Source organism: Massilia atriviolacea, from assembly GCF_003953935.1.
GTDB classification, from domain to species: Bacteria; Pseudomonadota; Gammaproteobacteria; order Burkholderiales; family Burkholderiaceae_D; genus Telluria_A; species Telluria_A atriviolacea.
Window position 1 is genome coordinate 1 of record NZ_RXLQ01000004.1, and the last position, 228491, is coordinate 228491.

Annotated in this window: 208 protein-coding genes, 9 tRNA genes and 1 pseudogene (1 of these 218 running past the window's edge); 129 read left to right on the forward strand and 89 right to left on the reverse strand. The window is 64.6% G+C overall.

Annotation, left to right across the window (positions count from 1 at the left end; genetic code table 11):
* Window positions 1-446: 446 nt before the first annotated feature.
* The 8 genes from arsH to glmS form a co-directional block, all read right to left on the reverse strand.
* On the reverse strand, window positions 447-1163 hold the full coding sequence (gene arsH / locus EJB06_RS07965) for an arsenical resistance protein ArsH (protein WP_126073500.1): 717 nt from the start codon (window positions 1161-1163) through the stop codon (window positions 447-449).
* Window positions 1156-1584: an arsenate reductase (glutaredoxin) gene (arsC, locus tag EJB06_RS07970; protein ID WP_126073501.1), complete on the reverse strand. Its 429-nt coding sequence runs from the start codon at window positions 1582-1584 to the stop codon at window positions 1156-1158. Before arsC ends, arsH begins: the two co-directional genes overlap by 8 nt.
* 12 nt (window positions 1585-1596) lie before the next feature.
* Complete coding sequence (locus EJB06_RS07975) at window positions 1597-2877, reverse strand: arsenic transporter (protein ID WP_126073502.1); 1281 nt, start codon at window positions 2875-2877, stop codon at window positions 1597-1599.
* Between the two features lie 109 nt (window positions 2878-2986).
* Window positions 2987-3466 (reverse strand): arsenate reductase ArsC, encoded by a 480-nt coding sequence (locus EJB06_RS07980; protein WP_126073503.1) that lies wholly within the window; start codon window positions 3464-3466, stop codon window positions 2987-2989.
* 31 nt (window positions 3467-3497) lie between these two features.
* Window positions 3498-3833 carry an ArsR/SmtB family transcription factor gene (locus EJB06_RS07985; RefSeq protein ID WP_126073504.1) on the reverse strand — a complete coding sequence of 112 codons (336 nt, stop codon included), beginning with the start codon at window positions 3831-3833 and terminating at the stop codon, window positions 3498-3500.
* A 473-nt stretch (window positions 3834-4306) separates the two neighbouring features.
* Entirely contained in the window at window positions 4307-5644 is a 1338-nt protein-coding gene (locus tag EJB06_RS07990; RefSeq protein ID WP_126073505.1) for a zinc ribbon domain-containing protein, read from the reverse strand.
* Window positions 5645-6193: 549 nt separating this feature from the next.
* Window positions 6194-7336, reverse strand: coding sequence for a serine hydrolase domain-containing protein (locus EJB06_RS07995; RefSeq protein WP_198420784.1), 1143 nt, complete (start codon window positions 7334-7336; stop codon window positions 6194-6196).
* 302 nt (window positions 7337-7638) lie between these two features.
* Window positions 7639-9468, reverse strand: a complete 1830-nt coding sequence (gene glmS / locus EJB06_RS08000) for a glutamine--fructose-6-phosphate transaminase (isomerizing) (protein ID WP_126073506.1) — start codon at window positions 9466-9468, stop codon at window positions 7639-7641.
* A 162-nt stretch (window positions 9469-9630) separates the two neighbouring features.
* Here glmS and EJB06_RS08005 point away from each other — a divergent pair, with 162 nt between their 5' ends.
* The 3 genes from EJB06_RS08005 (at window position 9631) to EJB06_RS08015 (ending at window position 12177) form a co-directional block, all read left to right on the forward strand.
* Complete coding sequence (locus EJB06_RS08005; protein WP_126073507.1) at window positions 9631-10098, forward strand: Lrp/AsnC family transcriptional regulator; 468 nt, start codon at window positions 9631-9633, stop codon at window positions 10096-10098.
* A 106-nt stretch (window positions 10099-10204) separates the two neighbouring features.
* On the forward strand, window positions 10205-10984 hold the full coding sequence (locus EJB06_RS08010; protein ID WP_126073508.1) for an ABC transporter ATP-binding protein: 780 nt from the start codon (window positions 10205-10207) through the stop codon (window positions 10982-10984).
* Window positions 10981-12177, forward strand: a complete 1197-nt coding sequence (locus tag EJB06_RS08015) for an ABC transporter permease (RefSeq protein ID WP_126073509.1) — start codon at window positions 10981-10983, stop codon at window positions 12175-12177. Before EJB06_RS08010 ends, EJB06_RS08015 begins: the two co-directional genes overlap by 4 nt.
* Before the next feature lie 136 nt (window positions 12178-12313).
* On the opposite strand, the gene glmU is transcribed toward EJB06_RS08015, so the two are convergent.
* Window positions 12314-13690, reverse strand: a complete 1377-nt coding sequence (glmU, locus tag EJB06_RS08020) for a bifunctional UDP-N-acetylglucosamine diphosphorylase/glucosamine-1-phosphate N-acetyltransferase GlmU (protein WP_126073510.1) — start codon at window positions 13688-13690, stop codon at window positions 12314-12316.
* A 27-nt stretch (window positions 13691-13717) separates the two neighbouring features.
* On the opposite strand from glmU, the gene EJB06_RS08025 reads away from it, so the two are divergent.
* The 5 genes from EJB06_RS08025 (at window position 13718) to EJB06_RS08045 (ending at window position 17368) form a co-directional block, all read left to right on the forward strand.
* Window positions 13718-14614, forward strand: coding sequence for a DUF6279 family lipoprotein (locus EJB06_RS08025; RefSeq protein WP_126073511.1), 897 nt, complete (start codon window positions 13718-13720; stop codon window positions 14612-14614).
* Between the two features lie 121 nt (window positions 14615-14735).
* A complete protein-coding gene (rsmD, locus tag EJB06_RS08030; protein ID WP_126073946.1) occupies window positions 14736-15380 on the forward strand; it encodes a 16S rRNA (guanine(966)-N(2))-methyltransferase RsmD in 645 nt (214 codons plus the stop codon).
* A gap of 120 nt (window positions 15381-15500) precedes the next feature.
* Window positions 15501-15998, forward strand: coding sequence for a pantetheine-phosphate adenylyltransferase (gene coaD, locus EJB06_RS08035; protein WP_126073512.1), 498 nt, complete (start codon window positions 15501-15503; stop codon window positions 15996-15998).
* 14 nt (window positions 15999-16012) lie between these two features.
* On the forward strand, window positions 16013-16288 hold the full coding sequence (locus EJB06_RS08040) for a YfhL family 4Fe-4S dicluster ferredoxin (RefSeq protein ID WP_126073513.1): 276 nt from the start codon (window positions 16013-16015) through the stop codon (window positions 16286-16288).
* A gap of 483 nt (window positions 16289-16771) precedes the next feature.
* Window positions 16772-17368: a chalcone isomerase family protein gene (locus EJB06_RS08045; protein WP_229426977.1), complete on the forward strand. Its 597-nt coding sequence runs from the start codon at window positions 16772-16774 to the stop codon at window positions 17366-17368.
* A gap of 82 nt (window positions 17369-17450) precedes the next feature.
* Here EJB06_RS08045 and EJB06_RS08050 read toward each other — a convergent pair whose 3' ends face one another.
* Window positions 17451-17738: a hypothetical protein gene (locus tag EJB06_RS08050; protein ID WP_126073514.1), complete on the reverse strand. Its 288-nt coding sequence runs from the start codon at window positions 17736-17738 to the stop codon at window positions 17451-17453.
* Window positions 17739-17882: 144 nt separating this feature from the next.
* On the opposite strand from EJB06_RS08050, the gene EJB06_RS08055 reads away from it, so the two are divergent.
* Window positions 17883-18833, forward strand: a complete 951-nt coding sequence (locus EJB06_RS08055; RefSeq protein ID WP_126073515.1) for a LysR family transcriptional regulator — start codon at window positions 17883-17885, stop codon at window positions 18831-18833.
* Window positions 18834-18904: 71 nt separating this feature from the next.
* On the opposite strand, the gene EJB06_RS08060 is transcribed toward EJB06_RS08055, so the two are convergent.
* Together EJB06_RS08060 and EJB06_RS08065 are read right to left on the reverse strand one after the other, a co-directional pair.
* Window positions 18905-20467 carry a methyl-accepting chemotaxis protein gene (locus EJB06_RS08060; protein ID WP_126073516.1) on the reverse strand — a complete coding sequence of 521 codons (1563 nt, stop codon included), beginning with the start codon at window positions 20465-20467 and terminating at the stop codon, window positions 18905-18907.
* A 138-nt stretch (window positions 20468-20605) separates the two neighbouring features.
* Window positions 20606-21061, reverse strand: coding sequence for an Lrp/AsnC ligand binding domain-containing protein (locus EJB06_RS08065; protein WP_126073517.1), 456 nt, complete (start codon window positions 21059-21061; stop codon window positions 20606-20608).
* Between the two features lie 217 nt (window positions 21062-21278).
* Between EJB06_RS08065 and putA the strand changes: the two genes are divergently transcribed.
* Together putA and ald are read left to right on the forward strand one after the other, a co-directional pair.
* Window positions 21279-24926: a trifunctional transcriptional regulator/proline dehydrogenase/L-glutamate gamma-semialdehyde dehydrogenase gene (gene putA, locus EJB06_RS08070; protein WP_126073518.1), complete on the forward strand. Its 3648-nt coding sequence runs from the start codon at window positions 21279-21281 to the stop codon at window positions 24924-24926.
* A gap of 34 nt (window positions 24927-24960) precedes the next feature.
* The gene (gene ald, locus EJB06_RS08075) at window positions 24961-26076 is read left to right on the forward strand and encodes an alanine dehydrogenase (protein WP_126073519.1); all 1116 of its coding nucleotides are present in this window, start codon (window positions 24961-24963) and stop codon (window positions 26074-26076) included.
* On the opposite strand, the gene EJB06_RS08080 is transcribed toward ald, so the two are convergent.
* A complete protein-coding gene (locus tag EJB06_RS08080; RefSeq protein WP_441295157.1) occupies window positions 26046-27056 on the reverse strand; it encodes a 5'-methylthioadenosine/adenosylhomocysteine nucleosidase in 1011 nt (336 codons plus the stop codon). The genes ald and EJB06_RS08080 overlap by 31 nt on opposite strands.
* Before the next feature lie 269 nt (window positions 27057-27325).
* Here EJB06_RS08080 and EJB06_RS08085 point away from each other — a divergent pair, with 269 nt between their 5' ends.
* The 11 genes from EJB06_RS08085 to EJB06_RS08135 all read left to right on the forward strand — a co-directional run bounded on the left by EJB06_RS08085 (window position 27326) and on the right by EJB06_RS08135 (window position 37315).
* Window positions 27326-27580 carry a hypothetical protein gene (locus EJB06_RS08085; protein ID WP_126073520.1) on the forward strand — a complete coding sequence of 85 codons (255 nt, stop codon included), beginning with the start codon at window positions 27326-27328 and terminating at the stop codon, window positions 27578-27580.
* Between the two features lie 254 nt (window positions 27581-27834).
* Window positions 27835-28872: an NAD(P)H-dependent flavin oxidoreductase gene (locus EJB06_RS08090; protein ID WP_126073521.1), complete on the forward strand. Its 1038-nt coding sequence runs from the start codon at window positions 27835-27837 to the stop codon at window positions 28870-28872.
* 34 nt (window positions 28873-28906) lie between these two features.
* Entirely contained in the window at window positions 28907-30541 is a 1635-nt protein-coding gene (locus EJB06_RS08095; protein WP_126073522.1) for a GMC family oxidoreductase, read from the forward strand.
* 162 nt (window positions 30542-30703) lie between these two features.
* Entirely contained in the window at window positions 30704-31474 is a 771-nt protein-coding gene (locus EJB06_RS08100) for an ABC transporter ATP-binding protein (RefSeq protein ID WP_126073523.1), read from the forward strand.
* Complete coding sequence (locus EJB06_RS08105) at window positions 31474-32181, forward strand: ABC transporter ATP-binding protein (RefSeq protein WP_126073524.1); 708 nt, start codon at window positions 31474-31476, stop codon at window positions 32179-32181. Before EJB06_RS08100 ends, EJB06_RS08105 begins: the two co-directional genes overlap by 1 nt.
* 53 nt (window positions 32182-32234) lie before the next feature.
* A complete protein-coding gene (locus EJB06_RS08110) occupies window positions 32235-33440 on the forward strand; it encodes an ABC transporter substrate-binding protein (RefSeq protein ID WP_126073525.1) in 1206 nt (401 codons plus the stop codon).
* A gap of 174 nt (window positions 33441-33614) precedes the next feature.
* The gene (locus EJB06_RS08115; RefSeq protein WP_126073526.1) at window positions 33615-34499 is read left to right on the forward strand and encodes a branched-chain amino acid ABC transporter permease; all 885 of its coding nucleotides are present in this window, start codon (window positions 33615-33617) and stop codon (window positions 34497-34499) included.
* 18 nt (window positions 34500-34517) lie between these two features.
* Window positions 34518-35501 carry a branched-chain amino acid ABC transporter permease gene (locus EJB06_RS08120; RefSeq protein ID WP_126073527.1) on the forward strand — a complete coding sequence of 328 codons (984 nt, stop codon included), beginning with the start codon at window positions 34518-34520 and terminating at the stop codon, window positions 35499-35501.
* 78 nt (window positions 35502-35579) lie between these two features.
* Window positions 35580-36413 (forward strand): alpha/beta fold hydrolase, encoded by an 834-nt coding sequence (locus tag EJB06_RS08125; protein ID WP_126073528.1) that lies wholly within the window; start codon window positions 35580-35582, stop codon window positions 36411-36413.
* Between the two features lie 40 nt (window positions 36414-36453).
* Window positions 36454-36870, forward strand: coding sequence for a MarR family winged helix-turn-helix transcriptional regulator (locus tag EJB06_RS08130; protein ID WP_126073529.1), 417 nt, complete (start codon window positions 36454-36456; stop codon window positions 36868-36870).
* A gap of 46 nt (window positions 36871-36916) precedes the next feature.
* The gene (locus EJB06_RS08135; protein ID WP_126073530.1) at window positions 36917-37315 is read left to right on the forward strand and encodes a tautomerase family protein; all 399 of its coding nucleotides are present in this window, start codon (window positions 36917-36919) and stop codon (window positions 37313-37315) included.
* Here EJB06_RS08135 and EJB06_RS08140 read toward each other — a convergent pair whose 3' ends face one another.
* The 6 genes from EJB06_RS08140 to EJB06_RS08165 all read right to left on the reverse strand — a co-directional run bounded on the left by EJB06_RS08140 (window position 37316) and on the right by EJB06_RS08165 (window position 43936).
* Window positions 37316-38248, reverse strand: a complete 933-nt coding sequence (locus EJB06_RS08140; RefSeq protein WP_126073531.1) for a helix-turn-helix domain-containing protein — start codon at window positions 38246-38248, stop codon at window positions 37316-37318.
* Window positions 38249-38282: 34 nt separating this feature from the next.
* Entirely contained in the window at window positions 38283-39767 is a 1485-nt protein-coding gene (locus EJB06_RS08145) for a mannitol dehydrogenase family protein (RefSeq protein ID WP_126073532.1), read from the reverse strand.
* Complete coding sequence (locus tag EJB06_RS08150) at window positions 39764-40810, reverse strand: ABC transporter ATP-binding protein (protein WP_126073533.1); 1047 nt, start codon at window positions 40808-40810, stop codon at window positions 39764-39766. Before EJB06_RS08150 ends, EJB06_RS08145 begins: the two co-directional genes overlap by 4 nt.
* A 35-nt stretch (window positions 40811-40845) precedes the next feature.
* Window positions 40846-41664, reverse strand: a complete 819-nt coding sequence (locus EJB06_RS08155; protein ID WP_126073534.1) for a carbohydrate ABC transporter permease — start codon at window positions 41662-41664, stop codon at window positions 40846-40848.
* Between the two features lie 10 nt (window positions 41665-41674).
* Complete coding sequence (locus EJB06_RS08160; RefSeq protein ID WP_126073535.1) at window positions 41675-42535, reverse strand: carbohydrate ABC transporter permease; 861 nt, start codon at window positions 42533-42535, stop codon at window positions 41675-41677.
* Window positions 42536-42613: 78 nt separating this feature from the next.
* Window positions 42614-43936: an ABC transporter substrate-binding protein gene (locus tag EJB06_RS08165; protein WP_198420785.1), complete on the reverse strand. Its 1323-nt coding sequence runs from the start codon at window positions 43934-43936 to the stop codon at window positions 42614-42616.
* Between the two features lie 284 nt (window positions 43937-44220).
* Here EJB06_RS08165 and EJB06_RS08170 point away from each other — a divergent pair, with 284 nt between their 5' ends.
* Window positions 44221-45003: an L-iditol 2-dehydrogenase gene (locus EJB06_RS08170; protein ID WP_126073536.1), complete on the forward strand. Its 783-nt coding sequence runs from the start codon at window positions 44221-44223 to the stop codon at window positions 45001-45003.
* A 3-nt stretch (window positions 45004-45006) separates the two neighbouring features.
* Here EJB06_RS08170 and EJB06_RS08175 read toward each other — a convergent pair whose 3' ends face one another.
* A complete protein-coding gene (locus tag EJB06_RS08175; RefSeq protein ID WP_126073537.1) occupies window positions 45007-46173 on the reverse strand; it encodes an iron-containing alcohol dehydrogenase in 1167 nt (388 codons plus the stop codon).
* 143 nt (window positions 46174-46316) lie between these two features.
* Between EJB06_RS08175 and EJB06_RS08180 the strand changes: the two genes are divergently transcribed.
* The 15 genes and pseudogenes from EJB06_RS08180 to tnpC form a co-directional block, all read left to right on the forward strand.
* Complete coding sequence (locus tag EJB06_RS08180) at window positions 46317-47078, forward strand: sulfite exporter TauE/SafE family protein (RefSeq protein ID WP_126073538.1); 762 nt, start codon at window positions 46317-46319, stop codon at window positions 47076-47078.
* Between the two features lie 188 nt (window positions 47079-47266).
* On the forward strand, window positions 47267-49198 hold the full coding sequence (gene mnmG, locus EJB06_RS08185; RefSeq protein ID WP_126073539.1) for a tRNA uridine-5-carboxymethylaminomethyl(34) synthesis enzyme MnmG: 1932 nt from the start codon (window positions 47267-47269) through the stop codon (window positions 49196-49198).
* Window positions 49195-49842 (forward strand): 16S rRNA (guanine(527)-N(7))-methyltransferase RsmG, encoded by a 648-nt coding sequence (gene rsmG / locus EJB06_RS08190; protein WP_126073540.1) that lies wholly within the window; start codon window positions 49195-49197, stop codon window positions 49840-49842. The genes mnmG and rsmG overlap by 4 nt, the downstream gene beginning before the upstream one ends.
* A 114-nt stretch (window positions 49843-49956) precedes the next feature.
* Window positions 49957-50727, forward strand: coding sequence for a ParA family protein (locus EJB06_RS08195; protein WP_126073541.1), 771 nt, complete (start codon window positions 49957-49959; stop codon window positions 50725-50727).
* Between the two features lie 77 nt (window positions 50728-50804).
* Entirely contained in the window at window positions 50805-51683 is an 879-nt protein-coding gene (locus EJB06_RS08200; protein ID WP_126073542.1) for a ParB/RepB/Spo0J family partition protein, read from the forward strand.
* 465 nt (window positions 51684-52148) lie between these two features.
* Window positions 52149-52487 carry an ATP synthase subunit I gene (locus EJB06_RS08205; protein WP_126073543.1) on the forward strand — a complete coding sequence of 113 codons (339 nt, stop codon included), beginning with the start codon at window positions 52149-52151 and terminating at the stop codon, window positions 52485-52487.
* A gap of 1 nt (window position 52488) precedes the next feature.
* Window positions 52489-53328 carry a F0F1 ATP synthase subunit A gene (gene atpB / locus EJB06_RS08210; protein WP_126073544.1) on the forward strand — a complete coding sequence of 280 codons (840 nt, stop codon included), beginning with the start codon at window positions 52489-52491 and terminating at the stop codon, window positions 53326-53328.
* Window positions 53329-53422: 94 nt separating this feature from the next.
* Window positions 53423-53668: a F0F1 ATP synthase subunit C gene (gene atpE, locus EJB06_RS08215; protein ID WP_038494309.1), complete on the forward strand. Its 246-nt coding sequence runs from the start codon at window positions 53423-53425 to the stop codon at window positions 53666-53668.
* Between the two features lie 79 nt (window positions 53669-53747).
* A complete protein-coding gene (locus tag EJB06_RS08220) occupies window positions 53748-54218 on the forward strand; it encodes a F0F1 ATP synthase subunit B (RefSeq protein ID WP_126073545.1) in 471 nt (156 codons plus the stop codon).
* 2 nt (window positions 54219-54220) lie between these two features.
* Window positions 54221-54754, forward strand: coding sequence for a F0F1 ATP synthase subunit delta (locus EJB06_RS08225; protein WP_126073546.1), 534 nt, complete (start codon window positions 54221-54223; stop codon window positions 54752-54754).
* Window positions 54755-54820: 66 nt separating this feature from the next.
* On the forward strand, window positions 54821-56362 hold the full coding sequence (gene atpA / locus EJB06_RS08230) for a F0F1 ATP synthase subunit alpha (protein ID WP_126073547.1): 1542 nt from the start codon (window positions 54821-54823) through the stop codon (window positions 56360-56362).
* Window positions 56363-56492: 130 nt separating this feature from the next.
* Window positions 56493-57371, forward strand: a complete 879-nt coding sequence (gene atpG, locus EJB06_RS08235; protein WP_126073548.1) for a F0F1 ATP synthase subunit gamma — start codon at window positions 56493-56495, stop codon at window positions 57369-57371.
* A gap of 32 nt (window positions 57372-57403) precedes the next feature.
* Window positions 57404-58804 (forward strand): F0F1 ATP synthase subunit beta, encoded by a 1401-nt coding sequence (gene atpD / locus EJB06_RS08240; RefSeq protein ID WP_099873371.1) that lies wholly within the window; start codon window positions 57404-57406, stop codon window positions 58802-58804.
* 56 nt (window positions 58805-58860) lie between these two features.
* On the forward strand, window positions 58861-59283 hold the full coding sequence (locus tag EJB06_RS08245; RefSeq protein ID WP_126073549.1) for a F0F1 ATP synthase subunit epsilon: 423 nt from the start codon (window positions 58861-58863) through the stop codon (window positions 59281-59283).
* Window positions 59284-59755: 472 nt separating this feature from the next.
* Window positions 59756-60871 (forward strand): annotated as a pseudogene (gene tnpC, locus EJB06_RS08250) (IS66 family transposase); the annotation flags it as partial.
* A gap of 224 nt (window positions 60872-61095) precedes the next feature.
* Here the strand turns inward: tnpC and EJB06_RS08255 are convergent.
* From EJB06_RS08255 to EJB06_RS08265, 4 genes are all read right to left on the reverse strand, one after another.
* Window positions 61096-61701, reverse strand: coding sequence for a Vps62-related protein (locus EJB06_RS08255; RefSeq protein ID WP_126073550.1), 606 nt, complete (start codon window positions 61699-61701; stop codon window positions 61096-61098).
* A 149-nt stretch (window positions 61702-61850) separates the two neighbouring features.
* Window positions 61851-63008 (reverse strand): hypothetical protein, encoded by a 1158-nt coding sequence (locus EJB06_RS08260; RefSeq protein WP_126073551.1) that lies wholly within the window; start codon window positions 63006-63008, stop codon window positions 61851-61853.
* A 75-nt stretch (window positions 63009-63083) separates the two neighbouring features.
* Window positions 63084-63242, reverse strand: coding sequence for a hypothetical protein (locus EJB06_RS31795; RefSeq protein WP_164557864.1), 159 nt, complete (start codon window positions 63240-63242; stop codon window positions 63084-63086).
* 112 nt (window positions 63243-63354) lie between these two features.
* Window positions 63355-63639, reverse strand: coding sequence for a hypothetical protein (locus EJB06_RS08265; RefSeq protein ID WP_198420786.1), 285 nt, complete (start codon window positions 63637-63639; stop codon window positions 63355-63357).
* Window positions 63640-64232: 593 nt separating this feature from the next.
* Between EJB06_RS08265 and EJB06_RS08275 the strand changes: the two genes are divergently transcribed.
* The 9 genes from EJB06_RS08275 (at window position 64233) to EJB06_RS08315 (ending at window position 74307) form a co-directional block, all read left to right on the forward strand.
* Window positions 64233-64517: a hypothetical protein gene (locus EJB06_RS08275; RefSeq protein ID WP_126073552.1), complete on the forward strand. Its 285-nt coding sequence runs from the start codon at window positions 64233-64235 to the stop codon at window positions 64515-64517.
* Between the two features lie 151 nt (window positions 64518-64668).
* Window positions 64669-67440 carry a type VI secretion system Vgr family protein gene (locus EJB06_RS08280; protein WP_198420787.1) on the forward strand — a complete coding sequence of 924 codons (2772 nt, stop codon included), beginning with the start codon at window positions 64669-64671 and terminating at the stop codon, window positions 67438-67440.
* Window positions 67441-67494: 54 nt separating this feature from the next.
* Entirely contained in the window at window positions 67495-68427 is a 933-nt protein-coding gene (locus tag EJB06_RS08285; protein WP_126073553.1) for a beta propeller repeat protein, read from the forward strand.
* 207 nt (window positions 68428-68634) lie between these two features.
* Window positions 68635-71241, forward strand: coding sequence for a type VI secretion system Vgr family protein (locus EJB06_RS08290; protein WP_126073554.1), 2607 nt, complete (start codon window positions 68635-68637; stop codon window positions 71239-71241).
* Between the two features lie 40 nt (window positions 71242-71281).
* On the forward strand, window positions 71282-71617 hold the full coding sequence (locus EJB06_RS08295; protein ID WP_126073555.1) for a PAAR domain-containing protein: 336 nt from the start codon (window positions 71282-71284) through the stop codon (window positions 71615-71617).
* Window positions 71617-72180: a DUF4123 domain-containing protein gene (locus tag EJB06_RS08300; RefSeq protein ID WP_126073556.1), complete on the forward strand. Its 564-nt coding sequence runs from the start codon at window positions 71617-71619 to the stop codon at window positions 72178-72180. Before EJB06_RS08295 ends, EJB06_RS08300 begins: the two co-directional genes overlap by 1 nt.
* A 10-nt stretch (window positions 72181-72190) precedes the next feature.
* The gene (locus EJB06_RS08305) at window positions 72191-72541 is read left to right on the forward strand and encodes a hypothetical protein (protein WP_126073557.1); all 351 of its coding nucleotides are present in this window, start codon (window positions 72191-72193) and stop codon (window positions 72539-72541) included.
* 2 nt (window positions 72542-72543) lie between these two features.
* Window positions 72544-73653 carry a pesticin C-terminus-like muramidase gene (locus EJB06_RS08310; RefSeq protein WP_126073558.1) on the forward strand — a complete coding sequence of 370 codons (1110 nt, stop codon included), beginning with the start codon at window positions 72544-72546 and terminating at the stop codon, window positions 73651-73653.
* A 60-nt stretch (window positions 73654-73713) separates the two neighbouring features.
* Window positions 73714-74307 (forward strand): hypothetical protein, encoded by a 594-nt coding sequence (locus EJB06_RS08315; RefSeq protein ID WP_126073559.1) that lies wholly within the window; start codon window positions 73714-73716, stop codon window positions 74305-74307.
* A 95-nt stretch (window positions 74308-74402) separates the two neighbouring features.
* Here EJB06_RS08315 and EJB06_RS08320 read toward each other — a convergent pair whose 3' ends face one another.
* Window positions 74403-76646, reverse strand: a complete 2244-nt coding sequence (locus EJB06_RS08320; protein ID WP_126073560.1) for a M9 family metallopeptidase — start codon at window positions 76644-76646, stop codon at window positions 74403-74405.
* A gap of 286 nt (window positions 76647-76932) precedes the next feature.
* Window positions 76933-78840, reverse strand: a complete 1908-nt coding sequence (locus EJB06_RS08325) for a M6 family metalloprotease domain-containing protein (protein ID WP_198420788.1) — start codon at window positions 78838-78840, stop codon at window positions 76933-76935.
* 247 nt (window positions 78841-79087) lie between these two features.
* On the opposite strand from EJB06_RS08325, the gene EJB06_RS08330 reads away from it, so the two are divergent.
* From EJB06_RS08330 to EJB06_RS08340, 3 genes are all read left to right on the forward strand, one after another.
* Window positions 79088-79912, forward strand: a complete 825-nt coding sequence (locus EJB06_RS08330) for a hypothetical protein (protein WP_126073561.1) — start codon at window positions 79088-79090, stop codon at window positions 79910-79912.
* 154 nt (window positions 79913-80066) lie between these two features.
* Window positions 80067-81461 (forward strand): serine hydrolase, encoded by a 1395-nt coding sequence (locus tag EJB06_RS08335; RefSeq protein ID WP_126073562.1) that lies wholly within the window; start codon window positions 80067-80069, stop codon window positions 81459-81461.
* Between the two features lie 128 nt (window positions 81462-81589).
* Window positions 81590-82417, forward strand: coding sequence for a PPK2 family polyphosphate kinase (locus tag EJB06_RS08340; RefSeq protein WP_126073563.1), 828 nt, complete (start codon window positions 81590-81592; stop codon window positions 82415-82417).
* 4 nt (window positions 82418-82421) lie between these two features.
* Here EJB06_RS08340 and EJB06_RS08345 read toward each other — a convergent pair whose 3' ends face one another.
* Complete coding sequence (locus EJB06_RS08345; RefSeq protein WP_164557865.1) at window positions 82422-83774, reverse strand: HD-GYP domain-containing protein; 1353 nt, start codon at window positions 83772-83774, stop codon at window positions 82422-82424.
* Window positions 83775-83950: 176 nt separating this feature from the next.
* On the opposite strand from EJB06_RS08345, the gene EJB06_RS08350 reads away from it, so the two are divergent.
* The 18 genes from EJB06_RS08350 (at window position 83951) to EJB06_RS08435 (ending at window position 107467) form a co-directional block, all read left to right on the forward strand.
* Window positions 83951-84541 (forward strand): glutathione peroxidase, encoded by a 591-nt coding sequence (locus tag EJB06_RS08350; protein ID WP_126073565.1) that lies wholly within the window; start codon window positions 83951-83953, stop codon window positions 84539-84541.
* Between the two features lie 134 nt (window positions 84542-84675).
* Complete coding sequence (locus EJB06_RS08355) at window positions 84676-84960, forward strand: DUF6916 family protein (RefSeq protein WP_126073566.1); 285 nt, start codon at window positions 84676-84678, stop codon at window positions 84958-84960.
* Between the two features lie 52 nt (window positions 84961-85012).
* Window positions 85013-85525: a phage tail protein gene (locus tag EJB06_RS08360; protein ID WP_126073567.1), complete on the forward strand. Its 513-nt coding sequence runs from the start codon at window positions 85013-85015 to the stop codon at window positions 85523-85525.
* An 18-nt stretch (window positions 85526-85543) separates the two neighbouring features.
* On the forward strand, window positions 85544-86068 hold the full coding sequence (locus EJB06_RS08365) for a phage tail protein (RefSeq protein ID WP_126073568.1): 525 nt from the start codon (window positions 85544-85546) through the stop codon (window positions 86066-86068).
* A gap of 9 nt (window positions 86069-86077) precedes the next feature.
* Complete coding sequence (locus EJB06_RS08370; RefSeq protein ID WP_126073569.1) at window positions 86078-86599, forward strand: phage tail protein; 522 nt, start codon at window positions 86078-86080, stop codon at window positions 86597-86599.
* Between the two features lie 2 nt (window positions 86600-86601).
* Entirely contained in the window at window positions 86602-87096 is a 495-nt protein-coding gene (locus EJB06_RS08375; RefSeq protein ID WP_126073570.1) for a GNAT family N-acetyltransferase, read from the forward strand.
* On the forward strand, window positions 87093-87491 hold the full coding sequence (locus tag EJB06_RS08380; RefSeq protein WP_126073571.1) for a DUF6916 family protein: 399 nt from the start codon (window positions 87093-87095) through the stop codon (window positions 87489-87491). The genes EJB06_RS08375 and EJB06_RS08380 overlap by 4 nt, the downstream gene beginning before the upstream one ends.
* A gap of 76 nt (window positions 87492-87567) precedes the next feature.
* Window positions 87568-96501, forward strand: a complete 8934-nt coding sequence (locus EJB06_RS08385) for a YDG domain-containing protein (RefSeq protein ID WP_126073572.1) — start codon at window positions 87568-87570, stop codon at window positions 96499-96501.
* A 46-nt stretch (window positions 96502-96547) separates the two neighbouring features.
* Window positions 96548-98266, forward strand: a complete 1719-nt coding sequence (locus tag EJB06_RS08390; protein WP_164557866.1) for a ShlB/FhaC/HecB family hemolysin secretion/activation protein — start codon at window positions 96548-96550, stop codon at window positions 98264-98266.
* 270 nt (window positions 98267-98536) lie between these two features.
* Window positions 98537-99469, forward strand: coding sequence for a LysR family transcriptional regulator (locus EJB06_RS08395; protein ID WP_126073574.1), 933 nt, complete (start codon window positions 98537-98539; stop codon window positions 99467-99469).
* Window positions 99470-99573: 104 nt separating this feature from the next.
* Window positions 99574-101151: a GMC family oxidoreductase gene (locus tag EJB06_RS08400; RefSeq protein ID WP_126073575.1), complete on the forward strand. Its 1578-nt coding sequence runs from the start codon at window positions 99574-99576 to the stop codon at window positions 101149-101151.
* Between the two features lie 36 nt (window positions 101152-101187).
* Window positions 101188-102639 carry an aldehyde dehydrogenase family protein gene (locus EJB06_RS08405; RefSeq protein ID WP_126073576.1) on the forward strand — a complete coding sequence of 484 codons (1452 nt, stop codon included), beginning with the start codon at window positions 101188-101190 and terminating at the stop codon, window positions 102637-102639.
* Window positions 102636-103568: a catalase gene (locus tag EJB06_RS08410; protein ID WP_126073577.1), complete on the forward strand. Its 933-nt coding sequence runs from the start codon at window positions 102636-102638 to the stop codon at window positions 103566-103568. Before EJB06_RS08405 ends, EJB06_RS08410 begins: the two co-directional genes overlap by 4 nt.
* On the forward strand, window positions 103565-104122 hold the full coding sequence (locus EJB06_RS08415; RefSeq protein ID WP_126073578.1) for a putative antibiotic biosynthesis monooxygenase: 558 nt from the start codon (window positions 103565-103567) through the stop codon (window positions 104120-104122). The genes EJB06_RS08410 and EJB06_RS08415 overlap by 4 nt, the downstream gene beginning before the upstream one ends.
* A 48-nt stretch (window positions 104123-104170) precedes the next feature.
* The gene (locus EJB06_RS08420; RefSeq protein ID WP_126073579.1) at window positions 104171-104659 is read left to right on the forward strand and encodes a nuclear transport factor 2 family protein; all 489 of its coding nucleotides are present in this window, start codon (window positions 104171-104173) and stop codon (window positions 104657-104659) included.
* Window positions 104659-105411, forward strand: coding sequence for an alpha/beta fold hydrolase (locus EJB06_RS08425; protein ID WP_370660117.1), 753 nt, complete (start codon window positions 104659-104661; stop codon window positions 105409-105411). The genes EJB06_RS08420 and EJB06_RS08425 overlap by 1 nt, the downstream gene beginning before the upstream one ends.
* Before the next feature lie 70 nt (window positions 105412-105481).
* Window positions 105482-105907: an organic hydroperoxide resistance protein gene (locus EJB06_RS08430; RefSeq protein ID WP_126073581.1), complete on the forward strand. Its 426-nt coding sequence runs from the start codon at window positions 105482-105484 to the stop codon at window positions 105905-105907.
* 12 nt (window positions 105908-105919) lie between these two features.
* A complete protein-coding gene (locus EJB06_RS08435) occupies window positions 105920-107467 on the forward strand; it encodes a GMC family oxidoreductase (RefSeq protein ID WP_126073582.1) in 1548 nt (515 codons plus the stop codon).
* A 15-nt stretch (window positions 107468-107482) separates the two neighbouring features.
* Here the strand turns inward: EJB06_RS08435 and EJB06_RS08440 are convergent, their stop codons facing one another.
* Window positions 107483-108121, reverse strand: a complete 639-nt coding sequence (locus EJB06_RS08440; RefSeq protein WP_126073583.1) for a DUF6058 family natural product biosynthesis protein — start codon at window positions 108119-108121, stop codon at window positions 107483-107485.
* 74 nt (window positions 108122-108195) lie between these two features.
* Here EJB06_RS08440 and EJB06_RS08445 point away from each other — a divergent pair, with 74 nt between their 5' ends.
* The gene (locus tag EJB06_RS08445) at window positions 108196-108873 is read left to right on the forward strand and encodes an ArsR/SmtB family transcription factor (protein WP_126073584.1); all 678 of its coding nucleotides are present in this window, start codon (window positions 108196-108198) and stop codon (window positions 108871-108873) included.
* On the opposite strand, the gene EJB06_RS08450 is transcribed toward EJB06_RS08445, so the two are convergent.
* From EJB06_RS08450 to EJB06_RS08460, 3 genes are read right to left on the reverse strand one after another with little or no spacing between them, the layout of a single operon-like run.
* Window positions 108870-110678, reverse strand: a complete 1809-nt coding sequence (locus EJB06_RS08450) for a chorismate-binding protein (RefSeq protein WP_126073585.1) — start codon at window positions 110676-110678, stop codon at window positions 108870-108872. The two genes, EJB06_RS08445 and EJB06_RS08450, sit on opposite strands and share 4 nt — an antisense overlap.
* A gap of 14 nt (window positions 110679-110692) precedes the next feature.
* On the reverse strand, window positions 110693-111322 hold the full coding sequence (slmA, locus tag EJB06_RS08455; RefSeq protein ID WP_370660118.1) for a nucleoid occlusion factor SlmA: 630 nt from the start codon (window positions 111320-111322) through the stop codon (window positions 110693-110695).
* Window positions 111301-112029, reverse strand: a complete 729-nt coding sequence (locus EJB06_RS08460; protein WP_229426979.1) for a pyrimidine 5'-nucleotidase — start codon at window positions 112027-112029, stop codon at window positions 111301-111303. The genes slmA and EJB06_RS08460 overlap by 22 nt, the downstream gene beginning before the upstream one ends.
* A gap of 47 nt (window positions 112030-112076) precedes the next feature.
* On the opposite strand from EJB06_RS08460, the gene EJB06_RS08465 reads away from it, so the two are divergent.
* On the forward strand, window positions 112077-112967 hold the full coding sequence (locus EJB06_RS08465) for a TraB/GumN family protein (protein ID WP_126073587.1): 891 nt from the start codon (window positions 112077-112079) through the stop codon (window positions 112965-112967).
* A gap of 23 nt (window positions 112968-112990) precedes the next feature.
* Here EJB06_RS08465 and EJB06_RS08470 read toward each other — a convergent pair.
* Together EJB06_RS08470 and argB are read right to left on the reverse strand one after the other, a co-directional pair.
* A tRNA-Thr gene (locus EJB06_RS08470) sits at window positions 112991-113065 on the reverse strand.
* Window positions 113066-113100: 35 nt separating this feature from the next.
* Window positions 113101-114027, reverse strand: coding sequence for an acetylglutamate kinase (argB, locus tag EJB06_RS08475; protein ID WP_054265500.1), 927 nt, complete (start codon window positions 114025-114027; stop codon window positions 113101-113103).
* 251 nt (window positions 114028-114278) lie between these two features.
* Between argB and EJB06_RS08480 the strand changes: the two genes are divergently transcribed.
* Window positions 114279-114479: a cysteine-rich CWC family protein gene (locus tag EJB06_RS08480; RefSeq protein WP_126073588.1), complete on the forward strand. Its 201-nt coding sequence runs from the start codon at window positions 114279-114281 to the stop codon at window positions 114477-114479.
* A 207-nt stretch (window positions 114480-114686) separates the two neighbouring features.
* Entirely contained in the window at window positions 114687-115118 is a 432-nt protein-coding gene (locus tag EJB06_RS08485) for a DUF29 domain-containing protein (RefSeq protein WP_126073589.1), read from the forward strand.
* A gap of 31 nt (window positions 115119-115149) precedes the next feature.
* On the opposite strand, the gene EJB06_RS08490 is transcribed toward EJB06_RS08485, so the two are convergent.
* Window positions 115150-116481, reverse strand: coding sequence for an extracellular catalytic domain type 1 short-chain-length polyhydroxyalkanoate depolymerase (locus tag EJB06_RS08490; protein WP_229426980.1), 1332 nt, complete (start codon window positions 116479-116481; stop codon window positions 115150-115152).
* 22 nt (window positions 116482-116503) lie between these two features.
* Window positions 116504-116917 (reverse strand): ribbon-helix-helix domain-containing protein, encoded by a 414-nt coding sequence (locus tag EJB06_RS08495; protein ID WP_126073590.1) that lies wholly within the window; start codon window positions 116915-116917, stop codon window positions 116504-116506.
* Window positions 116918-117060: 143 nt separating this feature from the next.
* Between EJB06_RS08495 and EJB06_RS08500 the strand changes: the two genes are divergently transcribed.
* From EJB06_RS08500 to EJB06_RS08525, 6 genes are all read left to right on the forward strand, one after another.
* Entirely contained in the window at window positions 117061-117426 is a 366-nt protein-coding gene (locus EJB06_RS08500) for a VOC family protein (protein WP_126073591.1), read from the forward strand.
* A gap of 14 nt (window positions 117427-117440) precedes the next feature.
* On the forward strand, window positions 117441-117881 hold the full coding sequence (locus EJB06_RS08505; RefSeq protein WP_126073592.1) for a thioesterase family protein: 441 nt from the start codon (window positions 117441-117443) through the stop codon (window positions 117879-117881).
* Entirely contained in the window at window positions 117878-118084 is a 207-nt protein-coding gene (locus EJB06_RS08510) for a DUF1289 domain-containing protein (protein ID WP_126073593.1), read from the forward strand. The genes EJB06_RS08505 and EJB06_RS08510 overlap by 4 nt, the downstream gene beginning before the upstream one ends.
* On the forward strand, window positions 118085-118528 hold the full coding sequence (locus EJB06_RS08515; protein WP_126073594.1) for a hypothetical protein: 444 nt from the start codon (window positions 118085-118087) through the stop codon (window positions 118526-118528). It begins immediately after the preceding gene.
* A 7-nt stretch (window positions 118529-118535) separates the two neighbouring features.
* The gene (locus EJB06_RS08520; RefSeq protein ID WP_229426981.1) at window positions 118536-119480 is read left to right on the forward strand and encodes an MBL fold metallo-hydrolase; all 945 of its coding nucleotides are present in this window, start codon (window positions 118536-118538) and stop codon (window positions 119478-119480) included.
* 98 nt (window positions 119481-119578) lie between these two features.
* The gene (locus EJB06_RS08525) at window positions 119579-120532 is read left to right on the forward strand and encodes an NAD(P)H-dependent flavin oxidoreductase (protein WP_126073595.1); all 954 of its coding nucleotides are present in this window, start codon (window positions 119579-119581) and stop codon (window positions 120530-120532) included.
* Window positions 120533-120666: 134 nt separating this feature from the next.
* Here EJB06_RS08525 and EJB06_RS08530 read toward each other — a convergent pair whose 3' ends face one another.
* The 13 genes from EJB06_RS08530 to EJB06_RS08590 form a co-directional block, all read right to left on the reverse strand.
* Window positions 120667-122157: a glycoside hydrolase family 19 protein gene (locus EJB06_RS08530; protein ID WP_126073596.1), complete on the reverse strand. Its 1491-nt coding sequence runs from the start codon at window positions 122155-122157 to the stop codon at window positions 120667-120669.
* Window positions 122158-122256: 99 nt separating this feature from the next.
* Complete coding sequence (locus EJB06_RS08535) at window positions 122257-124566, reverse strand: chitinase C-terminal domain-containing protein (RefSeq protein WP_370660122.1); 2310 nt, start codon at window positions 124564-124566, stop codon at window positions 122257-122259.
* 152 nt (window positions 124567-124718) lie between these two features.
* Window positions 124719-125714: a cupin-like domain-containing protein gene (locus EJB06_RS08540; protein WP_198420802.1), complete on the reverse strand. Its 996-nt coding sequence runs from the start codon at window positions 125712-125714 to the stop codon at window positions 124719-124721.
* Between the two features lie 120 nt (window positions 125715-125834).
* A complete protein-coding gene (locus EJB06_RS08545; RefSeq protein ID WP_126073599.1) occupies window positions 125835-127535 on the reverse strand; it encodes a glycosyl hydrolase family 18 protein in 1701 nt (566 codons plus the stop codon).
* Window positions 127536-127910: 375 nt separating this feature from the next.
* The gene (locus tag EJB06_RS08550; protein ID WP_126073600.1) at window positions 127911-128492 is read right to left on the reverse strand and encodes a hypoxanthine-guanine phosphoribosyltransferase; all 582 of its coding nucleotides are present in this window, start codon (window positions 128490-128492) and stop codon (window positions 127911-127913) included.
* 325 nt (window positions 128493-128817) lie between these two features.
* Window positions 128818-130089, reverse strand: coding sequence for a phenylacetate--CoA ligase family protein (locus EJB06_RS08555; RefSeq protein WP_126073601.1), 1272 nt, complete (start codon window positions 130087-130089; stop codon window positions 128818-128820).
* Window positions 130086-130439: an MmcQ/YjbR family DNA-binding protein gene (locus EJB06_RS08560; RefSeq protein WP_126073602.1), complete on the reverse strand. Its 354-nt coding sequence runs from the start codon at window positions 130437-130439 to the stop codon at window positions 130086-130088. The genes EJB06_RS08555 and EJB06_RS08560 overlap by 4 nt, the downstream gene beginning before the upstream one ends.
* A gap of 9 nt (window positions 130440-130448) precedes the next feature.
* Window positions 130449-131270, reverse strand: coding sequence for an ABC transporter ATP-binding protein (locus EJB06_RS08565; protein ID WP_198420789.1), 822 nt, complete (start codon window positions 131268-131270; stop codon window positions 130449-130451).
* 88 nt (window positions 131271-131358) lie between these two features.
* A complete protein-coding gene (locus EJB06_RS08570) occupies window positions 131359-132687 on the reverse strand; it encodes an ABC transporter substrate-binding protein (protein WP_198420790.1) in 1329 nt (442 codons plus the stop codon).
* A 22-nt stretch (window positions 132688-132709) separates the two neighbouring features.
* On the reverse strand, window positions 132710-133768 hold the full coding sequence (locus tag EJB06_RS08575; protein WP_126073603.1) for a branched-chain amino acid ABC transporter permease: 1059 nt from the start codon (window positions 133766-133768) through the stop codon (window positions 132710-132712).
* Between the two features lies 1 nt (window position 133769).
* Entirely contained in the window at window positions 133770-134666 is an 897-nt protein-coding gene (locus EJB06_RS08580; protein ID WP_126073604.1) for a branched-chain amino acid ABC transporter permease, read from the reverse strand.
* Window positions 134667-134798: 132 nt separating this feature from the next.
* On the reverse strand, window positions 134799-135620 hold the full coding sequence (locus EJB06_RS08585; protein WP_126073605.1) for an ABC transporter ATP-binding protein: 822 nt from the start codon (window positions 135618-135620) through the stop codon (window positions 134799-134801).
* 13 nt (window positions 135621-135633) lie between these two features.
* A complete protein-coding gene (locus EJB06_RS08590; RefSeq protein WP_126073606.1) occupies window positions 135634-137592 on the reverse strand; it encodes an AMP-dependent synthetase/ligase in 1959 nt (652 codons plus the stop codon).
* A gap of 152 nt (window positions 137593-137744) precedes the next feature.
* Between EJB06_RS08590 and EJB06_RS08595 the strand changes: the two genes are divergently transcribed.
* From EJB06_RS08595 to EJB06_RS08630, 8 genes are all read left to right on the forward strand, one after another.
* Entirely contained in the window at window positions 137745-138431 is a 687-nt protein-coding gene (locus EJB06_RS08595; protein WP_126073607.1) for a Crp/Fnr family transcriptional regulator, read from the forward strand.
* A 130-nt stretch (window positions 138432-138561) separates the two neighbouring features.
* Window positions 138562-140370 (forward strand): aminopeptidase P family protein, encoded by a 1809-nt coding sequence (locus tag EJB06_RS08600; protein WP_198420791.1) that lies wholly within the window; start codon window positions 138562-138564, stop codon window positions 140368-140370.
* Entirely contained in the window at window positions 140370-140636 is a 267-nt protein-coding gene (locus EJB06_RS08605) for a hypothetical protein (RefSeq protein WP_126073609.1), read from the forward strand. Before EJB06_RS08600 ends, EJB06_RS08605 begins: the two co-directional genes overlap by 1 nt.
* Before the next feature lie 30 nt (window positions 140637-140666).
* Window positions 140667-141413: an MgtC/SapB family protein gene (locus EJB06_RS08610; RefSeq protein WP_126073610.1), complete on the forward strand. Its 747-nt coding sequence runs from the start codon at window positions 140667-140669 to the stop codon at window positions 141411-141413.
* A 12-nt stretch (window positions 141414-141425) separates the two neighbouring features.
* On the forward strand, window positions 141426-142004 hold the full coding sequence (locus tag EJB06_RS08615; RefSeq protein WP_126073611.1) for a DUF924 family protein: 579 nt from the start codon (window positions 141426-141428) through the stop codon (window positions 142002-142004).
* Entirely contained in the window at window positions 142005-142850 is an 846-nt protein-coding gene (locus EJB06_RS08620) for a Rossmann-like and DUF2520 domain-containing protein (RefSeq protein ID WP_126073612.1), read from the forward strand.
* Window positions 142847-143350 (forward strand): GNAT family N-acetyltransferase, encoded by a 504-nt coding sequence (locus EJB06_RS08625; protein WP_126073613.1) that lies wholly within the window; start codon window positions 142847-142849, stop codon window positions 143348-143350. The genes EJB06_RS08620 and EJB06_RS08625 overlap by 4 nt, the downstream gene beginning before the upstream one ends.
* Window positions 143351-143524: 174 nt before the next feature.
* Window positions 143525-143887 carry a hypothetical protein gene (locus EJB06_RS08630; RefSeq protein ID WP_126073614.1) on the forward strand — a complete coding sequence of 121 codons (363 nt, stop codon included), beginning with the start codon at window positions 143525-143527 and terminating at the stop codon, window positions 143885-143887.
* A gap of 10 nt (window positions 143888-143897) precedes the next feature.
* Here EJB06_RS08630 and EJB06_RS08635 read toward each other — a convergent pair whose 3' ends face one another.
* Entirely contained in the window at window positions 143898-144479 is a 582-nt protein-coding gene (locus tag EJB06_RS08635; RefSeq protein WP_126073615.1) for a putative pterin-binding protein, read from the reverse strand.
* A gap of 58 nt (window positions 144480-144537) precedes the next feature.
* Here EJB06_RS08635 and EJB06_RS08640 point away from each other — a divergent pair, with 58 nt between their 5' ends.
* Both EJB06_RS08640 and EJB06_RS08645 read left to right on the forward strand, forming a co-directional pair.
* On the forward strand, window positions 144538-145131 hold the full coding sequence (locus tag EJB06_RS08640) for an alpha-ketoglutarate-dependent dioxygenase AlkB family protein (RefSeq protein ID WP_126073616.1): 594 nt from the start codon (window positions 144538-144540) through the stop codon (window positions 145129-145131).
* Window positions 145132-145334: 203 nt separating this feature from the next.
* The gene (locus tag EJB06_RS08645; protein ID WP_126073617.1) at window positions 145335-145892 is read left to right on the forward strand and encodes a porin family protein; all 558 of its coding nucleotides are present in this window, start codon (window positions 145335-145337) and stop codon (window positions 145890-145892) included.
* A 152-nt stretch (window positions 145893-146044) separates the two neighbouring features.
* Here the strand turns inward: EJB06_RS08645 and EJB06_RS08650 are convergent, their stop codons facing one another.
* Both EJB06_RS08650 and ettA read right to left on the reverse strand, forming a co-directional pair.
* A complete protein-coding gene (locus EJB06_RS08650) occupies window positions 146045-146533 on the reverse strand; it encodes an REP-associated tyrosine transposase (RefSeq protein WP_126073618.1) in 489 nt (162 codons plus the stop codon).
* A 134-nt stretch (window positions 146534-146667) separates the two neighbouring features.
* A complete protein-coding gene (gene ettA, locus EJB06_RS08655; RefSeq protein WP_126073619.1) occupies window positions 146668-148335 on the reverse strand; it encodes an energy-dependent translational throttle protein EttA in 1668 nt (555 codons plus the stop codon).
* A 301-nt stretch (window positions 148336-148636) separates the two neighbouring features.
* Between ettA and EJB06_RS32460 the strand changes: the two genes are divergently transcribed.
* Window positions 148637-149407, forward strand: coding sequence for a choice-of-anchor L family PEP-CTERM protein (locus EJB06_RS32460; RefSeq protein WP_229426982.1), 771 nt, complete (start codon window positions 148637-148639; stop codon window positions 149405-149407).
* Between the two features lie 61 nt (window positions 149408-149468).
* On the opposite strand, the gene rarD is transcribed toward EJB06_RS32460, so the two are convergent.
* Complete coding sequence (gene rarD, locus EJB06_RS08665; protein ID WP_126073958.1) at window positions 149469-150335, reverse strand: EamA family transporter RarD; 867 nt, start codon at window positions 150333-150335, stop codon at window positions 149469-149471.
* A gap of 257 nt (window positions 150336-150592) precedes the next feature.
* Between rarD and EJB06_RS08670 the strand changes: the two genes are divergently transcribed.
* From EJB06_RS08670 to EJB06_RS08685, 4 genes are all read left to right on the forward strand, one after another.
* Complete coding sequence (locus EJB06_RS08670) at window positions 150593-152473, forward strand: potassium transporter Kup (protein WP_126073620.1); 1881 nt, start codon at window positions 150593-150595, stop codon at window positions 152471-152473.
* Between the two features lie 122 nt (window positions 152474-152595).
* Entirely contained in the window at window positions 152596-153048 is a 453-nt protein-coding gene (locus EJB06_RS08675; RefSeq protein ID WP_126073621.1) for an FKBP-type peptidyl-prolyl cis-trans isomerase, read from the forward strand.
* A gap of 143 nt (window positions 153049-153191) precedes the next feature.
* Window positions 153192-154265 carry a DUF3466 family protein gene (locus EJB06_RS08680; protein WP_126073622.1) on the forward strand — a complete coding sequence of 358 codons (1074 nt, stop codon included), beginning with the start codon at window positions 153192-153194 and terminating at the stop codon, window positions 154263-154265.
* A gap of 62 nt (window positions 154266-154327) precedes the next feature.
* Window positions 154328-155380 (forward strand): HAF repeat-containing PEP-CTERM protein, encoded by a 1053-nt coding sequence (locus EJB06_RS08685; RefSeq protein ID WP_164557869.1) that lies wholly within the window; start codon window positions 154328-154330, stop codon window positions 155378-155380.
* On the opposite strand, the gene EJB06_RS08690 is transcribed toward EJB06_RS08685, so the two are convergent.
* From EJB06_RS08690 to hemA, 8 genes are all read right to left on the reverse strand, one after another.
* The gene (locus tag EJB06_RS08690) at window positions 155377-155844 is read right to left on the reverse strand and encodes a GNAT family N-acetyltransferase (protein WP_198420792.1); all 468 of its coding nucleotides are present in this window, start codon (window positions 155842-155844) and stop codon (window positions 155377-155379) included. The two genes, EJB06_RS08685 and EJB06_RS08690, sit on opposite strands and share 4 nt — an antisense overlap.
* Before the next feature lie 19 nt (window positions 155845-155863).
* Window positions 155864-156907 carry a histone deacetylase family protein gene (locus EJB06_RS08695; protein ID WP_126073625.1) on the reverse strand — a complete coding sequence of 348 codons (1044 nt, stop codon included), beginning with the start codon at window positions 156905-156907 and terminating at the stop codon, window positions 155864-155866.
* A 21-nt stretch (window positions 156908-156928) separates the two neighbouring features.
* Complete coding sequence (gene gshA, locus EJB06_RS08700; RefSeq protein ID WP_126073626.1) at window positions 156929-158521, reverse strand: glutamate--cysteine ligase; 1593 nt, start codon at window positions 158519-158521, stop codon at window positions 156929-156931.
* Window positions 158522-158652: 131 nt separating this feature from the next.
* Window positions 158653-160473, reverse strand: a complete 1821-nt coding sequence (locus EJB06_RS08705; RefSeq protein WP_126073627.1) for a DUF885 domain-containing protein — start codon at window positions 160471-160473, stop codon at window positions 158653-158655.
* A 47-nt stretch (window positions 160474-160520) separates the two neighbouring features.
* Complete coding sequence (gene prmC / locus EJB06_RS08710) at window positions 160521-161369, reverse strand: peptide chain release factor N(5)-glutamine methyltransferase (RefSeq protein ID WP_370660119.1); 849 nt, start codon at window positions 161367-161369, stop codon at window positions 160521-160523.
* Between the two features lie 2 nt (window positions 161370-161371).
* Window positions 161372-161845, reverse strand: a complete 474-nt coding sequence (locus tag EJB06_RS08715) for a disulfide bond formation protein B (RefSeq protein ID WP_126073629.1) — start codon at window positions 161843-161845, stop codon at window positions 161372-161374.
* A 109-nt stretch (window positions 161846-161954) separates the two neighbouring features.
* A complete protein-coding gene (gene prfA / locus EJB06_RS08720) occupies window positions 161955-163031 on the reverse strand; it encodes a peptide chain release factor 1 (protein WP_126073630.1) in 1077 nt (358 codons plus the stop codon).
* A 78-nt stretch (window positions 163032-163109) separates the two neighbouring features.
* Window positions 163110-164384 (reverse strand): glutamyl-tRNA reductase, encoded by a 1275-nt coding sequence (gene hemA, locus EJB06_RS08725; protein ID WP_126073631.1) that lies wholly within the window; start codon window positions 164382-164384, stop codon window positions 163110-163112.
* 353 nt (window positions 164385-164737) lie between these two features.
* On the opposite strand from hemA, the gene EJB06_RS08730 reads away from it, so the two are divergent.
* Window positions 164738-165379, forward strand: a complete 642-nt coding sequence (locus tag EJB06_RS08730; RefSeq protein WP_126073632.1) for an Abi family protein — start codon at window positions 164738-164740, stop codon at window positions 165377-165379.
* Between the two features lie 28 nt (window positions 165380-165407).
* On the opposite strand, the gene EJB06_RS08735 is transcribed toward EJB06_RS08730, so the two are convergent.
* Window positions 165408-166097 (reverse strand): response regulator transcription factor, encoded by a 690-nt coding sequence (locus EJB06_RS08735; protein WP_126073633.1) that lies wholly within the window; start codon window positions 166095-166097, stop codon window positions 165408-165410.
* 245 nt (window positions 166098-166342) lie between these two features.
* Between EJB06_RS08735 and EJB06_RS08740 the strand changes: the two genes are divergently transcribed.
* A complete protein-coding gene (locus tag EJB06_RS08740) occupies window positions 166343-166834 on the forward strand; it encodes a hypothetical protein (RefSeq protein WP_164557870.1) in 492 nt (163 codons plus the stop codon).
* Window positions 166835-166883: 49 nt separating this feature from the next.
* Here EJB06_RS08740 and minE read toward each other — a convergent pair whose 3' ends face one another.
* The 4 genes from minE to metE all read right to left on the reverse strand — a co-directional run bounded on the left by minE (window position 166884) and on the right by metE (window position 171250).
* Window positions 166884-167135: a cell division topological specificity factor MinE gene (gene minE, locus EJB06_RS08745; protein ID WP_126073634.1), complete on the reverse strand. Its 252-nt coding sequence runs from the start codon at window positions 167133-167135 to the stop codon at window positions 166884-166886.
* A gap of 1 nt (window position 167136) precedes the next feature.
* Complete coding sequence (gene minD, locus EJB06_RS08750) at window positions 167137-167952, reverse strand: septum site-determining protein MinD (protein WP_126073635.1); 816 nt, start codon at window positions 167950-167952, stop codon at window positions 167137-167139.
* Window positions 167953-167979: 27 nt separating this feature from the next.
* Window positions 167980-168726 (reverse strand): septum site-determining protein MinC, encoded by a 747-nt coding sequence (minC, locus tag EJB06_RS08755; RefSeq protein ID WP_126073636.1) that lies wholly within the window; start codon window positions 168724-168726, stop codon window positions 167980-167982.
* Between the two features lie 235 nt (window positions 168727-168961).
* Window positions 168962-171250, reverse strand: coding sequence for a 5-methyltetrahydropteroyltriglutamate--homocysteine S-methyltransferase (gene metE / locus EJB06_RS08760; protein ID WP_126073637.1), 2289 nt, complete (start codon window positions 171248-171250; stop codon window positions 168962-168964).
* 110 nt (window positions 171251-171360) lie between these two features.
* On the opposite strand from metE, the gene EJB06_RS08765 reads away from it, so the two are divergent.
* From EJB06_RS08765 to EJB06_RS08815, 11 genes are all read left to right on the forward strand, one after another.
* Window positions 171361-172269 carry a LysR family transcriptional regulator gene (locus EJB06_RS08765; RefSeq protein ID WP_126073638.1) on the forward strand — a complete coding sequence of 303 codons (909 nt, stop codon included), beginning with the start codon at window positions 171361-171363 and terminating at the stop codon, window positions 172267-172269.
* Window positions 172270-172467: 198 nt separating this feature from the next.
* Complete coding sequence (locus EJB06_RS08770) at window positions 172468-172743, forward strand: hypothetical protein (protein WP_126073639.1); 276 nt, start codon at window positions 172468-172470, stop codon at window positions 172741-172743.
* A 72-nt stretch (window positions 172744-172815) separates the two neighbouring features.
* The gene (locus EJB06_RS08775) at window positions 172816-173994 is read left to right on the forward strand and encodes an acetyl-CoA C-acetyltransferase (RefSeq protein ID WP_126073640.1); all 1179 of its coding nucleotides are present in this window, start codon (window positions 172816-172818) and stop codon (window positions 173992-173994) included.
* Between the two features lie 129 nt (window positions 173995-174123).
* Complete coding sequence (gene phbB / locus EJB06_RS08780) at window positions 174124-174864, forward strand: acetoacetyl-CoA reductase (protein WP_126073641.1); 741 nt, start codon at window positions 174124-174126, stop codon at window positions 174862-174864.
* 86 nt (window positions 174865-174950) lie between these two features.
* Entirely contained in the window at window positions 174951-175655 is a 705-nt protein-coding gene (locus EJB06_RS08785) for a YuaM family protein (protein WP_126073642.1), read from the forward strand.
* A gap of 1 nt (window position 175656) precedes the next feature.
* On the forward strand, window positions 175657-176373 hold the full coding sequence (locus EJB06_RS08790) for an AAA family ATPase (protein WP_126073643.1): 717 nt from the start codon (window positions 175657-175659) through the stop codon (window positions 176371-176373).
* Window positions 176374-176394: 21 nt separating this feature from the next.
* Window positions 176395-177387, forward strand: coding sequence for a DUF1993 family protein (locus EJB06_RS31805; RefSeq protein WP_164557871.1), 993 nt, complete (start codon window positions 176395-176397; stop codon window positions 177385-177387).
* Complete coding sequence (locus tag EJB06_RS08800; protein WP_126073644.1) at window positions 177368-177916, forward strand: hypothetical protein; 549 nt, start codon at window positions 177368-177370, stop codon at window positions 177914-177916. The genes EJB06_RS31805 and EJB06_RS08800 overlap by 20 nt, the downstream gene beginning before the upstream one ends.
* A 70-nt stretch (window positions 177917-177986) precedes the next feature.
* Complete coding sequence (gene pip / locus EJB06_RS08805; RefSeq protein ID WP_126073645.1) at window positions 177987-178943, forward strand: prolyl aminopeptidase; 957 nt, start codon at window positions 177987-177989, stop codon at window positions 178941-178943.
* A gap of 62 nt (window positions 178944-179005) precedes the next feature.
* Window positions 179006-179464, forward strand: a complete 459-nt coding sequence (locus tag EJB06_RS08810) for a DUF2721 domain-containing protein (RefSeq protein ID WP_126073646.1) — start codon at window positions 179006-179008, stop codon at window positions 179462-179464.
* Between the two features lie 16 nt (window positions 179465-179480).
* Window positions 179481-179936: a hypothetical protein gene (locus EJB06_RS08815; RefSeq protein ID WP_126073647.1), complete on the forward strand. Its 456-nt coding sequence runs from the start codon at window positions 179481-179483 to the stop codon at window positions 179934-179936.
* A gap of 33 nt (window positions 179937-179969) precedes the next feature.
* On the opposite strand, the gene EJB06_RS08820 is transcribed toward EJB06_RS08815, so the two are convergent.
* Window positions 179970-180461, reverse strand: coding sequence for an SRPBCC family protein (locus EJB06_RS08820; protein ID WP_307720444.1), 492 nt, complete (start codon window positions 180459-180461; stop codon window positions 179970-179972).
* Window positions 180462-180708: 247 nt separating this feature from the next.
* Here EJB06_RS08820 and EJB06_RS08825 point away from each other — a divergent pair, with 247 nt between their 5' ends.
* On the forward strand, window positions 180709-182748 hold the full coding sequence (locus tag EJB06_RS08825; protein WP_126073649.1) for an NADPH-dependent 2,4-dienoyl-CoA reductase: 2040 nt from the start codon (window positions 180709-180711) through the stop codon (window positions 182746-182748).
* Window positions 182749-182903: 155 nt separating this feature from the next.
* Here EJB06_RS08825 and EJB06_RS08830 read toward each other — a convergent pair whose 3' ends face one another.
* Window positions 182904-184025 (reverse strand): beta-ketoacyl-ACP synthase III, encoded by a 1122-nt coding sequence (locus EJB06_RS08830; protein WP_126073650.1) that lies wholly within the window; start codon window positions 184023-184025, stop codon window positions 182904-182906.
* Window positions 184026-184383: 358 nt separating this feature from the next.
* Here EJB06_RS08830 and EJB06_RS08835 point away from each other — a divergent pair, with 358 nt between their 5' ends.
* Genes EJB06_RS08835 through EJB06_RS08850 form a run of 4 tightly spaced genes read left to right on the forward strand, consistent with a single transcriptional unit; the run spans window position 184384 to window position 188643 of the window.
* Complete coding sequence (locus EJB06_RS08835; RefSeq protein WP_229426983.1) at window positions 184384-186516, forward strand: TonB-dependent receptor; 2133 nt, start codon at window positions 184384-184386, stop codon at window positions 186514-186516.
* A gap of 1 nt (window position 186517) precedes the next feature.
* The gene (locus EJB06_RS08840; RefSeq protein ID WP_126073651.1) at window positions 186518-186805 is read left to right on the forward strand and encodes an iron transporter; all 288 of its coding nucleotides are present in this window, start codon (window positions 186518-186520) and stop codon (window positions 186803-186805) included.
* A gap of 10 nt (window positions 186806-186815) precedes the next feature.
* Window positions 186816-188339 (forward strand): PepSY-associated TM helix domain-containing protein, encoded by a 1524-nt coding sequence (locus EJB06_RS08845; protein WP_126073652.1) that lies wholly within the window; start codon window positions 186816-186818, stop codon window positions 188337-188339.
* Entirely contained in the window at window positions 188332-188643 is a 312-nt protein-coding gene (locus tag EJB06_RS08850) for a DUF3325 family protein (protein ID WP_126073653.1), read from the forward strand. Before EJB06_RS08845 ends, EJB06_RS08850 begins: the two co-directional genes overlap by 8 nt.
* Window positions 188644-188655: 12 nt before the next feature.
* On the opposite strand, the gene EJB06_RS08855 is transcribed toward EJB06_RS08850, so the two are convergent.
* A complete protein-coding gene (locus tag EJB06_RS08855; RefSeq protein ID WP_126073654.1) occupies window positions 188656-190104 on the reverse strand; it encodes a S41 family peptidase in 1449 nt (482 codons plus the stop codon).
* Window positions 190105-191441: 1337 nt separating this feature from the next.
* Here EJB06_RS08855 and EJB06_RS08860 point away from each other — a divergent pair.
* Window positions 191442-193676 (forward strand): TonB-dependent receptor plug domain-containing protein, encoded by a 2235-nt coding sequence (locus tag EJB06_RS08860; protein ID WP_126073655.1) that lies wholly within the window; start codon window positions 191442-191444, stop codon window positions 193674-193676.
* A gap of 53 nt (window positions 193677-193729) precedes the next feature.
* Window positions 193730-195772: a M13 family metallopeptidase gene (locus EJB06_RS08865; protein ID WP_126073656.1), complete on the forward strand. Its 2043-nt coding sequence runs from the start codon at window positions 193730-193732 to the stop codon at window positions 195770-195772.
* A gap of 281 nt (window positions 195773-196053) precedes the next feature.
* Here EJB06_RS08865 and EJB06_RS08870 read toward each other — a convergent pair whose 3' ends face one another.
* Window positions 196054-196680, reverse strand: a complete 627-nt coding sequence (locus EJB06_RS08870) for a c-type cytochrome (protein WP_126073657.1) — start codon at window positions 196678-196680, stop codon at window positions 196054-196056.
* Window positions 196681-196876: 196 nt separating this feature from the next.
* On the opposite strand from EJB06_RS08870, the gene EJB06_RS08875 reads away from it, so the two are divergent.
* The 3 genes from EJB06_RS08875 (at window position 196877) to EJB06_RS08885 (ending at window position 198394) form a co-directional block, all read left to right on the forward strand.
* A tRNA-Arg gene (locus EJB06_RS08875) sits at window positions 196877-196952 on the forward strand.
* A gap of 243 nt (window positions 196953-197195) precedes the next feature.
* Window positions 197196-197777, forward strand: a complete 582-nt coding sequence (locus EJB06_RS08880) for a hypothetical protein (protein ID WP_126073658.1) — start codon at window positions 197196-197198, stop codon at window positions 197775-197777.
* The gene (locus EJB06_RS08885) at window positions 197774-198394 is read left to right on the forward strand and encodes an RES family NAD+ phosphorylase (protein ID WP_126073659.1); all 621 of its coding nucleotides are present in this window, start codon (window positions 197774-197776) and stop codon (window positions 198392-198394) included. The genes EJB06_RS08880 and EJB06_RS08885 overlap by 4 nt, the downstream gene beginning before the upstream one ends.
* A gap of 100 nt (window positions 198395-198494) precedes the next feature.
* Here the strand turns inward: EJB06_RS08885 and EJB06_RS08890 are convergent, their stop codons facing one another.
* Both EJB06_RS08890 and EJB06_RS08895 read right to left on the reverse strand, forming a co-directional pair.
* Entirely contained in the window at window positions 198495-200192 is a 1698-nt protein-coding gene (locus EJB06_RS08890) for a diguanylate cyclase (protein ID WP_126073660.1), read from the reverse strand.
* 32 nt (window positions 200193-200224) lie between these two features.
* Window positions 200225-200443, reverse strand: coding sequence for a hypothetical protein (locus EJB06_RS08895; RefSeq protein ID WP_126073661.1), 219 nt, complete (start codon window positions 200441-200443; stop codon window positions 200225-200227).
* Window positions 200444-200473: 30 nt separating this feature from the next.
* Here EJB06_RS08895 and EJB06_RS08900 point away from each other — a divergent pair, with 30 nt between their 5' ends.
* Window positions 200474-201202 carry an NAD-dependent epimerase/dehydratase family protein gene (locus EJB06_RS08900; protein WP_126073662.1) on the forward strand — a complete coding sequence of 243 codons (729 nt, stop codon included), beginning with the start codon at window positions 200474-200476 and terminating at the stop codon, window positions 201200-201202.
* A gap of 43 nt (window positions 201203-201245) precedes the next feature.
* Here the strand turns inward: EJB06_RS08900 and EJB06_RS08905 are convergent, their stop codons facing one another.
* From EJB06_RS08905 to EJB06_RS08950, 9 genes are all read right to left on the reverse strand, one after another.
* A complete protein-coding gene (locus tag EJB06_RS08905; protein WP_126073663.1) occupies window positions 201246-201812 on the reverse strand; it encodes an HNH endonuclease in 567 nt (188 codons plus the stop codon).
* Between the two features lie 299 nt (window positions 201813-202111).
* Window positions 202112-202187: transfer RNA gene (locus tag EJB06_RS08910), tRNA-Trp, on the reverse strand.
* A gap of 42 nt (window positions 202188-202229) precedes the next feature.
* Window positions 202230-202305: transfer RNA gene (locus tag EJB06_RS08915), tRNA-His, on the reverse strand.
* 56 nt (window positions 202306-202361) lie between these two features.
* Window positions 202362-202447: transfer RNA gene (locus tag EJB06_RS08920), tRNA-Leu, on the reverse strand.
* 163 nt (window positions 202448-202610) lie between these two features.
* Window positions 202611-202686: transfer RNA gene (locus EJB06_RS08925), tRNA-Arg, on the reverse strand.
* Window positions 202687-202691: 5 nt separating this feature from the next.
* A tRNA-His gene (locus EJB06_RS08930) sits at window positions 202692-202785 on the reverse strand.
* 117 nt (window positions 202786-202902) lie between these two features.
* Window positions 202903-202993 (reverse strand) — tRNA-Asn (locus EJB06_RS08940).
* 192 nt (window positions 202994-203185) lie between these two features.
* Window positions 203186-203259: transfer RNA gene (locus EJB06_RS08945), tRNA-Ser, on the reverse strand.
* Between the two features lie 275 nt (window positions 203260-203534).
* Window positions 203535-204032, reverse strand: coding sequence for a hypothetical protein (locus tag EJB06_RS08950; RefSeq protein ID WP_164557872.1), 498 nt, complete (start codon window positions 204030-204032; stop codon window positions 203535-203537).
* A gap of 79 nt (window positions 204033-204111) precedes the next feature.
* Here EJB06_RS08950 and EJB06_RS31810 point away from each other — a divergent pair, with 79 nt between their 5' ends.
* Window positions 204112-204300, forward strand: coding sequence for a helix-turn-helix domain-containing protein (locus tag EJB06_RS31810; protein WP_164557873.1), 189 nt, complete (start codon window positions 204112-204114; stop codon window positions 204298-204300).
* 61 nt (window positions 204301-204361) lie between these two features.
* Here the strand turns inward: EJB06_RS31810 and EJB06_RS08960 are convergent, their stop codons facing one another.
* A complete protein-coding gene (locus tag EJB06_RS08960) occupies window positions 204362-206209 on the reverse strand; it encodes a pre-peptidase C-terminal domain-containing protein (protein WP_126073666.1) in 1848 nt (615 codons plus the stop codon).
* A gap of 379 nt (window positions 206210-206588) precedes the next feature.
* Between EJB06_RS08960 and EJB06_RS08965 the strand changes: the two genes are divergently transcribed.
* From EJB06_RS08965 to EJB06_RS08990, 6 genes are all read left to right on the forward strand, one after another.
* Window positions 206589-206777 carry a hypothetical protein gene (locus tag EJB06_RS08965; RefSeq protein WP_126073667.1) on the forward strand — a complete coding sequence of 63 codons (189 nt, stop codon included), beginning with the start codon at window positions 206589-206591 and terminating at the stop codon, window positions 206775-206777.
* Complete coding sequence (locus tag EJB06_RS08970) at window positions 206771-207157, forward strand: PIN domain-containing protein (RefSeq protein ID WP_126073668.1); 387 nt, start codon at window positions 206771-206773, stop codon at window positions 207155-207157. The genes EJB06_RS08965 and EJB06_RS08970 overlap by 7 nt, the downstream gene beginning before the upstream one ends.
* A 126-nt stretch (window positions 207158-207283) precedes the next feature.
* Window positions 207284-210049, forward strand: coding sequence for an XrtA/PEP-CTERM system TPR-repeat protein PrsT (prsT, locus tag EJB06_RS08975; protein WP_126073669.1), 2766 nt, complete (start codon window positions 207284-207286; stop codon window positions 210047-210049).
* A 435-nt stretch (window positions 210050-210484) separates the two neighbouring features.
* Window positions 210485-211063, forward strand: a complete 579-nt coding sequence (locus EJB06_RS08980; RefSeq protein WP_229426984.1) for an N-acyl amino acid synthase FeeM domain-containing protein — start codon at window positions 210485-210487, stop codon at window positions 211061-211063.
* A gap of 80 nt (window positions 211064-211143) precedes the next feature.
* Window positions 211144-213915, forward strand: a complete 2772-nt coding sequence (prsT, locus tag EJB06_RS08985) for an XrtA/PEP-CTERM system TPR-repeat protein PrsT (protein ID WP_126073670.1) — start codon at window positions 211144-211146, stop codon at window positions 213913-213915.
* Between the two features lie 43 nt (window positions 213916-213958).
* Complete coding sequence (locus tag EJB06_RS08990; RefSeq protein ID WP_229426985.1) at window positions 213959-214726, forward strand: N-acyl amino acid synthase FeeM domain-containing protein; 768 nt, start codon at window positions 213959-213961, stop codon at window positions 214724-214726.
* Here EJB06_RS08990 and EJB06_RS08995 read toward each other — a convergent pair.
* From EJB06_RS08995 to EJB06_RS09030, 8 genes are all read right to left on the reverse strand, one after another.
* Window positions 214713-216290: an FAD-binding oxidoreductase gene (locus EJB06_RS08995; protein ID WP_126073671.1), complete on the reverse strand. Its 1578-nt coding sequence runs from the start codon at window positions 216288-216290 to the stop codon at window positions 214713-214715. The two genes, EJB06_RS08990 and EJB06_RS08995, sit on opposite strands and share 14 nt — an antisense overlap.
* A 118-nt stretch (window positions 216291-216408) precedes the next feature.
* A complete protein-coding gene (locus EJB06_RS09000) occupies window positions 216409-217356 on the reverse strand; it encodes an EDSAP-1 family PEP-CTERM protein (RefSeq protein WP_126073672.1) in 948 nt (315 codons plus the stop codon).
* 157 nt (window positions 217357-217513) lie between these two features.
* Window positions 217514-218605 (reverse strand): nucleotidyltransferase domain-containing protein, encoded by a 1092-nt coding sequence (locus EJB06_RS09005; protein WP_126073673.1) that lies wholly within the window; start codon window positions 218603-218605, stop codon window positions 217514-217516.
* Window positions 218602-219516 carry an HprK-related kinase A gene (locus EJB06_RS09010; protein ID WP_126073674.1) on the reverse strand — a complete coding sequence of 305 codons (915 nt, stop codon included), beginning with the start codon at window positions 219514-219516 and terminating at the stop codon, window positions 218602-218604. Before EJB06_RS09010 ends, EJB06_RS09005 begins: the two co-directional genes overlap by 4 nt.
* Window positions 219513-219794 carry an HPr-rel-A system PqqD family peptide chaperone gene (locus tag EJB06_RS09015; RefSeq protein WP_126073675.1) on the reverse strand — a complete coding sequence of 94 codons (282 nt, stop codon included), beginning with the start codon at window positions 219792-219794 and terminating at the stop codon, window positions 219513-219515. The genes EJB06_RS09010 and EJB06_RS09015 overlap by 4 nt, the downstream gene beginning before the upstream one ends.
* Before the next feature lie 43 nt (window positions 219795-219837).
* Window positions 219838-220491 carry a hypothetical protein gene (locus tag EJB06_RS09020; RefSeq protein WP_126073676.1) on the reverse strand — a complete coding sequence of 218 codons (654 nt, stop codon included), beginning with the start codon at window positions 220489-220491 and terminating at the stop codon, window positions 219838-219840.
* Between the two features lie 236 nt (window positions 220492-220727).
* Window positions 220728-221336, reverse strand: coding sequence for an XrtA/PEP-CTERM system exopolysaccharide export protein (locus tag EJB06_RS09025; protein ID WP_126073963.1), 609 nt, complete (start codon window positions 221334-221336; stop codon window positions 220728-220730).
* Between the two features lie 137 nt (window positions 221337-221473).
* Complete coding sequence (locus EJB06_RS09030) at window positions 221474-222331, reverse strand: S1 family peptidase (RefSeq protein WP_126073677.1); 858 nt, start codon at window positions 222329-222331, stop codon at window positions 221474-221476.
* Between the two features lie 458 nt (window positions 222332-222789).
* Here EJB06_RS09030 and EJB06_RS09035 point away from each other — a divergent pair, with 458 nt between their 5' ends.
* The 5 genes in view from EJB06_RS09035 to EJB06_RS09055 are tightly spaced (at most 25 nt apart) and all read left to right on the forward strand, a layout consistent with a single transcriptional unit that may run on beyond the window.
* Complete coding sequence (locus EJB06_RS09035; protein ID WP_126073678.1) at window positions 222790-224325, forward strand: XrtA system polysaccharide chain length determinant; 1536 nt, start codon at window positions 222790-222792, stop codon at window positions 224323-224325.
* A gap of 25 nt (window positions 224326-224350) precedes the next feature.
* A complete protein-coding gene (locus EJB06_RS09040) occupies window positions 224351-225265 on the forward strand; it encodes an XrtA-associated tyrosine autokinase (RefSeq protein ID WP_126073679.1) in 915 nt (304 codons plus the stop codon).
* Window positions 225258-226805 carry a TIGR03016 family PEP-CTERM system-associated outer membrane protein gene (locus tag EJB06_RS09045; RefSeq protein ID WP_164557874.1) on the forward strand — a complete coding sequence of 516 codons (1548 nt, stop codon included), beginning with the start codon at window positions 225258-225260 and terminating at the stop codon, window positions 226803-226805. Before EJB06_RS09040 ends, EJB06_RS09045 begins: the two co-directional genes overlap by 8 nt.
* A gap of 16 nt (window positions 226806-226821) precedes the next feature.
* A complete protein-coding gene (locus EJB06_RS09050; RefSeq protein ID WP_126073681.1) occupies window positions 226822-227835 on the forward strand; it encodes an XrtA/PEP-CTERM system-associated ATPase in 1014 nt (337 codons plus the stop codon).
* Window positions 227832-228491 carry the 5' portion of an XrtA system polysaccharide deacetylase gene (locus EJB06_RS09055; RefSeq protein WP_229426986.1) on the forward strand. 225 nt of this gene lie beyond the right edge of the window, so 660 of the gene's 885 nt are visible here — the first part of the coding sequence; the start codon lies at window positions 227832-227834; its stop codon lies beyond the right edge, outside the window. Before EJB06_RS09050 ends, EJB06_RS09055 begins: the two co-directional genes overlap by 4 nt.

Consider the following 228491-nt stretch of genomic DNA (forward strand, 5'->3'; position numbering starts at 1 on the left):
GATCAAACTCTTCAGTTCAATCTCTGTTTAATGTCCTTGCGGACAGATCGCTCACTCAAAATACTGACAGGCCACTTCTTGCGAAGCGCCTATATTTCTTTTTTGTGAACATTTGATAATTTAAGTATTCAAGAACCGAAGTTCTTGGCACCTTCATCAAACGCCCACACTTATCGACTGTTAATTGTTAAAGAACTTGTTCGGTACTGCTTCTGCCGTTTGCTACGAAGCGTTGTGTTCGTTGCAGCAGAGAGGTGAGATTATGCAGCGTTTCGCGTTTCTCGTCAACCCCTTCTTTTTACATCGCTTCTTTCGAAGCGCCCCTGATCTGTCTTGCAACTACTTGATTTCGCTACCGTTTCAGCGGGGAGGCGAACTATAGCAAAGGCCCCTGGATTCGACAAGGTGCCTTTTGCTTTTTACTGCGGTTTTTTGCCGGGCATTGCCTAAATTTTGCCGATCTGGCGGTCGATCGCCTTGAGCGCCCGTTCGTTACGCTCGCTGTAGCGGTCGGTCAGATAATCGGAACGCCCGCGCATCAGCAGCGTCATCTTATAAAGCTCTTCCATGACGTCGACCACGCGGTCGTAGTAGGCCGAGGGTCGCATGCGGCCTTCCTCATCGAATTCCTTATAGGCCATCGGCACCGACGATTGGTTGGGAATGGTGAACATGCGCATCCAGCGCCCCAGCAGGCGCAAGGTGTTGACCACATTGAACGACTGCGAACCGCCGCACACCTGCATCACGGCCAGGGTGCGCCCCTGGCTGGGGCGGGTGGCGCCCTGTTCCAGCGGAATCCAGTCGATCTGGTTCTTCATCACCGCCGTCACCGCGCCGTGGCGCTCGGGACTGCACCAGACCTGGCCTTCGGACCACATCGACAGGGCGCGCAACTCCAGCACCTTGGGGTGGTCTTCCGGCACGCTGCCGGCCATGGGCAACGTCATCGGGTCGAAAATCTTCACTTCCGCGCCAAAATGCTCGAGGATGCGCGCCGCTTCCTGCGTGAGAAAGCGGCTGAACGAGCGTTCGCGCAAGGAGCCGTACAGCATCAGGATGCGTGGCGGATGGTTCAGCTCGCCGGCGGGCATCAGTTGTTCGAGCGAAGGCATGCCAAGCTGCTGGGCATTAATGTTGGGCAGGCCGGGAATCTTATCCATGCTGCACCCGCTTTCCGTCGGCGTCGATCACGCGTTCGCCATCTTCCTTGGTAAACGCGCCGCGCTGCGGCTCGCCCAGGATGTCGAGCACCAGTTCAGAGGGGCGGCACAGGCGCACGCCGAGCGGGGTCGACACGAAGGGCCGGTTGATCAGGATCGGATGGGCCAGCATGGCGTCGAGCAGCTGGCCGTCGCCGATCGACGGCGCATCGAGGCCCAGCTCGGCATAGGGCGTCCCTTTCTGGCGGATTGCCTCCCTGACCTGCAGGCCGCTGGCGGCGATCAGGCCGGCCAGGGTGGCGCGGTCGGGCGGCTGCGTCAGGTACTCGATGACGAGCGGCTCGATGCCGGCATTACGGATCAGTGCCAGCGTATTGCGCGAGGTGCCGCAATCGGGGTTGTGGTAAATCGTCACGGACATCAGGTTCTCCAATTATGAAAGGCGCAGCGCGAGCGCGGCCAGGGTAAGCAGCAGCACCGGGAGGGTGAGGACGATTCCGACGCGGAAATAATAGCCCCACGAAATCCGGATGTCTTTGCTGGATAAAACGTGCAGCCAGAGCAAGGTGGCCAGGCTGCCGATCGGGGTGATCTTCGGTCCCAGGTCGCTGCCGATGATGTTGGCGTACACCATCGCTTCGCGCACCACGCCGCTGCTGGCGGTCGCGTCGATCGAGAGGGCGCCGATCAGCACGGTCGGCATATTGTTCATGATCGATGACAGGAAGGCGGTGGTCAAGCCGGTGCCGATCGCCGCCCCCCAGACGCCATGGCTGGCAAACTGGTTCAACAGTGCCGTCAGGTAGCTGGTCAGGCCGGCATTGCGCAGCCCGTAGACGACCAGGTACATTCCGAGCGAGAACACCACCACCTGCCACGGCGCGTTGCCGATCACCTCGCGCGTGGACATCTTGTGGCCGCGCGCGGCAACGACCAGCAGCAGCAGGGCGCCGGCGGCGGCCACCGCGCTGATCGGCACGCCGAGCTGTTCGAGCCAGAAGAAACCTGCCAACAGCAGGCCCAGCACCCACCAGCCGGTGATGAAGGTGGCGCGGTCGTGGATGGCGTCGTCGGGGCGCTTCAATTGCGCCAAGTCGTAGTCGGCCGGGATGTCCTTGCGGAAGAACCAGATCAGTACGCCCAAGGTGGCCGCCACCGAGACCAGGTTGACCGGCACCATCACGGCGGCGTAGCGCGCGAAGCCGATGCCGAAGTAATCGGCCGAGACGATGTTGACCAGGTTCGACACCACCAGCGGCAGGCTGGCCGTGTCGGCGATGAAGCCGGCCGCCATGACGTACGCCAGCGTGGCCTTGGGCGGAAAGCGCAGCGCGCGCAGCATGGCGATGACGATCGGGGTCAGGATCAGCGCGGCGCCATCGTTGGCGAAGAGGGCGGCGACAGCGGCGCCGAGCAGCACGAGCAGGATGAACAGGCGCTTGCCGTTACCCTTGCCCCAGCGCGCCACATGCAATGCGGCCCACTCGAAGAAGCCGGCTTTGTCCAGCAACAGGCTGATGATGATGACGGCAACAAACGTGCCGGTGGCGTTCCAGACGATGTGCCAGACCACGGGAATGTCCGCCAGCTCGATGACGCCGGCCAGCAGCGCGACGACGGCGCCGGCCGCGGCGCTCCACCCGATGCCGAGGCCGCGCGGCTGCCAGATCACGAAGACGAGGGTGACGAGGAAAATCAGGAAGGCGGCAAACACGGGAACTCCTTGAACGGGAATGCGGGACAAAAGGGGCCTGCCGGCCTCCGGGGACGACATTGGCGACGCTATATATAGAAGGCAGGTGGCGGCGCAGCCACCCGGCCGCTCAGGCGCTCAGCGTGCCGATGCGGTCGAGTTCCGCCTTGAATGCGGCCTTGTCGCCGCGCAGCGCGTCGAGCGGCAAGGCCAGGAAAGCCTCGATCCGTGCGCGGAGGAGGGCGTAGGTTTCTTCGAACGCTGCCTCGATCTCTTCTTCGGTGCCGATGACGTGGCCGGGGTCGTCGACGCCCCAGTGCGTGCGCAGCACGGGACCAAGGTAAGCCGGGCAGGTTTCGCCGGCGGCGCTGGCGCACACGGTGACCACGATGTCGGGCGTGAGCGGCAGGTCGTCCCAGGATTTGCTGAAGTAGCCCTCGGTGGCAATGCCTTTGCGGTGGAGCAGGGCGACGGCGCGAGGATGCAGCTGACCGGCCGGCTTGCTGCCGGCGCTGATCGCCTTCAGGCCGTCGGGCGCGAGGTGATTGAAGGTCGCTTCGGAGAGGACCGAACGGCAGGAGTTACCGGTGCACAGGAATAGAACGTTCATGAGGGATCCAGTTTGTGTCAGTGAGCCGGCGCTAGACGTGCGTCGCCGCCGCTTCCGGCGTACAGCTCACGCCGCATGGCAAGCCGCTGCAGCAGTTTTCGGTCAAGAACGCCAGCAGGGCGTTCATCGTGTCGAACCGGGCCGTATAAACGATGAAGCGGCCCTCCTGGCGCGGGGTAATCAGATTGGCGAGGGTCAATTCCTTCAGATGGAAGGAGAGCGAAGACGCCGGCAAGCCGAGGGCTTCGGCGATCTTGCTTGCTACCATGCCGCACTCAGGGCCGGCCTGGACCAGCAGGCGGAACACCGCCAGGCGCGAGTCCTGAGCCAGCGCCGCAAGGGCGTCGAGAGCGTGTTTCGTATCCATAGGTCTCCTGGCGGAAGCGATCAAGTTCGATTCATTTCCATTTTACTGGAATTATGGAATTAGTACACGTGCTTCCACTGCTTTTTCGTCCCGTCGCACGGTCTATGTAGCGGTGCGGTCGCGTTGCCGCTCGAGCACCGGAGTTGCTGTGCAGGATCTGGCTCTGCTACAGACCATATTCCCAAATAAACAATCCATGTTGCCAGGTCACGGCACACATGAGCTTCTGCAAGGTTGGTCCGTTTGCATCGAACTTGATTGTTCGTCACATCAGCTGTTGCCTGCAAGAGCAGTCTGAGACAACATCCCGCCTAGCAATACCAATCTACGCAGATTTCAAAAAAGAAAGTATGGGACACCCGCGCGCTCTGCATCGGAGCAAAATTGGCTAGAGCCGTTCGATTAGATGCCACTCGATTTGGTAGCCCATTAAGCCAATTCGATCCGCTGCTGTGCCCGCTCAATATTGTCACTTAGTATGGCTCGTTGAGCCCAGGATGTCGGTCGAACACATTGTTGATCGCGTCGGACAGCTCAAGCCCCTCTTTAATACCATTGGCCAAGGTGATAAGCGCGTTGGCAGCGAGATCATGAGCAACTGCGGCAGTGAATAGACGATGCGCCGCCAGACGAATCGGCTCGGCATCAATTGAGAGCTCTCCCTCATCGAACGTTGGGTCAGGAAACATAGCCATAACCTCGGTACCTGGGGTCGTCTCATCTATAGAGAATATTTCGGTAAACAAATTGCCCAGAGTACCCGCACCTTGCCAATTAGGCCTCTCCCAGTCTTCAAGCGGTTTTGCCTCTCCTTTCTCAACTTTTTCCAAATGGCGTCTCAGTTTTCCAGGAATGGTCGCGGAAGCTTTGGTCTTGTTTGAGTAACTGCGTGCAGCCAGAACGAGTGCCTCTCGCACGACCCTCCAAATTACATTCCAAACTTTTGTCACGCTGTATTTTTGTAAGGCGAGCCTCACCGAACTGAAAAATTCTTCACGCGTATCGTAACCCACAGACATTCCGTGATACTCACACTGATTGTCTAGATATGCGATGCATTCAGATGCGGCGTAATCGAGCCAAAGCTCGCGAAGCGCAGCGTTATCTTTTAACTCCATGTTGCGGAGCAGTCCTAAAACCTCCTCATTTGACAAAACCGGGTCTGGTACCAGTTTGTAGACCACCTTTTTTGGATAGTACGAAAGGTGGCCATCCTGGAACTCATACGCATCTGAACTAGTCAGCGAAGGATGGTCGACGATTACTTGGGCGCCGCGTAGCTTCTGAATAAAATGCCCAACATGCCCTGGGACGAGAGCCGCGCACTCACTTTCGCGGAATGTACCTTTAGCCAATCGTGGATTTATGGCTTGATCAAGTGCCATCAGGAGCAGCACGATGTCGGCTGGCAGGTTTGCATATTCAGTTCTGATGCGGCTACGTCGCTCACCCAGGGTGGTGAGAAACTTAGAGAGGTCGTTCGACGCTTGCTGTCGTTGCGCTTGTGAAAGAGCTCGCTCGGCTTCAATGCAGGCAGTACACTTGAATCGCATGACTCCAGCTTTGCGCTTGACGTGACTGCGATTAGTGACCACCTCGAAATTGCCGCACTTTGGACATTGTTGATTTGGGTCCGTGGCCGTGACGATAGTACGCATATGCGCACTCAACTGCGCCGTTATCGTGAGTCCGCGAAACGGCAATAAGGCAGCAACGTTTTCCTTGTATTTTCCTTCGCCATCCATCGCCCAGTATCGCTGGGCCAACAAGATTTCTTCGGGATCGGTGGTGTTGAACGTAAGGTTAACCATAAAGCAACGCATGAGAAAAGCGCTGAGTCTAGCACGTTGCATTGAGACGCAAGCCCGGAGGTTTCCGTCGATTCATTCAGTTTGCAGTTACGCTGTCGCGACAAATTCAGATCCGGATATGAATGATCGTGCGGCCGTGCCTGGGGTAACCTGAGTTCCGTTTAAGCGTAAAGCCAGTACCGACATGTACGTCAGCGCGCTTGGTCGGTAGGCCACGCAGAACCACTACAATTAAGGCTCGTTCAACAGTGGCAATAGCGAGTTTGTCGTCGTTGCGAATCCACCAAGCGGCTATCTGTATGTCAGCCTGTACGGCCAATCGGCATTCGCCGCTGCCCAGGTGAAGCGTGTGTCTAATTAGAGTTCGATATCTCAGAAGACGGCGGTACGCTTATTCCGCTTTCTGTTGAACCATGTGGCGCCCTGGTGGCGCCACATCTTCTTTCAAGCGTGACTGCAGGGAACTCTTCAACGGGGCGATAGGCCAGAGCCGCGTGATTGTGCCACCAACTGACCGTCGTGGCACAATGCTCCAACACAAGGGCCGGCCTACTTCGCGCTTTCCATGGATTCCACTGTGTCGAAAATATGCGCCAGCGCGCCTTCCATGGCGCCGGCGGTAGCGTCGCCGCTCTGGTTGGTGATGATGAACACCCCAAGCTGATATTTAGGAACGACGTAGGCGTAGCTTTGCGCGCGCGGAACGCCGCCATGGTGTACATAATGCGTGCCCAACTGGCGATTGGTCCCGATATTCCAGAAATAGCCAATGCTGAAGTCGTCCTGAAAGCGTACCAGCGGTTTGTGCGATTCGATGACGGCGGGATTGGCGCCCAATTGCAGGCGCAGGTACTTCGTCATATCCGGCATCGTCGACTTCAGGTTGCCGGCCGCCCCCCAAGGCAATTGTGGCATCGGTGTTGTCATGACGGGATTGTCGCTGTGATAGCCGGGCGCTAGCCGGCTGGTTTCCTTGGCTGTCATTTTCAGCTTGGTATCTTGCATGCCCGCTTCGCGCGCCACGAATTGCGTGAGCAGGATGTCATAGGGCATTCCGTAGATTTTTTCGAGAACGTGCGCAATGAGTTCGGTACCGGCGCTTGAATATGCGTAGTCCTTACCAAGCGGACCGTTGATGCTGACTGTGTGCAAGTCCTGCCAAAATTGCTGTTGTCCGTAACCGGCGTAGGCTGCATTGAGCTTTGCCGGCGTGGCGTGTGCAGTAAAATCCTTCAATACGGTGTTCACCTGCAATGGCAGCATGCCCGGCATATTGCTGGTATGCGTGATCAAATGGCGCAAGCGAACTGGCTGCCCCTGCGACTGCAGGTTCGGATAGGCAGCCGCCAGGTACTTTTGTATGGGATCGTCGAGTGCGGCCTTCCCATCAAGCACAGCGTTCGCCAGTAGCAGGCCAGCAAACGTTTTGCTCACTGAGCCGATTTCATACAGCGTCGTATCGTTGGGCGGATTGGCTTTGCCGGTCTCCAGCTCACCTTGATGCAGAATGAATTCCTTGCCGCGATAAACGACAGCAATCGAGGTCGCGTGTAAAAATTTCGATTGCAGCAGGGTGGTCGCGGTCTGGCTCATTGCCGCAGGAATGTCATGCGCAGGCGCTGTGGCTGCGGGCTTGCACGCTGCCAGAACAAGTATCAGTCCAGTTATGATTGCGGTGAATTTGGTCATCATGCGCACCATCCAGGGGGGAGGGCATTCTCGCACAATGGGTTCAGCGTTGACAGAAAAAAGATCAGTCGTATGGTTTTTTCAGATAGGGAATGGCCATGCTTGATAAAACAAAACGCCACCCGGCGGTGGCGTTCTGTTTTTGTTCCTGGTGGCCGGGGAGAAATCGAACCACCGACTATATTTGCAAGAAACAGTCGCTCTATGGAAGCGACTGAAACCGTACCGTTACGGAGCACAATTCATAGTCGGAGCATATTAGTTCTCCGATCAACTTGCTCCAGTCAGGGCGCCGCAACAGGTTTTTACTCCACCGTCACCGACTTCGCCAGATTACGCGGCTTGTCCACATCCGTCCCCTTGGCCAGCGCGGTGTGATACGCCAGCAACTGCAAGGCCACCACGTGCAGGATCGGCGACAGCAGGCCGTAGTGTTCCGGCAAACGAATCACGTGCAAGCCATCGCCCGAGGTGATGCGCGAATCGACGTCGGCGAACACGTACAGCTGGCCGCCACGGGCACGCACTTCCTGCATGTTCGATTTCAGCTTTTCCAGCAGCGCATCGTTCGGAGCAATCGTGACCACCGGCATTTCATCGGTCACCAGCGCCAGCGGGCCGTGCTTGAGCTCACCGGCCGGATACGCTTCGGCGTGGATGTAGGAAATTTCCTTGAGCTTGAGCGCGCCTTCCAGGGCGATCGGATAGTGCATGCCGCGGCCCAGGAATAGCGCGTTGTCCTTGCGCGCAAAGTCGTCGGCCCAGGCGATGATCTGCGGTTCCAGCGCCAGCACCGAGGCGATCGCCACCGGCAGGTGACGCATTTCTTTCAGGTAGGTCGCTTCTTCCTCGTCGCTCAGGCGGCCGTTGACTTGCGCCAGGGTCAGGGTCAGCAGGAACAGCGCGGCCAGCTGGGTGGTGAAGGCCTTGGTCGATGCCACGCCCACTTCCACGCCGGCGCGGGTGATGTACGACAGGGCGCATTCGCGCACCATGGCGCTGGTGGCCACGTTGCAGATGGTCAAGGTGTGCACCATGCCCAGGCTGCGCGCATGCTTGAGCGCGGCCAGGGTGTCGGCCGTTTCGCCGCTCTGCGAAATCGTCACCACCAGGGTGTTCGGATGCGGCACGCTGTCGCGGTAGCGGTATTCGCTGGCGATCTCGACCTGCACCGGGACCTTGGCCACCGATTCCATCCAGTACTTGGCGGTCAGGCCCGAGTAGTAGCTGGTGCCGCAGGCAAGAATCAGCACGCGGTCGATCTGCTTGAACACCTTGAACGCCTCGTCGCCGAACAGTTCCGGCATGATGCCGGTGACGCCTTCGAGCGTGTCGCCGATGACGCGCGGCTGCTCGAAGATTTCTTTCTGCATGTAGTGGCGGTAAGGACCGAGCTCGGCGGCGCCGGTGTGGGCGTACACGGTTTTCACTTCGCGCTGGGCCGGCTTGCCGTCGACGTCGACGATCCAGACTTTCGACAGTTGCAGGTCGACCACGTCGCCTTCTTCCAGGTAGATGATCTGGTCGGTGGTGCCGGCCAGCGCCATGGCGTCGGAGGCGACGAAGTTCTCGCCCTGGCCGACGCCGACGATCAGCGGCGAACCCTGGCGCGCGGCAACCACGCGGTGCGGTTCTTCGCGGCTGAACACGGCGATCGCGTAGGCGCCGTGCAGGCGCTTGACGGCCAGCTGGACCGTCTCGAACAGGTCGCCGCTGTACATATGGTCGACCAGGTGGGCGATGACTTCGGTATCGGTCTGGCTCTGGAACACATAGCCGAGGCCAGTCAGTTCGGCGCGCAGTTCGTCGTGGTTTTCGATGATGCCGTTGTGGACCAGGGCGATGCGGGCGTTCTCTTCGGTCGGCGAAAAATGCGGGTGCGCATTGTGCGATGCCGGCGCGCCGTGCGTGGCCCAGCGGGTGTGGGCGATGCCGGTAAAGCCTTGCAGGCCGACGGTGTTAATCTGGGTTTCGAGGTCGGTCACGCGCGAGGTGCTGCGCGAACGCTGCAGCTTGCCGTCGACGTGCAGCGCGACGCCGCACGAGTCGTAGCCGCGGTACTCAAGGCGCTTCAGGCCCTCGACCAGGATGGGAGTGATGTTGCGTTGTGCTACTGCTCCGACGATACCGCACATGATGACCTCGATGTAAGAAATTGGTGAATGCGCAGATCGTAGTTGAGCCAGCATGAAATATGCTTTCTAATTTATACTCATATTGATGTAATATTTCATCAATCAACATGCATGAATTAATATTTCATTCAGTAGTCAAATCCTTTTCGAAACACTCATTCCATGCTTGCCAACGAACTCGACGACGTCGACCGCCGCATCCTGAATATCCTCCAGCTTGACGCATCGCACACCAATGCGGAGCTGGCCGAGCTGGTGCACGTATCGCCGCCGACCTGCCTGCGCCGGGTCAAGTACATGAACGAAGGCGGCATCATCGAGCGCCAGGTGGCGATCGTGTCGCCCGAGAAGGTGGGCGCGCGCCTGACCGCCATCGTCGAAATCACGCTCGATGTGCAGGCCGCCGAGCGCATGGCCGAGTTCGAACAGCACGTGGCGGCCGAAGCGGCCGTGCTGCAATGCTACCGGGTCGCCCCCGGCCCCGATTTCGTGCTCATCGTGCAAGTGGCCGACATGCCGGCCTACCACGCGCTGGCGCACCGCCTGTTTGCCACGCGCACCAATGTGCGCAACGTCAAAGCCTATTTCTCCACCTTCCGCAGCAAGTTCGAAACCCGCATCGCCGTCTGATTATTGCCGTTGAGCAATCTCAACGGCGGCCCGCCCGAATCAGGTTCTACTGCTCAATGCCGCGCGCGTCTTCCTCGCGCGCACCGACAAGGCGGGAGGTGGGCCGATGGATGCGATTCTGGAACATGACGGGCCGACGCCCCCTGCGCCCAAGCCGTGCGGCGACCTGGTGCGCCTGACGCGGGTGCACAAGTATTACGGCGGCGGCCTGTCCGGCGTGCACGCGCTCGACGGCATCGATCTCCAGGTGGGAGAAGCCGAAATGGTGGTCATTTGCGGCCCCTCGGGCAGCGGCAAGACCACGCTGCTGAACCTGATCGGCATGCTCGACCACGCAACCGAAGGCAGCATCGTGATCGCCAAGCTGCTCATTGCGCGCCTGCCGGAACAGGCGCGCGCCGACCTGCGCAATGAAATGATGGGCTTCGTGTTCCAGTCGTTCACCCTGATTCCGGTGCTCACCGCGCGCGAAAACGTGCTGCTGCCGCTGATGCTGCGCGAATCGCTCTCGCCCAAGGCCCTGCGCGCCGCCCATGCGCGCGCCGCCGACCTGCTCAACCAGCTCGGCCTGGCCACCCATGCCGATACCTATCCGGCGCGCCTCGACCCCAGCCAGAGCCAGCGCGTGGCGATCGCGCGGGCGCTGATGGCCAGGCCGCGCCTGGTGCTGGCCGACGAACCGACCTCGCGCCTGGACAGCGCCAGCATCCGCCTGGTGATGGACCTGTTCGTGCAGCAGCAGAACGAGCACGGCACCAGCTTCATCGTCGCCACGCGCGACCAGCGCCAGCTGGACCGCAGCACGCGTACCCTGCAGCTGCACGAAGGACGCCTGCACGTCGCGCTGGGCGATCCGGAGCGCCAGCCCTTCCGGGTCCAGTTATGAGCCCCTACCGGCTGGCCTTGCGCACCCTGCTGCTGGGACGCCCGCGCGGCGTGCTGGCGACCCTGCTGATCGCGGCCAGCCTGTGCGTGCTCGACCTGTTTGCGGGCAGCATCGCCGGCACGCGCGCCGGGATCGAATACCAGGCAGTCGTACTGCAGCGCATGGGGCACCTGACCGTCCTGCCGGGGCCGGCATCGGGCGCAGCGCGCCAGGGCCGGCGCTTCAGTGCGGATGAAGCGGCGCGGGTGCGCGCCGTGCTGGCCGGCTTCCGGGGAATCGCGCTGGTGCTGCCGCAAATCAGCGTGTCCGGGATCGCCTCCACCGGCCAAGGTTCGGCCACGTTTGCGGGGACCGGGATCGATCTACCGGACGCGCCGGCGGGTGCGCTGCTGCAGGCGGCTCCCGGCAAGCTGCAGGCCGGTAGCGGCAATGGCGTTGCCGTCAGCCAGGACAAGGCCGGCGTACTGGCCTTGCGCGTCGGCAGCGCGCTGACGCTCACGGCGGCCGTGCCGGACGCGGCGCCCAGGCAGGTCGTGACGCAGGTGGTCGATGTGTATGCGGCGGGCGCGGGCGAGGAGCAGGCGCAGCCGCTGCTGATGCCGCTGGCGCTGGCGCAGGATTTGCTCGATACCGATGCGACAGGGCGTTTTGTGGTATTCCTGTCCGACCCGGCCATGATGGAACAGCGGCGCGGGGTGCTGGCGGCGGCGCTGCGTACGGCGGGCGTGGGCGCCGAGGTGCGCACCTGGCAGGAATTGTCGCCGGCCTACCTGCGCGCGCGCAGCGCGTCCGACCTGGCGTTCGACAGCATCGCGGGCATGGTGTTTGCCGTGATTGCGGCAAGCATCGCCGCCACCATGTCGATCAATGCGCTGGAACGGCGGCGCGAGCTGGCCACCTTGCGCGCACTGGGGATGCGCAGCCATTCGGTGTTCCTGATGCTGGTGACGGAAGCGCTGGGCATGGCGGTGACGGGCGTGGCGGCCAGCCTGGTCGCGAGCGGCGTGATCGCGTGGGTGATCAACCGGGTGACGCTGGCGGACGAAGCGATGCCGGGATCGATGCCGGTCGAACTCGATGTGAACCGGATGGCGATGGCCGTGATGGCCGTGCTGGCGGTGGCACTGATGGCGGCTTTAGTGCCGGCCTTCAAGGCGGCGAGGGCGCATGTGGCCTCGGGGCTGGGGGCGTGAGCGCATCGGTCGTCTCCGGGCCGTCGCTGACGCTAAATCCATCGCTAACGCTAAAACCGTCTCTCCCGCCTGCGCGGGAGAGACAGTTTCATGGCTCGTATCCAAAACAGGCCCGCTCCAGCGAAGGAGGTATAACTTACTTCTTCACCTTCACTGGCCGCGACCAGTTGTCGATCGTCATCTGCCGGGTGCGCGAAATGGTCAGCTTGCCGGCCGGCGCGTCTTTCGACAGGGTCGTCCCCGCGCCCAGGGTCGCGCCCTTGCCGACCGTCACCGGCGCAATCAGCTGGCTGTCGCTGCCGATAAACGCATCGTCCTCGATCACGGTACGGAACTTGTTAGCGCCGTCGTAATTGCAGGTGATCGTGCCCGCGCCGATGTTCACGCGCGAACCGACCGTCGCATCGCCCACATACGCCAGGTGATTGGCCTTGCTGTGCGCGGCAATCTGGCTGTTCTTGATCTCGACAAAGTTACCGATATGGACGTCTTCAGCCAGCTCGGTGCCCGGACGCAGGCGCGCATACGGTCCGATGACCGACTTGGCGCCCACCACCGCGTCTTCGATATGACAGAACGGCTTGATATTGGTTCCCGCCGCGATGCGCGCGTCGACCAGCACACTGTGCGCGCCCACGCTCACGCCGTCGCCCAGTTCCACGCGGCCTTCGAACACGCAGCCGACATCGATGGTCACATCGCGTCCGCAGATCAGTTCGCCACGCACGTCGATGCGGGCCGGGTCGAGCAGGGTCACGCCTTTTTCCAGCAGCGCATTGGCAATATTGAGCTGGTGACGACGCTCCAGCTCGGCCAACTGCACCTTGCTGTTCACGCCCGCCACTTCCCACTCGGCCGCCGGATTGGCCGATACCACCGGCACGCCGTCGGTCACGGCCTGGGCCACGATATCGGTCAGGTAATACTCCCCCTGGGCGTTATTGTTCGACAGCGCGCCGAGCCACTTTTTCAGGTGGCGGGTCGGGGCGACCATGATGCCGCTGTTGATTTCGCAGATGGCGCGCTCGGCTTCGTTGGCGTCTTTCTCCTCGACGATGCGGGTAATCGTGCCGCCTTCGCGCACGATGCGGCCCAGGCCGAAGGGATTGGCCTGCACCACGGTCAGGATGCCGAGCTTGTCGGTGCCGGCGGCGTCCACCAGGCGCTGCAGCGAGGCCACGGCGGTCAGCGGCACGTCGCCGTACAGGATCAGGGTCGGGACGCTCTCATCGAGCTGCGGCACGGCCTGGCTGACCGCGTGGCCGGTGCCCAGCTGCGGTTCTTGCAGCGCGGTATCGATGGCGCCGTGGCCCGTGCCGTCCTGGCGTTTCAGCATCTCCGGCACCGCTGCGCCGCCGTGCCCGTAAATAACGCATAATTTGCTCGGTGCAAGTGCCCTTGCCGTATCGATCACATGCTGCAGGAGGGGTTTGCCCGCCAGCGGGTGCAGCACTTTCGGCAGCGCAGACTGCATACGCTTTCCCATTCCAGCGGCAAGAATCACTACGTTCATAAGCGTTCGTTCAAAAAGAGTTAATAAATGAAAAAGTTTAACACGCAGGAACCACTTTCCCAGCGCTTTCGCGTTCTTTGCCTGGTGGCAATGATGGCCGTGCTGACAGCCTGCAGCGGCATCAAACTGGCCTACAACCAGGGCGATACCTTGCTGTACTGGTGGCTGGACGCCTACGTGGACCTCGATTCGGAGCAGGCGCCGGAGGTCAAGCAAGACATCAAGGAGCTGTTCAAGTGGCACCGCCAGACCCAGCTGAAGGATTACGTCCACATTCTTAGCACGGCCCAGCGCCAGCTCGCGGGCAATCTGAGCAAGGCCGACCTGGAGGCCGATTACCGCGAGATCCTGTCGCGCACGGACTTGCTGGCGCAAAAGGCCGTGCCGGAACTGACCGACCTGGCGCTCGCCATCAAGCCCGAGCAGCTGGCCCACATCGAAAAGAAGTTCGACAAGAACAATGAAACCTTCCGCAAGAAGTTCATCCGCGGCAGCGTCGACGATTTGCAGGAGAAACGTTTCAAGAAGTCGATGGAGCAGTTCGACCTGTGGTTCGGCGGCTTCAGCAAGGAGCAGGAAGTACTGCTGCGCAAGGCATCGGACGCGCGTCCGCTCAACAACCAGCTCTGGCTCGACGAGCGCATCCGGCGCCAGCAAAAGATCATGGCCGTGCTGCGCAAGATCGACAGGGAGAACCTGGGCAAGGAGGCGGCCACTCCGCTGGTGCAGGGCCTGGTCAAGGATTTGCTGCTGCGCATGCAAGGCTCCGAGCACAAGCAGTTCTTCGATGCCTACACCGATGGCACCATGCAGATGATCTTGACGGCCGTAAAGATCGCCACGCCGGAGCAGAAAGCCCATGCGCAGAAACGCATGCAGGGCTGGATCAACGACTTCAACACCCTCGCTGCGGAAACAAGGTAAGCGACGCAGCAGCATCCCCGCGCCCGCCGTCCGGCGGGTGCGCAAGTTCTTCCCGGCTCCCCGCAACAGCGCAGACCCCCGTGATATAGTGCGCCGGATCAGCAATCCGCCATTCGTCTCCATGCAAAAGAAACCCGCCAAAGTCCCGGTGCACCGTCCACCGCCGCCAAAACAAGTCCGCATCATCGGCGGCGCCTGGAAGCGCTCGACGCTGCCGGTGCTCGACGCGCTGGGCTTGCGTCCCACCCCGGACCGGGTGCGCGAGACGGTGTTTAACTGGATCAACCACTTGTGGGACGGCAACTGGGCAAGTGCCGATTGCCTCGACCTGTTCGCCGGCAGCGGTGCGCTCGGCTTCGAAGCGGCCAGCCGCGGCGCCCGCTCGGTCACCATGGTCGACAACCACACGCCCGTGGTGCGCCAGCTCGGCGATGTCAAGCTCAAGCTCAAGGCCGACAACGTCCAGGTCGCGCGCGGCGAAGCTCTTGCCACCGCGCAAAACATGGCCTTGCGCGGCCAGCGTTACCAGCTAGTCTTCCTCGATCCGCCTTACCAACAAACCTTGCTTGAGCGCAGTCTTCCGCTCTGCAAAAACCTGCTTGCCGATGACGGCCTGGTGTATGCCGAATCCGGCGCGCCGCTGCCGTTCGCGCCGGAAGACGGCAGCCCGGTGCCCGACTGGCTCGCGCCATGGGAAGCGGTGCGTAATGACAAGGCAGGCATCGTTTTCTATTACCTGCTCCAGCTGCGCAAAACGGCAGCGTAAACACCATTCGGCGGCGCTTTGTTCGGTCCGGATCGACGGCGCCCGACCGCAGTCCCGGGACCGCGCATAAATTTCAGGCATAATGCGCGTTCTATATTGGTGCATCTCTAGGGAGCCGCAATGGTTGTAGCCGTTTATCCAGGAACCTTTGACCCGCTCACGCGCGGCCATGAGGATTTGGTGCGCCGCGCGTCCGGGTTGTTCGACAGCCTGATCGTGGGCGTGGCCGACAGCAAGAACAAACGCCCGTTTTTCTCGCTGGACGAGCGCCTGGAAATTGCCAACGAGGTACTGGGCCATTATCCGAACGTGCGGGTCGAGAGTTTTTCGGGCTTGCTCAAGGACTTCGTGCGCAAGCATGACGCGCGCGTCATCGTGCGCGGCCTGCGCGCCGTGTCCGACTTCGAATACGAGTTCCAGATGGCCGGCATGAACCGCTACCTGCTGCCGGACGTCGAAACCCTGTTCCTGACGCCATCCGACCAGTACCAGTTCATCTCCGGCACCATCGTGCGCGAGATCGCCATGCTGGGCGGCGATGTATCGAAATTCGTGTTTCCCTCGGTCGACCGCTGGCTCCAGAAGAAAATCGCCACCCTGGCGCCGCCTTCCGAATAAAAAGCTGAGCAATCATGGCCTTACTGATTACCGACGACTGCATCAACTGCGACGTGTGCGAGCCCGAGTGCCCCAACGACGCCATTTACATGGGTGCCGAGATCTACGAGATCGACCCGAACAAATGCACCGAATGCGTCGGCCACTTCGATGAACCGCAATGCCAGCAGGTGTGCCCGGTCAGCTGCATCCCGTTCAACCCGGCCTGGCGCGAAACGCCGGAACAGTTGCGCGCCAAATACGAGCGCCTGACCGCCGGCAAGGATACACCGGCCACGCCCGGCAACTGAGGCAAGTCGCCCCGCGCGCCGGAACCTCAGCCGTCATTCCCGCGCAGGGGGCATGACAGCGGCAGGGCTGACATGGCCGCGCCATGGTTTCAACTGGCTTGACCCGCTGCCCAGTTGTCTTATCAACTTACAAAGTCATGTGCCTTTAGAGCCACACTTTTGTTCTAAAATCATCAAGCAGCCGTTCAAAAATGCCCGCGCGGCAATTTTTTTGTAAAATTTGATGGTATATTTGCCTAGTTACTTAGCACGTCACCATTAAATTTTCCTCGCAGCGCATTTCGCAGCACGTTCTCGGCCTTACAAAAGTCTATAATACCGCCGCGTAAATACGATGGCGGCATTGGCCATGTCGTCCGCCGGGCGTGCTGCCGCGTTGAAGGACAAGGCGGGACAGCCTTTCGATAACAGCGCCGGCAAACCGCAGGCCGGCGCCAATGCTTTTTATGCGGAACAAAAATAGTTAAACCCACTGGAGACACCATGATCGCAATGAACAGTTTTCGTTTCAAAGGCTTGCTGGCAGGATTTGTCCTCGCTTGCGCCTTCGGCCAGGGTGCCTCCGCGGCGGAGATCAGCGGCGTCAAGCTCGACGATTCCGTCAAGGTCGGCGGCAAGGAACTCAAGCTCAACGGCTTCGGCATGCGCCAGAAATTCGTCGCCAAGGTGTATGTGACCTCCCTGTACCTGCCGGAAAAAAGCACGTCCCTGCCTGACATCATGAAGATGGACGGCCCGCGCCGGGTCGCCCTGGTGCTCATGCGCGACCTGACCTCGGACGACTTCGGCGACGCCTTCATGAATGGCCTGAACAAGAATCTCGACAACAAGGAAAAGGCCAGGATCGTCACGCAGATCAGCAAGTTCGGCGAAATGTTCGCCTTGCTGCAAGTGCTGAAAAAAGGCGACGTCCTGCACCTGGACTGGATTCCCGGCGTCGGCACCCAGTGCGAGTTCAACGGCAAGAAAATCGGCGAAGTGGTGCCCGATATCGAGTTCTACAACGCGATCCTGCGCATCTGGATGGGCGAACACCCGGTCGATACGCACCTGAAAACAGCTCTGCTCTCCGGAAAGTAAGATCGTCGGACAATAAAAAAGCGGCGCCGGGAGTCATCCGGGCGCCGCTTTTTTCATGGCCGCTCGCGCAGCCCCGACGTCATCAGGAACGGGCCGCCAGCGCGCGCAGTTCGGCAGTCTGGCTGGCGTTGCCGGACGAGGAATTCGTCATCCGGTGCAACAGCTTGGCATTGCGCATATTGCGTTGCGCCGCGATCTGCTCCTTGCTCATGCGCGGTTTGACGACCAGCACCAGCGCGCGGAAGATACCGACCAGCAAAGGCTTGAAGAACAGGGCGACAGCGGCGATCGCCAGCACCAGGCCCACGCTGCGCACCAGCGGCATCAGCGAAAGCACGGCAGCGCCGGCGGTTTGAAGCAGAGTAGACATGATATGGAAATCGCAGGATCAGTTGTTATGCGTCAACTATAGTGCAACGCAACATATAAATCCAATTCCAATATCCAATACCGATTATATCAATGGTGAATGGAATGCGGTATGATAGCTATTCGCTAACTCTTTTCGATCATCATGAGCTTCCTGACCCTGGATTTGAACCTGCTGCGCGTCTTCGACGCGGTGATGACCGAGCAAAACCTGACGCGCGCGGCCGGCCACCTGGCGATGACGCAGCCGGCGGTGTCGAACGCGATCAAGCGCTTGCGCGAGAGCCTGGGCGACGAATTGCTGATCCGCACGGCGTACGGCGTCAAGCCGACCCCGCGCGCGGAACTGCTGTGGCCGGCGGTGCGCCAGGCGCTGGCCGGGCTGGAAGCGGCGGTGACGCCGGAAACCTTCGACGTGTCCAAGGCGCATGCGACCTTCCGGATGGCGATGGCGGACGCCACGGCGGCTTTCTGGCTGCCGTCGCTGATGCGCTCGATCGAGAGCGAGGCGCCGGGCGTGAACGTGCGCATGGTGCCGCTGACCACGCGCGAGCCGCGTCCGATGTTGCTGCGCGGCGACATCGACCTGGCGGTGGGCTTCTTCCCTGGCGTGGCGGCGCAGTTGTCGAGCGACACCAGTTCGCCGATCCGCCATGAGCGCCTGTATTCCGGACATTATGTGTGCGTGATGCGCAAGAACCATCCGCTGGCCAAGGTCGAGCTGGGGATGGACAATTATTGCGCGGCGAATCACTTGCTGGTGAGTTTTTCCGGACGCGCGCATGGCCTGGTCGACGAAGCGCTGGCGCAGCTGGGGCGCGAACGGCGCATTCTGCTGACCGTGAACCAGTTCTTCACGGCCGGGCGGGTAGTGGCCAATTCGGATCTGATTACCGTGCTGCCGAAGCATTTGATTGCCTCGACCGGGATGACCGATGCGCTGGTGTGGCGCGAATTGCCCTTCAGTTTGCCGGCGGTGCACCTGGACATGCTCTGGCACGAACGCGACGCCCGCAGCCCGGCGCACAAATGGCTGCGCAAGCATCTGGAAGGGATGAACACGACGACTTTGCGGGCGGTGGCCAATAGCGATTGAGCCCCCGTCGTTCCCGCGAAGGCGCGCGAAGGCGGGAACGACGGATAGAAAACCAGCGATTGCCTTAGAAGCTACTTGGCCGCCGACCGGTACCCGACCCTGAACCCGCCCCAGTGCTTCCCGTCGACATAAATCGGCGCCGACAGGTCGTGCATCACTTCTCCCGTATCGCGCTTGTACGTCTGCAGCAAGAACGCCTTGGTATTCGCGCCGCAGCGCGAACCGGTGCGGTCGTTGAAAATCCGCTTGGTGCGGTTGTTCACGATATCCACATCGTAATTCCCGGTCAGCGGCTGCGAAAACTTCTTGTTATGCGTCGGGAAATAGCCATTGTTATCCACCGCCCCCGCATACGCCAGTTGCGGCATGCGGGCCAATAAGCCTTCCTGCAAGGCCGGCAGCACCTTGTCGGTAAAGCCATCGAAGCGCGTCGTGTGCTTGGGCGGATCGGTATCCGGAATCGGCTGGTAACGGCGGTCGAACAGCGCTTCGCGCGTGATCTGCCCCGATTTGATCGCCGCGCTGAATAATTTCCCCACCTCGTCCGCGGCCTGCTGGGCCGCGATCCGGATCGCATCGTGCGCCGTCACCAGCGACGATTCGCCCATGGCGCCGGCAATCGATTCGGCCTTTTCGGCCAGCGCTATCGCCGAACCGGCGGCGCGCGGCAGTTCGGCATTGGTGGAGAGCATGCTGTCGCGGATCTCCGACAAGGCCCCGGTGATCCCGCGCGTGGTCTGCACATGGGTTTGCGCAGCGTCGGCAATCTGCCCGATTTCCGTTTCCGACACACTCGACGAGCGTTCGATATTGCCCAGGAAACCGTGCACCCGCTCCACATTGCCGGCGGCGTCGCTGACCACGCCGGCCAGGGAGGCCATGCCGACGCTGGCGCTTGCCGCCTGCTCATTAATTGCACGCACCATCGTGCTGATTTCACCGGCGGCCTCGCGCGTGCGATGCGCCAGCTGCCGCACTTCGCCGGCCACGACGGCAAAGCCGCGCCCGTGCTCGCCGGCGCGCGCCGCTTCGATGGCGGCGTTGAGCGCCAGCAAATTGGTGCGGGCGGAAATTTCGGTGATGACGTCGGTAAAGCCGGTGATGGCCCTGGACTTTTCCTGCAGCGCGCTCATGGTGCTGGCGGCCTGCTGGGCGTCGACGCGGGCGCTGCTGATGCGCTGCAGCCCTTCGGCCACCTCGGCCCGCCCGGCCACGCTTTCGCTGCGCACGGCGGCCGCCACTTTGGCGGCGCGCCCGGCGTTGACGGCAATCTGCTCGGTGGTGCGCGCCACGTCTTCGGCGCTGGCGACGATGCCGATGGCGGTCTGCACATCTTTTTCGATCTTTTTCTTGACCGAATCGACGAAATACGAGGTCTCGGCCGCGCCGATCATGATGTCGTCGATGGAATGGCCGACAACGCCGATGAACTTCGCGCTATCGTCGCCATCGCCCTTGTTTTGCAGGAGGAGGAAGATGCCGACGCTGACCACGCCGGAGACGGCGGCGGCGATGACCGGCCCCACAGCCGGCCCGGCGGCAAGGCCGATCAGGTACACCACAAGAACACCGCCGGCGGCAGCGCCGCAACAGGCGAGCACGCGCCGCCCTGTGCTGGATTGAAGTTGCTTCATGAGTCCCCTTGGCCAGTCGAATCGCCAGGAAATCCTCAATGCGGATCCGTTCCCTGCTATTCGTACGTCATAACGTACAGCATAAGCAGGGCAAGCTCAACGGATTTGTATCCAAACTAAAACATTTCCACCGAGTGCTTATTTGATCGGCAGTTTGGTGGTATTTTTCACTTCTTCCATGACGGCGTAGGTATGGGTTTCGCGCACGCCTTTCTGGAGCAGGGTTTTGCCGAGGAATTCGCGGTAGGCGGCCATGTCCTTGACGCGGGCCTTGACCAGGTAGTCGAAACCGCCGGCGACCATGTGGCATTCGAGCACTTCGGGGATGAGCTGCACGCTGTTCTTGAAGGCGTCGAAGACTTCCGGCGTGGTGCGGTCGAGCACGACCTCGATGAAGACGAGCAGGGAAACGTCGAGCAACTGGGGATTGAGCTGGGCCGTATAGCCCATGATGTAGCCGGATTCGTGCAATTTGCGCACGCGCTCAAGGCAGGCGGCAGGCGACAGGTTCACGCGGGCCGCGAGCTCGACATTGCTAATCCGGCCGTCGCTCTGGAGTTCCGACAGAATTTTCTTGCTAATCTTGTCCAGCATGGAGATCTCCGCAATAAATTTTATTTGGTGAAATTGTCTCACCAAAAACTATCTATTGCTAGTCTTCTGTAATACCAGAATTAATCCAGAAGAATTCACTCTACAATCGAATCATCTTTTCGCGCACGCCGCAACATCGTTTCCTTAACGGAAAGCCTTGTTGACCGTGCGCGAATTCGTCAATGTCGATTCGTTCAATCCAAGTAAAGAGTTCTCAATGCAAACTGCCGCTGCTTCGGCCACTTCGTTCGTTCCCTTCTCCGCGCTGCTGGCTGAAATCAAGCCCGAGCAGACGCCCTTGCGTGCCGCCATCACCGCCGCTTACCGGCGCGACGAAGCCGAGGCCGTCGCCTGGCTGCTGGGGCAGGGCAACAAAGCCCATCCGGACGCGCACGCGCTGGCGCACAAGCTGGTCTCGGCCGTGCGCGAAAAACGCACGCGTTCCTCCGGCGTGGATGCGCTGATGCATGAATTCTCGCTGTCTTCGGAAGAAGGTGTCGCACTGATGTGTTTGGCCGAAGCCTTGCTGCGCATCCCCGACAGCCAGACCGCCGACCGCCTGATCGCCGACAAGATCAGCAAGGGCGACTGGCGCAAGCACCTGGGCGAATCGCCTTCGCTGTTCGTCAACGCCGCGACCTGGGGTTTGCTGATTACCGGCAAGCTGGTCAGCACCAGCAGCGAAACCGGGCTCGGCTCGGCGCTGACCAAGCTGATCGGCAAAGGCGGCGAACCGCTGATCCGCAAGGGCGTGGACCTGGCGATGCGCATGCTGGGCAACCAGTTCGTGACAGGCCAGACCATCGGCGAAGCGATCAAGAACAGCCGCGACAACGAGCAGCGCGGCTACCGCTATTCCTACGACATGCTGGGCGAAGCGGCCCTGACCGAAGCGGACGCGAAGAACTATTACGCCTCCTACGAAACGGCGATCCATGCGATCGGCAAGGCATCGAACGGGCGCGGCATCAAGGATGGCCCGGGCATTTCGGTCAAGCTGTCGGCCCTGCACCCGCGCTACAGCCGCGCCCAGCACGCCCGCATGATGGGCGAACTGCTGCCGCGCGTGAAAAGCCTGGTGTTGCTGGCCAAGCAGTACAACATCGGCATCAATATCGATGCGGAAGAAGCGGACCGCCTGGAAATTTCGCTCGACATGATGGAAGCGATGGCCTTCGACCCGGAACTGGCCGGTTTCGAGGGCATCGGCTTCGTGGTGCAGGCTTACCAGAAACGCTGCCCGTTCGTGATCGATTACCTGATCGACCTGGCCAAACGCAGCGGCCGCAAATTCATGGTGCGCCTGGTCAAGGGCGCGTATTGGGACGCCGAAATCAAGCGCGCCCAGGTCGACGGCATGCCCGGTTATCCGGTCTATACGCGCAAGGTGTATACCGACGTGTCCTACCTGACCTGCGCCAAAAAACTGTTGAACGCAAGCGGCCTGCTGTATCCGCAATTCGCCACCCATAATGCGCACAGCCTGTCGGTGATCTACACCTGGGCGCAGCAGGACGGCATCCAGGATTATGAATTCCAGTGCCTGCACGGCATGGGCGAAACGCTGTACGACCAGGTGGTCGGCAAAGCCAAGCTGGATAAGCCGTGCCGCATCTATGCGCCGGTCGGCTCGCACGAGACGCTGCTCGCCTACCTGGTGCGGCGCCTGCTGGAAAACGGCGCCAATTCGTCCTTCGTCAACCAGATCGTCGACGAAAAAGTCCGGATCGAATCGCTCATCGCCGACCCGTTCGAGGCGTCGCGCGCGCAGGGCGGAGCGCCGCATCCCGGCATCGCCTTGCCGCTCGCCTTGTTCAATGCGGAACGCAAGAATTCGGCCGGCCTCGACCTGGCCAATGAAGACGTGCTGCGCGATATCGGCAGCGCACTCGCGCAGCCGCGCAATTACCACGCCGCGCCCTTGATCGACGGCCCCGTGGTGGCAGGCAGCCCGGCGCCGGTCCGCAATCCGGCGCTGCACCTCGACGTGGTCGGCAAAGTCAGCGACGCCAGCGCGGCCGATGTGGAAACGGCGCTGCACAGCGCCAGCAATTACGCCATGGACTGGCAAACCACCGCCCCGACAGCGCGTGCGGCGATGCTCGCGCGCGTGGCCGACCTGTTCGAAGAAAACTACCCTGAACTGATGGCGCTGGCGATTCGCGAAGCCGGCAAATCGCTGCCGAACGCGATCGCCGAAATCCGCGAAGCTGTCGATTTCCTGCGCTATTACGCGGCCCAGGTGCACGGCACGGCGCAAGTGCTGGCGCTCGGTCCGGTCACCTGCATCAGCCCGTGGAATTTCCCGCTCGCGATTTTCACCGGCCAGGTGGCGGCGGCGCTTGCCGCCGGCAACGTGGTCCTGGCAAAACCGGCGGAACAAACGCCGCTGATCGCGTATCGCGCGGTGCAGCTGTTCCATGAAGCGGGCATTCCGGCCGCGGCCCTGCAATTCCTGCCGGGCCGCGGCGAAGTCGTCGGCGCCGGATTGACCGCCGATGCGCGCGTCAAAGGCGTGATTTTCACCGGCTCCACCGAAGTGGCGCAATTGATCAACCGCACCCTGGCGGCGCGCTCGGTCAAGGAATCGTGCGACATTGCGCTGATCGCCGAAACCGGCGGCCAGAATGCCCTGATCGTCGATTCCTCGGCCCTGCCGGAACAGGTGGTGCAGGATGTGATGACGTCGGCATTCGATAGCGCCGGCCAGCGTTGCTCGGCCTTGCGCGTGCTGTTCCTGCAGCAGGAAATCGCCGATAAAACCATCAAGATGCTCAAGGGCGCGATGCAGGAATTGCGCGTCGGCGTACCGGATCGCCTGGCGACCGATATCGGCCCCGTGATCGACGCGGAAGCGCAGCAAAACCTGCTCAAACATATCGAACGCCTGAAGTCGACCGCGAAAAACCATTTTGCGCTGGACGTGCCGGCGGCCGTGGCGGCGCAAGGCACCTTCGTGGCGCCGACCGTGCTCGAAATCGGCTCGCTGGCGGAACTGACGCACGAGGTATTCGGTCCGGTGCTGCACATTATTCGCTATCGCCGCGACGATTTGCCCAAGCTGATCGAGTCGATCAACGCCACCGGTTTCGGCCTGACCCTGGGTGTGCATTCGCGCATCGATGAAACCATCGATTTCATCACCTCGCGCGCGCATGTCGGCAATATCTACGTGAACCGCAATATCGTCGGCGCCGTGGTCGGCGTGCAGCCTTTCGGCGGCGAAGGCCAGTCCGGCACCGGCCCGAAGGCGGGCGGTCCGCTCTACATCAAGCGCCTGCAGCGCGCCGCGCCGGCGCTGCTGCAGCACGAGCGCCACGGCAATCCGAGCCTGGACGCCTTGCTGGTGTGGGCCAAGGCCCACGGCCACGAGCACGTGGTTCCCCTGGCCGAAGATTACATGCGCACCACCCTGGCGGGCACGAGCCTGACCCTGCCCGGTCCGACCGGCGAGCGCAATGGCTTGTCGTTTGCCCCGCGCGGCGCCATTTTGTGTGCGGCGGCGACGCCTGGCGTGTTGCTCAATCAACTGGCGGCGTGCCTGGCGACGGGCAACCAGGCGATCGTCCTGGCGCGCGCAAAGGAAGTCATTCCCGAAGGCTTGCCGCCGGAAGTGATGGACCGCATGACGTTTGTGAGCGAAGCGGAGTCGGTGCAATGCCAGTTCCAGATTGCGCTGGTGGAAGCATCGCTGGCAGCCGCATTGTGGCCGGTGTTAGCAAGCCGCCAGGGCGCGATCGTCGGTGTGATCGATACCTCGGAAGAAGGTGCGATTGCGCTGTGGCGCATGGTGGCCGAGCGCGCACTGTGCGTGAATACCACTGCGGCTGGCGGAAACGCAAGCCTGATGACCTTAGGTCTGTAATGATGTAAAAATAACTTAGCCCTTGGAGGATGACATGATCGTAGGCGTTCCAAAAGAGATCAAGAATCACGAATACCGGGTCGGCCTGACGCCGCCGAGCGTACGCGAATTAACGTCGCGCGGCCACCAGGTACTGGTTCAGAAAAATGCGGGCGCCGAGATCGGCTTATCCGACGAGCAGTATGTGGCGGCCGGTGCGGACATTGTCGACGACGCGCAAACCATCTTCGCGCGCGCCGACATGATCGTCAAAGTCAAGGAACCGCAGCCGGTGGAATGCGCGATGCTGCGCGACGGGCAGATTCTGTACACCTATCTGCACCTGGCGCCGGATCCGGACCAGACTGCGGCGCTGGTCGAATCGGGCGCCATCTGCATCGCGTACGAAACCATTACCGGCGCCGGCGGCGGTTTGCCGCTGCTCGCGCCCATGAGCGAAGTGGCGGGACGCATGGCCATCCAGGCCGGCGCGGCCCACCTCGAAAAATCCAAGGGCGGCATGGGCTTGCTGCTCGGCGGCGTTCCCGGCGTGGCGGCCGGCCATGTGGCGATTATCGGCGCGGGCGTGGTCGGCACCAATGCGCTGCAAATGGCGCTCGGCACCGGCGCGCGCGTCACGGTGCTCGATAAAAGCATCGAGCGCCTGCGCCAGCTCGACCTGGTCTTCGGCAACCGGATTTCGACCCAGTATTCGAATGCGCATGCGATCGAAGAAGCGGTTTTATCGGCCGACCTGGTGGTCGGCGGCGTCCTGGTACCGGGCGCCGCCGCGCCCAAGCTGGTCACGCGCGCCATGATTTCAAACATGAAGCAGGGCGCGGTGGTGGTCGACGTGGCGATCGACCAGGGCGGCTGTTTCGAAACCTCGCATGCGACCACGCACGCCGATCCGACCTATATCGTCGACGGCGTGGTGCATTACTGCGTGGCGAACATGCCGGGCGCGGTGGCGCGCACCTCGACCTTCGCCTTGAATAACGCGACCATCGGCCACGCGGTGGCGCTGGCGGAAAAGGGCTGGAAAAAAGCCCTGGCCGACGACGCCCACCTGAAAAACGGCCTGAATGTCTGCAAGGGCAAGGTCACGTACGCGGCGATTGCCCAGGCGCTCGGCTACGACTACACCCCGGCCGACTCCCTGCTTGGCTGAGGCGGGCGGCTTTTCAGGTCGGCGCAGAAGCGCGTGACGATATGAAAAGCATAGCGGGAGGCGACTGATTTCACGAACCGCATGAAATCGGTCGCCGCCTCTTCATTCGCGTTATCCGAAATCGTCCGGATCACCGCAAACGGAATGCCCAGCTCGAAACACACCTGGGCCACTGCCGCTCCTTCCATTTCCACCGCCAGCAAGCCTGGCAGCGCGCCGTTCAGCTGCGCCAGGTGGGCGCGTTTGCTGATGAACTGATCGCCGCTGGCAATCAGGCCGCGGTGCACCCGCGGCCGCTCCAGGCGAAATTGCGCCCGTTCCGCTTCATCGATCACCGTGTCGAAGTCCTTATCCAGGAAATCGTTGGCCGCACCGGCGGCGCGCTGGCTCATGGGCAGATCGGACTGGAAGTGCGACAGACCGGTCAGCGGCACCTCGAAGCGGGGAAACAGGGGGCTGGCATCCATGTCGTACTGGACCAGCGATTCGGCCACGACGATGTCGCCCACCTTCACGCCCGCATCGCCGGCGCCGGCAACGCCGGTGAACAGGATGTGGGTAACTCCGTACTTTTCCACAAGCGTGGTCGCGGTCATGGCGGCGGCAACCTTGCCAATCCGCGACAGGACGCACACAGCGTCGATTCCGGCCACCAGCCCTGATGTGTAGCTGCGCATGCCATGCATGAGCGTGGCGGGGCCTTGCATGCCTTCCACGAGCCCCTCCTGTTCTTCGTGCAAGGCGCTAATGATGCCTAAACGTATGTTTTTGCCTGAATTCATGCTTTGCAGAACCTTTTTGGTGAGCGTGCGTGTGGGTAAGTCGTGAGTTTTCCACAAGGATAAACCGTTCTGCGTGCACTGCAAGCCGAGGAAGGCGTACAGGAGGCCGCCAGCGTCGATTTCTGCAGACAGTCCCGGCTTGCGGTCCACCGGCTCTGTCATGGCCGTGGCGGTGCCTCCAGGGGCTTCCGGCTGCATCGCGGGTTTCGCGCTGTTGCCTGAATCCGGCTGTAAACGCTTGTTTTCAGGGGATTTTTGGGGTTTGGGGTGGTTTTGCTGTGGATGACTTCGAGGTTATGCACTGCCTTGCCCGGGTTTACGGTTTTATATAAGTAGTATGTATACAAATTTAGTAGTGATAGTAAACGCCGGTTTTTGTGTGGATAAGTCGGGTTTTATCAACAGGATCAGTGGTTTACGCGTCGACAAAGTCGCTGGAAAACGCCTGTATCCGTGCAGGATGACTGTTGGACAAAAATTTGCCTGTGAACAAAGTCGACGGTTCTGCACATCTCATCCTGTGGATATCCATCGGCTTATCCACAGCTCATGCCTGGCAGCCGCGTTTTTCGCGGCTTTTTTTTTGTCTTCAGAAAAGTGGCCTGTCCGATTTTTCGGCCGATTCTTTTTTTTTGGAAACTTTTACTTTTTGTTCAGCAAAGAAAAATTTTTCCGGTTTCCGGGCCTTTGGGGTTCCTGCTTCTGTTTTTCAAAGGTCTTGATGGTTTACCTAAAAAGGTTAAATATAGATTTAGTAGTAGTTGTTAACAGTTCTGCGTTTCTGTGGATAATGGCAAAAAAACGCGCGAAATCAGGCGCTTGCAAGAGGTATAAGTCGGTGACCAGCTCTGTATCCGGCTGGTATCAATTTGGGACAAATTTTGGCTTGTGAATAAAGTCGCGTTTATCCACAAACGGTACCTGTGGATATCAATAGACTTATCCACAGGTCCTTTCGAACTCTGAGGGAGGTGGTATGGAACTGCACGCGTTGTTTAAGTTTCCGATTCTGCAAGGTCCGATGGCTGGCGGGGCCAGCCGGGCCGAACTGGTGGCCGCCGTCTCGAATGCGGGCGGCCTGGGTTGCATGGCGGGGTCGCTGATGTCGCCCGCCGCCTTGCGCGACGAGGTGGGCCGGATCAGGTCGATGACCGATCAGCCGTTCCTGATGAACTTTTTTGTTTTACAGACGCCGGCTCCCACGCCGGAAGAGGTCGACACCGCCGTCGAACTGCTGCGTCCCGTCTGGGAAAGCCTCGGCTGGAGCAACTTGCCCGTGCCGACACAGTGGTGCCAGGACTTCGACGCCCAGTTCGACACCCTGATCGAGCTGCGTCCGGCGGCGGCCAGTTTTACCTTCGGCATCCTGACCCCATCCCAGGTCGAGCGTTTGCACGACGCCGGCATCTATGTGATGGGCACGGTCACGACCGTCGATGAAGCCCTGGCCTGGGAAAACGTGGGCGCCGACGCCGTGATTGCCTCGGGAATCGAGTCGGGCGGCCATCGGGGCACCTTTCTTGGACCGCAGGAAGACGCCACCCTGGGCGGAAAAGCACTCTGGCCCCAGGTGGCCCAAGCCGTCGAAATACCGGTCATTGCCGCCGGCGGCATCATGACCGGCGTGGATATCACCGAAGCGCTGGCGCTGGGCGCCCAGGCCGTGCAAATGGGCAGCGCTTTCATCGTGACCGACGAGTCCGGCATTCATCCCGCCTATAAACAGCGCCTGATCGATGCGCGCGACACGCCCACCCGCCTGACCCGCGCCTTCAGCGGCCGCTACGCGCGCGGCCTGGAAAACACCTTCATGCGCAAGATGGAAAGTGTCGAAAAGCAAGTTCCAGCGTATCCTGTCCAAAACGCACTGACCACGGGCATCCGGGCAGCCGCCGCCGAACGCGGCGATACCGAACTGATGTCGCTCTGGGCGGGGGCCGAGATCCGCCGCGCCCGGCCGATGCCGGTCGCCAAACTGATGCAGATGCTGGTGGCCGAGATGCGCACGACATAACTATCACGAGACAGACCCAGACCAGGAGCGGCATGTGGAATCGGCAGGCGAATACGACTACATCATCATTGGCGGCGGCACGGCCGGCTGCGTTTTGGCCAACCGCCTCACCCGGCGCCGCGAAACGACGGTGCTGCTGATCGAAGCGGGAGGGCGCGACGACTATGTCTGGATCCACATTCCGGTCGGCTACCTGCACTGCATCGGCAACCCGCGCACCGACTGGCTGTACAAGACCGAAGCCGATGCCGGCCTGAACGGCCGTTCGCTGATTTATCCGCGCGGCAAAGTGCTCGGCGGCAGCTCCTCGATCAACGGCATGATCTACATGCGCGGCCAGTCGCAGGATTACGAGCGCTGGGCCGACCTGACCGGCGACGCCGGCTGGGCCTGGGACAAGGTTTTGCCGCTGTTTAAAAAGAGCGAGGATTACCATGGCGGCGCCAGCGAGCTGCACGGCAGCGGCGGCGAATGGCGGGTCGAAAAACAGCGCCTGTCCTGGGCATTGCTCGATGCCTTCCGCGATGCTGCGGAACAGACCGGTATCCGCAAGATCGACGATTTCAACGGCGGCGACAATGCCGGTTGCAACTATTTCGACGTCAACCAGAAGCGCGGGATTCGCTGGAACACGGCCAAAGCCTTCCTCAAGCCGGCCGCCAGGCGCGAGAACCTGACCATCATGACCGGTTGTCACGTGGAACGCTTGATCGTCGAACACACGGAGCAGGGCAAGGTGTGCCGGGGCGTGGAATTTACCGGCGGCGGCACCGCGTTCTCCGCCACGGCCGTGCGCGAAACCGTGCTGACCGCCGGCGCGGTCGGTTCACCGCAGATTCTGCAACTGTCCGGCATCGGGCCGGCAGCCGTATTGCGCGACGCCGGCGTTGCGGTCCAGGTCGACTCGCCCGGGGTTGGGGATAACTTGCAGGATCATTTGCAGCTGCGCATGATCTACAAGGTCAGCAATGCACGCACCTTGAACACCACAGCAGCCAGCTGGTTCGGCAAGATGAAAATCGGCATCGAATATGCGCTCAGGCAGAGCGGGCCGATGTCGATGGCGCCGTCGCAGCTGGGGGCGTTCGCCCGTTCCGATCCCGGCCAGGCGACGCCGGATCTGCAGTATCACGTCCAGCCTTTGTCGCTGGAAAAATTCGGCGATCCCCTGCACCCGTTTCCCGCGTTCACGGCGAGCGTGTGCAACCTGCGGCCCACTTCGCGCGGGCATGTGCGCATCGCCTCGAGCGATTCGTACGCCGCACCGAAAATCACCCCGAATTACCTGAGCACGGAGCAAGACCGCAAGACGGCGGCGGCGGCGCTCAGTTTGACCCGCAAGATCGTGGCCGCGCCGGCCCTGGCGCGCTATGCGCCGGAGGAATTCAAACCCGGGATCGCCTTTCGCACCGATGAAGAACTGGCCGAGGCGGCCGGCCAGATCGGCACGACGATTTTCCACCCGGTCGGCACCTGCAAGATGGGCCGGGCAGGGGACCCGATGGCGGTGGTCGATAGCGAACTGCGCGTGAACGGCGTGCAAAAACTGCGCGTGGTCGACGCCTCGGTGATGCCGCTGATCACATCCGGAAACACCAACAGCCCCACCATCATGATCGCCGAACGGGCGGCGGAACTGATCGCCCAGGCGGCCAGGTCCGCCCCCTGACACGACCTCGAATCCGCCGCAAAGTTGCACTTTCATGTCGCTTGCCTGATAGGCATCAGGGCTGGCGGCATGGTAGTTATACTGTATTGTTAGCAAAAACCATTGTGTGTATAGTCGAACAAAAAAGTTTTCAAAGCGGTATGAAAATAAACCGGAGACACAATGACAGATGTCATATTGGAAACAAAGAACCTGACCAAAGAGTTCAAGGGCTTTACCGCGGTCAATGATGTCAACCTCACCGTCCAGCGTGGACACATCCACGCGCTGATCGGCCCCAACGGCGCCGGCAAGACCACCTGCTTCAATCTGCTGACCAAGTTCCTGGTGCCGAGCTCGGGCAAGATTTTGTTCAACGGAAACGATATCACCGCGGCGCGCCCGGCGCAGATTGCGCGCATGGGCATCATCCGCTCATTCCAGATCTCGGCCGTGTTTCCGCATCTGACGGTCCTCCAGAATGTGCGGATCGGCCTGCAGCGCGAGCTGGGCACCTCTTTCCATTTCTGGCGCAGCGAGAAGTCGCTCTCGGCCCTCAACGACCGCGCCATGGCATTGCTGGCCGAGGTCGACCTGACCGAGTTCGCCGATACAATCACCGTCGACATGCCCTACGGCCGCAAGCGCGCGCTCGAAATTGCCACCACCCTGGCCATGAAGCCCGAGCTGATGCTGCTCGACGAGCCGACCCAGGGCATGGGCCACGAAGATGTCCACAGGGTGACCGAGCTGATTAAAAAGGTCTCGGCCGGGCGCACCATCCTGATGGTGGAACACAATATGAACGTGGTGTCCGGCATCTGCGACAAGATTACCGTGCTGCAGCGCGGCGCCCTGCTGGCCGAGGGCAGCTACGCCGAGGTCTCGACCAATGCGCAAGTGATGGAAGCGTATATGGGCACCACCAGCGCCGAACTCGAAGGAGCGCACTGATGACCGCCGCGCTCGAAATTTCGAACTTGCAAGCCTGGTACGGCGAATCGCACATCCTTCACAACGTTAATTTGCGGGTCGACAAGGGCGAAGTCGTGACCCTGCTGGGCCGCAACGGCGCCGGCCGCACCACCACCCTGCGCGCGATCATGGGCCTGACCGGGGCGCGCAGCGGGTCGATCAAGGTCAACGGGGTCGAGTCGATCGGCCTGCCGACGCACAGGATTGCCCACCTGGGCATCGGCTATTGCCCGGAAGAGCGGGGCATTTTTTCCTCGCTGTCGACCGAGGAAAACCTGATGCTGCCGCCGCAGCTGGCCGGTCTTGATGCCGGCATGCCGGTGGCCGAGATCTACGAGATGTTCCCGAATTTGCTCGAACGAAAAAACAGCCAGGGCACGCGCCTGTCCGGCGGCGAGCAGCAGATGCTGGCGGTGGCGCGCATCCTGCGCACCGGCGCGCGCCTCTTGCTGCTCGATGAAATTTCCGAAGGCCTGGCGCCGGTGATCGTGCAAGGTCTCGCGCGCATGATTACCACGCTCAAGGCCAAGGGCTACACCATCGTCATGGTGGAACAGAATTTCCGCTTCGCCGCACCGTTGGCGGACCGGTTTTACGTGGTGGAGCACGGTCAGATCGTCGAGACCTTTGCTTCGTCGGAACTGAGCGCCAAGATGCCGGTCCTGACTGAACTGCTGGGCGTATAGCAGGATAGCGACAGCCCGCAGCAAGCCCTATCTACATCCTTCATGGAGACAATATGAAACGTAACATCATTGCTTTAGCAGCCAGTGCCGCATGCCTCGGCTTCGCCATGCCAGCCCATGCGCAAATCTCGAACGACACCATCAAGATCGGCATGCTGACCGACGTGTCGGGCGTGTACGCCGACGTCGATGGCGCCGGGGGCGCGGAAGCGGTCAAGATGGCCATCGCCGACCTGGGCGGCAATATCAACGGCAAGAAGATCGAATTCGTCTTCGCCGATCACCAGAACAAGGCCGACATCGCCGCCAGCAAGGCGCGCGAATGGTTCGACCAGCAGGGTGTCGACATGCTGATCGGCGGCACCAATTCGGGCGCCAACCTGGCCATGGCCAAGATCGCGGCCGAGAAGAAAAAAGTCTTCATCTCGATCGGCGCCGGTACCGCCCGCCTGACCAATGAAGAATGCTCGCCGTTCACCGTGCACTACGCTTACGACACCGTGGCCCTGGCACGTGGAACAGGCGGCGCGATCGTCAAGCAGGGCGGCAAGTCCTGGTATTTCCTGACCGCCGATTACGCCTTCGGCCAGTCGCTCGAAAAAGACACGACCGACGTGGTCAAGGCCGCCGGCGGCACGGTGGCGGGCACCTCCAAGCATCCGCTGTCGGCCTCGGATTTTTCGTCCTTCCTGCTCAAGGCGCAGGGCTCGAAGGCGCAGATCCTGGGGCTGGCCAATGCCGGCGGCGACATGATCAACGCGGTCAAGGCGGCCAACGAATTTGGCGTGGGCAAGTCGATGAAGCTGGCCGGCCTGCTGGTGTTCATCAACGATATCCACACCCTGGGCTTGAACACGACCCAGGGCATGTTCCTCACCGATGGCTGGTACTGGGATCAAAGCCCGGAAAGCCGCGCCTGGTCGAAGCGCTATTTCGCCAAGATGAAGAAGTCGCCGTCGATGCTGCAGGCGGCCGACTACTCGGCCGCGACCACCTACCTGAACACCGTCAAGGCGCTGGGGACGGACGACAGCGAGAAGGTCATGGCGCAGTTGAAGAAGACCAAGATCAACGATATGTTCACCAAGAACGGCGAGATCCGTCCGGACGGCCGCATGGTGCACGATATGTACCTGATGGAAGTGAAGAAGCCGGCGGAATCGAAGTATCCGTGGGATTACTACAAGGTCGTGGCGACCATCCCTGGCGCGCAGGCGTACACGACCAAAGCGGAAACGAAGTGTTCGTTGTGGAAGTAAGTTGAGCGGGGTTTCGCACATTCGCTAAGCCGATAGCCGCGTTGTTCCCAGCTAGCCCATCGTTCCCGCGCAGGCGGGAACCCAATTTCGTCGCGTACGGTGACGCTTGCAACTTGGGGTTCCCCTGCGCGGGAACGACGGCTCCCCCGGTCCTACTTTATGAACTGAGATGCCATGGAAATCTTCGGCGTTCCCCTGCAGGCCCTGGTCAGCCAGCTGTTGCTCGGCCTGGTCAACGGCTCCTTCTACGCCATGCTCTCGCTTGGCCTGGCCGTCATCTTCGGCCTGCTCAATGTGATTAACTTTTCCCACGGCGCCCTCTACATGATGGGCGCCTTTGCCGCCTACATCGGCGTCACCAGCTTTGGCCTGAGCTACTGGACCATGCTGGCGCTGGCGCCCTTGCTGGTGGGCGCGTTCGGCATCCTCGTCGAAAAATCGATGCTGCGCTGGCTCTACAAGCTCGACCACCTGTACGGCCTGCTGCTCACCTTCGGCATCACCCTGCTGCTCGAAGGCGTGTTCCGCTCCTTCTTCGGCAACTCCGGCCAGTCGGTCGGCGTGCCGGAACTGCTGCAGGGCCGCACCGACCTGGGCTTCATGGAATTGCCCAACTACCGCCTGTGGGTGGTGTTCGCCTCGCTCGCCGTGTGCCTGCTGACCTGGTTCGTCATCGAAAAAACCAAGCTCGGCGCCTACCTGCGGGCCGGCACCGAGAACCCGAAACTGGTCGAAGCCTTCGGCATCAACGTGCCGCTGATGGTCACGCTCACCTACGGCTTCGGCGTCGCCCTGGCCGGCTTTGCCGGGGTGCTGGCGGCGCCGATCATCAACGTCACGCCGCTGATGGGCTCGAACCTGATCATCGTCGTCTTCGCCGTGGTGGTGATCGGCGGCATGGGCTCGATCATGGGGTCCATCCTTACCGGCCTGGGCCTGGGCGTGATCGAGGGCCTGACCCGCGTCTTCTATCCGGAAGGCTCGGAAGTGGTGGTCTTCGTGGTGATGGTCATCGTGCTGCTGCTCCGTCCCGCCGGCTTGTTCGGCAAAGAAAAGTAACCAGAACTGGAGCCATTGATGAACAAGAACATCGCCTACGGCGTCGCCCTGCTGATCGCGCTGGCGGCGCCCTTTATCGGCTATCCCGTGTTCCTGATGAAGTTGCTGTGCTTCGGGCTGTTCGCCTGCGCCTTCAATCTGCTGATCGGTTATACGGGCCTGCTGTCCTTCGGCCATGCCGCTTTCTTCGGTTCGGCCGGTTACGTGACCGGCCACGCGCTGACCGTGCTCGGCTTGCCGACCGAAGTCGGCATCCTGCTCGGCGTGGCGGCCAGCGCGCTGATCGGCTTGGTGATGGGCACGCTGGCGATCCGCCGCCAGGGCATCTACTTTTCCATGATTACCTTGGCGCTGGCGCAAATGGTGTACTTCGCCGCGCTGCGCGCCCCCTTCACGCATGGCGAGGATGGCTTGCAGGGCGTTCCGCGCGGCAAGCTGTTCGGCATGATCGACCTCGGCAACGACCTGAGCCTGTACTTCGTGGTGCTGGCGATTGCGCTGGCCGGCTTTGCGCTGATCGTGCGCACCGTGCATTCGCCGTTCGGCCAGGTGCTCAAGGCGATCAAGGAAAACGAGCCGCGCGCCATTTCGCTCGGCTACGACGTCGACAAGTACAAGCTGGTGGCCTTCGTGCTGTCGGCCTCGCTGGCAGGCCTGGCGGGCGCCACCAAGACGCTGGTGCTGGGCTTCGAAACGCTGACCGACGTGCACTGGGCCATGTCGGGCCTGGTGATCCTGATGACCCTGGTGGGCGGCATGGGAACGCTGTCGGGCCCGATCATCGGCGCCTTCATCATCATCACCCTGGAAAACAAGCTGGGCGATATCGGCACCTTCCTCGCGACCCACACGGGCGTGGAATGGTTCAACACCCTGGGCGAATCGGTGGGCATGGTCACCGGCCTGATTTTCATCCTGTGCGTGCTGCTGTTCCGCCGGGGTATCGTCGGCGAAATCGGCGCCGCGCTGGCGGCCTCCGGCATGCGTAAAAAAACCGTATGATTGCTTAAAATGCACGGTCGCACGCCTGGCCGGGTCGCATGACCCGGCTTTTTTTTGTCCCGATTTTGTGGAGGAACGATGGAACACACACTGACCGTCAATGGCATTGCGATGCACGTCGTGATCGAAGGGGAGGGGCAAGCCGTGCTCCTGCTGCATGGCTTTCCGGATACGCACGCGGTGTGGCGCTTGCAGATCGAGGCCCTGGTGGCCGCCGGCTACCGCGTCATCGCGCCGGACCTGCGCGGTTACGGCCATACCGAAGCGCCCGCCAGCGAGGAGGCCTACAGCATGGACGCCCTGCGCGCCGACGTGGTGGGCCTGCTCGACGCGCTCGGCATCGAGCGCGTGCTGCTGGCCGGCCACGACTGGGGCTCGGTGGTCGGCTGGAACGTGTGCATGCATGCGCCCGACCGCGTGGAGCGCTTCGTGGCGCTGTCGGTAGGGCATCCGGCGGCGTACACCGAGGGCGGGCCGCTGCAGCTGCTCAAAGGCTATTACGTGCTGGTCTTCCAGCTGCGCGGCATTGCCGAATCGATGATCAGGGCCTTCGACTGGCATTCCTTGCGCGGCCTGGCCAGCACGCCGGCCCAGTTCGAGGAATGGCGCGCCCATCTCGACCGCCCGGGCCGCCTGACTGCCGCCCTGAACTATTACCGCGCCAACCTGAAGATGTTCAGCGCCAGTACCTGGCCGACCGTCAATGTGCCGGTGCTGGGCGTCTGGAGCGCCGGCGACGTGGCCCTGACCGAGGCGCAGATGCGCGGCTCCGGGAAGTATGTCGGCGACAGTTTCCGGTACGAGCGCATCGAGAAAGCCGGTCACTGGCTCCAGCTGGAAGCGGCCGCGCAGGTGAATGCCCTCCTGCTCGCGTTTTTCGCCCCAGATGCTTCACGTGAAACAATATCGTAAACTGGTTGCATAGCGAACTATCATCGGTTACAGTGGAGGCATGTTCGATCACTGCCTGTATTTCAATACGACTGCGCTGGCCCGGGTACTGGAGCGCGAATGGACGCGCGCGTTCAAGCCCTTCGGGCTGACGCCGTCGCAGGCATTCATGCTGCGCGCGATCCTGGCGCGGCCGGGCTTGCTGCAAAGCGAACTGGCCCGGGAGCTGGTGATCAGCCGCCCGACCGCCACGCGCTCGCTCGACGGTTTGCAGAAGCTGCGGCTGATCGACCGCCGCGCCACCGGCGGCGACGGGCGGGAATGCGCGGTATTTCCCGAGCCCGATGCGCTGGCCTTGCACGATGAGCTCAACGCGGCAAGCGGCGCCGTGACCGCGCGCCTGAAACACCTGCTCGAACCGGAACAGTTCGCCGCCATCGTGGGTTCGCTCAAGCAGGCGCGCGCGGCAGTGGTCTGATTTTTTTTACCCAAGTAGTTGTATAGCTAATCATATGGAGAAATCGATGCCCATCATCAATATCAAAGTCAGTGCAGTCAAATCCCCCGAACTGATCGGCCGCATTGCCGACCTGGTGATGGACAAGACCATCGGCATTCTCGGGAAGAAGCGCGACCTGATTGCCATCGCCATCGACTTCGTCGACCCGGATTGCTGGATCGTGGGCGGCGCGTCGCTCAGCGCGCAGGGCAAGCACAGCGTCTACCTGGATATCAAGGTAAGCGACGAGACCAACACCAAGGATGAAAAGGCGGCCTATATCGCCGAGGTCTTTGCCGGCTTCGGCGCGCTGCTCGGCGAACTGCACGAAGAAAGCTACATCTACGTCGACGACGTGCGCGCCGCCGCCTACGGCTATGGCGGCCGGACCCAGGAGTACCGCTACCAGCATCGTCTTGCCTGATCAGCCCTGCGCCGGCCGCGCCGCGCTGGCGCCGAAACGCCCGCCCGCCTGGCGCCGGAATTGCTTGGGTGTGACGCCCTTGATCTGCAGGAAGCGGCGGTTGAAATTGGCCACATTCTGGAAGCCGACGTCGTAGCAGACGTTGGTGACGTACTGGTCTGTATTCATCAGCAACTGGCAGGCCTTGTTGATGCGCAGCCGGGTCACGAAGTCGGTAAAACTGTTGCCCGTGGTCTTGCGGAAGAAGCGCGAGAATTTGCTCAGCGACATGCCGAGCTGGTCGGCCACCGCCTCGGCCGAGATCGCGTCGCGGTAGTTGTCGGTGATGTAGCTCAGGACCGCGTTGACCTTGGCCAGGGTGCCCTCGTCGTCGTAGGAGCGCATCGTCGCGCTCGACAGCAGGCGGTAGCGGTTGCTGCGCGCCAGGCGGCACATGAAGTTGACGAAATGGCCGAAGCGCTCGGCGCCGCCGCTGCCGCGAATCCGCAGGAATTCCTGCTCCGCTTCGGCGCCCATGTCGAGGAATTCAATGCCGTAGATGGAACGCTCCAGCAGGGGCAGCAACTCGCGCAGCTCCGGGATCAGCCTGGCGGCCTGCTCCAGCGGTTCGTGCGCGAACTGCAGGATCATGTCGCGCAACAGCACGCCTTCTTCCGGCACGCTGCTCGAGATCCAGTTATGCGGCAGGCGCGGACCGGTCAGGACCAGGTGGCCGGGAGAGAATTCGCCGATGTAGTCGCCGACGAACAGCTTGCCGCTGGTGGAGACGATCAGGTGCAGTTCGTACTCGTCGTGGCAGTGCCAGCGCACGCGCGGGCTGGGATAGCCGTGCTCGATGTAGTGGACGATGCCGTCGTAGTTTTCGCGTTCGAGTTCGGGCGGCTTGAGGAAGCGCTGCGCTTCCACGTGGCGCATCTGAGGCAAAGCGGTCATGTCTGTCGTCCCCCGTTGGAATCCCCATGGTCCTTCACTTTGCGCTCGCCAGCAAGTGCGACAGCGCGGCGCGCGCGCCATCGCGGTACAGCCGCGCCAGCGCATCGGCCACGGCACGCACGAAGCGCGGCGCCTCGGCCAGTTCGCCGAACAGTTCGCGCAGCGACAGCAGCGCGCCCGGGTTGGCGCCGCCGCGCTGCGCCAGCTCGCGCAGCTGCGCGGCCAGCGGATCGATCAGCGTCAGCGGCCGGCCCTGTTCGTCGTTGCCGTTCAGGTAGCGCAGCCAGCACGCCACGGTAAAGCTGAGGAAGGCGATCGGACCGCCGCGTTCGAGCTGGTCGCGCACCGACGGCAGCACGAACTTGGGCATGCGCGCCGAGCCGTCGGTGCCGATCCGCAGCAGCTGGTCGCCGATGGCCGGATTGGCGAAACGTTCGATCAGGGTGCGCTTGTAGTCGGCGAGGTCGATGCCTTCGACCGCCGGCAGCAGCGGCGTGACCTCGGCGTCCATCATGGTCGAAAACAGCTGGCGGATATCCGCGTCCGCCATCGCCTCGTGCGCGTACTCGTAACCGAGCAGCATGCCGATGTAGCACAGCGACTGGTGGCCGGCGTTGAGCAGGCGCAGCTTCATTTTTTCGTAGGGCAGCACGTCGTCCGTCATCTGCGCGCCGGCCAGCTCCCAGGCCGGCCGCCCGCCGGGAAAACGGTCTTCGATCACCCAGCTCTTGAACGGTTCGGCCATCACCGGCCAGGCATCGATCAGTCCGAACTGCTCGCGCAGCAGCCGGCGGTGTTCGCCGGTCGTGGCGGGCGTGATGCGGTCGACCATGCTGTTCGGGAAGGCGCAGTGCCCGGCCAGCCACGCACTTAACGCCGGATCGCGCAGCCTGGTAAAGGCCAGCAGCATGGCGCGGGTGACGTCGCCATTGCTTTGCAGGTTATCGCAGGACATCACGGTGAAGGGCGCCAGGCCACGTTCGCGCCGCCGCGCCAGCGCCTCGGCCAGGTAGCCGAAGCAGCAGCGCGGCGCATGCGGGTGCGCCAGGTCGTGCACGATGTCGGGATGGGCGGCGTCGAAGCTGCCGTCGCCCTGGTTGATGTAGTAGCCGCCTTCGGTGATCGTGAGCGAGACGATGCGGGTGCCGGGATCGGCCAGTTTTTCCAGCACCGCCTGCGGGTCGTCCGGCGCGTACAAGAATTGAAGCAGCGAACCGACCACGCGCGCCGTGTCGCCGCGCGCGCTGCGTTCGACCAGGGTGTACAGGCAGTCCTGGGCCAGCATGGCGTCGCGCATCGCCGCATCAATCGGCAGCAGGCCCACGCCGCAATATCCCCACTCGGCGTGGCCCGGCATGCGCAGCAGTTCGTCCAGGTACAGCGCCTGGTGCGAGCGAAAAAATCCGCCCACGCCGATGTGCACGATGCTGCGCGCCGGGGCGCCGCGGTCGTAGCCGGGACCGGGGATGTGCGGCGGCAGGTGGCCGAGCGCGGCCTGGTTCAAGGCGATCGCCATCATTGCGCTCCCTGCGCCGGCGCGCCGCACGTGGAACCGAGTTTGTCGAAGTGGTGCACGAAGCCGTGCTCGAAGGCCAGGTGGGTGCGCGCGCCGGGTTGCAGGGCGATGCGCTCGCTGCCGCGCGCGACCACCTGCACATTGTTTTCCAGGCGCGCGTAGACCAGCGTTTCGACGCCGAGCGATTCGACCATGTCGACCGTGGCCGGCAGGCTGCCCGGCTGCGCCGCGGGCAGCACGTGCACATGCTCGGGACGGATGCCGACGAAGCCGTCGCCCGGGGTCACGCCGGCGGCCAGGCGCGGCAAGCCCGCCGCCGGCACCACGTTCATGCTCGGGGTGCCGATGAACTGCGCCACGAAGCGGTTGGCCGGGTTGTCGTACAGCGCCAGGGGCGAGCCGTGCTGCTCGATGCGGCCGTCGCGCAGCACCACCACGCGGTCGGCCAGGGTCATCGCCTCGACCTGGTCGTGGGTGACGTAGATGGTGGTGGCGCCCAGCTCGCGGTGCAGCTTGGCGATCTCGATGCGGGTCTGCACGCGCAGGGCCGCGTCCAGGTTCGACAGCGGCTCGTCGAACAGGAACACCTTGGGATCGCGCACGATGGCGCGGCCGATGGCGACGCGCTGGCGCTGGCCGCCGGACAGTTCCTTCGGCTTGCGTTCCAGGTAGTCGCCCAGGTTGAGAATGGCGGCCGCCTTGTCGACCTTGGCGCGGATGAGGGCGGGCGCCACGCCGGCCAGTTTCAGCGCGAACGACATGTTCTGGAAGACCGTCATGTGAGGGTACAGCGCGTACGACTGGAAGACCATCGCCAGGTCGCGCCTGGACGAGGGCAGGGCCGTGATATCGCGCCCGTCCAGGTGCAGGCTGCCCTTGTCGATCGGTTCCAGGCCGGCGATCAGGCGCAGCAGGGTAGACTTGCCGCAGCCGGACGGGCCGACGAAGACCACGAATTCGCCCTGTTCGATCGCCAGGTCGATGCCCTTGATGGCGTGGTGCTCGCCGAAGAATTTTTCGATATTGTTCAGTTGAAGGTAAGCCATGATGTCGATGTCCCGTTGTTGTTCGCTTGGTTGTCTTATTTGACCGCGCCGAATGTCATGCCTTGCACCAGCTGCTTCTGGCAGAACCAGCCCAGCGCCATGATCGGCGCGATCGCCATCAGCGAGGCGGCCGAGAGCTTGGCCCAGAACAGCCCTTCGGGACTGGAGTAGGAAGCGATCAGCCAGGCCAGCGTGCCGGCCTTGGAGGCGCCCAGGTTGAGCGACCAGAACGACTCGTTCCAGGCCCACACCATGCACACCAGCGCGGTCGAGGCGATGCCGCCCACCGACAGCGGCAGCACGATGTAACGGAACTCGTGGAACACGCTGGCGCCGTCCATGCGCGCCGCTTCCAGGATGTCGCGCGGGAGCTCGCGCAGGCTGGTGTAGAGCAGCCAGATCATGATCGGCAGGTTCATCAGCATGAACATGATGGTCAGGCCGATGCGGGTGTCGAGCAGGCCGGCGGCCTGGTAGCAGACGTAGACCGGCATCAGCGCGCCCACGCCGGGCATGTAGCGCGAGCTGAGGATGAACTTGAGCAGGCCGACCGTGCCGCCGGTCGGGAAGAAGGCCATCGCGTACGCCGCCGGGATCGCGATCGCCAGCCCCAACGCGGTCGAGAGCACGCTGGTGATGAGCGAATTGACGGCGTAGCCGGCGTAGTGGTCGCGCGCCATCACGTCGCGAAAGCTTTGCAGGGTCGGCTCGAACAGCAGCAGCGGTGGCGTGGCGATGGCCTGTCCCTCGGTCTTGAAGGCCATCAGCCCAAGCCAGAAGATCGGGAAGAACAGCAGCAGCGCGACCAGCCAGGCGGCGGCGGTGCGGGTGTGCAGGGCGAGTTTGTCGCTCATCGGTGTCTCCTTATTTGGTCAGGTTCTTGCCGATTGAGCGCATCAGGAAGAAGGCGGCGATATTGGCCAGCAGCACCGCGAACAGGGCCCCGGCCGATGCCGCGCCGATGTCGTAGGACTGCAAGGCCTGCTGATAGATCATGAAGGTGATGGTGGTGGTCTCGAAGCCCGGGCCGCCGCCGGTGGTGGTGAAGATCTCGGCGAACACCGACAGCAGGAAGATCATCTCGATCATCAGCACCACCGAGACCGCGCGCCCCAGATGCGGCAGGTACAGGTAGCGCAGCTGCTGCAGGTAGTTGGCGCCGTCCATGCCGGCCGCTTCCAGCTGCTCCCTGTCCATCGATTGCAGGGCCGTCATGAAGATCAGGCAGGCGAACGGCAGCCACTGCCAGGACACCATCATCACGATCGACAGCAAGGGGTAGGCCGAGAGCCAGTCGACGGGCGCCGCGCCGAAGAACTTGCTGACGTGGGCGAACAGGCCGTAGATGGGATTGAGCAGCATGTTCTTCCACATCAGCGCGTTCACCGCCGGCATGACGAGGAAGGGCGAAATGAGCAGCACGCGCACGATGGCGCGGCCGGGGAAGGCGTCGTTGATCAGCAGGCCGAGCGCAATGCCCAGCACCACGGTGATCGCCATGACCGAGAACATCAGCACGAAGGTGTTTTTTAACGCAGGCAGGAAGGCGCCGTCGGTGAAGAAAAAGACGAAGTTGTCGAGGCCGTTGAAGTCGTGTTCGCCGGGAGCGAGCATGCTGTAGCGCACGAACGCGTAGTACAGGGTGATCAGCAGCGGGACGATGGAAATGACGGTGATGGCGAGCACCGCCGGTGTCAGCAAGGTCCGAGGCAAGAGGCGTGTCATAAAGTTCCCAGGTGCGACAAAGGAACGCCGCCTGCGCGCGGGGCGCAGCGGCGACGGAAAAGACAGGCGTGGAATGCACTACTTGTAGTAGCCGCCCTTGCGCATCTCGCGTTCGGCCGCCTGCTGGGCCAGCGCCAGCGCCTGGTCGACCGTGACCTTGCCCAGCAGCGCTGCGCTCATCTGCTGGCCGGCGGCCACGCCGATGGTCTGGAATTCCGGGATCGCGGCGTACTGCACGCCGACGTAGGGCGAGGGCGGCAGGGTGCTCTGGTTCGGCCGGCTGCTGGCGATCGCGGCGCCCTCGGCGCCCGCGAATCTGGCCGCCTTGACGAACTCGGGCGCGGCGTAGGTCGACTTGCGGGTGCCGGTCGGCACGCTGGCCCAGCCGGCCTCCCTGGCGACCAGTCTGATGTACTCCTTGGAGGTGGCCCAGTTGATGAACTTTTGCGCCGCCTCGGGCTGTTTGGAGCTTTTTGGAATGGCCAGCGACCAGGCCCACAGCCAGTTGGCGCCGCGCTCGGTGGTGGCGATCGGCGACTGCGCGAACGCGACCTTGTCGGCCACCTTGCTTTGCTTCGGATCGGTGATGAAGGAGGCGGCGATGGTGGCGTCGATCCAGATGCCGCACTTGCCTTCGTTGTACAGCGCCAGGATCTCGTTGAAGCTGTTCGAGGACGAACCGGGCGGGCCGTAGTTCTTGAGCAGGTCGACATAGGTGGCGACGGCGTCCTTCCAGGGCTTGCTGGTGAACTGCGGCTGCCATTTCATGTCGAACAGCTGGCCGCCGAAGGAGTTGGCGATGGTGGTGATCAGCGCCATATTGTCGCCCCAGCCCGGTTTGCCGCGCAGGCAGATGCCGTACACGCCGTTGGCCGGGTCGTGGATCCTGGCGGCGACCGCGCGGATGTGGGCCCAGGTCGGGCGGTCCTCGATGGTCATGCCGGCTTTTTTGAGCAGGTCGCTGCGGTACATGATCATCGAGCTTTCGCCATAGAAGGGCGAGGCGTACAGCTTGCCGTTCAGCGACAGGCCGTCGCGGATCGAGGGCAGCAGGTCGTCGATATCGTAAGCGGCGTCGGCCTTGAGGGGAATCAGCCAGTCCTTTTTGGCCCAGATCGGCGTTTCGTACATGCCGATGGTCATGACGTCGAACTGGCCGCCCCTGGTGGCAATGTCGGTGGTCATGCGCTGGCGCAGCACGCCTTCTTCCAGGGTCACCCATTTGAGCTTGATGCCGGGATTGGCCTGCTCGAAGAACTTGCCCATCTTTTGCATCTCGATCATGTGGCCGTTGTTGACGGTGGCGATCACCAGATCGGTGGCGGCCACGGACAGGCCACTGACACAAGAGAAGGCTGCGAACACGGCCGTGCACAAGGCAGGGCTTGCGATACGTTTCATGCTGTTGTCTCCAGATTTTTTGGTTTTATATTCAATGCAAGGTTTGCACCGTGTACAGAATGTAGCACCAGACACCGATACTTTCTGATACTGCAACACCTAGTGTCGATACTATTTTGCAGGGGTCTCGGGCGCGCCCGCCACTGTGAAGGCGGCCAATGCGGCTTGGATAAAAGTATCGACTATGGCTTGCGCCGTATCAGGTCCGCAGGGCAGGCCTTGCTAGACTTTCAGCACCACTCACACGCAAGGAGACGTCGATGATATTCAAGGAGCGCGCAAGCATGCACCGGCTTGCATCCAGGCATGCATTGCTGACCGGGGCCGGTGGCGGGATCGGCCTGGCGGTGGCCGAGGCGTATCTGGCCGAAGGGGCGCGCTGCAGCGTGGTCGACCTGGCCGCCGCGGCCCCGGCCGCGCTGGCGCCCCTGCTGGCGCGCTACCCGGACCAGCTGCACTACCTGAGCGCCGACGTGCGCGACGCCGCTGCCGTGGACAGGATGCTGGCGCTGGCGGCCGGCCGCTTCGGCCCGGTCGAGATCCTGTTCAATAACGCGGCCGTGTTCGACATGGGGCCGCTGCTGGAGTCCGACCTGGCCATGTACGAGCGCATCTTCGACGTCAACGTCAAGGGCATGTTCCTCGTGATGCGGCAGGTGCTGCGGGCCATGGTGGAGGCGGGCCGGCGCGGCGCCGTCATCAACCTGGCCTCGCAGGCCGGACGGCGCGGCGAGGCGCTGGTGGCGCACTATTGCGCCAGCAAGGCGGCGGTGATCAGCTACACCCAGTCGGCCGCGCTGGCCATGGCGCCGCACGGCATCCGCGTCAACGCCATTGCGCCGGGAGTGGTCGATACGCCCATGTGGGACCATGTGGACGCCCTGTTCGCGCGCCACGAACATTTGCAGCCGGGCGAAAAGAAGAGGGCGGTCGGCCTCGCCGTGCCGCTCGGACGCATGGGCACGCCAGGCGACCTGGCGGGCGCGGCGATTTTCCTGGCCAGCGACGAGTCGGCCTACATCACGGCCCAGACCCTCAACGTCGACGGCGGCGCCGTGATGAGTTAGCGTTTAGTAGGCGGCGCTGTAGATGCCGTGGATATCGTCGCGCGTCAGCTCGCGCGGGTTGTTGCCGAGCAGGCGGGTCTGCAGCATCGCATCGTCGGCCAGCCTGTCGATATCGGCCGCGCCCACGCCGACCTGGCGCAGGGTGGTCTGGATGCCGGTGCTGGCAGCGATCTTTTCCATCGCCGCGATCAGCGCATTGGCGCGCGCCTCTTCGCTGCCGGTGACGCCCGGCGCCACGATCCCGGCCAGCTCGGCGTAGTGGGCGCTGGCGTGCGACAGGTTAAAACGCAGCACATGCGGCAGCACCAGCGAATTCGACAGCCCATGCGGCACGTGAAAGATGCCGCCGATGGGATAGGCGAGGGCGTGCACCGCCGCCACCGGCGCGTTGGAAAACGCCTGGCCGGCGAAGCAGGCGCCCAGCAGCATGGCTTGGCGCGCCGCCAGGTCGCTGCCGTGTTCGCAGGCGCGCAGCAGCGTGCGCGACAGCAGACCGAGGGCCTGGCGCGCCAGATTGTCCGACATCGGGTTCTTCTTGTGCTTGCTGGTGAAGGCTTCGATGGCATGCACCATGGCATCGATGCCGGTGGCGGCCGTGACCAGCGGCGGCAGGCCGAGCGTCAACTGCGCATCCAGGATCGCCAGGTCCGCATACAGCTGGGGCGCCACCACGCCCATCTTGGTGGTCGCGCCGGTGGTGACGATGGCGATGTTGGTGACCTCGGAACCGGTGCCGGCGGTGGTCGGAATCTGTACCAGGGGCAGGCGCTTGCCGCGCACATTGCCGATCCCGTAGATCTGGCCGAGCGGCTGCTCGCTGCCGGCCAGCACCGCGATCAGCTTGGCCACGTCCATCGAACTGCCGCCGCCGAGGCCGATGACGATATCGGCATCGTGCCGGCGCGCCACCTCCAGCGCTTGCAGCACCACCGATTCCGGCGGGTCGGCCACCACCTCGGACCAGACGTGGACAGCGATATGTTCCTGTTCCAGCGAGCGCTGCGGAGCGCCGACCAGGCCGGTGCCGAGGAAGCCCGGATCGGTCACGACCAGCGCGCGGCGGGCATCGGGGAAGTGGCTGCGCACCAGGATACCCAGGCGGCTGCTGGCGCCGGGGCCGGAAACGAGGTGGGGAACGGTACTGAAGCTGAACTCGGCTGACTCGGTCATTGGGCACCTGCGGGTGGATTGACGATAGCAAAAGCTTACACCATCGGCACGCCGGGCAGGAAAATGGCCGTCGGGAACGCCGATCGGATTTCTTACGTACAATATCCGGCGGTGCTGTCCAGTCCTCCCTTTCCGGAAAACCCATGATCGATTTCGCCTTACTCGGATGCGCGGCCTTCCTGGCCGGCTTGGTAGATGCTGTGGTGGGAGGCGGCGGATTGATCCAGGTGCCGGTCTTGTTCTCGGTGTTTTCACGTGAAATCCCGGCTACCTTGCTGGGGACCAGCAAGTTCGCGGGCATCTTCGGGACCGGCGCGGCGGCCGTCAATTACGCGCGCAAGGTGAGGGTGGCGTGGAGCGCGGCCGCGCCGGCGGCGGTGTCGGCCTTGCTGCTCTCCTTCGCCGGGGCCTATACCGTGACCAGGGTGCCGGCCGATTTCGTGCGCACCCTGCTGCCTTTCGTGCTGGTCGCGGTGGCGGTGTACACCTTCCGCAAGAAGGACTTCGGCAGCGTCCACGCCCCCGTGCACAGCGGCGCGACCGAGCGCTGGGTGGCGCTCGGGATCGGCGCCGCCATCGGTTTCTACGACGGCTTTTTCGGTCCCGGCACCGGCAGCTTCCTGCTGTTCCTGTATGTGCGTTTTTTCGGCTTCGATTTCCTGAGCGCGTCCGCTGCGGCCAAGGTCGTCAACGTGGCCTGCAATCTGTCGGCGCTGATGTGGTTCGGCTACAGCGGCCATATCCTCTGGCAGCTCGGCCTGATGATGGCGCTGTGCCAGGTGGCCGGTTCCCTGGTCGGCACCAGGCTCGCGATCAAGCACGGCAGTGCGTTCGTGCGCAAGCTATTCCTCGTCGTGGTCAGCTTGCTGATCGTCAAGACCAGCTACGACGCCATGAAGTGGTAGTTGTTTCACGTGGAACAGCGCCGATGCGCTTCACGATGTTCCACGTGAAACCATCCGTTTTTCGTCAAACGCGACGTTCCACGTGAAACACTTCGTTGCGTAAAAATGGCTGATTCTGGGTGTAACAGCGTGGAGGGTCCGAAAAGACTCTATAATCGGGCCTCATATCCCTCGCTCTACACTCCATCATGCTATTTCCAACTGAATTCGACGTCATCGTCGTCGGCGGCGGCCATGCCGGCACCGAGGCTGCGCTCGCTTCCGCCCGCATGGGCCAGAAGACCTTGCTGCTCACCCATAACATCGAGACGCTCGGCCAGATGTCTTGCAACCCGTCCATCGGCGGCATCGGCAAGGGTCACCTGGTCAAGGAAGTCGACGCCATGGGCGGCGCGATGGCGATTGCCACGGACGAATCCGGTATCCAGTTTCGCATCCTTAACTCGTCCAAAGGTCCGGCCGTGCGCGCCACCCGCGCGCAAGCCGACCGCATCCTGTACAAGCAAGCCATCCGTTCGCGCCTGGAAAACCAGCCGAACCTGTGGCTGTTCCAGCAAGCCGTCGACGACCTGATGCTCGAAGGCGAGCGCGTCGTCGGCGCCGTGACCCAGATCGGCATCCAGTTCCGCGCCCGCGCGGTGGTGCTGACGGCCGGCACTTTCCTCGACGGGAAGATCCACGTCGGCCTGCAAAACTACGCGGCCGGCCGCGCAGGCGATCCGCCGGCCATCTCCCTGTCCGCCCGTCTGAAGGAATTGAAGCTGCCGCAGGGCCGCCTGAAAACCGGCACGCCGCCGCGCATCGATGGCCGCAGCATCGATTTTTCGCAGATGTCGGAGCAGCCGGGCGACCTCGATCCGGCGCCGGTATTCTCGGTCATGGGCAACAGCGCCATGCATCCGCGCCAGGTGCCGTGCTGGGTTACGCATACCAATGCGCAGACGCATGACATCATCCGTGCCGGCCTCGACCGAAGCCCGATGTACACCGGCGTCATCGAAGGCGTCGGTCCGCGTTACTGCCCGTCCATCGAAGACAAGATCCACCGCTTCTCGGGCAAGGAATCGCACCAGATCTTCCTGGAGCCGGAAGGCTTGACAACCAACGAGTTCTATCCGAACGGCATCTCCACCAGCCTGCCGTTCGACGTGCAGATCGCCCTGGTGCGCTCGATGAAGGGCATGGAAAACGCCTTCATCCTGCGCCCCGGCTACGCCATCGAGTACGATTACTACGACCCGCGCGGCCTGAAAACCTCGCTCGAAACCAAGGCCGTGCAGGGCCTGTTCTTCGCCGGCCAGATCAACGGCACCACCGGTTACGAAGAAGCGGCGGCTCAGGGCATGCTGGCCGGCATCAACGCGGCGCTCATGACGCAAGGCCGCGAGGCCTGGGTGCCGGGCCGATCCGAAGCCTACCTCGGCGTGCTGGTCGACGACCTGACCACCCAGGGCGTGGCCGAGCCCTACCGCATGTTCACCAGCCGCGCCGAGTTCCGCCTCAGCCTGCGCGAAGACAATGCCGACATGCGCCTGACCGAGATCGGCCGCAAACTCGGCTGCGTGGGCGACGCCCAATGGGATGCCTTCGAGCGCAAACGCGAAGCGGTCGCCGTGGAACTGGAGCGCCTGCGCACCACCTGGGTCAACCCGCGCATCCTCGCCAGCGCCGAATCGGAACGGGTGATCGGCCAGGCCATCGAGCGCGAATACTCGCTGGCCGACCTGCTGCGCCGTCCGGGCGTCGACTACGACAAGCTGATGGGCCTGTCGGGCGTGGAAGGGCAGGCGCTCGCCGGCCCCGGCGTGGCCGATCCCGCGGTCAAGGAACAGGTCGAAATCCAGCTCAAATACGCCGGCTACATCGACCGCCAGGCCAAGGAAGTCGAGCGTCACGACCACTACGAAAACCTCAAGCTGCCGGCCGGCTTCGATTACCTCGACATCGGCGCGCTGTCGATCGAGGTGCGCCAGAAGCTCGACAAGCAGCGTCCGGAGACCTTGGGGCAGGCGTCCCGCATCTCGGGCGTCACCCCGGCCGCGATCTCGCTGCTGCTGGTGCATCTGAAAAAACGTGGTGCGAAAGGCTTCACCACCCTGAATGAGGAATTGGCAGGATGAAGTTTTTCGACCGTAACGCCATCGCGCCCGTGCTGGCCGATGGCATCAAGGAACTCAAGCTCGACCTGAACGAACAGCAGCACGGGCAATTGCTGGACTACCTGGCGCTGCTGTTCAAGTGGAATTCGGTGTACAACCTGACCTCGGTGCGCGATCCGATGCAGATGGCGACCCACCATGCGCTCGATTCGCTGGCCGCGGTATCGGCCTTCGAGGGCGCCGTCAGCCTGCTCGACGTGGGCGCGGGCGGCGGCTTGCCCGGCATCGTGCTGGCGATCGCCAGGCCCGACATGAAAGTGGCCCTGATCGACACCGTCCACAAGAAGACCGCCTTCCTCACCCAGGTCAAAGCCGAACTCGGCCTTTCCAACGTCACGGTGCACACGGCGCGCGTGGAGCAGCTGCAGGTGCCGCACAAATTCGACGTGATCACCTCGCGCGCCTTTGCCGACCTGTCCGACTTCGTCAACTGGTCCGGGCACCTGCTGGCCGAGGGCGGCAAATTCATCGCCCTCAAAGGCACGGCGCCGGCGGACGAACAGGCGCGGCTGCCGAGCGACTGGAAAGTAAGCGAATTGCGGCCTATCCAGGTACCGGGGCTGCAGGCGGAACGCCACCTGGTGTTCATCGTGAAAAATCAGTAAACAGTATAAATCGAATAAACGGTTTATATCAATCAAACCATATAAATCGTATAAACGGTTTATACGATTAAAACAGTATAAACCGTTTGCATCAAAACTATCATAAGAGCATACATGGCGAAAATATTTTGCGTTGCAAATCAAAAGGGCGGCGTAGGCAAGACCACCACCAGCGTTAACCTGTCGGCGGGGCTGGCCAAGCTGGACCAGCGCGTGCTGCTGGTCGACCTGGACCCGCAGGGCAACGCGACCATGGGCGCCGGCATCAACAAGGCCGGCCTCAAGGCATCGACGTATGAAGTGCTGCTGGGCGAGGCCGAGGTGGGCGAAGCGCGCACGCGTTCGGAAGCGGGGCGCTTCGACGTGCTGCCGTCGAACCGCGAGCTGGCCGGGGCCGAAGTCGAGATGGTCGAACTGGAAAACCGCGAGCGCCGCCTGAAGGATGCGCTGGCCGCGGTCGACAAGGAATACGACTTCATCCTGATCGACTGCCCGCCGGCCCTGTCGATGCTGACCCTGAACGGCCTGTGCGCCGCGCACGGCGTGATCATTCCGATGCAGTGCGAGTACTACGCGCTGGAAGGCTTGTCGGACCTGGTCAACACCATCAAGAAGGTGCACGCCAACCTGAACACCGACCTGAAGATCATCGGCCTGCTGCGCGTCATGTTCGATCCGCGCATGACCCTCTCGCAGCAGGTATCGGCCCAGCTCGAGCAGCACTTCGGCGACAAGGTCTTCAACACCATCATCCCGCGCAACGTGCGCCTGGCCGAAGCGCCGTCGTACGGCGTGCCGGGCGTGGTGTTCGATCCGTCTTCGAAAGGGGCGCAAGCCTACATCGCCTTCGGCGCCGAAATGGTCGAACGCATCAAGACAATGTAAACACAGGTATCCCACACATAGGCATCCCAAAAATAGGCATCCCACAAATAGGCATCCCACGAATAGGCAGCACATATATGGCAACCAAAAAACTCAAAGGGCTCGGTCGCGGGCTCGACGCGCTGCTGGGCGGCGACGGCGAGGGCGCCAAGCCCGACACGCCGTCGGTCCTGGCCGTGCACCAGATGCAGGCCGGTAAATACCAGCCGCGCACGCGCATGGACGAAGGCGCGCTCAACGAACTGGCGGCCTCGATCAAAACCCAGGGCATCATGCAACCGGTGCTGGTGCGCCCGATCGGGCAGGACAGCCTGACCGGCGCGCTGCGCTACGAGATCATCGCCGGCGAACGGCGCTTCCGCGCGGCCCAGCTGGCCGGCCTCGGCGAGATCCCGGTGCTGGTGCGCGACGTCGACGACCAGGCGGCCGCCGCCATGGCGCTGATCGAGAACATCCAGCGCGAAGACCTCAATCCGCTGGAAGAGGCGCAGGGCATCCACCGCCTGATCTCGGATTTCAACTTTACCCACGAGCAGGCCGCCACCGCGGTCGGGCGTTCGCGCAGCGCGGTGTCGAACCTGCTGCGCCTGATGAACCTGGCGGCGCCGGTGCAAACCATGCTGATGGCCGGCGACCTGGACATGGGCCACGCGCGCGCCTTGCTGGCGGTGGACTCGGCCAGCCAGATCGCCCTGGCCAACCTGGTCGTGGCAAAACGCCTGTCGGTACGCGAGACCGAAAAGCTGGTGGCCAGGGCGCTCGACGAGCAGGCCAACCCGGCCACCGCCCGGCCAAAGGAAAAATCGGGAGATATTGCCCGGTTGGAAGAAGAGCTGTCCGACAAGCTGGCCACGCCGGTCCTGTTCAAGATGGGCGCGAAGGGCAGGGGACAGATGATCATCGACTTCGCCGACCTCGATATCCTCGATGGCGTGCTGGCCCGTTTGCGGGCCTAAGAGCCTGCGTCATTCCCGCGCAGGCGGGAATGACGGCGCTGAGCCTGGCGCTATCGGCAAACGACAGCGCAGCGAAAGATAAACGCAGTTGCGCGACGTTGTAGCAAGCGCTCACTTGCGCCGATCGCCGTTCGGTATGACCTGCAAGGTCATTGCCGCCATCCCCTCCCGCGCCTACCCTATCGCTGTAGCTCGCGGCAAGCCGGCAGCAAGCGCCCCGGCAAGCCCGCTGGCGCGACCATTATCACGCTAGACGTTGCCTTTGGTTAACTTTTCGCAGGGAGCCGCAGTTCGCCCCCGTTTAGTGCAGATTGCAGAAAAATGCGTGGTTTTTGGACACAATGAGGCTCATTCACAGTGCAGCAACGTTTGACGCATGCCAGCATAAGCACTTATAATCCCGCTGATTCACATAATTCAGACACCGAAACACGGCACTTATATGGCTGGCGCAAGGAATACAACATGTTGCGCTTAGTCTCCCTGCAATTGATGGTCACAGTCGCTGCCGGCGTTATCGCCGCGCTTCTGGGGGGATGGGCTGCGATGTTTTCGGCGGTGTTCGGCGGATTATGTTGTGTCTTGCCCAATGCTGTGTTCGCGTTGCGCCTGTTCGCCAATACGAAGAAACCCGGTGGGGCCGACCCGATATCGTTTTTTATCTGGGAACTCATAAAGATTGCTCTGACGGTGGCGCTGATTTACGCGACCGCCTTGCTGTACCGCGATTTGAACTGGTTCGCCATGATTGGCGGCTTCATCGTGGCGCTGAAAAGTTACATATTCTTAATATTTAGGCACTGACATGACGAGCTCAACAGTTGAAGCCGGCGCAGCCCACGCGCCGACCGCATCGGAATACATCAAGCACCACCTTGGCCACTTTTCGACCAAGCACCAGGATAATGTGGTCGATTTCTCGATTATCAATATGGACACCATCTTCTGGTCGGTGGCCATGGGTATCCTCGGCTGCCTGATCATGTGGATGGCGGCGCGTAAAGCCACCTCCGGCGTGCCGACCCGTTTCCAGGCCGCGGTCGAAATGATTTTCGAAATGGTCGACAACCAGGCCAAGGGCATCGTCCACGGCGACCGCAGCTTCATCGCGCCGCTGGCACTGACCGTGTTCGTCTGGGTTTCGCTGATGAATTCGCTGGACTTCCTGCCGGTCGACATGTTCTCCGGCCTGTTCAAGCTGCTCGGCATCGAACACATCTTCCCGTATCACCGCGTGGTTCCGACCGCCGACCTGAACGGCTCGCTCGGCATCGCCCTCGGCGTGTTCGCCCTGATGATCTACTACAGCATCAAGATCAAGGGTTTCGGCGGCTGGATCCACGAACTGTTTTCCGCACCATTCGGCATCGCCATGGCGCCGTTCAACCTGCTGTTGAACATCATCGAGTACGCAGCAAAAACCGTGTCGCTCGGCATGCGACTGTTCGGCAACATGTTTGCTGGCGAACTGCTGTTCCTGTTGATCGCTTTGTTGGGTGCGATGGCGACGACGTTCGGCTTTGTCGGCCACGTCATCGCCGGTTCGATCTGGGCTATTTTCCACATCCTGATCGTGTTCCTGCAGGCGTTCATTTTCATGATGCTGACCCTGGTGTACCTGGGCCAGGCGCATGAAGGTCACTGATCGGCATAGCTCGAACAGAATCGAAACATAGTAGTAGTTGGCAAAGTTTGTAATTTTTAATCTAGTTTTTAATTTACTTTTTGAAGGAACTCTCATGACTGACCTTTCTTTTGTTGCTCTGGCTTGCGGTTTGATCATCGGTCTGGGCGCTATCGGCGCTTGTATCGGTATCGCTATCATGGGCGGCAAATACCTCGAAGCTTCGGCTCGTCAGCCTGAACTGATGAACACCCTGCAAACCAAGATGTTCCTGCTGGCTGGTCTGATCGATGCGGCGTTCCTGATCGGTGTTGGTATCGCAATGCTGTTCGCATTCGCCAACCCATTCGTACCGAAGTAATTTAAGTTCGGCACTTCGCTGGTTATGAATTGCCGAACCTTCCGGGTTCGGCATCCGTTTTTGTAAGAAGGAAAATACCGTGAACTTAAACGCAACCCTGTTTGCCCAGTTCGTGGTCTTCTTCATCCTGGCTGGTTTCACGATGAAATTCGTGTGGCCCCCACTGATGAAAGCGCTCGACGAGCGCATCCAGAGGATCTCGAACGGCCTGGCCGCAGCTGACCGCGGCAAGGAAGAAATGCAGAAAGCCCACGAGCAAGTCCAGAAAGACCTGGCCGCTGCCCGTGACGAAGGTCAGAAGCGCATCAGCGACGCCGACAAGCGCGCCGCCATGATCCTCGACGACGCCAAGAAGGCAGCTGCTGAAGAAGCGGCGCGCATCATCGCGTCGGCCAAGGCGGAAGCCGAGCAGCAAGTTACCCGCGCGCGCGAAGAACTGCGTGGCCAGGTCGCTGCCCTCGCCGTCAAAGGCGCCGAGCAGATCCTCAAGCGTGAAGTGAACGCAGCGGCCCACGCCGACCTGCTGTCGCAATTGTCGGTCGAGCTGTAATCATGGCCGAACTCGCAACCGTCGCCCGTCCTTACGCCGAAGCCCTGTACCGCGTCGCCCAGCAAGGCGACGTGGCGGCCTGGTCCGAAGTGTTGTCCGAGCTGGCCCAGCTCGGCGCTCACGCCGATGTGCTGGCTTTCGCCGCCACGCCGAACGTGGCCGCCGCCGATGTCGCCTCGACCATCGTGTCGCTGCTGAAGTCGCCAGCGACCGCGGAAGTGAACAACTTCGTTGCCATGCTGGCCGAAAACCACCGCGTGTCGCTGCTGCCGGAAATCTACGCCCAGTTCCAGGTGCTCAAGAACACGAATGCCGGTGCCGCGGACGCCAACATCACCAGCGCCTTCGAGATTGCCCAGCCGCAGGTTGCGCAACTGGTCGCGTCGCTGGAAAAGAAATTTGGCCGCAAGCTCAACCCAACGGTGACAGTGGATCCCTCGCTGATCGGTGGTGTGCGCGTGGTCGTCGGTGATGAAGTGCTCGATACCTCGGTACGCGCCAAGCTGCAACAGATGCATGTTGCGCTGACAGCGTAACCAATCGCACAACGCGCCGGCGCAGACGCCCTTGCCTTACGCATCAAGAAACTATTAGGAGTTAGCATGCAACTTAATTCATCTGAAATCAGCGAACTGATCAAAAGCCGGATCCAAGGCCTCGAAGGTTCGGCTGATATTCGCAATCAGGGCACGGTAATCTCCGTAGCCGACGGTATCTGCCGTATCCATGGCCTGTCGGACGTGATGCAGGGCGAGATGCTGGAATTCCCAGGCAACACCTTCGGCCTGGCGATGAACCTCGAGCGCGACTCCGTCGGCGCCGTGATTCTGGGTGCTTACGAGCACATTTCGGAAGGCGACACCGTGAAGACCACCGGCCGCATCCTGGAAGTGCCGATCGGTCCTGAACTGAAGGGCCGTGTCGTCAACGCCCTGGGCCAGCCAATCGACGGCAAGGGTCCTGTCAACGCCAAGCTGACCGCCGCCATCGAAAAAATCGCACCGGGCGTGATCGCCCGCGAGTCCGTCTCGCAGCCAATGCAGACCGGCCTGAAGTCGATCGACTCGATGGTGCCGATCGGCCGTGGCCAGCGCGAGCTGATCATCGGTGACCGCCAGACCGGTAAATCGGCTGTCGCGATCGATGCGATCATCAACCAGAAGGGCCAGAACATGACGTGTATCTACGTCGCGATCGGCCAGAAGGCATCGACCATCAAGAACATCGTGCGCTCGCTCGAGACGCACGGCGCGATGGAATACACCATCGTCGTCGCGGCATCGGCTTCCGAGTCGGCTGCCATGCAGTACATCTCCGCGTACTCCGGTTGCGCCATGGGCGAATACTTCCGTGACCGCGGCGAAGACGCACTGATCGTCTACGACGACCTGTCCAAGCAAGCTGTCGCTTACCGCCAGATCTCGCTGCTGCTGCGCCGTCCACCAGGCCGCGAAGCGTATCCAGGCGACGTGTTCTACCTGCACAGCCGCCTGCTGGAACGCGCGGCACGCGTGAACGCCACCTACGTGGAACAGTTCACCGGCGGCGCCGTCAAGGGCAAGACCGGTTCGCTGACCGCACTGCCGATCATCGAAACCCAGGCAGGCGACGTGTCCGCCTTCGTTCCGACCAACGTGATTTCGATTACCGACGGCCAGATCTTCCTGGACACCTCGCTGTTCAACTCGGGTATCCGTCCTGCGATTAACGCCGGTATTTCGGTATCGCGCGTCGGTGGCGCCGCTCAGACCAAGGTCATCAAAAACCTGTCCGGCGGTATCCGTACCGATCTGGCGCAGTACCGTGAACTGGCTGCGTTCGCGCAGTTCGCTTCCGACCTGGACGAATCGACCCGCAAGCAGCTCGACCGTGGCGCGCGCGTCACCGAACTGCTCAAGCAGGCCCAGTATTCGCCAATGTCGATCTCGATCATGGCCGTGACCCTGTTCGCGGTCAACAAAGGCTATTTCGACGATATCGAAGTGAAGAAAGTACTGGCCTTCGAAGCTGGCCTGCACGGCTACATGAAGACCAAGCAAGCTGCTCTCCTGGCCAAGATCGAAGAGACCAAGCAACTGGACAAGGATGGCGAAGCCGCCCTGGCCGCCGCTGTTGCTGACTTCAAGAAATCCGGCCAGTATTAACGATTGTGGGACGGACCTGCGCGTCGCGCAGGTCGGTCCTCAAGAATTAATACGTTGTGGGAAGGACTTGAGCGTAGCGAAAGTCGGTCCTCAACATGCTAACGGCTGGAATCAAAAGGAGTAAGGACTCATGGCAGTAGGCAAAGAGATACGTGGCAAGATCAAGAGCGTAGAGAATACGAAGAAGATCACGAAGGCGATGGAAATGGTCGCCGCGTCCAAAATGCGCAAGGCGCAGGACCGGATGCGGGCCGCCCGCCCTTACAGTGACAAGATTCGTGACATCACCTCGCATCTGGCGACGGCGAATCCGGAATACACGCATCCGTTCATGGCGCAAGGCAAGGACGTGAAAGCGAAGGCGGTTGGTTTTATCGTCGTGACGACCGACAAAGGTCTGTGCGGCGGCATGAACACCAACATCCTGCGTATGCTGACGCAAAAAACTCGCGAGCTGGAAACGGCTGGCAACAAGATTGAAGCGGTTGCCATTGGCAACAAAGGTTTGGGTTTTATGAACCGCGTTGGCGTGAAGGTCGTGTCGCATGCGATCCAGATCGGCGACACCGTTCACCTCGACAAGCTGATCGGGCCGATCAAGGTCATGCTCGATCGCTACGAGGAAGGTGAGCTCGACGCAGTCTATATCTGCTACACGAAGTTCATCAACACGATGAAGCAAGTGCCGATGGTCGAGCAGCTGCTGCCGCTGACCGCCGACAAGCTCGAAGGCGACCAGAAGAATAGTCACGCATGGGACTACATCTACGAGCCGGAAGCGCAGACCGTGATCGATGAACTGCTGGTGCGGTATGTGGAAGCGCTGGTGTATCAGGCAGTGGCCGAAAACCTCGCGTCCGAGCAATCGGCGCGGATGGTGGCGATGAAAGCGGCAAGCGACAACGCCGGCAGCGTCATCGGCGATCTGAAGCTGATCTATAACAAGACCCGCCAGGCTGCGATTACCAAAGAACTCTCCGAGATCGTCGCCGGCGCGGCCGCGGTCTAAACCCGAATTTAAATACTATTGAAGGAACGAACATGGCTGATGGCAAAATCGTTCAGTGTATCGGCGCTGTGGTGGACGTTGAGTTCCCACGCAATGCAATGCCGAAGGTTTTCGACGCACTGAAAATGGCAGGCTCCGAACTGACCCTGGAAGTACAACAGCAGCTGGGCGACGGCATTGTCCGTACCATTGCACTGGGTACCTCCGACGGTCTGCGTCGCGGCATGGCAATCCAGAACACCGGCAAGCCAATCATGGTACCGGTCGGTAAAGCGACCCTGGGCCGTATTATGGACGTGCTGGGCAACCCGATCGACGAGTGCGGTCCGGTATCGCACGAGCAAACCGCATCGATCCACCGCGTGGCGCCTGCGTACGACGAACTGTCGCCATCGCAAGACCTGCTGGAAACCGGCATCAAGGTGATCGACCTGGTCTGCCCGTTCGCCAAAGGCGGTAAAGTCGGTCTGTTCGGCGGTGCGGGTGTGGGCAAGACCGTGAACATGATGGAACTGATTAACAACATCGCAAAAGCACACTCGGGCGTGTCCGTGTTTGCCGGCGTGGGTGAGCGTACTCGCGAGGGTAACGACTTCTACCACGAGATGGCCGATGCCAAAGTGGTGGATCTGGAAAATCCGGAGAACTCCAAAGTGGCGATGGTCTACGGTCAGATGAACGAACCGCCGGGTAACCGTCTGCGCGTGGCGCTGACCGGCCTGACGATCGCTGAATCGTTCCGTGACGAAGGCAAGGACGTTCTGTTCTTCGTGGACAACATCTACCGCTTCACCCTGGCCGGTACCGAAGTATCCGCGCTGCTGGGCCGTATGCCTTCCGCAGTGGGTTACCAGCCGACCCTGGCCGAAGAGATGGGCCGTCTGCAAGAGCGCATCACCTCGACCAAGACCGGTTCGATCACCTCGATCCAGGCCGTGTACGTCCCTGCGGACGATTACACCGATCCATCGCCGGCAACCACCTTTGCCCACCTGGATTCGACCGTCGCCCTGTCGCGTGACATCGCATCGCTGGGTATCTACCCTGCGGTCGACCCGCTCGACTCGACCTCGCGCCAGCTGGACCCGCTGGTCGTCGGCCAGGAACACTACGACACCGCACGCGCTGTCCAGGGCACCCTGCAGCGCTACAAGGAATTGCGCGACATTATCGCGATTCTGGGTATGGACGAGCTGGCACCGGAAGACAAGCTGCTGGTCGCGCGCGCGCGTAAGATGCAGCGTTTCCTGTCGCAGCCATTCCACGTCGCTGAAGTGTTTACCGGTTCGCCAGGCAAATACGTTTCGCTGAAAGACACGATCAAAGGCTTCAAGATGATCGCATCGGGCGAACTGGATCACCTGCCTGAGCAAGCGTTCTACATGGTTGGCACGATCGAAGAAGCAATCGAAAAAGCCAAGAAGCTCAACTAAGACAGGCGAGGGCGCCGCGCTGACGCAGCGTGGCGCCGGAACCCGATAGGACACACATGGCAAACACATTTCACGTTGACGTGGTATCGGCCGAAGCCAGTATTTTTTCGGGCGAAGCCGAGTTCGTCGCGTTGCCGGGTGAAGCAGGCGAGCTGGGGATTTATCCCAAGCACACCCCGCTGATCACGCGCATCAAGCCGGGTGCGGTACGAATCAAGGTGGCTGGCCAGGCGGAAGACGAGTTCGTCTTCGTCGCGGGTGGCATCCTGGAAGTGCAGCCGAACGGCGTGACCGTGCTGGCAGACACCGCGATTCGCGGTGGCGACCTGGACGAAGCGAAAGCACTGGCCGCCAAAAAAGCGGCCGAAGAAGCGATGGTCAACAAGGTATCGAAGATCGATTACGCCAAGGCGCAAGCCGAAATGGCGGCTGCGATTGCCCAATTGCAGGCAATCCAGCGCTTCCGCAACAAGCGTTAAGCAGCTCGCGGGGTCGACCCGCAGCGATAAAAAGGCAGCCTCGGCTGCCTTTTTCCATTTGCGCGCTGGCAAAGCTGCACAGTAAGCGTCTTCCCACCGACGTCTTTACCGCCTGATCCGTCAGCGCCATGATTGAAGGCGGGGTACACATTCAATTGTGCCCACAACTTCGATTATGGACACAAAAATTCAAGCACTCACCACACCTCGCAAGCGCGGTCCCTACAGACAGCACAGCACGGAATTGAAGCGAGAAGTCGTCGCCAGATCTCTTGTCGCGGGCACGTCGGTGTCGCGCCTGGCTCGCGAGTTCAACATCAATGCCAACAGGTCTTCGCCTGACGTAGACAATTCGCCGACCGTCACGGTGCGGGGAACGCGGCACCGGCCGTGCCGATGCCGGTCAAGGTTCTGGATTCGCCAGGCGTGACTGCCGAGCCTGCGTTACCGGCTTCGGGCGTCATGCTGCTGACGGTGGGCCGTGCGCGTGATCCGCCATGCGCGTCCAAAGCTGGCATGCAGCTGCTGCGACGCCATCGTGCCGGCGCCGATCCGGCCGATCGAGCGGGGCATCGCCGGGCCGGGCTTGCTGGCGCACGTGCTGGTGGCCAAGTTCGCCGACCATCTGCCGCTGTACCGGCAGGCAGTTATGTATGCACGCGACGGTGTCGATCTGGATCGCGCGTTGCTCGCCAGCTCGGTCGGTGCTGCCAGCGCGCTGTTGCGCCCCTTGGTCGACGCGATCCGGCGCCATGTGCTCGCCGGTGCCAAGCTGCACGCGGACGACACCCCGATTCCGGTGCTGGCACCAGTCAATGGGAAGACAAAGACGGCGCGTCTGTGGACCTACGTGCGCGACGACAGGCCGAGCGGCGACACCACGCCACCGGCCGTGTGGTTTGCCTATACGCCCGACCGCAAAGGCATCCATCCGCAAACCCACCTTGCCAACTATAAAAGCGTGCTCCAGGCCGATGCCTACGCAGGCTCTGACGCGCTTTACGAGGACGGCACGATCCAGGAGGCAGCCTGCTGGGCGCATGCGCGCCGCAAATTCTACGACTTGCATGAAGCCAGACCCTCTGCACTGACGAGCGAAGCCTTGCGCCGCATCGGTGAGCTGTACGCGATCGAAGCGAAGATCCGCGGCAAGCCCCCGAACGAGCGACGCCAGGCACGACAAGCCGAGGCCAAACCGCTGATCGACGATCTGGAGCGATGGTTGCGAGGCATGCTTGAAAAACTCTCACGCAAGTCCGATACGTCGGCGGCGATCCTGTACGCCCTCAATCTGTGGCCGGCGCTGGCGCGCTATTGCGATGACGGCCTGATCGAGATCGACAACTCCGCCGCAGAACGCGCTCTGCGCGGGGTTGCCATCGGTCGCCGTAACTATCTGTTTGCCGGCGCCGACACGGGCGGCGAACGCGCTGCCGCCATCTACTCGCTGATCGGGACGGCCAAGCTCAACGGTGTCGACCCCGAAGCCTGGTTGCGCCATGTGCTAGCCCACATCGCCGATCATCCCGTCAACCGTGTTGACGAGTTTCTGCCCTGGCATTGCGCCGGGCAGCTGGCACCTGCCTAAAAACACGCCGCTTCCCAGCGGTGTGACGCTATCATCAATCAATTCGACAGCCGGCTCAAGACGGCGCTGGGCAGACGCTTACTTTGGACCTGAGTCGAGCCATTGATACACGTCCCAGCCTAGTACCAAGATGGGGACGATTGCGGCGTGACCGTTATGCACGTGCTACAGCCATTAGTACAGCCGGCAGCCGCTCTCACAGCATGGTCCCAAGCTCGTTCTCACTACTGCACAACACACTGCTGAAGCATGTTCGCAGCAGGATTGGCAGTTCCATTATTGAACTTGAAGAAAGTGCCCGTCGGGATAGGAATCATTGTCGTGCTGCCTGGAGTCGGTGGATAGTTGTTTGGATCCAACACTGCGATGCCCAGCGTGAGATCGGCCCCACCGGCCATGTCCGCGGTGCTCCAGATTTCAACCGCAGTGCTTGGCACCACAAATTGTTCCAGGACACACGCTACGTGAAAGGCAGGCGTCCCGGTATTTGTGAATGTTGCACCCAGTGCGACATATCCTGGCGGCGCCGTGGGAACATACAGGTAGCCGTTTTCTCCGCCCGTCAAGCCTGTGGTATCCCATACCTTGGACCATCCGGACGAGGGGACGACATTGACGCCGTCAACGGCGGCCACCAGGAACAAGGATGCAGGTATTGCGTCGGTGATGGGCATGGAGCCGAACTGCAGGAAACCATACGGCAAATTGCCGTCCGGATTTACAAACGATCCATTTGCACCGCCTGGTATCCCTCCGGTGTTCCAGCCGTCCTGGGATCCACTGTAATAGGCCAGGTTGATCATGCTGACGGTTTGAGTTGCGTTGCTCATTTTAAACTCCTTCGAGGTTGGTTGATTGCAGACACTCTGCAGAAAGGTATGACATTGTGCGGCGTGCGCCGGGCCATGGCGCTTCCAGCAACGGGCCCTTTTCAGCCTTCAGGCAAACGCCGCCTGCGCGCCACCGCAGGCGCCGCTGGCTATTTCCCGCGGCGTGGCGGCGTGGGCGAACTTGCCCATACCACGACGGAAAAATCCTTCTTCGAGCCGCTATCGGGAAGGTGCGACAGTGGCACGACATTACGGTCGGTCGCGTAGATTTCCATGCTGGCGGCGGAGGTGATCGACAAGCCTTTACCCCACCGAAACGAGCTGTTGAGCAAATTGCTGCCCAGTTTCAGAAGGCCACCCAGCACCGGACCCCACAAGGGCTGTGCATCCAGATAAGCTTCCAGGATCGTCAGCGAATCACTCATCCCCGGAATGTTCATCTCCTTCTTCAGCAAGGGTATGCAGGCGGGAGGCGTGGCATCCAGGTCCAGTTTGAACAGGCCAATGCGGGAATTAGCCCCGTCGTCATCGGCGTTGAGCGACACCAGGAACACGCCGCCGTGCGTCTGTGTAATGAGCGCAAGGCCGGCGCCCGACTCCGGAAAGTCGCACACCTTGAGCACCTGGACAAACTTGGTCGCACCCCATGGCACAAGCGTCGATGTCGTGGATCGATACACCGTCAGTACCCTCCCGTTGACGCCTGCAATCAGGTATTTGCCGTCGGGACCGGCCTCCTTGGTCATGCCGACTCCGTTGATGCCGTCTTCGGGTCGTTCTATCGTTCCTAGCACGGTGATGGGTTGACCAAGCAGGCAATCGCGTAGATCGTAGACCTGGATTTCGGAGGCGTCCGAACCGCTGCCGCTCGCCGATTTCTGAATGCCCATGGCCATGAAACTGCCACAGGCCTGCGCAGCGCAGGGGTGAGGCCAACCGGAGGGCGCTGTATCGCCGACCTCGTCGATCTCGCCCTGGCCGCCCGAACCGACGATGTCTCCGATCAGGTATTTGCCGTCTGCGCCGGGAGCACTGGGGTCCCAGCAAGGATCCAGGTTCGTGTGGGTAAAAATCAGTTTGTCCGCGAAGCTGGCCACGCCCTTGAAATGCGATTCGAGGAGGCCGGCGGGGTCGGTGGGCGGGGTGGGACAGGCGTAATATTGACGGCTCCCTTGTTCAGGCATCGCCAGGAACGCCGCCTGAACATCGTCCATCTGGAGATTGGCCGGTATTACCGGCAGGACGACATTTCCAGACGCGGCGGCGTTGAGGTTCGGCGTTAAATGATCGACGTTAATTTGGTTCATGGAAATCCTCGCTGGTGGATTCAATCAAGCGCGACCGACGTGTTGGCGGCGCCCTGGAATTCGACTACCTTGAGGTCAGCGTAAAGCTTCGTGGACGGCCTCGTAAGTATCTTCACGTAACACCTGGAGGGTGTTGCGATGGGCGGTGCCTTGCTTGAGCTGGGCGATCAGCTTTTCCGAGACGGTTTCGTGAAACGGTTTTTTCTCGCTTTCCATGGGGGCAACTTTTTGCATTGCGTCGTCATCGACTTTGCGGGCTCGCGTCCGCTTGCACCATGTGGGAACCAGGCCTGGCGCTACGCGGTGGATAAGACCACACGCTATTTCTTCAACAGGGTTGGCGCAATCAGGCCGGCATCGGTGCCTGTGCGCGGTTGCGCGCAAACAAAGAGTCGTGCGCGCTGGCCAATGCATCGGCCTCGCTCAACGCGTCTTCGTCGGAAGCGCCGGCAAGGTAGGCCTCGGCCGGGTCGAACTCGACCCGATAGCCTGGCCTGAGCGCATCCTGCAGCTTGTCGACGATGGTGCTGGCGCCTGTACCTGCAGCGGCGGGGGCAATCCGCTCAAGTAGCGTCTTGTTCCTGTCGCCTTCGGTCTGGAAGGCAATGATGGTGGTCTCACGTTCGGTCATGACGTCTTCCTCGAAAAATGATTCACATTGCTGCGGCGGTCTTCGGTTTGCTGCAGTCGGGTTTGCCCTTCACATCGTTGTAGGCCTGCTTGCAGGCTGGGTAGTCGCTGCAGGACCACCAGAACGCGCCCTTCTTTTTCAGACTCGGCCGACGCGACAACCCCTTGCCGCACTATGTGCACTTGTGCGTCGCGGCAGGCCTTCATGCACTTCGATTTCGCGACAAGGCTGGACGAACTACTTCAATGTTGGCCGTGCATATCGCGCGCTCGACAGCTACACGGCAACGCGGTTGCGCCGGTGGTTGCGCAACAAGCGCTTGAATTCCGCGCTGTGCTGTCTGTAGGGACCGCGCTTGCGAGGTGTGGTGAGTGCTTGAATTTTTGTGTCCATAATCGAAGTTGTGGGCACAATTGAATGTGTACCCCGCCTTCAATCATGGCGCTGACGGATCAGGCGCTAAAGACGTCAGTGGGAAGACGCTTACGCTGCACACCTTGCTCAGCCCCCCGGAAACACCCGCTCGCCGAGGAAATCGAGGAAGGCGCCCAGCTTGGGCGAACCATGCCGGCTCGCCGGCCACCGCCGACGGCGTGGCGATCGCGGCCATGGGCGCGCTGACCGCCGCCCTGATCCAGTCGGACCTGCTGCGCGCCTTGTCCGGCCGGGCGGCCGGCAACCGCATGGCCCTGGGCGAGCTGGCCCAGGCGGTTTCCCTGCTTCCGGGCCAGCAGGCGCTACTGCTGCACAGTTACGATGAGGCCTTCCGCGTGGTGCTGTACTGCATGGCCGCGCTGGCGCTCGGCGTCGCCCTGACGGCGTTTGCTTTGCTGGGCGGCATCCATGCGCACGATGCCGCCGAGCGACCTGCGCATTAGGCTGGTTTCATGTAAGTATTGGTAAATAATGTGTATTTACTATTATCAAAATATTATATACTTACGCTTTTGCCAAGTAAGGTAAAGCCGGATCGCCATCCTGTGCCCGACCCACACGCGGTTCATTGTTCGTATCGTCCACAGGAGCAGCATGAGCGAAGGTTTTCGAAGCGCACTGGAGCTGATTGCCAGCCGTCAGCACAACCGTCTGTTACGGTTATCCTTCCCCGACCAGGATGCGCCCGCCGCCGCCCTGTTCGTCAACGCCATCGAAGCGCGCGAAAGCTTGTCGCGTCCCTTCGAATTCATTGTCGAACTCCTGTCCGACGAGCCGAACATCGCGCTCAAGGAGTTGCAGGGCAAGATGATGTGCGTGCAGCTGGTGCGCCGCAACGGCAGCCTGCGCTACTTCACCGGGCGCGTGTTCAGCTTCCGCCTCAAGACCGTGGACGGCGGCGTGTCGTATTACGAAGCGCTGCTCGGCCCGTGGTACCGGTACCTGGGCATGCGCAAGGATAACTACCTGTTCCACTACACCAGCCTGTACGATCAGACCGCCAGCATCTTCGGCGACTACAAGGGCCTGGCGAGCTGGGACTGGCGCGTGGCCGGCGCCAGGGAGGTCATGACCGACGCCTGCCAGTTCGATGAAACCGACAGCAACTACCTGGAACGGCGCTGGGCCAAGGCCGGCATCTTTTACTGGTTCGAACACGACCGGCACGGCCACACCATGGTGCTCTCGGACGACTCCGGCGCCAACGCCGCCATCGACGACGGGCCGGAGCTGCCGTTCCAGCGCCACGGCGGCAGCGCCGAAGAAGACGGCCTGTCCGAATGGTCGCCCGTGCGCCATGCGATCGAAGGCACGGTCTCGCTCTCGTCCTTCGACTTCAAGGTCGCGCGCCCGGCCCACGTGTCGCTGCCGACCCTGATGCGCCAGGGCGCGGTGCCGCATATCGAACGCTACGAATATGCCGGCGCCTACGGCTTCAGGAATGCGGCCGACGGCCGTGCCCGGGCCGAGCTGGAGATGCAGGCGCTGGAAGCGGACGCCAAGCAGTTCGAGGGCAAGGGGAATAACCGGCAACTGATGGCGGGCCGCTGGTTCCGCCTGACCGGTCACTTCGACAGCGCGGCGCACGGCGCCGGCGAGCAGGACCGCGAATTCCTGATTACCGAGCTGGTCCATATAGCCAGCAATAATTTCCACACCCGCGACAACCTGCCCTCGGCTTACGAGAACCGCCTGACCGCCTTGCGCAGGATGATTCCGTGGCGCACGCCGCGCGACCTGAACAGCGTGGACACCAGGATCCACGGCATCCAGACCGCCACCGTGGTGGGGCCGGCCGGCGAAGAGATTCACACCGACCAGTACGGCCGCGTGCGGGTCCAGTTCCACTGGGACCGGGTCGGCAGCAACGATGAAAAAAGTTCGGCCTGGATCCGGGTGGCGACCCCATGGGCCGGGCAGAATTTCGGCATGACCCATATTCCGCGCATCGGCACCGAGGTGCTGGTGCAGTTCCTCGATGGCAATCCGGACCGCCCGATCATCACCGGCATGGTGCCCAACAGCGACACCATGCCGCCCTGGTCCCTGCCCGAGAACAAGACCCAGAGCGGCATCCTGACCCGCTCCAGCCCGGATGGCGCCTACCATCACGCCAACGCCCTGCGCTTCGACGACAAGAAGGGCCGCGAGCAGCTCTGGCTGCACGCCGAGAAAGACCAGCTGACCGAGGTCGAGCACGACGAAGACAAATGGGTCGGCCACGACCGGCGCAAGCGCATCGACCGCGACGAAACCACGCGCATCGGACGCGACCGCAGCGAGCGTGTCGAGCACAACGAGCGCATCAGTATCGGCGGCGACCGCAGCGAAGACGTCGGCAAGAACGAGACCCTGACCGTGCACCGCAACCGCAGCCGCACCGTGCACATGAATGAAACCGTGGCGGTGCGCCAGAGCCGTACCAAGACCATCCGCAAGAATCAGATCGACAAGATCGGCCGCAACTGGTCGATCAAGGTCGACAAGGTGAAAACCGAGACCATCGGCGTGGGCAATATCGAAAACATCGGCCTGGCGCGCGCCACCAATATCGGCGTGGCCTATTCGCTGGTGGTCGGCACCGTGCGCAACGCCTCGGTGGGCATGATGGACCGCCTGTACGTGGGACGCTCGCGCAACGTCTGGATCGGCAAGACCTACGACTTTTACGTCGGCCAGACCGAGAAGCGCAAGGTCGGCCAGACCCAGATCACCTCCGTGGGCGAGCACCTGGAACTGTCCTGCGGCGCCGCCAAGATCGTACTGCACAAGGATGGCGGCATCTTCTTGCAAGGAAAAAACATCGAGATGATCGGCAGCGACGCGGTCAACATCGACGGCGCCTCGATCAAGATCGACCTCGGCGCCGCCAAAACGCCGCCCCTGCCGCCGGGATCGGAACAAGAGGAAGAACAGGAAAAGAAAAAAGGGCCGCGCGCCGATGCGGACGACAAGCCGTCCGCTTCGTCTTCCGGCAAGGGCGGCAAGTCCTGGCCGGGCGCGCCGCGCGGCAGCGGGGCCGGGACCGGAACCGGGACCGGACCGGCGTCCTCGATCGTCGCGCCGCGTGCGGGCGAGCCGCATCCCAAGACCACCTTCGTGCCGCGCCCCACGCCGCGCGTGTTCGACGGCATGGATACCGGCGACATCCTGATCGCGACCGTGGAACGGCTGCTCGATGAAGGCGGCAAGGCGCTGGCCTCGATCGACAAGATGAAAGCCCTGGCGGCCACCATCAAGGCCATCGATGCCGGCGACAACACCGCCGCCGCCAAAGCGATCGCCACCCTGACCGACATCATCCTTCCCGAGACGACGCCCGTGGCTCCCGACCGCAGCGTAAAAGGCGGCGTCATCAAGTACTGAGCCGCGCGCTCGGCTACACTGGCGGTTTGACTTCTCGTGCAAAGGATGGAAAGCATGGCCGCACCAGCCCGTTTCGCATGGTCCTTCAGGGACGTTGCAGTGTTCGACCCGGAGCGCGTCTACCTCATCAGTGGGCATGACGGCCTGGCCAAAGAGAACGTCGAGCTCAGTCAGGTGATGCGCTGGATCGACGCCTGGGGCAGCCGCTGCGTCGACATCGCCGCCGTCAGCCTCTGCATTGTCATGCATCCCGAGCGCAACCTGGTGGTGATCGCGCCCGACGGCCAGGTGGTGCGCTGGGGCGCCACCGATTTTTCCACCGAACACGTCGACGACAGCGCCGACGGTCCGCGCGCCTGCGGCCACCTGCGCGAGGTGCGCACCATCGGCCTGCACGCCTACGCGGTCGGCATGAGCCGCATGGTGTACCGCTGCCGGGGCGAAGCCGACTGGGTGCGCATCGACCATGACGTGCGCGCCGATCCGGCGCAGGAGGACCAGGCCGGTTTCAATTCGATCGACGGCTTCGGCGAAGACGAACTGTACGCCGCCGGCTGGCAGGGCGAACTATGGCAGTTCGACGGCAAGACATGGCAACGGCGCGCCCTGCCGACCACGCTGGCGCTGCACAAGGTCCTCTGCGCGCCGGATGGCATCGTGTATTTGCTGGGACAGAACGGCATCCTGCTGCGCGGACGCCACGATGCCTGGGAAGTGATTGAACACGGCGTGACGGCCGACAGTTTCTGGGGCGCCTGCTGGTTCCGCGAGCAGCTCTACGCTGCCACCGCGCGCGGCCTGTTCGTGCTGGAAGGCGAGCCGCTGCAGCCTTCCCTGCGCCCGCTGGCGCTGGGCAAGTTCGGAAAAAACCGCAGCGACTGCTTCTACCGCCTCTCCGCCGTCGACGACTGCATCTGGTCGGCCGGCGAAAAAATGCTGATCCGCTCCACCGACGGCGTCACCTGGACCGAGTTGCCGTACAGCTGAACCGGGCCGGCTGCGGCCTGCCGGGGCGGTCTCGCGCAGGCTTTATTGCCTTACAAATATTGTTTTGTAAGATAAAGATTATGCATCACAAATATTGTCAAAAACCCTATACAATGTGTTTTTGCCAAGTAGGTGATGCTGGAACGCATGCCGCGCTTCCTGTCACGACCACGCTGGGCGCCCCCATCGTTGCTACACAGGACAATTATGAGCGAAGGCTTTCAAAGTTTGCTGGAGCTGATCGGCAGCCGCCAGCATGATCGTTTGTTGCGTTTATCATTCCCCGGCAAGGACGGCCCCGCCGCCGCCCTGTTCGTCAACAGCCTGGAGGCGCGCGAAAGCCTGTCGCGTCCTTTCGAATTCATCGTCGAACTGCTCTCGGACGATCCCAACATCCCGCTCAAGGACTTGCAGGGCAAGATGATGTGCGTGCAGCTGGTGCGGCGCGACGGCAGCATGCGCTACTTCACCGGGCGCGTGTTCGGCTTCCGCCTGAAGACCGTCGACGGCGGCGTGTCCTACTACGAAGCCAGGCTCGGCCCGTGGTACCAGTACCTGGGCATGCGCAAAGACAATTACCTGTTCCATTACGCCAGCCTGTACGACCAGACCGCCAGCATCTTCGGCGACTACGGCGGCCTGGCCGACTGGGACTGGCGCGTGGGCGGGGCCCGCACCGTCATGACCGACGCCTGCCAGTTCGACGAAAGCGACAGCAATTACCTGGAGCGGCGCTGGGCCAAGGCCGGCATCCTGTACTGGTTCGAGCATGACGAGAACGGCCACAAGCTGGTGCTGTCGGACGACTCCACCGCCAGCGAGCCGATCGACGGCGGTCCGGACGTGCCCTTCCAGCGCCACGGCGGCAGCGCCGAAGAAGACGGCCTGGGCGAATGGTCGCCGGGGCGCGCCATCACCCAGGGCACGGTCTCGCTCGCCTCTTACGATTTCAAGGCCCCGCGCCCGGCCCACGCTTCGCTGCCGACCCTGCTGCGCCAGGGCGAGGTGCTCAATATCGAATCCTACGACTACGCCGGCGCCTTCGGCTTCAAGGATGGGGCCGATGCCCGTCTGTTGGCCCAGCTCGGCATGGAAGCGCTGGAAGCGTCGGGCAAGCAGTTCGACGGCAGCGGCAATTGCCGCCAGCTGATGCCGGGCCGCTGGTTCCGCCTGACCGGCCACTTCGACATGGATGCGCGCGGCGGCGATGCGCAGGCGCGCGAATTTTTCATCACCGAGGTGCGCCACAGCGCCAGCAATAATTATCATGTGCGCGAGAACCAGGAATCGCACTACGACAACCAGGTCGCCGCGATCCGCAAGATCATCCCCTGGCGCGTGCCGCGCGAGCTCAACAGCGTCGAGACCAGGATCCACGGCATCCAGACCGCCACCGTGGTGGGGCCGGCCGGCGAAGAGATTCACACCGACCAGTACGGCCGCGTGCGGGTCCAGTTCCACTGGGACCGGGTCGGGCGCAACGATGAAAAAAGTTCGGCCTGGCTGCGCGTGGCCACCGCCTGGACCGGTCCCAACTTCGGCATGACGCATATTCCGCGCATCGGCACCGAAGTGCTGGTGCAGTTCTTGGACGGCAATCCGGACCGCCCCATCATCACCGGCATGGTGCCCAACAGCGACACCATGCCGCCCTGGCCGCTGCCCGACAACAAGACCCAGAGCGGGATCCTGTCGCGCTCCACGCCGGGCGGCGCCTACGAGAATGCCAACGCCCTGCGCTTCGAAGACAAGAAGGGCGAGGAACAGCTCTGGCTGCATGCCGAAAAGGACCAGCTGACCGAAGTCGAGCACGACGAAGACAAATGGGTCGGCAACGACCGCCGCAAGACCATCGACCGCGACGAGACCAGCCACATCAAGCGCGACCGCAGCGAAACGGTGGACCGCGACGAAACCATCACGGTGCACAACAACCGCAAGGAACGGGTCGACCACGACGAAACCATCAGCATCGGCGACAACCGCAGCGAAGATGTGGGCAAGGACGAAACCATCCACATCGGCGCCAACCGCACCGAAACGGTCGACGCCAACGAAACCATCACCGTGCACAAGAACCGCAGCAAGACGGTCGACAAGAACGAAACCGACAAGATCGGCAAGAACTGGTCGATCAAGGTCGCCAAGATGAAGACCGAAACGGTGGGCGTTGCCAATCTCGACAACGTGGGACTGGCGCGCATGAGCAATATCGGCGTGGCCTACTCGCTGCTGGTGGGCATGATCCGCAACACGGCGGTGGGCATGGTGGACCGCCTCACGGTCGGCAAGACGCGCACCGTCTCGGTCGGCGAAACGCACGAGATCAAGGTCGGCACGACCCAGCTCACCACGGTCGGCGAGCACCTGGAACTGTCCTGCGGCGCGGCCAAGATCGTGCTGCGCAAGGATGGCGGCATCTTTTTGCAAGGCACGCATATCGAGATCCTCGGCAGCGCCGCGGTGAATGCCGACAGCGGCTTGATCCAGCTCAATTGCGGCGCCGCCAAAGCGCCGCCGCCGCCGCCGGAAGCGAAACCCGACGCGCCCGCCGCCGACGGCGCCGCTGCGGGCGCGGCCGGGGCCGGCGGACTGGCATCGGGCCTGAGCAGCCTGATGGAAGCCGGCGGCAGCGTCTTCGGCGCCCTGAACCAGATCAAGAGCCTGGCCGATACCGCCAAAGCCATCAAGAACGGCGACCTCGGCGCCATCGCCGGCGCGGCCGGCACGGTGGCCGGCGCGCTCGGCGGCGGCGCCAAGGGTGGCGGCGGAGGCGGCGGCGTCAAGGCGAGCGACCACATTCTTAAATCCTGATCCGCGCGCCAGCGCCGCGTTTATTGAAGAGGAGCCATCCATGGGACAACCAGCCGCCCGCGAAACCGACGACGTGGCGCACAAGAAAGCCGCCGGGCCGATCGTCAAGGGCATGCCCACGGTGCTGATCGGCGCGCTGCCGGCGGCGCGCCTGGGCGACCCGGTGCAGCACGCCAGCGGCACCGAAACCATCGTCGAAGGCGAAGCCTCGGTGCTGATCGGCGGCAAGCCGGCCGCGCGCATGGCCGACAAGGTCGCCTGCGGCGGCATCATCGTGGGCGGCTGCACCACCGTCCACATCGGCCGCGACAAGGATGAAGCCTGTCTGCTGGAAGCGGCCGAGATGGGCGCCATGGTGGTCGAGCCGGGCAGCTGATGGCAGCCGATCCGCACCGCGCCATCCTGCGCCGCCAGCTCGGGCAGCGCGCCGACACCCTGTACGCGTTGTACGACGCGGCGAGCGACCGCAGCCTGCTGGACGAGCTGCGGCGCGACGGCATCGCCCACGATTGCCTGTTCGGCGGCGTCAAGGCGACCACCCTGGCCGATGTCGCGCCCTACCTGATCGCTTGCCGCCAGTTCGCCGGCGGCATCGACAGCTTTCTCGACAAGGTGTGGGGGCGCGGCGTGTCGATGCTGATCGACAGCGCGGCCGCGCCCGAGCAGCTCAGGATGCAGCTCAAGAAAAACGCCTTCGTCAAGAACAGCGCCGGCGCCGAATGCTATTTCCGCTATTACGATGCGCGCGCCTTCAGCCGCTTCGTGCGCGCCGCCACCAACGAGCAGCTGGGGCAATTGTGCGGCAGCGCCGTGCGCGCCATCGTCTGGCAGGACAGCTTCAGCCAGGGCCTGGCCAGCATGGCGCACAAGCCGAGCGGGCTGGTCAAGCGCATCCTGGCGCCGGACACGGCCGATTTCGAGATCACTCCACTTTCCTGACAAGCACACCATGATTGAACTGACCGAAGCGCAGGAAGGCAAGATCCTGCGGCGCGACTGCCGCGGCTGGATCGAACTGATGGCGCAAGCCTGGTACGAGAGCGGCCATGCGGGCGCCGACGCCTATCCGGGCGACGCCCTGATCACCCACCTGCGCGCCGTGTACGACGCTTGCCGCGATGCGAACATGGAAAACATGGACGATGTGAGCCTGCTCGGCTTCAACGTGCTGCGCGCCAACACCGCCCGCTGCGGGGCGGACGATGTCACGGCCCTGGTGGACTACTTTATCCGGCACGCGCGCAGCGGCAACGCCGCCTATGCGCAAGCCTGGATCGACCTTTATCTCGAGGAAGCGTAAGCATGGCAGATACGCCAAAACCCAAGGCCAAGCCGGCCAAGCCGGGAAAGGCGGCCTACAGCGGTCCCGCCCTGACCGAGGAAAACCTGCCCGCCTACGACAAGGCCGAACTGGCATCCGAACGCGCGCTGCGCGCGAAAGTGGAGGAATGCAAGGTAGCGGCCAAGGCGGCCAAGGGAGAGATCGAGAAACTGACTGCCGAGAAGAAGGCGCTCGACCCCAAGGCCGCCGACTTCAAGGCCAAGTCCAAGGAAATCGGCGACAAGATCAAGGGCTTGCAGGGGGTGGCCAAAAAGACCTGCAAGCTGTCGCATCCCGGCTGCGTGGCGTCCGACAAGAGCACGCGCGTGCCGATGCCTTCGTCGATCACCGATAATATCAACAAGGATGCCGGCACCAACATCGATTTCGACAAGCTGTCGGCCTGGGAGGGCGGCGCGTATACCCAGGGCTATATCCCCTGGTGGCCCCACATGAAGGGCGACACGCCGACCATCCAGGCCATGAGCGATTCCTCGGGCACGGTCGGGCCGCGCATCAAGGGCGACCTGGGCGGCGAGGCGAAGAACAAGTCCGGCGCCACGGTCGGGGTGGGGGTGGACCTGGGCCAGTCCAGCGCCGCCGGTTTCGGCCGTGTCCTCGACAAGAGCAATAAAAAGGCCGATGGCTTGACGGAGGACGAGCTGAAGGCGCTCAAGGCCAAGATCGAGCCGTATTTCAACAAGCAGGGCGGGGAAGCGTGCAAGTATTTGCAGGACCATCCGCTCAACCTGACCGAGAAGGAAATCAATTTCCTGAACAAGGCGGCGCACGAAGATGCCCTGGACACGGCCAAGTCCAGCTACGCGAACTGGGTGAAAGAGAACAAGGAAGTCAATGCGAAGAAATTCACCGAACTGACCAGGGAGCAGCAGACCGCGCTGCTGTCGAACGGCTATCAGTACGGCTCGCCCAAGAAGGCGCTGATCGAGGCCATCGTCACTGGCGATCGCGACAAGATTCCCGCCAAGATCCGCGAGCGCGACTACCTGTTCAACGCGATGCCCGCGGTCGAGAAGAAGCCTGCCGCGCCGGCCACGCCCGCCGCCCCGGCAGCCGAGAAAAAACCTTAAGACAATGTGATGATGAAACGACGCGCCATATTCACGACAATCCTGCTTTCCTGCTTCCTCATGAACAACACAACCGCCAAGCCCTTGCAGAAAAAGAAACCATTCGAAAGTCCGGCGCAGCAGTTTGCCGGCACATGGCGGGTCGATCGCCATGATTTCCGCGAATTTAACGCGCCCCAGGAGAATGTGGCTGCCCGCTTCGAGCGCGAGGCCGGCATCTTGCCGGTCGGGCAAACAGTGCGCATCGAACGCACCGGTTCGGCGGCGCTGCCGGGCAGCATCGACCCGGTCTCGATGAAGCTGGTCGGCCCGGTCGGCGAAACCCTCGCCATGACGATCCTGCAACCGTTCGAGGCGCGCCTGTGCGACGGCTTCTGGTCGTTCGTGTGCGAGGGGCCCCGCAAGGATTACCGCGACGAGCTGATAATTACGGAGGCGGAAAAATGGCGGCGCCACGTGGCCGAGCGCACGGCGGTCTGGCCCGACATCCACCCGATCAGCTATACCCTGGCGGACATGGGCAAAACCTATGTCCTGACCGCCTGGGTGGCGCGCAACGGCGAACTGGTGTTTCCGGTTTTGGTGGACGGCCCGGCCAAGGATGGCAGCGGCTCGGGCTTCATGGCGGTGTACCTGAAACGGATCGCCAATTGACAGCGCTTTGCCGGCCAGGGCGCACGCAAGGTGCGTTCCGCGCCGGCGGACGAACGCCGTCGCGATGACGGCGTTGGTCCGCACTTGCCCCTTGCTTAGTCGTAGGTGGCGCTGATGGTCACGCCGCTATAGCTTGGCTTGGCCTTGAGCATGATGTAATACCACTGGCCGCTGGCCGGCGCGGCGATGCCGATGCTTTCGCTGGTGCCCGCCGTGCTCGATGCCGCATCGTACGAGGTGGTCGACGGATAGCGTCCGCGCGCCACATACAGGTCGACGTCGCCGCTGCCCCCGCTGGTAAACAGGCGCAGGTTCCTGGCGCCGGCCGGCAGCAGGATGTGGGCGTAGCTTTCGCTCGAGGAGCTGAAGCCGCCGATCGAACAGTTCTTGCCCAGGTAGCTGCCCTGGTTGCATGCCGGCAGGTTCACCTGCGGCAGCGGCGGTTCGCCGGCCGTGGTGGCGGTCTTCACCCAGGCCGCGAACTCGGCGTCGTAACGGGTGCCGATGTAGCTCATGTAGTTCTGGTAGCCGTCGTAATCGCCGACCCGGAACTTGCCCAGCACCGCATCGACGTCGCTGCGGTGCTTTTCGACCATGAAGCGGGTCGCCATGTAGCCCCAGCGGTAGGCGCGGTCGGTGTAGTCGCCCATCGCGTAGGTATTGCCGAAGATCTCGCTCAGCTTGTAGGTGCCGGTGCGCGCCTTGTCGATCGATGCCTGGTTATTGTTGCGCAGCGACAGATACTCGCCGATGCCCTCGATCCACCACACGGTCGGCTTGGACACGGCATCGCCGAAGTCGCCGTACATATTGAAGCGCCCGTCCAGGTAGTGCACGTACTCGTGCTCCAGGTTCCACACCGAGAACGCCGGACGCAGCCACGATGCCTCGTGGGCGATGAAGCGCGCCTGGTTGGTGGCCGACGACGGATCGCCTTCCAGGTACATGCCGCCGTTATTCGTGTCGATATCGTAGATTACCGACGCGTACTTGCCGTAATTGGCGTAATCGTCGAACACCACCAGTTCCAGCGACGTGTTCTTGTCGTTGGCGACAGGCACGCGCTTGGTTTGCAGCATGTCGTGGAAATAGCCTTCTTCCTTCTGCAGGATGGCGCAGGATGACTGCAGTTGGGCGGTGCTCATCTCTTGCGCGCGGATGCGCAGGGTCGGGCTGCAGGTGTAGCTGACCTTGAGCACGGCGTCGGCCAGCTTTTGCTCGTAGCCGCAGGTGCCGTACTGGGCGCAGTTGGCGTTGTCGTAGTATTTCACGGCCGAGGCGGCGGCCAGCCACAGGGCGCTGTCGGCGCCGGTCATGCTGCTGCTGGCCAGGGTGTTCTGGACCATGGTCTTGACGAGCGGCTTTTGCTGGGCGTACTGCATGAAGCGGAAGGCTTCGTTGGCGGCGTCGGTCAGCATGTAGGCCGTCGAGGTGCCCAGCAGGGCCGCTTCGCTCTTGACCACGAAGTCGTTGAGCGCGCTCGGATAGCTGGCGTCGCTCTGCAGCACGCTCAGCGCTTCCGGCCGGTAATGCGCATAGAACAGCACGGTCAGGGCCGAGGTCATGCCGCCGGCGGCGTCGCTTTGCTTGAGCGCGTCGACCGCGTTCGGATTGGCCGGCGAATTGGTGAAGCGCACCACCAGCTGTTTCATCGATGGCAGGAAGTAGGCCTCGTCATGGGTGTTGGTAATGAGCTTGATGACTTCGGACGCCGTGCTGCCGGCGACCGGATTGGTCTTGAACAGCGCGCTGCCCTCGGCCAGGCTCTTGATCGGGGCGCGCAGCGAGGCGGTAAACGCGGCGCTGGGGGTGGCGATCGTGCCGCCGCTGGCCAGGTAGTAGCCGGCGCGCAAGTAGAGCGCGAGGTTGGCCAGGGCGCGGTTGCTGGCGTTGTACGTGCCCGCTTCGCGCACGAAACGGCTGGCGACCGCGCTCATGTTGGCGGCCGAATAGGCCTTGGCGGCCTGGGCGGCGTTCAGCGAAAACAGGGGATAGGTGCACTCGACGTCGGGCATGGCGGCCAGGTAGTCGGCCAGCGCGGCGCCGCTGTAGCCGGTCAGGGTGTCCATGTTCTTGCACTCGGGCGTGGCTGCCATCAGGCTCATGCGGCCCAGTTCGGGCTTCTTCGGCATCAGGTCGAGACGCGGTTTGGTGGTCGGCGCCACGTTGAAGCGCTGCTGCTCGACGGTCGGCGGCAGGCTCTGGCGGGCATGCGGCATCGGCGCCTGCTTCAGGCGTTCGTGGGTATGGCCTGGATCGGCTTGCTTCGCATACGCGACGCCGCTGAAACAGGCGCTGACCAGGCCGGCCAGCAGGATGGTTTTGTGTTGTACAAACATTGTCTCGCTCCTTGGAATTGTCGTTATCGATCTGGGTCGCGCCGGTCAGGATGTGGTCCGGCGCTTTGCTCATGGGACGGGAAAGGGTCGAACCCGCCCTGCAGCAAGCCCTCAGGCGTGCTGATACTATCCCTAATGCATATGGGGAAATATCTGAGAATGGGAGCAAAGATGCAATTTGTTCAATTTCCCCGCAGGGGCCGCCAATTGCGGCACAGGCGCGAACAAAGCGATGACGAAAAAGCCACACTTGCGGCGGGCGGAAGTGCGGCTCGGGTAGCGCGTCTTACCTGGTGACGGTCAGCGTGTACTTGCCGGCGCCGCTATACGACGAGACGATGATGCGGTAGTAGCCGGCCGCGGCGGCGTAGCCGAGCTTTTCCTGCGAGGCCTCGCCGCTCGACTCGGCCGCCAGCACCCACACATTGTTTTCCCACTTCTCGATGCGCAGGTCGAAGTCGGTTCCGGCCGGGCCGCTCAGGACCGCGCCCAGGGTGCCGCCCTTGTATTCGAACCAGGGCGAGGGGTGGATCGCTTCGGCTTTCTCGGCCAGGGTGGCGGTATACACCTCCGCCGCCGGCACCGTGGTGGCGGCGCCGACATCGAAGGTGATGGTCTTGGCGGGCGCGCTGATGTTGGCGATCGCAAAGCCCGAGGCAAAACCGTTCCACCACAGCGAATTGGTGCCCTTGCTGGTCAGCGCGTTGGGCACGCTGGCGTTGAAGGCGCGCGTGGCCGTGCCGTCGTACAGGTCGCCGCCATCGCCCTGGTTGCGGTTGTTTTCCGGATCGCGCTTGCCGTCCGCATGTTCCATCTGGATGTAGGGCTTCCATTCGTTATCGTTGTTGCCGCTCGGGTCGACGTGGAACACGGCCAGGCCCTGGTCCGGCTGGTACAGGTTCTGGTCGCTCTTGTGGATCGCTTCGACGTAGAACGCTTCGGCCGCGTTGGCCGGGTTGCTCCAGCGGTACAGCGCGTGGCTGTTGGCCGCCATCGACAGGCGCCCGCTCGGGGCGCTGCGGTTGATCGCCGGATTGAGTTCGGTGGCCGTGTCCCATCCCGCCAGGTAGCGCAGGAAACCGACCGGCTGGGTCGGCCGGAACTGGCTGTCGAAGCCGACGCCGCCGAAGCCCATCACGCAGAAGTTCGCCACCGAACCCTGCGAGCTGCCGTCGTAATCGTACAGGTCGGGCCAGCCCATGATCAGGTGGCCCGATTCATGCACGAAGGTGCCGATCGCCAGCTGCTTGCCCATGTCGCTGATCTGGTAGCTGCCGGTGCAGGCGCCGTTGCTGCAGAACTGCTCGCCCAGCCAGCCCATGTGCGGCCACAGGCCTTTCGACCAGGGGCTGTCCGCTTCGCCCGCGTAGAAGAAGTTCAGGCCCAGGATGTGGCCGGTGCTGTCGCGGCTGAGGGTGGAAAAGTCGACCCCTTCGCTGTTCTTGACCCAGTTCAGCGCTTCCAGGATCAGTTCCTGCGCGCGCGGGCCGACGTCCAGGCTGTTGTCGGTGTAGTAGGACTTGGGCCGCTTGGCGCGGTAGTAGCGGGTCACCGTGTTGCTGTAGTCGAGCTTGTTGCCCGAGGCGGACAGGAAATAGCCGCGCACCGATTGCGCATTGCCGAAGCCGGTGTAGTTGGCATCGTTGAGGAAGGCCTCGACCTGCTGCCTGGTGATGGTGCCGGGAGCGTCGGAAAAATCGATGATCACGGTCAGGCCGCGCATCTGCCCGGTCACGGCGGCGGTGGCGGCGGCGCCCGGCGCCATCCGCGCGGCCGTGCTGCGCTGGGCGACGTCGAGCGTGCGTCCGTGCATCTTCTGGTAGCGCTGCTGGGCCAGGCGCGCCTTGGCCGCCGCGGACAGGCCCGGCTCGCGCCTGTCCTGCGCCGTGCTGAAGCTGCGCAGCCTGGCGTTGGTCGCCAGCACGCCGCTCGACACCAGCGCATCGCCCGTGGCGTTCACGTGTGCGTAGCAAAAACCGCGTTTGGCATTATCATAAATAATCAGGGAACCGTCTTCGGTGCGCTGTTCGGCGTAGTAATCGTTGCCGTCGAGGCGAATTTTCAAGACTTCGCCGCCCGGCTGGCGGAATTCGTAGCTGTGGCCCTGGTACGGAATGGCCGCATGGGCAGTGAGCGCCGCCAGCGACAGGACCATGCCGGCCGCTGCCGTGAGACTTGCACGCATCAAATTCATTGCTTCTCCAACGTTATAAAAAATGCAAGTATGCATGGGCGAAAAGTGCCCGTCTTGGCACATTTCGGCGCATCTTCGGCGAAATCGGCATAAAAGACGTCTATACAAATTCCATTCACCGCATCCACGATTTGCATTATTTCCGTGTGGATAGCCTATATTTTTGCTTTGGGCGGCTTTGTTCTTGTGCATTAGGCTTATTAAATACACACTATCGTCTTGAACCACGACGAGGGCTGTTGTCGCCATGTTGAACCGCCTGTTAAAGAAAGCACCACCCGCACCCGAGGCTGCCCCTTCCTTCACGAAGCGGCGCTTTTTCGGCACCGAGCAAAAAGCGTTTTACGGCCGCCTGCGCCGCGCCCTGCCCAAGTGCTACATTTTCCCCGACATCGCGCTGAGCAAACTCATCATCCCGAGCAATCCGGATCCGAAGATCAAGAGCAGCCACCAGAAGCAGCTGTCCGGACGCAAGGTCGACTACGCCGTCTTCGACGCCCGCCTGCACCTGCTGTTCGTGATCGAGCTGACCGTGCCGCCGGCGCCGGGCGCCAATCCGGACCTCATGTCGATCGCCGCGCTGATGGCCAACGCCGGCATCCGCCGCTTCAGCTGGCCCAAGGACAACCTGCCCTCGACCGAACAGACGCTGCGCGCGCTGGCCGACTATTCGGCCGAGAACATGGGCAAGGACGAGGACGGCAACGGGCCTTCCTCCCAGCTGGGCGAGCCCGAGCACACCGATGCGATTCCCGTGGTCGACAGCATCATCCAGCCGCGCGGGGCCAGCACCCTGACGCTCGAAGCGCTGGCCGGCATGGCGCCGCAGGGCGCGCTCAAGACCTCCTATCCGCACGTGTGGGAACGCATCTGCCTGTTCTGCAACGAACCGCGCCACCTGCACCAGTACCTGCATTCCCTGTCGATGCAGGACCGCGGCGTCAAGCGCGCCGGTTTTTCGGAAGAAGCGCTCAACGAAATCGCCCGCATCCAGGTCGCCAACGTCGGCTACCTGCAAACCCAGACCGCGCCCGAACGGGCCAGCTGGAACGACGTCTTCACCGACCGCTGAGCCGCAGCGGCGCGGATTGTCGCGCGGATTGTCGCGCGGATCGGCAGTTCGCCATCATCAATCCGCAGTTCGTCGCAGCGGCGGCCCCGGGCGGGCGCGCCGCCTTTATAGTCTGGCCTGCCGTTGCCGATCAACCATCCTGCAGGTAGCCCAGATGTTCAGACTGTCCGTCCTTTGTTTCGCCACCGTGCTTGCGCTGCATGCGCCGTCCGCCTGCGCCCGGGATGGCGCCCGTCCCGCCGGCGAGCAGGCGCTTGCCAGCCGCATCGACGCCGCCATCGCTCCTTATTACAAGGCCGATGCGCCGGGCGCGACCGTCATCGTCACCGCGAACGGCAAGACCGTGCTGCGCAAGGCCTACGGCATGGCCGACCTGGCCAAGGGCACGCCGATGACGCCCGACATGCGCTTGCGCATCGGTTCCATCACCAAGCAGTTCACCGCCGTTGCCATCCTGATGCTGCTCGAAGAAGGCAAGCTGGCGCTCGATGACGACATCACCCGCTTCCTGCCGGAGTACCCCGCGCGCGCCGGACGGATCACCATCGCGCACTTGCTGACGCATACCTCGGGCATCGTCAGCTATACCAGCAAGCTCGGTTTCTCCTGGAATGCCGCGAAGGACAGAAGCGTGTCCGAGGTGATCGATATCTTCAAGGACGACGCCCTCGAATTCGAGCCCGGCACGCGCTGGGCCTACAATAATTCCGGTTACTTCCTGCTGGGCGCGATCATCGAAAAAGTCGCGGGCCAGAGCTACGCCAGCTTCCTGGAAGAACGCATCTTCAAGCCGCTCGACATGCGCCACACGGCCTACGAAGGGTACGAACGGACGCCCGGCCCGCGCGCGGCCGGCCACACCAAGGGCTGGTTCGGCATCACGGCGGCCAAGCCGCTCAGCATGACGCAGCCGTACGCGGCCGGCGCGCTGGTCTCGACCGTGGACGACCTGGCGCGCTGGGATGCGGCGATCGGCGCCGGCAAGCTGCTCAAGCCGGCCACCTGGCAGCAGGCCCACACGGGCGCCCTGCTGGCCGACGGCAAGCCGACCAATTACGGCTACGGCTGGCAGATCGGCAAGCTGCGCGGCGTGCCGATGGTCGCGCACGGCGGCAGCATCCACGGCTTTTCCAGCTACGCGCTGCGCCTGCCGCAGCAACACGTGTATGTCGCGGTGCTGAGCAACACCGATAGCCCCACGGTCCAGCCCGAAATGGTGGCCAGCAAGGTCGCGGCCATCGCCATCGGCAATCCCTTCCCCGATTTCAAGGCGGTCAAGGTCGACCCGGCCCTGCTCGACGCCTACGCCGGCACCTACCGCATCGATGCCAGCGCCACGCGCAGCTTCAAGCGCGACGACGGCAAGCTGGTCATGCAGCGCAGCAACCGCGATCCCGTGACCCTGACCCCGTTCTCGAACGAGGCGTTCTTCATTCCCGATTCGCTGACCACCTTCCGGTTCGCGCGCAACGCCAAAGGGGAGGTGAGCGAGGTGGTGGTCCACAGCCAGGGGGCGGAGATGGTCAACCGGCGCGTCGGCCCACCCTGAGGAACACGCTGCGGCCGCGCAAATCTGCTACGCTCGCCGGACATCCACTCTGGCGAGCAGCATGAGAGCAGCATGACATTTCTCCGTACAAACTTCGAGCGCAACACGGCGCGCAGCGGCGGCCCGGCATGAAGGCGCGCACCCGCCTGCGGGCCCGGCCCGGCCTGGTGCTGCGCGACGACGATGCCGGCGCCACCCCGCTGCGTGACGACGATGGCAGGCCGAAGCAGCAGGTCAAGGCGCACGAGCGCAAGCTGACCGATGCCCTGACCGCGAAGATCGCGCTGCACCAGCAGATGCTGTTCTCCCAGCGCAAGCGCAAGGTGCTGCTGGTGCTGCAGGGCATGGATACCTCGGGCAAGGATGGCACGGTGCGCGCGCTGTTCAGCCGCATCAACCCGATGGGCTTGCGCGCCGCCCAGTTCAGGGCGCCGACGGCGGAAGAGGCGGCGCACGATTTCCTGTGGCGCATCCATCCGCACGTGCCGGGCGCGGGCGACATCGCGATCTTCAACCGCAGCCACTACGAAGACGTGCTGGTGCCGCGCGTGCAAAAGCTGATCGACGAGAAGGAATGCAAGCGCCGCTATGCGCATATCGCCGACTTCGAGCGCATGCTGGCCGAAACCGGCACCGTGATCGTCAAGGTATTCCTGCACATCTCGAAGGACGAGCAGCGCAAGCGCCTGCAGGCGCGCCTGGACGATCCGGAAAAGCAATGGAAGTTCGACGACAACGACCTGGTCCAGCGCAAGCGCTGGGACGATTACCAGGATGCCTACCAGCGCGCGATCGGCGCCACCGACGCCGACCACGCGCCGTGGTACGTGGTCCCGGCCGATTCCAAGACCCACCGCAACCTGCTGATCGCGCGCCTGCTGCTCGACGTCATGGAAGGGCTCGACCTGCGCTTCCCCGACACCGATGCGCGCCTGTCGGCGCTCAAGGTCGAGTAGGAACTCAAGCCGCGCGGGCCTGCGGCGGCGCCGCCGTCTGCGGCTGCCCCTGGATCACGGCCGGCTCGGGCAGGTCGCCGTCGAGTATGCCGATCAGCTCGGCCAGCATGGCGTGGTCGTCCGGCACGTCGGCCGTGTTCAGGGCCAGGTCGCGCGCGATGTCGCGCAGGCGCCAGGTGATTTCGCGCGTGGCCACGGCTTTTTCGAACTGCAGGGTGCCGTCGTCCTGGTCGTGCAGGCCGTGATTGTTTTTCAGGTACGCATCGAGCCCGGTGCTGATGAAGGCGCGCTCGATGGTGCGGATGCGCGCCAGCGTGCGCGGAATCAGAGCCCACACGCGCGGCGAGCGCGGGGTATCCTCGCGCAGCATGTCCTGGCCGGCCTGCAGGGAATCGCTGATGCGCCACCACAGCCGCGTAATGGCGACGTCATCGCTTTCCTCGGGCCGCGACGGGGCGATCGGGCGGTTGGCCGGCTGGTTGCGCAAGGCGCCCGAAATGGCCGACAGAAAATGGTGGGGATGCTCGCCCGGAATGATTTTCAAGGCCAGTTCGGCGCGCTCCAGCGGATAATCCTTGTGCAGCACGCCGGCCAGCATTTCCGCCACCGACACCGCCAGGCCCGGCCCGCTGATCGTCCCGCCGGCCGACTGGCGCGGATAACCGGTGCCGTCGAGCCGCTCGTGATGTTCCGACACCGCGCGCGCCACCGATGCGGGATACGATTCGAGTTCGGTAATGAGCATCTGGCCGATGCGCGGATGCACCACCAGGTGCGCCCACTCGTGCGGCAGCAGGCGCTTGCCCGGTTTCAGGTAGGCCGGGTCGATGTACAGCTCGCCGATATCGTGCAGCAGCCCGGCCAGGCCGGCCGCCATCTGGTCGTCGTTCGACAGCTGCAGCTTTTTCGCCATGCCGATCGACAGCAGGCTGACCGCCACGCTGTGTTCCAGCGCGCGCGGGCCGTCGCGGTCGGTGAGGGTGAGCATCATGCGCATGGCGTGGCCCAGCTGCATGTTCGCCAGCAGCGTCTGCGGCGAGATCCCGCGTCCGGCGTTGGGGCCCAGGATGCGGTTGATCGGCACGCTGGTATCGAGAATGCGCCTGGCCGTCTCGAGGATCAGGCCGTTGTCGGTGCCGCCCTCGGCGCTGAGCGAGGATTCCAGCGTCTTCTTGAGCTTGTGCGCGCCCAGGGTATCCTGCTGGGCCCGGGTCAGCCTGGCGCCCTTGGCCACCAGCTTCATGCCGCGGATGTCGAGGATGTCTTCGCTGGCCGCGACATCCATCACCTCGGTCAGGTTCATCAGTTTGTTCAGGTAGTGCTGGTTGACGGTGGTGCTCAGGCTGGCTCGCTGCATGGGATGGCTCCGTGATGATGCACACATGATACTGACTATTTCCTAGAGGAATCATTCTAAGTATCAAATATATGCTGCTTTTTTTGGCAAGGTAGCCGCTTTGTCCATCGCGCGCCGCCGCGCCGGACGAATTGACATAGAATGAAGTCCCCACTCCTCATTGCATGGAAACGACAATGTTCAAGATTTCGGCACTTCTTCTCGCGAGCCTCTCCGCTGTTGTATTGACGAGTACTCCGGCCCAGGCCCAGGCGCCCGCCGCCGCGCCGGCAGCGGCCCCGGCCAGCTGCCCCGCCTTGCTCAAGCACAGCTTCAAGCGCCTGCAGGACGACGCGCCGCAGGACTTGTGCCAGTACGCCGGCAAGGTTGTGCTGGTGGTCAATACCGCCAGCTATTGCGGCTACACCACCCAATACGAAGGCCTGGAAAAGTTGTACGCCAAATACGGCGCCAAGGGCCTGGTCGTGCTCGGCTTCCCGTCGAACGACTTCGGCAAGCAGGAACCGGGCAGCGCCAAGGAAATCGCCGACCTCTGCTACAACACCTATGGCGTCAAGTTCCCCATGTTCGCCAAGTCGCAGGTCAGCGGCGCCAATCCGAATCCCCTGCACGCGAGCCTGATCAAGGCCACCGGCAAGGAGCCGAAATGGAACTTCACCAAATACCTGATCGACCGCAACGGCAAGGTCATCGAACACTATCCGAGCAAGGTCACGCCGGAAGACAAGCAGCTGGTCGGCAAGATCGAGCAAGCCCTGGGCAGCTGAGTTTCCGCGCAGGGCGGCCTGCGCGGCTGCCCGCGAAAAATGTGTCTAACCCGCAACGCATAAGCAGTATTCAGTTTCCCAAAAGACATTAAAGATACTAAAATAGAACTCTCGCTCTATTGCCGGTTTCTCTGATGCTCCCCACTCTCGATTACGCGTTCTTCGCCGAGCGCCTGCACGGCTTCTTTGCCGTGGCCGGCCACGACGGCGTCACGCTTACCCTGTCCAGTGTCGACCAGTCCGCGCAGCAGGCGCCCGGCGGCAACAGCTTTTCGCTGCTGTTTCGCGGTCCGGCCCAGCCCGCGCTGGAACAGATGACCTACATGCTGGACATCCCCGGCAGCGCCACTTTCCCCCTGTTTATCGTGCCGGTCGGCCGCGACGGGGATGGCATGCAGTACCAGGCGATTTTTAACTAATTTTTCGCGTGCGCCACAGGCGCCGCAGCAAGCCGCTGGCAAGGAGACGTGCATGAGTGAACCGTTTTTGGGTGAAATCCGGATGATGTCGTTTCAATTCGCCCCCAAGGGCTGGGCCCTGTGCAATGGCCAGTTCTTGCCGATCAACCAGAACCAGGCGCTGTTCTCCCTGCTCGGCACCAGCTACGGCGGCAATGGCCAGAACAATTTTTGCCTGCCCGACCTGCGCGGCCGCATGCCGGTGCACGCCGGCCCCCAGACCGGCCCGCTGGGCATGAGCGGCGGACAGGAGGCGGTCACGCTCACCTCCCAGCAGCTGCCCACCCACGCGCATACCCTGAACACCTCGACGGCGCTGGCCACCACGGCCTCGCCGGCGGCCAACCTGCCGGGCAAGAAGGGCCGCTTCGGGCGCGACCTGTTCGCCGCCCCCAGCGCGACCGACGGCCTCAGCCCCGACAGCGTGCAGGTGGCGGGTGCTTCGCAAGCGCACAACAATATGCAGCCTTACCTGACGATCAATTTTGCGATCGCCCTGCAGGGTATTTTCCCCAGCCCGAACTGAAGAAAGAGGACTGACCCGATGGCACAACCTTATGTCGGCGAGATTCGCATATTCGCCGGAAACTTCGCGCCCAACGGCTGGCTGTTCTGCGAGGGCCAGCTGCTGCCGATCTCGGAAAACGAGACCCTGTTCCAGCTGATCGGCAGCACCTACGGCGGCGACGCCCAGTCGACCTTCGCCCTGCCCGACATGCGCGGGCGCGTCCCGATCCACATGGGCGCGCGCCCTGGCGGCAGCACCTACCAGCTGGCCGAGGCCGCCGGCACGGAAATGGTCACGCTGACCATGCAAACGATGCCGGCGCACACCCACCGGCTGGTGGCCTCGACCAATCCCGCCAGCGCCGCGTCGACCGCCGCAACTGGCCTGTACGGCAACACCGGCGGCAGCCCGCTGTATGGCTTGTACGGCGGCTCGCCCGGCCCCATGCGCGCCGACGCCATCGGCCCGGCAGGCGCCTCGCAGCCGCATGAGAATATGGCGCCTTACCTGGGACTGCATTTCATTATTTCCCTGTACGGCATTTTCCCGTCCCCGACATAAGAGCACGCCATGGCAGACCCTTTTGTAGCAGAAATCCGCATGTTCCCCTTCAATTTCGCGCCCAGGGGCTGGGCGTTCTGCGACGGCCAGCTCTTGCCGCTGGCGCAGAACACGGCCTTGTTCGCACTGCTGGGTACGACCTATGGCGGCAACGGCATGAGCAACTTTGCGCTGCCCAACCTGCGCGACCGGACGCCCATGCATCCGGGACAAGGTAACGGCCTGTCGCTGCACGACCTGGGCGAGGCCGGCGGCGAGGCCAGCGTCACCCTGGGCACGGCCGAGATTCCGGCGCACACGCACGCGCTGCGCCATGCCGGCACGGCCGCCACGGTGGCCGCGCCGGGGCCCTCGGTCTCCTTCGGCAGCACCGGCGTGGCCCAGGTGTACGCCAGCGGCGGCACCCTGGCGCCGATGGCGGCGGGCGCGCTTCTGCCGGCCGGCAGCGGCCTGCCGCACGAGAACCGCCAGCCCTACCTGACCTTCAATTTCTGCATCGCGCTGCAGGGCGTGTTCCCGCAGCGCTGGTAAGCATGGCGCCGACCCTTCGCCCCATCGACGCCGCCGACCACGCGTTCCTGCGCAGCGTGTACGCCACCACGCGCGCCGAAGAAATCGCCATGGCCGGCTGGGACGCCGGCACCGCCGACGCCTTCGTGGGCATGCAGTTCGACGCCCAGCACAGCTTTTACCGCAAGCGCTATCCGGCCGGCCAGTTCGACGTGGTGCTCGATGGCGCCACCCCGCTCGGGCGCCTGTACGTCTCGCGCGAGGCGCAGCGCATCCACGTGATCGACATCGCCCTGCTGCCGGCCTACCGCAACCGAGGCACCGGCGGCGCCCTGCTGGCGGGGCTGATGCGCGAGGCGGAGCAGCGCGGCGCCGCCGTCACCATCCACGTCGAATTGAACAACCCGGCCATGTCGCTGTATGAGCGCCTCGGCTTTCGCGAAATCAGCAGCGCCGGCTTCCACCGCCTCATGGAATGGCGCGCCACCACCTTGACCCATAAAGAGCACACAGCATGAAACGACGCGACATTCTCCGGGCCGGCGCCAGCTCGCTCGCCCTTGCCGGCATGATCGGCGCCGCGCCGCGCGCCGCCGCCGCCGCCAGCGACAACTTCGCCTGGAGCCGCGCCACCGCGCTGGCGCTGGTCGGCCAGAGTTTCTTCCTGAACCACCCGGCACTGCGCGCCATCGGCATGACGCTCGCCGAAGTGCAGACGCCGCAGCACGCGGACCCGCAGCTGCAGCAGTTCTCGCTGGTGTTCGCCAGCGACGGCACGCGCTTCGAGGCCGGCGTCTACGAGATCGACCACGCCACCCTGGGCCGCTTCACGCTGTTCGTCGTGCCGCTGGCCGCAGCCGGCAAGGGCGCCGGCGCGCCGCGCTACCGCGCCGATTTCAGCCTGCTCGCGTAAAGCCGAGGCCCACGCATCACGCGGCGCGCCCGGGCGCGCCGCTTTCCATTGTCGCCCCCATCTACACGGATAACCCATGTTCAAGCACGCCTCCGCCAACCGTTTCTACCGTCTCGTCTGGAGCCATGTGCATGCCTGCTGGGTCGCCGTGGCCGAGGGTGCGCGCGGACGCGGCAAGGGCGGGCGGCGCAAGCTGGCCAGCCTGATGCTGGGCGCCGCCGTGGCGGCCGGCGCCGCCGCCGCGCCGCCGCTCGACACGGCGCTGCCGGTGGGCGCGCAAGTGGTCGCCGGCCAGGCCGGCGTTGCCAGCAACGGCGCGGCCATGACAGTCACCCAGGGCAGCGCCCAGGCCATCATCAACTGGCAAAGCTTCGACATCGGCAGCGCGGCCGCCGTGCGCTTCGACCAGCCGTCGGCCAGCGCGGTCGCGCTCAACCGCGTGGTGGGCGGCGATCCGTCGCGCATCTACGGCAAGCTCTCGTCGAACGGCCAGGTATTCCTGCTCAACCAGCAGGGCGTGCTGTTCGGCGCCGGCGCGCAGGTCAACGTGGGCGGCCTGGTGGCGTCCAGCCTCGGCCTGTCGGACCAGGATTTCCTCGACCGCCGTTACGCATTTTCGGCCGCCGGCACGCCCGGCGCGGTGCGCAACGACGGCAGCATCCGCACCGCCGGCGGCGGCTACGTGGCGCTGCTGGCGCCGTCCGTGACCAACACCGGCACGATCAGCGCGCCGAACGGCAGCGCCGCGCTGGCGGCCGGCAGCCAGGTCGGCCTCGACCTGCGCGGCGATGGCCTGATCACCGTGCGCGTGGCGCGTTCCGCGCTCGACGCGGCGGTCAAGAACGATGGCCTGGTGCAGGCCGACGGCGGCCAGGTGGTGCTCAGCGCCGCCGCCGCCGACGCCCTGGCCCGCTCCAGCGTCAACAACACCGGCCTGGTGCAGGCGCGCGGCTTCGCCAACGAGGGCGGGTCGATCCGCCTGTCCGGCGACACGGTGCATGCCGGCGCCCTCGATGCCTCGTCCGACACGGCCAGGGGCGGCCGCATCGCCATCGACGGCGGCGCGCTCGCGCTCGACGGCGCCATCAAGGCCGACGGCGCGACCGGCGGCAGCATCGGCGTCGATGCCCGCGCCACGCTGTCGGCGGCGGCGGCCAGCAGCGCGCAAGGGCGCAGCGGCGACGGCGGCACGATCGTCTACCGCGCCGGCGCCACCCTGGTCGAGAGCAGCGGCGCCGCGACCGACGCCAGCGGCGCGGCCAACGGCGGCAGCACCAGCCTGCACGGCGGCGCCGGCGTGCTCTCTTCCGGCAGCCACGCGGCGCGCGCGGGCAAGGGCAGCGGCGGGCGTATCGACGTCTCGGGCGCCGACGTGCGCCTGTTCGGGGCCACGCTCGACGCCTCCGGCACCAGCCAGGGCGGCATGGTGCGCGTGGGCGGCGCCTTCCAGGGCGGCAGCGAACGCGCCGACGCGCCCGACCTGGCGCGCTTCACGCAGCGCTGGGGCCAGCGCGCGCCGATCGTCTCGGCGCAGCAGACCTTCATCAACGATTCGACCGCCATCAACGTGGCGGCGACCGGCGCGCAAGGGCAGGGCGGCACGGCGGTGGTGTGGTCGGACGACCAGACCACCATGCTCGGCAAGCTCGATGCCAGCGGCGCGGCGGCCGGCGGCGCGGTCGAAATCTCGGGCAAGAACGAATTGCGCCACGTCGGCCTGGACAAGCTGACCATCGGCGCCGGCGGCCAGTTGCTGCTCGACCCGAAAAACATCACCATCGGCAGCTATCCGCAGGTCTGGACTTACCAGGCCATCCTGGGCAAGGGCTACAGCGGCGCCAAGGACAAGGATGTCGCCGGCCTGGCCTCCGGCGACGGCTTCGGCTTCAGCGTCGCCCTGAACGGCGCGGGCGACCGCCTGGCCGTGGGCGCGCCCTTCGACAAGGGCCTCGACGGCAGCGGCAGCGCCAAGGGCGCGGTGCGCCTGTTCAGCTTCAGCGACGCCAACTTCTCCAACGCCACCTTGCAGGGCACCGCCGGCGCAGGCTACACCGGCGGCAAGAACCTGGACCTGGCGCTCGCCGACGGCGACCAGTTCGGCACCTCCGTGGCCCTGAACAACGACGCCACCCGGATGGCGGTCGGCGCCTTCGGCGACGGCAATAACGGGTCGGTCAGGCTGATCGGCTTCGGGACCGATTTCGCCGCGCCGGCCGTGAAGCAAACCCTGGCCCGTGGCACGTCCGGCACGCCGGCGACCGCTTTCGGCTACGGCGTGTCGGTGGCCTTCGACGGCAGCGGCGAGAGCCTGGCGGTGGGCGCGCTGTACGACAGCGGCAGCAATGCGGACTGCAGCGCCTGCGGCGCCGTTCACCTGTACGGCTACAACGGCAGCGCCGCCACTTACCAGCGCGGGATCGGCAAGGGCTACGGCTCGAACATGGCGCTGGCGAACGAACAGCAGTTCGGCACCTCGGTCGCTTTCGACGACAGCGGCAACCTGCTGGCGGTGGGCGCGATCGGCGCCAACAACGCCAAAGGCGCGGTGTACCTGTTTAACGGCGGCACCGCCAGCCCGACACTGCGCGGCACCATCGGTTCCGGCGTCAACGGCGCCAAGGACCTGAACCTGTCCCTGCGCGACAGCGAAGCCTTCGGCTCCTCGGTCGCCCTGTCCGGCGACGGCAAGCGCCTGGCCATCGGCGCCAGCGCCGGCGGCGGCTTCAGCGACCTGACCAACGGCCCGGGCAGCGTGCGCGTGGTCGACTTCAGCGACGCCGCCTTCAGCGCCCCGGCCGTAAGCGCGACGCTCGGACGCGATTACACGGTCGGCGCCAATGCCGATGTCACCTTGGGCGACGGCGACAACTTCGGCTTCGCGCTGGCGCTCAACGCCGCCGGCGAGCGCCTCGTGGTCGGCGCGCCGTACGCCAACTCGGCCGACGGCAGCGTGCCCGAAACCGGCGCGCTGCACGCTTTCGCGCTCAAGCCGCCAAGCGTCACCAACGTGCCGTTCACGGCGGCCAAGCCGAAGCCGGGCCTGGACGTGACCATCGATGCGCTGACCCTGCGCGACGTGCTCGACGCGGGCACCTCGATCACCCTGCAGGCGAACAACGACATCACCCTGCTGGCCGGTCATCCCCTGCTGATCGGCGACACCAGCAACAACGGCGCCCTGACCCTGCAGGCCGGGCGCAATATCACCCTCAATGCGAGCATCAGCACCGGCAACGCCAACCTGACCCTGATGGCCAACGAATCGGCTGGGGCCAACGCCAGTTATCGCGATCCCGGCAGCGCCGCCATTGTCGTCGCCAGCGGCGCCACCATCGACGCCGGCAGCGGCAGCATCAGCATGACCATGCGCGACCAGAGCGCCGGGAACATCGAGGTCGGCGCTGCGCTGAGCGCGGCCACGGTCAAGCTGATCAACTTCGGCGCGGGCGCCACCAGCAATGTCCTCATCAACGCCAATGTGAGCGCCAGCGGCGGCGGTACCGCCATCGAACTGGCCAGCCAGAACGGCAACGTCCTCAATACGGCCGGCGCGGCGGGCCTGAACACGCCGGCCGGGCGCTACCTGGTCTACTCGAAAGACCCGGCCAGCACCACCGAAGGCGTGGGCGGCTATAACAAGCATTACGGCCAGGCCTACGTGGCCGGCGGCACGCCGTCCTACGCGGCCAGCGGCAACTGGTTCCTGTATTCGGTCGCGCCGGTGCTCAACCTGTCCGCCAATGCGGCCTCCCGGGTCTACGACGGCAGCGCCGCCGTGCCCACGCTGACCTTCGGCGCCACCGGCTTCATCGACGGCGATAGCGTCGCCAGCGGCTTTGGCGGCGCCTTGTCGGCCGCCGGCGCGGGCAAGAACGTGGGCAGCTACGCCATCGGCCAGGGCAGCCTGGCCAGCACGCTCGGCTACACCATCAACTACACCGGCGCCAATTACACCATCACGCCGGCCACCCTGAACGTGAGCGCGGCCGGGGTCGGCAAGACCTACGACCGCACGACTGCCGCCACCGTCAATTTCAGCGCCACCCCGATCGGGACCGACGCCGTGACCGTCAGCGGGACCGGCGTCTTCGCCGACAAGAGCGCCGGCATCGGCAAGACCATCAACCTGAGCGGCATCGGCTTGTCCGGCGCCGACGCCGCCAACTACACCCTGGGCACGACGCCGGCCACCACCAGCGCCACCATCGCACCGCTGGCCTTGACGCCTGTCGCCAGCGGCAACAACCGCGCCTACGACGGCAGCACCGCCGCGACAGTGAACCTGAGCGGCGCGGTCCTGGCCGGCGACAGCGTGTCGTTTACCAGCGCCGGCGCCGCATTCGCGGACAAGCACGCCGGCAACGGCAAGACCGTGACGGTCAGCGGCATCGGCATGAGCGGGCTTGACGCGGCCAACTACACGCTGGCCTCGACCAGCGCCAGCACCAGCGCCAGCATCACGCCGCGCAGCCTGACGGTGACCGCCTCCGGCGGCAACAAGGTCTACGACGGCAGCGCCGCGGCCACCGTCACCCTGAACGACAACCGGGTCGGCAGCGACGAGCTGGCGCTGGGCGGCAGCGCCGCCTTCGCCGACAAGCACGCCGGCAACGGCAAGACCGTCACGGTGTCCGGACTGGCCCTGTCCGGCGCGGACGCGGGCAACTACACGCTGGCTTCGCCCAGCGCCACCGGCACGGCCAACATCACCCCGCGCACCCTGACGGTCGGCGCCACCGGCATCGACAAGGAATACGACCGCACCACGGCCGCCACGGTCACGCTGGCGGACGACCGGATCGGCGGCGATGCGCTCACGCTCGCGCGCAGCGCCGCCTTTGCCGACTACAACGCCGGCAGCGGCAAGAGCGTCACCGTCAGCGGCATCGCCCTGTCCGGCGCCGACGCCGGCAATTACACCCTGGCCGGCACCAGCGCCAGCACCAGCGCCACCATCACCCCGCGCGCGCTGACCGCCACCCTGGCCAGCGCCAACAAGGTCTACGACGGCAGCACCGCCACCACCGCCACCATGAGCGACAACCGCATCGCCGGCGACGCGCTGACGGTGACCAGCGGCGCCGCCGCCTTCGACGACAAGAACGCCGGCATCGGCAAGACCGTCACCGCGAGCGGTCTGACGCTCGGCGGCGCCAGCGCGGGCAACTACACGCTCGCCTCGGCCAGCGCCAGCGGCAGCGCCGACATCACGCCGCGCCCGCTCGCCACCAGCGCCAGCGCCGCCAGCAAGGTCTACGACGGCAGCGTGGCGGCCGGCGTGACGTTCACCGACAACCGCATCGGCAGCGACCTGCTGACCGTCTCCGGCAATGGCGCGTTTGCCGACCGTCATGTCGGCAGCGGCAAGGCGGTTGCGGTCAGCGGCATCGCGCTCTCCGGCGCGGATGCCGGCAACTACAGCCTCGCTTCCACCACCGCGTCGGCCAGCGCCGACATCACCCCGCGCGCCATCCTCGCCACCCCGACCGGCAACAGCAAAGTCTACGACGGCACCACCGGCGCCAGCGTCACCATGAGCGACAACCGCGTCGGCGGCGACCTGCTCACGCTCGGCTACAGCGGCGCCAGCTTCGCCGACAAGAACGCCGGCAACGGCAAGACCGTCAGCGTCACCGGCATCAGCCTGAGCGGCACGCACGCGGGCAACTACACGCTCGCCGCCAGCACGGCCAGCGCCACGGCGAACATCGCGCCACGGCCATTGAACGTCTCGGCCACCGGCGCCAGCAAGGTCTACGACGGCAGCAATGCGGCCAGCGTGACCCTGAGCGACGATCACCTGGCCGGCGATGTCCTGAGCGTGTCCGGCCTGGCCACCTTCAACGACAGGAACGTCGGCGCCGGCAAGGCGCTCACCGTCACCGGCTTTACGCTGACCGGCCTCGACGCGGCCAACTACGTGCCGGCCTCCGCCAGCGCGTCCGGCAGCGGCAGCATCACCCCGCGCGCACTGAGCTTTACCGCCGCCGGCGTCGACAAGCAGTACGACGGCACGACCGCCGCCACGGCCAGCTTCAGCGACGACCGCGTGGCGAACGACCAGCTGAGCATCGCTGGCAACGCCGTGTTCGACACCAAGGCTGTCGGCAGCGGCAAGGCGGTTGCCGTCAGCGCCATCGCCCTGAGCGGCCAGGACGCGGGCAACTACACCATCGCCAGCACCACGGCCAGCACCAGCGCCGCCATCACGCCGCGCAGCCTGACCCCGATCGTCAGCGGCGCCGACAAGACCTACGACGGCACCACCAGCGCCACGGTGACTCTGAACGCCAACCAGATCGCCGGCGAAGCGGTCACCGTGTCGATGACCGGCGCTGCCTTCGCCGACAAGAATGCGGGCAACGGCAAGACCATCAACGTCGGCGGCCTGTCGATCAGCGGCGCCGACGCCGGCAACTACACGCTGGCGTCGACCAGCGCCACCGCCACGGCCAATATCCTGCCGCGCAGCCTGAGCTTCACCGCCACCGGCGTCGACCGCGTCTACGACGGCACGACCGCCGCCGCCATCGCCTACAGCGGCAACCACCTGGCGGGCGACAGCGTCAGCTACACCCAGAACGCCAGCTTCGGCGACAGGAACGCCGGCGCGAACAAGACGGTGACGATCAGCGGCATCGCGCTGGCCGGACCGGACGCGGGCAACTACACGCTCGCCTCGACCAGCGCCAGCACCACCGCCAGCATCACGCCGCGCGCACTGACGCCGATCGTCACCGGCGCCAACAAGACCTACGACGGCACCACCGCCGCCACGGTCACGCTGGACAACGACCGCATCGCCGGCGACGTGCTGACGCTGACCAGCAGCGGCGCCGCCTTTGCCGACAAGCGCGCCGGCGTCGCCAGGCCGCTGACGGTGACTGGCCTGGCGCTGTCCGGACCCGGCGCGGGCAACTACATGCTCGCCTCGACCAGCTTCACCGGCAGCGCCGACATCGCCCCGCGCGCGCTCCTCACCACCGCCACCGGCGTGGACAAGGTCTACGACGGCAGCGTGGCGGCCACGCTCAAGCTGAGCGACAACCGCCTGGCCGGCGATGTGCTGACGGTCAACGCCGGCAACGCCGTCTTCGGCGACAAGAACGCCGGCAGCGCCAAGCCGGTCAGCGCCAGCGGCATGAGCCTGTCGGGCGCGGACGCGGCCAACTACACGCTGGCCTCGACCACCGCCAGCGGCAGCGCCAGCATCACCCCGCGCAAGCTGAATGTGAGCATCGGCGGCGCGGTCAAGGTCTACGACGGCACCACCTCGGCCGCCTCGGCGCTGGGCGACGACCGCATCGCCGGCGACGCGCTGTCGCTGGCCGGCAGCGACGCGTTCTTCACCGACAAGAATGTCGGCGCCAACAAGGCCATCGTGGTCGACAAGCTGGCGCTGTCCGGCGCCGATGCCGGCAATTACACGCTGGCCTCGACCAGCACCAGCGGCACCGGTTCGATCACTGCGCGCCCGCTGAACGTCATCGCCACCGCCGCCGGCAAGGTCTACGACGGCACCACGCAGGCCAGCGCGAGCGTGTCCGGCGACCAGCTCGCCGGCGATTCCCTGACCATTTCCGGCGGTGTCGCCACCTTCGCCGACAAGAACGCCGGCAAAGGCAAGAGCGTCAGCATCGGCGGCATTGCGCTGGGCGGCGCGGATGCCGGCAACTATGTGCTGGCCGCCGCCAGCGCGACCGCCACGGCCGACATCACCGCGCGCGCTTTGACAGTGACAGCGGCCGGCGTCGACAAGGTCTACGACGGCACCGCCAGCGCCCAGTTCACCATCAGCGACAACCGCCTGGCAGGCGACACGCTGAGCTTCAATGCGCCGGGCGCGCGCTTCGCCGACCGGAACGCCGGCGTGGGCAAGGCCATCGTGCTGGACGACCTCTCGCTCGGCGGCCTTGACGCGGTCAACTACACGCTGGCCTCGGCCAGGCCGAGCGCCACCGCCTCGATCACGCCGCGCGCGCTGACGGCTAGCCTGGCCGGCAGCATCAGCAAGGTGTACGACGGCAGCACCGCCGCCGTCCTCCATCCGGGCGCGCTGTCGCTGGCCGGTTTCGTGGCCGGCGAGGGCGCCACCGTCAACGCCGCCAGCGCCACCTTCAACAGCGCCAACGTGCGCGACGCGTCGAGCGTCCACGCGGTGATCGGCGGCGCCAGCGGCAGCGCAGGCACGCTGCTGTCGAACTACGTGCTGCCGGCCGGCGCCAGCGGCGCGGGCGCGATCGTGCCGCGCACGGTCGCCATCAGCGGCATGAGCGTGGCGCCCAAGGTCTACGACGGCAGCACCACGGCCACCCTGAGCGGCGCGGGATCGCTGTCGAACCTGGTGGCGGGCGAAGCGCTGACGCTGTCGGCGCCAGCGAGCGCCAATTTCGACAACCGCAGCGCCGGCACCGGCAAGCTGGTGACCGCGAGCGGCTTCACCCTGGCCGACGGCGCCGGGGGCCTGGCGTCCAACTACGTGCTCGCCAGCGCTACGGCGAGCGTGAACACGGGCGTCATCAGCAAAGCGCCCTTGATCATCAGGGCCGACGACAAGGTGCGCGTCAGCGGCACGCCGAACCCGGTATTTACCTTCAGCGGCAGCGGCTTTGTGGGCGGCGACGGCAACAGCCTGTTGGCCGGCCTGAGCGCAGGCACCGGCGCCGACCGGCAGTCGCCGGCCGGCACCTATGCCATCACGCCGGCGGGCGGGGTGTTCGACGACTACCTGCCGCAGTATGTCGACGGCACCCTGACCGTGATCGGCGCCAGCAGCCAGGTCGAGGCCATCGCCGGTTCGATCGCCGCTTCCTCGCAGGGTCGCCAGAACGTCTTCGCGGCTGCGGGCTCCAGCCCGTGGACCGTGGCCTGGGCCGGCCCGGCGCCGGAACTGGCGCCGCAGGCCGACCCTCAACGCGCGCCGGACAACCAGGCCGAGACCAGTACCGTCACCCTCAGCGGCGGCACGCAGGTCACGACGCGCCGGGGCGGCGTACGCACGGCGGAGTAAGAGCATGACAAGCCATCGATCGAATCAACCGCAACAAGGTATCAACGTGAACAAACGCCTCACCACAGACAGCATCGCCCTCGGCATCCTGCTGGCGCCGGCCCTGGCCTTCGGGCAGGCCACGCCGGACGCCGGCCGCATCCTGGAATCGACCCGTCCGCCGGCGCTGATCGCGCCACCGGCGACCGGCCCCAGGGTGCTGCCCGATGCCGCGCCGCTGCCGGCCGCCGCGCAGGCGGGCGAGCAGCGCGTGCAGGTCAACGGCTTTACCTTCGCCGGCGTGAGCGCCTTTCCCGAGGCGGCCTTGCGCGCGCTGCTGGCGCCGTATGCGGGACGCGCCCTGAACTTCGCGGAGCTGAACCAGGCCGCCGCCTCGGTCACGGCTTACTACCGCGCGCGCGGCTACTTCCTCGCCTCGGCCTACCTGCCGGCGCAGGACCTGGCCCAGGGCCAGGTGCGCCTGCAGGTGCTGGAGGGGCGCGTGTCGGGCGTGGCCATCGTGCCCGATGCCTCGGTGCGGCTGGCGCCCGCGCTGGCGCGGCGCTACGTCGATGCGCTGGTCAAGCCGGGCATGCCGGTCGATGAAGCGGCGCTGGAGCGCGCCTTGCTGCTGACCCAGGACCTGCCCGGCATCGGCGCGCGCGCCGAACTCGGCCCCGGTGCGGCGCTGGGCGAGAGCGCCATCGATATCGCCCTGAGCGAAGGGCCTCTGTTGAACGGCAACGTCGGCCTCGACAACTCCTCGAACCGCTACACCGGCCGCATGCGCGCCACCGGTGGCGTCAACCTGAACGACCTGGCCGGCAGCGGCTCGCAACTGTCGCTGCAGCTGGCCAGCACCGGTTCGGATTTCAACTACGCGCGCCTCGGCGCGGTGCTGCCGGTGGGCGCTGCGGGCACGCGCGTCGGGCTGGCGTATTCGGGCCTGCGCTACCGCCTCGGCGCCGATTTCGCATCGCTGCAGGCGCGCGGCACGGCCAACGTGGCGCAGCTGCTGGTGATGCATCCGCTGCTGCGTTCGCGCTACACCAGCGTGCAGCTGCGCGGCGGCTTCGAGGACAAGCGCTTCGTCAACCGCGCCAATGGCGTGCAGACCAGCGACAAGCAGGTGCGGGTGCTGCCGCTGGCGCTGAGCATGACGCGCCAGGACCAGCTGTACGGCGGCGGCGTGAGCAGCGCGACGCTGGAAGTGACGCCCGGCCGGGTCGACCTGTCGGCCAATGCGGCCTCGCAGGCGGCCGACGCGGCCGGCCCGCGCAGCGAAGGCAGCTTTACGCGCGCGAACTACGCGCTCGGACGCGTGCAGCGCATCGCGGGCGCGGCCACGCTGATGGCCAGCGTCAGCGGGCAGCTGGCGTCGAAGAACCTGGAAGCGGGCGAGAAGATGTCGCTCGGCGGCCCTGACCGCGTGCGCGCCTATCCGGCCGGCGAAGCCAGTGGCGACGAGGGCCACGTGCTGGCGCTGGAAGCGCGCTACGAGCTGGCGGCGTGGAAGGCCGACGTGGGCGCGTTCTTCGACTACGGCCGCATCAGGCTCAATCGCGAGCTGTACCCGAATGCGCTGGCGGCGGGCGGCCCGGGCAACAGCTACGACCTGAAAGGCGTCGGCGTCGGCATCCACTGGCGCGCTGCGGGCAATGCGAGCGTGCGCCTGCAGGTGGCCAGCAAGATCGGCAGCAACCCGGCGCGCAACGCCAGCGGCAAGGACGCCGACGGCAGCGGCTCGCGCACCCGCGCATGGCTGCAGGTGGCGGCGTACTTCTAAGCACCCCGCGGCGGCGCCCTCGCCGGTCCCGCCGGCGCGCGCGCCGGCCATCGGTTCGACCGGGCGCCGCTGCAATGCGGCCCGGCTTCATCGCTTCCTCCGCCCCGCTTTCCCCACCCCGCTTTCCCCACCCCGCGCGCCTGCCGGCGCCGCGTTGCGCGCACCCCGAGCTAGGGCCGGCCGGCGCAGGTATGTACCGGCGGCCGGTGCGGACGGCGCGAAAGGTCTTACAATCGACGCCCCCAATGCGCCCCTCTACCGGTCTCCCTCATGAATAAATTCGTTGAAATGCAGTTGTTTGTCACAGTCGTCGACGCGGGCAGCATGTCCGAGGCGGCGCGCCGCCTCGGCACCACCAAATCCGTGGTGAGCGAGCGCCTGCAGCAGCTGGAGCGGCGCCTGGGCATCGCCTTGCTGGTACGCGGCCGCAAGATGGGGATCACCGATCCCGGCCAGATTTTCTACACCCACTGCGTGCGCATCCTGGCCCAGGTGTGCGAAGCGGAAGACGCGGTCCTCGATGCCCAGGCCAGCATGCGCGGCCAGCTGCGCGTGGCCGCGCCGATGGCGGCCAGCGTGCGCTACCTGGGACCGATGCTGGCCCGCTTCGCCGCCAGGTACCCGGATCTGCGCATGGAGATCGACCTGAACGACCGCTACGTCAATATGCACGACGAAAACTACGACGTGGCCATCCGCATGGGCAATCTGCAGGACTCGACCCTGGTGGCCTGGCCGATCACCGTCAACCGCCATCTGGTCTGCGCCAGCCCGGCCTACCTGGCCGCGCGCGGGATACCGCTCGATCCGGCCGATCTGTCCGGGCACGACGGCCTGTTGTACGGAAATCGCGAACCCCAGGGCACCTGGCAGCTGATGGTGAACGGCAAGCTGGAATCCTTCCGCATCCGCAACCGCCTGTGCACCGACAGCGGACACCAGCTGCTGGAAGCGACCAAGGCCGGCCTCGGCCTGGCCATCCTGCCGACCTTTCTCGCGGCCGACGCGATTGCCGCCAGGGAGCTCCAGATCGTCCTGCCGGCATGTTCGCCGCCGGGCGGGGTGGTCTCGGCGATCTACCGTCAATCGCACCGCGCTTCGCCCAAGCTGCGCACCCTGGTCCACTTCCTGGCCGAGCAGATCGGCGACCCGCCCGTGTGGGAACAGCCGATCCGGGCCGAGCTGGACGCCATCGGGAGCTAAGGTTCGGAAAACCCGAACCAGCGATTCGCTTTTAGTTGCCTTACGCTAATGTTGCAAACACTCTAATCTGCGCCCCGGTGGACCTGCCACCGAACGGAGAGAAGATGAACAAGCAATCGCACAGTACCCAAGACGGCCGCCAGCACAGCGCGGCCAACCCGGCCGCCGCCCCCGGCGGCGCGGCCAGAGAGGCCGACGTGATCGTCGTCGGCGGCGGCTCGGCCGGCGCCGTGCTGGCACGGCGCCTGAGCGAGAACCCCCGGCGCGCGGTGCTGCTGCTCGAAGCGGGCCACAGCTACGAGGCGGCAAGCTATCCTGCCGCCATCGCCTCGAGCGACATCCTGGGCGCCAACGGCGACGCCGCATTCGAATGGGGCTACCGCAGCGAACCGGGCTACGTCGGCCATGCCATCGGCGCCGTGCGCGGCAAGGTGCTCGGCGGCAGCTCGGGCGTGAACGGCGCCGTGGCGATCCGCGCGCGGCCCGCCGACTTCGCGCGCTGGAACCTGCCGGGCTGGAGCTACACCGAGATGCTGCCCTTCTTCAAGCGGCTCGAAACCCGCAGCGGCGGCAGCGATGCCCTGCACGGGCGCAGCGGACCCCTGCCGGTGCGCCAGCTCACGCGCGCCGACATCACGCCCATGCAGCGCGCCTTCATGGACGCCACCCTGGCATGCGGCTTCCGGGCGGTCGCCGATTTCGACGGCGAGGACGCCAACGGCGTCGGACCGTACTCCATGAATGTCGTCGACGGCGTGCGCGTCAACACCGGCATGGCCTTCCTGCCGGCCGCCGTGCGCGCCGCGCCGAATTTGCGGATTCGCCCCGACTGCATGGTCGACAGGATCCTGTTCGACGGCCAGCGCGCCATCGGCGTGCAGCTGGCGGACGGCGAACAACTGTTCGGCGGCGAAGTGATTCTCTCGGCCGGCAGCTACGGCAGCGCCGCCATCCTGCTGCGCTCGGGCGTCGGTCCCGCCGCCGACCTGCGCGCCCTCGGCATCGAGGTGGTGGCCGACCTCGCGGTCGGGCAAAACCTGGCCGACCATCCCTTCTACTACAACGCCTACGCGGCCAGGCCGGATGCGCTCGGCGCCCAGAGCCCGGTGATCGGCGCCAAGCTGTGGACCGCCAGCAGCGGCGCCCGGCCCGAGGAACTCGACCTGCACATCACGGCCACCCACCTGTTCCCGCACGAGCAAAGCCCGACCGGGGTTGGCTTCGTGCTGGCGGTGGCGCTGACCCGCCCGCTCTCGCGTGGACGGCTGACCCTGGCCAGCCGCGATCCGCTGGCGGCGCCGCGCATCGACCTCGGCTTCCTGTCGGCGCCCGAAGACCGCGCCCGCCTGCTGGAAGGCGTCAAGCTGGCGCGCAAGATCGGCGCCGGCGCGCCGCTGGCCGCCATGGTGCACGCCGAACTCAGTCCGGGGCCGCAGGCGCAGTCGGACGACGCCATCCTGGCCTCGATCATGGACACCGTCGATACCTACCACCACCCGACCTCGACCGCCCCGATGGGCCCGCGCAGCGATCCGTCCGCCGTCGTCGACACCGACGCCCGGGTCCATGGCCTGCAGGGGCTGCGCGTGGTGGACGCCTCGATCTTCCCGGACGTGCCCTCGGTCGCCACCAACATCACCGTCATCGCCACGGCCGAACGCATCGCCAGCCTGTACGCCTGAACACCGCTTTACCTGAAAGAGAGAAGAGGAACCCCCATGAAGAACAGCACCGCACTGCACTGGATCGACGGTCAATGGATTGACTCCGAACAACACCAGGACTCGATCGATCCGGCCACCGGCGAGGTAATCGGGCGCTACGCCGACGGCGGCGCGCGCGAAGCGGCGCATGCCGCCGCGGCCGCCAGAGGCGCCTTTGCCGACTCCCCGTGGAAGGATGACCGCGCCCTGCGCGCCCGGGTCCTGAACGCGCTGGCCGACGCCTTCGAGCGCCACACCGGCGCGCTGGTCGAGCTGCTGTCGGCCGAAAACGGCAAGATCAAGGCGGAAGCGGCCTTCGAAGTGGGCATGGTGCCGTCCAAGCTGCGCTACTACGCCTCCCTCGTGCGCACCGAGTACGGACGCGCCCTCGAACCGAAGGCGGGCAGCCTGTCGCTGGTGCTGCGCGAGCCGATGGGGGTGGCCGGCATCATCGCGCCCTGGAATTCGCCGGTGGTGCTGATGATCCGTTCGCTGGCGCCGGCATTGGCGGCCGGCTGCACGGCGGTCGTCAAGATGCCGGGCCAGACCGCGCAAACCAATGCGCTGCTGTCGGCCATCATGGCCGGCGTGGCGGACTTGCCGTCCGGCGTCGTCAACCTGTTCTCGGAATCGGGCGCGCAAGGCGCCAGGTGGATGATCGAGTCGCCCGACATTCCCGTCATCAGCTTCACCGGCAGCACCGCCACCGGCCGCGCCATCGCCGAAGTCGGGGCGCGGCGCCTGAAGCGCTTCGGCCTGGAACTGGGCGGCAAGACGCCGATGATCGTGTTCGACGACGCCGACCTCGGCGCCACCCTGCCCAAGCTCGAGAAAGCCCTGACCGTGTTTTCCGGCCAGTTCTGCATGACCGGCTCGCGCCTGCTGGTGCAGCGCGGGATTGCCGATGCCGTGCGCACGCAGCTGGCGGCGCGCCTGGAGGCGGTGCGGGTGGGACCGGCCAGCGACCCCGCCAGCGACATGGGACCGCTGATCGACAAGCCGAACGTGGCGCGCGTCGAACGCGTGGTCGAGGCGGCCATCGCGGCCGGCGCCAGGGTGCTCGTGCGCGGCGGCGCCGTGACCGAGGGCGCGCTGGCGCGCGGCGCATTCTATCGTCCCACCCTGCTCGAAGTGAGCGACCCGCAGCTCGATATCGTGCAGAAGGAAACCTTCGGCCCGGTCCTGACGCTGCAGGTGTTCGATACCGAAGCCGAGGCCGTCGCCCTGGCCAATGACAGCGAGTTCGGCCTGGCCGCCAGCATCTGGTCGCGCGACATCGACCGTCCGCTGCGGGTGGCGCGCCGGCTGCAGGCGGGCACGGTCTGGATCAACGACTGGGCCGTGGTGTACGACGAGTTCGAGGAAGGCGGCTACAAGCAGTCCGGCCTGGGCCGCCTGAACGGCATGGCGGCCATGGACGATTTCATTCAGTACAAGCACATCGCCATGACCCCGGGCGCAGCGTGAACCGGCCGGACCTGATCGAGGGCCTGCTGGACGCCCTGTACGCCATCGTCGGCAGGCACGCGGGTTTGCGCGTGACGCATGCCAAAGGCATCGTCGCGCATGGCAGCTTCAGCGCCTCGGCGGCGGCGGCGCGCCTGAGCCGCGCACCCCATTTCCAGGGTGCGCCGGTGCCGCTCACGCTGCGCTTTTCGAACTTCAGCGGCGTGCCGTCCACGGCCGATGGCGACCCCGATGCCGGCCCGCAGGGACTGGCGCTGCGTTTCCATCTGGCCGACGGCCGCCACACCGACATCGTCGCGCATTCCTACGACGGTTTTCCGGTCGCCACGCCCGAGCAGTTCCTCGGCTTCTTGCAGGGGCTGGCCGGCGCGGCCGGCGAGCGGCCCGACCCGCTGCCGCTGGAGCACTTCCTGGCGCGCCATCCGCGCGCGCGGCGCTATCTGGACGCGCCCAAGCCGGCGCCCGCCAGTTACCTGGCGCAGGACTATTTTGGCGTGAATACGGTGCGCCTGCGCGACGCCGCCGGCGCCGCCGTGCACGGGCGCTACCGGATCGCGCCGCTGGCGGCGCAGGCCGCGCCGCCCCGGGGCGCGCCGCTGGCGCCGGACTTCCTCGGCGCCGAGCTGGGCGAGCGCCTGCGCCGCGCTCCGGCCGCGCTGCGGCTGCTGCTGCAATGCGCCGCCCCTGGCGACGACCTCGACGACGGTTCGCTGGCCTGGCCGCGCAGCGGTCCGGATGCGCGCCCGGAAATCGAACTGGGCATCCTCACTGTCGCGTCGCTCGAGGCGGACGGGCAGGCGCAGCAGGCGCTGGCCTTCAATCCCGGGCAGCTGATCGACGGTATCGAAGCCTCGGGCGATCCGATGATTGCCGCGCGCGCCGAACTGTACCGGCGGGCGGCGCTGCGCCGCCGTGCGCCGCCGCCATGAACGTGGCGGCGGCCGGCCAGCAAGGCATCGGCGCCATCGTGCACGACGTCGATCCGCGCCACCGCGGCGAGTACGAGCGCTGGATGCTGGCGGCCACGCAGGCGCACCGCCAGTGCCGCGGCTACCTGGCGATGGATGTGATCAAGCCGGTCGGCGCGGGCGCCTGCTATGTGGTGCTGCTGCGCTTTGCCAGCGTGGCCGAGGCCAGCGCATGGCTGGTGTCGCCGCAGCGCCGCCAGCTGCTCGAGCAGGTCCGGCCCTGGCTGCTGCGCGAAGAACGCTACCGGGTGCACGCCGGGGCGGCGTTCTGGTTCGCTCCGGCGGGTGCGGGTGAAGCGCCGAAGCGCTGGAAGCAATGGCTGCTGTCGACCCTGGCGGTGTTTCCGCTGACCACGCTGATTCCCGCTGCGCTGCGCGCGCTGGCCGAGCCGCTGGCGCCGGCCCTGCCCGCGCTGGCGCTGGGCGCCCTGAGCGCCACGCTGGTGTCGGGCGTGATGGTGTACTGGCTGATGCCGCTGTTGTCGCGCGTGGCGGCCGGCTGGCTGTCGCGCTGAGTTGAGATGATTTTTTTGTTGTTTGATTTTTTATAGGAAAACATTGTAATGACGTATCAAACCCCCTTGAGCACCAGCGACCGTTTCGAGATAGTCGAACAACTCAATCTGCACCAGCGCTATATCGACAACGATGCCAGCCTGGCATCGGCGCAGACCTACATCGGCCTGTACTGGCCCGAGGCCGAATTTTCCGTCAAGGACATCCGCGAAAACGTGTTTCGCGGCGTGGACGGACTCAAGCAGCTGTACGACTACGCGCACAGCGTGTTTCCGCTGCACCTGATGCGCCATGCGCTGGGCACCTTTGTCATCGACGGCGGCGACAACCTGGCCCATGTCGAATGGAACTGGATCGTGACCTGGAAAGCGGAAAAGCAAGGCGTGGTCTCGACCGGCACCTATACCGACCGCTTCGAAAAACGCGACGGCGTCTGGAAGTGCCTCTCGCGCGCCTCGAATGTCGACCCGAACTGGCCGGCCGATCTGTTCCAACCCTGGGTCGACCGGCAGGAAACCACGTTCAAGGCTTCATGATGAAAAACATACTCGAACAGTCCGTGCTCGCCAGCGCCGCCTTGTGCGCCGCCATCCTGCCGGCCCAAGCCGCCGGCGACACCACGGTGGTGCTGGTGCACGGCGCCTTTGCCGACGGTTCCAGCTGGGGCAAGGTGATTCCCCTGCTGCAGGCGAAGGGCGTGAAGGTGGTGGCCGTGCAAAACCCGCTGTCCTCGCTGGCCGACGATGTCAGCGCCGCCAGGAAGGCGATCGATGCGCAGCCGGGCAAGGTGGTGCTGGTCGGCCACTCCTGGGGCGGCGCCGTGATCACGCAAGCCGGCGACAGCGACAAGATCAAGGCGCTGGTGTATGTGGCCGCCTTTGCCCCGTCCGAAGGCGAGACCCTGGGCGCGGTCGGCAAGGATTATCCGGTGTCGCCCGGCGTGTCCACGCTCAAGCCCGACGCGGCCGGCTACCTGGCCCTGTCCGAAGCCTCGTACGCCGCCAACTTTGCCCAGGATATCCCGGCCGCCAGCGCCAGGGCCTACGCCGCCACGCAAGGCTTGTTCCCGGCCAGGGCCTTCGACGAAACGATCGGCTACGCGGCCTGGAAGAGCAAGCCGAACTACTACATCGTCGCCGGCAACGACCGCATGATATCGCCGGACCTGCAGCGGGCGTTTGCCCGGAAGCTCAAGGCCGTCACCACGGTGCTGGGCAGCAGCCATGTGCCGATGCTGTCGCAGCCGCAAAAAGTGGCCGACGTCATCCTGGCCGCCGTCCAACGCTGATGCCCTGCCGGCGGCCTGGCGCCGCCGGCCTGTCCACCGCACCCCACCCATTCACGCAACAGGAAACACCATGTCCATCGCTAACATCCTCTACCGCAGCAGCGTGACCGTCACCGGCGGGCGCGAAGGCCGCGCCGTCTCGGCCGACAAGTCGCTCGACCTCACCCTGAGCACCCCCAGGGAGCTGGGCGGCAATGGCGCGCCCGGCTCGAACCCGGAGCAGCTGTTCGCCGCAGGCTACGCGGCCTGCTTTCTGGCAGCCTTGAAGCTGGTGGCCCGCCACCGCAAAGTGGCGCTGCCGGCCGGCGCATCGATCGAAGGCACGGCCGGCATCGGCCAGGCCGCCACCGGCTACGGCCTCGAAATCGCACTGGCAATCTCCTTGCCGGGCCTGGAGCGCGCCACGGCGCAGTCCCTGGTCGGCGCCGCCCACGAGGTGTGCCCGTATTCGAACGCGACGCGCGGCAATATCGACGTCACCCTGACCCTGGCCTGAATGGACAGCGCCATGATTGCCGATTCCCCCATTGTCGATGTTCTCATCCTGGGCGGCGGCTCGGCCGGCGCCGTCCTGGCGGCGCGCCTGTCGGAACTGCCCGGGCACACTGTGCTGCTGGTCGAGGCCGGGCGTGCCTTCGATACGGACGAGTATCCCGAACAGATTTACAGCAGCAACATCATCGCCGCCAACGCCGACCCGCGCTACGAATGGGGTTACCACGCCACCCCGCTGGCCCAGGCGCAGCCGCTGTATGCGCCGCGCGGAAAAGTGTTGGGCGGCAGCTCCGCCATCAACGGCGCCGTTGCCTGCCGCGCCCTGCCTGTCGACTTTGCGCGCTGGAGCGCCAAAGGCCTGTCCGGCTGGGCTTTCGAGGACGTGCTGCCTTACTACAAGAAAATGGAAAGCGCCCCGCATGGCGAGGAACGCTGGCACGGCCGTAGCGGCCCGCTGCCGATCCATCAGATGTCGATGGAAGGCATCACCCCGGTGCAGCGCGCCATGGTGCAGGCGGCCTGGGCCCTGGGGGCGCGCCGGGTGGACGATTTCAACGACCCCGAAGCGAACAACGGCGCCGGCCCGAATCCGATGAACGTCATCAACGGCGTGCGCGTGAACACCGGGATGGCTTACCTGACGCGCGCGGTGCGTGCGCGCCCGAACCTGAGCATCCTCGACCGCAGCGTCATCGACAGGCTGGTGTGCGAGCAGGGACGGGTGGTGGCGGTGCTGCTGGCCGACGGACGCGAACTGCGCGCCAGGGAAGTCATTCTCAGCGCCGGGGCGTATGGCTCAGCCGCGATCCTGCTGCGTTCGGGAATCGGTCCGAAGGCCGAGCTGGAAGCGATGGGGATCCCGGTGGTCAAGGACGCGCCGGTCGGCACCCATGTGCTCGATCACGCCTTTTTCTGGATGAATTTCAGCGCGAAAGCGGAATTGAAAGGCCAGGAGCACCCGGTGGTCGGTTCCCAGTGGTGGACCAATTCCTCGTATGCCAGTTCGGACAGGGAACTCGACATCGGCATTTCGCCGTCGCACCTGCTCGATCCGGCCAGCAGCCCGACCGGCGTGGCCTTTTCGCTCGGCCTGGAACTGATGCATTGCACCTCGCAGGGGCGCATCCGCCTCAAGAGCCGCGATCCGCACGAGGCGCCGCTGATCGAACTGAACCACCTGAGCACGGAGGACGACATGCGGCGCATGGTCGAATGCTTCCGCCTGGCAAGGAAGCTGGCGGCCACGGAACCGCTCAAGAGCATGATCGTGGACGAATTGTTTCCTGGGCCATCGACCGACGACAGCGAGCAGCAGATCCGCAGCGCGCTGGCGGCGGGCGTGGGAACCTTGCAGCACCCCTGCGCCAGCGCGCCGATGGGTTTGCCGGACGATGCGCGCGCCGTGGTCGACGAACAGGGACGCGTGCACGGGGTGGGCGGGCTGCGCATCATCGATGCCTCGATCATTCCGGAAATTCCGCTGATTAACCTGAATCCGACGGTCATCATGATGGCCGAGAAGCTAGCGGACGTGATCAAGCAGGAAGTCCTGCGGCGCTGAGCCGGTGTTGTAGCGCTACAACTGATACGTCTTGCGCACCTCGTCGATGAGCAAATGGCGCGAGCTGCGCTCCTTTTCGTGCGGCGCGAACTGGCCGCTGGCGGTGTCGAGCAGGTCGACCGCCAGCGTCAGGCAGACCCGGTCGCGCATCGACAGCGCCTGTTCCACCGGCTTGCCGATGATGTCGCGGATGATCGTGGTGGCCAGTTCCTTCGAGGCGATATCTTCCGGCAGCCCGGTCTTGGTGCATACGCCGTAGGTGCCGTCGAGGAAGTGGCGCCATTCCTCGCGCAGGTGCCCGTCGAGCCCGGCGTTCAGCTTGGGATCGTCGGTGCACAGGCCGGCCGCCTTCAGTTGCGTCAGGCGGGCGCGGTAGCGCTCCGCGAACACGCGGTAGGCGTCGCTCTCGCCGCCCAGCGACTGCAGCAGGCCGATCCACGAGGCGTACCCCTTGGCGTAATAATCGAGCTGCTTGTGTTCCTGGTGCGCGCCGAAAAAGGAATCGCACTGTACGTCGATGCGCAAGCGGTACGAGGCGCGCGGCATCATGGCGCGCTGCTGCAGCGCCGCCAGCTCGTCCGGGTCGAGGCCGGACACCGCCAGCAGCTGTTCTTCGGTGAAGTAGGAGTCGCTCAGGTATCGGATCAGTTCCATGGCCGCTCTCTCGTTGGTCGATTGGCCTACTATACAAGCTTGTGCGCCCTGCATGGTTCGGCTACCATCGAACCATGAAAGACGGACCCAATATCATCGGCATCGCCGCCCTGATCGGCGAACACGCGCGCGCGGAAGTGCTGACCGCGCTCATGTCGGGCATGGCCCTCACCGCCACCGAGCTGGCCGAGATCGCCGGCGTGACCAAGCAGACCATCAGCGCGCACCTGGCCAAACTGGTCGACGCCGGCCTGCTGGCGGTGCAAGCGCAGGGCCGCCACCGCTATTTCCGCCTGGCCGACGACGATGTGGCGCAGCTGCTCGAATCCTTGATGAGCGTGGCCTTCCGCACCGGCGCCGTGCGCCTGCGTTCGAGCCCGCGCGAGCCGGCCTTGCGCAAGGCGCGCGTGTGCTACGACCACCTGGCCGGCGAGCTGGGCGTGCTGATGTACGAGCGCCTGCTGGCGCGCGGCGCGTTTGCGATGGACGCCGCCGGCCTGCGCCTTACCGGCGCCGGCAGCGCCATGGTGGGCGCCATCGGCGTCGACCTGGCGGCGGCGGCGGGCACGCGGCGCGCGTTCTGCCGCACTTGCCTCGACTGGAGCGAGCGCCGTCATCACCTGGCCGGCACGCTGGGCGATGCGCTGCTGGCGCGCTTCGAGGAACTGGGCTGGGCCAGGCGCTCGCTCGATTCGCGCGTGGTCGCCTTCAGCGACGCCGGCGAACAGGCCCTGCGCGCCTGGGTCGATTAGGCGAGCAGCGCCGGCATCGGCCCGCGCAGGGCGTTGCAGACCATCAGGCCGGTGGCGCGTTCCAGCATGGCGCGCGTGACGATGCTTTCCTGCGCATCCCACTGCGGATCGGCCAGCACCAGCGCGCGCATGATCCCGGGCAGCAGGCCGCAGGACAGGGGAGGGGTGTGCCAGCGGCCGTCGACCTGCACGAACACATTGCTGCGGCCGCCCTCGGTCAGTTCGCCGCGCTCGTTGAAGAACAGCATATCGAATGCGCCCTGCGCCTCGGCCGCGCGCCAGGCGGCATCGTAGCGCGTGCGGACGCTGGTCTTGTGGCGCAGGAAAAGGTCGTCGGCCCGCGTCGCCTCGCCGGCGAGCAGCACGCGCACCGGTTGCGTCAGCGCCGCCAGCGCGCCGCTGTGCACGCCGAATGCGCCCGACGCATCGATGGCGATCCGCATGCGCGAAGCCACCCCGGGCGCCAGTGCCGCGCAGGCGGCGTCCAGCGCCGCGCGGGCTGCCGCTTCATCGAAGGGAAAGCCGAAGTAGCGTGCGGAAGCGGCCATGCGCGCCAGGTGACGGTCGCGCTGGCGGCAGCCGTCCGCGCGCGTGGCGTGCATGGTTTCGAAGACCTCGAACCGGTTTTGCAGGCCGGTGAGAAAACGCGCCTTGAGCTGGCATTCGGCGTATTCGTCGGCGCTGTCGCTGTCGTAGACGATGCCGGCGCCGACGCCCATCTCGCCGCGCCGCGTGCCGCCGCGTTCGGGCGCCAGCGCCAGGGTGCGGATCGGCACCGACAGGCAGAAGTCGCCGATCGTCGCGGCCACGGCGGGCGGCTCGAACCAGCCGATGGCGCCGGTGTAGACGCCGCGCGCGGCCGGTTCGAGCTCGTTGATGATTTCCATCGCGCGCCGCTTGGGCGCGCCGGTGATCGAGCCGCACGGGTACAGGGCCGCGACGATGTCGGCCAGCGTGGCGTCCGGACGCAGGCTGGCGCGCACGGTGGAGGTCATCTGCAGCACGCTGGCAAAGCGCTGCACGTCGAACAGCGCCGGCACGGCGACGCTGCCGGTGACGGCGATCCGACCGAGGTCGTTGCGCAGCAGGTCGACGATCATCAGGTTTTCGGCGCGGTTCTTGGGGTCGGCCGCCAGCGCGCCGGCGCGCCGGGCATTCCCGGCGTCGTCGTCGCTGGCGGGGGCGGTGCCTTTCATCGGGCGCGCGAGCAGTTCGCCGCCTTGATGGCGCACGAACAGTTCGGGCGAGAGCGACAGCACGGCGCCGCCGTCGGGCAGGGCGATCAGGGCGCCGTAGGGCACCGGCTGGCGCGCGCGCAGGCGTGCGTACAGCGCCTGCGGCGAACCGAAGGCGTCGAAGCGCAGGCGGTAGGTGTAGTTGACCTGGTAGGTGTCGCCGGCGCCGATGTAGTCGTGGATGCGCGCCAGGGCCTCGCCGAAGGCCCGGTCGTCGACGTTGGCGCGCACCCCGGCGATGCCGGCCGGGCCGGCGTGCGCGTCCAGCCAGGCCGCCACCTGGTCGGGCGAGAGGCGGGTGCAGGTATCGAACAGCAGCAATTGCGCCAGCGGGCCGCTGGCGGCGTGCGTGCCGATGCCGAGCAGGTGCCCGCCCAGTTCATAGGTGAGCACCGCCACCGCGTGCAGGCCGCGTGCCAGCGCATCCTGGAGCTGCGCCAGCAGGTCGGGCCAGCCGGCGGCATCGTCGCAGCGCAGGGTGCCCGCGTGGCCCGTGTACAGGCGCGAGCGCGCCTGCCGGCCGTCGCTTGTGGCGTCGTCGAGCAGGGCAAAGCAGTCCGCGCGCTTCATCGGTGTCGGGACGGTCAGGCCGCCAGCAGCAGGGAAATCTGCAGGGCCGTGCCCTCGGTCGGATTGTGGCGGAAGCCGCTCTTGGCAAAGCGGTGCCAGCGTCCGACCACATAGCTCACCAGCAGGCTGGCGCGCGCGGCGACGTCGGCTTCCTGGCCGTGGCCCTGGGTGACGGCCAGGCGCAGCGACTGCTTGCAGGCCAGTTCGACCTTGTCGTAGAACTGGTTCATGCGCAGCTGCAGGCGCTCGTCTTCGTTGACCAGGGCGTCGCCGATCAGCACCCGGGTCATGCCGGGATTGTTGGCCGCGAAGCCGAGCAGCATCTGCAGCACGGCATGGGCCTGGTCGACCCCGCCCGGTTCGTTTTCCGCGATCTGGTTGATCAGGCCGAAGACGCTCGATTCGATGAATTCGATCAGGCCTTCGAACATCTGCGCCTTGCTGGCGAAGTGGCGGTACAGCGCCGCTTCGGATACGTCCAGCCTTGCTGCCAGTGCCGCCGTGGTGATTTTCTCGCCTTTGGGCTGCTCCAGCATGGTGGCCAGAGCCTGGAGGATTTGCAGCTTGCGCTGGCCCGGCTTGGTGCTTGCCATGTGTTCTCGATGAGGTGGGTTTGTCGTTGTCAGCGTAGCCGATTCATGCATCTCGGCAACTGGAGCACGGATTTTACTTTGACATCGACATAAGCGGGGCGTTTTAACTTTTTTGGCAACGGCGCAACACCGATGGGGTCGGCCATGCGCAGATACTGGGTGATCCACGCGGTGCGCATACCGACCTGTTTCGCGGTGCGCAGGTTGGCCAGGGTGTCTTCGACCAGGATGCAGCGCTGCGCGCTCACGCCATGCTTGCGCAGCAGGCGGCGCAGCATCAGCTTGGACGGCTTGGGCCGCAATTTGCCGTGCACGTGCATGTTTTCGATGGCGATGTGGTGGCTGAAGTGGCGCCGCAAGCCGAGGTGGCGCATGACGTCGGTCGAGTAGCGCGTGGGCGCGTTGGTCAGCAGGATTTTACGCCCCGGCAGGCGCTTGAGCAGGCGCGCCAGCCCGCGTTCGTAGCGGATCATGTCTTCCAGGCGCTCGATGTTGTGGGTCTCGTGCAGGAAATCGGCGGCGCTGACCTGGTGGTGCGTGATCATCCCGAGCAGGGTGGCGCCGTAGCGTTTCCAGTATTCCAGGCGGGCGGCGTTGACCACGTCGGCGCTGGCGGGCGTGACGCCGTCGCCCAGCACGCGCGCGATGTAGACGTTCATGTTGGCGGTGATGGTGGGGAAAATCGCGTGCGAGGCGTTGTGCAGGGTATTGTCGAGATCGAACAACCAGAGCGGGGCGGAGCGGGTAAGATTGGACACAGGAGACCTGAAAAAAACGCGGTAGCGAACCAACAAGGAAAAAACGCATGAGACGTCCAATTATAGTGTTGTTCCTCAGCCTGCTCATGCTGGCCCTGCCGCCAGCCTGGGGGGCCGAGCGCGGCGCGCTGTTCAAGGTCAGCGGCAGCGGACACACGATGTACCTGTTCGGCACCATGCACGTGGGCTTGCCGGAGTTCTATCCGCTCGAACCGCGCATCGCCACGGCCATTCAAAACGCCTCGACGCTGGCGCTGGAGGTCGACCTGATGCAGGACCCGGCCAGGCTCGGTGCGGCGATGCAGGCCCACGCCATGCTCGCGCCCGGCAAGCCAGGCTTCCGGGAGCGTTCGCCGGCGTTTCGCCAGCGCGTGGAGCAAGCCCTGAAAAAGGCGAAGATCGATCCGGCCGCGGTGGCGCGCTTCAAGCCGTGGCTGGTGGCCACCACCCTGACCCTGGCCGAGTACGCAGCCGAGGGCTACCAGGCCGAGCTGGCGGTCGACATCAAGCTGGCGCAGATGGCGCGCGCCAGCAAGGTGCCGGTGATCGAGCTCGAATCCATCGCCACCCAGTTCGCCATGTTCGACCGGCTCGGCGTGGAAGAGCAGTGGGCATTCCTGGAAGAGAGCGTCGACATGATGGAGTCAGGCAAGCAGCGCGCGGAGCTGCGCCAGATCGTCGATGCCTGGGGCTCGGCCGACAAGGCGGCGCTCGATGCGGTGGCGGCCAAGGTCGAGGGCGACACCAGCGTGTCGGGCAAATTCATGCAACAGGTGCTGTTGGACGAACGCAACGGTCCGCTGGCCGAGAAACTGGCGGCCTTGCTGGCGAAACAGGACAAGAGCGTGGCGGCGATCGGCGTGCTGCACCTGGTCGGCAAGAATAGCGTGCCGGCATTGCTGGGCGCAAAGGGGCTGACGGTCGAGCGGGTCTACTGAGGGGGAGGGTGCTGCGCAAGGAATGGTGCCCTTTACGTGGATTGAACACGTGGCCTCTCCCTTACCAAGGGAGTGCTCTACCACTGAGCTAAAAGGGCAATTTCAAGTGGCGGCGAGTGCCGCCACAAAAATTTTAGTGCGACCGGATCATAGTGCCAAATGCCTGTTCGGTCAAGACTTCGAGCAACAAAGAGTGTTCGATCCGGCCGTCGATGATGTGAACCGTGTTCACGCCCGACTTGGCGGCGTCCAGCGCCGATGAAATTTTAGGCAGCATGCCGCCTGAAATCGTGCCATCGGCAAACATTTCGTCGATCTCGCGGGCCGACAGGTCGGTCACGAGATTGCCTTTTTTATCTTGCACGCCGGCGATGTTGGTCATCATGATCAACTTTTCGGCCTTCAGGATTTCCGCGATCTTGCCGGCGACGACGTCGGCGTTGATGTTGTAAGCCTGGCCATCCTGGCCGAAACCGATCGGCGAAATGATGGGGATGAAGGCATCGTCCTGCAGCGCCTTGACCACGGCCGGGTTGATGGCGTCGATTTCGCCGACAAAACCGATGTCGAGGAACTCGCCCGGATTTTCCTTGTCCGGCATGGCCATCTTGCGTGCACGGATCAGGCCGCCGTCTTTGCCGGTCAGGCCGACAGCCTGGCCGCCGTAGTGATTAATCAACATCACGATGTCTTGCTGGACTTCGCCGCCGAGGACCCATTCGACCACTTCCATGGTTTCTTCGTCGGTGATGCGCATGCCTTGCACGAAGCTGCCCTGTTTGCCGATTTTTTTCAGGGCGTTGTCGATCTGCGGGCCGCCGCCGTGCACCACGACCGGATTCATGCCGACCAGCTTGAGCAGGATGACGTCGCGCGCGAAGCCGTGCTTGAGGCGCTCGTCGGTCATCGCATTGCCGCCGTATTTGATGACAATCGTCTTGCCATGGAAATTACGGATATACGGCAGTGCCTCGGCCAGGATCTGCGCCTTGATCTGCGGGGAAACCGCGGTCAGGTCGTCTTGATGGTCGGTCTTCAGTTTGGGCAAAGGAGCGGTCATGGCGGGTCCGGAAATGAAATTTTGCGAGATTTTACAGGCAACAGGGAGAAGCTTGTGGGCATTATAGGGCCATCTTGTTGTATTTTCATTTTTGATCCGTTAGGCTGGCCTTAAATGCATCGCCGCCGCGTTCGCAGGGCGTTTGCGGCCTGCCTGGCAGCCAATTAATTGATCAGGAAACAGCACTATGAATGGCATCGCCCGCAGTTGTCTTTTCCCTTGGGCCCGAGCGCGTCGGAAGGCGGCGCCCCATGAGTAGCTGCAGCCGTTGTGGGGCGCAGTTCGGCTGCGCCATGGCCGACGGCACGGACGGGCCGTGCTGGTGCACCGAACTGCCGCCGGTGGTGGCGGTGCCGGCGCAGGACGGCGCGGCGGCGTGCTGGTGTCCGGCTTGCCTCAAAGCGCATATCGCGGCGAGCAAGGAGGCGCCGGTGACGCCCGTGCGCGACTGAGAGGATGGCGCAAGTGCGCGATTCGAGGTTTTTCCCCGTGCAGGCGCTTTCCGGTGCGCGCCCATCCGGTGCTGCGCGCCGCTGTCGCGCCGCACATCGTCGCCTCCCACGCCACTATCTTGTCGGGCAGCAGGCTTTTTCACCCGTGCCGGGCTCGCTTGGGATTACCATACCCACACTGGGATGGCGTTGAACAAGGAGCGGTCAATGGCGGATTTGTACGACACCGACGTGGTGGCATGGGCATACCAGCAAGCCGCTTTATTGCGGGCTCGGCAGTGGTCGGCGCTCGACCTCGACAACATCGCCGAAGAAATCGAGGGCGTTGCCAAGGCCGAAAAGCGCGAGCTGGGACGGCGCATGGCGGCCTTGTTTGCGCAATTGCTGGAATGGCATACGCAGCCCGACCGCCGCAACACGGCTTTGCTCCGAAGCATCGGCGACCAGCGCGTCAGCATTGCCCGCGTCCTGCGCAAGATGCCCAGCCTGCAGTCGGCCTTGCTGGACGTCGACTGGCTCGACGACGCCTGGAAGGATGCCCTCAGCATCGCGGCCGAACACATGGAACTGGCGGGTTTGCCCCGCCGCAGCACCTGGACCCTGGTGCAGGTGCTCGACGAGCATTTTCTGCCGGATTGACGCTGTTCGCTACCTCAGCGGCAAGCCGGCCTCAGGCCTCGCGCTTGGTCTGGAAAAAACGCATCATCTCGCGGCTGGCGTCCGGACCCTTGCCATCGGTATAGCTGCCGCGCGCGTTGCCGCCGGACCAGGCATGGCCGGCGCCGTGGATCAGCCACTGCTCCGCCTGCGGCGTACCGTCGACCGTCTGGTGCACGGTGCGCGTGTAGGCGTGTCCGTCCGGCACGCGGCCCGGCTCGATGATCTCCTGCATCACGTTGTGCGCGCCGCGTTTGATCAGCTCGTCGCCATTGACCGGATGCACGGTCGTATCCTTGTCGCCGTGGAACACGATGATGGGAATCGACTTGCCGCTGGCCCGCTGCGGCCCGAAATTGCCTTTCATGGCGGCCAGCGCCGACGGCAAATCGTGCGCCGAGGCGAACGGCAGCCCCGAGTGCACGCCCACGGCCGCGTACAGCTCCGGATACAGGGTACCCATGATGGTCGCCATCGCTCCGCCGGCCGACAGCCCAGCCACATACACCTGGCTGGCGTCGACCGCATGGTTGTGCATGACCGTTTCGGTAATGCCGGCAATGATCGACGGTTCTCCCTGGCCGCGCTGTTGGTCGACCGCATTGAACCAGTTCCAGCAACGCGAGGAATTGGCTTGCATCGATTGCGCCGGATACACGACCAGGCATTGCATTTCTTCGGCCAGCACGTTCATTTGCGTGCCGGTGGCGAAGTCGTCCGGGTCCTGGGTGCAGCCGTGCAGCATGACCACCAGCGGCATCGGCCGTCCATCGTAGCTGCTCGGCACATATAACTTGTAAGTCCGGGTGCCGGCCGCATTCGTAAAACTGCCGTCCGTAAATTTGCCGGGCAGGGCCTCGGCCGGGGTCGAGGCGGCGCCGCCCTGCATGCCGCTCATGCCATTCATGCCATTCATGCCGGGAATGTCGAAATGGGGCATCTTGAAGGCGGCATGGCCGTTCGCGCCTGCACGGTCGAGCTTGGCGAGCATGTCGGGCATCAGCTTGTTGAAGGCGTCGGTCGCTTCCTGCACCACGTTCTTGACGTACTGATCCTGGTGCGAGGCGCCCGGTGCCTGCGGCCGGGACGCCTGCGGCTGCGGCCCCGGCGGCGGCGCGCCGGCCTGCGCCGTGTTCACGCCCTGCGGCCCGCCCGCCAAAGGCATGGGCGGCACGCTGTCGCGCGGCGCCGCCGGCGCTGCCGGCTGCCGGGGCGTGGCGCTTTTGTGGGGCGTCAGGACCTTGAGCGCTTCCTGAATGACGCTGGTGGCGGCTTTCGGCCCGTTGCCCATCAGGGTCTTGGTTGCCGCTCGCATGTTCGCGAACAGTTTGTCATTGAGTTTCATTGGCTTTTTCCTTATGTAAGCATCAGAGGATGCGGCCCGCCAGTGCTGTCTTGATCACGCTGCTTGCATGCAGGGCGCCAAGCACGAAAATGGATTCGATGGTGGCCAGTGCCAGTTCCACGGACACGTCGCTGGCGATGCTGGCCATGCCCAGTACCTGGATCTGCAAGCGTTCGCCCGCCGCCAGCGCCGCTTCCAGGTCGGCCCGGGAATAGTGATGCATTCCCAGCACCAGGCTCTTGCGCGCCACCGTCTGCTTGACCACCTCGGCGTGCGTGTTGAGCTGGTTGCGGATCGCTGTGCGGATCAGGTCGGTCCGGTTCGAATAAAACCCTTCACTGACCAGCAGGTCGATCTGCCCCAGATCGATCAAGCCCAGGTTGATGGTGATTTTTTCCGATTCGGCAGGTTTCAGTTTCAGGTCGCGGGTGTTCATAAGTCTCCAATATCATCTGCGTGGCATCCCTACGCCATCTGTATGGATGGTAGTCTACCCCGATGCGCGTCTCCGTCAAGCGCGATTCGTCTGAATGCGATAATGACGTTTTTATGTATCAATCCCGTCACAACGGAGAAACGATGGCAAACATTACTGGAATCGACCATGTACAGGTCGCCATGCCGCCCGGCGCCGAAGAGGCGGCGCGCGCCTTTTACAGCGGCGTGCTGGGCCTGCCCGAAGTCCCCAAGCCGGCGCACCTGGCCGTGCGCGGCGGCGCCTGGTTCCAGTGCGGAAGCGCCCAGTTGCACCTGGGGGCCGACAGCGCCTTCCTGCCCGCCAAGAAAGCCCACCCGGCCCTGATCGTCGCCGGTTTCGAGGCCTTCGTCGGTGCGTTGAGGGCGGCTGGCGTCGACGTCCAGGTGGAAGAGATGGTTGCAGGTCTGCAACGCGCCACCGTAAACGATCCTTTCGGAAACAAAGTCGAGCTCATCGAGCAACGTTAGGAGATAATCCGCGCATGAGTCCCGACCTGCAACCCGGCTTCCGCTTCGACTGGAGCTACACCGTCCCTGCGCGCGCCAGCGTGCCGCAGCTGTACCACGACACCGGTTTTTGCCTCGACATGCCCGACGTGCTGGCTACCGGCTATCTGGTCGGCATGATGGAGCTCGCTTGCGTGAACGGCATCATGCCGTTCATGGACTGGCCGCGCGAGCAAAGCCTGGGCACGATGGTGCGGTTTTCGCATTTTGCGCCGACGCCGCCCGGCATGACCCTGAGAATCGAGGGCGAGCTGCTCGAAGTCGACGGCCGCCGCCTGCTGTTCCGCGTGCAAGCGTGGGATGGCGTCGACCGCATCTGCGAGGGCACCCACGAGCGCCATGTGATCGACCGTTCCCGCTTCAATGCCAAAGTGGCAAGCAAGGCGGCCGCTGCCGCCGAAGCGGGACTGGCATGAGGCCCGAACTGCAGACGCCGGTGCCGTCCCCCTGCATCAGCCTGTGCGAAATGGCGCCCGATACCGCGTCCGCCAAGGGCCTGTGCCGCGGCTGCCTGCGCACCCTCGATGAAATCGTCGCCTGGGGCAATGCCTCGGACGACTACAAGCGCGCGGTCTGGGCCGAGATCCGCCGCCGCGAATCCGAACTGGACTTCGACTAAATGAACTTCTACACGCCGCAGCAAGCGGTCACCGGCCCGGCCTACGGTACCGGTTTCAAGGTGTTCGCCACCGTCGTGACCGTGGTGCTGCTGCTGTACGGCGCCAGCGTGGCCTGGCGCTTTCCGCTGCCCTCGTTCGGGATCGGCGTCAAGGCGCTGCTGCTGGGCGCCAGCGTCATGCTGGGCGTGAGTTACTACTGGTTCCTGCGCGCCACCACCACCGTCGACGCCACCGGCATCCGCCAGACCTGGCTGTACGACAAGCACGTCGAATGGCGCGACGTGCGCGGCGCCAAGATGATCGGGATTCCCTACTGCTCCTGGCTATTCCCGCCGCGCATGGTTGTACGCACCGGCAATTCCTTCACCACCTTCAATGGCGGCTCGCAAGCCGTCCTGATCGAGTTCGCCAAGATCTCGCTCGCGTTTCAAATGAAAAAATGAGTAAGCCATGAGTGCAATGTTAAATCCCGACCCGGCACGGCTGCCGGCGTCGATGCAGGTGTTCGAACGCGGCTGGCTGTCGTCCAACAATGTGCTGTTTACCGGGCCGGGCGAGTCCACCCTGATCGACAGCGGCTACAAGACCCACGTGCCGCAGACCCTGGCGCTGGTCGGCCATGCGCTCGGCGAGCGGCCTCTGGGGCGCGTCATCAATACCCATTTGCACTCGGACCACTGCGGCGGCAACGCGGCGCTCAAGGCGCGCCACGGCTGCCGCATCGGCATTCCCGTGGCCGAGGCCGCCAACGTGGCAGCCTGGAACGAGGACGCGCTCAGTTTCAGGGCCACCGGCCAGCAGTGCGATCCGTTCGGCGCCGACTTTACGGTGTCGCCCGGCGACGAGCTGGAACTGGGCGGCACGCGCTGGCAGGCGCTGGGCGCGCCCGGGCACCATCCGCACTCGCTGATCTTGTTTTGCCCGAGCGAAGGCATCGTCATATCCGCCGACGCCTTGTGGCGCAACGGTTTCGGCGTGATCTTTCCCGAGCTCGACGGCGAATCGGGCTTCCTGGAAGCGCGCGCCACGCTCGACCTGATCCACAGCCTCGACGCCCGCCTCGTCATTCCCGGACACGGGGCCATCTTCACCGACGTCCAGCCGGCCCTGAAACGGGCGTTTACGCGCCTGAATTTCCTCGAAGCGGATCCGCTGAGGAATTCCGAAAACGCCGTCAAGGTCATCCTCAAGTTCCTGCTGCTGGAGCGCCAGCGCATCAGCCTGGCGGACGTGGCCGGCATGTTCGCCACCATTCCCGTGCTGGAGGGGGCGCGCAGGCGTCATCTGCAGCGTTTCGAAACGTCCGCGCAGATGGCCGACTGGGCCGTGCAATCCCTGGTGCGGGCCGGTGCGGCCAAGCGCGACGGTGAGAATCTGGTCAATAGCGACCTGTAAACACGCTGTCGCCGCGTTTTCAAGCACGATCGTACTTTTTTCGAACTATAATGGCTGAGAATTTGATTCCATCCACTTTTTTCGATTGCGAGACCGACATGGCATTGCCCGCCGCGCTGCAAAACCTCACCCTTCCCGTCATTGGATCGCCGATGTTCATCGCCAGCGGACCCGCGCTGGTGGCGGCGCAGTGCAAGGCCGGGATCGTCGGTTCCTTCCCCGCGCTCAACGCCCGTCCGGCCGAGCTGCTCGACACCTGGCTGACCGACCTCAAGCAGGAACTGGCCGATTACCAGGCTGCCAATCCGGGCGCCAGGGTGGGGCCGATCGCGGTCAACCAGATCGTGCACCAGTCCAACGACCGCCTGGAACACGACGTGGCCATGTGCGTCAAGCACCAGGTGCCGATCATCATTTCCTCGCTGCGCGCGCCGCCGAAAGAGATGCTGGACGCGATCCACAGCTACGGCGGCATCGTGCTGCACGATGTCGTGTCGATCCGGCATGCCGAAAAGGCGCTGGAAGCGGGCGTGGACGGCTTGATCCTGGTGGCGGCCGGTGCGGGCGGGCACGCCGGGCCGCTGTCGCCGTTCGCGCTGGTGGGCGAGGTGCGCAAGTTCTTCAAGGGACCGATTGCCTTGTCGGGTTCGATCGCCACGGGCGATGCGATCCTGGCGGCGCAGGCGATGGGGGCGGACTTTGCGTATATCGGCTCGCGCTGGCTGGCGACGAAGGAATCGAACGTCACGGACGAGTACCGCGACGCCATCGTGGAATCGGCGGCGGCCGATATCGTGTACACCAATCTGTTTACTGGCGTGCACGGCAATTACCTGAAAAAATCGATCGTCAACGCCGGGCTCGATCCGGATGCCTTGCCGGAATCGGACAAATCGAAGATGAGTTTCGGTTCGGGCAGCGCCAAGGCCTGGCGCGACATCTGGGGCGCGGGGCAGGGCGTGGGGATGATGGATGACGTGCCGACGGTGGCCGAGATGGTGGCGCGCCTGAAGCAGGAATACGACGCGGCGCGCGCGCGCCTGGCGCTTTAATCGCAAGGCAGGGGGAGGCTCGAACGATTGTCGCTGGCCTCTAATTCGTCGCCCCCGTGCAGGCGGGGGCGACGACCGTACCGCAGTTTGACCTTCCAGTTTTATGGACCCTCGCCTGCGCGGGGGCGACGACCTTACTGCAGTTTGACCTTCCAGTTATCCTGCACGCACTTGACGTAGTTATCCGCAATCAGCGCGCTGTACGGCGTCTGGTAACTGACCAGCTGGCATTGGTTCTGCCCGCCTTCATTCCAGTTCTTTTCCCAGTAAATGTTGTACGACGCCGAACTCGACGGCCCGAAGCGCTGCATCGTGGCGCACGATAACTGCTCCGACCCCACATTCCAGCCCAACTCGCCCGCAAACTGCTTGTAGTAGTTGATGCGGTTCTGCGCCGCCGCTTTTTCCGTTCCCTGTCCGCACTCGGCGTTGATGATCATGATCGTCGTGGCGAAATTGTTGCCCGCCCCCGCAGCGCGGTCGGCCGCGTTCGGTACCCAGGTGCCGTCGATCACATGCAGCATCGATGGCTTGGGCGGCTGCGGATACACGAAGAAGAAGGTCGCCGACGCCAGGTTCAGCCAGGTCGACGCCACCTTGTCCGGATCGCGCAGCAGCACCGACTGGTCGCCGCCGAACATGATCTGCGAAAACGGCCCGTAGTTGTAGTTGTACGACAGCTGCTTGGCCCCGCGTCCGAAGTACTTCTTGTAGCTGCCGTCGGCATTCTTTCCGCAGGTCCAGACCGCATTGAACACCGGATCGGCGCATTCGGCGTTGTAGCCGCAGCCGGCGCCGGTTTCGTCGCAGCCCAGCTCGCGCAGGTACTTCAAGCCTTGGCGCCATTCCGGAATCGTGCTGCTCGCGTTGTGCTCGCCGGTTTCCTGGGCGAAGTGCGCAAACATGGTCGCCAGCGTGTGGCGGCAGATGCCGTCGGCATCGCGCCCGTCGCCGTAGTCGTCGCACAGGGCCGGAAACTTGGCCACCGCCTGCAGGAAACGCTGGTAGGTGTAGCTCGGCTCGCGCACCGCAAAGAAGTGGTCCCACTTCGTTGCCGGCAGCAGGCGTTCGACACGCTTGACGTTGATCGGATTGGCGCCGCGTCCCGGCACCACTTGCTCGACGGACGCGTTGTCCAGGGTGCGGATCGATGCCTTGACGGTGCGGAAAAAGGCGTTGTCGGTGAGCTGCGCTTCGCGCGCCTCGGCCTGCGCCCTGGTCGGAACGCCGCCCGGGGGCGGCGTCGGCGTCGGCGTTGGTGTCGGCGTCGGCGTTGGCGTTGGCGTCGGAGTCGGTGTTGGCGTTGGCGTCGGCGTGGGGACGGGCGGTGGCGTCGGCGTCGGCGTCAGCGGGATGAACTCCCACGGTCCCCACTGTTCCGCCCCGGGCACATTTCCTTGCGTCCACCACTTCGCCTTGTAGACTTTGCCATCATGAATCGCGCACATGCCGGCAGTAAACACCGCACTGGCGCTCCAGAACGGACAAGCCGCATTCGCACTGGTCTTGCTCAGCGCGTGCGATCCGCCGTCGGTCCCCGTCGATTCGCCCCCACCGCTGCCGCCGCAGCCGGCCAGCATGCCCGCCAGCAGTCCTACCGCCAGCGTCGATAATTGTTGTTTCATATTTTTGCTCCAGATAATTTGGATGTCGGGTCAAAAAAACCCGGAAACGACGCTGTCGTTTCCGGGTCATGACTGCCCTACAGGAACATCACGCGGTGCTTACGGCAGCGCGACCGGCAGTTCCGGATACTCGTCCGCCAGCGCATAGCGCTTGCCGCCGACCGTGATCGCGTAGTTCGACGGCCCCGAGATCGGCAACTGGTAGTTGAGCGTGAGCGAGACCGACGCGCCCGGCGCCAGCGATTGCCATGCCGGAATCGTGAACTGCGCGCGGTTGAAGTTGGCCTTGAAGCCGCCGATGTTGTTCGGCCCGGTGTACCCGGCCGCCGTCACTTTCAGCCCATAGCCCGACTGGTCGCTCATATTGGCCGGCGCCGAGACCGGATACGAAAACTCCACCACGCTGCCGCCCGGAATGGTGGTGGCCGACTTGTTGGTCACCGTCATCACCGGATTGATCGGGAAGTTGCTGTCGCCCATCTTCCAGCCACCCAGTTCGATGCTGACCTTGGCGCTGGTCGCAGGCACGGCCGTTTCGGCGCGCTTGTTGCCGTACGGGCCAGCCGACTTGAAGGTGTTGAAGATATTGGTGGTCAGGGTGTTGCCCATGAAGTACTGGCCCTTGCCGCCGTTCTTGCTGGCATCCCACGCGTAGTCGCCCGCCATCTCCCAGATCATGATGCCGCCGATGTTGTTGTCGACGATGTAGCGCGCCTTGGCATCCATCGATTGCGCCGTCTCGGTCGAGAGGAACACGCGGGTGGTCGGGTTCCACAGCCACGGCGCCGCCATGGTGGCGCTGTAGTTCGGCTGGTAGGCGCCGCGCAGGGTCTTGTCGGTCACCTTGTAGGCGTCGAGGTAGTCCGGCAGGATGGCTTTTTCCAGGTTCAGCGCGTGCCACAGCGGATTGCCGCCGCCGGGAATCGGCTGGCCGTTGACGTCGAGGTCGTGCCACAGGTTGTCGATGCCGACCGCGCCTTCGCCGCAGGTCTTCACGCCGGCGCAGGTGATGGTCGAGTTGACCAGGGCGGTGGTGCCCCACAGGCCGTTGGTGCCGCCGTTTACATTCCTCCAGCCGCGCGTGTAGTACGGCACGCCCAGGTTGATGCGTCCGGCTTGCAGCGCGCCACGGTAGTAGCGGTAGGACCAGTCGACGTTCAGGTAGCCGATGTTGGCGAACTGGTAGGCGTTGCCGGCGCGCAGTTCGGCATCGTTGCCGTCATCGAACAGGGCCGCGTTGGGACCGACATACTGGTTCCAGCCGCCGTGCAGGTCGTAGCTCATCAGGCTGGCGTAGTCGAGGTACTTCAGGCCCGACAGGTTTTCCTCGCCGCGCAGGATCCAGGCCGAGGCCGAACCGGCGATGGTCAGCAGGTAGTACTTCTTGTCGGCCACGGCTGCCGTGTCGAGCTTGGTGCGCACCCGTTCCAGCAGCACGTTGTAGCTCTTCATCAATCCGGCCAGGCGCGGTTTCGACATGCCGAAATCGAGCGGGTTGCCGGCCTCGTTGTTGGTGGTCGGGTGCTCGTAGTCGATGTCGATGCCGTCGAAGAAGCGGTACTGGCGCAGGAACGCCACCATCGAGTCGGCCAGGGTGTCGATGCCGGCGCTGTTGAGCGAGCCGTCGGCGTTGGTGGTGGCCGTGTAGAAGCCGCCGCTGCCCGCCCAGCCGCCCACCGAGAGCATGATTTTCACGTCCGGATGCTTGCGCTTGTATTGCGCCAGCAGGTTGAAGTGGCCTTTGTACGGCAGGCTCGGGTCCATCGCGGCGGCCGGGTTCTCGGGCCAGGTCAGGCCGGTGTCCGGATTGGTCGGTCCGCTGCCCAGCAAGAGCTTGGATGTGGCGGTGTCGACGGCGGCGAAGGCGTAGTTGACGTGGGTGATCTTGTCCCACGGGATATTGTTGACGAGGTAGGACGGTGTGCCATCCTTGCCCGTGCGCCAGCTGGTGAAATAGCCGACGATGCGGCGGTTCAAGCCATGCGCGAGCACTTCGCGGCCATTGGCGTCGTACACGCCGCAGTAGGGCACGTTGGGAACCTTGGAGGTCAGGCCGTCAGGGCGGCAGGCGACCGTCGGCGTCGGTGTCGGCGTCGGCGTCGGTGTCGGTGTCGGCGTTGGCGTCGGTGTCGGTGTCGGCGTCGGCGTCGGGGTTGGCGTCGGCGTCGGGGTCGGCGTCGGGGTCGGGGTCGGAGTCGGGGTCGGGGTTGGCGTCGGGGTCGGCGTCGGCGTCGGCGTCGGGGTCGGGGTTGGCGTCGGTGTCGTCGACAGCGCCCACGGTCCCCATTCCTCGGTGCCGGGCACATTGTTCTGTGTCCACCACTTTGCCGTGTAGGTTTTTCCCAGATGGCTGACGCAGGCGCCAGCCGTGTAGACCTGGGTGGCGGACCAGGCACTGCAGACCACCACCTGGGCCAGTTGGCGCTTCGATTCGCCACCCTGGCCTTGAACGGCGTCAGGACCGCTGCCGCCTCCGCAGGCTACCAGGGCGCTGCCGAGAAGGGCGCCCATCAAACGATTGATCGTCATTATTATTGTCTCCGTTATTCATGGTGTTCCCCCTAAAAATCATGATTCGGGGGATAGTTACTGTAGAAGTCGTTCGGCCAGCGGAAATTGGTCGTCGACAGCGTCACCGAAATATCGAGCCCTTCCACGTAATGCCACCAGCCGACCGGCAGGAACAGGATCTCGCCCGGTTCCAGCACGCATTCGAGGACCTGCACCTCGGCCATGGCGGGAAAGCGCGCCAGGTCGATGTTGCGGGCGTCTACCTCGGTAAAGCAGTGCCGGTGGTTGTAGATCCTTGGCGTGTCCGACGGCGCCATCAGCTTGATCTTCTTGCGCCCGATGATCTGGGCCATGAAGTTATTGGTCAGGTCGTGGTGGAACGGGGTCACCGTTCCAGCAGGACCGAACCAGAAAAAGCCGCGCCGGCCCGGGTCGTCATCGAGGTACTCGGGCAGGGTGCCTACGTCCTCGAACAATTCCTTCAACGCATCGCGGTTGAGCGAGTCGTTGTTGGCGGTCATGTAGAAGTCATTCGTGCGGCCGCTGTTGCGGACCATCTCCACGTACTCGCCGAAAGGCATCTTGCGCTTGTGGGCGATACTGTTGAGCTCGTATTGCGGATCGGCTTCGCGTCCGAACTGCACCTCGACCACGCGTTCGCCGAAGCGCTGCGCAAAATAGTCGAGGTTCCATTTCTGGCGTGCCGGGAAGTGCTCCAGCATGCCGGTGATGATCACCGGCCGGTTGGTGCGGTAATACTGTTGCAGGAACTCCTCGCCGGAGAGCCGCTCCCGTCGTTCAATCCCCTCGTCGTACAGCCGGTTCAATTGCGCCTGGATGCCGAGCACCCAGTCGCGCTTGTTGACCCGATTGGCCAGCCTGCGCGCAGCCTGCAGATACGGGCTGCGCAGCGCCGCGTCGATTTCGGTGCGGGCATTCGCCTGCGACACGTTCGATTTGACCAGGATGGCGGCAATCGCCTCGGGCGAGGTGCCGAGCATCAGGTTTTCGCCGATCCAGCGGCGCCAGTCGTCGTTGACCTGCATGGTCGGCTGCACGTTCGGCTGCACGTTCGATTGAATTTTCAAGAGGTTTCTCCAGGAGGTTGCGGGCATGGAGAAACCGGCCGCCTTGTGTGGCGACAGCCGGTCCCTCCGCTTAGCCGCTTAGCGGCCCTTCCATACTGCGCTGGTCAGGGCACCGTTGGCATCGCCGTCGAGTTCCCAGGAGAACGCGCCGCGCAGGCCCTGATCGCGCATATACTTCATCTTAATGTCGATGGTCGCCGGATCGTCATAGCTCCACCATTCGTTGCTGGTCGTCAGCAGGTACAACTGCTTGGTCACCGGATGAGTCCAGCGGGTGCCGGCCTTATTGATGAGAACCTTGTAGTCGTCGATGCCGGCTTCGTACTGGCCCGCTGCCGGGCCGCTTGCTGCCTGGTACAAACCGTCGCCGCGCGGGCCGGGGCTCACGCCTTTCCAGCCGCGGCCGTAGAACGGCACGCCCAGCAGGATTTTGTTTTTCGGCATGCCGGCTGCGACCAGGGTCTTGATCGCGTCGTCGGTGTTGTACTTGACCAGGTTGCCGGTCGCCGGGTCGGCCGGATCACGGTACAGCGGCGCGTGGAAGTTGGTGGTGTTTTCCCATCCGCCGTGGAAGTCGTACGTCATCACGTTGACCCAGTCCATGTACTGACTATACAGCGCAGGTTCGGTCTGGGCAATCTTCTCGCCGCCGGCGCCGATGGCGGCCGTCAGCGGATAGCGTTTGCCGTCCTTCTTGCCCTGTTCATCGAGCTGGGCCCGGAACTCGGCCATCAGCAGGGTGAAGTTGCGCTTGTCGTTGACCGTGTCGACCGTGTTGTACGGCTGACCGCCACCGCCCGGGTATTCCCAGTCGATATCGATCCCGTCGAACACGCCCTTGGCCGCGCCCGGACCGCCGCGGCCATCCTGCACCGGCAAGTCGCCCACGATAAATTGCTTGATGCACGAGCGGGCCAGTTGTTTGCGCAGGGCATCGGTTTTTGCCGCTGCCGAGAAGTAACGCGACCAGCTCCAGCCGCCCAGCGAGATGAAGATCTTCAGGTTCGGGTGGGCCGCTTTCAGCAGTTTCAGCTGGGCGAAGTTGCCGGTCAGCTTGGCATCCCACGGGATGACCTTGCCGTCGACGGTGCGCGCAGGCGAACGCTGGTAGTCGGCGTAGGCGTCGCCGCCGGTGCCGGCGTCGGCTGGCGGCGGCACGCTGTTGCCGGTTTCGGCCTTGGTCACCATATCGCATTCGTAGCCGCCGTTTTTGGCGTACACGTTGCCGAAGGCGTAGTTGATGAAGGTCAGCTGGTCGGCCACGCTGGTCGGCACGCCGTTCACTGGTGTCTTGGTGGTATGGATGTCTGCCACTTCGTAGCTGCGGCCGTACACGCCCCACTGCGCGAAGTAGGAACCGATTTCACGGCCGGCGACCGGGGTCGGGGTCGGGGTCGGGGTCGGCGTTGGCGTCGGGGTAGGCGTTGGTGTCGGGGTAGGCGTCGGCGTCGGCGTTGGAGTCGGCGTCGGCGTCGGCGTTGGGGTAGGCGTTGGCGTCGGGGTGTCCGTCGTCAGTTGCCATGGGCCCCATTCTTCGGTGCCCGGGATATTGTTCTGGGTCCACCACTTGGCTTTGTAGACCTTGCCCTGGTAGACCACGCAATTACCGACGGTGTAGACCGCGGTCGCATTCCAGTCGGCACAGGCGACCACGGCGGCAGCCGTCTTGGTCATGCTGCCCTGCAGGCTGGATTTGTCGCCGCCGCTGCCGCCTCCGCAGGCGGCAAGCATGCCGCCCATGAGCGCGATCAGCAGGCCGCTCTTTGTGTTGTATTCCATGTTGTCTCCTTGGTCGATAGGTGTCCGTTTTACGATCAGTTGCAATCGGAACTTACGCCGATCAATCGGAAAAACGGTGAGTCAGAGTGAGCCGAGGAGAATTGGTAGTCAAGTGGTTTTATTGGTTTAACTAAAATGAAATACCAGTTAAATTTGCGAAAGAATGTCTCGTCCAGGCAAGGTATGCCTTTATCGAGGATGCATATACGGGGAACGCATAGTTAAATGTGGAGGCGGAGAAAGGCGAGATATCAGAGAGATATCAAATTGTACACAAGATGAGTAGTACCGCTTTAGTACCCGTTTGGATTGGTATTAACCGCGCCGCAGGTGTATACGGCGCGTTTTTCGTGCGGGTGGGGATTTTGTTGAAAATTACCGTTGCTTGAGGTCTTCGGCGCGGATTGCCCACAGGCCAGGCAAGTTGCGCCAGTAGCCATACACATCCATGCCGAAACCGACCACGAACTTGTTCGGAATCGACAGGCCGACGATGTCCGCCTTGACCGGCTTGCTGCGCTTGAGGGCCTTGTCGGCGAACACGGCGATGACGACTTCCGCCGCCCCCATGTCGAGCAGGCGCTGCTTGACCTGGGCCAGGGTTTCGCCTTCGTCCAGGATATCGTCGAGCACGATGATGATGCGGCCTGCCACGCTGGGGCGCGGAATGACTTTCCACACGACATTGCCACCCTGGTCGTCGTCGCCGTAGCGGCTGACGTGGATGTAGTCGAATTCGAGGGGGAAGCGCAGTTGCGGGAGCAGGCTGCCGGTGAACACCACCGCGCCGCCCATCACGCCGAGGACCAGGGGAAAGGCGGCGTTGCCGGGCTGGTCGAAGCGGGTGTTGAGTTTGTCGGCGACCTGGCGTACGGCGGCCTGGACGGCGGCGGCATCGAAGATCTCCTCGGCATTGTCGAGAAGGGCGCGTGCGCGTTCGGCGTGGAATTCTTGCATGGTGGTTAGCTCATAAAGGACACCAGGCAATTATCCTGCAAAGTGCACTGCACAATGCGCTTAGTTGGTATTGTGCGACAGGCGCCGGCTGCGTTTGGCGCTCATCGTTTGGGATGCATCGTCATCGCGGCGACACCGCTGTCATCGTTTCCACCACAAGCTTCGTCGTTCCCGCAAAGGCGGGAACCCACGTTCGTGCCCTGGTCGACGGCTAATCTTCCAACTTGGGTTCCCGCCTGCGCGGGAACGACGGCGGTGGCGGGAGCGGGAACCACGGCGGTGGCGGGAGCCATGGAGGCGGACGCGGCAACGACGCGGTATCGGTTCAGCTGTAATCCCTCAGATCCTCGATCACCTTCCCATCGTCGGCCAGGGTTCCCGGCGACTCGAAGCGCACTTCTCCGCGCAGCTTGGTCACCTCGCGAATCGACTCCACGATCGCCGCCGCCTGCGCCGCATCGGGCGCGCTGGCCACCTCGCAGTGCAAGGTCATCACATCGTTCGCCATGCGCCCGGTTACCACCATGCGCGCCTTCAGAATGCCCGGATGGCGGCGCACGATGTTATTGACCTGCGACGGATGCACGAACATCGCGCGCACCTTGGTGGTCTGGTCGGCCCGCCCCAGCCAGCCGCGAATCCGGCTGTTGGTGCGCCCGCAGCGCGACGGCTCCGCGTCCACCAGCAGCGCCGACATATCGCCTGTCGCAAAGCGGATCAGCGGATAGTCGGCATTGAACAAGGTCACCACGATCTCGCCGATGTCGCCCGGCGCCACCGGCTCCCCGCTGCCGGGCCGCACGATTTCGAGCAGCACGTCCTCGTCGAGCACCATGCCGGGATTGAGCACGCCATCGGTGGCCGTCTCGTACGCCATGCTGCCGATATCGGCCGAGGCATAGGTCTGGAACACATGCGGCACGCCGTTTTCGCGGAACCACGCGCGCAGGGACTCCGGCAGCGCCTCGGCGCCCATCAGGGCCCGCTGCATGCTGCCGATATCGGCCCCCATCTCGCGCGCCTTCTCGATGATGATGCGCAAAAACGACGGCGTGCCCACATAGGTGTCCGGACGCAGGTCGGCGATCGCCTGCACCTGCATTTCGGTCTGCCCGGCGCCGGCCGGAATCACCGCGCAGCCGATGCGCGCCGCCCCGCCTTCGACCATGAAGGCGGCGGGCGTGAAGTGATACGAAAAGCAGTTCTGCAGCAGCCCGCCCGCGCGCACGCCGGCCGCGTACATCGGCCGCGCAAAGCGCCACCAGTCCTGGCCGCGCCCTTCCGGATCGAAGATCGGCCCCGGCGAGACATACACGCGCGACAGTTCGCCCACCGGCGTGACCGCCAGCCCGCCGAAGGGGCGCGAGGCGCTCTGCAGCGCTTTCAGGTCGGCCTTGCGCGTGATCGGTAGCGCCGCCAGCGCGGCGCGGCTGTTGATGGCGGCGGGGTCGACGCCGTCGAGGATGCGCGCCCAGCCCGGCGCGCTGAGGGCGCGCTCGATCAGTTGCGGCAGGCGCGCCATCAGGTCGCGTTCGCGCTCCTGCGGGTCGCGCGTCTCCAGCGCGTCCAGGGTATCCACAGGGGTGTCCACCTTCATGCTTGTTCTCCGATCTGGCGTTGCAGCTTGCGTGTCAGTTTGGCGAAAATCAGTTCGTAGGCGCGCCGCAGCAGCGCCGCCGCCTCGGCATCGCTGAGGGCCTTCGCGTGCTCCACATACACCCACTTCGCGCGCGCCAGGTAGGGCGCGGGGATGATGCCGGGGCGGTCGGTGAGCTCCAGGAAGCGCTCGTCGTCCACCTTGAAGCAGATGCCGGTCGCCGGCACGGCATGGTCCGACATCGCAAACATCTTCTCGCCCACCGAAAACACGGCGCGCGTCTCCCATTTGCGGTCTTCGGTCGCGCCGGGGAAGGTGCGGCACAACGCCTTTGCGGCTTCAAAATCCATCGTGATTCCTCAAGCCAGCCAGCGTTTGCGGCGGCGGTAAAACTTCATGTCCCTGAAACTCTTGCGCTCGGCCCCGGATACGCCCAGGTAGAACTCCTTGACGTCCTCGTTGCTGGCCAGTTCCTTCGCCTCGCCTTCCATCACCACGCGCCCGTTTTCCAGGATGTAGCCGAAGTCGGCGTAGCGCAGCGCCACCGTGGTGTTCTGTTCCGCCAGCAGGAAGGACACGCCTTCCTTCCGGTTCAGATCCTTGACGATGTCGAAGATCTCTTCGACGATCTGCGGCGCGATGCCCATCGACGGTTCGTCGAGCAAAATCATGGACGGCTTGGCCATCAGCGCGCGCCCGATCGCGCACATCTGCTGCTCGCCGCCGGAGGTGTAGCCGGCCTGGCTGGCGCGCCGCTCTTTGAGGCGCGGAAAATACTGGTACACCGCATCGAGCGCCGCTTTCAGCTCGGCGCGCGAGATGTTGCGGGTGTAGGCGCCGGTCAGCAGGTTCTCTTCGATGGTCAGGTGGCCGAAGCAGTGGCGCCCCTCCATCACCTGCGACAGGCCGCGCTTGACCAGCTCATTCGGCGTGAGCTGGTCGACCCGTTCGCCCTTGAACTGCACCTCGCCCTTGGTCACGTCGCCACGCTCGCCGCGCAGCAGGGTGGAGATGGTTTTGAGGGTGGTCGATTTGCCGGCGCCGTTGGCGCCCAGCAGGGCCACGATCTTGCCTTTCGGGACCTGCAGGGAGACGCCCTTCAACACCAGGATCACGTGGTCGTAAATGACTTCGATGTTATTGACCGACAGGTAAGGCATGCTGGCAGCGATGGTGTTCATAGGCTTTTCGCGTAGTGTAAAAATCCCCCGCGCCGCTGCTCTGGCGCGAGGGCAAGGGAACGGTTGCCGGGTCTGGCTGCTTCCCGGCTTACTTCATGCAGGCCGGCGTGATCTTCTTCTCGGCCGCGTAGGCGTTCGACGACTCGTCGACCAGCTTGCGCGTGAGGGCCTTGTCGCCCACCACCCAGTTCGGCGTGATGGCGATCCACTTCTTGCCGTCCCACTGCTGGACCTTGACCGCGCCCGAGCCTTCGTGATCGTCGCAGCTGGTCTTCACGGTCGGGAACATGCCGAAGGCGCCCAGCGCTTTCTGGCGCGCTTCGTCCACGTTCAGGTTTTCCAGGCCCCAGCGAATCTGGTCGCCCGTCATGGTCTTCCCCTTGCCGAATTTTTCCTGCGCCACGCGGATCGCTTCCACCCACAGGATGCCGGCGGTCAGCCCGCGCATGTGGTACACCGAGCCGATACGCGCCTGGTCGGCCAGGTTGCCCTTGCCGGCGGCGTAGACCTTCTTGCGGATCTCGTCGATCAGCGGGTAGTTACCCGGCGTGTTGAAGGTCATCGAGGTGTAGCCCTTGGCCGCGTCGCCCGACGGGATCATGTCCTCTTCCGAACCGGCCCACCACACGCCCAGCATCTTCTCGCGCGGGAAGCCGTTGCGCTGCGCGGTCTTGATCGCGACCGAATTCATCACGCCCCAGCCCCACAGGATCACGTGGTCCGGCCTGGCCTGGCGGATCTGCAGCCACTGCGACTGCTGCTCGCTGCCCGGCGGCGCCACCGCGATCTTGATCAATTCGAAGCCGTACTGCTTGGCCTGCGCTTCCAGCACCGGCAGCGGTTCCTTGCCGAAGGCCGAATCGTGGTACAGGTGGACGATCTTCTTGCCTTTCAGCTTGGCGTAGCCGCCTTCCTTGTCGGCCAGGTACTTGACCATCGCCGCCGCCTGGTTCCAGTAGCTGGTAATGAGCGGGAACACGTACGGGAAGACCTTGCCGTTGGCAGCATCCGAGCGGCCGTAGCCGAGGGTGGTCATCGGGATCTTGTCCTGCACCAGGCGATCGAGCACGCCGTAGGCGATCCCGGTGGAGAGCGGCTCGACCATGGTGGCGCCGCCGTTCTTGGTTTTCAGCCGTTCGTAGCATTCGATCCCGCGCGAGGGGTTGTATTCGGTCTCGCATTCTTCCCACAGGATCTTGACGCCATTGACGCCGCCGTTGGCGTTGACCAGGTTGAAGTAATCGATCGCACCGCCGTAGAAGCCCGAGCCGCCGGCCGCATACGGGCCCACGCGGTAGGACGGCAGCGCGAGGAACTGGTCGGCCGCCTGCACCTGGTTGAAGGCGCCGATCAGGGCGGCGCACAACAGCAGGCTCTTGATTTTAGCGCTCTTCATCTTCTGTTTTACGTGATTCATGATGGTCTCCGGGATGATGCGGTTAATGCGGGAACGGCCAAAGCCGCAGTTTTTCTTTACCTACTTGCCACAGGCGCGCAAGGCCGTGCGGCTCCACGATCAGAAAAAAGATAATCAGCGCGCCGAACACCATCAACTCCAGGTTCGACGCCACCGAGGTTGGCAGCGACAGGCTGTGCGCCAAAATATTCAGGAACACCGGCAGCAGCACGATGAAGGCCGCGCCGAGAAAGGAGCCGAGCACCGAGCCGACCCCGCCGATGATGATCATGAACAGGATGCGGAACGACAGGTCGAGGTTGTACGCTTCCGGTTCGACCGTGCCCAGGTAGGCGTAGGCGTACAGCGCGCCGGCCACGCCGCAGTAGAAGGAGCTGACCGCGAAGGCCAGCAGCTTGGTGCGCATCGGCCGAAAGCCGATCACTTCGGCCGCCACGTCCATGTCGCGCACGGCCATCCACGAGCGGCCCACGTTCGAGCGGATCATGTTCTTGGCCAGCAGCGCCATGAGCGCCACGATCGCCAGCACCAGCACGTACTTGCTGGCCGGCGTATCGAACTGGTAGCCGAAGATGACGATCTTCTGCGCCGTGATCACGCCCGAGGCGCTGCCGTTGGTCAGGTAGGGGATCTTGGTCAGGCACCAGACCACGAAGAACTGGGTCGCCAGGGTCGACGCGGCCAGGTAGAAGCCGCGAATGCGCAGCGAGGGCAGGCCGAAGGCGATGCCCACCATGGCCGCGCACAGGCCGCCCAGCACGAAGGCCAGCAGCATCGGGATGCCGGGCAGGCGGGCGATGAAGTTAAACGAGGCAAAGGCGCCGACCGCCATGAAGGCGGCGGTGCCCAGCGAAAGCTGGCCGCAGTAGCCGGTCAGGATGTTCAGGCCCAGCGCGGCCAGCGAAAAGATCAGGAAGGGAATCAGGATCGCCGACAGCATGTAGGGCGAGGCGAACAGCGGCACGATGGCCAGCGCCACCAGCAGCAGGGCGCCCAGGGCGATGCGCTCCTGGCGGATCGGGAAGATCTGGCCGTCGGATTCGTAGGTGGTCTTGAATTGTCCGGCTTCGCGGTAAAACATATCAGATTCTCCGGATGATTTTTTCGCCGAACAGGCCTTCCGGCCGCACCAGCAGGAACAGCAGGGCCAGCACGTACGGGAACCAGCCTTCGATGCCGCCGCCGACCATCGGGCCGATATACACCTCGGCCAGTTTTTCGGAGGCGCCGATGATCAGGCCGCCGACGATCGCGCCGGGGACCGAGGTAAAGCCGCCCAGGATCAGTACCGGCAGCGCTTTCAGGGCGATGAAGGTGAGCGCGAACTGCACGCCGTTGCGCGCGCCCCACAGCAGGCCCGCCACCAGCGCCACCAGCCCGGCCACGGCCCATACCACGGCCCAGATCTGCTGCAGCGGGATGCCGACCGCGAGCGCCGCCTGGTGGTCGTCGGCGACCGCGCGCAGGGCGCGGCCCACTTTGGTTTTCGAGAACAGCAGCGCCAGTGCGGTCACCAGCAGCGCGCAGATGGCGGCGGCGGTGACGTCGAACTGGGAGACGATGATGTTGTAGTTATCGAGCAGGTAGGGGATCGGCACGTCCTCGATCGGCAGGTCCAGCTTGTGCACCTGCGAGCCCCACAGCAGCTGCGCCAGGCCCTCGATGAAGAAGGCTAGGCCGATGGTGGCCATGAAGAGGGTGATCTCGGGCTGGTTCACCAGCGGGCGCAGGACCACCCGTTCGATGGCCAGGCCGAGCGCGATCATCACCACGATGGTCAGCGGAATGGCGAGCCAGATCGAGACGCCGAACTTGTCGATGATGCCGACGCAGGTAAGGGCGGCGAAGAACACCATCGCGCCCTGGGCAAAGTTGAACACGCCCGAGGCTTTGTAGATCAGCACGAAACCGATGGCCACCAGCGCGTACATGACGCCCGAGAGCAGGCCGCCGATCAGGACTTCAAAGAAAAAATTCATGGTGCGTCCTCTCGGTCCGTCGGTTAACCCCGTCGTTCCCGCGCAGGCGGAAATCCATAGCACCTTTGAGCATAGGTGCCATGGACCCGCGCCTGCGCGGGGGCGACGCGCTGATAGTTTTTGGTGATCGCTTCAATGCGCCACTCCCAGATACGCATTAATCACGTTTTGGTTGCTGCGCACTTCATCGGGCGTGCCGTCCCCGATCTTCTTGCCGTAATCGAGCACCACCACCCGGTCCGAAATATCCATCACCACGCCCATGTCGTGCTCGATCAGCACGATGGTGGTCCCGAACTGGTCGTTCACGTCCAGGATGAAGCGGCACATGTCCTGTTTTTCTTCCACGTTCATCCCCGCCATCGGTTCGTCGAGCAGCAGGATATCGGGTTCGGCGGCCAGCGCCCGTCCCAGCTCCACGCGCTTTTGCAGGCCGTAGGGCAGGCGCCCCACCGGCGTCTTGCGGATCGCCTGGATCTCGAGGAAGTCGATGATCTCCTCCGCCTTTTCGCGGTGCGCCAGCTCCTCGCGCCGCGCCGGGCCCCAGTACAGGGCCTGCATCAGGAAATTCGACTTCATCTTCAGGTTCCTGCCGGTCATGATGTTGTCCAATACCGTCATCCCCTTGAACAGCGCGATGTTCTGGAAGGTGCGCGCAATGCCCGCCTTGGCCGCGCCGTGGCAATCCATGTTCTTGCGGTGCTCCCCGCGCAGCACGATCTCGCCCTGCTGCGGGCGGTACACGCCGTTGATCACGTTGAGCATCGAGCTTTTGCCGGCGCCGTTCGGCCCGATGATCGCGCGGATTTCGTGCTGGCGCACATCGAACGAGATATCGGTCAGCGCCTTGACCCCGCCGAACGACAGCGAGATATTCTTCAGGTCGAGGATCACCGGGCCGGTCTGGCGCGTCGATCCGCCGGTCGCGGGTTCATTGGGTTCGTTCATATTCATCGCAACGCGCTCCTCACGCAGCCTTCTCCAAAACGGGGTAAGTAGTGGCCCCGCAGATGCGCAGATCGGCGCTGACGATCCCCACGCGCCCATCTTCGAACTTGACCTGGGTGCTGATGAACTGGCTGGTCTTGTCGGTGTACAGCGCGTCGATCAGCACCGCGTATTTGTCGGCGATGAATTTGCGCCGCACCTTGCGCGTGCGCGTCAGTTCGTCGTCGTCCGGGTCGAGCTCCTTGTGCAGCACCAGGAAGCGGTGGATCTGGGTCGCGCCCATCAGCGCTTCGCCGGCCAGGTCGGCGTTGACCTTCTCGACGCAGTCGCGTATCAGGTCGTAGGTGGTGGCATGCGCAGCCAGGTCGGTGTAGCCGGCGTAGGCGATATTGCGCCGCTCGGCCCAGTTGCCGACCGCTTCCATGTCGATATTGATGAAGGCGCACACCTGGCTGCGCGCATTCCCGAAGGCGACCGCCTCCTTGATGAAGGGGAAGAACTTGAGCTTGTTCTCGATGTAGTTGGGCGCGAAGATCGCGCCGCAGTTCATCTTGCCCACGTCGGCCGCGCGGTCGATGATTTTCAGGTGGCCTTCGGCATCAAAAATGCCGGCGTCACCCGTGTGGAAGTAGCCCTCGGCGTCGATCACTTCCGCCGTCGCATCGGCGCGCTTGAAGTAGCCGGCCATGGTGGCGGCCGACTTGACCAGCACTTCGCCGCTGGCGGCGATCTTCACCTCGACGCCGGGCGCGGGCAGGCCGACGCTGTCGAACTTGATGTTCCCGTCCGGTTGCAGGCACACGTAGGCGCAGGTTTCGGTGGAGCCGTACAGCTGCTTGAGGTTGACGCCGATCGAGCGGTAGAAGCGGAACAGGTCCGGTCCGATCGCCGCGCCGGCGGTGTAGGCCACGCGCACGCGCGACAGGCCAAGCACGTTTTTCAGCGGGCCATACACCAGCAGGCTCCCGAGCGCATACGCGGCGCGGTCCGCGCCCGATACCGGTTTGCCGTCCAGGATATCGGCGCCGCAGCGCCTGGCCACCTCCATGAAATGGTGGAACATCCTGCGCTTGATGGCGCTCGCGTCTTCCATCCGGATCATGACGGTGGTGAGCATGTTCTCGAACACGCGCGGCGGCGCAAAATAGTAGGTCGGGCCGATCTCGCGCAGGTCGGTCAGCACCGTGTCGCCCGATTCCGGGCAGTTGACCGTAAAGCCGGCCACCATGGCCTGCGCCAGCGAGAACAGGCAGTCGCCCACCCAGGCCATCGGCAGGTAGGACAGGATGTCTTCGCGGTCGGTGAGTTTGTCGAAGCCGACCCCGCCCACGCCGGCCGCCATCAGCGCCGCATGCGACTGGCATACGCCCTTCGGTTTGCCGGTGGTGCCGGAGGTGTACAGGATGATCGCAATGTCGCTGCCGCTGCCGGCGGCCAGCGCCGCTTCGAAGGCGCCGGGATGCGCCTGGTCCCATGCGCGGCCCAGCGTTTGCAGCGCCGCGAAGGAGCACAGGCCGGGCTGTTTGTAGTGGCGCATGCCGCGTTCGTCGTCAAAGGCGATGTGGCGCACCTGCGGGCACTGGTCCCGCAGTTCGAGCAGCTTGTCGACCTGTTCCTGGTCTTCGACGATGGCGAAGGCGATCTCGGCGTCGTTGAGCACATACGCCATGTCGGCCGCCGGCGCATCCTGGTACAGCGGCACCGGCACGCCGCCAAAGGCTTGCGCGGCCAGCATGGCCCAGTACAGGCGCGGGCGGTTGTCGCCGATGATGGCCAGGTTCATCCCGCGCGTGAAACCCAGCGACGCCAGGCCGCAGGCCAGTGCGCGCACCTCGGCGTTGACCTGCTGCCAGCTCCAGGTCTGCCAGATGCCCAGGTGCTTTTCGCGGAAGGCGGGGCGCTGCGGGCGTTCCTGTCCGTGCGCCAGCAGGCGCCGTGGAAAAGTCTGCAATTGCGAGCCATCGAGTGTCTGCACCAGCGTCCCCTTTTGATTGTCTGGCCCCCTCCGTCACGTCAAAATCGGGGTGGCGCGTTTTTTGTGTGATGATATTAGCTCGCGTTGGGCCAGCAGGTTGTCTTTTGGATGACAATTCGCCCTCAAATTCGCGACTTTCGATGCTGCGACGCACAATGACAAACCAGACACAGACATTAGTAGATCACCTGCGCTCGACCATCTGGGCCCGCACCCTCACGCCCGCCGAGATGATCCGGGTCGAGGCCGACTGCTTCGAGCAGTTCGTGCCCAAGGGCGGTTTCGTGTGCCGCAAGGGGGAGCCGCTGGAAAACTGGGTCGGGATCATCGACGGCCTGGTCAAGATCAACAATTTTTCGCCGTCCGGGAAAAACGTCACCTTCGCCGGCGTGCCCACCGGCGGCTGGTTCGGCGAGGGCTCGCTGCTCAAGGACCAGATGCGCAAATACGATGTGATGGCGCTGCGCGACACGCGCGTGGCGCGCATGCCGCGCGAAACGTTCGAATGGCTGCTGGAAGTGAGCCTGCCGTTCACGCGTTTTCTGCTGATGCAGCTCAACGAACGCCTGGGCCAGTTCATCGGCCTGGTCGAAAACGACCGCACGCTCGATATCGACACCCGGGTGGCGCGCTGCCTGGCCGCCATGTTCAACTCGCACCTGTACCCGGGGCTGGAAAAGATGGTGCAGATTTCGCAGGAAGAAATCGGCTACCTGTCGGGCGCCTCGCGCCAGCGCGCCAACCAGGCCTTGCAACTGCTCGAAAAAGAAGGACTGGTGCGGCTCGACTACGGCGGCATCCGCGTGCTCGACCTGGAAGGGCTGCGCCACTTCCAGGCTTGACGAAACGCCGTCGACGTAAGTTTTTTTGAACAGCAGACACTCCCAGACGGGCGATGACGCGTGCCGCGCCACGGCCGGGCGCGATAGAGGTATCATTAGACCAATGACACCACCCGATTCAACGCTGCCCATGCCCACCTCCACCACGCGCGATGAACGCCTCGCGCAACTGCGCGCCGCCATGCGGGGCGCGCAGGTCGACGCCTGCATCATCCCTTCGTCCGACCCGCACCTGTCCGAATACCTGCCCGGCCGCTGGCAGGGGCGCGAATGGCTGACCGGTTTCACCGGCTCGGTCGGCACCTTCATCGCCACCGCCGACTTCGCGGGCTGCTGGACCGATGGCCGCTATTGGACCCAGGCCGAGACCGAACTGGCCGGCAGCAGCGTGCAACTGATGAAGATCCCGTCAGGCGCCAGCCTGCTGCACATCGACTGGCTGGCCGCCAAGCTGGCGCCCGGCCAGACGGTGGCGGTGGACGCCCGCGTATTGGGCCTGTCCACCGCGCGCCTGCTGGCCGACGCCCTGGGCGCGCGCGGCATCGTTCTGCGCACCGATATCGACCTGCTCGACGGCGTCTGGAGCGAGCGCCCCGCGCTGCCGCCCGCTGCGGTGTTCGAGCACGGCGCGCCGTTCGCCTCCTTGAGCCGCGCCGACAAGTTGGCCGCCACCCGCGCCGCCATGGCCAAGGCGGGCGCGCAGCGCCACTTCATCTCCACCCTCGACGACATCGCCTGGCTGTTCAACCTGCGCGGCGCCGACGTGAGCTACAACCCGGTGTTCCTGGCCCATGCCCTGATCGACAACGACGGCGCCACCCTGTTCGTGGCCGACGCCAAGGTCCCGCCCGAGCTGCGCGCGCGCCTGTCGCGGGATGGCGTGACGCTCGCCGCGTACGACGATGCCGCCGCCGCCCTGGCAACGCTGGCGGCCGATTCCACCCTGCTGGTCGACCCGCGCCGCATCACGGCCGGCATGCGCGGCGCCGTCGCGCCCGGCGTGACGGTGATCGAGGCGGTCAACCCGAGCACCTTCGCCAAGTCCAGGAAATCCGCAGCCGACGCCGCCCACGTGCGCGCCACCATGGAGCAGGATGGCGCGGCCCTGTGCGAATTTTTCGCCTGGCTCGAGGCCGAACTGGCCGACCCGGCGCGCGCCCCGTTGACCGAAACGGCCATCGACCGCCACATCACGGCCGCGCGCGCGCGCCGGCCAAATTTTGTGAGCCCCAGTTTCGGCACCATCGCCGGCTTTAACGCCAACGGCGCCATCATCCACTACCGCGCCAGCGAGGCGGCGCACGCCGTCATCGAAGGCGACGGCCTGCTGCTGATCGATTCCGGCGGCCAGTACCTGGGCGGCACCACCGACATCACCCGCGTGGTGCCGGTGGGCGCCACCAGCGAGGCGCAGCGCAGCGACTTTACCCGGGTGCTTCAGGGCGTGATCGCACTGTCGTCGGCGCGCTTCCCGCGCGGCACCCGTTCGCCGATGCTCGATGCGCTGGCGCGCGCCCCGATCTGGGCCGCCGGCATCGACTACGGCCACGGCACCGGGCACGGGGTCGGCTTCTTCCTGAATGTGCACGAAGGCCCGCAGTCGATCTCCGCAAGCGCCATGCCGGAGCCGCACAGCGCCATGGAAGAGGGCATGATCACCTCGGTCGAACCGGGCATCTACCGGCCCGGCCGCTGGGGCATCCGCATCGAAAACCTGGTCCTGAACGTGGCCGCCGAGCGTACCGAATTCGGCGACTGGCTGCGCTTCGAGACATTGACCCTGTGTCCGATCGACACGCGCTGCCTGCACCTGCCGCTGCTGCGCGCCGACGAAATCGCCTGGATCAACGACTACCACGCCACCGTGCGCGCGCGCCTGGCGCCGCATGTGAGCGGCCCGGCCGCCGCCTGGCTCCATTTACGCACGCAGGAGATCTGATGTCGACCGCCCGTTCAACCCGCGCCAGCGCCGCCGTCGACCGCCTCAAGGTCCGCAGCGGCAACGCCGGCTACTCGATGGCCCGCACCGGCGACGGCCTGTTCTTCCTGTCCGAAGCGCCGGGCGAGCCGCCCCTGTGCGCCCCGCTCGAACTCGACCAGTTTGTCGCCTTCGTCAACAAGCTCGGACCGCAGGTGGCGCGGCGCGTCAGCAAACTCGACGTCGCCTTCGAAAAGCAGCTGGTGAAAAAGAAGCCGGCTCCCTAGGCTCCCTAGCATCACCCTGAAGGAAAGCGCATGTCGTTCACGGAGCTGATCTCGGCCTACTGGTCGAAACCGGAAATCGCCACCAATGGCCTGATCCTGCTTAACCTGCTGGGCGCGCTGGCGCTCGGGCTGCTGGTCGGCTACGAACGCTCCTACCACGGGCGCGCGGCCGGCATGCGCACCTATGGACTGGTGTGCATGGCCTCGGCCGCGCTGACCATCGTCGGCGGCTATCCGGGTTTCTGGTTCGGCGGCAGCGGCGCCTCGCTGCTGGCGGCGGTCGACCCCACGCGCGTGATCCAGGGCATCGTCACCGGCATCGGCTTCCTCGGCGCGGGCGTGATCATGCGCGAAGGTTTCAACATCAGCGGCCTGACCACGGCCGCCTCGATCTGGACCTCGTCGGTGATCGGCATCCTGGTCGGCGTCGGCTTTTACCTGGCTGCGATGGGGCTGGCCTTCTTTTCGGCGATGATCATGATTTACCTGTCCAAGGTCGAAGCCTGGCTGCCCTCGCGCCACGCGGTGGCGGTGATGATGCGCTTCAAGCAAGGCTATGTGCCGCGCGAAGACGCGCTGCGCCGCATCGCGCTCGAACGCGGCTACGCCATCGCCGGCGGCTCGCTCACCATCGGCAGCGACAACAGCAAGCAGGAATGGCGTTTCGTGGCGCTGGCGCTGTCCAAGAAAAGCGGTGCGCCGCTGTCCGAGCTGGCGGCCGAACTGGCGCGCTTCGAAGGCATCGACAGTTTCCAGATCTCCCACGCCCGCAACTAAGAAGGAGCACCCATGAAAGCCCAGGACATACTCGATTTCTGGTTCCTGCCCGAGGGGACGGAAGGCCACGACCAGCCGCGCCAGGCCTGGTTCCGCAAGAGCGAGGCCTTCGATGCCGAGGTGGTCGAACGCTTCGGCCACCTGCTCGAACACGCGGTCGCCGGCGGCCTGCGCGAATGGGAGGAGGAAGGGCCGCAAGGGGCGCTGGCGCGCATCGTGCTGCTCGACCAGCTCACCCGCAACGCCTGGCGCGGCCAGCCGGCCTCGTTTTCCGGCGACGCGCTGGCGCTGGCCGCCGCCACGCGCCTGGTCGACAGCGGCGCCGACAGGACTCTCACGCCCGTGCAGCGCTGGTTCGCCTACATGCCGTTCGAGCACGCCGAGGACGCGCGCATGCAGGAGCGTTCGGTGGCTCTGTTTGCCGGGCTGGCGCAGTACGGCGAGGCCTTCGAAGGCGCGCTCGATTACGCCCACCGCCACCGTGGCGTGATTGCGCGCTTCGGCCGCTTCCCGCACCGTAACCCGATCCTCGGGCGCGCCTCGACGCCCGAGGAAGCCGGGTACCTCGAGCAGCCGGGTTCGGGCTTCTAGGTGGCGCGCACCCTCAACCTGATCGGCGCCGGCCATGTGGGCCGCGTGCTGGGGCGCCTGTTCGCGGCAAGCGGCGCGTTGACGGTGCAGGACGTGCTGACCCGCTCGCAGGCGGGCGCGCTCGACGCGATCGGCTTCATCGGCGCCGGGCGCGCGGTGGCGGCGCTGGACCAGATGCGCGCCGCCGATGTGTGGATGCTGGCCGTCGGCGACGACCGGATCGGCGCCGTGTGCGCGCAGCTGGCCGCCCGCCATCGCATCAAGGACGCCATCGTGTTCCATTGCAGCGGCGCGAAGTCGTCGGCCGAACTGGCGCCGGCCGGCGCCGCCGGGGCGCTGGCGGCGAGCGTGCATCCGATCCGCAGCTTTGCCGATCCGGCCCAGGTGGCGCAGGACTTCGGCGGCACCTTTTGCGGGGTCGAGGGCGATGAGGGAGCGCTGGCGGTGCTCCTGCCGGCGCTGGCGTCGATCGGCGCGCAGCCGGTGGCCATCGACGCGCGCGCCAAGACGGTGTATCACGCGGCCTCGGTGTTCGCCTCGAATTACCTGGTGACGGTGCTCGACGCCGCCCTGCGCGCCTACCAGGCGGCGGGCGTGCCGGAACCGGTGGCGCGCGCGCTGGCCCAGCCGCTGGCGTCGGAGAGCATGGCCAATGTATTCCGCCTGGGCGCGGCGGCGGCGCTGAGCGGGCCGGTCGCGCGCGGCGACATGGAGACGGTGGCGCGCCAGCAGGCCGCGCTGGCCGCGTGGGACGGGCCGACCGGGGAACTGTACGCGGCGCTGGTGGCGCCGACCCGGGACCTGGCGCGGCGCAAGATCGACAACCTTGGCAAGGACGCAAAATGATCAGGAAAGCCGAAGCGAAGGACCATGCGCAGCTGCTCGCGCTGTACAAGGCGGTGGCGCGCATCCCGGACGGCATCGCGCGCACGCCGGACGAAGTGACGGACGATTACATCAGTGGCTTCATGCGCAAGGCGGCCGCCGACGGCATCGAATTCGTCTACGAGGAAGAAGGCACGATCGGTGGCGAGATCCACGCTTCGCGCGTGGGCGTCGCCGCGCTGTCGCACCTGCTGACCGACCTGACCATCGCGGTGGCGCCCGCGTGCCAGGGCAAGGGCGTGGGACGCGCCCTGTTCGGCGCGCTGCTGGCCGAGGTGAGCGAACGCATGCCCCACATCACGCGGGTCGAGCTGTTCGCGCGCGAATCGAATGTCAAGGCGCGCGCATTGTATGCCTCGCTCGGTTTCGTCGAGGAAGGGCGGCTGCGCGGGCGCGTGCGCAATGCGCGCGGCGAGATCGAAGACGATGCCCTGATGGGCTGGATCAGGCCGGGGCCGTAAAGTCCCTGCCGCCGCTATGCAACGCGGCTGATGCATTAATGCGAAAAGATGCAACCATGCATCGACAAACGCAAAAAATCGCAATAAGCTAGACCGTTACGGTGATGTTGCGGGAGACTTGCCAAAACGGCAGGGATCGCCATGCCGCTGCTTACGTCGACCAGGGAGACCAGCATGCTATTTTTGAAAAGTACGTCTGTCACAAAGGCGCCCGGCATTTATGAAGTCGACATTGCCGCCAAACCCCCCGGCAAGACTTTCGGCGTGTTCCTCGCCACCGATCCCGACAATCCACCGAATGCGGTGCTGGCCGGCCTGGCCGAGCTGGGCTTCCAGAACACCCACAGCGAGGCCTATACCCACAAGGACCGCGGCAAGGTGCTCGACCTGCACTTTCAAAAGGACGGCACCGACATCTTCAAGGGCTGGAAAACCGAAGAGTGCGAGGCCAACCTGAAAGCCATCGATACCCTGTTCGGCAATGTCGGCATCACCGTCACGCCGCGCGTGATGTCGCTGGCCGAAGCGTATTCCTGAGCCGGGAGCCTCACGCCACCTCGATGTGATACAGGGCCCACGGACAGGCGCCGAAGCGTTCGGCGACCGGTTTGGCGGCCATTTCCGGAAAGCGGTCGGCATCGTACACCGCCCATAGCGGCCCCAGACCGCCCAGCGCCATCGGCGCGCCGTCCAGGTGGGTGGCGACCATGAAGCGCTGCGCGCGCGCCTGCGCCACCGGCAGCGCCACCGCATAGCCGTCGACCGCGCGCAGCAGCAGTTTGCCGTCCTCGCGCAGCCGCGTGCCGCTCAGCGCCACCACATCGAGCAGCAGCGGCCCGCGCAGCGCGTGCGGCTTGCCGTCGTATTCCAGGGTCGGGCGGATGTCCACCGCCGGCAGGGCCAGCAGGGCGGCGAAGTCGAGGCTGAAGGCCTTGTCGAAACTGAGCTTTTGCTTGTGCATCATCTGGTCGCGCACCGGGTCGAACGGGCCGCGGTTGCTGCGCGCCAGGGCGCCGGTCAGGGTCAGCAGGGCCGGTCCGGGCGCCGCCCTGGCGGCCGCGGACGCCGCAGCGGCGGCGGGCAGGGCGGCGGCGCCCAGCGCCGCGCCCAGGAATTGGCGTTTTTTCATGCGAGAATAGCTCCGTCGTGAGTGTCTTCCCGCCATCATATCGCCATCCCGCCTCCCCATGGACCTGTTTCAAGAAACCCGGCTGACCCCGTTTCCGCTCGAGGACGGCGCCCTGGCGGTGCTGCCCCAGCTGCCGCTGCCCATCAGCAATGCCGAGGTGCTGGCGCGCCTCATCGCCGAAACCGACTGGCGCGCCGAATCGATCACCTTGTGGGGCAAGCGCCACCCGCAGCCGCGCCTGACCGCCTGGCATGGCGAGGCGGCGTACACCTATTCCGGCCTGCGCCTCGAACCGCTGCCGTTCACACCGCTGCAGCTGGAACTCAAACAGGCGGTCGAAGCCGCCTGCGGCCATCGCTTCAACAGCGTCCTGCTCAATTACTACCGCAACGAGCGCGACAGCATGGGCATGCACAGCGACGACGAAATCGAGCTCGGCCCCGAGCCGGTGATCGCCTCGCTCAGTTTCGGGGCCCCCCGCAGCTTCGTCCTGCGCCACAAAGGGACGAAACAGACACTTAAACTAGGCTTAAATGACGGTACTTTATTAGTGATGTCCGGAAACACTCAAAAGCACTGGCAGCATGGAATCAACAAGTCGACGCGCGCCATCGGCCCGCGAGTGAATCTAACTTTCCGCTACGTCTTTTAATTTGCGCTTAACGTGCCCTATCTAAAAAATACATATAGCTGAACTCCTGGTCAGTTATTCGCCGGAAGCACGATTTTTCGCGTTACATTTGCTTACAAGTCTTACGGAATGCCCCTTCATGCGGCCTGTTCGCAGTGCTATCTTGATTACCTCGCAATTCATTGGGAATTGCGGAACAGACTGTTTCACACAAAGGATTCCGCATGAAAAAGCTCATTTTTGCATTGATCGCCGGCGTCACCGCGATGACCGCAGCGCAAGCTCAGAACCCAGTTCCCTACATCGGCCTCGGCGTCGCTTCGTCCGACCATAATTTCAAGATCGGCGGCAACGACTACGACGGCGACGGCTTCAAGCCATCGCTGAAAGTCTTCGGCGGCGTCGACATCACCCCGATGTGGGGCGTGGAAGCCGGTTACACCGACCTGCGCAAGGCTGAGTACGACTACAAGATCGGCAACCTCAACGGCACCGGCAGCACCGAAGGCAAGCGCGCCTACGTCGCCGGCAAGGGCACCATGCCAGTCAACGAGATGTTCTCGGTCTACGGCAAGCTGGGCGTAGGCTACAGCAAGGTCGACAGCACTTCGTCGAACCTGAACTACAAGGAAAGCGACACGGGTGTGTACGCGGGCGTCGGCGCTCAGTACAACATCAACAAGCAGGTCGCCCTGACGCTCGAATACGAGCGCTATGGCAAGAGCAAGGACTTCGGTGCCAAGGCAGACGCCATCACCGTCGGTGCCCGCTATAGCTTCTGATCGACCGTTCAGGCCGGACGCCCCGCGCCCGGCCTGAACCGCTCCGTACAGAAGGGCTGACCGTCACAGGCACGGCGCCTTCCAGTGTGTGCAGCAAGCGCCCCCTCCGCTTGCTGTACCCATCGGGAGGCGCTTTGTCTGTTGCGGTCTTTTTACGCGCTGTTCGATCCGGCCACCATCCCGGCCGCGATGAAGCGGTGCAGCGACGACCAGGGCCACTCCTGGGGCGCCCCGCACAGGCCGTGGCGCAGGGGATTGTGGTGGATGTAGTCGACCAGGCCGGCGTACTCGTCGCTCCCGACCGGATGCTGGCGGTAATGCGGTTCCCAGATGGTATCGGGCGCCGCGCCCGCGCGCGACTTTCCCAGCGACTTCCCCAGCGACTTCGAAAATGCGATCTTGACGGCGCGCCAGCGCGTCGCGCAATCGTGGTCGCCCGGCGGCAGGGTCCAGATGGCGTGGGCGTGGTCGGGCAGGGCGACCCAGGCGTCGACGTGGAAGGGTTTGCGGCTGCGCGCCTGGCGGATGGCTTCGCCGAAGGCGGCGATATGGTCGGTCAGCAGGGTGCTGTCGCGCCCGGACAGGCGCACCGTGAAGAAGTAGCTGTGCCCGGCGACCCGGTTGGCGCGATAGTCATTCATCTTTCCAGTGTGGCGGGCAGGCGCGGCTTGTCGTTCGATTGGCGCAAAGGTGGAGCGGATTTAAAGCGGACTGTACTGCAAAAAGCGCTGGCGCCACCCCGCGCAGGGGTGGCTTGCCGCGCCTGCTGTATCGCTTACACCGTCAGCGGCTTGTAGCGGATGCGCTTCGGCTTGGCGCCTTCTTCACCCAGGCGTTTCTTCTTGTCGGCTTCGTATTCCTGGTAGTTACCGTCGAAGAAGGTCACTTGCGAGTTGCCTTCGAAGGCCAGGATGTGGGTCGCGATGCGGTCCAGGAACCAGCGATCGTGGGAAATGACCATCACGCTGCCGGCGAATTCGAGCAGGGCATCTTCCAGCGCGCGCAGGGTTTCCACGTCCAGATCGTTGGACGGTTCGTCGAGCAGCAGCACGTTGCCGCCTTGCAGCAGGGTCTTGGCCAGGTGCAGGCGGCCGCGTTCGCCGCCGGACAGGTTGCCGACGATCTTTTGCTGGTCCGAACCCTTGAAGTTGAAGCGGCCCAGGTAGGCGCGCGAGGGCATGTCGAAACGGCCCACGGTGAGCATGTCGGCGCCGCCCGACACATCGTCGAACACGGTCTTGGTATTGGCCAGGTCGTCGCGGTTCTGGTCGACGATGGACACGCGCGCGGTCTTGCCGATCGCCACTTCGCCGCTGTCCGGCTGCTCTTTGCCGGTAATCATCTTGAACAGGGTCGATTTACCGGCGCCGTTGGGGCCGATGATGCCGACGATGGCGCCCGGCGGGATGGTGAACGACAGGTTCTCGATCAGCATGCGGTCGCCGAAGGACTTCGAGACGTTCTTGAATTCGATCACGTCATTGCCCAGGCGCTCGGCCACGGGAATGAAGATCTCGGAGGTCTCGTTGCGCTTCTGGTATTCGTGCTCGGACAATTCGTTGAAGCGCGCCAGGCGGGCCTTGCTCTTGGCCTGGCGGCCCTTCGGATTCTGGCGCACCCATTCGAGTTCCTTGGCGATGGTCTTCTGGCGCGAGGACTCGGTCGCTTCTTCCTGCTTGAGGCGGTTGCTCTTTTGCTCCAGCCACGAGCTGTAGTTGCCTTTCCACGGAATGCCGTGGCCGCGGTCGAGTTCCAGGATCCATTCGGCGGCGTTGTCGAGGAAGTAGCGGTCGTGGGTGATGCCGACCACGGTGCCCGGGAAGCGCAGCAGGAATTGTTCGAGCCAGTCGACCGATTCGGCGTCCAGGTGGTTGGTCGGTTCGTCGAGCAGCAGCATGTCGGGCTTGGACAGCAGCAGGCGGCACAGCGCCACGCGGCGCTTTTCGCCACCGGACAGGATGCCGATCTTGGCGTCCCACGGCGGCAGGCGCAGCGCGTCGGCGGCCATTTCCAGCTGCAGGTTCAGGTTGCCGCCGTCGGAGGTCGAAATGATCGCTTCCAGGCGCGCCTGTTCGGTCGCCAGCGCGTCGAAGTCGGCGTCTTCGTCGGCATACGCCGCGTACACCGCTTCCAGCTTGGCTTGCGCCTCGAACACTTCGCCCAGGCCCGATTCGACCACCTGGCGTACCGTCTGCTCGGGATCGAGCTGCGGTTCCTGCGGCAGGTAGCCGATGTTCAGGCCCGGCATCGGCACGGCTTCGCCCTGGATGTCGGTGTCGATCCCGGCCATGATTTTCAGCAAGGTCGACTTGCCGGAGCCGTTCAGGCCCAGCACGCCGATCTTGGCTCCGGGGAAGAACGACAGGGAAATATCCTTGAGGATCTGACGCTTGGGCGGGACGATTTTGCCCACGCGATTCATGGTATAGACGTAATTGGCCATTGAGTTTCTTGAAATGGGAACGGAAGGTCAACAGGATACAATAAGTCGCCCCGCTGTTGGCCCTTTCCTGCGCCGCAAGCGCGGGCGCCCCGCCGCAAGGGCGCGCGCCATGCGGGCTGCATGCCGTGCCGCCGGGTCATGTCGGAAAACTTTACACTTTTAAAAATGTTCAAGTGCAATGTTGCCTTAAGTCATTGATTCAGTGCATCTTTTAGTTGGGGGTATGGATATTGCTTTATTTTCAACGAGCAACACGCTCCGATAAAACTCACCTCCAACGCTTACCTGAAAAGAACAGACAATGACATCTCACTCGATCCGCAGCGTGCTCTCGGCCGTCCTGATGCTGGCCGCCAGCCAGGCGCACGCACTGCTCGTGACCAACAGCACCAGCGCCGATGCCCTGGCCAATGCCCTGGTGGGCGCGGGAGTCAAGATCAGCAACGCCGCCCTGGCCAGCGCCACGCCGGCCGCCAGCGGCCTGTTTACCGAAGGCGGCAATATCGGTTTCGGCCAAGGCGTCCTGTTGACCACCGGCACCACCAACTGCGCCATCGGCGGCAACAACGGCGGCAGCTGCTCCGGCGGCGGCAGGACCACCTCGCTCAAGTTCGATTTCACCAGCTCCACCGGCAACGTCTTCTTCAACTATGTGTTCGCGTCCGAGGAATACAATGAATTCGTCGGTTCCCAGTTCAACGACCTGTTCGAGCTCAAGCTCAACGGCGTGAACATCGCCTTGGTGCCAGGCAACAATGGCGTGGTGTCGATCAATAACGTGAACAACAAGTTCAATCCCGGTTTCTACCGCGACAATGCCAAGCAGACCGTCGATACCGGCTACGACGGCCTGACCACGGTCATGACCGCCAAGGCGTCCGGCCTGGTCGGCGTGAACACCTTCGAATTCCTGATCCAGGACCGGGGCGACACCAACCTCGATTCGGGCGTGTTCATCCAGGGCGGCACCTTCTCGGCCGACCCGGTCGGCGTGCCGGAACCGGGCAGCCTGGCCCTGCTCGGCCTGGGCCTGGCCGGACTCGGCGTCGCCAAGCGCAAAAAAGCGGCGTAATCCCCGCGCCTGCAGCAAGAACAGCGGCCCGGGCCGCTGTTTTTACATTCGCGCCGCCGGCTTACTTGCGCCTGAGCAGTCCCTCGGCCGCATACAGCGCCAGCGCGCTCCAGATGATGGCGAAGCCGATCATGCGTTCCTGGTTGAAGGCTTCGTGGAACAGGAAGATCCCCAGGCTGAGCTGAATGGTCGGCCCGATGTACTGCAGCAAACCGAGCACCGACAGGGGAATCTTGCGCGCGCCGCTGGCGAACAGCAGCAGCGGAATGGCGGTGATCGGGCCGGATGCGATCAGCAGCCAGCGCGTGCCGTCCGAGGGCGTGTTCAGAAAGGCGTTATCGCCCGTCATGGTCAGCCAGGCCACGAAGCCGAGCGCGAACGGGAACAGCAGCATGGTTTCGAACGACAAGCCTTCCAGCGCGCCCAGCGAGGCGGTCTTGCGCAGCAGGCCGTAGCCGCCGAAGGAAGCGGCCAGCAGCAGCGCGATCCACGGCATGCGCCCGGCCTGCCAGGTCAGCCACAGCACGCCGCAGGTGGCCAGCCCGATCGCCAGCCACTGGACCACGCGCAGCCTTTCCTTGAGCACCAGGAAGCCGAGCATCACATTGAACAGGGGATTGATGAAGTAGCCCAGGCTCGCTTCGATCACGTGGCCGCTGTTGACGGCCCAGATGTACAGCAGCCAGTTCAGGCTGAGCAGCAGGGCGCTGAGGGCGAAACTGGCGACCACGCGCGGCTGCCGGCGCAGCTCTCCCAGCCATGTCCACTGGCGCCGGACGGTCAGGACGATGACCAGGAACAGCAGCGACCAGAGCACCCGGTGGCCCATGATCTGGGCCGGCGGAACGTCTTTGAGGGCGTGGAAATACAAGGGAAACAAACCCCAGCACAGGAAGGCCAGGGCGGCGGACAGGATGCCGGTACGCATGAGTGACAATCAGAGATTCATTGGATCAACATTATCCCGCAGTTAGTGGAAGCTTGCTGGCTGCCGGGCAATTCCCGACGAGGCAAGAATGCGCATCGCGAACGCCTTCATGCGCACTCTGCGTTTATCATGGCGTCTTCGAAAGCAAGTGGATTCTTGCTGTAACCTGAGGTGTGAATGATGCAACGAATTGTGCTTGCTTTTTATACGGTCATCTTCTATTGTGCAATGCACCAAAACAAGAACATGGTGCAATCTTGACAGCGCAACACAAGAAAAGCAGCCTGGCGGCCCTGACCCTGGCCGCCGTCGGTATCGTCTACGGCGATATCGGCACCAGTCCCCTGTACACCCTCAAGGCCGTGTTCCACGAAGACCACGGCCTGGTCCTGAATACCCCCAACCTGCTGGGCATCATTTCCCTGATCTTCTGGGGCCTGACCCTGATCGTTTCGCTCAAGTATGTGGCCCTGATCCTGCGCGCCGACAACCGCGGCGAAGGCGGCATCATGGCGCTGATGGCGCTGGCGCTCAATTCGGTGACCAAGGCCTCCAAATGGTATTTCCCGCTGATGGTGCTGGGGGTGTTCGGCGCCACCATGTTCTACGGCGACAGCGTGATCACGCCCGCCATTTCGGTGCTCGGCGCGATCGAAGGCCTGGAAGTGGCGCTGCCCGGCATCCCCAACTGGGTGGTGCTGCTGATCACCGCCGTGGTGCTGGTGGCCCTGTATTCCCTGCAGCGGCGCGGCACGGCCGGCATCGGGCGCTGGTTCGGCCCGGTCATGCTGGCCTGGTTCGCCGCCCTGGCGGCAATGGGCGTGGTCAACATCGTCGAGGCGCCGCAGATCCTGGCCGCGCTCAATCCCTTGCATGCTTTCCGCTTCATGCTGGAAAACCAGTACACCGCCTTCATCGCGCTCGGCGCGGTGGTGCTGTCGCTGACCGGCGCCGAGGCGCTGTACGCCGACATGGGCCACTTCGGCAAGAAGCCGATCCGCGCCGCCTGGTTCCTGATCGCCTTTCCGGCGCTGGCGCTGAACTACATGGGCCAGGGCGCGCTGCTGATCATGCACCCCGAGCACGTCAGCAACCCCTTTTATAACCAGCTCGGCAGCTGGAGCATCTACCCGCTGGTGCTGCTCTCGACCATGGCCGCCGTGATCGCTTCGCAAGCGACCATTTCCGGCACCTTCTCGATGACCAAGCAAGCCATCGCGCTGGGCCTGATGCCGCGCATGCGCGTGCTGCACACCTCGGAAAGCGAGATCGGCCAGATCTACATCCCGGCCGTCAACTGGCTGCAACTGGTGGTGGTGCTGATCGGCGTGATGATTTTCCAGTCCTCGGACGACATGGCCGGCGCCTACGGCATCGCGGTCACCGCCACCATGCTGTGCACCACCATCCTGACCTTCTTCGTGACGCGCTACCGCTGGCACCTGCCGCTGGTGCTGTGCTTCGGCGCGACCGGCTTTTTCATCGTGATGGACATCATGCTGTTCTCGTCGAGCACCCTGAAACTGTTCCATGGCGGCTGGTTCCCGCTGCTGCTGGGCGCGATCCTGTTTACCGCCATGATGACCTGGAAGCGCGGGCGCCAGCTGGTGTTCGAAAACCTGCAGTCGCACGCCATCCCGCTCGACGAATTCCTGGAGTCGCTGTTCGTGGCGCCGCCCACCCGCGTGTACGGCACCGCCATCTTCCTGCGCGGCGAAAGCGACGGCGTGCCGCACGCGCTGCTGCACAACCTGTCGCACAACAAGGTGCTGCACGAGCGCGTGGTGTTCCTCACCGTGCACATGATGGAAGAGCCATGGGTGGCGGAAGCCGAACAGGTCAAGGTGACCGCGCTCGGCCACGACTGCTTCCAGATCAATGTCTACTACGGCTTCAAGGACGAGCCGGACATTCCCAAGGTGCTGGTCCAGTGCGCCGACCACGGCCTGCCGTTCGAGATGATGGAAACTTCCTTCTTCATCGCGCGCCAGACCGTCATTTCGGCCCCGGGCGGCGGCATGGCGCCATGGCGCGAGCATCTGTTCGTGACCATGTCGCGCAATGCGCGCGGCGCCGCCGACTACTACCAGATACCACCGAACCGGGTGATCGAACTGGGTACCCAGGTCGAGATCTGATCGTTGCGGGCAAAATACAAATCGATACACAAAGCCCACAATTTTGATGCGACATGGATAGTGCGGTGAGCGGCAAAGCTGCTAAACTTTGGCAACTTTTTCCGTCACCGCCCAAGGATTTCATGAAACTCAAGCTTACTCTCGTCGCCGCCTTCGTTGCCACGCTCGCCCTGACCGCTTGCGGCAGTTCGGATAACAGCCCGGTCCAGGTGCCGCCGCTGGCAGTGACCAACCCGGCCGCCTTCTCCAGCAAGGACATCTCGATCGGCACCGGCGCCGAAGCCGCGCTCGGCAAGAACATCACCGTGCACTACACCGGCTGGCTGTACGATTCGTCCAAACCGGACAACAAGGGTACGCAATTCGAAACCACCGTCGGCAAGACGCCGGCCACGTTCGCGCTGAACAAGGGCAACCTGATCGAAGGCTGGACCGACGGCATCCCGGGCATGAAAGTGGGCGGCAAGCGCACCCTGACGATTCCAGCCGCCAAGGCCTACGGCAGCGCCGGCCGCGGCGTCATTCCAGGCAACGCCGGCCTGGTGTTCGACATCGAACTGACCGAAGTCAAGTAATTTCCCCGCCGGCCCACTGATGGGGCCGATGTGGCGCGCGCCGCAGCGATCGCCATCGCATCGGCGCGCGCCTGATCCGCCTCAAGGAAAGCGGCCCAAGTCGGCCGATGCTGGATCTTTTCAGACCATGAAAGGATCCCGCCATGTCCCTCCGTACACGCTTGCCGGCGCTGCTGCTGCCGGTGCTGATGGCGCCGCTCGCCGGCCTTGCCGCGCCGCGCTACAGCGTCACGCCCCTGCCCGCCGCGACCAATCCGCTCGGCATCAACAATGCCGGCCAGATCGTCGGCGACCATCCCACTGCCGACGGCCGGCGCGGCTTCATCTGGTCCGCCGGCACGCTCGCCGTCATGGGTACCCTGGGCGGCACCGACAGCTCGGCCGCGGCCATCAACCGGGCCGGCCAGGCGGCCGGCTATGCCAGGCTCGCCAGCGGCGCCGCGCGCGCGGTGCGCCATGCGGGCGGCAGCCTGGCCGCACTGCCCGTCCCGGCCAGCATCGACAGCCTTGCCACCGCCATCAACGATGGCGGACAGATCGCCGGCCAGTATCTGGACAGCACGTCCTATCGCGCTTTCCTGTACAGCGGCGGCGCCAGCACCGACCTCGGCACCCTGGGCGGCAACTTCGCCTACGCGGCCGGCATCAACAATGCCGGGCACGTGGTCGGGGTGTCGGCGCTCGACGACAGCACGCCCTGGCTGGCGCACGCCTTTTTGTACGCCGACGGCCGCATGAGCGACCTCGGCACCCTGGGCGGCAGCTACAGCGCGGCGGCCGACATCAACGAGGCCGGCCTGGTGGTCGGCAATGCCTGGGTGCAGGGCAGCGAGCACGCGTTTTTGTACGCTAACGGCAAGATGAGCGACCTCGGCACCCTGGGCGGACGGCGCAGCTTCGCCCACGCCGTCAACCGGGGCGGCCAGGTGGTGGGGCGCTCCGACACGCCCGGCGAGAACGGCTCGGCCGCCTTCCTGTACGAGGGCGCCGCCCTGATCGACCTGAACACCCTGATCGATCCGGCGCTCGGCTACACCGTGCACAACGCCACCGGCATCAACGACAGCGGCCAGATCGCCGCCTATGGCTGCCGCCTCGGCGGCAGCGAATGCGGCGGCCTGCTGCTGCAACCGAGCCCGGCGCCCGAGGCGGGGACCTGGGCCATGTTGCTGGCCGGATTGGGGATGCTGGGCTGGCGCCGCCTGCGCATGACATAACACAGGGTACGCGGCGGTGCGGCGCGCACGATGGCAGCTGGTCCACCTTCGAGGAATTCGCCATGTCGACTCCCCTTGCACTTGCCCTGCTGCTGTCCGCCGCCACCGCCGCCGCCGCGCCGGCCTATACCCTGACCGTTTTGCCTGATGGAATGTCCCCTTCCGGCATCAACAATGCGGGCCAGGTCGTCGGCACCCGCAACGACCACGCCTACCTGTGGTCGAGCGCGGGCGGGATCGACCTCGGCACCCTGGGCGGCGCCAGCAGCAGCGGCGCCGCCCTCAACCGCTTCGGCGAGGTCACCGGCGGCGCGCTCACGGCCAGCGGCGAAGAGCACGCCTTCATCTACAGCAAGGGCGTCATGAGCGACCTCGGCCTCGTCGGCGGCGGCGACATGACGCGCGGCATGGCGATCAACGACCTGGGCCAGGTGGCGGGGATATTTCATGCGCCCAGCGCCGGCTGGGGCGCCTTCGTGCGCCAGGACGGCCGGCTGCGCGACATCGGCAAGCTGGGCGGCCAAAGCATCTGGGCCACCGGCATCAACAACGCCGGGCGCGTGGTCGGCAGTTCGCTGGGGCAGGGCGAATTCCATCCGCCGCAGACGGCCTTCATCTACGAGAACGACGTCATGAGCGCGCTCAACTATTCGCCCTCGGGCAGCAGTACCGCCAACGCCGTCAACCAGGCCGGCCAGGTCACCGGCACCGACTGGCACGGGCCGGAGTCGGCCTACCTGTACACCAACGGGATGACGCAAGTCCTGGGCAGCATGTACGGCCTGGCCGCCTGGGGCACGGCGCTCAACAACCGGGGCGAGGTCGTCGGCAACCTGGGCGGGGCGCTGCAGGTGCCCTTCTTTGCGTTCATCTACGCCAACGGCGCCATGAGCGACCTGAATACCCTGATCGACCCCGCGCTCGGCTGGACCGTGCACAGCGCCGCCGGCATCAACGACCTGGGCCAGATCGCCGCCTACGGCTGCCACGACAGCGGCGGCTGCGGCGGCTTGCTGCTGCAGCTGACCAGCCCCGTGCCCGAGCCGCAGGCCGCGGCCATGCTGCTGGCGGGACTGGGCCTGCTGGCGGCGGCGCGGCGCCGGCGCCGCGCTTAACGCAGCATATCGATGTGCATGATGCCGTCTTCGTCGTAGGGGGCGCTGACGGTGGCGAAGCCGAAGCTGGCGTAGAACCCTTCGAGGTGCTGCTGGGCGCCGATGCGGATGCGCTGGCCCGGATGCTGGCGTTCGGCGCGCGCGATGCCCTCGGCCAGCAGCGCGCGTCCGCTGCCGCCGCCGCGCGCGCCTTTGGTGGTGAGCACGCGCCCGAGCGACATCTCGTCGAACTTCACCCCGGGCGCGATGCAGCGCAGGTAGGCGGCCAGCACGCGCGCGCCGTCGACCGTGTGCCAGCCGAGCAGGTGGTGCGCGCCCTGGTCGTAGCCGTCGAGGTCCGGGTACAGGCAGCGCTGTTCGAGGATGAACACATCCTGGCGGCTGGCCATGAGCGCGTACAGGTCGCGGCCGGACAGCTGGTCGAAGCGGCGCCATTCCCAATCGATGGGCGGATTGCGTGGCATGGTGGGGCCTTTCATGGTTCTAGTTAGCGGTTTCGAAGCCTTCGAGCACATTGACGACATTGATGCCGATCTCGCCGACCGCATAGCCGCCTTCGAACACGAAGGCGGTCGGCAGGCCGGTATGGGCGATGCGCTCGCCGATGCGCAGGAAGTCGCCGCTTTGCAGCGCGAACGAGGACAGCGGATCGCCCGCGAAGGTGTCCACCCCGAGCGAGACCACCAGCGCATCGGGCGCGAAGCTGGCCAGCTTGACGCAGGCCGATTCCAGCGCCAGGAACCACTGGGCCGGGGTCGACCCGGCCGCCAGCGGCAGGTTCAGGTTGTAACCGGTGCCCTCGCCTTCACCGGTCTCGTTGGCGTGCCCGAGGTAGAACGGATACTCGGTGCGCGGATCGGCGTGGATCGAGATGAACAGCACGTCGTTGCGGCCGTAGAAAATGCTCTGCGTGCCGTTGCCGTGGTGGTAGTCGATATCGAGGATGGCGACCTTGCTGGCGCCGTCGTCGAGCAGGTGCTGGGCCGCCAGCGCGGCATTGTTCAGGAAGCAGTAGCCGCCGAAGAAATCGGCGCCCGCATGGTGGCCGGGAGGGCGGGTCAGGGCGAAGGTGCCGCGTTCGCCGAGGCGCAGCGCATGCGCGGCATTGACCGCGCAGTCGGCGCCGGTCTTGGCGGCGATCCAGGTGCCGGCCGTGAGCGGGGTGCCGCTGTCCATCGAGTACAGGCCCATGCGCGCGGCGAAATTATCGGGCTCGATATCGCTGCGCATGCCGCGGATCGGCCACACCGACGGAAACGCGTCCTTGTCGGCATTGGCTTCGTCCAGCGCGACCCACTCGCTCCAGGCGTTGCGCAAGAAGTGCAGGTAGCGCGGCGTGTGGATGCGTTCCAGCGAGACCAGCGACACGCCGTGCGGCGTGACGATCCTGCCCAGGCCGCGCCGTTCGAATTCGGCCAGCACCATGTCGACCCGCTCCGGCTTTTCGAAGCAGGGCACGAGGGCGCCGCGAAACATCTCGTGGCGCCCGCGGTGCTGGGCATGGTGTTCGTTATAGAAGGTCAGCACGGCCGTTCCCCGCTCGCTGCCCTAGTCGCCACACAGTGTGCTGCTGTTGTAGGCGGCCACGAAGTCGTCGAAGCTGCCGGTCTGGGTCTGCTCGACGATCAGCTGTTCGGCCAGCGAGGCGGCCGCCATCTCGTCGAACAGCGCCGCTTCGGCCGGCATCAGCGGGCTGTCGCGGAACGCCGCCGCATGCAGCTCGCTCTGGCGCAGGCCGAACGCGGCCGCCGAGCCGAGCGCGCGCACCTCGTCCAGCACCCGCGCCGACGGCGTCAGGGCCGGATTGGCGACCTTGGCGCGCTGCGCCGCCAGCGAGGCGGCATGCACGCCGTCTTCGTTGTGCTGGCTGTCGAGCAGCGCCGCCACCGGGGCGATGCGCTCGATCAGCTGGTTGGCCCACTCCTGCAAGGCCACTTCTTCGCCGTTGCGGGTCAGGGTCAGGCCCGGACGGCGGCCTTCCTTCACCGTGCGCGCGAAATTGCGGGCGTGCACCTGGCTGTCCATGTGGTTGATCAGCGGGCTCTCGTCGAGCGCGCAGAACAGCAGGAAGGCATCCATGAAGCGGCCCGTCTCGACGCTGATGCCGATCGGCTCGAAGGGATCGACGTCGAGGCAGCGCACTTCGATGTACTGCACGCCGCGCTTGCACAGCGCCTGCACCGGGCGCTCGCCGGTGCGGATCACGCGCTTGGGCCGGATCGTCGAATAGTATTCGTTCTCGATCTGCAGCACGTTGGTCGACAGCTGGATCCACTCGCCATCGCGCTTGGTGCCGAGCGCCTGGTACGGCTTGTAGGGGCGGTTCACCGCGTCCATCAGGGTGGTGACGTAGCTCTCCAGCGAATTCTCGTGCGGGGTCAGGCCCGACTGCGCATCGTTCTGGTAACCGAGGTCGCTCATGCGCAGGCTGGTCGCATACGGCAGGTACAGGGTGTCGCCGGAGAGCGTGTCGAGCTGGTGTTCGCGCCCGCGCAGGAAGCCGGTCGACAGCGCCGGCGAGGCGCCGAACAGGTACATCAGCAGCCAGCTGTAGCGGCGGAAGTTGCGGATCAGGGCGATGTAGCTTTCGGACTGGAAGTCGCGCAGCGCGCTGCGCCGTTCTTCGGCGATGCCTTCGCTGCTGGAGAACAGCTGGAACATCTGCTCCGGCAGCGAGTAGTTGTAGTGGATGCCGGCGATGCACTGCATCGCCTTGCCGTAGCGCAGCGCCAGTCCGCGCCGGTACACATGCTTGAGCATGCCGATGTTCGACTTGCCGTACCAGGCGATGTCGATCTCGGCTTCGGCCGGCAGCTCGCACGGCATCGATTCGCTCCACAGCATCTCGTCGCCCAGCTTGGTGTAGGCGTAGCGGTGGATGGCGTCGAGCTTGTGCAGGGTGGTGCCGATATCGTTTTCCGCCGGCGTGATGAATTCGAGCAGGGCTTCGGCGTAGTCGGTGGTGATCTGCGGGTGGGTCAGGGCGGAACCCAGCGCTTCCGGGTGCGGCGTGCGCGCCAGGCGTCCGGCGCGGTCCACGCGCAGGGTTTCGCGCTCGATGCCGCGCAGGCCCTGGCCCAGCAGGGCGCGGTGTTCATCATCGTCGAGCAGGGCCAGGCGGCGGGTCAGTTGGTTCGACACGGTGAATCCTTTCTTGTACTGCCAAATAGGTAAGTGCTGCGAGATTAACCGAAATCCGGCAAGCGCGCCCGAGGTCCGGATTTCCTGCTGGGATGGGGCCGGCTTTCTTATTTTATATGCAATGCGATCGGCTACGAGGCCGGCTTCCTGGCCGCCGCGATCCAGGCGTCGACCTGCTGTTCGAGCAGCGCCAGGGTCAGCGGCCCGTTATCGAGCACCACGCTGTGAAAGCGCCGGATGTCGAATTTTTCGCCCAGCGCGGCCTGCGCCTTGTCGCGCAGCGCGCGGATCTTCAGCTGCCCGACCTTGTAGCCGAGCGCCTGTCCCGGCCAGGCGATGTAGCGGTCCACTTCCAGTTCGTTGTCGCCGGGCGCGTTGGCGGTGTTGGCGTTCATGTAGTCGAGCGCCTGCTGGCGCGTCCAGCCCTGGGTGTGGATGCCGGTGTCGACCACCAGCCGCACCGCGCGGAACATCTCGGCGTTGAGGTGGCCGAAGGCCGAAAACGCGTCCTTGTAAAAACCCAGTTCGGGACCGAGCGTCTCGGCATACAGGGCCCAGCCTTCGCCGTAGGCCGCGTGCCAGCCGTGGCGGCGGAAGGCCGGCAGGTCGGCGATGCCGGCCGCGCGCACCACCTGCAGGTGGTGGCCGGGCAGCGCTTCGTGCAGGGCCAGCGTTTCCATCTCCCACATGGGGCGCGTTTCCATCAGCGAGGTGTTGACCACGAACGCCGCCGGACGGTCGGCGCTGCCGGCCTCGTACCAGGCCGCGCCCTGTTTTTCGGTGCCCGGGCCGGTGGCCGCCTTGACCAGCACCTCCTGCGCGGGCACGGCCGCGAACAGTTTCGGCACGGCCGCGCCGGCGCGCGCGATGATGCGCCGGTAGCGCGCCAGCAGCGCGTCGCCGCTGGTATAGAACAGGCGCGGATCGGTCTTGGCGAACGCGATGAACTGGGCGAAGCTGCCGGAAAATCCGGTGCGCGCGATCGCCGCCGTCATCTCGCCGCGCAGGCGCGCCACTTCCTTCAGGCCGAGCGCGTGGATGGCGGCCGGCGCCATGTCGACGGTGGTCTGGCGCGCCACCGCCAGCAGGTAGTAATCGAGGCCGGAGGGCAGCGCGCTGGCCGCGATGCTGTCGCGCGCGCCCGGCACGTACTCGTTGCGCAGGAAGTCTTCCAGCTCCTGCAGCGCCGGCGCCACGCGGTTGCGCAGCATGACCGGGCCGGCCAGCGCGAGCGCATCGCGCACCGGCTTGTCGATGGTGGCGGGGATCTGGCGGAAGGGCAGGCCGAGCGCGCCGTCGACCGCGTTTTCGCGCAGTTGCCTGAGCATCGGCGGCACGCCGCGCACCGCCGCTTTCGGCGCGACCCAGCCGCTGCGCATGCCTTCGCGCAGCTGCTCGATCAGGCCCGAGACATGGGCCGGCACCGCGTCCAGGCGCGCCAGGTAGTTGCGGTAGTCGTTCTCGGTGGCGAACGGCATCTGGGCGGCCACTTGCGCCAGCGTGACGTGGATGCCGGCGTAGGCGCTGATCGGCTGCGCCTGGAACGGGTACAGCGCGGCCGCCTTGACCGCCTGCTGCTTTTCCCACACGAACAGGTCGTAGGACAGCTGCTGCTGGGGCGAGAGCCTGTCGCGCTCGATCTGCCCGGCCTGTTCCAGCATCTTGCGCTGGTGCGCATTGGCGGCCCGGCTGGCGGCCAGGGTGGTGTCGCTCAGGAGCGTGTCGTAGCGGTAGTCGCCCAGCGAGGTGGCGTATTCGGGCTGGTTTTGCAGGCGCCATTCCCAGTCGCTGTCGAACAGCGCGCGCGCCTGCTGGTCGGGCGTGGGCCGTTCGGCGGCGGCGCGTTCCGCTGCCGGCTTGTCGGGCACCGACCGTTCGGGCGCGGCGGCCTGGCCCGCGCCGGCGTGCAGCGGGGCGAGCATCAGGACACAGCTGGCGATCAGTTTGCGCATCTGGTCATTTTAGCAAAGGGGACGGTGCGTACCTTGCACCGCAGAACTTATGTAGTGCCGCTCAGCTGTCCACCGCCGAGCCGTCCGCCGCTCACGCGTTCGATGCCGGCCAGGTCGCGCCAGCTCCGCACCTCGCCGTAGCCGCCGGCGTCCAGCAGGGCGCGCACCTGGGCCGCCTGGTCGTAGCCGTGCTCCATCAGCAGCCAGCCCTGCGGCGCGAGATGGTGTGGCGCGCCCGCCACAATGGTGCGCAGGGCCGACAGGCCGTCGGCATGGTCGGTCAGCGCGCCGGCCGGCTCGAAGCGCAGGTCGCCCTGGGCCAGGTGGACGTCGCCGGCGGCGATGTAGGGGGGATTCGAGACGACCAGGTCGAAGCGCTCGCCGGCGATGGCGCCGAACCAGTCGCTTTGCACGAAGCGCACGGCGGCGCGGTTGCTGGCCGCATTGGCGCGCGCCACGGCCAGCGCGGCGGCGCTGACATCGAGGGCGGTCACGCCGGCGTCGGGCCGGGTGTGCGCCACGGCCACCGCGATGGCGCCGCTGCCGGTGCCCATGTCGAGCATGCGCCCGCGCACTGGCAGGCGTTCGAGCGCCAGTTCGACCAGCAGTTCGGTATCGGGACGGGGAATCAGCACGGCCTCGCTGACGGCGAAATCGAGGCCGTAGAATTCGCGCTTGCCGACGATGTAGGCAATCGGCTCGCCCGCCAGGCGCCGCTGCACCAGCGCCGCCAGCGCCTCGGCCTCGGGCTCCGTGAGCGCGCGTTCCGACTGGGTGATCAGGCCGATGCGCGTGATGCCGAGCGCATGGCAGGCCAGGATGCGGTTTTCCAGCGGGTCGAGCGGCAGCAGCGATTGCAGCGCGCCGACGCGCGCGCCGGCGACGATGGCGGCCACGATCAGCGGTTGCTGCGCCGTGCCAGCACGACCAGCAGCGCCACGCTGATGATGGCGAACCAGAGTGCCGACCATTGCGGGATCGACAGGCCGAACAGGGTGTCGACCGCATCCTCGCACAGGCCGTCGGCCTCGAAAATCCATGGCAGGTAGATCGCGGTCGGGATTTTATTGAGCATGGTCTGCATCGGGTCGATGCCGCACGACAGGCCCGGATGGGCCAGCACCCACAGCTGCTTGCCGGCGTAGAACAGGCCGGTCAGGGAGCCGGCCAGGCCGAAAAAGCTCCACAGCTTGAACTGCCTGGCCGAGGCCGCCGCCAGGCACACCAGTCCGCAGAAGAAGTAGGCGTAGCGCTGGATCACGCACAGCGGGCAGGGCAGCATGTTCTTGTAGTGCTGCAGATACAGCGCCGCGCCGAGCAGGGCGAAGCAGATCGCGGAAAGGGTCATCAGGATCGTGCGGTTGTTGGGCATCGTTTCAAGTCCTAGAAGTGTTTTTTATTGGTCTCGCGACATGCGGCGTGGGTACGCAGCATTGTACAGTCTACAACGTCCGGCTTACCGATGGCTTAATCCGCGCCGTTCAGTCGCCCAGGGCCGCCAGCAATTCGGCCTGGTGTTCGGCCGCCAGCGCATTGGTCAGCTCGCTCAGTTCGCCGTCCATGATGAAGTCGAGTTTATACAAGGTCAGGTTGATGCGGTGGTCCGTCATGCGGCCCTGCGGGAAATTATAGGTGCGGATCCGCTCGCTGCGGTCGCCCGAGCCGATCAGGCTCTTGCGGGTGGCCGCTTCCTTCGACTGCTGCTCGCGCAGCTGCACGTCCTTGATGCGCGCGGCCAGCACCTTGAGCGCCGAGGCCTTGTTCTTGTGCTGGCTGCGGTCGTCCTGGCATTCGACCACGATCCCGGTCGGCAGGTGGGTGATGCGCACCGCCGAATCGGTCTTGTTGATGTGCTGCCCGCCGGCGCCCGAGGCGCGGTAGGTGTCGATGCGCAGGTCGGCCGGGTTGATGTTGACGTCTTCGACTTCATCGGCCTCGGGCATCACGGCCACGGTGCAGGCCGAGGTGTGGATGCGGCCCTGGGTTTCGGTGGCCGGCACGCGCTGCACGCGGTGGCCGCCCGATTCGAACTTGAGCTTGGAGTAGGCGCCGTTGCCGATCAGGCGCACGATCACCTCGCGGTAGCCGCCCAGGTCCGAGGCCGATTCCGAGACCGTCTCGACCTGCCAGCGATTGCGTTCGGCGAAGCGCACGTACATGCGCAGCAGGTCGCCTGCGAACAGGGCCGACTCGTCGCCGCCGGTGCCGGCGCGGATTTCGAGGAAGATGTTGCGCTCGTCGTTGACGTCCTTCGGCAGCAGCATCTTTTGCAGGTCCAGCTCCAGCTGCGCCACGCGCGCCTTGCCGGCCTCGATTTCTTCCTGCGCGAAGTCCTTCATGTCGGGGTCGGCCAGCATCTCCTGCGCTTCGGCGATATCGTCCTGGGCGCGCTGGTATTCCTTGAACAGCGCCACCAGCGGGCCGATTTCGGCGTGCTCGCGCGTCATCTTGCGGTAGGCGTCCATGTTCGCGGTCGCGCCTTCGCTCATGAGCAATTCGTCAAGTTCGACAAGGCGGTTGGCCAGTTGATCCAGCTTGGCCAGCATCGATGGTTTCATAGGGTCCGGATAAGGTAAAGGGGGCTGACAGGGAAGAACGGCGTACGGCCGCGCGCACGCGGCGCGGCGGCGCGGGCGCTAACGGCGGCCGCGGAACAACTGGGGCAGCAGGCTGGCGAGGCGGGCGCGCTCGTCGCCCTGGGCGCGGTGCAGCGCCTGCTGCGGGCCGTGCAGGAACTTGGCGGTCAGGCCCTTGGAGAGGGCGTCCAGCACGGCGTCGACATCGTCGCCGCGCGCCAGCATTTTTTTGGCGCGTTCGAGTTCGAACAGGCGCATCGCTTCGCTATTTTCTTGCAGGTCCTGGATCACCGGCACCATGGCGCGGTCGTCGATCCAGTGCATGAAGGACTGCACGCGCGTTTCGATGATGGCCTCGGCCTGGGCCACGGCGGCCTGGCGGCTTTCCAGCCCGGTCTGGACCACCTGTCCGAGGTCGTCGACGGTGTACAGGAAGACGTCGTCGAGGCGGCCGACTTCCGGTTCGATATCGCGCGGCACGGCCAGGTCGACCATGAACATCGGCTTGTGGCGGCGCGCCTTGATCGCCCGTTCGACCAGGCCCAGGCCGATCAGCGGCAGCGAGGACGCGGTGCAGGAGATGACGATGTCGAACTGCGCCAGCTGCTCGGGCAGGGCGGCCAGGCGGATCGCCTTGCCGTTGAAGCGGTGCGCCAGCGTTTCGCCGCGCTCCATGGTGCGGTTGGCGATGGTGATGTTCTTCGGGTTCTGGGCCGCGAAGTGCGTGGCGCACAGTTCGATCATTTCGCCGGCGCCGATGAACAGCACGTTCTGGTCGGAGATCTTGTCGAAGATGCGCTGCGACAGGCGCACCGCGGCGGCCGCCATCGACACGCTGTGGGCCCCGATTTCGGTAGTGGTGCGCACTTCCTTGGCCACCGAAAAACTGCGCTGGAACAGCTGGTGCAGGTAGGTGCCCAGGCCCCCGGCTTCGTCGGCCAGGCGCATCGCGTCCTTCATCTGGCCGAGGATCTGCGGTTCGCCCAGCACCATGGAGTCGAGCCCGGAGGCGACCCGGAATGCATGACGCACGGCGGCATCGTGCGGCAGCATGTACAGATGCGGGCGCAGTTCGGCGAAGTTGAGCTTGTGGTAGTCGGCCAGGAAGTGGGCGCTCGCATCGAGCGGGTTGGCGACGTCGCTGGCGGCGTACATCTCGGTGCGGTTGCAGGTCGAGAGGATGGCCGCTTCGTCGCCGCCGCGGTTGTCGATGCGGGCAAACCAGCCGCGCGCCGCCTGCACCGCCTGGCCGAGCTGGTCGGGCGCGAGCGCCAGCTGCTCGCGAAGCGAGACCGGTGCGGTGGTGTGGTTGAGGCCGACGGCGAGCAGTTGCATGGCTTTACAGTGTACGGAGGTATGCCGGCATTATACCGTGATGTGGCAATGGCCTACCGAAAGGAGGGGTTTTTGGTGCAGGAGGGCAACGCTTGGGAGCGATGAAGCGGGACAGCGGGGGCGCTGGTTGCCGGATCGGCAATCGGGAATCAGCTGAACCATTGGCGAACATGCCGGTCAAACAATGACAAACCCGCCGGGAGGCGGGTTTGGCGGAATTCTGGATGGCCCCGGCGGACCGGGGCCAAGATCGGACCTAGTGTCATCACCAGTAAGGGTGGCTGGGAGAGGACATTCCTAGGGCTGCGACAAAATTATAGCACCCTGTGCCTAAAAATCAAGCAGGTACCGATATGAAATGGACCGACCTGGAACGACATTTTTCAGCTGCCAGGCTGGGCCGTTACTGGGCCTTGTGCCCGGGCGATGAAGCCAAGGCCGCATCCGTGTATGTGAACAATATGCTGCTGGCTGGCGCGATGACACCCATGCTGAGTGTCCTGGAAATTGCGCTCAGAAATGGTATTCACAGTCGCATGTCCGCGCTGTACCGGCGGCCCGACTGGTGGGAAGTATTGGCAGGCAATCCGGCCTTTGCGCGCCAGACCAAGGAGGTCAACGGCGCAAAGGAGCGGCTGCAACGGCGTGCCGAAAGCGCCACCTCCGACAAAATTGTGGCGGAGTTAAACTTCGGTTTCTGGAGTTCGCTCTTCAACGGCAGCTTCGCAACTGTCGTCTGGAAAGACCTGCGCCTGGCATTTCCGCACTGTCCGAAACCGCTGCGCAAGCGAAAGGCCATCTCATCGGCACTGAATCAGATGCGCGACTTGCGCAATCGGGTATTCCACCACGAGCCGCTATTGTGGTTGCGCCCCGGCCTGCTCGATTTGCACGCCAGGGGAACGGAAGTGATCGGCTGGATCGATCCCCAGCTGGCGCGATGGCTGGCCAGCTACGATCCCCTGCCTGCCGCATGGGCCGCTTGCCGGCCGTGACAGCATCCGGCTGGCGCTGCCTCAGTGCTCACACCCCCAGCTTTTCCAGCCGGTAGCCGTAGCTGTACACCGGCACCAGCCGGAAGCCGTTCTCCGGGCGCAGCTGCAATTTGTTTCTTACACGCGACACATGGGTATCCATGGTGCGCGAGGGTACCGCCGTTTCGCGGATCCACACCGCTTCGTGGATATAGGCGCGCGACAGCGGCCGGCCGATATTCCGAAAAAACAACAGTGCCAGGTAGAATTCCTTGTGCGTGACATCGATGACATTGCCATCCATCAACAGACGCCCGGGCCGGGTTTCGAAAATATACGGTCCGAACTGCAGTTGTTCGGCCCCGTTCTGGGCCGGATAGGCGCGCCGCAGCAGCGCCTGCACGCGCGCCACCAGTTCGCCCCGGCGCAGCGGCTTGACCATGTAATCGTCGGCGCCGGCGCCGATGCCCGCCACGATGTCGTCCTCGGCCGAACTGTTGGTGAGGAACATCATCGGGGTGGTGGCCGGCAGCTTTTCCTTGGCGCGGCGCAGCACCTCGGTGCCGTTCATATCGCTCACCTGCCAGTCGAGAATGAGCATGTCGAAGCTGTCTTTACGCAGCTGTCCCAGCAAATCCTTACCGCTGTCGAATGACTGACAGACGTGTCCGGCGGAGGTCAGCACCTGGCAGATCAGGTCTGCCTGGCTGCGGTCATTGTCTAGGACTGCAATTCTCATGATGGCATGTGTCGAACGTAAAAACGTGTCGTAGGAGGAGTCCTACCTTTTGACTAATGAATAGTTACTCTGAATATAACAGACTTTTACAAAGCAACACTTAATTGGAACACATTAATTTACACCCGGCAACGAACTGATCTGTCGTGCCATCCCCTCGCCTGATTACACGGTACACTGGAAAAACCCCGATTTCAATCGACTTTTTGAGTCTTGAAGGAAATTTACATATCGAAAGGAGCACCATGAACGATGACTTGACAACGATTCCAGGCAATGCGGAAGCTATTTTGCAAGTCCGCGAAGATTGCCGCCGCATGGTGCGCAACCGCGCCGCCGTCTCGGCCGGCGTCTCGGCGCTGCCGGTTCCCGGCCTCGATGTGATGTCCGACCTGAGCATGCTGACCGGCCTCGTCAACGACGTCAACGCCGCCTTCGGCCTGACCGCCGAACAGGTCGAGCACTTGCAGCCGGCCTACAAGCGCATCGTGTTCGGCGCGGCGGCGGGCGTGGGCGGGATGATGGTTGGAAAATTGATCACGCGCCAGCTGGCCGCGCGCCTGCTCAAGCGCGCCGGGACCAGGGTATTGGCCAAGTCGGCCGCGCGCTTCGTGCCGCTGGCCGGCCAGCTGGCCTCGGCGGCGATCGGGTTTACCGTGTTCCGCAAGCTGGGCTACGACCATGTGGAGGCGTGCACCACGGTGGCGCAGGAATTGCTGGCGGCGCGCGCCGCCTAGCGTTGCGGGCTTGCCGCCTCGGCTGTGCTGCCGAGGCGCAGCCGGCGCATCAGGTGTCCGGCAGCACCACGTTTACTTCGAGCACTTCCAGGTTGCCCTGGCGGTCCAGCGACAGCTTGATGTCGTCCGGATTGACGCGCGTGTACTTCGAGATCACTTCGAGCAGTTCGCGGTGCAGCGCCGGCAGGAAATCCGGGCCGGTGCGCTGGCCGCGTTCGCGCGCGATGATGATCTGCAGGCGCTCCTTGGCCGCGGTGGCGCTTTTCGGCTTGGAGGGGAACAGGAATGAAAGCAGGGCCATATCACTTTACTCCGAAGATGCGCTGGAATATGCCTGGTTTTTCATAGCTGGTAAAGCGCAGCGGCACGTCCTCGCCGAGAAAGCGCGAGACCACGTCCTCGTAGGCCTCGGCCACGTCGGTGCCCTTGAAATGAATCGCCGGATTGCCCTGGTTCGATGCGTGCAGCACCGACTCGGATTCGGGGATGATGCCGACCAGGGGAATGCGCAGGATTTCCTGCACATCCTGGTAGGACAGCATTTCATCGTTCTCGACCCGCTTCGGCGAATAGCGCGTGATCAAGAGGTGTTCCTTGACCGGCTCGGCGCCGGTCTGGGCGCGCCGCGACTTGGCCTGGATGATGCCGAGGATGCGGTCCGAATCGCGCACCGACGACACTTCCGGATTGGTCACGATGATCGCTTCGTCGGCGAAGGTGAGCGCCATCAGCGCGCCATGCTCGATGCCGGCCGGCGAATCGCAGATGATGTATTCGAAACCCATGTTGATCAGGTCGTGCAGCACGCGTTCGACGCCTTCTTCCGACAAGGCATCCTTGTCGCGCGTCTGCGAGGCCGGCAAGATGAACAGGTTGTCGCAGTGCTTGTCCTTGATCAGCGCCTGGTTGAGCGAGGCTTCGCCATTGATGACGTTGATCAGGTCGTAGACGACGCGCCGTTCGCAACCCATGATCAGGTCGAGATTGCGCAGGCCGACATCGAAGTCGAGCACGGCGGTCTTGTGGCCACGCATGGCCAGGCCGGTGGAAAAGCTGGCGCTGGAGGTCGTCTTGCCGACGCCACCCTTGCCGGAAGTCACAACAATAATTCGTGCCACAGGGGGTCCTTTTTTCGTATCTGGTATTTAAACGCGGGAGGCCGGACTGATCGACAGTATATCGATTCGGTCGCCGATCAAGCGGATTTGCGTGGGCTGGCGCGCCAGCTGCGGCGCGAAGCCATCTTCGAAGGTGCGGTAGACGCCGGCGATCGAGACCAGTTCGGGCTGCATTGCCATGGCGAAGATACGCGCATCGGCATTGCCCGACGCGCCCGCGAGTGCGCGTCCGAACAGCGACGCGTAAATATGGATGCTGCCGTCGGCGATGATCTCGGCGCCGTTGTTGACCACCGCCGTGACGATCAGGTCGCCGCCGCGCGCGTACACGCGCTGGCCGGCGCGCACCGGGGTGTCGATGATCATGGTGCCGGGCGTGACGAGGGGGGCGGGCGCGGCGGGCGGCGCGGCGGCGGCCGGCGCCGGCGTGTCGGCGCGCGCCTTGTCGCCGCTGGCGCCGTCGTCGAGCGACAGGCCGCGCGCGCGGATCGCCTCGTGCATGGAAGCCGGGGCGCCGCGCACGGCCACCGCGTTCAGGTGGTATTTCTTGAGCAGCCCGACCATCTTGTCCCAGTCGATGCGCGGCGCGTTCTCGGCCAGGGCGCTGATATCGATCACGGCGAATTCGTCTTCGAAGAAATCGGCCGAGCCGCCCGTCATCTGCTTGAGCGCCGCATCGATGGCCAGCGGGTCGGCCGAATACAGAATCGTGGAGATCGCCACCACGGTGGATATCTTGATTTCGATAGGCAGTTGGGACGGGCTTTTGAGCATAGACGAGTCGTGAGGGATGGGCGGATCATCGCCCAAAGTGGCGCAGGCTCGTGCATTCTACTGTGAAAATTGCGGTTCGGGGAGGCTTGCCATGCATGTTCCGCGAGGCAACTCCAAACCGGTTTTGAGGGGCGCCGGCGGCCTTGCGCGCGCTTCTGCAAGGCTCAGGCCGTGTCCGAATGTCAGACCTGGCACCCGGATGGACACGCACCCGGGTGGACACCGGCAGGGATGGCTATGCGCGCAGGCGCCGGGCGGCCGCCACCATGTTGACCAGCGCCGCTTCGGTCTCGGCCCAGCCGCGCGTTTTCAGGCCGCAATCGGGATTGACCCACAGGTTGGCGGCCGGGATCACCTGGGCCGCTTTCCTGAGCAGCCGTTCGATGGCGTCCGTGCTCGGCACCGCCGGCGAATGGATGTCGTATACCCCCGGGCCGATCTCGTTCGGATAGCGATACTCGCCGAAGCCGTCCAGCAGCGCCATGTCGGAACGGCTGGTCTCGATGGTGATCACGTCGGCGTCCAGGGCCGCGATCTGCGGCAGGATGTCGTTGAACTCGGCATAGCACATATGCGTGTGGATCTGGGTCGCGTCCTGCGCCGCGCCGGCCGTGATGCGGAAGGCGCGCGTGGCCCAGGCCAGGTACTCGCCCCAGCGCGCGCGCCGCAGCGGCAAGCCTTCGCGCAGGGCCGGCTCGTCGATCTGGATGATGCCGATCCCGGCCGCCTGCAAGTCCGCCACTTCGTCGCGCATGGCCAGCGCGATCTGCAGCGCGGTCAGCGCGCGCGGCTGGTCGTCGCGCACGAAGGACCACTGCAGGATCGTGACCGGCCCGGTCAGCATGCCCTTGACCGGCCGCGCCGACAGGCTTTGCGCATGCGCCGACCAGGCCACCGTCATCGCGCGCCCGCGCGCCACGTCGCCATACAGCACCGGCGGCTTGACGCAGCGCGAGCCGTACGATTGCACCCAGCCGTGCCGCGTAAAGACGAAGCCGTCGAGCTGCTCGCCGAAATACTCGACCATGTCGTTGCGCTCGGCTTCGCCGTGAACCAGCACGTCGAGGCCGATGGCTTCCTGGCGCGCCACCGCATGCGCAATCTCGGCGCGCATCGCGCTCTGGTACTGCGCCAGCGGCAGGGCGCCACGGCGGAAGGCGGCGCGCGCGGCGCGGATCGCCGCCGTCTGCGGGAACGAGCCGATGGTGGTGGTCGGATAGGCGGGCAGGCGCAAGCGCGCGCGCTGCAGCGCCTGGCGCGCGGCGAACGGCGAAGCGCGCCGGTCGGCATCGTCCGGCAAGGCGCGCACCCGGGCCGCGACGGCGTCGCTGTGCACCCGCGCGCTGCGCGCGCGGCTGGCGATCGCGGCGCGCGCGACGGCCAGCTGCGGCGCGTGCGCGCCTTGCAGGGCCGCTTTCAGGGTCGCCAGTTCGTCCAGTTTTTCGGTGGCGAAGGCCAGCCAGGAACGCACTTCGGGGTCGAGCGCGTCTTCGTCGGCCAGGCTCAGGGGCACATGCAGCAGCGAGCACGAGGGCGCAAGCCACAGTTCGCCGCGCTTGTCGAGCAGCGGCGCCAGCCGGGCAATGGCCGCGTCGAGGTCGGTGCGCCAGATATTCCGCCCGTCGACGATGCCGACCGACAGCACCTTCGGCAGGGCCAGCCAGTCGCACACGCTGGTCAGCTCATGCGCCGCGCGCACGCCGTCCACATGCAGGCCGGCCACCGGCAGACGGCAGGCCAGGCCGAGGTTTTCTTCGAGCGGCGAAAAATAGGTCGCCAGCATGATGCGCGCGCCCGATTGCGCCAGCAGCCAGTAGGCGATTTCGAAGGCGTTGCGCCATTCCTGCGGCAAGTCCAGCCCGAGGATCGGTTCGTCGACCTGCACCCATTCCACGCCCTCGGCTTTGAGGCGCATCAGCAGGGCGGTGTAGACCGGCAGCAGTTTTTCGAGCAGGCTCAAACGGTCGAAACCGGCCTCGCGCGCCGTGCCCAGCCACAGGAAGGTGAGCGGGCCGATCAGGCTGGCCTTGACCCGGTGCCCGAGCGCCTGCGCTTCGGCCACTTCGGCCAGCAGGCGCTCGCCGGCCAGGGTGAAGGCGGTGTCCGGGCCGAATTCCGGCACCAGGTAGTGGTAGTTGGTGTCGAACCACTTGGTCATGTCGAGGGCATGGCTGCCGTGTTCTCCGGCGTGCCCGCCGCAGCAGGCCGCTTGCGCGCCGCGCGCCATGGCGAAATAGCGCGCCAGCGGGGTGGCGCCGGCATCCGGGCCGAAGCGCGCCGGCTCGCAGCCGAACAGCGCGATGTGATTGGCCATCTGGTCGTAGAAGGCGAAGTCGCCCACCGTCACCAGTTCCAGCCCGGCCCCGGCCTGCAGGGCCCAGTGGCGCGCGCGCAGGGCGGCGCCGGCCGCTTCCAGCTCGGCTTCGCCGGTGTCGCCGCGCCAGAAGGCTTCGAGGGCGGTTTTCAGTTCGCGGCGCGCGCCGATGCGGGGAAAGCCAAGTACGTGGGTGTGCAGCGTTTTCATGATGTCATCGAGATTTCATTGTTCGTGTGTAAAGTTTGCAGCAAACTGTCATATAATCAAAACGAAACCTTTTGCAGTTCCGCATGAAAAATTTTCATTGAGCGAGGCCCATGCTTGAACTCCGACACCTGCGCACGCTGACTGCCTTGCGCTCATCCGGCAGCCTGGTGCGCGCCGCCCAGTTGCTGAACCTGACGCAATCGGCCCTCTCGCACCAGATCAAGCTGATGGAGGAGCGCTACGGCGCCCCCCTGTTCGAACGCAAGTCGCTGCCGATCGCGTTTACCGCCACCGGCATGCGCCTGCTGGCGCTGGCCGACCAGGTGCTGCCCGAGGTGGAGCAGGCCGAACGCGACGTGGCGCGCCTGTCGCAGGGCGACCGCGGCCAGCTGCGCGTGGCGCTCGAATGCCATACCTGCTTCGACTGGCTGATGCCGGTCATGGATGCCTTCCGCCAGCGCTGGCCGGATGTCGAGATCGACCTGGTGTCGGGCTTTCACAGCGAACCGATCGAGCTGCTGCGCAGCGGCCAGGCCGACCTGGTGATCGGTTCGGCGGGCGGCCCGGAATACACCGTGTTCCCCCTGTTCCGCTTCGAAATCCTGGTGGTGCTGGCCCAGAAGCACCGCCTGGCCGCCCAGCGCCGCCTGGAAGCGCCCGATTTTGAAGGCGAAACCCTGATCACCTATCCGGTGCCGGAAGAACGGATCGACCTGATCCGCGAAGTCCTGCGCCCCGCCAAGGTCCGCTTCGAACGCCGCACGGCCGAGCTGACCGTCGCCATCCTCCAGCTCGTCGCCAGCCGGCGCGGGCTGGCCGCGCTGCCCAACTGGGCCATCAAGAATTACGTCGATTACGATTACGTGCTGTCGCGCCCGGTGGGCGAGTTCGGCCTGTGGAGCGACCTGTTCGTGTCGGTGCCGCCGGCGCTGGCCGCCAAGGCCTATGTGAGCGACTTCGTCGGCGTGATCCGCGAGCAATGCGCGCGTACGCTCGACGGCATCACCTTGCTTAGCTGATATTCAAGCGGGGTAATTTGCGGCGGTAGGGCAATCCCCGATTGTTTTCGGTGAATAAGCTGATAAGATTGATTTTGCTCAAACTCGAACGGAATCTGGAAACTAAGATGGTGGACTTTGCCACGCTGTGTGCTGTCAAAGCCTGTCCATCCGAAAAGGGAAACCATGTTTTCAAGTTCTGACCCATTTTTCCGCTCCATGCGGGAACTGTTCGACGCCCATGCGGGCATGTTCGAACGCAGCGTCCAGGCCGCGATGGATGCGGGCGTGTCCGCTGCGCAAGTCAATGTCGATTCGATAAGAACCCTGCTCGCCAGCGCCACCGTCGCAACCCGGCAGTGGCAGGTCGCGGGCGGCGCCAGCAACTGGCTGACCCCGGTTCCGCGCGATGCATGGCAGTTTGCAATTTTCGGTCGGCCCCGGTTGGCCGCGCCGCCGGCCGGAGCAGCGCCGGAAACGGCGGCCGGAATCTAGAATCCAGTACCAGGCCGCTCACTTGAAACCCCCACTGGCCCCGCGCCAGAACACAGCACATCGGAGATTCACATGGAAGACGTCGTAATCGTGGCCGCTGGCCGTACCGCAGTCGGTAAATTTGGCGGCGCGCTCGCGAAAATCCCCGCCGCCGAACTGGGCGCCCACGTCATCAAGCACCTGCTGGCGAAGATCGACCTCGATCCGGCCAAAGTCAACGAAGTCATCCTCGGCCAGGTGCTCACCGCCGGCGCCGGCCAGGGCCCGGCGCGCCAGGCCGCCCGCAAGGCCGGCTTGCCCGACATGGTGCCGGCCTTTACCGTCGGCAAAGTCTGCGGCAGCGGCCTGAAGGCCACCCACCTGGCGGCCCAGGCCATCAAGTGCGGCGACGCCGACATCGTCATCGCCGGCGGCCAGGAAAACATGAGCGCCTCGCCGCACGTGCTGCCCGGCTCGCGCGACGGTTTCCGCATGGGCGACACCAAGCTGGTCGACACCATGATCGTGGACGGCCTGTGGGACGCCTTCAACCAGTACCACATGGGCGTGACCGCCGAGAACGTCGCCAAGAAGTACGAAGTCTCGCGCGCCGAGCAGGACGAATTCGCGCTGCAATCCCAGCTCAAGGCCGAGGCCGCGCAAAAAGCCGGCAAGTTCAAGGATGAAATCATTCCTTTCGAGATCGTGTCCAAGAAGGGCACGGTCGTGTTCGACACCGACGAGTATCCGAAGCACGGCACCACGCTCGACTCGCTGGCCAGCCTGCGCCCCGCTTTCGACAAAGCCGGTACGGTGACGGCCGGGAATGCGTCGGGCCTGAACGACGGCGCCGCCGCCGTCATCATGATGTCCGCTTCCAAGGCAAAGGAACTCGGCCTCAAGCCGCTGGCGCGCATCAAGGCCTATTCCTCGGCCGGGCTGGACCCGTCCATCATGGGCATGGGCCCGGTGTCGGCGACCAAGCTGTGCCTGCAAAAAGCCGGCTGGAAACACGAAGACGTGGACCTGATGGAAATTAACGAAGCCTTCGCCGCGCAGGCGGTGGCGGTCAACAAAGAGATGGGCTGGGACACCAGCAAGATCAACGTCAACGGCGGCGCGATCGCACTGGGGCACCCGATTGGTGCATCGGGCTGCCGCGTGCTGGTGACCTTGCTGCATGAAATGATCCGCCGCGACGCCAAGCGCGGGCTGGCCAGCCTGTGCATCGGCGGCGGCATGGGAGTTGCTTTGGCGGTAGAGCGCGACTGAGTGCCCTTGCGCGCAAGCGCAGCCGGGCCGGGCCGGGCGACACCGGGCATTGCTTAAGCGGGGCAAGGCGGTTCCAATCCGCCCCCGCGATTTGGTTGGAGTTGGTGTACAAAAACAGGAGAAGACAACATGGCTAGAGTTGCATTAGTGACCGGCGGTATGGGCGGTTTGGGCGAAGCGGTCTGTTTCAAGCTGGCCGCTCTCGGATATCGGGTCGTCACCACGTATTCCCCTGGTAACAAGAAGGTCGCCGAGTGGCTGGCGACCACCAAGGACATGGGCTACGACTTCAAGGCGTATGAGTGCGACGTGGCCGACTACGATTCGGCCCAGGCCTGCGTGGCCAAGATCCAGGACGAAGTCGGCCTGATCGACGTGCTGGTCAACAACGCGGGCATCACGCGCGACATGACGTTCAAGAAAATGGACAAGCCGAACTGGGACGCCGTCATGGCCACCAACCTCGACTCCGTCTTCAACATGACCAAGCCGGTGTGCGATGGCATGGTCGAACGCGGCTGGGGCCGTATCATCAACATTTCGTCGGTGAACGGGCAGAAGGGCGCCTTCGGCCAGACCAACTATTCGGCGGCCAAGGCCGGCATGCACGGCTTCACCAAGGCGCTGGCGCTGGAAGTGGCGCGCAAGGGCGTGACCGTGAACACCATTTCGCCGGGCTACATCGGCACCAAGATGGTCATGGAAATCCCGAAAGAAGTGCTCGACACCAAGATCATCCCGCAAATCCCGATGGCGCGCCTGGGCAAACCGGAAGAAGTCGCCGGCCTGGTCGCTTACCTGTCGTCGGACGAAGCCGCTTTTGTGACCGGTGCCAACATCGCCATCAACGGCGGACAGCACATGTCCTGATTGCCGCCGGCGTTAGCATCCTCCGAAAGCACTGCCCGTGGGGCGGTGCTTTTTTACTTAATACAGCAGTTATGCGAAGGCGGTTCATGAGCAGTGCTGCATTTGAAATTCTTGAGATTGTCGATACCTTCAAGCCAGTTCGCAGAAAGAACCATCGTACCCGCTTGGAATTACTGGCACACCGGGTCTTTCGATATGGCTTATTGTTTGCTTTAGGTCTGTCCGCTATCGCGTCGCTGTTTCTAGCGTGGCATCAATTTCGTTCACCCCTGACGCCTATGGGGATGGACACTATCCTTGGATTGATGGTGGGAACTCTTTTTATGGCTTTCGCCGCTCTTGGCGCACTTATCGTTGAAGTGGTGTGCTGGGGTATTACGCTCAAGCAGAGCCTGTGGCGCAGCTTTGTATCGGAGCTAAAATGGGATCTTGGCCAAGCCAGACGCCTGGACAGATTCGATAAAAAAGACTTACAGCGTGCGCACGAGTTCGTGGAACTTAGGGCGAATCGAGCGCGTGAGCGCATTAAGTTGTTTGTTGGCGGAACAGACAAACTGGCTCTGGTGGTGTTGCTGGCAGGTGGCTGGGCGGTTTTCAGAGAAGTGCCATGGCGGGCATCGTTTTTCCTTGCAAACTGGGCCGATCCTGCCCATTTTCCCAGTGCGGTCCTGTTTTTGCTGTTTCTGTTCGCCATGTCGACGATAGCTGGCGCGTTCATCTTGAACTTCCAAGTGCAAAGGTACGTTTATCAGCTTGAGGTTCTAAAACTGCAGTTGTCTACGCGGAACTAGCATGTCGATCAGCGCCAAACCCTACTTACGCGAAATCTCGATCGCCGGCGATGCCGAAATCGACTTCGACAGCTATCCCTTCAATATTCCCGCCGTGCGCGACATGGGCGTCATCGAGCCGCATGCCGACGTCACATTTTTTGTGGATGAAAACGGCGCCGGCAAGTCGACCATGCTCGAAGCGATCGCCGTGGCGATGGGCCTGCCCAGCGAAGGCGGCAGCCGTAACGTCCACCGCGAGCAGCAGGACGTCTCGCCACTGCGGAACTGCCTGAAACTGGTGAAGAGCTTCCGCAAGCCGGCTTGGTCGTATTTTTTGCGCGCCGAGAGCCTGTTTAATGTCTTCACCTATCTCGACGGCACGTTTCCTCCGCAGCCCTCCAAGCACCTGCGCTCGCATGGCGAAGCCTTCATGGACGTGATCCTGGAGTTTTCCGCCGGCGGCCTGTACCTGCTCGACGAGCCCGAGGCCGCGCTCTCGCCCAACCGCCAGCTGGCCGCGCTGTCGGCGATCGACCAGCTGGTCAAGCAGGACTGCCAGTTCATCATCGCCACCCATTCGCCGATCCTGCTGTCGTACCCGAACGCCAAAATCCTGCAGTTCGACGGCAGCGGCATCGCCGACGTGGCCTACGAAGATACCGAACATTTCGCGGTCACGCGCGACTTTCTCAACCACTATCCACGGCGCCTCAAGCAACTGCTTGCCGACGACTGAACAACAGGAACACGACCGACCTTGAATACCACTTCCACGCTCACCTTCCGGCTGGCCACCGAAGCCGACATCCCTGCCATGTCGGCCATTCGCCTGGCCGTTACCGAAAACCGCCTGCGCGACCCGGGCCGCGTCACTCTCGCCATGTACCGCGATTATCTGGGTCGCCTGGGGCGCAGCTGGGTGTGCGAGGACGATGGCGCGATCGCCGGCTTTGCCAGCGCCGACCGCGCGCAAGGATCGATCTGGGCGCTGTTCATCGACCCGGCGCGCGAAGGGAAGGGCATCGGCAAGCGCTTGCTGGCGCTGGCCGTCGAGGATCTGTTCGAACAGGGGCACGAGCAGATCGTGCTCTCGACCGGCGCCGACACGCGCGCCGACATCTTTTACGAATCGCAGGGCTGGGAGCGCGGCAAGATGAAAGACGATATCGAAGTCCAGTACTCGCTGCGGCGCGCGCGCGAGCAGCCGTGGGCGAACGAGAATCTGTACGAAGCGAGCGTGCCCGTGTTCCGCCGTTACCTGCGCCAGATGCGCGCCATGCTGGCGCTGGGCGAAGCGCATGCGGATGCCGGCGCGCTGCTCGGCGCGCGCCTGGCGCCGGGCATGCTGACGCTGGCGGCGCAAGCCGAGGTGGCGGCCAATTTCGCCGTGCGCGCCTGCGCCCCGCTGGCCGGCAGCGCCCTGTCGGACAGCGGCGCCTTTCCCGCCAGCGCGCTGCGCGACAGCGGCCAGTTCGCACCGACCTACGAGGGCCTGCGCCAGCGCATCGACTTCGTGCTCGGCTTTCTCGACGCGCTCACGCCCGCGCAGTTCGACGGCGCCGCCAGCCGCATGGTCAGCGACCGCGCCGGCGAAGCCCTGGTCACCCTGCCGGGCCAGCCCTTCCTGCTGCAGTACGCGCTGCCGAACTTCTTTTTCCACCTGACCGCCGCCTACGCCATCCTGCGCCAGGGCGGGGTCGCGCTCGGCAAGGCCGATTTCGACGGGTTCCATGTCTACACCGGCGCCTGACCAGTCGCCGGCGGCGCTGCTGCACGAGCTGCTGCTGCGCGGGCTGTGGAGCACCGTCATCGACGAAGCCGCGCCGCAAGCGCTGCAGCGGCAGGGCGGCGCCGTCGCCAGGCTGCTCGCCGCCGGCGTGGACCCGCACGACCTGGTCGACGTCATCCGCGAGGCCCAGGTCGACACCATCTACAACGTGGCGCAGCTGATCGACTGGCCCGACGAGCACCTGGCGCCCGGCGCGCTGCCCGAGCTCCGCCTGAGCGCGAGCGTGGCGCACGGCGGCGCCGCGCCGCAGCCGCTGCCCGAGCTGCACTCCTGTTTGATGGAGCGCGATCCCTCGGGGCGTGCCGGCGAGCCGCGTTCGCCCGAGCTGCGCCGATACGCCCTGCTGGAGGCGGACGTGCGGCGCCAGATCGGCGCCCTGGTCGGCGCGCGCAAATTCCCGGCCGCCGCCGTCCTGTGGAAGCGCCACGCCGGCGGCGACCTGAAAGCCGCAATGGACGCGGTGCGGCAGCTGGCCGGCCGCGCGGGGTAGGGCGCCACGCTAGCGATTGCGGCGGCGCCCCAGTGCGCTACAATCGCCTGTCAACTCAAAGAGGACTCCCATGCCCGCCATTCCGACCTGCCTGTTCCCGCCGATCCAGCCGACCCGGCACGGCATGCTGGAAGTCGACGCGGTCCATACCATCTACTGGGAGGAAGTGGGCAACCCGCACGGCATTCCCGTGCTGTTCCTGCACGGCGGGCCGGGTGCGGGCCTGTCGCCCCAGCACCGGCGCTTTTTCGACCCGCAGCAGTACCGCATCATCCTGTTCGACCAGCGCGGCGCCGGCAAATCGACCCCGCTGGGCGAATGGCGCGACAACACCACCCAATTGCTGATCGCCGATATCGAAACCCTGCGCGCCCAGTTCGGCGTCGACAAGTGGCTGGTGTTCGGCGGCTCGTGGGGCTCGACCCTGGCGCTGGCCTACGGCGAAGCGCATCCCGAGCGCTGCCTCGGCTTCATCCTGCGCGGGATTTTCCTGTGCACCGCCGCCGAAGTGGACTGGTTCCTGCACGGCGTGCGCTGGTTCTACCCGGAGCTGTACGACGAATTCGTGGCCCCGATTCCCGAAGCCGAGCGGGCCGACCTGCTCACCGCTTACACCTCGCGCATGCTGTGCGACGATCCGGCCGTGTACTGGCCGGCGGCGCGCGCCTGGAGCCGCTTCGAAGGACGGCGCGTGTTCCTGCTGCCGCAGCCCGAAGACACCGCGTCCGACACGCTCGACCTGGGCGTGGGCCGGCTCGAATCGCATTACATGGCCAACGGCGGCTTCCTGCGCGAAGACCAGCTGGTGCAGGACGTGGGCCGCATCGCGCACCTGCCGTGCGTGATCGTGCAGGGCCGCTACGACGTGATTTGCCCGCCGCTGTCGGCCTACCGCCTGCACCAGGCCTGGCCCGGCTCGCGCCTGCGCATGGTGGCCGACGCCGGCCATGGCGCGCTGGAAGCGGGCATCGCCAAGGCGCTGGTGGGCGCCACCGAGCAGTTCAAGCGCAGCGGGCGCTTCGAGTAGCGACGGCGGGGGTGGCCCTGCTACACTAGCGGCTGCATGCATAAACCATTGAACAGCGCCCTATGAATCTCCAGCTCACCGATATCGGCCACGTCATCCAGCTGGCCATCGCGCCGGTGTTCCTGCTCACCGGGGTGTGCACCAACCTGATGGTGCTGACCAACCGCCTGGCGCGTATCATCGACCGTTCGCGCGTGCTGGAAGACCGCCTCGATATCGCCTACCAGGACGCCTACATGGACGAACTCGATGTCCTGTACCGGCGCTGGCACCTGATTAACTACGCCATTGCACTGAGCACCGCCTGCGGCCTGCTGATTTGCCTGGTCATTGCGCTGCTGTTCCTGGGCGATACCACCAACGTCCCGCTGGACCAGTACATCGCCGGCCTGTTCGTGATTGCGATGCTGTGCCTGATCGGCAGCTTCGTGTACCTGCTGGTCGAAATTTTTGTCGCGTCCAAGACGCTGCGTTCGCGCCGTCACGTGCGTCCGCCCGGCTCCCTGCCGAACCCAAACTAACAGATTGAGTTTTCCTATGCACGATTATCAACGTCCCCCGACCCTGTTCCGCTACGCTCCGCGCGCCGAACTGGAAGCCGCGCTGACCCTGGGGCAGTTTCGCCTGGTCCCGGCCAACAACTGCCTGACCCTGTCGTTCTCGCAAGCCTGGGACAAAGCCCTGTTCGAGATTTTTTCGCCGGCCGACTGCTGCCTGGTGATCCACAATACCGAGGAATTCGGCGAGCGCCTGCACCGCGCCGTGCAGCGCACCCTGCCAAGTTGGGCCGGCATCGACGGCGCCGTCGAATACGGCGTGCGCGCGGCCCTGGGCGCCGCCTTCACCAAGAGCAGCGCCGAAGCGGAAGAACGCGAGTGGCAGTTTGCGTGGCGCGCCATGGCGCCGCAAATGAGTCTCAATCCCGTGACCGTCAACATCGGCAGCATCGAAAGCTTCGCCGAACTGCGCGAGCCGCACAGCTACCAGGCCTGATGCGGCCAGGATCGGGCGTGGATTGAGCGCGATTCAGTTGCCGGCACTGTCGCCGCGCTCCAGGCGCGCCAGCACCGCTTTCATCATGCGCTCGATGTCGGAGCGGATGATGTTCGCGCCCAGCATGCCGGGCACGTAGAACTTCGGCACCAGCTTGCCGCTGTAGACGATGCGCGTGCCGCCCGTCTCGGGCACCGGCACCAGCTCCCAGCGGCACTGGTAGAGGCGCATGTCGCCCGTAACGAGGCCGATATCGATGGCCGTCATCGGCTCCTCCGTGGCCTGCACGATCAGGTGGATATCGCGCCGGATGAACAGGAAGCTGGCCACCCCGAACTGCTCGATGATGGCCTTGTTGCCGGTGCGCGAAAGGACCTTGGAGGTTTTCAGGTCCGGCACGAACTCGGACATGCGATCGTAATTGGTCAGCACCTTCCACACGGCCGCCGGCGACGCCTTTACCTCGCCGCTGGACGCGACTTCGAAGACGTGCTGGTCGGCCACGTCGACACGCTTGACCGACACTTCCAGCCTGGATTGGGCCAGGACGGGCTCGGAACAAGCGAGAAGGCAACATAATAGGATTCGCGGAAACATAAGGCCCAGCCTACGGGAAAGCGACGGGCCTGACAAGGGAGCGTGCTCAAGCGTGCGCGGGATAGCGCCGGGCGCGCGGCGCAAGATTAGAACCCGGCATCTACAGAAGTAGGTTGTAATGTCGTCTCGACATGCAGTGCCGACGCTGCGTCTTTACGCCTCCACCCACGCAACCATGACAAACCAAGCCTATTCCCACCTGCTCGCGCCCCTGGACCTCGGTTTTACCACCCTGCGCAACCGCGTCATCATGGGGTCGATGCACACCGGGCTCGAAGACCGCTTCTACAACTACGGCAAGCTGGCCGCATTCTACCGCGAGCGCGCCAGGGGCGGCGTCGGCCTGATCGTCACCGGCGGCATCTCGCCCAACCGCCAGGGCTGGCTGCTGCCGTTCGGCGGCACCCTCAATTTCGCGGGCGATGTGATCAACCACCGGCGTGTCACCACGGCGGTGCACGAAGAGGGCGGCAAGATCCTGATGCAGATCCTGCATTCGGGGCGCTACGGCTACCAGCCGCTGGTGGTGTCGGCCTCGGACCGCAAGTCGCCGATTTCGCCGTTCAAGCCGCGCGCGCTGACCGAAAGCGGGATCGAAGCGACCATCCGCGACTACGCGCGCTGCGCCAGGCTGGCCAAACGGGCCGGCTACGACGGCATCGAAGTGATGGGCAGCGAAGGCTACCTGCTCAACCAGTTCCTGTGCGCGCGCACCAACCTGCGCCAGGACCGCTGGGGCGGCAGCATCGAGAACCGCATGCGCCTGCCCATCGAGATCGTCAAGCGCATTCGCCAGACCGTGGGCCACGACTTCATCATCATGTACCGCCACTCGCTGCTCGACCTGGTCGAAGGCGGCAACACCTGGGACGACGTGGTCAAGGTCGCGCATGCGCTGGAAGCGGCCGGCGTCACCATCCTCAACACCGGCTATGGCTGGCACGAGGCGCGCGTGCCGACCATCGTCACCTCGGTGCCGCGCGCGGCCTTTGCCAGCGTGGCGGGGCGCCTGCGGCGCGAAGTGAAGATTCCGGTGGTGGCCTCGAACCGCATCAACATGCCGTTCGAAGCGAACGACATCATCGCGCGCGGCGACGCCGACATGGTCTCGATGGCGCGCCCCTTCCTGGCCGACGCCCAGTTCGTGGCCAAGGCGGCGGCCGGGCGCGCGGACGAGATCAACACCTGCATCGGCTGCAACCAGGCCTGCCTCGACCACACCTTCTCCAACAAGCGCGCCAGCTGCCTGGTCAACCCGCGCGCCTGCCACGAGACGGAGCTGGTGTACGCGCCCACGCGCCGCGCGCGCAAGGTGGCGGTGGTGGGCGCCGGCCCGGCCGGGCTGTCGGCGGCGACCGTGGCGGCCGAATGCGGGCACGCGGTCACGCTGTTCGATTCGAGCGACACGGTCGGCGGCCAATTCAAGATCGCCATGCAAATCCCGGGCAAGGAAGAATTCGCCGAGACGATCCGCTATTTTTCGCGCAAGCTGGAACTGACCGGCGTGACCGTGCGGCTCGGCGAACGGGTCACGCGCGAGGCGCTGCTGGCGGGCGGCTTCGACGACGTGATCGTCGCCACCGGAATCAAGGTGCGCATGCCGCCGATCGAGGGCATCGGGCATCCCAAGGTGCTGTCGTACATCGACGTCTTGCAGAACAAGGCGCCGGTCGGCAAGCGGGTGGCGATCATCGGCGCGGGCGGGATCGGTTTCGACGTGGGCGAATACTTGCTGCACAACCCGGCGCACCCGCTGCCGCTGCCGCTGGCCGCATGGGCCGGCGAGTGGGGCGTGGACCTGGAAGCGACCACCAGCGGCGGCCTGAGCGCCCCGCACGCGGCCGAACCGGTGCGCCAGTTGTTCCTGATGCAGCGCAAGGCATCCAAACTGGGGGCGGGGCTGGGCAAGACCTCGGGCTGGGTGCACCGCGCGACCTTGAGCCGCAACGGCGTGGTGATGCTGGCCGGGGTCACGTACAACAAGATCGACGACCATGGGCTGCACATCACGGTAGGCGGCGAAGAGCGCTTGATCGCGGTCGACAACGTGATCATCTGCGCGGGGCAGGACAGCCTGACGGAGCTGATGCCGGAAGAAGGCGCGGCGGCCAATGGCGGGCCGGTGTTCCACAAGATCGGCGGCGCGGCGCTGGCCGCCGAACTCGACGCCAAGCGCGCCATCAAGGAAGGCGCGGAGCTGGCGGCACGGCTTTGAGAACACATGCGACCCAGAACAGAACCGATATCCAATTCACTTCAATCCGTCATTCCCGCCTGCGCGGGAATGACGGATTGAAAGTCAACGGTGTTATGACGCCTGGGGCTGGGGCACGGGGCTATTCCCGGTTTTGCGAGCGACCGGTACGGCACTTACTTCTTGCGCACCACCACGCACCCGATCGAGTACCCCGCGCCGAACGAGCAGATCACCCCGTGCGAGCCGCTCGGCATATCGTCCTGGTACTTGTGGAAGGCGATGATCGAGCCGGCCGACGAGGTGTTGGCGTAGGTGTCCAGGATGACCGGCGCTTCCTGCGGCTCGGCGTCGCGCCCGAGCAGCATGCGGGTGATCAGCAGGTTCATGTTCAGGTTGGCCTGGTGCAGCCAGTAGCGCGATACCTGCGCCACTTCCAGCCCGGCGTTGGTGACCGTCTCGCGGATCATCTCGGCCGCCATCGGGCACACTTCCTTGAATACCTTGCGGCCCTGCTGGCGGAACAGCTTGTCCGGCTGGCCGATGCCCGCTTCGTCGAAGCGGTTCATGAAGCCGAAGTTGTTGCGGATATTGTTCGAGAACTTGGTCTTGAGCTTCGATTCCAGGATCTCGAACTGGTGATGGCCGGTCGCCGTCTCCGCCGCTTCGATCACGATCGCCGTGCAGGCGTCGCCGAAAATGAAGTGGCTGTCGCGGTCGCGGAAGTTCAGGTGGCCGCTGGTGATCTCGGGATTGAGCACCAGTACCGCGCGCGCCTGGCCGCTCTGCACCGCCGCCATCGCCGTCTGGATGCCGAAGGTGGCCGAGGAACAGGCCACGTTCATGTCGAAGCCGAAGCCGTCGATGCCCAGCGCTTCCTGCACCTCGACCGCCATCGCCGGGTAGGCGCGCTGCATGTTGCTGCAGGCGACCAGCACCATGTCGATGTCGGCCGCCGTGCGGCCGGCCCGGTCCAGCGCCTGCCGCGCCGCCGCCACGCAGATCTCGGCCTGCAGCGAGATCTCTTCGTCCGCACGCTCGGGAATGCGCGCCGTCATGCGCGCCGGATCGAGGATGCCGGTTTTTTCCATCACATAGCGCGATTTGATGCCGGAGGCTTTTTCGATAAAGGCCGCGCTCGAGCCTTCGATGGCCGTCAGCGCGCCCGCCGCGATCGCGTCGGCATGCTCCGCGTTGTATTGTTCGGCGTAGGCGTTGAAGGCGACGACCAGCTCTTCGTTGGAGATCGAATGGGGCGGCGTGAACAGGCCCGTGCCGCTGATGACGACTTGTTTCATGGTGGAGCTTTCAAATAGGGTAAGCCGGGCATGACCCGGCACGTGCCGACGATTCTACACAATGACATTCATGGTGGCGAGAAAAGCGGGCCGCAAGCGCCGCCGCACCCGTCAACTCGCCCTGTCAGTACGTATTCTTGCAGGTTGACAATGCCGTTTCGGCACTTGATAATGAAAATCATTCTCAATAGACTGGCCCAGCCGCGCCTTGTTGCGCAGCGGGCCGTCGTTTGTGCAGCCGCTCGCCGGCGCTCGCCGCGGACTTTCCCTTGACGACATTGCCATCCCCGACACGATGGTGCGGATCTTCCCCATGCAGCGCGCATGGCTGCATGCATCCCACATAAAGGAACCGCCCGTGAAGTCATCGATGTCCCTGCCGCCGCAACGCCGTCCCCTCCCTGCCGCCGTGATGCTGGCGCTGGCCGCCCTGGCCCCGTCCATGGCGCACGCCCAGTCCGACGAGGCGCCGATGCAGGCGGTGGTGGTGTCGGCCTCGCGCTCGAACATCGAGGCCGACAAGGCGCCGCAGACGGTGGTCATCATCCGCAAGGAGGAGATCGAGCGCCAGATGGCCATTTCCACCAATTCCTCGGATCTCCTGAGCAGCGTGCTGCCGTCGTACACGCCCAGCCGCGGCAAGATGAACGGTTCCGGCGAGACCCTGCGCGGGCGCGCGCCGCTGATCCTGGTCGACGGCGTGCCGCAATCGAACCCGATGCGCCCGACCGGCCGCGAAGCCCACACCATCGACTACGCGATGGTCGACCGGATCGAAGTGATCCAGGGCGCCAACGCCGTCAACGGCCTGGGGGCGACCGGCGGCACCATCAACATCATCACGCGCCGGCCTGAAAAAGGCTCGTTCAAGCAGCACGTCGATGTCCAGGCGACCACCCCGACGTCAAGCCTGGGCAGCGACGTCATGAGCTACAAGACGACTTACCGCGTCTCGGGCCGGGGCGACAAGCTGGAGTACCTGTTCTCGGCCGGTGTCGAAGACCAGGGCCTGTACCTGGACGGCAAGGGCCGCGCCATCGGCACCGACAATACCCAGGGCGACCTGATGGACTCGCGCAGCTACGACATGCTGGCCAAGCTGGGCTACTGGATCGACGACAAGCAGCGCGTCCAACTGTCGGTGAACCGCTACCGCATCAAGTCCGAGGCCAGTTACTTGGTCGTGGCGGGCGACCGCAAGACCGGCCTGCCGAGCGTCTCGGTCGAAGGCAAGCCGCCCGGCACCGCGCCGTGGAACGATGTCTGGACTTCCAGCCTGGCCTACAGCCACGCCGACCTGGCGGGCATGGAACTGTCGGCCATGGTGTTCAACCAGGAGTTCGAAGGCTTGTTCGGGGCCGATAATTCGGCCACCTTCCAGGACGTGCTGATCGCGCCGGTCGGCACCCTGTACGACCAGTCGCGCTCCTTGGCGTCCAAGTACGGCAGCAAGGTCAGTCTCGGCAAGTCGGACCTGCTGGGCGGGCGCATGAAGCTGACGGGCGGCTTCGACACCCTGTTCGACAAGGGCAAGCAAGACCTGTACGGCACCGGACGCACTTATGTGCCGGAATCGGATTACCGCAACCTGTCGCTGTTCGTCCAGGGCGAATACAAGCCGCTCGACCAGCTGACCCTGCACGCCGGCGTACGCAAGGAAAACGCGGACCTGCGCATCGACAGCTACCGCACGCTGGCGCAGTACAAGCGGGTGGCGGTCGAAGGCGGCAAGCTCAAATTCAACGAGACCCTGTTCAACGCGGGCCTGGTGTACAAGCCGGTGCAGGAAGTGAGCGTGTTTACCAGCTATTCCGAAGGCTTCGGCATGCCCGACATCGGCCGCGTCCTGCGCTCGATCAATACGCCCGGCCAGAACGTGGCCGACATGCAGGACCTGCAACCGATCCTGACCAGGAGCGTGGAACTGGGCACCCGTATCCGCAAGGGCGACTGGGATATCGACGCCAGCATCTTCCGTTCGGATTCCGATTTCGGCACGCGCGTCATTCCGGTCAACGGCGCCTTCATGATGGCGCGCGAGAAGACCCGCATCGAAGGCGTGGAAGCGTCCGCCGGCTACCGCATCTCGGCCGCGCACCGCGCCAAGCTGGCCTACGCCTACACCAGGGGCCGTTACGACAGCGACGAAAACGGCTCGCTCGACGCCCGCCTCGATGGCCTGAACGTGGCGCCGAACCGCCTGATCGCCACCTGGTCGGCGCACTGGAACGGCAAGCTCAAGTCCTTCGTCCAGGCGCAGCACGCGTTCCACCAGAACTTCGACGATCCGGCCAAGGAGTTCAGCGGCTACACCCTGGTCGACGCCACCCTCAACTACCAGCTGCCGAAGGGCGAAGTGCGGCTGGCGCTGGCCAATCTGCTGGACCGGGATTACATCACCTACTACTCGCAAAGCGCGCTGGTCGAGCCGAAGCGCTATTTCGCCGGACGCGGACGCGTGCTCACGCTCGGCTACGCGCTGAACTTCTGACATGCGCGCGGCGGCGGCGTCCTCCGGCGTGCTGACAGGCTTGCGCGTGATCGGTGCGGTGTTCGGCGGCTATGCCGTCACCGCGCTGGGGGTGAGCACGGCCGCCGCGCTGCTGGCGCGCCTGGGCATGGCGCGCTCCGAAGCGGTGGCGCTGGCCGCCATGACGGGCTTCATCGTGTACCTGCTACTGCTGCTGTGGGCCTTCAGCGTGCAGAGCGTGCTGCGCCTGTGGACGGTGCTGGCGCTGGCCATGGCGGCCATGGGCGCCTTCCTGTACTTCCTGGCCTAGGGGCGCGCGCATGGAACGCACTTTCAGCAAATCGATGGCCTGGCTGCATACCTGGGCCGGTGTGAGCATCGGCAGCCTGCTGTTCGCCATTTTCTGGATGGGCACCCTGAGCGTGTTCGACCTGGAGATCGACCGCTGGATGATGCCGCAGACGCGCCTCGCGCCCGCCGCGCAGCCGCTCTCGCTGGACCGCATCGCCAAGGCGGTCGCGCCGCAGGTGCCGGCCGGCGCCGCGCAGTGGCGGGTCGATTTGCCGACCGCGCGCGAACCGGTGCTGACCTTTTCCCACCGCGACAGCAAGGGCCAGGCCACCACCGGCCTGCTCGATCCGGCCAGCCTGGCCTTTATTCCGGAGCAGGGCACCGAAGCCGGTTCGGGCTTCATCTTCCCCTTCCATTACAGCCTGCACCTGAAGTGGATGGACCTGGGCAAATGGCTGGTGGGCGTGGCCGGGATGGCCATGCTGGTGCTGCTGGTGTCGGGCGTGGTAATCCATAAAAAAATCGTCGCGCAGTTCTTCACCTTCCGCCCGCGCAAGCGCCTGCAGCGCAGCGCGCTCGACCTGCACAACCTGAGCGGCGTGCTGGCGCTGCCGTTTCACTTCATGATTACCCTGTCCGGGCTGATCATCTTCATCACCATTTATTTTCCGGCGGCGCAGCAGGCGCTGTACGGCAGCGGCGAGAAAGCCAAGGCCGCGTTTACGGCCGACGCCTACGGCCGCTTCAAGCGCGCCAGGGCCAACGCGCCCGGCACGCTGGGTTCGGTCGACGGCATGCTGGCGCGCGCCGAAGCCGAGTGGAAAGGCGGGCATCCGTATTTCGTGCGCGTGTTCCATCCGGGCGACGCCAACAGCTACGTGGAGCTGCGCCGTTCCTATGCCGGCGACATCACCATGAACCTGGACCAGATCTATTTCGACGCGGCCAGCGGCGCGGTGCTGCATCGCTTCGAGGCCGGCCCGGTCATGACGGTGCAGCGCTTCATGTCGGGTATCCATTTCATCCGCTTCGACCACTGGACCTTGCGCTGGCTGTACTTTGCGGCCGGCCTGTCCGGCTGCGTGCTGATCGCCACCGGCTTCCTGTTCTGGATCGAGGGGCGCCGCGCCAGCCACGCGAAGAAAGGCCTGGCCGGCGTGCGCGTGGTGGAAGGGCTGGCGATCGGCAGCGTCAGCGGCATCATGCTGGCGACGCTGGCCTTCCTGCTCGCCAACCGGGTGCTGCCGCTCGACGCGGCGTGGGCCGGCGTGGCGCGCGCGCAGCTGGAGATGGGGGCGTTCTACCTGGCCTGGGTGGCTGCCTTCGCGCATGCCTGGCTGCGTGCCGGCAAAGCCTGGAGCGAGCAGGCCTGGGCGATTGCGGCGCTGGCGCTGCTGGCGGTGCTGTCGAACTGGATCGGCACCGGCGACCATCCGCTGCGCACCGTCGGCACCGGTTTGTATGCGGTGGCGGGCATGGATGCGGCGCTGCTGGCGGCGGCCTGCGTCGCCGTGCTGGCGGCGCGCCGCAGCGCAGGGCGCAGCGATGGCTGACGGCTTGCTGACCCTGGCGGCGTTTGCCGCGATCTGGCTGTCGTTCGGCGTGCTGGCGCTGATGCAGGAAGCGCATTGGACGACGGTGACGGGGCAAGCCGCGCTGCCGCCCGCGCTGCGCCGGCGCCGCCTGGGCGCGGGAGCCGGGCTGGCGCTAGGCTGCGCGCTGTGCGTGGCGGTCCATGGGGCGGGCTTCGGCACGCTGCTGGCGGTGCTGCTGCTCGGTGCCGGCGCCATGTCGGTGGCGTTCACCCTGGCGTGGAAGCCGCACTGGCTGCGCGGCCTCGCCTTCGTGCGCCGCTAGGACCGGCCTTGCCTATTTTTTGAGTTTGGCGGGCGCCGGCATCACCTGCACCACCGCCGCCCCGGTACTGGCCGCCTTGGCCAACTGCACCGGCAAGCCTTTCAGGTGATTCAGGGCCTGGGCCAGCTGGAAGTCGTCGCTGCTGCCGTATTCGAGCGGCTTGCGCTTGCGCTCCACCTCCAGCAGGCGGCGCTGGGCGTCGAGCTGCTCGCGGGTGCTGGCGGCGCTTTCCTTGTCGCGGTCGTTCGAGAGGTGCTTTTCCAGGTCGGCCTCGCGCATGCGCAAGCCGTTCAAGCCGTCGCCATCGGCGTTTTCGTCCACCAGGAAGTCGGGAATGATGCCGCGCGCCTGGATCGAGCGCCCGGCCGGGGTGTAGTAGCGGGCCGTGGTCAGCTTGACGGCGGTGTCGCTCCCGAGCGGCTTGATGGTCTGCACCGAGCCCTTGCCGAAGGTCTGGCTGCCGAGGATCGTGGCGCGCTTGTAATCCTGCAGCGCGCCGGCCACGATTTCGGAGGCCGACGCCGAGCCGGTGTTGACCAGCACCACCATCGGCAGCGTCTTGAAAGCGGCCGGCAGCCGCGCCAGCACGTCGCCGTCACCCTGCAGGGTGTAGAACTCGGGCTTGCCGAGGTAGCTCTGGCGCGAATTGGCCAGCTGGCCGTTGGTCGAAACGATTTCGGCGCCGCGCGGCAGGAAGGCAGCCGACACGCCGATGGCGCCCTGCAGCAGGCCGCCCGGATCGTTGCGCAGGTCCAGCACCAGGCCCTTGAGGGCCGGATCCTGCTGGTACAGCGCGGCCAGGCGGGCCACCATGTCGTCCAGGGTCGGCTCCTGGAATTGCGAGATGCGCAACCAGGCGTAGCCCGGCTCGACTATCTTGCCTTTGACACTTTTCTGGATGATTTCCTGGCGCATGATCGTCATCACCAGCGGCAGCGGCACATCCTTGCGCTGCAGGGTCAAGGTGACCTTGGTGAGCGGCTCGCCGCGCATCTTCTTGACGGCCTCGTCGATGCCCAGGTTCTGGATCGGCTCGTTATTAATGCGCGTAATCAGGTCACCCGCCTTGATGCCGGCGCGCCAGGCCGGCGAATCCTCGATCGGCGCCACGATCTTGATGAAGCCTTCCTCGCTCACGGAAATTTCGATGCCCAGGCCGACGAACTTGCCTTGCGTGCCTTCGCGCAAGTCGCGGTAGGCTTTCTTGTCCAGGTAGGCCGAATGGGGATCGAGCGAGGCCACCATGCCGGACAGGGCCTCGGTCAGTAGTTTCTTGTCGGCGACGGGTTCGACGTAATCGGTCTTGATCAGATCGTAGGCTTCGGCCAACTGGCGCAACTCCTCGATCGGCATGCTTTGCTCGACCGGCTTTTGCGCGAGTGCCGAAAACTGCATGGAAATGGCCACGCCGGCAATGGCGCCCAGGCTGACCAGCCCGGAATTTTTGAGGGTAGAGCCCATGATGTCACCTACGATGCAAGGAAAAGCCCCAGTTCACCTGATGAGCTGGCACGGATCCAGTATAACCCCCAAGCCGGTGCCAAGTCTGACATTCGTACACGGCCCTGTTCGTGTCCACTTCGGTGCCAGGTCTGACATTCGGACCCGTACTCAACACCAGAAACGGCGCAGGAGGCTTTTACAGCCCAGCTCGTGTCCAAATGTCAGACCTGGCACCAAAGTGGACAGGCACCAAAGTGGACAAGGTCTGACATTCGGACACGTACTCAACACCAGAAACGGCGCAGGAGGCTTTTACAGCCCAGATCGTGTCCAAATGTCAGACCTGGCACCAAAGTGGACAGGCCCCAAAGTGGACAGGAGGCTTTTACAGCCCAGATCGTGTCCGAATCTCAGACCTGGCACCAAAGTGGACAGGCCCCAAAGTGGACAGGAGGCTTTTACAGCCCAGATCGTGTCCGAATCTCAGACCTGGCACCAAAGTGGACAGGAGGCTTGTACAGCCCAGATCGTGTCCGAATCTCAGACCTGGCACCAAAGTGGACAAAATGTCAGACCTGGCACCAAAGTGGACAAGGTCTGACATTCGGACACGTACTCAACACCTGTCCACTTCGGTGCCAGGTCTGACATTCGGACACGTACTCAACACCAGAAACGGCGCAGGAGGCTTTTACAGCCCAGATCGTGTCCAAATGTCAGACCTGGCACCAAAGTGGACAGGCACCAAAGTGGACAGGAGGCTTTTACAGCCCAGATCGTGTCCGAATGTCAGACCTGGCACCAAAGTGGACACAGCTCAGATCGTGTCCGAATGTCAGACCTGGCACCAAAGTGGACAAGGTCTGACATTCGGACACGTACTCAACACCAGAAACGGCGCAGGAGGCTTTTACAGCCCAGATCGTGTCCAAATGTCAGACCTGGCACCAAAGTGGACAGGCACCAAAGTGGACAGGAGGCTTTTACAGCCCAGATCGTGTCCGAATGTCAGACCTGGCACCAAAGTGGACAGGAGGCTTTTACAGCCCAGGTCGTGTCCAAATGTCAGACCTGGCACCGAAGTGGACATTTACAGTCCAGATCGTGTCCGAATGTCAGACCTGGCACCAAAGTGGACAGGAGGCTTTTACAGCCCAGGTCGTGTCCAAATGTCAGACCTGGCACCGAAGTGGACAGGCACCGAAGTGGACATGGCTTGGTTTGTGTATCGAAAAGTAAAAAAACCGGGCCCGGCGGTCAGCGCGGGAGGGCAGGGGCTAGAATGCGAGCATCGCGAGCCCCATGACGCGCCTGCCTTTGCCGTCCAGCCAGCCTGATCCACCATTCAACACGTGATGAGCAAACTGATTCCCTTCGCCTGCGCCGCCCTGTTCGCCAGTAGCGTTTCCGCCGTCCATGCCCAGCCAGCGCCCACCGCCGTGCCGGCCGAGGCGCCTGTCGTCCCGGCGGCCAAAGGCAAGCCGGCGGCCAAGCCCGCTCCCGCCGTCACCGCGGTGACTATCAACGGCAGCCGCGCCGACGATACCGAATCGCGCCGCCTCTCGACCGCCGCCAAGATGGTCTTCGGACGCGAGGAACTGGACCGCAACGGCGACAGCAGCGTCGGCGAAATCCTCAAGCGCCTCCCCGGCGTGACCATGGGCGGCCCGCCGGGACGCGGCGGCGGCGGTGCCCGCATGCGCGGCCTGGGCAACGGCTACACGCAGATGCTGGTCAACGGCGAACGCCCGCCAGCCGGGTTTTCGCTCGAATCGCTCTCGCCGGACCAGGTCGAACGCATCGAAGTCATGCGCGGTCCGGTCGCCGAACACAGCACCCAGGCCATCGCCGGCACCATCAACGTGGTGCTGCGCGAGGGTTACCAGCAGAAAGACATGCAGCTCAAGTTGTCCGACAGCATCGAGGATGGCCGCCACGGTCCGACCGTGTCCCTCACCATGCCCGGCAAGCTTGGCGCGCTGACCTGGCTGATGAGCGGCTCGGCCGGCACCAACCGCAACGTCGACGAGAGCGTCACCACCTACCAGGACACCGATCCCGCCGGCCTCTTGCTGAAAGACCAGCAAGTCGACGCGACCAGCCGCCGCAGTGCGCGCTCGCTGCACCTGAGCCCGCGCCTGTCGTATAAATTCGACAATGGCGACACGCTCAATTTCCAGCCGTTCCTGATGCATAACCGCAGCGAAGGCGACAGCGACAGCCTGCTGACCCAGCGCATCGGCCCGCCGCAACGCGAATACGCCCTGGCGCTGGCCGACGCCACCTCGTCGATGACGCTGCTGCGCGGCTTCGGCAACTGGCTGCACCGGATGGAGGCCGGCGCCAAGCTCGACGTCAAGTTCGGCTTCGGCGCCGGCCGCAGCGACAGCACCTCCGTGCGCAAGCAGTACGCCGAGAATGGCTCGCTGAAAGATTATTTCGACGACGTCGACAGCGCGCGCAACCATAGCCTCAACAGCGGCGGCAAGTACAGCACGCCGCTGGCCAAGGGCCATCTGCTGGCGGCCGGCTGGGATGTGGAAGGCGGCCACCGCGAACAGAGCACGGTGGCGCTGGTCAACGGCCGCGCCCAGTTCGCCGAATCGGGATCGAGCATGACGGCCGACACGCGCCGCGTGGCCGCCTACGTGCAGGACGAGTGGGATATCACGCCGCAATGGTCGGCCTATGTCGGCCTGCGCTGGGAAGGCATCCGCACCAGCGCCACCAACCAGGGCCGCGACGTGCGCAACAACAGCAGCGTCTGGAGCCCGGTGCTGCACAGCGTGTGGCGCATTCCGGGCTTCGAAAAGGACCAGATCCGCGCCAGCCTGACGCAGAGCTACCGCGCGCCCCAGCTGAACGACCTGATCGCCGTGCCGAGCTATTCGCAGCTCAACAGCGCGACGCGCCCCGACCGCACCGGCAACCCGAACCTCAAGCCCGAACTGGCGCAGGGCATCGACCTGGCCTACGAACATTACCTCGGCAAGGGCGGCATTCTCAGCGCCAGCGGTTTTATCCGCAAGATCGACAATCTGATGCGGCGCGAACTGACCCTGCGCGACACGCCCGACGGCCCGCGCTGGCTGTCGAGCCCGTCGAACATCGGCAGTGCGCGCACCAGCGGCATCGAACTGGAAGCGAAGTTCCAGCTGGCCGATGTGATGGCCGACGCCCCGAACATCGACCTGCGTTCGAACTACAGCCGCTTCTGGTCGAGCGTGGACGGCATTCCCGGCCCCGACAACCGGCTCGACCAGCAAGCCAGACAAACCGCCAACGCCGGCCTCGACTGGCGCCTGAAGAACCTGCCGATGACGCTCGGCGGCAGCTACAACTGGACCCCGGCGATCCTGGTGCGCACCAGCGCCGACGAAGTCGCCACCACCGGCGTCAAACGACAGTTCGACATCTACGGCCTGTGGAAGTTCAGCGCCGCCACCCAGCTGCGCGTGTCCGCCAACAACCTGACGAACGACGATTACCTGTCCGGCCGCATCGTGACCAAGGGCGGCATCGCCCAGTTGTCGGATGCGGCGAGCCGGACGTACACCACCTGGACCGTGCGCCTCGAAATGAAGTTATAGTATTCGACTGCGGCCACAAGCCACTTTTCCCAGCCCCATAAGGACACCCACCCGTGAAACGTTATCTCCTGAGCACCCTGACCCTGAGCCTGGCGGCCGCTTTTGCCAACGCCGCCGAACCGGTAAAACCCGTCGGCCCGATTTCCGGCATCGATGTGCAGTACATCGACAGCAGCGTGCGCCCGCAGGACGATTTCTTTAGTTACCTGAACGGCGTGTGGCTGAAAAAGACCGACATCCCGGCCGACAAGTCGAGCTGGGGCACCTTCGCCCAGTTGCGCGACGATACCTTGCCGCAACTGCGCACCCTGATCGAAGCCGCCCAGGCCGACAAGAACAAGAAAGCCGGCAGCGAAGCCCAGAAAATCGGCGACCTGTACACCAGCTACATGAGCGAAGCCAAGCTGGAAAAGCTCGGCTACAAGCCGCTGGCCGGCGAATTGCAGCGCATCCGCGCGCTGCGTGAAAAGAAAGCCATCCCGGCCCTGATCGCGCACCTGTCGCAGATCGGCGTGGGCACGCCCTACGGCCTCTATGTGGGCCAGGACAGCCGCGAATCGACGCGCTACGCCACCTACATCAGCCAGAGCGGCCTGGGCTTGCCGGACCGCGACTACTACCTCAAGAAAGACGACGCCAAGCTGGCCGACGTGCGCGCCAAGTACGAGCGCCACATCGAGAAAACCCTGGGCATGGCCGGCCACAAGGATGCGGCGGGCGCCGCCAAGGCCATCCTGGCGCTGGAAACCGCGCTGGCTGAAGTGCAGTGGAGCAAGGTCGAGCTGCGCGACCCGGTCAAGCGCTACAACAAGGTCGAGATCGCCAAGCTGGGCGAACTGACCCCGGGCTACGACTGGAAGAGCGCGCTGGGCGCGGCCAACGTGGCGGGCAAGGTCGACTATGTCATCGTCGGCCAGCCGAGCTACCTGACCGGCTTTAACCAGGTGCTGGAAAAGACCGACCTGGCGACCTGGAAGTCGTATTTCGAATGGCATCTGCTGGCCGGCTATTCCGAATACCTGTCGAAAGCGTTCGTCGACGCCGATTTCGCCTTCTTCGAAACCGTGCTCAAGGGGGTGCCGGAAAACGAGCCGCGCTGGAAAACCGGCGTTGCAACCGTCAATGGCGTGCTGGGCGAAGCGGTGGGCAAGGAGTATGTGAGCAAACACTTCCCGGCCGAGCGCAAGGCGCGTATGGAAGAGCTGGTGCAAAACCTGCTGGTGGCCTACAAGCAGAGCATCGATACGCTCGACTGGATGGGGCCGGAAACCAAGAAGGAAGCCCAGGCCAAGCTGGCCAAGTTCCGCCCGAAGATCGGTTATCCGAGCAAATGGCGCGATTACTCGGCCCTGACGGTCAAGCAGGATGACCTGGTCGGCAACATGATGCGCGCGCGCCAGTTTGCCTACAACCGCAGCATCAACAAGCTGGGCAAGCCGATCGACCGCGAAGAGTGGGGCATGACGCCGCAGACAGTGAACGCTTACTACAGCTCGACGATGAACGAAATCGTGTTCCCTGCCTCGATCCTGCAGCCGCCGTTCTTCGACATGCGCGCCGACGATGCCGTCAACTACGGCGCGATCGGCGCCGTGATCGGGCACGAGATCAGCCACGGCTTCGACGACAAGGGCAGCCAGTCCGACGGCGACGGCAACCTGCGCGAATGGTGGACCAAGGAAGACCGCGCCAAGTTCCAGGCCAAGGCCGACATGCTGGTCAAGCAATATAGCGCCTACAGCCCGCTGAAGGGCTATAACGTCAACGGCGAGCTGACCCTGGGCGAGAACATCGGCGACAACTCGGGCGTGGCGATCGCCTACAAGGCCTACAAGCTGTCGCTGGGCGGCAAGCCGGCGCCGGTGATCGACGGCCTGACCGGCGACCAGCGCTTCTTCATGGGCTTCGGGCAGGTATGGCGCATGAAGATGCGTGAAGCGCAGCAGATCGTGCAGGTCAAGACCGATCCGCACTCGCCGGGCCAGTTCCGCGCCAACGGCACCATGATGAACCAGCCGGCCTTCTATGAAGCGTTCGGCGTGAAGGAAGGCGACAAGATGTACCTGGCGCCGAAAGACCGGGTCACCATCTGGTAATGCCGTGAAATGACATGGAAAGGGCCACGCGAGTGGCCCTTTTTTGTATCTGGCGTCAGCCGATGCGGTGGTGTCCGGGGCGCTTGACGGGCGATATCGCCGCCTGGCGCGCCCTCACATTTCTGTGGACGAAAAAAAACCGCCCTGAAAAAGCGGTTTTTGTGCTGGCGCAGTCTTGAGTGCGCGTCCGGTAGTGGGGCGCCTGCGGTTCATACGGGCTTCACGCGGCGCTTCGCGCACCGCGACGCAGGCCAGGCCGCGCCGCAGGAGGCTTGCCCGGATCAGCGGCCGGCTTCGGCCGATGCTGCTGGCGCTGCCGACGCGGCAGGTGCTGCTGCGGCGGCATCGGCAGGCGCCGACGCTGCTGCTTCGCCAGCGGCTGCCGGTGCGGCGGCTGGCGCCGGGGCTGCCGGTTCCTTGAACTTGGCGCCGCTCAGGTTTGCCATGTGCACGACGGCGCGCGCAACTTCGACATCGTCCAGATCGGGATTGCCGCCGCGGGCAGGCATCGCGCGGATACCTTCGACCGCGTGCTTGACCAGCGTGTCGTAGCCCTGGGCGATACGGGAGCCCCAGCCGCCGGCATCGCCGACTTTCGGTGCGCCGGCGGCGCCGGTTGCGTGGCAGGCTGCGCAGTTAGCCGTGTAGACGGCGTCGCCGGCGAGGAAGACTTTCGGTGCGTTGGCATCCTTGAGCGTGAAGCCCTCGTCGGCCAGCGGACGCAGGCGCTCGGCGACGGCTTCCGCCTTTTGGCTTTCGGTGCCGGCGCCAGTGGTTTTCTTCGTCGTCACGAACGTCACGAGCAGAATGATGCCGATGACAGTGACCAGGAAGAAGCCGGCAACCGCAGCGGCGAGCTGCTTTGGTGTCCGGATCGCGGATTCGTGTTCGTTGTGTGCGTCGCTCATGATGTCCTTAGTACAATATTCAAAAAGCTGCCGGCCGGTCGTGTTCGCATGCTGAACCTGCAAATACTCGCCAAACCCGCGATTATAGACTCAAAGCACCTCTTATGGAACGCAAATTCCCCGTAACGCGACACTTTCCATGGACGCGGGGCCAGAAAAAACGGTATCCTTCGCCTCACGTTCGACTTTCCTCAGCGCGGCTGTAGCTCAGTGGATAGAGTATTGGCCTCCGAAGCCAAGGGTCGTGGGTTCGATCCCCGCCAGCCGCACCAGTTTTTTGCAATGAATTCAATTGTTTACCGTCCGCCATGGCGGCCAGGTCCCGGCTTTGTCGCAGCGGTGGGAATGGCTCGTCCATCCAGACTAACCATACGGTGATTCGTTTCTTGTTGGCGCTCGGCGAGCTGTGCTTGCTTCGCTGCGCAGGCGCGTCGATCAGGAAATTGTTGAGTCGACAAGATCAAATCGCTTGACATCGTGTGGCAGTCATGAAAATCATGACCTAGACTGTTTTCATGACTACCTCCAGCCTTCGTTTTTCTGGCGTGCGCGCCAAAACCCGCCCGTCCTTGAAGGGGCGTTGCTCTGTTTCTGCTGTTCTCATTCCCAGATCGCTTCTTGAGGAAATGGTGAAGAGCGAAGTAGCGAAGGCGATCGCGCAGATCGCAGCGACGCAGTCCACGGCCCTGTCCGCTGCCAGGACGCGTGGCGCGTCGTATGCACGTGCCGAGATCGCAAAACCCGACAATCTGACACTGGCCGCCGCTGCCAAATACAGCGGCCGTTCCGACCGGATGATTAATGAGGAGCGCAAGCGAGGGCTTTACTATGCATTAGTTCTCGAAGGGAATTCGCGCGGGTTTCGTTACCCATCATGGCAGTTCGACGCCAACCGTTCGCGCTTGGCTGCCGTATTTCATGCATTCGGTAACGGCGATACCATGAATTCCTGGGTAATCCATGCGTTCCTGACGACGCCAAATGTGCACCTCGACGGGCATAGTCCACGCGAAGTCATTCTCGACCCCCGGCTGGATCTGGAACCTGTTCTGGCGTTGGCCCGGGCGCGTTTCGACAGTGATCAGGGTGCTGGATGACAAAAACGCCATTCTGCCCTAAACCGCCACGCGATTTTTCAAAACGCGCTGTTCCGGTCCACGAGCGCAATCTCGCTGCATCATCGCTGCGGCGAATTCACCGGAGCATGTACAGTCCGATTTTCTTTAACCGGCGCTCGACAAGTGCCACGGTGTTTCGTTTTGATGTACCAAACGATGAGTTTGGGGTCCTTTATGCCGCGCCGACGTTTTCGGCATGTATGTTCGAGACGGTAATCCGTCATGTATTTGCGGGCGGCAATCTTCCATTGATAATTGGACAAGCAGAGCTAGCCTGTCGCAGCATTTCGTCGCTCGGTTCAGGAAGCGCCCGCAGGTTGCGGCTGGCAGACTTTACACAGAGTTTGGTGCCTATGGGCGGCGAGAATATTGTTATGGCTATTAATGAATACATGGTTCCCAACCAATGGAGCCTTGCCGTCCATTCCCACCCTGAAAAATTCGACGGTATCTATTTCCGCTCTCGCTACTCCAACGAACCATGTGTCGCGTTGTTCGACAGGGTCGACGTGATCGCGCGTAGCGCAGCGATCCCCATCCTCAAATGTTCGGAGCTGGATGCTTTTCTCGACAAATATCACATTGGCCTGCTGTAGTGCAAAAGCGCTGGCGTTCAATCGTGGTTCTACCTCGGGCGCACGTGCAGATTCTCTTCAGAACGTCTTGAACCATCGGCGCCTTGCCCCGTCGATACCCTCACGCCCCGCCATCCGCCTCTTCAGCGCCGCGCGCGCCCATCACGCAATTCCTGCCCCCATGCTTGGCTTCGTACAAGGCCAGGTCGGCCGCATGCACCAGCGACTCGACCGTGCGCCCGTGCCCGGGATAACTGGCCACGCCGAACGAGGCGGTGGCGGTGAGCATCTGCCCATTGCTGCGCACTTGCAGCGCCGCAATCGCCAGCCGGATCGCTTCAGCACGCACCAGCCCGTTGGCCATATTGCACTCAGGCAGGACGATCAGCATTTCTTCCCCGCCCAGGCGGCAGGCAATGTCGCAGGCGCGCACATTCTCGCGCAGGGCGGCCGCCACCGCCACCAGCAGGGCGTCGCCCCCATCGTGTCCATAGGTATCGTTGACCCGCTTGAAATGGTCCAGGTCGATCATCACGACCGTCACCGCGCCACCCTTGCGTTCGGCCAGCAGCAATTCGCGCTTGAGCACCTCATCCATGTAACGCCGGTTGTAGAGCTGGGTCAGCGGGTCGACGATCGACTGGCGCCGCAAGGAAACCCGCAGGCGCACGTTGCTCAGCGCCAGGCCCAGTTGCTCGGCCAGCTGCACGATCCAGCGGCCCTGTTCGGCGCCATCGTCGCCACCGAGGGCCGCGCCGACCACGGTCAGGCAGCCGACCACGTCGCCCTGGGTGATCAGCGGCACGCACAGGCGCGGCGTGCCCTTGCTGCTCGCGCGCGCATGGCGGCAGCCCAGGGCATCGGGGCCGGCGGCCAGGTGTTCGCTGCCGCGCCGCAAGGCCCAGCAATCGAGCGGCGCCAGCACATCCGGCTCATCGTCGCAGGCGCCCCAGCGCGCGCTGCGTTCGAGCACGTTGCGCGAATTGTTGTACAGGTACAGGCTGCCCGATAATGCCGGCAGCAGCGCCGGCAGGTAGGCGCCGATGATGTCGGAGGTTTCCTCCATCGTCTCGGCCAATTCCAGCGAATGGAGCAACTCCGCACTCTTTTGCAGGTGGGCGTTGCGCAAGGAGGCCAGCGCGGCAGCGCGGCGCAGTTCGTCGGACACCGAATTGGCGCGCTCTTCGGCGCGGTGCCGATGCAGCAGCGCCCGCTGTGCGGCGAACAGCACGCCGAGCAGGAACACGACATTGATCAAGGTGGCCGCCACCCCGGCATAGGCGGCGATATTGGAGGTGATGATCAGCTTTTCCCTGAGCTCGTTACGGCGCTGGGTATAGTCGGACAGTTCCTCGCCGATCAGGCTACGCAGCAAGTCCATCTGCGAACGTCCCTTGCCGCCGGCAATCACTTGCGCGGCTTTCTCGAAGCCGCTGTCGCGGCGCAGGCTGATGGTGTCGCTCAGGCTGGCCAGCTTGGCGTTGGTGACTTCTTCGATATTCTTGAGGGTGCCCCATTCCTGCGGGTTGGCATTTTCCGTCTTGAGCTCAAGCAAGACCGCCGGAATCATGCTGGTGCCGGCATAGTAGGGCTGGAGAAATTCTTCCTTCCCCGTGACGATGAAGCCGCGCTGCCCGGTCTCGGCGTCGCGCAGCATGCTGATCAGGCTCTGGTACAGGTGTTCGCGCCGCGCTGCCGCTTTCAGGTCGCTCATGGTCTCCGCCACATGCCGGTTGACCAGCAAGGGAATCAGGGCCACGGTCGACATGACCAGGATGACGACGGCGGCTGCCGCCTTGAGTTTGGTTTCGAATTTCATGCGTGCCTTGCCTGACGGTGAGGGGCGGCGTTTCAAGAACACAAGCTGCGTTTCAGTATGTGGCGGAAGAACATGATATTGCGAAATACTGTATCACCGAACTCCCAGGCCGGTGTTGCAGGATAATATTTGCCCTCGTCCGGAATCGTGCGCTGGACAAGAAAATCTAGTTCATGGCCGCATGATTCCTCGTTTGACGCCTTCGGCGTGCCGCTTCGATAATGGGTTTTTCTTATCGAAAGCGCTGTCATGATCCAGTCCGGCCCGTCTCAGGTGTGCGCATGAATGCCCCTAAGGTGCTCGTCACCGGCGCGGCAGGGCGGATCGGGACCGCGTTTGTGGCCGCGCAACAAGGCCGCTACGACCTGCGCTTGGGCGACCTCGACAGCGGCGCCCTGGCGCGCATGGGCGGCGAAGCGGTGCCGCTCGACGTCACCGACCTGGCTGCCTGCATGCGCGCGTGCGCCGGCGTGCATACCGTGCTGCACCTTGCAGCCGATCCCTTGCCCGACGCCGATTTTCACACCTCATTGTTACCGACCAACATCATCGGCAGCTACAACATGTTTTTGGCTGCCAGGGCGCAGGGATGCCGGCGCGTCGTGTTCGCCAGTAGCGCGCAGGCGGTCGAGGGCTATCCGCCCGACGTGCAGGTGCACGAAGACATGGCGCCGCGGCCGGCGAATATGTATGGGGTGAGCAAGGCCTTTGGCGAAGCGCTCGCGTCCTTCTTCGCCGGCGATGGCGCCCTCGTCACGGTTGCCGTGCGGATTGCCAATGTGGCTGCCTTCCGGGCAGGGGAGCGCCACAGCGCGCGTGACGTTGCCGCCTTCATCAGCGAGCGCGATGTGGTGCAGTTGCTGGCGCGCTGCATCGACGCCGACCTGCGCGGTTTTACGGTGGTGCACGGGGTATCGGACAACCGCTACAAGCGCCTGTCCATCGACAACACCCGCAGTGTGCTCGATTACCGGCCGCGCGACGACGCGTTCAGGCTTCTCGAAGGATAGGCGCCTGGCGTTCCTGCCGCCTGCGCCAGCCGGCGATGCCGCATCAGGCCAGCAGGCGCGAGTGTTTCGGCAATTTGGCCGACAGATAATCGTGCTGGTCCGCCAGCACATTTCTGCCGCTCAAGATGAAGTGTTCGAAACGGCATGGCACATACGGCACATACAGGAGCGGATGAAAATCATGCACCATGGTGGCGCCCTTGGCCTGGTTGCACGACTTGCAGGCGGTCACGCAGTTGGTCCAGCTATCCTTGCCGCCGTGGGTACGCGCCAGCACGTGGTCGCGCGACAGGTGCTGGCGCGCGAACACATTGCCGCAATAAGCGCAGGTATGGCGGTCGCGCGCGAACAGCAGCTGGTTATCGTCGCCCAGCGGCAGCGCCACGCGCAGTTTTTTGGTCATGCGCTCGCTGCCCATGATCGAAATGATCGGCTTGACCGTCATGGTCGACAGCACGCCCGCATTCGACACCCCGCCGCGAAACAGAAATTCACGGTCACCCAGTTCCCATGCCACCTTGCCGACGGCGTAATAATGGATCGCTTCCTGGGCGGAGATCCATCCGAATGGATTTCCTGCGATGTCGAGTGCTAAGATTTGCGGAGTCATATTTTCACTTTTACTAATGCCTGTTTGAATGGAATAGTTGAAAGGCCGGCGCCGGGGCGCTGGCGGAAGATGAAAATCCGGACAGGTGTTAAACGTGATAATACGCCTTGCAGGCAAAGCAGCAAGCACGAAAAAAGGCGCAGCGCACCGCGCAGTCCCGGGCGCGGTGAGGCACGCCCGGGCGATATCGCTTGCGCTGCATTGGAGTGGGGTGCCGGATTCGAACCGGCGAACAACGGTGTTGCAGCGCGCCCTTGGGCATCGCGCCCTTGGACCGCTCGGGCAAGCCCGCATAAAGATGGCATCCCAGGAAGGAGTCGAACCTTCAGCCTTCGGTTTTGGAGACCGCTGCGCTGCCAATTGCGCCACTGAGATAGGGAAAGCATGATCGCTGCGTGAGGCGCGCGATCGATAAATTGGGGTGACGTACCGGATTCGAACCGGTGGCCGCTGGAATCACAATCCAGAGCTCTGCCAACTGAGCTAACGTCACCATTGAAAACATGAAAAATGCTGCTGCCGGCGTGTGTCACGCCAGTCAGGAAAAATTGGTGCGCTCGGAGGGCGTCGAACCCCCAATGCCTTGCGGCGCCAGATCCTAAGTCTGGTGTGTCTGCCATTTCCACCACGAGCGCGGTGAGGGTCCCGGTTGCCTGCCGGGGTAGTGCGCATCAAACTTTCGGAGCGCACCACGGCTTGCGCGTGCCGGGCTGATATCCGGAACCCGCGCACGGCCTTCGCCACGAACCCTATCCGGGAACTATGGGAATGCCGCACGCGGGCGACACGTGCCTTGACTGGACCCACCTGCAAGAGTCGAACTTGCGACCTCGACGTTCGTAGCGTCGCGCTCTTCCAGCTGAGCTAAGGTGAGAATAATGGGATGGCGTACCGGATTTGCACCGGCCGGCGCCACGGCGGCGGCCCTTGGAATCACAATCCAATGCTCTGCCAACCGAGCTGGGGCCGCCATTGAAAAAACACCGCGCGGTCATACGCGGCAAACTGGCAGTGGATGCAGGGTTCGAACCTGCGACAACTTGAGTCAAAGTCAAGTGCTCTACCAGCTGAGCTAATCCACAATCGATACTGGCTCCCCAAGCAGGACTCGAACCTGCATAACCCTGTTGGGTCTACAACGCATTAACAGTGCGTGCGCTTACCAGTTAGCGTATCGGGGAAAAGGAAATACACGCCGGTCGATACCGGCGCGTGAATGCTGGCGGGCGACCAGGGATTCGAGCCCCGTATGGCGGAGAAAGCGGATCGACAGTGCACCGCAGTCGCCCAAGGCTGATCGGCCATTCCACAAAGCCTCTCGGCGCGACTTGCCCCTGGCAGGGCCATGCGCTGTTTGAAAGCGCTTTGTGGAATGGCGCGGGAGGGAGATTCGCACTCCCTGTCTCAACCCGTCAAAGGTTGCGCTCTGCGATTGAGCTATTCCCGCACCGGTTCTACCCGCACTGGTATCGCACGTGAGGGTGCGATACCGATACAGGCGGAACCGTTTTACTACCTGTCCGAATTGTGAAAGAACTGCGTCTGGTCCGGGTTGTCCGGGGACGGCCTCAAACTGAAAGGGCTTGACTGCATTTGCTACGGTTTGCTACGGCGCTGCGGTAAAACTGCCGGCCAAAACAACAAGGGCCCGGCGTCCTTGCGGAACATCCGAGCCCTTGAGCTTGACCTGCCGGTCAGCCGGGGAGGGGTCAGCCTCCGCGACTAGGGGTTGCCCCCTCGGATGTTGTTTCCAGGTTCCCAATGTGCGCCAAAAAATGCGGGCCACTGGTCATCATGTTGGTGGTGATAGGATGCTGGCAATGGACGGCGCGCATGATTCGCGGCGGCGGCGAGGGCGCCAAGGCCCTTCGATGCGGCTTCACTGACGCTTTGCAGCGCGGCCAGCAGTGCAACTGGTAACGACGCCAACAGACTGCAGGCAAGCAGCGACAGGCCGCGCGCTGGGCGCTGCGTCGTCATCTGTTGTTGCGTCGTTGTTTTCACGTTCAATCCCTGTGGTCGTTGTTGCGGTCGGTGCTCTTGCTGAGCGAGTGAATGCATTCTGACATGCACAAAATCGGAACGCAAGCAAATTTGGAAAATAATTTGCATCAGATGCAAATAAATGGCGCTGCTTGGGTTTTTTTGCAACAGATGAAAACGGGGTCGGCGGCAAACGGGTATGATGACGCCTGTCGTAGTGAGGTACGACGAACCCATGCACACACTGAAAACATCCCCCTTATCCAAGCCCCTCCAGGGGCCACAGCGCAAAGCCGTCCTGCGGGTCCAGGTTTTGATGGCTGAACACGACATCCGTTTCGTCACAGAACTGTGGAAACGCCTGACCGCCATGGGCGTGGAGATTTCGCATTCCCAGCTCACGCGCGTGGTCAACAACAGCACCAAGTCCCTGAGCGTCGACCTGCTGGAAGGACTGGCCACCTTGTTCGACTGCCCGGTATCGGCCCTGTTCAAGGATAACTGAACTCGCTGGCAAGGCGTCGGCAGCGGCCGTTCGTTAAAACGGCCGCTGCCGCGATCGCCGCTTACGGCGCGTACGTCGCCTTGACGCTCAGGTTGTTATACGCCGCATACGCATACACACCCACGTAGTAGCGTCCCGCCGCCGGCGCGTTGACCGTGCAGTTTTCCACGCTGCTCGGCCCGTCCGACTTGCAGTTGTAGCTGGCCGTGGTCGGGGTGCCGCCCAGTTTGACGAACATGTCGGCGTCGCCATTGGCGCCGTTGAGCGCGAACGCGACCTGGGTTTTACCGGCCGCAACGTCGATCGTGAAGTATTGCCAGCCGCCCGTCGCCGCGCCCTGGCCTGCCAGCGCCACACCGTTGTTCAGGACCGGATAGCCGGTCCCGCCGGCGCCCGCCAGCGTGCCTTTCATCCCGTACCAGCCCAGCGAGGAATAGGTCGAGAAGCCGTTGGCCGGCGTGCCCTCGGCGCCGCCGCGCACCACCAGGCGGTAGCTGCCGGCCGGCAGCGACAGATTGGTGAACTGGGCCGAGCGGTTGACCGCCAGGTTGCTGCGCGCCACCACGGCGCCGGCCGCGTTATAGATGCTGGCGTCGACGTCGAGCATGCGCAGGTATTCGAGCGGGTCGATGCGCAGGTTCAGGGTGGTGCTGCCGGTGGTGGTGAAGGTGAAGGTGTCGGTATCGGTGTTGCGTTCGATCTGGCCGAAGTTGCGGGTCGGATCGATGGCGCCGCCCGTGCCCAGCACCAGCGCGCGCGTGTCCGGGATATCGTCGGCCATGTACGGCACCGCTTCGTCCACGTTCATGATGCGCAGGTCGTCCTCGAAGTTGCTGGCGGTGGTGTACTCGCCGCGGCTCCAGGTGAACAGCTGGTTGGCCCAGCCGCCGCCCATCCAGTAGTTGCCCATGATCGGGCCCCACTGGTAGGCGGCGATGCCTTCGAAATACTCGCCGCCGCTGCCGCCGCGGTCGTGGTTCATGCCCATCTGGTGCCCGACTTCGTGGGCGCCGGTCATGCCGATGCCGTAGCCGTAGTCGAAGCCGGAAGAGGGATTGCGGTACAGGGTGCCGGCGGCGGTGGTGCCGAACGAGCGCAGCGGCGCGAACGAGCGGCCATCCTGGTTGATGAAGTTGATGATGCCGGTGCGCAGCACGTTGGCCGTGCGCGCGGCGTCGTACACGGCGCGGCTGGTGGTCACGTTCAGGTTCAGCATCGAGTACTGGTCGGCGATCGATTGCCAGGCGCGGTACATGTTTTCCTTGGTGACGCCGTTGAGCGGGGTGCTGCCGCTCATCACCGCCGTGGTGTTCAGGTAGAACACATACGGGCTGCCCGGCTTGCTTTGCAGCTGGGTCACGTCTTCATTCTGGTAGGGGCCGAGATGGCGCGCCTGGCGCAGCGCCATCGGGCTGTAGACCGGGTGCGACACCGCCAGCGCCAGCATGGACGGGGTGCGCTTGTCGCGGAACTCGGGGTCGAAATCGGGCACGATCTTGGTGATCGGCACTTCCGTCAGCCATACCTTGCCGGCGCTGTCGGTGGTGTATTCCCAGGCTTTGCGGCTGTCGTACTTGAGCAGGTAGCCGTACACGGCTTTTTTGTTCCCCTTGAGCACGAACACCGAGTCGGGCGTGTCGACCGCGGTACCGGTGATCGACACCACGCCATTCTTGTCGGCATAGTCGCGGATATGCGCGGCCACGGTATTGCCGCCGACCGATTGCACTTGCAGGGTGCGGCCGTTGGCGTTTTGGGCGGCAAAGCCGCTCAGGACCGCGTCGACGCTGCCGATCTGCTGGCCGGCGGCGGGGCGCGCCCCTTGTGCGCTGGCCGTCTCGGTGTGGGCGCCGGCGCTGCCGGCGAAGGCGGCGGCCATGAGCAGGAACAGGGTGTGCGAGGATCTCATTCAGTCTCCGGTAAGGTCATTTTTATGGTTCAGGCAAGTTTCTCGCGAAAAACGCGCGAAAGTTGTCGTCTGGATATCAGTTGCGACCGCAGAACGTTACCATGGGAGAAATACGCTGTATGTATCCAATCGGCACAAGAATACCAATTGCGATGTCGGCGTCCCTCATGGACGAAGGCCGAATTTTCCTGAAGTAAATACACGAATTTCCCGCGATTAATAGGTAGAAGGCACCCTAGTTCCGCGCTTATTCGGCACAGCCCGCTTATTTCCGTATTCCCTATGCAATCCGGATAAGCCACCCCCAAACCGCCTCCTGCTGACGGGGCGCAAACGATGATATACACTACTTAACATTGAACAACTTTCGAGGCGCCACATGGGCCGCAATCCGAACGACGCCGCGGTAACCCATGTTCCAGGTGTCATTGCCGATGAAACAGGCTGTTCCGCGCCGGTTGCCCCCGAGCGGCGCGGGCCGCCGCAGCCGAGCGCCTTCGGCCTGTGGAAGAAGCGCATCCCCGAAGATGGCGTCAGTTACCAGCACAGGTTGCGCGACGAATGGTAAAAGCGCTGTTCGATACCAACATCCTGATCGACTACCTGTACGGCGTTCCCGAAGCGGAACTGGCCTGCGATCACTATGTCGACAAGGCCATCAGCGTGGTGACGTGGATGGAAATCATGGAAGGCGTGGCCGACGACGAGGCCGAACGGCTGCTGGTCGAAGCCTTCCTGGGCCAGTTCGAACTGGTGCCGATCGACCACCAGGTGGCGATGGAAGCGTCGCGCGTGCGCGAGGCGCACGCCATGCGCCTGCCGGACGCGGTGATCCTGGCCACCGCCACCCTGTCGGGGCGCGTGCTGGTCACCTGCGACACCCGCGATTTCGCACCGGGCGAGACGGTCCTGGTGCCCTACACCGCCGCCCCCGCCGACCCCGCGTAAACGCGGCCTGTTCTTCTCGTTCCCCCGAGAAATCGATATAGAATATGAGCACGCCAAACACCGGCCGCCCGGGCCGGCGCGGGCTGATCCAGCCACTTATTTCACGTTGCACACGATAGGGAAGTCATGCCAGTTACCAGATCCAAGACGCACGCCGGCGCCGCCGTGGTGTCCGCATTACTCCTGCTGGGCGCCGTCGGTGCTTGCGGCAAGACCGAAACATCGGCGTCGCTGGTGGCCGACGCCAGGCAGTTCATCGCCAAGGGCGACAGCAAGGCCGCCGTGATCCAGCTGAAAAATGCCCTCGTCAAGAACCCGTCCGACGCCGATGCGCGCCTGACCCTGGGCCTGTTGTATCTCGACACCGGCGACATCCCCTCGGCCGAGAAAGAATTGCGCAAGGCCATCGAACTGGGCGCGCCCAAGGACAAGGCGCTGCCGGCCCTGGCCAACGCCCTGATGCTGCAGCAGCAATACCAGAAAGTGCTCGACGAAACCGCCGGCGCGGCCGACGCCGACATGCTGGCCCTGCGCGCCGACGCCAACGCCGGCCTCGGCAAGGCCGACCAGGCCACGGCACTGTACGCCCAGGCGCTGGCCGCCAGGCCGGGCCACGCCGCCGCCCTGATCGGCTCGGCGCGCCAGGCGCTGGCGCGCAAGGACTTGCCGGAAGCGAACCGCCTGGCCGACGAGGCCGTCAAAAGCAACCCGGCCGACGCCAGCGCCTGGATGTTCAAGGGCGACCTGCTGCGCGCCCAGGCCAAGGGCAGCGAAGCGCTGGCCGCCTACGACCAGGTCCTCAAGCTCAAGCCGAACCACCGCTCGGCGCACCTGGAGCGCGCCTTTGTCGAGATCGCCGCCGGCAAGTTCGACGCCGCCAAGGCCGACCTCGACGCGGCGCGCAAGATCACGCCCAACGCGCTGATGGTGTCCTACGCCCAGGCCTTGCTCGACTTCACCCAGGGCAAGCATGCCGCCGCCAAGGAAACGCTGCAAAAAATCCTGCGCGTGGCGCCGGAACACATGCCGAGCGTGCTGATGGCCGGTGCGGTCGAGCACGCGCTCGGCTCGTTGCCGCAGGCCGAACAGCACCTGCGCAAATACCTGGCCGCCATGCCCGAGCACCGCTACGCGCGCAAGCTGATGGTCAGCACCCTGCTGAAAATGGGCCAGACCACCGAAGCGCTGGCCCAGCTCGCGCCGATGCTCGATTCCGCCAAGGACGACGTGCAGTTGCTGGCCCTGGCCGGCGAAGCCCACATGCAGGCGCGCGACTACGCCAAGGCCACCGCCTACTTCGAGCAGGCCAGCGCGCTGGCGCCGGATGCGGCCGGGCTGCGCACCTCGCTGGCGCTGGGCAAGCTGGCCACCGGCGACGATGCGCGCGCGGTCAGCGAACTCGAACAGTCGACCCGGCTCGACGCCAAGTCGCCCAAGGCCGCAGTGCTGCTGGTGATGACGGAACTGCGCCTGAAACGCTACGACAAGGCGCTGGCCGCCGCCAAGGCGCTGGAAGCGACCCAGCCGGCCGACCCGATGGTGCACAACCTGAAGGGCGGCGTGTACTTGGGCATGAACGACATGGTCAACGCCCGCGCCAGCTTCGACAAGGCGCTCTCGCTCAAGGCCGATTATTTCCCGGCCGCCGCCAACCTGGCCCAGCTGGCCATGCGCGAGAAAAAGCCCGAACTGGCGAAACAGCAACTGCTCAGTTTCCTGGAAAAGGACAAGAAGAATGTCGAAGCCTATTACGCCCTGACCAAGCTGGCGCTGGCGCAAGGGCGCAAGGACGAAGCCAGGCAGTGGCTGGAAAAGGCCAGCAGCGAGAATCCCGAGGCGATCGGCCCGGCGCGCACCCTGGGCGCGCATTACCTGTCGATCGGCCAGAAAGACAAGGCCCTGACCCTGGCGCGCAAGTTCCAGGTCGCCAATCCGAAAAACCTGGACCTGCTCGACCTGCTGGGCCAGGCGCAACTGGCGAACGGCGACTTGCCGGGCGCGCTGGATACCTACGGCAAGCTGGTCGGGGCGGCGCCGAAGTCGGCGATGGCGCATTTCCGCCTGGCGACGGTGCACATCCAGATGAAGAACCTGAGCGCCACCGCCGAGGACCTGAAAAAAGCGCTGGCGCTGCAGCCCGATTTCGTCGACGCCCAGGTGGCCCAGGCCGAACTGGCCGCGCGCGCCGGCAAGCTCGACGAGGCGCTGGGGATCGCGCGCCAGATCCAGAAACAGCGTCCGAAAGAAGCGCTCGGCTACCAGCTGGAAGGCAATCTGAGCATGTCGCAGGGCAAGGTTGCGCAAGCGGTTCCCGCGTTCGAGAAAGCCTTCGCCCTGACCCCGTCGAGCGGCACCCTGATCAAGCTGCACAGCGCCCTGCGCCAGTCCGGCAAGGGCAAGGAAGCCGACGCCCGCCTGGCCAAGGCGGCCGCCGAGCATCCGGACGACGTGGCGCTGGGCCTGTACGTGGCCGAGAACGACCTGGCCGGCAAGCGCTACAAGGCGGCCATCGCCGGCCTGGAAGCGGTGCTCAAGCTGGCGCCGGGCAATGCGGCAGCCTTGAACAACCTGGCCTGGGCCTACCAGCAGGAAAAAGATCCGCGCGCGCTGAAGACCGCCGAACAGGCTTTCGCCCTGGCCGGCGACAGCGCCGCCGTCGCCGACACGCTGGGCTGGATGCTGGTCGAGCAGGGCGACGCCAAGCGGGGCCTGACCCTGCTGCAAAAGGCGGTCGCGCTGGCGCCGGAGGCGGCCGACATCCGCTTCCACCTGGCGGCCGGGCTGGCCAGGACGGGTGACAAGGCGGGCGCCAGGCGCGAGCTGGACCGGGTGCTGGCCAGCAAGAACTTCAGCCAGGTGGAAGAGGCCAGGGCGCTGGCCAGGGAACTGTAAGCCAGCTGCCTCGCACTAGAAGCGCGCAGCGGCAGGCGCCGCTGCCTCGAACCGTCGTTTCCGGCCATGCCGGGAACGGCGGTTTTTGCTTTTGGGGGGAAGTCAATCGCGGCGTGCCGGGCCGGCTGTTGCATATTTGCGAAGAAAATTTAATTGTCTCCCCGCATCTTGCGCACGATGTTAGGATAGCCTAGTTAACAATATGTTACTGAATTCGCAGCTTGGACAATATCTTCGGGATCATAGTCGATGGATCAGTTTCTCAATAATCTTGAAACAACTCGTTTCAATTTTCCCGCGCCCGATACTGGCAATCTTGGCAGTCACTGCGTTTTTGTGGAAGACTATTCTGATAACATCTCCGAGATGACGATCAATACACGAAGCTTCGGGATTCGCGTTGCCGACACCGAAGAAGGGCGTAACCGGGCTAGCATGCTCATCAACAAGATGTATGCCTGGCGCGGTTATGCCGGTACCCATCGGCTCGAAGACAATCCCAACCAGATCACCCTGTCGGCCTTCGACAAGGGCGACGTCATCGGCACCGTCACCCTCGGGGTCGACTCCCCGGTCGGCATCCTGGCCGACGAAGTGTTCAAGGACCACATCGACGAATTCCGCGCGCGCGGCGCCAAGGTGTGCGAAATCAGCAAGCTGGCGTTCGACCCCACGGTGCGCTCCAAGTTCGCGCTCGGTTCGCTGTTCCACATCCTGTACATCTACGCCCATCATATTTACCAGTGCACGGATGCGTTTATCGAGATAAATCCGCGTCACCGGCGCTATTATGAACACATGCTCGGTTTTCGCACCCAAAGCGGGGTGCGCATCAATCCGCGCGTCGACGCGCCCGCGCATCTGCTCTGGCTCAGCCTCGATTTCATGGGGGCCGAGATCGAGCGCCTGGGCGGCGTGCACGACGATGCGGGTACCGAACGCTCGCTGTACCCCTATTTTTTCTCGAAGCGCGAGGAAGCCGGCATCGCCGACCGCCTGCTGTCGATCGGCTAGCCGCGGCTGTCCGCGGCGCTTCATTCTCGCAATCGGCGGGCGGCGCCATCGCGCCACCGCCCTGTAACAACAGGATCGTCATGTCAACGCAAGCGCATTCCCTGGCCGGCGCCGCCGCCCTTACCACCGTCCTTATGCTTGCTGCATTGGGTGGCTGCGGCAAGACCGAAACGGCGGCCAGCCTGCTGGCCGACGCCAGGCAGTTCCAGCAACGGGGCGACCATGTGTCGGCCCTGATCCAGCTCAAGAACGCCGTCGCCAGGAACCCGCGCGACCCCGAAGCGCGCCTGGCGCTGGGCGAAGCCTATAACAAGCTGGGCGACGCCGTCTCGGCCGAGAAGGAAGTGCGCAAGGCCATGGAGCTGGGCATGGCGCCCGAGCGGACCTTGCCCGAACTGTTGCTGGCGCAACTGTTCCAGGGCGAGTTCCAGAAAGTCGTCGACGCCACCGCCGACAGCGCCTACACCGCCAACGTCAAGGTGCTCAGCCAGCGCGGCACCGCCTTCTACCAGCTCGGCAAGCGCGCCGAAGCGGCCGAGACCTTCGAACGCGCCCTCAAGCTCGATCCCGGCTACCCGGTCGCCCTGATGGGCCTGGCGAATATCGCCCTGGCCGGCGCCGACAAGGCGGGCGCGGCGCGCTACGTGGCGCAGGCGGTCGAGAAGAACCCGAAGGATGTGGCGAGCTGGCTGTTCAAGGGGGACTTCGAACGTTCCCAGGGCCGCCCGGCCGAGGCGCTGGCCGCCTACGACCAGGTGCTGGCGCTGGAACCGGGCAGCGCCGGCGCCCACCTGCAGAAGGCCTATCTGTTCATCGCCGAACGGCGCTATCCCGAGGCGGCCGTGTCGCTGGCCGCCGCCAAAAAAAGCGCGCCCAAGAACCTGATGGTGACCTATGCCCAGGCCTTGCTCGACTTTACCCAGGGCAAGCACGCGGCCGCGCTCGAATCGCTGCAGCAGGTGCTGCGCGTGGCGCCCGAGCACATGCCCTCGGTGCTGCTGGCCGGCGCCGTGCACTTCAGCCTCAAGTCGCTGCCGCAAGCCGAGCAGCACCTGAAGAAATACCACGAAGCCCATCCCGACAACGATTACGCGCGCAAGCTGCTGGCCTCGACCCGCATCGCCGCGGGCGACGCCAAGGGCGCCATCGCGGTGCTGGCGCCGGTGCTGGCCGCCTCCCAGGATCCCCAGCTGCTGGCGATCGCCGGCAAGGCCTACACCGACAACCGCGACTTCGGCAAGGCCACCGCGCTGCTGGAGCGGGCCAGCTCGCTCGACCCGAAAAAGGCGCAGCTGCGCACCGCCCTCGGCTTGAGCAAGCTGGAGCAGGGCGAGGAAGCGCGCGCCCTGTCCGAACTGGAACTGGCCAGCACGCTCGACCAGACCACCAGCACCGCCGGCACCACCCTGGCCATGACGGCCTTGCGCCTGAACCAGTTCGACAAGGCCCTGGAGGCGCTGGCCCCGCTGGAGGTGCGCAATCCGGGCGACCCGATGATCCTCAACCTCAAGGGCCTGGCGCTGCTCGGCAAGAAAGACCAGGCCGGGGCGCGCATCGCCTTCGAAAAAGCGCTCAGCCTGCATCCGGATTTCTTCCCGGCGGTCGACAACCTGGCGCGCCTGGACATGCAGGCCAGCAACCTGGACGCCACCCGGCGCCGCTACGAAGCCTTCCTGGCCAAGTACCCGAATAACGTCGAGGCCCTGACCGCGCTCGGCGCCATGGCCGTGGCCCAGCGCCGCCTGCCCGAAGCGGGCACCCTGCTCGAACGCGCCAACGCGGTCGATCCGGCCGCGGTCGGCCCGGCCATCGTGCTGGCCAATCACTATGTGCGCATGGGCCAGGCCGCCAAGGCCCTGACCCTGGTGCGCAAGCTGCTGGTGGCCAATCCGGACAATCCGGCCGTGCTCGACCTGCTCGGCCAGCTGCAGGTCGCCACCGGCGACAATGGCAGCGCCATGGAAAGCTTCACCAAGCTGACCGTGGCCGCGCCGCAATCGGCGCAAGCGCATTACCGGCTCGGCGCGGCCCACGCGGCGATGAACAACCTGCCCTCGGCCAGCGCCTCGCTCAAGCGCGCCCTGGCGCTGCAGCCCGACTACCTGGACGCCCAGCTGGCGCTGGCGGCCGCCCACTTGCGCCAGAAACAGTTCAACGATGCCCTCGGCGTGGCGCGCGGCATGCAGAAAATGCATGCCAGGCTGCCGGTCGGCTATGTGGCCGAAGCCGACGTTCTGTTGGTACAAGGTAACACCGCCGCCGCCATCCCCCTGTACGAGAAAGCCTTTTCGTTGGGCAACAATGCCGAGCTGCTGATCAAGCTCTACGAATCCTTGCGCATCGGCGGCAGGGGCAAGGAAGCCGATGCCAAGGTGCAGCAATGGCGCGCGGCCCATCCGGACGACCTCAAGGTGCCGGGTTACCTGGGAGAGCAGTATATTTCCAATAAAAAATATCAATTAGCAATTACGGAATTTGAAGCCATACTGAAGAAGTCACCCGGCTATCCGAGCGCCCTGAACAATCTGGCGGTGGCCTACGAGCTGGCCGGCGATGCGCGCGCACTGCCGGCCGCCGAAGCGGCTTACCAGGCGCTGCCGGGCAACCCGGCGGTGATGGATACCCTGGGCTGGGTGCTGGTGCAGCAGGGCGAGCTGGGGCGCGGCCTGCCGCTGCTGCGCGAAGCGAGCGCGAGGCTGCCGGGGGTGCCGGAAATCCGCCTGCACCTGGCGCGCGCCCTGATCAAGGCCAAGCAGCCGGCCGAGGCACGCAAGGAACTTGAAATTTTGCTGGAGAGACACAAGCAATTTCCGCAACGCGAGGACGCGCGGGATTTGCTCAAACAACTATAAAGCGGCCGCACGCGCAGGCGGCCGGGCCACAGGGAGTTTTCACATGAATGCAGAGCACGACGCAGTGGAAGCGATGGGCAAGGAACAGGCCCGTCTCGAGTCGTCCTACGTGGTCGGCGGCGAAGACGACGGGGGGGCGGCGGACGGCAGCCGCCTGATCGGCAATTTCAAGGACAACGACCGCACCTTCGGCATCCGCCTGGCCGATACCGACGAGGGCCGCAATTCGGCCAGCCTGCTGATCAGCAAGATGTACGCCATGCGCGGCTACAACGTGGCCAAGATGGAAAGGGATCCGAACCGCATCACCCTGTCGGCCTCGGACAAGGGCAGCGTGATCGGCACCGTGACCCTGGGCCTCGATTCCGAGCGCGGCATCCTGGCCGACGAAATCTTCCGCGACCATGTCGACGCCTACCGCGCGCGCGGCGCGAAGTTATGCGAAATCACCAAGCTGGCCTTCGATCCGCAGGTCAAGTCGAAGATGGCGCTGGCGGCCCTGTTCCACACCCTGTTCATCTACGCGCGCTACATCCACGGCCGCACCGACGTGCTGATCGAAGTCAATCCGCGCCACCGGCGCTTTTACCAGACCATGCTCGACTTCCAGGACCAGGCCGAGCTGCGCCACAACACCCGGGTCGACGCCCCCGCCTACCTGATGTGGCTCAGCGTCGAGCACATGGCGCAGCAGATCCGGCGCATGGGCGGCACCAGCAGCCATCCCGGCACCGAACGCTCCCTGTATCCGTATTTTTTCTCGCAGCGCGAGGAAGAAGGGATCGCCAACCGCCTGATCAAGCTCGGCTAGCCCGCGGCTGGGCATCGTAGCGCCCCGGCGCGATGATGCTGTCCGGGTCGAGCCGGGTCTTGAGCGAGTGGATGACGGCCCAGTAATGCGGGTCGCGCCGCACGATGGCGGCCATCATGTCGGCGCGCGCGCGGTACACTTCCAGCCCCATCTCGTGGATCTTGTCGAGCAGGCGGTCGGCGCAGTAATGGGCGCGCTTGACCCCGTCCAGGTTGCTGCGGTCGAACAGCAGGTTGATCACCGCCACCAGCGAGGTCGGGGTCTCGATGTTGATGGTGATGTACAGGGTGTCGTGGTAGTGGCGCGCCGCCGTCTTCTTCATTTCGGTGATGAAATGGTCGACGAAGGCGCCGTCCAGCGGCAGAGCCGGATTGATGAACAGCAAGCCGCAATTCGACTGGTCGAGCTGGGCGGCCTTGAGGTCGGCGCGCCCGAATTTCCACAGCAGATTATCGATCGCCGCATCGGTCGGCACCCCCAGCGCCAGCGTGTGCAGGGGCCGGATGGCCGAGATCGCGGCCGCGTTGGCGCGCGCCGCCGGGATGAAGCGCAGCCGGTGCGCCACCGCGTAGGCCGTGTCCAGCAGCTGGTGGGTGATCGGGCGCACCTGCGCCAGCCCCTTCATGCGGCGCCGGATCTCGACCAGGTTGGCCCTGACCTGGGCCTTGGTGCCGGTGATCGCGCCCAGGCTGGCCCACTCGCCCGGCGCGATCAGGTCCATCACGCTCTCGGCTTCGGCAAAGGCGCGCTCGGGCGTGTAGTCGCATTGCTCTTCCAGGTAGCGCGTCACGCCGTAGGCCAGGGTGGCGTGGGTGCGCGCGCGGTTGGCGATGTGGGTGACCGACTCGATCAGGCCTTCGCGCTTGCAGTTGGCCAATTCGTCGATAAAGGCCGGCAAATCCGCTTCGCGCCGCAGCGACAGCGACAGCGCCACCTGCCTGGGGCGCTTGGGCACCAGGCGGAAACAGGCGCTGACCACGATGCCGAAATTACTCTGGAAAAAAAGTCCATCGATCATCGGCCCCAGGCCGTAGGGATTGCTGGTGCCCAGCGGCGAGCGCTTCAGGCGGCGGAACCCGGTGCGCAGCAGCTTGCCGGTGCCGCACACCACGGCCAGCCCGAACAGGTCTTCCTTGCGCGGCCCGAAGTAGCCGACCCCGCGGTCGAGCGCATTGCCGATGATGCTGGTGGCGCGCGCCGAGCCTGTGACATTGAAGGTCAGGTTCGGGTGGTGTTCTTCGAGGAAATCGTACAGCATGCCCTGCGTCACGCCCGGGCCGATCACGGCCACCGGCAGGACCCGGCCGTTGCGTTTGTCGACCGTCATGCGGATCGTGTTCAGGGCGCCCAGGTCGACCAGCAGGCTGCCGGCCGCGGTGGGCGACTTGCCGCCGTAGCCGAAGTTCAGGCCGGTGGAGAAGGGATACAGCGGGGTGCCGTTCTTGCGCGCTGCGCGCACCAGCTTGATGACCTCGCGCACGCTGGCCGGGCGCACCTGGCCGCGCACATCGGTGGCGCGGCCGGTGATGTTATTGCTCGGATGCTCGCTCTGGGTGTAGGCCATTTATGCATTATCGCTTAAAAGTGCCTGGAGAAAAGCAAACGACCCGGCGCCGGAGCGCTCGGGTCGTGTGTGGCATGCAGCCTGCGCGCCGGACCCAGGCCCGGTGCGCACAGCGCTCTTACTTCGCGGCCTTGCGGCTGCGGCGCGATGCGGCGCCCAGGGCCAGCAGGCCCAGGCCGACCAGCACCATGCTGCCCGGTTCAGGGACGGCATTGACTTCCGACGCGATCGAGTTCGATGCCTGGTTGATGGTCAGCTTGTAGGTGCGGCCGGTGGTCAGGGTCACCAGGTTCGACAGCACGGTGCCCGAGCTTTCCTTGATCGAATTTTCGTCGAACTGGCTGGAGGCGACGCCATCGTTGATTTCGCTCGGCGACCAGTTCAGGATCGTGGTCGAGACGTTGCCGATCACTTCCTGCAGCGACAGGGCCCAGCTGATCGTGGCCAGCGAGGAACCGTTGACGCCGGTGGCGGCATCGACGAAGGCGGCCACATAGGCTTCGAAGCCGAGTGCGAAGCGCGCTTGCAGGGTGGTGGTGGCGACGAAGGTGGTTTCCGAGGTGGCCGAGTTGGCGATGGTCGCGTTCGCGCTGCCGGCGTTACCTGGCGACATGACCGACGAATCGGCGCGGGTCAGGCCGTTGGCGCCGATGCCGATCGCGCTGCCGGCGATGTACATATCGCCCAGGGCGTAGTTGCCGTTCGGTGCAGGAATGTGGGCGCTGAAGTTGTTTTCCACGCCGCCTGGATAGTTACCAACTGGCATGGCGGCGCAGGTCGGACCGGCGCAACGGTTTTTCACGTCCACGGTGCCGCCGATGGTCGTGCTGAAGATATTCCCGCTGCCGGCGCCGGTACCGTCGACGCCGTTGAAATTGGAGGCGGCGGTGCCGGTGCGGTTTTCCGTCTTGATCGTGATGCCGCTGGTCACTGGCGCGTTGTTCGCGTTCAGGATGATCAGGCCGGTGATCGAGAGATCGGCCATGCCCATGGTGGCGGCCGATGCCGGCGCTGCGATGAACGCGGCTGTGACGGCGGCGGCAGCGAGGTATTTTGTCAGTTTCATAAGTGCTTCTCCCGGTTTTTGTTTGTTGATCCTGCGTGCCTCTGTATAAGCAGGACTCGTGCCAGAACCGGAGGATTGTTTGAAATCAAGTACTTAGCACCGTTTTCATGGTAGGTGCATGAGCTGGTGTAAGGAAAACCGACAGCGCGGGCGCCGATTAATCTTTACGAGGAGAAATAAATGCTTTGTGAAACAGATGTCGTGTTAATAACATCGGCGGCATGCGCAGCCAGTTGCCCCGGATATACAGCAAGAAGCGGGCGCCGGCGCTGAAGCGGTCGGCGCAGCTGCGGTGATGCGGCAGCAGGGCGCGCAGGAACAGGGCGTCCATCAGGGCCAGCAGCGCGCGCCCGGGTCCGGCCGGCCGAATGGCGGCCTGGACCGCGTCGGGGACGCCGGTGTGCAGCAGGCGCGCGCCGTAGCGCAGGGCGTAGAACAGCGGCCGGTCCAGTTCCAGCGCGACGGCGCGCGCGGCCAGCGCGTCCCAGAACCCGGGCGTTTCGCCGAAGCGGCTCAGCAGGCGGTGCAGGTCGAGCAGGTCGCGCAGGCCGTGGTCGAATTCGCCGTCGTAGAACAGGTGCACGGCACTGTGCAGCACCATGTCGGCCGGGGCCAGCACCCGCAGGGGGGGCAAGCCGGCTTGCTGCGGCAGGGGCACGGCGGCGGCGCGCAGTGCGGCCGGGTCGGGCCGCAGGCGCGCCGTTTCGGGCAGGATCGCGTGGTGCACATCGATCACGCTGGCGCGCCGCGCATGCTTCATCGGCGGCAATTCGTGCATCCAGCTGCGGTAATAGCGCTGGTCGTAGGCATCCTGCGCCACCGTGGCCCAGCCGTGCAGCATCAGCGCCGCCTCGACCTCGGCCAGGCGCTCCTTGGGCACCAGGATATCGATGTCGGAAAACAGGCGTCCCCGCCCCGCCGCCAGCTGCGCCATGGCGTAGGCCCCGCCCTTGAGCAGGATCAGCGGCACGCCGCTGGCGGCCAGCGCCGCGCCGATCTGCGCCATTTCGAAGCGCACCGCGCGCGCGTGGCGCCCGGCATGCACGGCAGCCCAGTCCAGGTGGCGCCGGGCGGGGGCGGGCACGGTGGCGGCCAGGCCGTGTTCGTCGAGCAGGCCGTGCAGGCTCGCTTCCAGCCGCGCCGCCGCCGCCTGGCGCAGCAGCAAGTCCCAGTCGGGCAGGCTCAGGCTGCTGGCGCGGGCCGGGTCGCGCAGCAGTTGCAGGAGGAGCGGTACGCTTGCCGCTGTCACGCCGGGCCCGCCAGCCGATCGAACAGGTCGACGGCCTCGTCCAGCGCGCTGTAGCGCAAGTCGATGCGGCGCGCTTGTTGCACCAGGCCGGCCAGGGTGGAAAAGCCGCGCGCGCCCAGCACGCTGTAATTGAAGCCGTTCTCGGCCACGCGCATGAAGGCGCGCGCCGGCGGCACCTCGAGCACGCTCGTGGCCGCCCCGGCCGTGTATTTGGGAAACACGATCCAGCCCGGACGGGCCGGCTCCGCCGCGCGCGCGACGCTCTCGGCCGGCGCCTTCAGGTGCGCCACCGTGCCCTTGGTGGTGTCCGGCACCGGCTGGCTGATGACGGCGTCCGGCTGGTAGCGCCGCATCACGTCGATCGAGGCGTTTTTCAGGCTGATCGGGCGCGGCAGCGGCACCAGCAAGCCGTCTTCCGGACGCACCAGCGCCAGTTCGTCCGACAGCAGGCGCCAGCCGCGGCTGACCAGGGCCGCGCACAGGGTGCTCTTGCCCGAACCGGGCGGGGCCGGCAGGATGGCGGCCCGTCCATGCTTCTCGACCACGGCCGCGTGCAGGATCAGGTAAGCGTGCGCGCGGCTCGACACGCACCAGTTCATGCCCCATTCGAACATCGGGAACGCTTGCGCGGCCGGCAGCGGCAGGAAGGGCACCATGCCGTCGTAGACGAAGCGCGCCAGCGGCTTGTACCAGCGGCGCAGCGAGGGCGGCGGCGCGATGTCGACGTGGAAGTCGGCAAAGCCATTGTTTTCCAGCACGGGATAGTCGGCGTACAGCAGGTGCAGGCCATCGGCCACGCTGGCGAAGGGGCTGTGGATGCGGGTGACGAAGGCCCCCGTCTGCAGGTCGATGGCGCCTTCGCGCAGGCGGCGGCCCAGTTCGGCGCGGCCGAGCGCGCTGATCGTGCTCATGCGCGCTGTTCGATCAGGCAAATGGCGGCCAGTTGCGCCAGCAGCGCGTGCAGCGCGGCGTCGGCCTGCGTCCCATCGGCCGCGTCCACCCCCAGCGCCAGGCGCAGCGCGGCCAGGTCGGCGGCGCCGTCGCGCACGGCCAGCAGCAGCGCCAGCGCATCGGCGTCGAGCAGGTGGGTGTCGCCGCTCAGGTCGTTGAACAGGACCGCTTCCTGGTCCCATTCGCGGTATTGCAGGCGCTGGCCGGGGAGGACGTGCCAGGAAGGGGCGTGCGGCATGAGGTCGGAAAGGCGGGCGCGCGCGGCGCCGGCGCCGTGCAGGCTACTGATGGAAAGTGGTTTTCAGGTAAGCGACGATGTCGTCGCCATACCATTTGACGCCGGCCGTCGGCGAGTAATAGCCGAGCTTGCCGCCGCCGTTGAACTGGTATTCGTGCCAGATGGCGCGCAACTGGGTCTCGGTCAGCACGGTCGAGCGCTTGGTCTGGATGTTCAGGTAGGCGGCGAGCACATGGCTGGCCACATTGTGCGGATCCAGGTCCTCGCTCTTGAACGGGCCCTTGCCGCCCTTGCCGCCGTGCGGATTGCCGTGGGTCTTGAACACCTCGTCCAGGGTCAGCTCGCCCAGCGCGGCCTGGCTGGCGTTGACCGTGAAAATATCCTTGAATTTGCGCGTGGACGCCGGATTCGACGGCCAGCCGGCCGGGTTGTTGGCGTAAAAGCCGGGCGAATTGCCGCCGCAGGTGAGCGGATTGTCGGGCCGGTGGCTGGTCTGCAAGCCGTTCGACAGCGAGCCGGACGGCGAGGCGCAGACGGTGGCGGCCATGCCGGGCTGGCTTGCCAAGGTCATCAGGACCCCGGACGCGCCCAGGCCGGCGCGCGTAAAGCGGCGCCGCGCGCTGCCGGACGCCGACAAAGGCGCTGGCGGCGCTGCTGCTTCGCCGCTGGCGCGGTCCTGTTGGTCATTGGTAGTCACGTCAGTTTCCTTGAATTGAAGGGCAGAGGCATGCGATGCCCGGTCAGCCGTGCCGGTACAGAGATGAAGCAATTTTTATTCCATTACCGCGCCCCTGCGGCAAAATCTGATGCAGATCAATGGCTTGGCCGCACGGTGTGCTAGCGGCGTCGCCAGGATGCGGCCGGGCTTTGTAAAAAAAGCCGACATCCTGTCTTTTACGCAAGTATTCCACGACTTGGACCGTCTGTCGACCTTTAGAAGAAGCTTTCCGGAATCACCAGCACATCGCCGGGACGCATGTAGATGTTGGCCGAAATATCGCCCTGCTTGATCAGGTCGTTCAAGCGCACGGCCAGCTTTTCCGATTTGCCGTCGATCTTGCGGATGATGATGGCTTTATTACCCGATGCAAATTCGGTCACGCCGCCCACCGCGATCAGCACATCCATCAGCGACATGTCGCGCCGGTAAGCGAGCGCCTGCGGACGGGCGGCCTGGCCGATCACGCGGATCTGTTCGCTGTAATTGCCGACGAAACTGGTCACGATCACCGTCACCACCGGTTGCTGGATGTATTTTTCGAGCGCCTTTTCGATATCGCGCGCCAGGGTGGTGGAGGTCTTGCCGCTCGCTTGCAGGTCTTCCACCAGCGGGGTGGTGATCTTGCCGTCCGGCCGCACCGGCACCGTGGTCGACACTTCCGGATTGCGCCACACCACGATATTGACGCTATCGCCCGGGCCGATCAGGTATTCATGGGTGGTGGCCGGCATCGGGTCCGGTACCACGGTCGAGACCGGAGAGGCGCAGCCGCCCAGCAGCAGGGCGGACAGGGCCAGGGCGCTGCCGCCCAGCCATTTCATCGTGTAGTTGAACGTGTTCACCTGATTTTCCTTTATGCGGACGGCGCCGAGATTACTTTAATGCAATTTTAATTACAACAGTTTCTATTTTAGCATGAAGTTTTTCCAGCGAAAGGGCTGGAGGGCGTTTCTTTTCCTCAGGGGGCGCTTTGGGCCGCCGTCTGTTGTAACAGCGCACGCACATGGCGCACCGGGATGGCATAGCTGATGCCGCTCGGATTGGTGATCGCATTTTCCTTCAAGCCCTTGACGAACACCATGTTCAGCACCGCCAGCACCTCGCCGCTCTCCGGATCGTAGACCGGGCTGCCGCTGTTGCCGGGGTAGGCCGTGCCGTCAAGCTGGTAGATGGGCGAGGGCGCGCGCGACAGTTGCGTGATCGCGCGCGCATCGAGCTTGCGCGAACTGAGCGAGGGCATCACCAGCGGCGTGATGGCCGAGAGCATGGCGCGGTGGGTCACCGGATGCAGGCCCAGCACCATACCGAGCGGAAAGCCGGTGAACGCCAGCGCCTGGCCTTCCTCGGCCGTGGCGCCGTCGCCCAGGCGCAGGGCCGGCAGGGGCGCGCCGGCCAGGCGCAGGTGGGCCAGGTCGTGCTGGCGGTCGAGCCCGGCCAGCCTGGCGGGCCGGAAATCGACCTTGTCGCCTTTGGCGATGACGATGCCCAGGGTTTCATTGCGCTCGCTGTCGAGCGTGTCGGGAATGCCGTGCGCATTCGTGACCACGCTCAGGCCGTCGCCAGTGACGAAACCGGTGGCCACGAACACGATCGCCGGGCTGCGCGTGGGCTGGTAGGTGCCGATCCCGACCACCGAGGGCTTGACCGCCTGGATCACCTGGCCGAAGCTGGCGGCAGCGGCCGCGCCGGGCGCCAGCAGCAAGGCGCCGGCCAGGCCCGCACCGAGGCAGGCGCGCAGGAAGGGGACGATCAAGCGGGCGATGAAGCGGGCGATCAAGCGGGGGATAGCAGGGGCGGAAAAGAAGGAGGAAGTCATGCGCCGACAGTACCCGATTGGCGCGCCGGCAACAACTGATTTCATTCGCGCACAGCAGGGCGCGATGGTCGCTTGATCACTGTTGTAAATTCGGCTTTGCGCTCGCGGAATTCCTCCATTTTTGCGGGTCGATGTGCGAAACTCTTTGCGAGGGGCAACAGGATTAGTCGACTTGTCATGGAATACATGAACGATGCCGTAAACAATTGTTGAACGTCTATGATTCGTGGCGAATTTAGTATCAGCAAGCAACGGATTTCCTGTATCATATGATTATTAATCAATGCCTTAAGGCAATTTATTCGGCGATGCCATGAGCTGTCGCAAGAAATTGCCTTTTGTGCATCCGACAACACATTGGCTGGCGCTGTGCGGCACCGGGCGCGACGCCCGCGTTTGCATGCACGTTGCCGGCCTGGGCCACCCTTCGGGACGCCCTTCATGGCGAGATTGACGAGATGGCAGAACTGCAGGCCCTGTTGACGAACTTCCTCAAAGCGATCTGGAAATATCGCTGGTATGCGGTCGTCATTTCCTGGATCGTGGCCATCGTCGGCTGGGCCGTCGTGTACCGCCTGCCCAACGAATACCAGGCCTCGGCGCGGGTCTACGTCGATACCCAGAGCATCCTGCAACCGCTGCTGGCGGGCATGACGACGGTGCCGAACGTGGACCAGCAGGTGGCCTTCATGCGCCGCACCCTGATCAGCCGTCCCAACGTCGAGCGCGTGATGCGCATGGTCGACCTCGACATCAAGGCCTCCACTCCCAAGGAAAACGAAAAGCTGGTGGACGACCTGATGGCGCAGATCAGCATCGGCGGCACCGAGCGCGACGACATCTACACGATCTCGTACAAGAATTCCAACCCCAAGCTGGGCAAGGACATCGTGCAGTCGCTGCTGACCATCTTCGTGGAAGGCAGTTTCGGCGGCAAGAAGCAGGATTCCGAAAAAGCCGTGCAATTCATCGACGACCAGATCAAGAATTACGAAGAAAAGCTGGTGCAGGCCGAAAACGCGCTCAAGGAATTCAAGATCAAGCACCTCGGCATGCTGCCGCGCGCCGGCGGCGACTTTTCCGCCAACATGACTGCGCTCGAAGATGCGCTCAACCAGGCGCGCCTGGAACTGACCGAAGCCGAGCAGGCGCGCAACGCCATCAAGCGCCAGATCGCCGGCGAGGAACCGGCCCCGCTGACGCCGCCGGAGCCTTCCAGCGTGGCCAATCCCGAAATCGACGCGCGCATCGCGGCCCTCAACAAGAACCTGGACGGCCTGCGCATGCAGTACACCGACGCCCATCCGGACATCGTGGCGGCGCGCCGCCTGATCGCCCAGCTGGAGGCGCGCAAGCTCGAAGAAGCCAAGCGCAACAAGCGCAACAACGATCCCGGCGCCAATTACAGCCCGATGCTGCAGCAGATGAACGTGGCGCTGTCGGTGGAAGAAGCGCGCGTGGCCTCGCTCAAGGCGCGCGTGGGCGAATACAGCGCCCGCGTGGCGCGCCTGCGCTCGCAGAGCACCAACGCGCCCGAAGTCGAAGCCCAGCTGGCCCAGCTCAACCGCGACTACCTGATCAACAAGGAAAACTACGAAAAACTGGTGGGCCGGCGCGAAGCGGCCAAGCTCTCGGGCGACCTCAGTTCGGCCACCGACATGCTGACCTTCCGCGTGATCGACCCGCCGACCGTGCCCTCGACCCCGTCCGGACCGAACCGCCACCGCCTGTTCTCCTTCGTGTTCGCCGCCGCGCTGGCGGCCGGCCTGGGCGTGGCCCTGCTGATGAGCCAATTGCGCCCGACCTTCATGAGCCAGGCCAGCCTGCGCGACGTGACAGGCATTCCCATCCTCGGCAGCATCGGCATGAACTGGACCAACGAACAAAAGGTCATGCGCACCAAGCGCATGTACGCCTTCAGCGCGGCCGTGATCGTGCTGTTCGGCGCCTATGGCGGCGTGATGGCCGCCCTATTTGTCCGACCGCTGCTCTGATGCGGCCTTCACTGGAGAGAACAGCGTGAGCATTATCGAAAAAGCGGCCAGCCGCATCGAACACAAGAAGGACGAGCAGGGCGCGCCCCTCCCTGCCCGCGCGGCCGCGAGCGCGCCGCCGGCGGCGGAGGTGCCGCCGGTGCCGCCGGCGCCGCCCGCAGCCGCAGCCGCAGCCCCGGCGCAAGCGCAGGCCCCGGCGCAGGCGCCGAAGCGCAGCGCCAACCACGTCGAACTCGATCTCGAACGCATGCAGGCGCTCGGCCTGGTGACGGCGGCGGGCGGGCGCACCACCCTGGTGGAAGACTTCCGCATCATCAAGCGGCCCTTGCTCAAGCGCGCCTTCGCGCCGCGCGCGCCGGGCGACAAGCCGGCCAACCTGATCATGGTCACCAGTTCGCTGCCGGGCGAAGGCAAGACCTTTTGCTCGATCAACCTGGCCATGAGCATCGCCATGGAACTCGACCACACGGTGCTGCTGATCGACGCCGACGTGGCCCGCCCCTCGGTGCTGCGCACGCTCGGCCTGCCGGCCCACCGCGGCCTGATGGACATCCTGCTCGACGACAAGCTCGACATGGCCGACGTCATGCTGCGCACCAATGTGAACACCCTCAGCATCCTCCCGGCCGGCAGCAACAACCCGCGCGCCACCGAGCTGCTGGCCAGCCAGGCGATGAGCAGCTTCGTGTTCGAGATCGCCAACCGCTACCCGGACCGGGTCGTCATTTTCGATTCGCCGCCGCTGCTGCTCACCAGCGAAGCGCACGTGCTGGCCAGCCACATGGGCCAGATCGCGCTGGTGGTCGAAGCCGAAGGCACCACCCAGCACGCGGTCAAGGAATCGCTGCGCCAGCTGGAAGGCTGCAGCAATGTGAACCTGATCTACAACAAGACGCGCGAATTCCCCGGCACCGAAACGTATGACTACCACTATGGCTAAGCGTGCGCCGGCAGCGCGCCGCGCCGTCGTCGTGCCGGCCGCGCTGGCGGCCCTGCTGGCCGCCCCGGGGGCGCGCGCCGACTGGAAGTTCACGCCCACGCTGGACCTGCGCGAGACCTATACCGACAACGTCGCGCTCAGCCGCGACGAGATCGCCAAAAGCCGCCTGGTCACCGAACTGACGCCCGGCTTCACCCTGCTCAACCGGGGCCCGCGCCTGAAACTGTCGGCCAACTACCAGCTGCACTACTACGCCTTCGACGACGACGGCGTGGAAGGCGTGCGCCACGCCCAGTCGCAGCTGCGCGCCGGCGCCAAGGCCACCCTCATCGACGACCTGCTGTTCCTCGACACCGACGGCGCCATCGGCCAGCAGCCGGTGTCCGCCTTCGGCCCGCAGGCCAACGGCAACGGCTACGCCACGGCCAACCGCGCCAACGTCAAGACCTGGCGCGTCAGCCCCTACCTGCTGCACCGCTTCGGCAGCAGCGCCACGGCCGCCGTGCGCTATACCCACGACTCGGTCGACGCCGGCCGCATCGGCTTCGGCGACAGCAGCAGCGACGTGCTGAGCATGAACCTGAACAGCGGGCGCAGCTTCCGCCGCGTCGGCTGGGGCCTGCAGTACAGCCACCAGCGCGTGGACGACAGCATCGCGCCCGAGTCGAGCATCAAGATGGTGAGCGCGAATGCGCGCTACCGCGTCGGCGAAGACTTCAACCTGACCGCCAGCGCCGGCTACGACGAATACGATTACCAGTCCGAGGGCGAAGCGACCAAAGGGCGCTTCTGGCAGGGCGGTATCGAGTGGACCCCGAGTTCGCGCACCAGCCTGGTGGCCGGCGCCGGCAAGCGTTACTACGGCAATACCTACAACCTGCAGGCGCTGCACCGCAGCCGCCGTTCGGTATGGAGCATCAACTACAGCGACTCGGTCACCACCACCCGTTCGCAGCTGCTGCTGCCGGCCACCATCGACACCGCCTCGATGCTGGACCGCCTGTTCACGGCGCAGATACCCGATCCGCTGGCGCGCGCGCAGGCGGTCGAGGCCTACATCCGCGCCACCGGCCTGCCGGCCTCGCTGGCCGACAGCATCAACTACTTCAGCAACCGCTTCATCCTGCAGAAGCAGTTGCAGGCCTCGGTCGCCTTCAACACGGCGCGCACCACCCTGATCCTGAGCGCCTTCGACAGCCGGCGCGAAGGCCTGTCGCTGATCCAGACCGACAGCCTGCTCACCGGCCCGGCCAGCGCGCGCCTGAACGACGACACCACCCAGCGCGGCGCCAGCGCCCTGTGGAACATGCGCCTGACCTCGCGCAGCGGGATCAACGCGTCCTGGACCAACGCGCGCGTCTTATCGCGTGCCACCGGCCTGTCGAGTAAGAATGCAGCCCTGCGACTGGCCGTGACGCGCCAGTTTTCGCCCAAAGTGCGGGGCGCCTTCGAGGCGCGCCGCGTGTCCGGTACCACGACCGACCAGGTCGCGTCGTACCGCGAGAATGCCGTCACGGCCTCTCTGTCCTTGCAGTTCTAGCGGAATCGAGTCAGCGATGTATGAAACTTATTATGGGCTGAGCGACAAGCCCTTCCGGCTGCGGCCGGACCCCCATTTTTTCTTTGCCAGCAAAGGCCACAAGCGCGCCATGGCCTACCTGGAGTACGGCCTGTCGCACGGCGAAGGCTTCATCGTCATCACCGGTGAAGTCGGCGCCGGCAAGACCACCCTGGTGCGCAACCTGTTCAAGCAGATGCCGTCCGAGCAGATCGTGGCCGCCCACATCGTCAACACCCATCTCGATGCCGACGACACCCTGCGCACCGTGGTCGCCGCCTTCGGCCTGCCGTACGAGAACGCCAGCAAGACGGCGCTGCTGGAGCGCCTCGAACAATTCCTGCGCGCCTGCGACGAAGAAGGCAAGCGCGCCTTGCTGGTGGTCGACGAGGCGCAGAACCTGACCCCGCGCGCGGTCGAGGAACTGCGCATGCTGTCGAACTTCCAGACCGACGACAAGTCGCTGCTGCAAACCTTCTTGCTGGGCCAGCCGGAGTTCCGCACCACCCTGCACAGCGCCGGCATGCAGCAGCTGCGCCAGCGCATTACGGCCAGCTACCACCTCGGTCCCATGGATGGTCCGGAAACGCGCGCCTATGTCGAGCACCGCCTGCACACGGTCGGCTGGAAGAACGACCCCTCGTTTTCGGCCGGCGCGCACGCCGCCATCTACGACTACAGCGGCGGCATTCCGAGGAAGACCAACGCCCTGTGCGACCGCCTGCTGCTGATGGGCTACCTGGAAGAGCTGCACGCCTTTTCCGACACCGACGTCAACGAGGTGGTGCGCGACATCCGCCAGGAATACGAACTGCCGCCGGAAGTGGTGCGCGAACAGGCCGCCGCCGCCCTGGGCAGCGTGGCGCCGCTCGGCACCGTGGACAACCCGGGCTACCTGGACGAACGCATCCTGAAGATGGAAAAGTCGATGGCCTCGGTGCTGTCGATCCTCAAGAAAGTCGTCAGTACCTTGCCGGCGCCTCCCCACCATCCAAGCGACCACCACGAATGAACGACCGCCTGCATCCCGCCGCCATGCCGCGCGCGCTCGGCCAACCGATCCGCAATGCGATGACCATCGACGTCGAAGACTATTTCCAGGTCTCGGCCTTTGCGCCCATCATCGCGCGCGCGTCCTGGCCGTCGCGCGAATGCCGGGTCGAAGCGAACATCGAGCGCATCCTGGCGATCCTGGCCGCCGGCGGCGTGCACGCCACCTTCTTCACCCTGGGCTGGATCGCCGAACGCTATCCGGACATGGTGCGCCGCATCGTCGCCGGCGGCCACGAACTGGCCAGCCACGGCTACGGCCACCTGCGCGCCTCCGACCAGACCCGCGCCGAATTCGCCGACGACGTCGGGCGCAGCAAGGCCCTGCTGGAAGACATCGGCGGGCAGCGCGTGCTGGGCTACCGCGCCCCCAGTTTTTCGATCGGCACGGCCAACCTGTGGGCGCTCGACGTGCTGCACGAGGCCGGCTACCGCTACAGCTCCAGCATCTATCCGATCGCGCACGACCACTACGGCATGCCGGACGCGCCGCGCTTCGCGTTCTTCCCGAACGGGCCGGACGGCTTGCTGGAAGTGCCGATCACCACCGCCATGCTGGGCCGGCGCAAGCTGCCGGCCGGAGGCGGCGGCTACTTCCGCCTGCTGCCTTACAGCCTG

Bases quoted from the DNA above. Each gene is read 5' to 3' on its own strand.
- arsH (WP_126073500.1), bottom strand. From the start codon at position 1,163: ATGGATAAGATTCCCGGCCTGCCCAACATTAATGCCCAGCAGCTTGGC.
- arsC (WP_126073501.1), bottom strand. From the start codon at position 1,584: ATGTCCGTGACGATTTACCACAACCCCGATTGCGGCACCTCGCGCAAT.
- EJB06_RS07980 (WP_126073503.1), bottom strand. From the start codon at position 3,466: ATGAACGTTCTATTCCTGTGCACCGGTAACTCCTGCCGTTCGGTCCTC.
- EJB06_RS07985 (WP_126073504.1), bottom strand. From the start codon at position 3,833: ATGGATACGAAACACGCTCTCGACGCCCTTGCGGCGCTGGCTCAGGAC.
- EJB06_RS07990 (WP_126073505.1), bottom strand. From the start codon at position 5,644: ATGGTTAACCTTACGTTCAACACCACCGATCCCGAAGAAATCTTGTTG.
- EJB06_RS07995 (WP_198420784.1), bottom strand. From the start codon at position 7,336: ATGATGACCAAATTCACCGCAATCATAACTGGACTGATACTTGTTCTG.
- glmS (WP_126073506.1), bottom strand. From the start codon at position 9,468: ATGTGCGGTATCGTCGGAGCAGTAGCACAACGCAACATCACTCCCATC.
- EJB06_RS08005 (WP_126073507.1), top strand. From the start codon at position 9,631: ATGCTTGCCAACGAACTCGACGACGTCGACCGCCGCATCCTGAATATC.
- EJB06_RS08010 (WP_126073508.1), top strand. From the start codon at position 10,205: ATGGATGCGATTCTGGAACATGACGGGCCGACGCCCCCTGCGCCCAAG.
- EJB06_RS08015 (WP_126073509.1), top strand. From the start codon at position 10,981: ATGAGCCCCTACCGGCTGGCCTTGCGCACCCTGCTGCTGGGACGCCCG.
- glmU (WP_126073510.1), bottom strand. From the start codon at position 13,690: ATGAACGTAGTGATTCTTGCCGCTGGAATGGGAAAGCGTATGCAGTCT.
- EJB06_RS08025 (WP_126073511.1), top strand. From the start codon at position 13,718: ATGAAAAAGTTTAACACGCAGGAACCACTTTCCCAGCGCTTTCGCGTT.
- rsmD (WP_126073946.1), top strand. From the start codon at position 14,736: ATGCAAAAGAAACCCGCCAAAGTCCCGGTGCACCGTCCACCGCCGCCA.
- coaD (WP_126073512.1), top strand. From the start codon at position 15,501: ATGGTTGTAGCCGTTTATCCAGGAACCTTTGACCCGCTCACGCGCGGC.
- EJB06_RS08040 (WP_126073513.1), top strand. From the start codon at position 16,013: ATGGCCTTACTGATTACCGACGACTGCATCAACTGCGACGTGTGCGAG.
- EJB06_RS08045 (WP_229426977.1), top strand. From the start codon at position 16,772: ATGATCGCAATGAACAGTTTTCGTTTCAAAGGCTTGCTGGCAGGATTT.
- EJB06_RS08050 (WP_126073514.1), bottom strand. From the start codon at position 17,738: ATGTCTACTCTGCTTCAAACCGCCGGCGCTGCCGTGCTTTCGCTGATG.
- EJB06_RS08055 (WP_126073515.1), top strand. From the start codon at position 17,883: ATGAGCTTCCTGACCCTGGATTTGAACCTGCTGCGCGTCTTCGACGCG.
- EJB06_RS08060 (WP_126073516.1), bottom strand. From the start codon at position 20,467: ATGAAGCAACTTCAATCCAGCACAGGGCGGCGCGTGCTCGCCTGTTGC.
- EJB06_RS08065 (WP_126073517.1), bottom strand. From the start codon at position 21,061: ATGCTGGACAAGATTAGCAAGAAAATTCTGTCGGAACTCCAGAGCGAC.
- putA (WP_126073518.1), top strand. From the start codon at position 21,279: ATGCAAACTGCCGCTGCTTCGGCCACTTCGTTCGTTCCCTTCTCCGCG.
- ald (WP_126073519.1), top strand. From the start codon at position 24,961: ATGATCGTAGGCGTTCCAAAAGAGATCAAGAATCACGAATACCGGGTC.
- EJB06_RS08080 (WP_441295157.1), bottom strand. From the start codon at position 27,056: ATGCAGCCGGAAGCCCCTGGAGGCACCGCCACGGCCATGACAGAGCCG.
- EJB06_RS08090 (WP_126073521.1), top strand. From the start codon at position 27,835: ATGGAACTGCACGCGTTGTTTAAGTTTCCGATTCTGCAAGGTCCGATG.
- EJB06_RS08100 (WP_126073523.1), top strand. From the start codon at position 30,704: ATGACAGATGTCATATTGGAAACAAAGAACCTGACCAAAGAGTTCAAG.
- EJB06_RS08105 (WP_126073524.1), top strand. From the start codon at position 31,474: ATGACCGCCGCGCTCGAAATTTCGAACTTGCAAGCCTGGTACGGCGAA.
- EJB06_RS08110 (WP_126073525.1), top strand. From the start codon at position 32,235: ATGAAACGTAACATCATTGCTTTAGCAGCCAGTGCCGCATGCCTCGGC.
- EJB06_RS08115 (WP_126073526.1), top strand. From the start codon at position 33,615: ATGGAAATCTTCGGCGTTCCCCTGCAGGCCCTGGTCAGCCAGCTGTTG.
- EJB06_RS08120 (WP_126073527.1), top strand. From the start codon at position 34,518: ATGAACAAGAACATCGCCTACGGCGTCGCCCTGCTGATCGCGCTGGCG.
- EJB06_RS08125 (WP_126073528.1), top strand. From the start codon at position 35,580: ATGGAACACACACTGACCGTCAATGGCATTGCGATGCACGTCGTGATC.
- EJB06_RS08130 (WP_126073529.1), top strand. From the start codon at position 36,454: ATGTTCGATCACTGCCTGTATTTCAATACGACTGCGCTGGCCCGGGTA.
- EJB06_RS08135 (WP_126073530.1), top strand. From the start codon at position 36,917: ATGCCCATCATCAATATCAAAGTCAGTGCAGTCAAATCCCCCGAACTG.
- EJB06_RS08140 (WP_126073531.1), bottom strand. From the start codon at position 38,248: ATGACCGCTTTGCCTCAGATGCGCCACGTGGAAGCGCAGCGCTTCCTC.
- EJB06_RS08145 (WP_126073532.1), bottom strand. From the start codon at position 39,767: ATGATGGCGATCGCCTTGAACCAGGCCGCGCTCGGCCACCTGCCGCCG.
- EJB06_RS08150 (WP_126073533.1), bottom strand. From the start codon at position 40,810: ATGGCTTACCTTCAACTGAACAATATCGAAAAATTCTTCGGCGAGCAC.
- EJB06_RS08155 (WP_126073534.1), bottom strand. From the start codon at position 41,664: ATGAGCGACAAACTCGCCCTGCACACCCGCACCGCCGCCGCCTGGCTG.
- EJB06_RS08160 (WP_126073535.1), bottom strand. From the start codon at position 42,535: ATGACACGCCTCTTGCCTCGGACCTTGCTGACACCGGCGGTGCTCGCC.
- EJB06_RS08165 (WP_198420785.1), bottom strand. From the start codon at position 43,936: ATGAAACGTATCGCAAGCCCTGCCTTGTGCACGGCCGTGTTCGCAGCC.
- EJB06_RS08170 (WP_126073536.1), top strand. From the start codon at position 44,221: ATGCACCGGCTTGCATCCAGGCATGCATTGCTGACCGGGGCCGGTGGC.
- EJB06_RS08175 (WP_126073537.1), bottom strand. From the start codon at position 46,173: ATGACCGAGTCAGCCGAGTTCAGCTTCAGTACCGTTCCCCACCTCGTT.
- EJB06_RS08180 (WP_126073538.1), top strand. From the start codon at position 46,317: ATGATCGATTTCGCCTTACTCGGATGCGCGGCCTTCCTGGCCGGCTTG.
- mnmG (WP_126073539.1), top strand. From the start codon at position 47,267: ATGCTATTTCCAACTGAATTCGACGTCATCGTCGTCGGCGGCGGCCAT.
- rsmG (WP_126073540.1), top strand. From the start codon at position 49,195: ATGAAGTTTTTCGACCGTAACGCCATCGCGCCCGTGCTGGCCGATGGC.
- EJB06_RS08195 (WP_126073541.1), top strand. From the start codon at position 49,957: ATGGCGAAAATATTTTGCGTTGCAAATCAAAAGGGCGGCGTAGGCAAG.
- EJB06_RS08200 (WP_126073542.1), top strand. From the start codon at position 50,805: ATGGCAACCAAAAAACTCAAAGGGCTCGGTCGCGGGCTCGACGCGCTG.
- EJB06_RS08205 (WP_126073543.1), top strand. From the start codon at position 52,149: ATGTTGCGCTTAGTCTCCCTGCAATTGATGGTCACAGTCGCTGCCGGC.
- atpB (WP_126073544.1), top strand. From the start codon at position 52,489: ATGACGAGCTCAACAGTTGAAGCCGGCGCAGCCCACGCGCCGACCGCA.
- atpE (WP_038494309.1), top strand. From the start codon at position 53,423: ATGACTGACCTTTCTTTTGTTGCTCTGGCTTGCGGTTTGATCATCGGT.
- EJB06_RS08225 (WP_126073546.1), top strand. From the start codon at position 54,221: ATGGCCGAACTCGCAACCGTCGCCCGTCCTTACGCCGAAGCCCTGTAC.
- atpA (WP_126073547.1), top strand. From the start codon at position 54,821: ATGCAACTTAATTCATCTGAAATCAGCGAACTGATCAAAAGCCGGATC.
- atpG (WP_126073548.1), top strand. From the start codon at position 56,493: ATGGCAGTAGGCAAAGAGATACGTGGCAAGATCAAGAGCGTAGAGAAT.
- atpD (WP_099873371.1), top strand. From the start codon at position 57,404: ATGGCTGATGGCAAAATCGTTCAGTGTATCGGCGCTGTGGTGGACGTT.
- EJB06_RS08245 (WP_126073549.1), top strand. From the start codon at position 58,861: ATGGCAAACACATTTCACGTTGACGTGGTATCGGCCGAAGCCAGTATT.
- EJB06_RS08255 (WP_126073550.1), bottom strand. From the start codon at position 61,701: ATGAGCAACGCAACTCAAACCGTCAGCATGATCAACCTGGCCTATTAC.
- EJB06_RS08260 (WP_126073551.1), bottom strand. From the start codon at position 63,008: ATGAACCAAATTAACGTCGATCATTTAACGCCGAACCTCAACGCCGCC.
- EJB06_RS31795 (WP_164557864.1), bottom strand. From the start codon at position 63,242: ATGCAAAAAGTTGCCCCCATGGAAAGCGAGAAAAAACCGTTTCACGAA.
- EJB06_RS08265 (WP_198420786.1), bottom strand. From the start codon at position 63,639: ATGACCGAACGTGAGACCACCATCATTGCCTTCCAGACCGAAGGCGAC.
- EJB06_RS08280 (WP_198420787.1), top strand. From the start codon at position 64,669: ATGAGCGAAGGTTTTCGAAGCGCACTGGAGCTGATTGCCAGCCGTCAG.
- EJB06_RS08285 (WP_126073553.1), top strand. From the start codon at position 67,495: ATGGCCGCACCAGCCCGTTTCGCATGGTCCTTCAGGGACGTTGCAGTG.
- EJB06_RS08290 (WP_126073554.1), top strand. From the start codon at position 68,635: ATGAGCGAAGGCTTTCAAAGTTTGCTGGAGCTGATCGGCAGCCGCCAG.
- EJB06_RS08295 (WP_126073555.1), top strand. From the start codon at position 71,282: ATGGGACAACCAGCCGCCCGCGAAACCGACGACGTGGCGCACAAGAAA.
- EJB06_RS08300 (WP_126073556.1), top strand. From the start codon at position 71,617: ATGGCAGCCGATCCGCACCGCGCCATCCTGCGCCGCCAGCTCGGGCAG.
- EJB06_RS08305 (WP_126073557.1), top strand. From the start codon at position 72,191: ATGATTGAACTGACCGAAGCGCAGGAAGGCAAGATCCTGCGGCGCGAC.
- EJB06_RS08310 (WP_126073558.1), top strand. From the start codon at position 72,544: ATGGCAGATACGCCAAAACCCAAGGCCAAGCCGGCCAAGCCGGGAAAG.
- EJB06_RS08315 (WP_126073559.1), top strand. From the start codon at position 73,714: ATGAACAACACAACCGCCAAGCCCTTGCAGAAAAAGAAACCATTCGAA.
- EJB06_RS08320 (WP_126073560.1), bottom strand. From the start codon at position 76,646: ATGTTTGTACAACACAAAACCATCCTGCTGGCCGGCCTGGTCAGCGCC.
- EJB06_RS08325 (WP_198420788.1), bottom strand. From the start codon at position 78,840: ATGAATTTGATGCGTGCAAGTCTCACGGCAGCGGCCGGCATGGTCCTG.
- EJB06_RS08330 (WP_126073561.1), top strand. From the start codon at position 79,088: ATGTTGAACCGCCTGTTAAAGAAAGCACCACCCGCACCCGAGGCTGCC.
- EJB06_RS08335 (WP_126073562.1), top strand. From the start codon at position 80,067: ATGTTCAGACTGTCCGTCCTTTGTTTCGCCACCGTGCTTGCGCTGCAT.
- EJB06_RS08340 (WP_126073563.1), top strand. From the start codon at position 81,590: ATGAAGGCGCGCACCCGCCTGCGGGCCCGGCCCGGCCTGGTGCTGCGC.
- EJB06_RS08345 (WP_164557865.1), bottom strand. From the start codon at position 83,774: ATGCAGCGAGCCAGCCTGAGCACCACCGTCAACCAGCACTACCTGAAC.
- EJB06_RS08350 (WP_126073565.1), top strand. From the start codon at position 83,951: ATGTTCAAGATTTCGGCACTTCTTCTCGCGAGCCTCTCCGCTGTTGTA.
- EJB06_RS08355 (WP_126073566.1), top strand. From the start codon at position 84,676: ATGCTCCCCACTCTCGATTACGCGTTCTTCGCCGAGCGCCTGCACGGC.
- EJB06_RS08360 (WP_126073567.1), top strand. From the start codon at position 85,013: ATGAGTGAACCGTTTTTGGGTGAAATCCGGATGATGTCGTTTCAATTC.
- EJB06_RS08365 (WP_126073568.1), top strand. From the start codon at position 85,544: ATGGCACAACCTTATGTCGGCGAGATTCGCATATTCGCCGGAAACTTC.
- EJB06_RS08370 (WP_126073569.1), top strand. From the start codon at position 86,078: ATGGCAGACCCTTTTGTAGCAGAAATCCGCATGTTCCCCTTCAATTTC.
- EJB06_RS08375 (WP_126073570.1), top strand. From the start codon at position 86,602: ATGGCGCCGACCCTTCGCCCCATCGACGCCGCCGACCACGCGTTCCTG.
- EJB06_RS08380 (WP_126073571.1), top strand. From the start codon at position 87,093: ATGAAACGACGCGACATTCTCCGGGCCGGCGCCAGCTCGCTCGCCCTT.
- EJB06_RS08385 (WP_126073572.1), top strand. From the start codon at position 87,568: ATGTTCAAGCACGCCTCCGCCAACCGTTTCTACCGTCTCGTCTGGAGC.
- EJB06_RS08395 (WP_126073574.1), top strand. From the start codon at position 98,537: ATGAATAAATTCGTTGAAATGCAGTTGTTTGTCACAGTCGTCGACGCG.
- EJB06_RS08400 (WP_126073575.1), top strand. From the start codon at position 99,574: ATGAACAAGCAATCGCACAGTACCCAAGACGGCCGCCAGCACAGCGCG.
- EJB06_RS08405 (WP_126073576.1), top strand. From the start codon at position 101,188: ATGAAGAACAGCACCGCACTGCACTGGATCGACGGTCAATGGATTGAC.
- EJB06_RS08415 (WP_126073578.1), top strand. From the start codon at position 103,565: ATGAACGTGGCGGCGGCCGGCCAGCAAGGCATCGGCGCCATCGTGCAC.
- EJB06_RS08420 (WP_126073579.1), top strand. From the start codon at position 104,171: ATGACGTATCAAACCCCCTTGAGCACCAGCGACCGTTTCGAGATAGTC.
- EJB06_RS08425 (WP_370660117.1), top strand. From the start codon at position 104,659: ATGAAAAACATACTCGAACAGTCCGTGCTCGCCAGCGCCGCCTTGTGC.
- EJB06_RS08430 (WP_126073581.1), top strand. From the start codon at position 105,482: ATGTCCATCGCTAACATCCTCTACCGCAGCAGCGTGACCGTCACCGGC.
- EJB06_RS08435 (WP_126073582.1), top strand. From the start codon at position 105,920: ATGATTGCCGATTCCCCCATTGTCGATGTTCTCATCCTGGGCGGCGGC.
- EJB06_RS08440 (WP_126073583.1), bottom strand. From the start codon at position 108,121: ATGGAACTGATCCGATACCTGAGCGACTCCTACTTCACCGAAGAACAG.
- EJB06_RS08445 (WP_126073584.1), top strand. From the start codon at position 108,196: ATGAAAGACGGACCCAATATCATCGGCATCGCCGCCCTGATCGGCGAA.
- EJB06_RS08450 (WP_126073585.1), bottom strand. From the start codon at position 110,678: ATGAAGCGCGCGGACTGCTTTGCCCTGCTCGACGACGCCACAAGCGAC.
- slmA (WP_370660118.1), bottom strand. From the start codon at position 111,322: ATGCATGAATCGGCTACGCTGACAACGACAAACCCACCTCATCGAGAA.
- EJB06_RS08465 (WP_126073587.1), top strand. From the start codon at position 112,077: ATGAGACGTCCAATTATAGTGTTGTTCCTCAGCCTGCTCATGCTGGCC.
- argB (WP_054265500.1), bottom strand. From the start codon at position 114,027: ATGACCGCTCCTTTGCCCAAACTGAAGACCGACCATCAAGACGACCTG.
- EJB06_RS08480 (WP_126073588.1), top strand. From the start codon at position 114,279: ATGAGTAGCTGCAGCCGTTGTGGGGCGCAGTTCGGCTGCGCCATGGCC.
- EJB06_RS08485 (WP_126073589.1), top strand. From the start codon at position 114,687: ATGGCGGATTTGTACGACACCGACGTGGTGGCATGGGCATACCAGCAA.
- EJB06_RS08490 (WP_229426980.1), bottom strand. From the start codon at position 116,481: ATGAAACTCAATGACAAACTGTTCGCGAACATGCGAGCGGCAACCAAG.
- EJB06_RS08495 (WP_126073590.1), bottom strand. From the start codon at position 116,917: ATGAACACCCGCGACCTGAAACTGAAACCTGCCGAATCGGAAAAAATC.
- EJB06_RS08500 (WP_126073591.1), top strand. From the start codon at position 117,061: ATGGCAAACATTACTGGAATCGACCATGTACAGGTCGCCATGCCGCCC.
- EJB06_RS08505 (WP_126073592.1), top strand. From the start codon at position 117,441: ATGAGTCCCGACCTGCAACCCGGCTTCCGCTTCGACTGGAGCTACACC.
- EJB06_RS08510 (WP_126073593.1), top strand. From the start codon at position 117,878: ATGAGGCCCGAACTGCAGACGCCGGTGCCGTCCCCCTGCATCAGCCTG.
- EJB06_RS08515 (WP_126073594.1), top strand. From the start codon at position 118,085: ATGAACTTCTACACGCCGCAGCAAGCGGTCACCGGCCCGGCCTACGGT.
- EJB06_RS08520 (WP_229426981.1), top strand. From the start codon at position 118,536: ATGAGTGCAATGTTAAATCCCGACCCGGCACGGCTGCCGGCGTCGATG.
- EJB06_RS08525 (WP_126073595.1), top strand. From the start codon at position 119,579: ATGGCATTGCCCGCCGCGCTGCAAAACCTCACCCTTCCCGTCATTGGA.
- EJB06_RS08530 (WP_126073596.1), bottom strand. From the start codon at position 122,157: ATGAAACAACAATTATCGACGCTGGCGGTAGGACTGCTGGCGGGCATG.
- EJB06_RS08540 (WP_198420802.1), bottom strand. From the start codon at position 125,714: ATGCAGGTCAACGACGACTGGCGCCGCTGGATCGGCGAAAACCTGATG.
- EJB06_RS08545 (WP_126073599.1), bottom strand. From the start codon at position 127,535: ATGGAATACAACACAAAGAGCGGCCTGCTGATCGCGCTCATGGGCGGC.
- EJB06_RS08550 (WP_126073600.1), bottom strand. From the start codon at position 128,492: ATGCAAGAATTCCACGCCGAACGCGCACGCGCCCTTCTCGACAATGCC.
- EJB06_RS08555 (WP_126073601.1), bottom strand. From the start codon at position 130,089: ATGAAGGTGGACACCCCTGTGGATACCCTGGACGCGCTGGAGACGCGC.
- EJB06_RS08560 (WP_126073602.1), bottom strand. From the start codon at position 130,439: ATGGATTTTGAAGCCGCAAAGGCGTTGTGCCGCACCTTCCCCGGCGCG.
- EJB06_RS08565 (WP_198420789.1), bottom strand. From the start codon at position 131,270: ATGAACACCATCGCTGCCAGCATGCCTTACCTGTCGGTCAATAACATC.
- EJB06_RS08570 (WP_198420790.1), bottom strand. From the start codon at position 132,687: ATGAATCACGTAAAACAGAAGATGAAGAGCGCTAAAATCAAGAGCCTG.
- EJB06_RS08575 (WP_126073603.1), bottom strand. From the start codon at position 133,768: ATGTTTTACCGCGAAGCCGGACAATTCAAGACCACCTACGAATCCGAC.
- EJB06_RS08580 (WP_126073604.1), bottom strand. From the start codon at position 134,666: ATGAATTTTTTCTTTGAAGTCCTGATCGGCGGCCTGCTCTCGGGCGTC.
- EJB06_RS08585 (WP_126073605.1), bottom strand. From the start codon at position 135,620: ATGAATATGAACGAACCCAATGAACCCGCGACCGGCGGATCGACGCGC.
- EJB06_RS08595 (WP_126073607.1), top strand. From the start codon at position 137,745: ATGACAAACCAGACACAGACATTAGTAGATCACCTGCGCTCGACCATC.
- EJB06_RS08600 (WP_198420791.1), top strand. From the start codon at position 138,562: ATGCCCACCTCCACCACGCGCGATGAACGCCTCGCGCAACTGCGCGCC.
- EJB06_RS08605 (WP_126073609.1), top strand. From the start codon at position 140,370: ATGTCGACCGCCCGTTCAACCCGCGCCAGCGCCGCCGTCGACCGCCTC.
- EJB06_RS08610 (WP_126073610.1), top strand. From the start codon at position 140,667: ATGTCGTTCACGGAGCTGATCTCGGCCTACTGGTCGAAACCGGAAATC.
- EJB06_RS08615 (WP_126073611.1), top strand. From the start codon at position 141,426: ATGAAAGCCCAGGACATACTCGATTTCTGGTTCCTGCCCGAGGGGACG.
- EJB06_RS08625 (WP_126073613.1), top strand. From the start codon at position 142,847: ATGATCAGGAAAGCCGAAGCGAAGGACCATGCGCAGCTGCTCGCGCTG.
- EJB06_RS08630 (WP_126073614.1), top strand. From the start codon at position 143,525: ATGCTATTTTTGAAAAGTACGTCTGTCACAAAGGCGCCCGGCATTTAT.
- EJB06_RS08635 (WP_126073615.1), bottom strand. From the start codon at position 144,479: ATGAAAAAACGCCAATTCCTGGGCGCGGCGCTGGGCGCCGCCGCCCTG.
- EJB06_RS08640 (WP_126073616.1), top strand. From the start codon at position 144,538: ATGGACCTGTTTCAAGAAACCCGGCTGACCCCGTTTCCGCTCGAGGAC.
- EJB06_RS08645 (WP_126073617.1), top strand. From the start codon at position 145,335: ATGAAAAAGCTCATTTTTGCATTGATCGCCGGCGTCACCGCGATGACC.
- EJB06_RS08650 (WP_126073618.1), bottom strand. From the start codon at position 146,533: ATGAATGACTATCGCGCCAACCGGGTCGCCGGGCACAGCTACTTCTTC.
- ettA (WP_126073619.1), bottom strand. From the start codon at position 148,335: ATGGCCAATTACGTCTATACCATGAATCGCGTGGGCAAAATCGTCCCG.
- EJB06_RS32460 (WP_229426982.1), top strand. From the start codon at position 148,637: ATGACATCTCACTCGATCCGCAGCGTGCTCTCGGCCGTCCTGATGCTG.
- rarD (WP_126073958.1), bottom strand. From the start codon at position 150,335: ATGCGTACCGGCATCCTGTCCGCCGCCCTGGCCTTCCTGTGCTGGGGT.
- EJB06_RS08675 (WP_126073621.1), top strand. From the start codon at position 152,596: ATGAAACTCAAGCTTACTCTCGTCGCCGCCTTCGTTGCCACGCTCGCC.
- EJB06_RS08680 (WP_126073622.1), top strand. From the start codon at position 153,192: ATGTCCCTCCGTACACGCTTGCCGGCGCTGCTGCTGCCGGTGCTGATG.
- EJB06_RS08685 (WP_164557869.1), top strand. From the start codon at position 154,328: ATGTCGACTCCCCTTGCACTTGCCCTGCTGCTGTCCGCCGCCACCGCC.
- EJB06_RS08690 (WP_198420792.1), bottom strand. From the start codon at position 155,844: ATGCCACGCAATCCGCCCATCGATTGGGAATGGCGCCGCTTCGACCAG.
- EJB06_RS08705 (WP_126073627.1), bottom strand. From the start codon at position 160,473: ATGCGCAAACTGATCGCCAGCTGTGTCCTGATGCTCGCCCCGCTGCAC.
- EJB06_RS08715 (WP_126073629.1), bottom strand. From the start codon at position 161,845: ATGCCCAACAACCGCACGATCCTGATGACCCTTTCCGCGATCTGCTTC.
- prfA (WP_126073630.1), bottom strand. From the start codon at position 163,031: ATGAAACCATCGATGCTGGCCAAGCTGGATCAACTGGCCAACCGCCTT.
- hemA (WP_126073631.1), bottom strand. From the start codon at position 164,384: ATGCAACTGCTCGCCGTCGGCCTCAACCACACCACCGCACCGGTCTCG.
- EJB06_RS08730 (WP_126073632.1), top strand. From the start codon at position 164,738: ATGAAATGGACCGACCTGGAACGACATTTTTCAGCTGCCAGGCTGGGC.
- EJB06_RS08735 (WP_126073633.1), bottom strand. From the start codon at position 166,097: ATGAGAATTGCAGTCCTAGACAATGACCGCAGCCAGGCAGACCTGATC.
- EJB06_RS08740 (WP_164557870.1), top strand. From the start codon at position 166,343: ATGAACGATGACTTGACAACGATTCCAGGCAATGCGGAAGCTATTTTG.
- minE (WP_126073634.1), bottom strand. From the start codon at position 167,135: ATGGCCCTGCTTTCATTCCTGTTCCCCTCCAAGCCGAAAAGCGCCACC.
- minC (WP_126073636.1), bottom strand. From the start codon at position 168,726: ATGCTCAAAAGCCCGTCCCAACTGCCTATCGAAATCAAGATATCCACC.
- metE (WP_126073637.1), bottom strand. From the start codon at position 171,250: ATGAAAACGCTGCACACCCACGTACTTGGCTTTCCCCGCATCGGCGCG.
- EJB06_RS08765 (WP_126073638.1), top strand. From the start codon at position 171,361: ATGCTTGAACTCCGACACCTGCGCACGCTGACTGCCTTGCGCTCATCC.
- EJB06_RS08770 (WP_126073639.1), top strand. From the start codon at position 172,468: ATGCGGGAACTGTTCGACGCCCATGCGGGCATGTTCGAACGCAGCGTC.
- EJB06_RS08775 (WP_126073640.1), top strand. From the start codon at position 172,816: ATGGAAGACGTCGTAATCGTGGCCGCTGGCCGTACCGCAGTCGGTAAA.
- phbB (WP_126073641.1), top strand. From the start codon at position 174,124: ATGGCTAGAGTTGCATTAGTGACCGGCGGTATGGGCGGTTTGGGCGAA.
- EJB06_RS08785 (WP_126073642.1), top strand. From the start codon at position 174,951: ATGAGCAGTGCTGCATTTGAAATTCTTGAGATTGTCGATACCTTCAAG.
- EJB06_RS08790 (WP_126073643.1), top strand. From the start codon at position 175,657: ATGTCGATCAGCGCCAAACCCTACTTACGCGAAATCTCGATCGCCGGC.
- EJB06_RS08800 (WP_126073644.1), top strand. From the start codon at position 177,368: ATGTCTACACCGGCGCCTGACCAGTCGCCGGCGGCGCTGCTGCACGAG.
- pip (WP_126073645.1), top strand. From the start codon at position 177,987: ATGCCCGCCATTCCGACCTGCCTGTTCCCGCCGATCCAGCCGACCCGG.
- EJB06_RS08810 (WP_126073646.1), top strand. From the start codon at position 179,006: ATGAATCTCCAGCTCACCGATATCGGCCACGTCATCCAGCTGGCCATC.
- EJB06_RS08815 (WP_126073647.1), top strand. From the start codon at position 179,481: ATGCACGATTATCAACGTCCCCCGACCCTGTTCCGCTACGCTCCGCGC.
- EJB06_RS08825 (WP_126073649.1), top strand. From the start codon at position 180,709: ATGACAAACCAAGCCTATTCCCACCTGCTCGCGCCCCTGGACCTCGGT.
- EJB06_RS08830 (WP_126073650.1), bottom strand. From the start codon at position 184,025: ATGAAACAAGTCGTCATCAGCGGCACGGGCCTGTTCACGCCGCCCCAT.
- EJB06_RS08840 (WP_126073651.1), top strand. From the start codon at position 186,518: ATGCGCGCGGCGGCGGCGTCCTCCGGCGTGCTGACAGGCTTGCGCGTG.
- EJB06_RS08845 (WP_126073652.1), top strand. From the start codon at position 186,816: ATGGAACGCACTTTCAGCAAATCGATGGCCTGGCTGCATACCTGGGCC.
- EJB06_RS08850 (WP_126073653.1), top strand. From the start codon at position 188,332: ATGGCTGACGGCTTGCTGACCCTGGCGGCGTTTGCCGCGATCTGGCTG.
- EJB06_RS08855 (WP_126073654.1), bottom strand. From the start codon at position 190,104: ATGGGCTCTACCCTCAAAAATTCCGGGCTGGTCAGCCTGGGCGCCATT.
- EJB06_RS08860 (WP_126073655.1), top strand. From the start codon at position 191,442: ATGAGCAAACTGATTCCCTTCGCCTGCGCCGCCCTGTTCGCCAGTAGC.
- EJB06_RS08870 (WP_126073657.1), bottom strand. From the start codon at position 196,680: ATGAGCGACGCACACAACGAACACGAATCCGCGATCCGGACACCAAAG.
- EJB06_RS08880 (WP_126073658.1), top strand. From the start codon at position 197,196: ATGACTACCTCCAGCCTTCGTTTTTCTGGCGTGCGCGCCAAAACCCGC.
- EJB06_RS08885 (WP_126073659.1), top strand. From the start codon at position 197,774: ATGACAAAAACGCCATTCTGCCCTAAACCGCCACGCGATTTTTCAAAA.
- EJB06_RS08890 (WP_126073660.1), bottom strand. From the start codon at position 200,192: ATGAAATTCGAAACCAAACTCAAGGCGGCAGCCGCCGTCGTCATCCTG.
- EJB06_RS08895 (WP_126073661.1), bottom strand. From the start codon at position 200,443: ATGACAGCGCTTTCGATAAGAAAAACCCATTATCGAAGCGGCACGCCG.
- EJB06_RS08900 (WP_126073662.1), top strand. From the start codon at position 200,474: ATGAATGCCCCTAAGGTGCTCGTCACCGGCGCGGCAGGGCGGATCGGG.
- EJB06_RS08905 (WP_126073663.1), bottom strand. From the start codon at position 201,812: ATGACTCCGCAAATCTTAGCACTCGACATCGCAGGAAATCCATTCGGA.
- EJB06_RS08950 (WP_164557872.1), bottom strand. From the start codon at position 204,032: ATGGGTTCGTCGTACCTCACTACGACAGGCGTCATCATACCCGTTTGC.
- EJB06_RS31810 (WP_164557873.1), top strand. From the start codon at position 204,112: ATGGCTGAACACGACATCCGTTTCGTCACAGAACTGTGGAAACGCCTG.
- EJB06_RS08960 (WP_126073666.1), bottom strand. From the start codon at position 206,209: ATGAGATCCTCGCACACCCTGTTCCTGCTCATGGCCGCCGCCTTCGCC.
- EJB06_RS08965 (WP_126073667.1), top strand. From the start codon at position 206,589: ATGGGCCGCAATCCGAACGACGCCGCGGTAACCCATGTTCCAGGTGTC.
- EJB06_RS08970 (WP_126073668.1), top strand. From the start codon at position 206,771: ATGGTAAAAGCGCTGTTCGATACCAACATCCTGATCGACTACCTGTAC.
- prsT (WP_126073669.1), top strand. From the start codon at position 207,284: ATGCCAGTTACCAGATCCAAGACGCACGCCGGCGCCGCCGTGGTGTCC.
- EJB06_RS08980 (WP_229426984.1), top strand. From the start codon at position 210,485: ATGCTCATCAACAAGATGTATGCCTGGCGCGGTTATGCCGGTACCCAT.
- prsT (WP_126073670.1), top strand. From the start codon at position 211,144: ATGTCAACGCAAGCGCATTCCCTGGCCGGCGCCGCCGCCCTTACCACC.
- EJB06_RS08990 (WP_229426985.1), top strand. From the start codon at position 213,959: ATGAATGCAGAGCACGACGCAGTGGAAGCGATGGGCAAGGAACAGGCC.
- EJB06_RS08995 (WP_126073671.1), bottom strand. From the start codon at position 216,290: ATGGCCTACACCCAGAGCGAGCATCCGAGCAATAACATCACCGGCCGC.
- EJB06_RS09000 (WP_126073672.1), bottom strand. From the start codon at position 217,356: ATGAAACTGACAAAATACCTCGCTGCCGCCGCCGTCACAGCCGCGTTC.
- EJB06_RS09010 (WP_126073674.1), bottom strand. From the start codon at position 219,516: ATGAGCACGATCAGCGCGCTCGGCCGCGCCGAACTGGGCCGCCGCCTG.
- EJB06_RS09015 (WP_126073675.1), bottom strand. From the start codon at position 219,794: ATGCCGCACGCCCCTTCCTGGCACGTCCTCCCCGGCCAGCGCCTGCAA.
- EJB06_RS09025 (WP_126073963.1), bottom strand. From the start codon at position 221,336: ATGAAATGGCTGGGCGGCAGCGCCCTGGCCCTGTCCGCCCTGCTGCTG.
- EJB06_RS09030 (WP_126073677.1), bottom strand. From the start codon at position 222,331: ATGACTTCCTCCTTCTTTTCCGCCCCTGCTATCCCCCGCTTGATCGCC.
- EJB06_RS09035 (WP_126073678.1), top strand. From the start codon at position 222,790: ATGGCAGAACTGCAGGCCCTGTTGACGAACTTCCTCAAAGCGATCTGG.
- EJB06_RS09045 (WP_164557874.1), top strand. From the start codon at position 225,258: ATGGCTAAGCGTGCGCCGGCAGCGCGCCGCGCCGTCGTCGTGCCGGCC.
- EJB06_RS09050 (WP_126073681.1), top strand. From the start codon at position 226,822: ATGTATGAAACTTATTATGGGCTGAGCGACAAGCCCTTCCGGCTGCGG.